Origin of the sequence: Flavobacterium sandaracinum, from assembly GCF_004349135.1 — a bacterium.
GTDB classification, from domain to species: domain Bacteria; phylum Bacteroidota; class Bacteroidia; order Flavobacteriales; family Flavobacteriaceae; genus Flavobacterium; species Flavobacterium sandaracinum.
The window spans coordinates 1-201048 of record NZ_SMFN01000006.1 but is presented as its reverse complement, the minus strand read 5'-3'; the positions used below and the strand labels follow the sequence as shown (position 1 = coordinate 201048).

Genomic DNA, 201048 nt, shown 5'->3' with positions numbered 1-201048 from the left:
AAAGCACAGGAGCTTATTTTGTAAGCTTTGCCACAGTAAATTGGATAGATGTATTTACTAGAGATTCGTATTTTGGGAATATCATTGAATCACTAAACTTTTGCAGAAAAAATAAAGCAATGGAAATTTATGGGTATTGCATTATGCCGAGTCATATCCATTTAATATTTCGTTCCGGAAATGGCGATCCATCAGGGTTGATGAGAGATTTCAAAGGATTTACATCAAAAAAAATGATCCAAACAATCCAAGAAAACACTCAAGAAAGCCGAAGGGAATGGATGCTCTGGATGATGGAAAGAGCAGGAAAAAAGAATAGTAATGTGACGAATAGACAATTTTGGCAGCAGGATAATCATCCAATTGAAATTTGGTCCTTAAAGGTTTTTGAACAAAAACTTGATTACATACATTACAATCCCGTAGAATCTGGCTTTGTAACAGATCCAATAGATTGGAAGTATAGCAGTGCGAGAAATTATGGAAACAATGACCAAACGATTTTAGAAATTGATTTGAATTGATTTTGATAATGGGCACGAGCGGGACGCTCGCGCTAGCGGCGACGTTGGGCGATATATTGGAAAACCGCGCAAAAAAAAGTAAATCTACAAATGAAAAATAAAATTTTATTAATAATTGGAGTGTTTTACGTGACTTTCTCATTCGCACAAAATGCTGACGAATTAAATTCTCAATCGAAAGAATTATTAACACAAAGAGATTATGAAAAAGCACTTCCAATTTTAAGAAAATCTGCCGAATTAGGAAATGCCGAAGCTCAATATAATTTAGGCTATTTTCTACAAAATGGTGTGGGAATTGCAAAAAATGAAAATGAAGCTTTTGAATGGTATAAAAAATCTTCACTAAATGGCTTCAATGATGGTCATTATGCAATGATGATGGCTTATGGAAACGGAATTGGAGCAGAAGTTAGTAGCGAAAAAGCATTTGAATACGCTTTGAAGTGCGCAAACAATAATGATGCAACTTGTATGTGGAATGTAATAAACTGTTACAAACAAGGTTTAGGAATAACAAAAGACACGAATAAAATGCTCGAATGGGCAACAAAATTATCTTTATTAGAAAATCCAGGAAATTTAAATTTAAGTGGAAAAATTACTTCAACAAGGTTAAGTTTAGCATATATGTATCGAGATGCTGATTGTGTAGAAAAAGATTATTATGAAAGTTACATTTGGTTTTTAATCTATAATGAGTTTAAAAAAGATTTTTCAATAACTCAACAGAACCAAATAATTGAAGAAATCAAAACCGCTGAAAGTAAAATAACCGCCAAACAATTAAATTCTGCGAAAGTAGATGCTGAAAAAATATTCAGACGAAAATTAACTAATTCTGAAAATCTATACAAAGCAGATTTTTAAAAAAACCCTACTAGCGCGAGCGTCCCGCTCGTGCCCACAAACAAGAGTTAGAAAAAAAGCTTAATGTATGAGTACAAAATATAAATTTGGAGAACGTACAGGAGCTTATTTTGGACAGCTAGCGGCGCTTCAACAAAAGCAAAAAAACAAATGTTAATCAAAAAATACGAAATAATGAAAAGTGAATGGATAGCAAAACACGAAGAAACCGAAATTAAAATAACTAATAATTGGTTTAGTGGTGAAAAACTTTATGTAAATAATGAATTGCAAGATGAACAATTAAATTTTATCACACCCAGTAATATGACCGGTAATCTAATTAACAATAAAGGAGAAAAGCTGAATATTAAAACAAATATTTCAGGTTTCTTTTCTGTAAGCTGTAGATTATTTATTGACAACCGAAAAGTAGAATTAAAACAAACTAAATAGAAAAGATTGTGGACACGAGCGGGACGCTCGCGGCGAAATTATTTTTTTTGAGAACTCAAAAAAGATGATTTTATAAGAAAGGCTAACCGACAAAAGTATTTCCAAATTGGAATTACAGTATTGATTTGTATCGGAGCATCTCACTCGTGAACTTCAGAACGAAGACATGAATTAGCATATTTACTCTTGTTTTATAAAATTTACAGTGCTTTACACAGTAGAACAGTTTTAATAAACACCTACCATGAAAAAGAATCCAACAATAAAGGCTATACCTAACAAAAGACTTTTGAGTATTTTAGTTGGCATAGCTTTTCTATTGCTCCTTCCTTTAACGGCCATGCAATTCACGGATGAAGTACAATGGACCTTCGTTGACTTTATCACAGCAACTGTTTTACTGCTTTGTTTCGGACTTGCATTAGAACTCATCCTGCAAAAAGTAAAAACAACCCGATCCAGACTTGTAGCTGTAGCTGTTGTTTTTGCAACTTTATTTCTCGTATGGGCAGAACTAGCTGTAGGTATTTTCGGGACTCCTTTTTCAGGAAGCTGAAACCGAAAAAACATCATCAGTACAAGTATTGTTTCTCCTACTCGACCAGCGGTTTCGCTTAGATTAATAAGTAGGAACTACCTAAAACAGAGTGGCAATACTATTTTACTCCGCTCATAAAAACGCAAAAAGGAGATGTTTTACCATCTCCCATTCACAATCTACAAATTTGAAACTAGTTAGTAATGGTAATCGTTCCCGTCATCGAACCGTGAAATTCACAGTTGTAGTATAAAGTATTTGGCGCATTCGCAGGCACTACGATTTTTACTGATCCTGAAACTGCTCCATTATTTGTAACTCCTGAGCTGAAGGCATTGGCAGATCCTGTTCCTTGAACGGTATTGATATAGAAAGGATGTCCTGGTGTAGTCAAATTAAAAGTATACGTTCCTCCTCTTTTAAACGTAAAGTTTGGATTGCTTGCGTTGGTCAATCCTTCACCGTTAAAAATATATGAACTAGAACCACTATTGGTAACCGTATAGGTTTTATTTTCACCAGCTACAGCTCCCAAGCTTGAACCAATATTTCCTTGCGCCACAATGGTAGCCATGTTAGCGTCACTTAAGTGCGCATTTACGTAGGCGGCTAATGTTAAAAACTGCGTATACGTTACTGCAGCACCACCAACTAAAGTCGCCACTTGTGTTTTACTTATTCCCGTATCACCATTTACAGGATTCAAACCAGCAATGATATTACCGGATGTAGCAACATTATTTTCATGGATGTGTGCAGGATGACTTCCGCCAGCAGGAGTACCAACCAATTTAATAGTTACTAAAGTCGTTTGATTTAAACGTTCTGCAAATTCAACAGTCCCGTTAATACCCGCAACGTCTTTTTGTGCTAGTACATAACTTACTTTTGTACCGGTTAATTCATTTTGCCCGATGTCACCTTGAGCAACAAGAGTAGCTAAATTAGTTGCGCTTAAATGAAAGTTGATATACCCATTAACAGCAATCACCTGATCGTAACCAAAAGCAGTTCCGTTATCTAATTTGGCTACATTAGTAACGCTCAAACCTGTATCGCCATTTACTGGCTTGAAAGAAAAAGCAATACCACCTCCTTGAGCTGCGGTATTATTATGGATGTGTCCTGGATGCGATCCGCCTGCTGGAGTATTTTGTAATTGTACAATCGCTAATGCTTCACCATTCACTCGTTTGAAAAAAGTGGCAGTACCAGAAATTGTAGGTGCAGAAACGCTACCAAGAGGATATACCTTAGAAACACCTGTAAGATCATTTTGTCCAATATCGCCTTGCGCAACCAGTGTTGACAATTGATTTGCACTCAAATGAACATTAATGTATCCATCAAAATCCAGTAACCCTTGATACGTAATCGCAGTACCATTATCCAAAGCTTTGAATGTTGTTGTACTTTTCCCTGTTGTACCGTCAACTGGTTTTAAGGTAAGTGCAATATCGCCTCCTTCAGCAGCAGTATTTAAATGAATGTGCGCTGGATGTGAAGCACCTGCAACTGTATTTTTTAATTCTAACTCAATACTCAAAGTGGCATCACTTTTTTCGATGATTGTTGCTGTTCCAGTTACTCCTGAACTTCCAACTGCACCTAGGTCATAGACTTTCGATTTAATAACTGTTGGAGAAGGCTCATCATCTTTGGAACAACTACTAAAAATTAAGGGAGCCACCATCACTAGCAATAATAGATTTTTTTTAAAATGTTTCATTTTGTTTATGCTTTTTGTGTTATCATTAAACAAATATACTTTTAATTTTCTAAAACTAACTACTAAATTGTTGAAATAGATAAAATTAAGTGTGAAAAATTAACTTTAACAATTACCATCATATTTACTGACTTTGAAACAGTTTGTCCATAATAGATAAAATAGTAGCTTTATTTATCTACATCTATTTTTAGAACTTACGGCTAATTCACTGCTTTAATTTTCGTTTAAAAAAACTATCTTAGCACTACAAACTATAAAATACAATTTTATAATTTACTACTCCACTCGATTCAATTATTCCTAAAAATCGCTTATAATGAAATTCATAAAAAATAATTTATTACTACTTAGCTTACTTCTTTCTTCTCTTTTCTCCAATGCTCAAACATCTAGCCGTGATAGTAAAGCGGCTAAAATGGATCCTTTTATTCCGGTATTAGAATACCCATTAATTGAAGGATCTAAATGGACAGGCGTAATACCCCTAAAAAATGTAACCGATAAACCCGAAGCCAGTACAGTATACAAGTTACTTTTTGACCTTACCCAAAACGGAACAGCTACTGGAATGGAAGATCAACCTAACGAAGGATTGGAAGAAATTGCACGAATTTTGAATCTGCATGTTGCGAGTGGCATCCAGCCGAAAAACCTAAAATCTGTTGTAATTGTGCATTCAGCTGCTATTTTATCCATTTTAAATAGCGCAGCCTATGAGAAAAAATTCAACTGTTCGAATCCCAATGCTGATTTGATAGATCAGATGCAAAAAGTTGGAGTGCGTTTTGTCCTTTGCGGACAAACCATGAATCTCAGAGGTGTTGATGGAGCCGAATTGTATAAAAATATCTTCATAGCTGAAGCGGCAAAAGTTGCGTTGACAAAATACCAAACGGCTGGCTATGTTTTGTTTAATATAAGTGGTACTCATTAAATAATTCTGTTTGATATAGCAAGTTTCTAAATTGTGAATACAGAAAATTATTTTACTAACATATTCTTTGGAACAACTAAGTGACCTAACGATTTATAAGAAAACACAATTTTTGTATTCTGGCCCTACTCCTTTTCAATACATAATGCAAAAAATATAAAATGAAAAAAGGCTCTTTTCAATTCCAATACATTCTAGCTGTACTATACGGAATGGGTACTTTCTACCTTTCCTCAAAACATGGACTGTTGATTACTTTTGGAGCGTTCCTAGTTGCCGGCGGTTTGTTCGGATTTATTTGGCCCAGAGAATCTTGGCGCTGGGGACTTTGGTTATTGGGACCACTTTTTGTATTGATGAGCTTTAGTATATTGTTTGCCGGTCAATTGGACGTCTTCATAAAAAAAGACTTGCCCTCTTTAATGATTGCGGCAGTCTCTGCTTTTTTGGGAAGTTTTATATTTGCTCGAGTGAAGCGCCACTTTCGCAAAAGACCCTAACCTCCAATTAAAGAAAAGGTATTATTTTGTATTTCTTTAAAAAAGTAGGAGTGTCACTTTTGGGTTTCTATTTGTAATTAATAGTTGATAATTCAGTCTCTTCACATAAAACAAAAGTGATATCGTTACTCATTTATCCAGATTTTTACAAGGTAATATTATTTAAAAAAATTAACCAAACACCTCCTTTTAAATCCCAATAGTAAAATGAATTCAATTGATAAACTGGCTTGGATTGAACTCCAAAACAAATCCATTCTCTCTACAAAAAGTTATGGAAAAGATAAATATTACATTCCTGGTGGCAAAAGAGAAAACGGCGAAACTGATGAGCAAGCGCTGTTAAGAGAAATTCAAGAAGAACTGACCGTGCAACTTGATCCTAGCAGTCTGAAATTTTTTGGTGTTTTTGAAGCACAGGCGCACGGACATCCTGCGGGACTGCTTGTAAAAATGAGCTGTTACACTGCTGCGTATTCCGGTACACTGCAAGCGAGTGCAGAAATCGAATCTCTAAAATGGCTCACGTACTCGGACAGAGATCAAATTTCAGAAGTAGACAAGTTGATTTTTGATCAGCTTAAACAACACGGTTTAATAGACTAATGCAGTCGAGTTCTGCACAAGGTTTCATCTTATAAATTCGCTACTCTTTTGTTGATTGTATTTTGTATTTTGCACAGCATTAGCAATTAACTTTCATCATGAATTGTACACATACGGACATCATCATTATTGGCGCTGGACTATCTGGTATTGGTGCAGCTTGCCATCTATCCCGCAAAAACCCATCCAAGACCTATGTCATTCTCGAAGCAAGAGCAGCATTGGGTGGTACTTGGAGTTTGTTTCAATACCCGGGAATTCGGTCTGATTCGGATATGTATACTTTTGGATATTCGTTTAAAACTTGGGAAGACCAAAAGTCATTTGCTGATGGCCCGTCTATTTTGAAATACATCAATGAAGCAGCAGATGAGTACCATGTTCGAGACCGCATCATTTACGAACAAAAAGCACTTTCCTATAATTTTGATACCAAAGAAAAACTTTGGACGATAACCACCGTCAATTTGGCCACAGCCGAAAAAAGCATTTATACCTGTAATTTTATTTTTAGCTGCAGCGGTTATTACAACTATAACAAAGGCTACACACCAATATTCAAAGATCAATCACTGTTTGAAGGCCAAATCATTCATCCGCAACAATGGCCTAAAAAACTCGATGTTGCTACTAAAAATGTAGTAATTATAGGAAGTGGCGCAACGGCAGTTACTATCGTCCCAGAACTTGCTAACGAAGGTGCACAGGTGGTCATGCTACAACGCTCTCCCACATACATTGCAGCTTTGCCAAACCACGATAAAATTGCCGCGCGCATCAAAAGGATTTTTAGCAAAAAACTTGCCTACCGTTTGATCCGTTATAAAAATATTTTTTATGCGATTGTTTTTTTTAACCTCTGCAAGTTCTTTCCAGAAGCCATGAAAAATTTCATTATCAAAGGCGCTCAAAAAGGTTTGGGCAACTTTCCGGTAGATCCGCATTTTGTACCCAATTACAACCCTTGGGAACAGCGTTTTTGTATTGCACCCAATGGCGATTTTTTTAGAGCCATCCGCAAAGGAAAAGCAACGGTAGTAACCGATCATATTGACCGATTCACCACAAATGGAATTGTATTGCAATCCGGTAAAACGCTTGCTGCCGATATTATCATTACAGCAACTGGACTAGATTTGGTTGCCTTTGGCGGTGTTAGCATTCAAGTAGATTCAAAACCCTTTGACCTTCCTAGTTCCTTTGTTTATAAAGGTTTAATGCTAAGTGATTTGCCTAATTTCTTCATTTTTGTAGGATACACCAATGCTTCATGGACGTTAAAAAGTGATTTAACGAGTGAATACATTTCGCGCATGTTACTTTATTTAGAAAAACACAATTACAAAGCGGTGCAAGCTAAGGTCGTAGAAACCAATTTGCAACCCGTTCCGCTGCTCAACCTCAACTCTGGTTATATCCTTAGGGCAGCTAATTCTTTACCCAATCAAGGGAATAAAGCCCCTTGGCGCGTATATCAAAATTATGTTTTGGATTATAAAATGCTTCGCATAGATGCTATAAAGGACAAGCGACTCACTTTTTTTAGCTGATCATGTACGGCTGCTCACTGCATAAAATAGTTTTCTTGAGAAATTCCTAAAAACAAAAAAGCCTCGAAATAATTTTCGAGGCTTTTTTAGATTGTGTTTTTGAGTTGTAGCCCGTAGCGGAATCGAACCGCTCTTACATGGATGAAAACCATGCGTCCTAACCGATAGACGAACGGGCCCTTTTTCATTTCGGGTGCAAAAATAGGATTATTTTTGAGATGCGCAAAGCCAAACCTAAAAACCTTCCAATAAAAACAGTCCCTTTTGAATTCGTAAACTGTAATCAATTCATAACTAACGGCTACCACAAATATTTTTTTTATAAGCTGATTTTTCCAAGGACAAATCTAAAGTCTAATGCAAACATCCCGCCCGTTAAGATAAAAAATAGCCCTCAATTAACGTTAATTTTGTACTTTCGAAAGTTTCAAATTAAATAGAATGACAAAGTATTTAAAATACCTTATTTCATTTTTTCTGGCTTTTGGTCTGATGGTGAATGATGGTACTTTAGATTTTCCATCAAATTCAGCTGATTATTATCAATTCTCGAACATAATTCTAAGAGGAGAATTAAACTATAAACGTTCAAAATCATACGTGTTCCATCAGATAAATTCGTCTGAGAAACTTCATTCGTATTTCAGTTAGTCTACCTACAATTTCAAGATAGATTCAGTCTTCAAATTCCGATTCTTCTAAAATTACAGACGCTGCTTTATCAAAAAGTAAGCTTATTTGCAATGCAACACATCTTCATTAATGAGATGATTACTTCCCAAAAATCCCTGTAAAAGTTTATACACCGCCTAGAAATTTCTTTCTAAGCTTTATGCAATTCCATGCATAACAAGGATGCCAAATGTCTAATCATTTTTCATTTACAAAATGTATAAACACAATAACAAAGCACGTTTAGAGCAACCTAAACGCCCTATTCTTTGGGCAAAAAGAAAAATTATGCTACTCATTACTGCCTTTATGATTGGGATGTCAAACGGATTGAACGTGGGCGACCCTTCGCTTCACGGAAACCAAAATCACACAGAGCAACATAAAAAAGACTGATTTGATTACTTATGGATTCCTTAAGCAAAAGCTATGATTAAGTCATCGCTTTTGCTGTTTTTAAAACCTAGGTTTCGCTTATTGAGAGAGAACAATATCCTAAAGTTCAGCTTTAAAAGTAAAATTTATAGTATAAAGAGTAAAATGGTTTAACAAGTTAAAATGAAAAAGAAATATAGAATATGTAAAATCTGCGTGAAAAAAAAGGCAGTATTTCTTATAGAAATGATATTGTGCTGGTGATTCTTACTTGTATTCACATCAACAAGATGTACCATGTTAATAATTCAAACTCAATCCAAAACCCATTTCCATATCGCCGTAATAGTACGTGGTAATTCCTAAATCCCTCTTGACAATATACCGCAAACATGCAATGGATTTTTTGAACATATTGCTGTCATTTCACACATCCATTAGATCAAAAAACACCTGACTGTTTAATAAAACCCGAAGAAATAAATTGAAGATACATAAAGGAGGGTTTAGTTTTAGTCCTTGTTTTTTTGTTGCAATTAAAACTGAAAATTAACCCTAAAAACAAGCCGAGAAAATAAATTTTGACATCTAAAAAGTAGCGCATTTATCTGAGATGATAAATCCAATAACACTTGAGATAACAAAATATTTTTACTACAAGTACCCAAGAAGCAAAAACATCTCTGTACTAAGTTATTTCCGTTAAAACTATTTATCACTTCATTGGAGCAAGAATTCTTTGATCAAAAAAAACAAGAAAAAAAATTAATTCCCTCTTAACATCCATTTTCGAAAAGTCTTATTAGCAGGAAACAAAAACAATAGTTTATTTTTTAAAATAATAATTGGTATATTTGATTCAAGAGGATAGACTATTCTTTACGAGACTTATCTACCCGTAGCAATCCAAAACAAGCAGGACTTTATTAGGGAAATCGACAAATAAGGAAAAGCTAATCTAAATTTTCATCAAAAAAAAGATTAATGAAGTTATCAAAACTATTTAAAGAATTTTACGACAGCGAAAAAGCAGGTGGTATAATTTTACTGATTGGGACCATTATTTCTCTTTTTTTGGCTAATTCCTCACTACAATCTAGTTACATTGGCTTCTGGCAATTCGACATTGGTGGCCATAGTATCACCCATTGGATAAATGATGGACTGATGGCAATTTTCTTCTTGCTGATTGGTTTAGAATTGGAGCGCGAAATTTACAAAGGGGAACTTTCGGATATAAAAAATGCTTCCTTTCCTATGATTGGAGCAATGGGCGGTTTCCTACTTCCTGCAGCTATTTTTCTTTTGTTCAATTATGGAACAGAAACACAATCAGGAGCAGGAATTCCAATGGCGACGGATATTGCATTTGCCATTGGAATTTTATCATTGATAGGCAATAGAGTTCCTATTTCACTAAAAATATTTCTTACAGCATTAGCCGTCATTGATGATTTGATAGCAATAATAGTCATTGCTATTTTCTATACCAAAACGATCATTTGGACTAACCTCTTGATTGCATTAACACTATTCAGTATTTTACTTTTACTGAACCGTCTTAAAGTTAGAAATCTATTTCCGTACCTGCTTGGAGGCATAGCAATGTGGTATTTCATGTACAATTCAGGTGTTCACGCAACAATTACTGGTGTATTACTGGCTTTTGCGATACCCTTTGGTAACGGAGATAAAAATTCGACCTCTTACATTTTACAACACGCTTTACACAAACCTGTGGCATTTGTAATTTTACCTCTTTTTGCAATTGCTAACACTTGTATTGCAATAGGAGCTGGTTGGCAAGATGGATTAGGAGAAACCAATAGTATTGGAATCCTCGCAGGCCTTATTATAGGAAAGCCACTGGGTATATTTGCTTTTGCTTTTTTAGGGGCCTCGTTAGGGCTTTGCAAACTTCCAGAAGACTTAGAATGGAAAAATATTGTTGGTGTAGGACTTTTAGGTGGGATAGGATTTACAATGTCAATTTTCATAACAATACTTGCTTATGAAGATGAAACACTAATTAATAGCTCTAAAATAGCCATAATAATTGCTTCACTTGTTGCAGGAATTATAGGGTTTCTATTCCTTAAGATGACCTTAAAAACGCGACAATAAGTATTTACGCGTACAACAGGAGGCCACGCATAGGAAAAAATCGTGACCTTTAACTTCTTAAAAATTATTTTATAAATTACAAGCGAATGTAAATCTATGATTTAACAGCGCTGTTTATTTCTCATTGTATCTGTAAACTATTGAAATCTTATAACTAAAAGAACCCTACAATCCTCATAAACATAATTACAAGAATAATGTATTTCTAATACTAATTTCACGCATTTAAGCTCAAACGCATAATCATACTTGATTTTTCATCCCATAAAAATACCCCCAAATAGTATCTAACTTTTGGGGGGCAGTCTAAATGAAACGCTTTTTTAAGCTTTAATAAATCTATTCGAGTTCGAAAGTTAATTTTAAGTTCACTCTAAATTCAGTAACAGCACCGTTATTGACTACTGCACTTTGTTCCTGAACATACACAGAACGAATGTGTTTTACTGATTTTGCAGCTTTAGCAACTCCTTTACGAGTGGCATCTTCCCAACTGATTTCTGAGTTTGAAAGTACTTCTATTACTTTTAATATTGACATGATTTCTAGGTATTTAGTGAAGTATAAATTTACCTATTTTTTTTGAATTCAATCTTTAAAAGAGAATTTATTTTTTTATAACAATCAGAAAAACAACAGTTTACAAATTTAACTAAGCATTTATAGCTTCAACTTTGATACTTTCATCGTTTAACATGCTCTTCAACATATTTTCGATACCACTTTTTAGCGTGAAAGTGGATGATGGACAACCGCTACAGGCGCCTTGTAGAATCACTTTTACAGTTTTGTCATTTTCATTGTACGATTCAAAAGCAATATTTCCACCATCGGCTTGTACGGCTGGTTTTACATATTCTTCTAAAATATTGATGATTTGTTGCGAAGTTACATCCAGATTATCAAACTCCTTTGCCTTGACAGTTTCTTCTGCAGTAACTGCAGCAACATAATTTTCATCTAAAACAGACCCACCGTTTTCAATATATTGTTTGATGAAACTTCTGAGTTCTAAAGTGATTTCTTGCCAATCATTGATTTCATATTTTGTTATAGAAATGTAGTTTTCGTCAATGAAAATTTCTTTAACATAGGGAAATTTAAAAAGTTCTTTAGCCAAAGGAGAAGAAGCAGTTTGATCTATGTTTTTGAATTCAATTGCATTTTTAGTCAGCATTTTACTCACTACAAACTTCAATGCTGAAGGGTTTGGCGTAGTTTCGCCATAAACGGTAACCGGTTGTTTCTTAGTTTTATTTTCATCAACAGAGATGATTGTTCCACCATCAGTGACAAACTTTTCCATTTGCTCGGCCACGGCATCTTTAACATCTTCCCATTCAACGATATTGTATTTTTCGATTGCGATAAAATTACCAGAAATGTAAATTGTTTTTACAAAAGGCAAATAAAATAGTTGTTGCGCTAGTGGTGACGTTTTTGCTTCGTCAATATTTTTAAATTCAAAGCTTTCATTTTCAGTGATAAAATCTTGAAATTCAAACTTTAATATCGTTGGGTTTTGTGTTTCTTTTATAGTAACTTTGTTCATGGCTTTTGAAATTTTTACAAATTTAGTAAAGTTATTTTCTACGAATAACTATATTTGGTTTTTTAATGAATAAATTAACTTTAGTTTAATTTAAGATAAGGCATTTGATCGTTTTTATAAAACTTTATATTGATTTAGAATTTATTCATTTAACTAAAAAGTACTTCAATGTATCATAAAATTAGAATTTTAGCTGCCCTATTCTTTGTATCCTATTATTCTTTTTCACAAGAAGGAATTCCGGTTTATTCTGATTATTTGTCAGATAACTATTATTTGATACATCCTTCCATGGCTGGAGCTGCAAATTGCGCTAAAATTAGGCTAACTGGTCGCAAGCAATGGTTTGACCAAGAAGATGCCCCGGAATTACAAACCCTTAGTTTTAATGGCAGAGTAGGAGAAAATGCAGGAGCAGGTGTTATTCTTTTTAATGATAAAAATGGATATCATTCTCAGAAAGGAATTAAATTTACCTATGCCTATCATCTTATGTTTTCCAGAGATGAAATTGATTTGAATCAATTGTCTTTTGGTATGAGTGCTGGCTTCATTCAAAGTCAGTTAGACGAAACAGAATTTATGCAGTCCGGTGATTTTGATCCAATTATAGACGGAACTGTAATACAGAAAGATGCTTATTTTAATGTTGATATTGGAGCTTCTTACAATTTCTTAGATTTTTATGCACATGCGACAGTAAAAAATGCGATAGAGACTAGAAGAGATATTTACACAGAATATGAAAGTGATAATTTAAGAAAATATTTATTGAGTGCAGGATATATCTTCGGAAATCGAGATCGAATATTATGGGAGCCTTCTCTTTTATTTCAAATGGTTGAAAAGACTAGAGAAAAAGCGATAGATATTAATTTAAAAGCATACAAAAATCTAGATTTTGGTAGAGTTTGGGCTGGATTGTCCTACCGAAGAAGTTTTGATGGAGCCGAATTTTTGGCTGGAAATACAATTTCCAATCAAAAATTACAATATATTACCCCTATCGTAGGTGTTAATTTTGATAAGTTTATGTTTGCTTATACCTATTCTCAATTGTCTGGTGCCGTTAAGTTTGATAATGGTGGATACCATCAAATTACTTTAGGAATCGATTTGTTTTGCAAACCCGTAAAATATGATTGTAACTGTCCAGCAATTAATTAATACAAAATTTCATTATGCTCATTAAATCTATCAATGGCAAATCGCCCTCTATTCCTGAGGATTGTTATGTTGCCGAAAATGCAACTATTGTGGGTGATGTTACCTTTGGATCAAATTGTAGTGTTTGGTTCAATGCAGTTGTAAGAGGTGATGTCAACTTTATCAAAATTGGAAATAAAGTAAACATACAAGATGGAGCTATTATTCATTGTACCTATAAAAAACACCCAACGGTTATTGGTAATAATGTTTCTATTGGACATAATGCAATAGTGCACGGTTGTGTGGTTCATGACAATGTATTAATAGGAATGGGATCTATAGTAATGGACAACTGTGTGATTGAAAGTAATTCTATCGTTGCGGCAGGAGCTGTGATAACACAAAATACAGTTGTAGGAGCTGGTTCTATCTGGGCTGGCGTTCCTGCAAAAAAAGTTAAAGACATTGATCAATCTGACTTTGCAGGAGAAATCGAACGCATTTCAAATAATTATGTAATGTATTCCAATTGGTTTAAGGAGGAAATATAACTCCATTTATTAAAAAATTTTTTCGGTTACGCTATATTTATTTCCTAAAATTTCAGTCAAAACTTTTGGATTTGTATTCGTGTAAAAAATAGGCTTACTATTTTCATACGATGAAAAGCCTACTTTATCCCGTAATATATTTTGGGTTTGTTTTGCAACAGCTTCACCAGAATCGATAATTTGAATATTCTGAGGGAGTATTTTTTTTATCTGCGGTATAAGATAGGGAAAATGACTGCATCCTAACACTAAGTAATCAATATTAGCTCCAATCATTGGAGTGAGGTATACATTAAGCAGTCTGGTCATTTCGGGTGAATTGATATCTCCGTTTTCAATCAACTGAACTAAGCCATGACCTACTTGTTCAATTATTTTAGTGTCTTGGTACTTCTCGGTGGTTTTATGGAAAAGTTCACTGTTCAGCGTTCCCTGTGTCGCCAAGATTCCAATAATTTGTGTTTTCGAATGGGTGACTGCTGGTTTTATAGCGGGCTCGATTCCAATGAACGGAACATCGTATTTCGATCTTAACTCTTGAATGGCGTTAGTTGTCGCAGTATTGCATGCCACTACAATTAATTTGCAGTTCATCTCTAGCAGAAATTCTGTGTTTTTCATGCTCAATGCAATTATCTCCTCCTTGGATTTTTGTCCGTAAGGAGCATTTTTACTGTCTGCTAAATAAATAGTTTTTTCACTAGGAAGCAAGTTATGAATTGCTGACCAAATAGAAGTACCGCCAATACCGGAGTCAAAAATCCCTATGGGTTGATTGTTGCTGTTCATAATAACAAAGTTACATTCTAGGATTTAGAATTCCTACAATTTGATTTAAACAAAAAACTGCCCAACCTAATATGAGATTGAGCAGCTTTTATACGATAAATACTTCTTTTAGAAACCTAAATCTTTTTTTACATCCATAGTCAAGTTTGGACCATCTGCAAGTAAAAGAGAAGAACCGTCTAATACATATTGGAACCCTTTCGCTTTACCCACTTTTTGGATAGAAGCTCTTACTTTTTCCATTAATGGTTTTACAATATCAGATTCTTTTTGTTGCAATTCTTTTTGAGCATTGTCTCTATAGTCAACAATTCTTTTTTGCATATCCTGCACTTCTTTAGAACGTTCCCCATTTATAGCTTCAGTTACTGTAGCAGCTTCTGCTTCGTATTTTTTTAATTTCCCTTGGTATTCTTCAACCATTTTTTTGTAATCAGCATCGTAAGTCGTACTCAATTTATCTAATTGTTTTTGAGCTTCTAACATTGCCGGCATTTTTGTCATAATTTCACTTACATCAACATGTGCTGTCTTTGCTTGTGCATTCACTGTTTGATTTGCTCCTAACATTAAAATTGCAGCAATTAGTAGAGTTTTGATTTGTTTCATCGTTTTTAAAATATTAAGTAATTAATTATTGTTTGTATTTTCTTTTAATTTTTCTTGTTTTGCTTTTTTCAGCGCTTCTCTATCTTCCAGTATTTTTTGTCTTCTTTCTTCTAATGCCTTTTTGCGATCTTCAAAGACTTTTTTGCGGTCTTCTAGTAATTTTGCTTTTGCATCCACTTGTTTTTGTCTGGCTTGATCAGCAGCTTCTTTGGTTGTATCAGCGCCAGTTGGGACTGCAGTACTTCCTTCTTTAACTACATTTGCAGAAACCGTGCCATTTTTTTTAGCCTCTCTATCGGCTTGAATTTGCTTCCTTTTGTCATCAAACTCTTTTTTCTTTTGTTCCTGTAGCAATTTTCGATCTTCTAGAACTTTTTCACGTCCAGCTTTTTTCTCTTCTAGGAGTTTTTGTCTGTCGGCTAGCGCGGGATTGCTATCTAGTGCATCTTCTTTATTCTCTTTATCTTCCGCTTCTTTTTGTTGTTTTTTAGTTAGCTGTTCTCTTTTTTCAGTACGATTTAATACCCGTAAAACTTGCTCGCTAATGTCAAATCTTTTGGCTGCGAATAGCATAGTCAAGTCGGAGGCTTTATCAAATATAAAGTCGTACTTAAGACGTTCCGCAATATCTTGGACTGCAGTAAATACCTGGTCTTGTATTGGTTTTACTAGAACAGATTTTTGTATCATCAAATCGCCATTGGCACCAAATCTTTTTTGCTGATAATCTAAATTTTCGTTTTCAAGGAAATTAATCTCCGTTTCTCTTTCGTCGATTAATTCCTTTGTGAGCAACGCTTTTTCTGCTTTTAATGCTTCTTTTAGTTTATTAATTTCAATTTTTTTAGTTTCAATCTCCAATTTCCATTTTTGAGCTTTTTGCTCCAGTTGCATCCTGGCGTCCGTATAATCAGGTACATTTTGTAAAATGTATTCCATGTCAATATAACCTAATTTATTTCCTCTGACTTGCCCTTTCATTGTTTGCACTGCAATCAAGGCCAAAAATAGACATAAAAATTGTTTTGTCATAACGGTTCTCTATTAGAAATTGTATACCAATTTTTTTTTAGAATTGCTGTCCAATGATAAAATGGGTTTCCCATCCATTCGCTTTCGCTTGTCCTGGCAAGGCATCAAATCCATGTCCAAAATCAATTCCCAATAAACCAAATGCTGGCATAAATACACGCAACCCAACTCCAGCGGAACGATTTAAGGCAAAAGGATTGTAGGTTTTAAAATCTGCAAAAGCGGAACCTGCTTCCATAAATGCCAATGCATAAATTGATGCGGATGATTTTAAGGTAATAGGATAACGCAATTCCATTGAAAATTTATTAAAGACAGTACCTCCAATTTGTTCTCCAGCAGCATTTGTAGGAGTCAAAGAGTTATTAGGATATCCTCTTAATTGGATATTCTCTCTACCATCCATTTGAAAATTAGCTAATCCATCACCACCAAGAAAGAATCTTTCAAATGGAACAGCTCCTCTATTTTGATCGTATGCACCCAGAAAACCAAACTCTGTTAACGTTCTAAGAACTAATTTCCCATAAATTTTGGTATACCAGTCGGCTTTGAACTTTATTTTATAGTATTCTAACCAATTGAAACGCTTTTGATCGACTTTACTAACATCGGCAGCAGCCAGTCTAAAGTCCGTTACCTTATTTCCGTTAATATCTATATAATCCCCTATGTTAACGATGTTTCCATTTGCATCAGGTACATTTTGTCGATCAACAGTATTTTTCAATTTGTATTCTTCTTGATCTCCTAATGTTGCATAATTAACTCCATTAAACAAAGAATAAGGCGGAGTTAATTTTGCTGACAGACTAAATTCTGAACCGTAAGTTGGAAATATAGGATTCACACCTTTACTGCTTCTTGTAAGCCCCACAGTATAGGCAAGGTTTCTAGAAGTACCATTTCCAAAGGTAAACAATCCCGTGTTGTAATTGTTTAAAGCATAATATTGATAACTCACGGACTGAGACAGTACAAAATAATCATCTGGCACAGTAAGTCTTTTAGCCAAACCTACAGATAAGGTTAGGATATCAAAACTTTTGGTCTTATCTGCCCTTTGTGTAACAAAATTATTTAAAAACTGCTTACTATAAGATAGTGATGTACTAAAGGATACCGGTTTTTTACCTCCAAACCATGGTTCTGAAAATGATACACTATAAGTTTGAAAAAACGTACTAGCTTGTAAACGCAAGGATACTTTTTGACCATCTCCCATAGGAAGGGGTCTGTAAGCATCTTTGTTGAGCATATTTCTAGCCGAAAAGTTATTAAAAGACAATCCAAGCGTACCAATGAAACCACCACCACCATAACCTCCTTGGAGTTCAATTTGGCTAGAACCTTTTTCAACAAGGTTGTATTCAATATCTACAGTTCCTGCTCCTGAATCTACATTTTTGAATTTAGGATCAATCGCTTCTGGATCAAAAAATCCTAATTGTCCTATTTCTCGAATGGTTCTTACTAACTCATCTTTACTGTACTTTTCTCCTGGTTTTGTTCTTAACTCACGGTAAATTACTCGGTCATTAGTCTTGTCATTACCTACTACAGTAATTTTATTGAAATAAGCAATTGGACCTTCAGTGATTCGGATTTCGAAATCAATAGTATCGTTAGCTGTTTTTACCTCAACAGCATTTACATTTGAAAATAAATAACCGCTGTTTTGGTATAAATTAGTAATATCCTCTGCGTCTGGCTTAGACTTATCTGCAATTCTTTTTTCCAAAAGCACACCATTGTATGTGTCTCCCTTATTTACACCTAATATTCGGCTCAATCCCTGATCCGTATAAACAGTATTACCTAAAAATTTAATTTCTCCAAAATAATATTTGTTTCCTTCTTCTAGATTTATTGTAATATTTAATGCGTTTTTATTTTTATCAAAAGAAACAGAATCCGAAATTATACGAGCATCTCGATATCCTTTTTCTTTATAAGAAGCAATAACTTTTTCTAAATCGGCTTTGTATTTATCTCTTATAAATTTAGATGCTTTTAAGATTCGGATAGGGTTTTTCTGTTTTGTATCCTTCATTGCTTTACGCAATTTTTTATCGGATATTTTCGTGTTCCCAACAAAATCAATACTCTTGATTTTTACTTTTTGACCTTTATCAATAGTAACAAGCATATTGACTTGGTTTGCTGTAGCAGTATCTTTTACAGTATTGATGTTTACTTTTGTATTGTAATAACCGTCTTTCTTATATTTATTTTCGATGTAGTTTTTTGTGGTAGTCACTAAATTTTCATTGACTACTTTTCCTCTGGTTAATGAATTATCTTTGATTAAACCTTCCGTTTTAGTTTTCTTAACCCCAACAAATTTCACCTGATTTAATTTGGGTAATTCGATAATATTTAGGTCAAGATAAATACTGTCGTTTTGTATTTTATTTACATAAAAAGAGATTTCGTCAAAAAGGCCTAATTTTCCTAATTTTTTAATAGCAGCACTAATTTCTTCACCTGGAATTGTAATTTCCTGTCCTTTTTGCAAACCAGAAAAGGTCACCACGGTTTGGGAGTTAAAACTGATATCGCCAACTATGGCTACATCTGCTAGAATGTATTTTTTACCCTGATCAAAAGGAACTCTTTCTTGTGCTTTTACTTGTGTAAAACTTCCAAAAATCAAAACGGTAAGGGCTATTTTTATGCTTTTATGTAACACTAAAAAATTATTTAATTTGTTCACTTGTTTTTCCAAATCTACGTTCTCTTTTTTGATAACTAACGATAGCCTCATATAAATCTTGTTCTTTAAAGTCTGGCCACAATATGTCAGTAAAATACAATTCTGCATAGGCAATCTGCCATAACAAAAAGTTACTTATCCTATGTTCTCCACTTGTTCGTATTAATAAATCTACGTCCGGTAAATTTTGCGTGTAAAGATGCTCATTAATAATGGAATCGTCAATAGCGTCTATTGAAATTATATTATTTTTAACTTTACTACATATATTTCTTACCGCTGCGACTAATTCTTCCCTAGAACCGTAGCTTAACGCCAAGGTTAGCGTCATTTGTGTGTTGTCCTTTGTTTTGTCAATTACATCAAGAAGTTCTTTTTGAGCTGATTTTGGTAATTTGTCAATATTCCCAATAGCATTCAGCTTGATGTTGTTTTTTTGCAATGTGGTGAGTTCTTTTTTCAAAGAATTGATCAGCACTTTCATCAAGGTGTCAACCTCTAGTTTTGGCCTGTTCCAGTTTTCGGTTGAGAAGGCATATAAAGTAAGGAATTCGATTCCTAGCTTGGCACTGGCTTCTATGATTACTTTTACTGATTTTGTCCCGCTTTCATGACCCAAAGCTCTCAAAAGCCCTTGCTGTTTTGCCCAACGCCCATTTCCATCCATGATGATGGCTAGATGTTTTGGCAGTTTTGCCACGTCAATATTCTGTAGTAAATTCATCTCTTTATTCTGCACAATAACAGGCTTTTTGGCCAAAAGTGTACGTTAAAGTAACTCCTGTGAACACATACCAATCATTGTTATTTATATTTCCAAAATTTTGATTGTAACTTCCATCTATATTGTCAGTCAATGTATATCTTGCTCCGGTTTCTAATGCTATTATGAAACGGGGCGAGATGTTTGACTTGATTCCTACAATCATTGGTATAGCTACTGATTTCCTTCTTTCTGTTCTGCCTTTAACCGAATTTCCCGTTTGAATATCAGTTAAGGTATATTTTGTTAGAAAATAACTTAAGCCAGAGAACACATAAGGAGTGATTTTAGCACTTGATTCATGAAGGTTGAAATCAAAAAAATTGAATTCAAGACCTGCAGATACTTCTTTCAAATTGTTTTCAAAACGATAGCCTCTTTGATTTCTACTGGCTTCTTTTGAATCTAAATCACTTGAAGTGATTTCAGATTGTGTATAAGAAAATCGGAAAGCATGTCTTGGACTTTTATTCCATTTATAAAGAACTCCAAAAGCAGGTTCATTAGGCGCGATATAAGTTGTAGGACCCACATCTCCAATATAATTACTTCCACCTAGAAAAACACCAATCTCATGTATCTGAGCTTGAACGCCCATCATTGAGAATAAGCAAATAAATAAATAAAAAATCTTGTTCATTAAATCAAAAATTGCGTGCAAATATAATAATTATCATTTCGTTTCAATACCCATTCTGCTAAATGTGGTTTTTTTTACTAATTAGTGTAGTAACAACCGCTAAATATGCATTTGTTTCATTTAAACGGAGAAATTTGATAAAATCGTATAGCTCTAAAAAAATAGATTTAATTCCGCTTGTCTTCTCCCCAAAGTAATTTATTGCGTAAAGTTTTCAAAAAAGTTTCTTCTGGAATTTCTACCATGTTTATTTGAAAAGGAGTTTTTTTTAAGGTTAGTATAGATTCATTTTTTACTGAGGTGACTCTGGAATCTAAAGAAACTAAATAATTTTCTTCTCTCCCTGTAACTTTCAATCGAATTTCAGTTTCATCAGGAACTACAAGTGGCCTTGCGGTTAAATTATGCGGAGCTATGGGTGTAATTACCAAACTTTTCACATCAGGAGTCAAAATGGGGCCGCCACAGCTCAAAGAATATCCTGTAGAACCCGTAGGAGTCGATATAATTAAACCATCTGCCCAATAAGAATTCAAAAATTCATCATTCAAGTAGGTTTCAATCGTAATCATCGATGTCGTGTCTTTTCGGCTGACCGTAATTTCATTCATCGCAAAATTAATTTCTTGAATTGATTCATTCGGGGGTGTACAAGTCAAACTCAATAAAGCTCTTTTAGAAATAGTGTATTTTTTATCAATTACAAATTGCATAAATTCAGCAATATTCTCCTTTTGAACGGTTGCCAAAAACCCTAATCTTCCAGCATTTATACCCAGAATAGGAACTCCTGAGTCCCTCACTAATGTAGCGGCTCTCAAAATAGTTCCGTCTCCTCCTATACTAATAAGCATGTCAAAACTGGAGTCGATTTCCGTGTGGGAACTGAACGTCTTATATTTATTTTCGACAATCTTTCGTTCATTAAGCATCAGCAAAAAATGAGACTCGATGATCATCTCTACATTGTTTTTGTTAAAAAAAACAAAGATATCGTTTATAATGGGCTCGGTGCTGTTTTGATAATATTGGCCGTAGATAGCTACTTTCATCTTTTTGTTTAATCTTTTAATGTTGATGTATTTCTTTTGATATATAACGGATTAAACCAACAATCCAGTAAAGAAAACTATATATTAAGGTATTTGTCTAAATATTCAGAACGTTCCCTTAAATTACTGATGTAACTGTCTTCCTGATGTTCCGATATGATTTCATAATCGTATCTTCTAAAAGTTTGAATTATATCGTTCATTGCGCCCAACGTTATTTTCAGAGTCACTTCCACGCTTTCCACATCAGCTTCAGAAATGAATAAACCCAATAGCTTACCATTATTACTTTCTACAATTTGGGTAATTTGACTCATCGAGTAATCTAAAATTGCTTTTTTGACCACGATAATGGCGCCCGGTTCCTTTAAAAATGGGGTTTCATGAAAAAATTTCAGGATGTCTTCTATTTCATAATAACCTACATAGATATTGTTTTCATCTAAAACAGGTATTAAATTGGTATGATTTTTCGCAAATACTTCCAAAACATCAAGCCAGATAGTGGTAGTTCTAGCAAAAAACCCTTCAAGTGTAAACCTATAATCAGTCACTTTCTTTTCAGGGTCAAAAGTTTCTAGGTCATCTCCTGCAATACTTCCAATATAAATTCCCTGCTCAATTATTGGAAAATGCGAAAAGTGATTGTCATCAAAAAATACCTGAACAGTAGAAATAGTATCCTGACTGTCAATCGCTTTAAAATCATTAGTTATATATTCTGTAATTTCTGTCATAAATCAATTGGCCATTTTCGATGCAAAATAATCAAAAATAAGCAAAAACTCCTAGATTTAACTTTGTATTTTTGCTCCGAGTAAATAGTAGTATCTAAATAAAATTGAGTTTTAATGACAAAGTTAAGTGTAAATATCAATAAAATAGCCACTTTGCGCAATGCTCGCGGTGGAAATGTTCCTAATTTATTAAAAGTAGCGGCCGATATTCAAAAATTTGGAGCCGAAGGAATAACAATACATCCGCGCCCGGATGAGCGCCACATTCGCTATCAAGATGCCCGTGACTTAAAGTCAATTGTTTACACCGAATATAATATTGAAGGAAATCCAGAGAAAACGTTCATTGATCTTGTTCTCGAAATAAAACCAACTCAAGTTACTTTGGTGCCAGATGCAATTGACGCCATAACTTCTAATGCGGGCTGGGATACCATAAAACATGCCTCTTACTTAACTGAAATTGTTCAAGAATTTCAACGCAACGGAATCAGAACTTCCATTTTTGTGGATCCTGTTCTTGAAATGATCGAGGGCGCTAAAAAAATTGGAACTGAAAGAATCGAATTGTACACGGAAGCATTTGCGCATCAATACAATCTTGGAAATCAAAACGGAATTTTGCCCTACACACAATCAGCAGTTTTAGCCAATGATCTGGGATTAGGAATCAATGCAGGTCATGATTTGAGTTTGGATAACATTCAGTTTTTTAAACAAAATATCCCAGGATTATTAGAAGTTTCTATTGGCCATGCGCTGATTGCTGAAGCTATTTATCTAGGATTGGATAATGTAGTGAATATGTATTTACAAAAATTAAAATAGCTCCTTAAACCCTCAAATTGAGGCAAATTAAGGCAAAACCTTAGTATTCTTCATTTCTAAAGGAAGTGTACTTTGAATTATAACGTTAAAATATAAAATCATATGCTTTTTTCAAAAATAGAAGGTTCAGGACAACCCCTTTTAATTCTTCACGGATTTCTGGGAATGTCTGATAATTGGAAAACACTCGGAACGCAATTTGCTACGGATTTTCAGGTTCATGCTCTCGATTTACGCAACCACGGACGAAGCCTACATTCTGAAGATTTTAGTTATGAAATTATGGCGCAAGATGTTTATGCGTATTGTCAGGGACATAATTTAGAAAATATCAATATTATTGGTCATTCTATGGGAGGCAAAGTAGCCATGCTATTGGCAACTAAATATCCCGAATTAGTAAATAGATTAATTGTGGCTGATATTGGTCCAAAATTTTACCCGCAACACCATCAGGATATTCTAGCGGGATTGAACGCCGTTGATTTTTCGATACAACCAAGCCGGAGTGATGTCGAAGAAATCATGGCAAAGTTTATCCCTGATTTTGGAACCAGACAATTTTTAATGAAAAATTTATTTTGGCAAGAACCTGGACAATTGGCCTTTAGATTTAATTTAGCCGTTTTCAATCATAAAATGGAGGAAATAGGTATCCCATTACCTGAGAATTCCGTTTTCGAAAAACCAACCTTGTTTATTCGCGGAGGAAATTCAAGGTATATTTTAGATGGCGATTTAGAAAACATAAAGCAACATTTTCCGGATTCAAGCATTGAAACAATCCCAAATGCAGGGCATTGGCTTCATGCCGAAAATCCAGCCGATTTCTATCAAAAGGCAACTTCTTTTTTAAATAAATAATGAGATTTAATTTTTTCTTACATTTATCAAACTTTAAAACAAAATTCAATGAATTTACTGATCAAAATTCTTATCACTTCTGGCTTAGTTTTGCTAATTGCTAACTTTATGCCTGGAGTTCATGTGGCTGGATTTACTACAGCATTAATTGTAGCCATCGTTCTGGGATTACTCAATATATTTATCAAACCAATATTAGTACTACTCACTTTACCGGTTACCATTATTACTTTAGGATTATTTTTACTGGTAATTAATGCACTAATGATTTTATTGTGTACAAAAATTGTAGGTGGATTTAGCGTAGATACCTTTTGGACGGCCTTGTTTTTTAGCATCGTATTGTCACTTTTGCAATCTATAATGAATGGAGTATTAGGAGAAGGAAAATAAAGATTAGTTTTTAACATCTATTTGTGAATGCATTAATTTACAGTACGAGTAAATTTTATACCTTTGTATTTCGATTTAAGATAAATAATGTCTAAAAAATTTTACATAGTCCTATTAGTTATGCTTGGTTTCTTTATGACACCAAGCGTGGCTTTGGCATGTGGAGTAAAAACTGAAAAGGCATGTTGCAAAAAAGAAGCCTCTTCAGAAAAAGATAAAAAAGACTGTTGCAAGAAAGAGAAAAAATCGAATGAAAGTTCGCATGATGGTTGCAATGGTGCGTGTAAAGATGTTACTTGTAGCAGCTCAACGGTTTATTTAGGATTAACTTCGGTGTTCTACACAGAATTAAATAATCAAATTTTTAGTTTTTCTACGGAAAAACAAAATTATTATTACTCAGAAATGTTTATTTCTTCTCATTTCCGTTCTATTTGGCTTCCACCTAAAATAAGCTAAATTATTTCTTTGACAGCCAAAAGACTGTCTTATTCAAAGCATTTTATGCTTTTCAATCATTAAATTTTAGTCCATTACTATTTAAAATTTAGCTTATTACGCTTTGGTTTTAAATGTTTTTTTGCGACTAATTCACTTCAAACTTATACTTATAATGAACTCAATAAAAAAAATATTGATGGCAATAATACTATTGCTTTCAGTTACAATTGCAAGCGCACAAATTAAAAATAGCAAAACAGAAACCGTTAAAATATACGGAAACTGTGACATGTGTAAAAGCAACATAGAAACTGCCGGAAACCTGAAAAAAATTGCGAAAGTCGAGTGGAATAAAGATTCTAAAATGGCGACACTTGTTTATGATTCGACTAAAACGAGTCAAGACGAAATCTTGAAACGTATTGCTTTAGCCGGTTATGATAGCGATAAATTTCTTGCTCCAGACGCTACTTATGATGCATTACACGGATGTTGCCAATATGAAAGAGAGGCAAAAGTAGCCGTTTCTACCGAAATGAAAATGGAAAACACCACAACTGAAAATCATGCAAACCACGCTACTCATTCTGATGCTACAGTTGCAAAACAACAAGTAGACACGAAGTTAAAAGTTGTTTTTGATTCCTATTTTCTTTTGAAAGATGCTTTGGTAAAAACAGATGGAAAAGCCGCTGCTACTTTAGCGAAAGACGTTCAAACAGCATTAAATGCAGTAAAAATGGACGAACTTGCTATGGATGTACACATGGTTTGGATGAAAGAATTGAAAGCTTTAATGGCTGGTGCCAAAGAAATTTTGGAAACACAAGACATCAAACGTCAAAGAGAAATTTTCATCCCTTTTTCAAAATCAATCTATGAATTGATAAAAGTGGCAAAATATGAAACTCCGGTTTATCTTCAGTTTTGTCCGATGGCAAATGACGGTAAAGGTGCCAACTGGTTGAGCAAAGAGAATGCAGTTAAGAATCCATATTACGGTTCTCAAATGATGACTTGTGGAAAAACAGTTGAAACGATTCAATAAGTGTTTAAAAGGAATATAATATGAAAAAAATAATCTTGTTGTGTAGTTTGATATTTAGTATTTCTGTTGCCAAGGCTCAAATGAAAATTGGCGGTAGCTTGCCTGATTTTCAATTGACAAACAATAAGGAGATTTTAGTAAATTTAGCTACGCTAAAAGGGAAAACGGTCTTAATAGATTTTTGGGCTTCTTGGTGCGCCCCTTGCAGAATTGCAAATAAAAAGTTAGTTCCGTTCTACAATCAAAATAAAAATGAAAATTTCGAAATTGTTGGGATTTCCTTGGATACAGATAAAACAAAATGGAAGAATGCCATCGAAAAAGACAAACTACCTTATGAGCAGTTGGTAGATCCAAAAGGATTTGATGCAAAAGTTGCATTACTATTTGAAATAGAGCAATTGCCAAGTGCGTATTTATTTGATGCATCAGGTAAATTAGTAGCCATCAACCCAACATTGGAAGAAATAAACATCCAATTAAATAAATAAAAAAAATGAAAAATATACATTTAAAATTCATTGCTATCACTTGTTTACTTTTAATAACAAGCATAAAATCCTATTCTCAAATTTCAAAAGCTGAACTAATTGCAACGGGTTTAACTTGTTCTATGTGTTCGAACGCTATCAACAAACAACTAAAAGCAACAGTAGGCGTAGACAGCGTAAGTACTGATTTGAATACGAATACATTCACCGTTTATTTTAAAAAAGACAGCAAAATCTCGCCAAGAATATTGAAAGAAGGTGTTGAAAAAGCCGGTTTCTTTATTGGATCTATGGTATTAACCATAAACTTAGGTGATGTTCAAATCAAGCAAAACTTAAAGGTTGAACAAAATAGTGGAACTTACGTTTTTGTTGCTGGTTCCGATAAACCAATGAACGGATCTGTAGAGGTTAAGGTCCTAAATGATGGATATGTTACTAAAAAAGAGTTTAAAAAATTAGCTAAAGTACTAGAGAAGTATAATGAATTTTCGTCTCAAGAAAATACGTACCTTGTAAAAACAATTTAAATGAAGTATTTAGGAATAGTGCTACTGACTTTGATTTCACATCAAATCAGTGCTCAAGAATTATTTGTAATGACTGAACCTGCTAGTAATATGCCCGCAGGTTCAATAGGTATTCGCAATACAAGTATGCTTACCTTTCGAAAAGAAGTCGCAAACAACTTCCACAATATGCCAGAGGTAATGTGGGGTGTTGATAAGAATTGGATGATCCACGCGGCTGCTTTTATGAATAATACCGAAGGAAATTTTAAGCTTCAAGGCGGAAGTCTCTATGCTAAATATCGGTTTTTTTCTAGCGATGATATTCACACTCATTTTAGACTAGCAACTTATGGAAGACTGAGCACAAATAGTGCCCCAGTCTACCAAGAAGAAATTGAAACAATGGGAATGAATTCGGGTTTTGAAACCGGTATAATTGCGACAAAATTAATTAATAAAACCGCAATAAGTACGACCATTAGTTATGAAAGAGCGCTAAACAATAATACCTATGAGTTCCCAGAAATACAAAGCAACAGTGCGGTCAATTATTCACTTTCAATAGGGCAATTGTTACATCCAAAAAAGTATACTAGTTTTAAGCAAACAAACATCAATGCGATGGTAGAATTTTTAGGACAGAGACTAAATGAAAATGGCAAGTCATTTCTGGACGTTGCGCCTTCAATTCAATTTATTATTAATAGTCAAGCGAGAATCGATTTGGCTTACAGACATCAAATTTATAGCGATATGAATCGCATGTCTAGCAATAGTGTATTGGTAAAGCTAGAATATACTTTTTTTAATATTTCAAATTAAATTAGTTGCTGATTAGTTTTATAAAAATCCTATAATAATTAAATAATTTATTAAATGAAAAATTCAATCCTATCAATAGTATTATTAGCTGTACTAGCTATTTCTTGTAATCAAAAAAACACAGAGCCCAAAGCTGAACAAGCAGTAACAACCAAAACAAATTCGGAATTGTATGCTTGCTACATGCATCCTGAAATTACAGGCGAAAAAGGAGGTGAATGCTCTGAATGCGGAATGGAATTGACCGAAAAAGTGGTGCTTACAACTGAGGCCCAAAAAGAGAAAAAAGCAGATACTATTACTCAAACTTCAGCGGAACCTCGCGGAATGCTAAAAACTAAGAATGCTGTCAAAACAGCTTTTCCAACTGATGCAATAGTTCTTAATTACCTCAAAATTAAAAACACATTGACCAAAGACGATTCTAAAGGAGCAGCAGCTGCAGCACAAACATTGATTGCTACTTTAAATAGTGCTAGCTCAACTTCTTTGGATACTAAATTAAAAAACAAATACAATGCTATTCTGGCTGATGCTAAAGCGCATGTCAAACACATCGGTGATAATGCAGATAAAATCGACCATCAAAGAGATTATTTTTCGCTATTAAGCAAAGATGTTTATGATTTAATAAAGGCTTTTGGAACACAACAAACAGTATATCAGGATTATTGCCCCATGTATGGACAGGGCAAAACAGGCTATTGGATAAGTGAGACTAAAGAGGTAATCAATCCTTATTTTGGATCTGAAATGTTGAATTGTGGCAGAAGAATAGCTATTGTTCAATAATGACGAATCTCTACATCAAAAATATGGTGTGTGACCGATGCATAATGGCAGTGAAGTCTGAGCTTGAAAAACTCGGACATCATGTCATTTCAATAGCGCTTGGGGAAGTAGAATTAGAAAAAGAATGTACTGAAATCCAAAAAAAGGAAGTACTCGAACGGATGCGTTCGTTGGGTTTTGATTTGATTGATGATAAGAAAAGCAAAACCATCGAAAGAATAAAAACAATTGTAATCGAATTGGTTTACGATAAAAAAAAGACACTCACTATTAATCTATCGGATTATTTGTCCAATGATTTGGGACAAGACTATAGCGCTCTGAGCAACTTATTTTCGGAGATCGAAGGAATTACAATTGAACGTTATTTTATTGCTCAAAAGATAGAAAGAGTCAAGGAATTATTAACATATGGTGAATTGACGTTGAGCGAAATAGCCTTTCAACTTCATTATAGTAATGTAGCGCATTTGAGTAATCAATTCAAAAAAACTATGGGATTCACCCCTACTTATTTCAAACAATTGAAAGTAAAAAAGAGAAAGCAAATTGATGATTTGTAAATCCCGCAAACCTTTTCCAAAATTGTGTAATAGTAAAGTGCTGTTATAATCGGAAATTCGTAGTATCAAATTTAGAATAGTATGAAACACACGTATACAATCACCGGAATGTCTTGCGACGGTTGCCGTTCCAAAGTCGAAAAAACATTGAATACTATTGAAGGGATTCAAGCAACAATTACGTTGGATCCGCCAATAGCAACGATAACAATGGATAAACACATTCCTACAGCACAAATGCAAGAGGTTTTAACTGCTGCCGGAAATTATACAATCACAATGAATAATGGGGCTGGTTCTCTTGAAGCAACTGAGGATTCAATCGACAAGTCGTGTTGCAGTTCTGTAAGAAAAGAGGAGCCCATAGCGAAATCGTGTTGCGATTCGAACAAACAACACGAGAAACCTAAAGTAGTGTTACCAGAAAATGCGCAAGGCAAATACTATTGTCCGATGCATTGTGAGGGCGAAAAAGTTTATAATAAACCCGGAAGTTGTCCGGTTTGTGGAATGGATTTGGTAAAAGCACCCGAATTAACTGTTGCAAAAACAAGCTATACTTGTCCGATGCATCCAGAAGTAATCAAAGACGGGCCGGGTTCTTGTCCCATCTGCGGAATGGATTTAGTGCCAATGAAACCTACCGATTCCGAAGAAAATAAGGTGTATAATGACTTGGTTCGTAAAATGAAAATCGCGTTAGTTTTTACCGTTCCTATTTTTATTATTGCAATGTCAGATATGATTCCGAATAATCCAATGATGAATATCATGGATACTGAAAAGTGGAATTGGGTACAATTACTTTTATCACTTCCGGTAGTTTTTTATTCCTGTTGGATGTTTTTTGAGCGCGCATGGAAATCCATTGTTACTTGGAATCTTAATATGTTTACGTTAATTGGAATTGGTTCTGGGGTTGCATTTTTATTTAGTTTAGTAGGATTGTTTTTCCCAGATATTTTTCCAGATGAATTTAAAACACATCACGGAGCAGTTCATCTGTACTTTGAAGCAACAACTGTCATATTAACTTTAGTTTTACTAGGCCAATTATTAGAGGCTAAAGCGCATAGCAGAACCAGTGGTGCCATAAAGGAATTATTGAAATTAGCCCCTACTGAGGCTACTTTGGTTTCTGATGGCGCTGACACAGTAATCTCGATTCACGATATAAAAAAAGGGGATTTATTGCGGGTAAAACCTGGAGATAAAATTCCGGTGGACGGTAAAATCACTGACGGAGAAAGTACTATTGACGAATCGATGATTTCTGGAGAACCGATTCCAGTTGACAAAAAAATGGATGATGCTGTTATTGCAGGAACCATCAACGGCAATAAGTCCTTTGTGATGATTGCTGAAAAGATTGGTTCAGAAACCCTGCTTTCGCAAATTGTACAAATGGTAAATGATGCGAGTCGTTCCCGAGCACCAATTCAGAAATTAGCCGATAGAATTGCGAAGTATTTTGTGCCTATTGTTGTTATAACTTCTATAATTACCTTTTTTGTTTGGGCACAATTTGGACCAGAACCCGCGATGGTTTATGGATTTATTAATGCCATTGCCGTATTGATAATTGCTTGTCCGTGCGCTTTGGGATTAGCAACGCCCATGTCAGTGATGGTTGGTGTTGGGAAAGGAGCGCAATCGGGAGTTTTGATAAAGAATGCCGAAGCCTTGGAGAATATGAATAAAGTAAATGTGCTGATTACTGATAAAACAGGTACAATCACCGAAGGAAAACCTTCTGTCGAAAAAGTATTTTCGTTGAATAATGATGAAGATTCTTTGTTGCAAAGTATTGCATCTTTAAATCAGTACAGCGAACATCCTTTGGCGCAAGCCGTAGTCCATTTTGCAAAAGCGAAAAACATTTCCTTGATACAAGTAAAAGATTTTGAAGCTATTTCTGGCAAAGGAGTTATTGGCACAGTTACCAATAAAAAAGTGGCGCTCGGGAATAAAAAACTGATGGAACAAGTGAATGCCACTGTTTCAGCGGAATTAGAGAATCAAATCACAGCCGAACAGAAACTGGGAAAAACGGTTTCTTATATTTCCGTAGACGGAATTGCGGTGGGATTTGTGTCGATTACGGATGCCATTAAAGCAACAAGTGTCGAAGCTATAAAAGAATTGATGCGTCAAGGAGTTGAAGTAATTATGCTTACCGGAGATAATGAGAATACAGCAAAAGCAGTGGCAACACAACTGAATTTAAGTTCGTTTAAAGCAGGTTGTTTGCCCGAAGACAAGCTCAAAGAAATTCAACGATTACAAGCCGAAGGAAAAATTGTAGCCATGGCGGGTGACGGAATCAACGACGCTCCGGCTTTGGCGCAAGCCGATATTGGGATTGCGATGGGAACTGGAACGGATGTGGCTATTGAAAGTGCTAAAATAACCTTGGTGAAAGGCGATTTACAAGGAATTGTTAAAGCCAAGAATCTAAGTCATGCGGTAATGCGAAATATAAAGCAAAATTTATTCTTTGCCTTTTTCTACAATGTATTGGGAATTCCAATTGCAGCTGGCGTTTTGTATCCGTTTTTTGGGCTTTTGCTTTCGCCAATGATCGCGGCTTTGGCTATGAGTTTTAGCTCGGTTTCTGTAATTGCAAATGCGTTGCGGTTGCGTAGTTTAAAAATTTAATCAAAAAAATAAGATTTCAATTTAAAATCATAAAATGAAAAACAACCTATTTATAATCGTATTTCTATTTCTTTGTTCCTCTTTTGCAAAAGCAGAAAATGAGAGTAACATTCTCAAAATAGCAACGATGCAACAAGTACTGCCTGCAACTTATACCTGTGTGATGCACCCTGAAATTCATGCCAGTAAACCAGGAAAATGTCCAAAATGCGGTATGGATTTAATCAAAGAAAAAGCAAAACCGGTAAAAAAATCCGTTCTAAAAAAGCAAACGCAAAAAGCAGTTGTAAAAAAAGCAGTGCCTTTAAAAGCTAAGATTATCGAGACTAAAGCAACAAGTGATGATCTGCATAAAAATCATGCAAGTGCTCCCGCAGAAAACACTAAAGTTATAGAAGAGCCAGTAAAAAAGATTGTTAAAAATGCTCCTCCAAGAACTGTTCGGTATGATTTATATGTTCGGGATACGATTGTCACTTTTGGTGATACACCAAAAAGAGCAATTGCTGTAAACGGACAAATTCCAATGCCCACGCTCACATTTACCGAAGGCGATATTGCCGAAATTTATGTGCATAACGAACTAGATGAAGATACTTCGCTGCATTGGCACGGCTTATTTTTACCTAATAAAGAAGACGGCGTGCCTAATTTGACACAAATGCCGATTAAACCGCACACCACGCATAAATATACGTTTCCAATTATTCAACATGGAACGCACTGGTACCATAGCCATACGGGTTTGCAGGAGCAAATTGGGATGTATGGTTCTTTTGTGATGAACAAAAGAAATGAAGACCCAACTTTTAGAGCAGGAATAGATGATTTACCAACGGTTCCAATCATTTTAAGCGAATGGACCGATGTCAAACCAGAAAATGTACACCGAATGTTACACAATGCGACGGATTGGTTTGCGATTCAAAAAGGTACCACACAAAGCTATTCTGAAGCTATAAAAGCAGGACATTTTAAAACAAAAGTCAAGAACGAATGGAAACGAATGAGCGCCATGGACGTCAGTGATGTGTATTACAATAAATTTTTGATTAACGGGAAAAATGAAAGTCAGCTTTCACAATTTAAGGCTGGAGATAAAGTGCGTTTAAGAATTTCCAATGGTGGTGCTTCGACTTATTTTTGGTTGAATTATGCCGGAGGAAAAATTACCGTTGTCGCCAGTGATGGGAATGATGTGGAGCCTGTTGAAGTAGACCGATTAATAGTTGCGGTTTCTGAAACGTATGATGTTGTAGTGACGATTCCTGCGGATAAAACGGCGTTTGAATTTTTAGTCACCTCGGAAGACCGGACGAAATCTGCCTCCATATATTTAGGAGATGGCATCAAGCAATTGATTACGCCTTTGCCTAAATTAAAATATTTTGAAGGGATGAAAATGATGAACGGCATGATGAAGATGAATGGTGATTTAGACGACATGGGAATGCAAATGTCACTCAACCAAATGGACATGAATGTGGTGATGTATCCTGAGATTACTGGGCCTTCAACAAAAGAAGTTCAAATGAATCATTCTTCGCATGATATGGGAAAAATGAAAATGGATGATTCTTCTGAAAAAAAAGAAAACATGAAAATGACGGAGGACGATTATAACAGCAACGCGCTATCAGATATCACGACTTTGAATTATGCGATGCTGAAATCACCCACTAAAACGACGCTTCCTAAAGACGCACCAATAAAAGAATTGCGATTTGAATTATCTGGAAACATGAACCGATATGTTTGGAGTTTGGATAATAAAGTTGTTTCTGAAACCGATAAAATTTTAATTAAAAAAGGAGAAAATGTTCGGATCGTTTTATACAACGGTTCGATGATGCGCCACCCGATGCATTTACATGGACATGATTTTAGAGTACTCAACGGAAAAGAAGAATTCGCACCACTGAAAAATATCATCGATATTATGCCGATGGAAACCGATACGATCGAGTTTAATGCTAATGTAAAAGGGGATTGGTTTTTTCATTGCCACATACTCTATCACATGATGGCCGGAATGGGTCGCGTTTTTAGTTATGAAGATCAAGAGCCAAATCCATTGATTCCAAATCCAAAATTAGCGCAACGCAAATTATTTGCAGATGACAGGGCTTTTCATGTGATGGCCGAAAATGATTTTGCCACTAATGGAAATGATGGAATGCTGATGATTCAAAACACAAGATGGAGTATTGGTACCGAATGGCGTTTGGGTTATAGCGATCATCACGGGTATGAAACAGAAACGCACATTGGACGATACATTGGAAAAATGCAATGGCTTATGCCGTTCATTGGTTTTGACTGGCGGTACCGAAAAATGGAAATGGGAGAAATGGAAGAGAATCTTTTTGGTCAAACCAATACTAAAGACAATCGTGCTGTTTTCAGTGCCGGTGTCGAATACACATTACCAATGCTTATCAAAGCACAAGCCGAAGTTTATACCGACGGAAATTTTAGACTGCAATTCGAACGCATGGATATTCCGGTTTCCAAAAGATTGCGCATGAATTTGATGTGGAATACAGATAAAGAATACATGGCAGGTTTGCGGTATATTGTGAAGAGAAATTTTGGAATTACAACGCATTATGACAGTGATATGGGATTGGGTTTTGGTGTTAATTTAAACTATTAATCACACTCGGAATATGCTTTTCGGAAATAAGAGACTGGGTATTGCTAGAAAATGGGTGGCGAAATCGAAATGGCTTTATAAACTCAGGAGCACTATATCCGTATAATCGATACAATTATAAATAAAATGGAAGAAGACCCAAATTAATTTATTAAAAAAAATTTTATTTGTATTTTTGTCATCAAACTTAACCTTCTCCATTGAGAAGGTTTTTTATTTAAATAAAAATGAATCTAAATCCAAAGGAACTTACAGATTACGCTAACACATTTATAAAAGTATTAATTGATTATTCTCCAAAATTAATTTCTGCCTTTCTTATTCTATTTGCTGGACTCTATATCATAAGGCTCATCAACAGGTTTATTAGAAGATTAATGGTAAAAAGAGACTTGGAACCGACATTGACTAAATTCTTAGCAGATATCTTACTTTGGGTATTAAGAGTCATCTTATTTGTTTCGTTTATCTCCAAGTTAGGGATTGAAACCTCTTCCTTTGTGGCTATTCTTGGTGCCATGGGACTTGCAGTAGGTTTATCTCTTCAAGGTTCTTTATCTAATTTTGCTGGGGGAATGTTGATTATACTTTTCAAACCGTTTAAAGTTGGAAATACGATTGAAGCACAGGGAGTAACAGGAACAGTCTGCGAAATACAAATATTTGTCACCAAACTAATCACTTTTAATAATCAAACCATTTTTATACCCAACGGATCATTATCTAATGGAAACATCATTAACTATTCTCTTCAAAACACCAGAAGAGCAGATTTAACCATCGCTATTTCCTATGACACCGATCTTAAAAAAGCCAAAGATATAATTACCTCCGTTCTAAAAAACAATCCCAAAATACTTGAAACACCAGCAGCACAAGTATCTATAAAGGGCCTAACGGACAGTGGCATACAGCTAGCGGTGAGACCTTGGGCTACAAATGAAGACTTTTGGGATGTTTACTCGGACACTTTAGAAAACTGCAAACAAGCTTTTGATGCAGCAGGAATTTCTTTCCAACCATTTGTGAAGGAAGCGTCTAATAAAACCAGTAGCACAATTGATCCCCAATAATAAAATTAAATGATAGCGCTTAGTAGAAGCTATTTTACTTTTTTGGGGCAGTAACCAAGAAATCTTTAAGATAATAAGGTTCAAAATAAGCGACATCTACTGTGTCGTTTATTTTGAATTTTTCATAGCTCAATGCACACATTTCTTTAGCAGAGGGATATTTTATGTCCTCTAGAAAAACACAATTTCCTTTTGTTAAAACCAATTTGCACTTTTCAGCACTATCCCCCACAAAATAGAGTGTTCCCTCTAAATCGTCAAAAGAATTTTCAGTAATAATTTCAGCAAGAACTTCTCGCTTTTTTTCAAAATTTGGGGTAAAGATGGCGCTATAAACCTCCATTCTTCTTGCATCAATCATTGGAATGATTAATCCATTAGAAATAGTCACCTGCGAAGCCAATGCTTGTAAAGTATCTACCGCAATTAAAGGAATATCCAAGGCATAGCAGAGTCCTTTTGCAGCTGAAACTCCAATCCTTAATCCCGTGTAAGAACCTGGGCCTTGACTTACGGCTATAGCAGAAAGGTCTTTCAATACAATTGCTGCTTCTTTAATTATTTCTTCAATAAACACATGGAGTCGTTCCGCATGAGAATAGCCTTCTTCAGCTATTTCTTTGTAAAAAATCGTCTTCCCTTCTTTAGCAAGAGCAACAGAACAGTTCTTTGTCGCAGTCTCAATGTTTAATATATAGCCCAATACTAGTTTTTATTTAAAATTAAAAATCACAATCACAAAATTAGATTTTATGATTGTGATTTCAAAATTATTAACGTTACAGCTTATTTTTTACTTTCGCTCTTTTTTTGTTTGTCACCCAGTAATGCTACTTTATCCCCCGAATTTAAGTCCTTAGTAACCGTCGTGTAAGGACCTGTAATGACCACATCTCCTTTCTTAAGACCTGACAAGACTTCGATATTTGTGTCGTCTTGAATTCCGGTTTTAATGATTCTGATTTTAGCTTTATCACCAACTTTTACAAAAACACATTCGAACTTTTTATCGCTCTTTGGGGCAGCTCCTTTTTGATCTTCATTTGGATCAACGACTTTAATCTCTTTTACAGCCGCTGTATCTGATTTTATAACAACAGAACTGATTGGCACTGAGAGCACATTACTTTTTGTGTCGGTAATGATGTCTACAGTCGCTGTCATACCAGGTCTAAAAGGAGAGTATGTCTCTGGTTTTCCCTCTAATAAGTCTTCATAGGATTCTTTAAGAATTCTAACTTTTACTTTAAAATTAGTCACCTGATCAGCCGTCAGAGCTGAACTTGCCGAATTAGAAATACTAGTCACAGTCCCTTTGAATTGTTTTTTCAAATAAGCATCCACTTCTACTTCTGCTTCATCACCCACTTTAATTTTTACAATATCATTTTCATTTACATCTACTTCAACTTCCATATTATTTAAGTTGGCTACTCTTAGGATCTCTGTCCCTGTCATTTGCTGTGTTCCTAAAACGCGTTCGCCTAATTCTACGTTTAACATCGAAATAGTTCCATCAGCAGGCGCATAGATTGTAGTACGACCTAAATTATCTTTTGCTTCATTTACGGTAGCTGCAGCACTTTGAACATTAAAATAAGCCGTTTGCTTCGATGCTTTTGCTACTTCATAAGAGCCTATGGCTTTATCCCAATCTGCTTTTGAAATAATTCCTTTTCCAAACAACGTTTTATTTCGATCGTAATTGGCTTTCGATTCCTTGAAAGAGGCATCTGCTTGGCTTAAATTAGCTCTAGTTCCAGATAAATTTGAAACCGAACGATTGTAACCAGATGTATATAAATCTGGATTTATTTTAACCAACAAATCTCCTTTTTTAACGACTTGACCCTCTTTTACATTTAAAGAAATAATCTCTCCAGATACTTCTGATGAAATTTTTACTTCAATTTCAGGTTGGATTTTCCCCGTAGCTGAAACGGTTTCAACAACAGTTGTAGGGATGACCTGAGCTATTTCCACTTCAGTTCCCAGATCTTTATTACCGATTACTCCAGATTTTGAAAGTACTATAAGTCCCGCAATGATTACTACTGCTCCTCCTATTAGGATATAAATTGTTTTTTTAGACATAATAAATTAGTTTTTGATAAGAGGAATTCCAAAATAGAATTCTAAGATTTTAATTTTAAAAATGTAATCGTACTTCGTTCTAAGGACTTCTGATTGCGCATTAGTCAGTAAGGTTTGGGATTGGTTGAAGTCAAAGGAATTCATTAAACCTACATCGTATTTTTCTTTAGCATAATTATACGCTCCCTGTCTTGCTTCAAGAGCAACAACAGATGATTCATATGCATTAAGAGCTCCCTTAGCATCAGCAAAAGCTGTAAAAACGTTTCTTTGTAAATCAAGATCTTGCTGTTCAACGGCAATTTTAGATCTTTCTAAACTTACTTTAGAGCGCTCTACATTATTACGAGCAGAAAATCCATTAAAAATTGGAATAGATAACTGAGCTCCAAAAGACTGTCCTTTATTGTTGCTGAATTGATCAAAAAAGGGTGATGGACCTCCTAATACCCTGGTAAAATTAGGACTTAAAACATTTTGATTTGTGCCCTCTACAAAACCTACAACCGACGTAGGATTTGCGGTATTAGGTGCTACACCAGTCACTCTGTCGCTATAGGCAACTCTAGAATTAAAACTATAAAATCCTTGTAAAGTAGGTTGGTAAGCACCTTTAGCAATTGCTACATTTTTCTCAGCAATTTCCAAATTAGTTCTAGCAATTTTCAATTCAGTTCTACCTTCAATAGCTTTATCATAAATTGCATTTGCAGTTTGTGCCATAATATTATTTTCATCACTAAAATCGCTATCGTCTACCACATCAAAATTCTCAAAATCTTTTAATTGCAATAGCTGTGCTAAACTTAATTTAGAAATTAGTAACACATTCTCAGCAGCTATTATATTTTGATTGTTCGACGCAACGGTAGCTTTGATGTCCAATAAATCGCCGCGAGGAATCGATCCTGCCTTAACTAACTCATCAGAACGCGCATATTGCTTTTCATTAATATCTAGCTGTTGCTTTTGAACTTTTAAATTTTCTTTATTAAAAAGCACTTGCAAAAAAGCATTAGCTACATTCAATGCTATGTCTTCCTGCATTTTTAGCAATTGATATTTGGCCGCTATTATCGAAAGATTTGCTCTTCGAAGCGTATTTTGGTTTTGCATACCTCTAAAAATATCTATCCCAACATTAGCACCTGCAGAGGTAAACTGAGTAGTTTGATTCTGAAGTAGACCTGTAGTAATATCCTGGTTCAAACCAATATTCCAAGAATGTGATGCATTAGCATTCAAAGAAGGCAAAAAATTTCCAATCGCTCCCTTTTTGTCAATAAGTGCAGTTTTAGAATCCAGCTCAGTCTGTTTTATGGATATATTATTCTGAATCGCATATTTCACACACTCCTCTAAGGTCCACTTTTTATTTTGTGCCTGAGTTGTTAAGCAACAAAATAGTAAGGTAATTAAACTGAGAAAACTTCGTTTTTTCATATATTTTTGAATAAAAGCGCAGTAAACTGCAAACAAATTTAACTTTTTCTACTAAAGATCTAAGAAATAAAATAAAAATTTATATTCCTAAATCCATTATACAGCAATTAGACTTTCTAAATTACCATTTGTTACAAAAAATCATAAAAAAAGAATTCTTTTGTTAATTTTGCTACTATTAAACCAAACTAAAAAATGCTAAAATTCAATCTCAATGTACTGATATTCTTTTTTTCTCTATTGTTTATAGGTTGCGGCTCAAACACTAAAATTGCAGCTTTGAAACCAGAACCCGATGACGCAACCCCTTTGTTATATGAAAACGAAATTTCATATATAAACCTTCCCATTACGGTCAAAATAAAGGATATCGAGAATCAAACTAATGCACTCTTATACGGCTTAATTTATGAAGATAACATTATCGAGGATGACGACATAGAAATGAAAGTTTGGAAACTTGCTCCAATTACAATAAAAAATAATCTAGGTATAAAAGGCGAAAAAATAACTACCATTTTACCATTAAAAGCTATTGTTAAATATAGAATTGGTACCAAAAAAATGGGCATAGAAATGTATGATATCCGTGAATTTCGTCTTGATGGTGTTGTTACTTTAGTAAGCGACGTCACCTTGACAAATTGGAAACTAATTACAAAAACAGAAATCAAGTCATTAGACTGGAATGAAAGTCCTACGATGACTGTTTTTGGAAAAAATGTACCGGTTACTTATTTGATCAATCCTGCTATAAAACTATTTAAATCAAAAATTGAGCAAAAAATTGACGTAGCTATCGAAAAATCAATGGATTTCAAACCCAATGTTTTAAATGCATTAGAAAAGATTTGCACTCCATTTTTAATGAATGACAGGTATGAAAGTTGGTTTCGAATTGTTCCAATTGAACTTTATTCTACTACAGCTAAATTAAAAAATGACACTTTCGTATTAGAAATGGGAATGAAGTGCAACATGGAAACATTAATTGGTAAACAACCGGAAACAAAATTCAACGCGTCTAAAATCATTGTAAAGACAGTTGCTAAAATCCCCGAAGATATTACCGCAAACATTGTCGCTATTTCAACCTATCTAGAAGCCTCTAAAATTATGACCAAGAATTTTTCTGGACAGGAATTTGGATCAGGCTCGAAGAAAGTAAAAGTTGAAAATGTTGCAATCTGGCATAAAAACGGAAAAATGATAATTGCTCTTGATTTAATGGGTTCTGTAAACGGAACGATTTATCTTTCTGGATTTCCAAAATATGACGAACAAACTAAGGAAATATTTTTTGATCAATTAAGTTATGCTTTGGACACTAAAAATAAATTGATGCAAACAGCTAATTGGCTAGCACAGGGAATGGTACTTAAAAAAATCGAACAAAGTTGCCGATACTCTATAAAACCAAATCTGGAAGAAGGACAAAAAAGCATGATGACTTATTTAAAAAATTATTCTCCGATGCAAGGGGTATTTATAAACGGAAAAATGGACGAAATTCAATTTCAAAAAATTGAATTAACAAATCAAGCTATTATTGCCTTCATAAAAATTAAAGGAAGTATAAAAGCATCAATAAATGGTCTAAAGTAATTTTAGACTAGAACTAAATGACGGAATTCTTAATTAGATTTATTCTTTTTCATGCGATAAATAGCATAACCTATACCCGCAACAAGAACATAAGGAATTACCATTAAGTATACGATTCCATCATTTACAGCTGCTGCTTTTGTTGTATTTCCTTCACTTGTTAATGCAGCACGGCACATCGCACACTGTGCATTAGCAGTAACTGAAAAGAGACTGAAAACAATAAAAGATACGTAAACGGCTATCTTTTTAGCTTTATTTTTTGTTTTAATATACATAATACGGCGAAATCATTAAATATACAATTACTCCAGTGATAGCTACATACAACCAGATTGGAAAAGTAATCCGAGCTATTTTTTTATGAGTCTCGAAATTTTGTGCCAATGCTCTAACATAAGTAATCAGCACCATTGGAATAATTGCAATCGATAAAATGATGTGAGTAACTAAAATTAACAAATAGACAATTCTTAATGACCCTATGCTTGCCTTTTCTGAATCTTCTAAAATTCGGTTATGATTTAAATCCCCAAACACAGCTGAATCACTAGTCATGTGATAAGCCACATACATTACAAGAAATGCAAGAGACAAAGCAATTGCACTTTTCATTAAAATACTATGAATTTTTCTATTGCCATTTTTAATCGCAACAACTGCTGCAACTAATAGCACAGCTGTTATTCCATTTGTAGTAGCATAAATAGGCGGTAAAAAAGAAAGAGGTTCTACAATATAACCAAAATCCTTTAATTTAACTCCAAAAAGAATAGCGACAGCAACTGGTATTATGATTGACACCGCTATAATTAACTTATTATATTTCTTTTCTAAAGATTGATCTTTCATTTTATTCTTTTAATAAAATATTAATGTCTTGTTGAATGTTTCTTACTCCTTTTTTATCCAAACCATCATAATACAAAATTGGATTTCCAAAATCATCATTTCTACAGCGGATATTCCCATTCTTATCTATTAAGGCAAATAATCCTGAATGCTCAAAACCACCTGCCACTTTTTTATTTTCACCGGCATAGAGATTGAACCCTTTATTGGCTAAATTGAAGATATAGGCTTTATCTCCAGTTAAGAAATTCCAATTAGAAGACTTAACGCCCAAAAATTCTGCATGCTCTTTTAATACTTCTGGAGTGTCATGTTCAGGATCAATTGTAATGGATACAATTCCAAAGTTTGGATTACCAAAGAATTTTTTTTCAATTAGAAGCATACTTTGATTCATCTTGGGACAAATCGTTGGACAGGTTGAAAAGAAGAACTCCAACACGTACACTTTCCCTTTATAAGAATCGTTAGTAATTTTCTCATTGTTTTGATTTATTAACTCAAATTTAGGAGCTGGCCCTATTTTGATCAATTGATCCTCATTGGCCGTTATTGGATTCACTCGATCTAGTCGATCGCCTTGAACCACTTTGTCGCTCTTAATTCTCTCCACTATTTTAGGAACGGCATAAATACCAAAAATTAAAATAATAAATGAAATACCTATGTATGATTTATTTTTAAGCATCGTAAGTTAAAATTAAATTTTTCTAGTAGCGTTATTATTCTTCTTAAGTGCAGCGCGATATTCATAAAGAATAACCTTAAAATCATCTAGCATTTCATTACTCAACTCTGCCGGATGAAAAGTGTTGTATCCTTCTTTAGTATCTTTTACCAGTTTTCTACCTCGAAGATTTCTTTTTTTATCAATGATATAAACTTTAGGGGTTCCAAGTTTATCGTCTAACTTTTCTACCAATTTTAATTGAGAGTGATAAGAAGTAATCTCCTCAGGTGAAGCGAACACAAAACGCCATTGTGCAACATCAGTAAATGCACTTAAAGCATCTACTACTTTCTTAGCATCCGCTTCAGTTCCTACTGGACAAATGACAACAAATTGCACATCTTTAAACTTATGATAGGTTTGATAAACCTTTTGATTTAGATTAAAAAAATTACCTCTATTTTTTAAAAGTTCTGTTCCAGAAAAACCAAGAATAGTTACTTTACCATTTAATGTGATTTTTTTTCCATCTAAGGAATTCCAATTCCCAAAATCAGCTGTATTGGGTGTTACAGTAGGTAATTTAGTAAATCCGTTTACTCCTGAAGCAAAAAAGAGGTAAGCGACAATTGGTAGAATAAACAGAACAAAAAGAACAATATTTTTTTTCATTGCTAAACTATATAATATTAGAATACAAAAATAAAAAAAGGTACGCAATGCGTACCCTTTTCTTGAATTAATATCTTGTTAAAAATTCCATTTAATTGTAGAATTTTTAAAAACCTCATAAATATAATCCCCTTCGGTTAAAAGAATAAAGAGTATATATAAAATTAAAAAAATTACTGGAAAAACAACTGCACTTCTTAGGGTACTTTTTTCACCTTCAATGTGCATAAACGCCCATACAATATAATACGCCTTGTACACAGTAAGAGCGTAAAATATCCAGTTTAGCAAATTCATACCCATAAAATTGTTCATATGAAGTACTTCTGGCTTTAAAATACCTAAAATAACCTCTACTACGGTAACTGCAGATAATATTCCGAATACTTTCCAGATTCTACCTGTATTTGATACGTGTTCGTGTTCGTGTGACATGATAATTATTTTTGATATTAAACTAGATAGAAAACTGTAAAAACGAAAACCCAAACTAAATCGACAAAGTGCCAATAAAGGCCAACTTTCTCTACCATCTCATAACTTTTTCTCTTTTCATAAGTTCCAATTAAAACATTGAAAAATATGATAATATTGATAACCACTCCAGAAAAAACGTGGAAACCGTGAAAACCAGTAATAAAGAAAAAGAAATCAGCAAATAATTTACTACCGTACTCGTTTCGTTGTAAATTAGCCCCTTCAACAACATAATTTGCTTGACTCAATCTTGCCAAAGACTCTTCTCTGGAAAGTATTGTTTTTTGCTTCGCCGCAGTAATAACTTCGGTTCTGATCAACAATTCAGGATGTGCCTTGAAACCCGCTTGCACTTCAGCAACAGAATAAGATGGCAAAGCCCCTTCCTCCATAAACCACTTGCCTTTGTTTCTAGTCAGTTGTTCCCTCTCCTCTGGTAAAGTAGCGGCAAAATCAGCTAAAGCTACACGGTGCCCCTCTTTATCTACAAACTGAAGTAAACTACCTCCTTTTGTTTCAATGGCACCATACTCGCCCTTAATGAAATTTTTCCATTCCCAAGCTTGAGACCCCACGAAAATCAAACCTCCGATAATGGTCAAAAACATGTAAAGAACCACTTTGTTTTTTTTCATTTGATGTCCTGCATCAACGGCCAAAACCATTGTCACAGAAGAAAAAATCAAAATAAAAGTCATCAATGCAACATAATACATCGGAGCAGATACTCCATGCATAAACGGAAAGTGAGTAAACACTTCGTCGGCCAGTGGCCATGTTTCAATAAATTTAAATCTAGAAAAACCATAAGCTGCAAGAAATCCAGAGAACGTTAGGGCATCTGATACGATAAAAAACCACATCATCAATTTACCATAACTTGCTCCCATTGGCTCATTGCCGCCTCCCCAAGTTTTTTCTTCACTATTAGCAGTAGTAACTGTCGCTTCCATAAAAGTTATTCGTTAAAAAGTTCCCAAATTTACGTTTTTTTCTTATTTAAAGAAATATAAAAACAAAAACAAATAAACCCATAATAAGTCAAGAAAGTGCCAGTACATTGCACCGAGTTCAATTCCAAGGGTTTGAGATGAATTGTATTTTTGTTTAAAATGATTATAAATTATAATTAGCAATGAAATCACTCCACCAGCAAGGTGAATCATGTGCACAACCGTAACTACGTATAAAAAAGTAGTCGTTATTGAGCTTCCACTTCCTGTGAAATAATACCCATTATCTACTATTTGTCCAAAACCTACGAACTGCAAAACTACAAACAAAATCCCAAGAACTAATGTAGTCAAAAGAAAAATTGTCGTTTTACTTTGATTGTTTTTTTGAATCGCTTTTTTAGCTAAATAAAAAGTCACACTACACCCTATAATTGCAATCGTGCTGAAGTAAAAAGCTGTTGGCAATTGAAAATCTTTCAACCAGTCTGCTCTGGATTTACTCACTACGAAAGCACTCGTAAGTCCCGCAAACATCATGGTCATACTCACCATTGCAAACAACAAAATCAATTTGTATGATCGTGCTGTTCTGGATTTTTGTTCCTCTACTGTCATTATCATTTCCATAACTATCTTAAAAATTTATCTAATATATAAACTAACTGTAACAATGTAATGTAAGATACACTAACTAACATCAACGTTCGAGCGGATTTTGCCGTTCGCAATTTATACAATTGAACAGCGTAAAACAACATCCATAACCCTAGTAAAAATACAACAACGGCCGTAATTGGCGTTATATACAAACTTCCTGTATAGCCAAAAACAGGCAAAAGCGAGGCTAAGATAAGCCAAACTGTATATAGGATGACTTGCAAAGCTGTTCCTTTATCTTTTTTACCTGTAGGCAACATAAAGAAACCCGCTTTTTCATAATCTTCATATAAAAACCAGCCGATCGCCCAAAAGTGAGGAAACTGCCAAAAAAATTGTATTAAAAATAACGTTCCTGCTTCTATTCCAAACTCTCCAGTAGCCGCAACCCAACCCAACATAAAAGGAATTGCCCCTGGAAAAGCACCAACAAAAACAGACAACGAAGTCATGGTTTTTAAAGGTGTGTAAACACTTGTGTATAAAAATATTGAAATGGCACCAAACATTGCCGTCTTCGGATTGATTGTATAAAGCAACACAATCCCAACAATCGTCAAAAGACTTGCAATAACCACAGCAGTAACTCTAGTCATTCTGCCAGCTGGAACCGGACGATTTTTTGTTCGATCCATCAGTGCATCTAAATCTTTTTCAATAACTTGATTAAAAGCATTAGAAGCTCCAACCATACAATAACCACCAACAGCTAATTTCAAAAGCGTCATCCAATCCAAAGATTGCAAGTCACTAATCCCAAGCATGTATCCAGCTATAGACGAAAAAACAACGCTAATAGCAAGGCGTGCCTTAGTGATCTCGCGGAAATCAATATAAACAGATTTTAATGAAAGAGTACTTTGTGTTGCGTTCAATGTTTAAGATTATTTACTTTGTAATATCTTTTGCAAAAGTAGGCTATCAAAAGCGATTTGACAAAAAACAATTCATAAAAAGAGTACTAAACAATAAAATAACAATTAATAGTCAAAATACCAATTAAAGATGTCCGCTCTCAACCCCACAGTAAGCCAATTCGTGCTTTCACTAAAAGCAGTTGCAGTATTTTTAGTGGGGTCAAAACTCCTATAAATAAAACTGCCAAATAACTTTAAATTAGTTGTCGGATTTACTAAGTATCCTGCTTGAAAATCAGCAATAAACACAGCCGTTTTATTTCCTTGCCCTACTTTTACCCCACTATCAAATGGTCTGTTTTCATCATAATCCTTGTAAATATTACCCCCGTAATTAAAACTATCTTCGATCGTATCAAAATCCAGTCCTCTTGTTCCCAAAGTGACTTTTGCATCAGCAAAATACCTTCCTTTATGATAGCGCACAATAGCAATCAACTCCTTAAAATTGCCTCCCCATTGATGACCCAGACTTTGATTGTTGTGCCCGTAATTTGTGATTGGCATGCTGTGAGAATAGACATAGGGCCGAACATGATTGTACTCTAATTGCAGGAGTAAACCATCCATTTTGAAAGCATTGTAATATTTGGCTCCCAACTGATATCCGTATTTATTTTTCCAACTATTATCGCCTTTTTTGACATCTCCTAAAGAAAACTCATCTAAAATAAACTGACCATAAAAATTAATCTGATTACTCCATTTGTATTTATAGGTCAACCCTAGAATAGCATTTCCGCTTCTGGCCGAAGAAGCAAATTCAACAGAACGGTAAAAAATAATTGGATTTACAAAACTCACATCAAATCCTCTGTCATTCGAATTAGTCCAAACAACCGATTCAAAGAAACCAAGATTCAATCTATTAGAAACATTCCAACTCAAATAGTGATTTGCCATGAACTTTGTAGCATACGTTCTTTCTAATGTAACCTCTGGACGAACATCTTTGAGCCACATATACGTATTGGTATATTTTATTTTCCAAAAATTAGTATTCAATTTAAAGTAAGGATACGGACTAGCGCCATCACTTTCTAATAAAGAGCGGTATCCATCTCCAATAAAATTCCTTCCATAACCCAATTGCAAATCAATATGTTTGCTTGGAGCAAAAGTTAAATTGGCTTCTGCCAAAGGAAAATCATACGCATCCGTTTTAAAATCCTTTGCAATTCCCATCCCTGGAATAATTGCAGGATTTCCCCCCGCAGGTTTTATAGATTCTGCATACCGATTGTAATAATCCGCAAAACGACCCTGACTTTCAAAAACGGTTGTGGTAAAATTGAGGTTCTTGCCTAACCCTCCACGAAAATTAATTCCACGGGTATTGACATAAGTATAAGAAGTTTCACTTCTTGAAGCCTTACCAACCTGCAGATCAAATATAGGATTCAGCGTAAACCAATAGTCATCCCCTTGAATTTCTACTGCGTTTTCATTCCATAATTTCCTTGCCCACCAATTGGTAGCTTTCTTTTTTAAGTTTTCCTGTACTGATTTCAGATTATAATATTTTGACACTTCAGCATACGTATAGGGTTTTGAAGCAGTATGATTGTTACTGCCCATCTGATTTAACGAAGCATCGAACTGTGCATAATAACTATGTGAAAAAGGAACATTTAAATGACTATCCAGTTCAGGATTGTCAAATTTCTTATATACGATGCTATCCAGTTCAGTTAATTTTTGAGAGCTACTTGGTACAATTTTGGCTTTCGCCAAAGCTTCTCCAACTACTACTTCTCTACTTTTCAAGGGGACCGCTATTGCCATGGTAAATTTAGCATACGTAGGCTTTCCATTATAGGTTGCTGGTTGAATTTTTGGAAATTTACCAAAAACTCTCTTTGTTTCTTGTATCAATTCCTCCTCCGTGGCATCAATATAAATCACCTTAAAAGTCCCATTGCTATCAACTTCAAAAAGCACTTTGACATTTCCTTGAAAATCATTTTGTTTAAGACGATCCGGAACTTCAAAATTTGTAAAAACAAAATCCTGTACCTGATCATAAAAACAGGACTCCAACGCCATGAATTGTAAATTCAAACAGTCCGAAAAAACAGGAAAACGCTCAGCTGAGTTGCCGGATTGAACTGTAACGCTCGTAATTTCTTGAGCAGAAATAGAAAAAGAATACAAAATTAAAAACAATGACAACCAACCTTTGTTCATGCTTATTTTGTTGTTAGATTTAATATTCATTAGTTGAATTTTGACCATTAGCTATTTTTTTTGCACCAGAGGTCCCTATTCGTTTAACCCCTAACTGAATCATTGCAACAGCTTCCTCGTAGGTGCGAACTCCGCCGGCTGCTTTTACAGGAAGTGGCGAGGCGTTTTCAAGCATCATTTTTATAGTAGAAACAGTTGCGCCGTTAGGCAAATTATTATCTGTAGTATAGAATCCCGTCGATGACTTCACAAAAACCTTTTGAAAAAGTTCCTGTTCAAAATTGGAGACAATTACATTTTTTATCAAACTCGATAGTTGAATAATTTCTTTTTCGCTAAGTGCTGCCACTTCAATAATCCACTTGACTACTTTATTATTGACCAGACCCAACTGAGTACCTCTTAAAATTTCTTCTTTCACTAAATCAGTATCCCCGTTTTTGAATGCTTCGTAGTTACAAACAAAATCCAAATCATCGGCTCCATCTAGTATGGCTTGAACGGCCTCTTTTAATTTCTCTTCTATTGGTGATTTCCCCTCTGGAAAATCGATGACAGTACCTATTTCCAGAATAGAATTTGCTTGAGCAATCATCTTTTTGGCCAATGAAACTCTATTTGGACGAATCATAATAAGCTTAAAATGTTCCTCGATAGCCTCCTGAATAAATTCCTGAGCAACAAGAATATTTTCTTCTTCAGTTATTCCTGCTTGTTCTGCGGTTTTTAAATACGTAGAATCTAAGTATTGCTTTATATTCATGGCATTTTGATTTCTTAGTTATAGCAAATTCTAATGCACAAAAATACATTTTATCTGCAAACAAGTTTGAAATAAAAATTTTCTCTTTATTTTTTTATTACTAAACCGCCGTTAAAAGACTTTTATAAATCACAACAAACTACCTGCCGCATGAAATTTAAAAAAAGACTTTTCAACAAGGCTATATTATCGATTCAACACGAATAAGTATAATAATGAAAAATCCCACCGAAGCGGGACTTTCTTTAGTCTTAAATTTATTTGAATTTAGTATTCAAATTAAATAACCAAATTAACAGTATTGACAAAGTCGCTCCCGACATATTCGCTAAGACATCAAAGACATCTGCATGTCTGGTTTCTGTTAATAAGCCTTGTGCTGCTTCAATTGCTATTCCAAAAAAAACAGAAAACAGAAACGAAAACAGCAACGGTTTTAGATTATTCAAATTAGACGAACTACTTTTTAAAAATAAAAAGCACAAGGTTGTTAATACAAAATGAAAAAAGGCATGAACAAGCTTATCTAAATTTGACACATTCCCCAGAGGAACATTATTTAATTGCACCAAACAAAAAAAGGTAATTATTCCAGACCATACTAAAGCGGCCCAAAAATACAACTGTTTACGCACCTACTAATTCCTTATAGGATTCGCTGGAAAGTAATCCATCAACTTCTTCCAAGTTTGCTATTTTAACTTTAATCATCCATCCCGCACCATAAGGATCAGAATTTACACTTTCAGGCGTGCTTTCTAGCGCATCATTGAAAGCAATAATTTCACCTGCTATAGGAAGAAATAAATCCGAGACTGTTTTTACAGCTTCCACTGTTCCAAAAACTTCGTCTTTCTCTAACGACTGATCCAAAGTTTCTACCTCAACATAAACAATATCTCCTAATTCTTTTTGTGCAAAATCAGTGATCCCTACTGTTGCGATATCGCCTTCAATACTAACCCATTCGTGATCTTTCGTGTACTTTAAATTTGCTGGTATGTTCATCTAAATTGTAATTGATAATTATTAATTGAAATTTGCTGTTACAAATGTAACAATCTTCTGTTCAAATCGGGTTTAGATTTCGAAAATTAATTTCCAAAATTATACCGAATTGTAAATCCGGAACGAACATTGGTCAATGGAAAAGAAGTAGAGATTACTGCCTTAGAAAAAGAATGATCATAATAAAAAATTGCTGTCAAATTTTTGCTAAAAGCATAATCCGCTTTGACTTTTAAGGACCAAATGTTCTGCCCACCTGCTAACTGATTATTATCATAATCTAAATAACGAACAATGGTTTGGTTATTTCTGTAAGCTATATCAGCAGCCAAATTAATATCACTTTTTATTATTCCTGTTGGATTATCCGCTAATCTTGAAGAAAAAATGACGTCTTTAAAGCGATACCCTAATCCTACTATATATTCAACTCCTTTTACCTCTGTCAACAAATTATTATCAAAACTCATCGATAAAGCTCTGTCTTTTTTAATTTCGGTAAGCACTTTTAATGAACTTTTTAATTCAAAATCCATTCTTAAAAGAGGACTGAATTGCTCTACCAGATTAATATTAGACATAATCGTCTGATTGAAAAAATTACCGCTGGCATCCACTCCGTTTGGTGCATTGTCATATTCAAAGTTAGATCTAAATGCATTTATAGTATAGGAGGCTCTATAATTATGTTGCAAAGAGAAACGCTTGAAATTTTTCTTAAAAACCCCATAACGCATCAATCCATTATATTTTATTGCCCAGTTTGGGATAGGGAAACTTCTAAAAGCACCAAGAGAAACCGCAGATGCATCCCCTCCTGAATATGCTGCCAAAAAGGCGGGCAACAATACGGCCTGATTGTTTTTTCCAAAACCTAAAGGAAATCCTTCTGCATCTCTATTTATTGGATCATTAATATCAATTCCTCGTTCTGTAGCTAAACGATTTGCGACCGTAAGCCGGTTCATCCTAAAATCATCAAAAGCAGTTGAACTATTTTCATCACTTGTAGCAAATGAAGTTCTTATCAAAACTGTTGATATTGAAAAAATACCGGTGTTATAAGGAGATCTGGCATTGTAAACTCCATCCGTAACATCGTATTGCTCCGAGAAATTTTCTGAAAAAGCCCTATCCAAGGTCAAGTCAATTTTTAAATCGGGAAACAAATCTACATTGGCTGTAGCTTTAAAAAGTTTATTCGTTACCTGAGTGAAATTTTGGTTAAAGTCGGGGTAATTCGTCAGCCAACCGTTCTTAGCTGCCTCATACCTAACGTCATCCTGACTTCCAAATATAAAGCCTAATGAGGGCCTTGAAGACCCCAAGAACCCAACACCGGGCGTATATCCCGGCAAAATCGTACCGCTATTGTACGTGTAGTTCATTTGAATATTCTTAACACTGGTCAAAACTCCGATCAAACCATCAACAAATGCATTGTTTTTTGGAACTTGACTGGCATTGGTGTTTACTATTTTTTCGCCTGGTTTTGGCGCGATCATTTTCGGTTTTGGTTGTGTTTTGTTTGTGTTTTTAGTCAGTCCTAAATATTTATACAACATATCCATATTGAAGGCTGCATTTAAATTATTAGAACTTGCGTTTTGAATTGTATTTCCTAAATTATAATCGGCACCATCAATATTAATCTGAGACAATGCATTGGAGGTGCGTTGCCAACTGTAATCACCCGTGTAGGAGTAATTTGCTTTGATGAAACTAAATAATGGTATTTTATTAATTGGTATATCATAATTCACAACTAGTTGCTGCATGTGTTGGTTTGGATCTCCTATATCCCAATAACTATCCCAAATAGTAAAACTGTCAATGGGTTCATTATTTTCATTCAAATAGTTTTTTACAATATTGCTAGAGGATGCCGTATAATTTAATTTCAATGATTTGGTTAGATTATAGTTGAACCCATATTGATAATTAAAAGCGAAATTTCTACGGTACAAAGGATCAAGACCTATTCCTTCCACCTCCACTTGTCTAAATTGTTGGCGGTTGTATTGTCTATTGATATTAGTGTTAAACGAAATATTAGACGGCAAATAATTAAAGTTAAAGTCACTCAATAACTTCCAGTAATTACTTTTTTTAAAAAACTTAGCTTTCTTGAATGGCTCCACTGGTTTAGGTTGAAAAGTGTACGCATAATCAACAGAAGAATTTGCCTGCTGGTCTACGAAATCTTCAATTTCAAAATCATGTCGTTCCACTTCGTTAAAAGACTGAGAGAAGGTAAAATTTTCAGGATCGTAAACATGCTGTTTTTGTTCTGGTTGGCGTTCTTTTCTGACACCAATAAAATTGATGCTTTTTCGTTTGGTGTAATCAACCGCTCTGCTGGTTATATTGTCTTTCTTATTTTGATCTGTTGTATTATCTAACAACTGTTTTAATTTTATGTCTTGATTAAAAGGGTCGTACTCTGGCGTGATTGTTTCTTCACCAATAGCATAATTAAAAGGCAGATTGATACCCCATTTTTGAGGCAATAATTTTCCAAGGTTCACATTAGTCACTATCGTATATTGCTCCGTATCTTCCCGACTTCTTTCGTTAGGACCTTGTTCCAATGAACCAAAACCAATTGTACTTTTTCTGCCTGATGCGGAGACCGTTGCAAAATCAGCTAGATTTGTATCGACATTCAGTACCGCAGCCATTCCGCCTTGGTTGTCCATATCCGCCAAGCGAAGTTCATTAAACCAAACCTCTCCCTTAATATCATTGCGTAAATCACTGTTTTTTATCCCTACCATAAGAGTACGCACCAGCCCAAAATTAGGATTTCCTTTTATCCCTAACTTCAAGGCATTGGTTCCGTCCCCTTCTGGTTTAGAAGGGTCAGCATCTGGATAATAAATTCCATCTAGTGGCAATGTATTTGGATCCACACTCATTGCTAAAATTTTCAATTTTGTCAATAAAGCCAAAGACAAATCCATTTCATTTTCTTCTGGCCAAACTGATTCTGCGCTTAAAGGACTACAGTCAGAATTGGATGCAGAGGAAGGAACAGTTACTTTTAAAGGGATCTCAATTTGATAGAAATTTTGAGTAAAATCATTTCCAAAACGAATAAAACCAACCATCTGATTGTCTTGAAGAGGAATTTCACCAGGCAACGATTCAGCATGCAAAAACATTTTCAGTTTTTTAAATTGACGCATATCGATACTTACATTTTTAAAAACGGCTCGGGAATCTTCCGGTTCTAATCCGCCACCAGATACTCTCAATGCTAATGATTGCTCATTTTGATTTATTACGGTATTGTTATTAAATAATTGCTCTCTTTGTACTCCGGGAGGTGTAATATAATTCACCGGACATCTCTGATTATTTTCCTGAACGTTGACCGCCAAAACATCTAAATTAGTATTGTCATCATCACTGTTTGTATCATTAAAATCGAGCGTATTAGTGTATCTTCTCCACTCGCCACGCACTAAATCTAAGGCTCCAAAACGAACCGTAACCTCTTCACTAAAACCAGTCATAAACATCCTCATAAAACGAATGGATCTAAAATCAGAAATATTCCCAATAGTGTTTTCAGGCTGAGCAACAGGGATTTTAAATTGCAACCATCGGGCTTCGGTAGTGGAACCATCCGGCAAAGACACTTGTGTGTTTCTGATATCAGTAATGTAATTTTGTCCTACATTCATGTTGGGCTGAACATCAATACTATATTCATAATAGGCATTGATTGTATTCATGGTATTGTCTCGGTTGATATCTTCCACATCAGGAACGGTTGATGATCCTCTATTGGGGTCCGTAATGTCTACTGCAGAATTTCCGTCAGTACCATTGTACATTTTGTATCGGTCTATAATTCCTCCATCTGCATTCAGATAAAAGATATAATCATCAGCAGCAGGATCTAGTTCCGAAGCAAAATTAGTATACACAGCTCCTTCATTGGCATTAGCCAAACCATCTAAACCTATATCTTGATTTCTCCTATTTTCCACATTGGTATCAAAAGCATAAATTAATGACTGAGAAGCAGGAACATCTCCCCACAAAGGCCGTGGATTAACCAAGATTTGATCGGGACCCAACCCATTTTCATATTGTTTTCTTCCATCTTTTAAAACATCTTCTGAAATTTCCCCTAAATTGAAGTATATTTTTCCAATATTTGATTGTGGAGCCTGACCATTTCCTACATACGGATCTAGTACCCAAAACTGAATGTATTCTACGTTTCCTTGTTCAAAATTTGTTGAATTTAAGGAACGCATGATACCACCAAAATTTTCTGTTGGATTTGCGTTGACATTCAAACTATTGTTATAAGGACCTCTTTCAGATGGAAAATAAGTTAAATCCAAGGTGTTTACAACTTGCGTTTGTCCTTGTGCAATATCCGTCAAAGGATACAATTCCCTACTAAAAATTCTTCTGGTCTTATTGAAAGACAAGTCTTCATTTGAGATACCAACGGGCTTCTGGGTGTAAAAAATGGGATCAATTGAATACCAAGCTAATTTAGCTCTTTTGAATCCATAACTCAAGTCATTGGCACTTGCATTAAAATCATAACTACTTGTTGTGTTTCTGTCTGGTGTTGATGCTAAACTCCATGAATAAGGGGAACGCATGTCAATTGTAGACTGAGATCCTTCAAAATCATCTACATAAATAGTCGATTCTCCCTGAAACTGATCTGCTTTTGGCGAGTCCGGTTTCAAAAAAGCGATTTCGCCTCTTACCGATAGATTGGAAGGTACATCCGTGTCAATATTTGGCAATTTATTTACCAAACGGGTCAAGAAAGGAATTTCTTGAGAAAAATTAGTATTGAAACCGAAAATAGTATTGTTTACGGATTCCTGTCCAAAGCTGGATTTTTGTGTAAACGGTCTTTCCGACATTTTCAAGAAAGTTCCTCCAACTATAAAGTTATCTGAAATTTTATGTTCAATATTTAAACCCATAAACCTTCTGGTTTGTTGCCCAAAAACAGAGTTGTTTTCCAAGGAAACTTCGATGGGTGTATTTGATGCTTGCAAGGAGGGATCCAAAATTTGAACACGACCTAACTGATAATTCACGCTGTAATCAATCCCTTCTACTAAGAGTCTTCCTGCTGCGGTAACTACCACTGAACCTTGAGGAACATTGAATGCCCCAATTGGTATGCCATCCCCACCACTCGATTTGTATTTCCCTCGTAATAAGAATTTGTTTTTTTCACTATCCTGCAATGCTCCTGCCTGTGTATTTCGATACATGCTGCGGAACACATATTTCTTTTGATTTTCATTGTAAGAGCTGACAATGTTGTAATTTTCCGTGGAACCAGTATTTGACAACTTGGAAAATAGTAGTTCTCCAAAAGGCTCTTTGGTTGTAAATAGAATCCTTCCGTTTTGCGCATCGATTGTTAAACCTGGCATAAAATCAAAAAAACCGTCCCCTCCAGTTTGAGGATCGTTGTTATAATTTAATTTATCTAAATTAAACACCTTCAACAAAGGAGTCTCAGCAACTTCATTTTCTCTGGAGGGATTCGCTGGGAAAGGGCTTCCCGGCACCTCTGTAATATAATTTAGAGGCGAAGGATCTGTATAAAGAATATTAAATCTAAAATCTTCTTGCTTCAATTGGTACCCCCCTTGAATCTGATAAATGTTTTTCATCATCAAATTCCAAATTGGATTTTTAACATTAGTCAAATTGCTTTTCAACATTTTCAAAACCAAACTCTGCGAAATGATAGCCTGATTGGAAGGACTATTTCCTGTCACGACCGTTGCATCTACGCCATCGTTTCCAAATTCACCCACTTGGTATACTTTATCTCCAATGGTGTATTGATAAGCAACCGCTAAAACCTCATCATTAGCCAATCGCTGTTGTAACGAAATAAATCCTAGTTGTGGATTGAAGCTGTATTCGTTTGGATTCAGTTTTCTTGCGTTTTCTAATTTCGAATAATCCTGACCTTCACTCACCGTTACATTGAAACCAGAATTAGCAGTTACAATTTCACGAATATTAGGATTCAATAAACCCGTTCCAGCGTTTATTTGTGCTGGATTATAATCATTATTTGAATTATCAGTAGGAGAATCTGCAGGATTGTTGAAAATTCCAGTAGATGGATCTAAAACAACCACTTCGTTATCAGGCACACCGGATAATTGCCCTTCTCCTAAATCTTGAAGTGCAATGATGTTTCTCAGATTATTGTTGTTTGCCAATACCCGATTTTGCTTGTTAGTTACCCAAATTTCAATTCTAGAGATTTGGACTCTACTATCTATAAATGGATAATTTGCCAGGGATTTATCATATCGATTTCTAAAATATTGGGATAAGAAAAAGTGTCTGTCACTATCATAGTCCAAAGCAAACATTTCAAAATCCTCTATCGTACCTCCACCTTGCGCTATTAAGCTTTTCGTTTGTGATTTTTGCTCTGAAAAAACACCCGTTATTGTTGTTTTTCCAAATTGTAGTTGCGTTTTTACCCCAAATAAACTTTGAGCTCCCCGAATTAAAGAACTGTTCAGTGGCATGCTTACATTACCAACCTCAATTTTTTGAATAATATCATCCTCCGAAGGTGCGTAATCTAATTTAATTAAATTTTGAAACGCAAATGTAGACTGTGTATCGTAGTTCGCATTTACATTGAGCCGTGTTCCTACTTTTCCCATTAAGCTCATACTGATTCTTTGATCAAAATCGAAGGAAAGATTAGATCGGTTTCTAGGAGAAAAGGATGGATTATCCTGTTTTGTGTACCGCATTCCCAAATCCATTTCGACAGATCCTGTGGGTTTTACATCAATCGTATTGCTTCCAAAAATAGATTCGAAAAGGCCTGACTTTACATAATATCTCGGCAACAAGTCTCTTTTGGCGAGTTCACTACCTTCTTTCTTACCATCAATTGCATCTACTTTTTTCTTAAAATAATCTCGCATGGATTCTTTTAAGACTAAGTTTTCGTATTCCTTTGGCGTTAAAATAATAGGATAATTAATGGAAAATCCATCTACAGAATTGGTATATACATAACGATCCGTAACTGGATCATAGGTGTAAGCAGACAAAATACTCTGTGGGTTTTTTAGCTGTAGTTTTCCAAGAGAAAATCCAGTTTTTACGGTATCCTGAGCTTTCTGTTCTACTTGAGCTTGTGACACAAAACCACAAAACAAAACAAGTAAAAAAATACAAATTTTATGCATACAACTCGTGTTTCTTAAATACCTTTTAAAGATTTTTTAAAGCTTTTTTGATAATTGTTTCCACAGAAGCATCTGGATCTTCTTTGACAATCTTTTCTATAATTTTTTCTGAAGTTTTTCGTACAAATCCTAAAACTTCCAAAGCTGATAACGCTTCATCTCGATTTGTATTGCTTTGCGACATAGAAACTTCGTCTAAATCATATAATTTTAAGACTTTTTCTTTTAAATCTAAGATTACTCTTTGTGCAGTTTTACTCCCTATCCCTTTAATTGACTGAATGGTAACTACATCAGCAGAGGCTATGGCATTAGTAATTTGTTTTGGATCAAGTGAAGAAAGCATGGTCCGCGCGATGCTCGCTCCTATTCCGGAAACGGACAATAAAAGTCTGAAAATCTCTCGTTCTGACTTTTCTATAAAACCAAAAAGTGTATGCGCATCTTCCTTAATTTGAAGATGCGTATATACTTTTATGAAATCGGTATTGGGTAATAAAGAATAGGTGTGTAGGGAAATATTAACATGATAGCCTACGCCACCACAATCTATGATTATATGCGTTGGTGATTTCTCTGTTAATTTTCCTTGTAAATGTGCGATCATGATTAATAAAATATTGCCAAATATAATGAAATTAACATACTTTTATGTTTTACTGACAACTTTAACTATTTACTTTGATCCCATTTAATTAAATCTGCTTGGTTTTCTTTGCCTGTTTTTCTTGAGCATCGATTACTGCAATAGCGGCCATGTTTACCATTTCCTCCACGCTAGCACCTAATTGAAATATATGAACTGGTTTTCCTAGTCCTAACATGATAGGCCCAATAGAATCAATCTTATTTAATTCTTTCAGAAGTTTGTACGTGATGTTTGCAGAGTCCAGATTTGGAAAAATTAACGTATTTACTTTTTTACCTGCTAATTTAGAAAAAGGAAATTTCGCTTTTAGTAATTCTGGGTTTAAGGCAAAATCTGCTTGAATTTCCCCGTCAATTATAATATCAGGATGATTTTTATGTAAATAAGAAACTGCTTCTCTTACTTTGGCTGCGTTTTCGTTTGTAGAGGATCCAAAATTAGAAAATGAAATCATTGCAATAACTGGCTCTACCCCAAACATTTTAGCTGTTTTAGCGGTCATGATTGCTATTTTAGCTAAATCATCGGCAGATGGATTGATGTTTATCGCCGTATCGGACAAAAACATTGGCCCACGAGCCGTCATCATCATATTAGTAGTAGCAACGATAGAAGCTCCCGGTGCTTTTTCGATTAATTGCAGCATGGGTTTAACCACTGAAGGATAGCTTCTAGAATGTCCTGTTACCAGTGCATCCGCTTCGCCTTCGTTAACCATCATTGCAGCAAAATAATTGCGTTCCCGCATTAATTTTTGTGCATCTAAAAAGGAAATGCCACGTCTTTGTCTAGAAGACCAATACGTTATAGCAAATTTATTTCTTCTACCTTCTTCCTCATCAATTTTAGGATCTATAATTTGAACATCCGCATCAAAACCAATTTCTGCTTTTAACTCTAAGATAATTTCCTTGTTACCTAATAAAATTGGAAAACCAATTCCTTCTTCCAATACGATTTGAGCTGCTTTTAACACATCTAAATGGTCTGCTTCAGCAAAAACGATTTTTTTAGGATCCATTTTAGCTCTGTTTGTAATCAAACGAAGCATTTTGTTGTCATTTCCTAAACGATCTAAAAGTTCTTCTTCGTATTTATTCCAATCCGTGATAGGATTCAATGCTACACCAGAATCCATTGCTGCTTTGGCAACAGCCGGAGCAACAATCGTGATTAATCTTGGGTCAAAAGGTTTAGGAATAATATATTCTCTACCAAAATTTAATTTAGTAGCTCCATAAGCAATATTAACTTGTTCAGGAACCGATTGCTTTGTCAATGCCGCTAATGCTTTTACAGCTGCCATCTTCATCGCCTCGTTTATTTTAGTAGCTCGAACATCAAGTGCGCCTCTAAAAATGTACGGAAACCCAAGCACGTTGTTCACCTGATTAGGATAATCGGAACGACCGGTAGCCATAATTACGTCTTTACGAGTAGCTAACGCTAGGTTATAATCAATTTCTGGATCTGGATTTGCCATTGCAAAAACAATAGGATTATCTGACATGCCTAGTAGCATTTGTGCCGACATAATATCTCCCGTTGACAATCCTAAAAATACATCGGCACCTACTAGTGCTTCTTCCAGATTCATAGTAGGAATATCTTTAGCATATTTTAATTGCAATTCAGATAGTTTTGGATTGTCTTTTGTTAGCAACCCTTTGCTGTTGAACATGAAAATATTTTCAATTTTCACACCCAATAAAACATATAAATCAGCACAAGCCAATGCAGCGGAACCAGCTCCTGAAACCACTAATTTTACGTCTTCTGCTTTTTTATCTGCTAATTCTAATGCATTCAACAATGCCGCAGATGAGATGATAGCCGTACCATGCTGATCATCATGCATCACAGGAATATTTAATTCTTCCACCAACCTTCTTTCGATTTCGAAAGATTCCGGTGCTTTAATATCCTCAAGATTAATTCCACCAAAAGTTGGTGCTATATTTTTAACCGTTTGAATAAATTCTTCGATGTCTTTTGTTCCAATTTCGATATCAAAAACATCAATATCAGCAAAGATCTTAAACAACAATCCTTTTCCCTCCATTACTGGTTTTGAGGCTTCCGGTCCAATATCCCCTAACCCTAAAACGGCTGTTCCATTTGTGATTACGGCAACTAAATTCCCTTTTGCTGTATATTTATAAACGTTGTTTACGTCTTTAGCGATTTCTAAACACGGCTCAGCTACACCAGGAGAATAGGCCAAAGATAAATCTCTTTGTGTTGCATATTTCTTAGTGGGAACTACTTGAATTTTACCAGGAGTTGGCTTTGCGTGGTATAATAATGCTTCTCTTCTTTTGCTATTCTTTTCCATTGTTTTAGATTTTATTCTAGCGTACAAAGATAGGGGTCTAGATTTAAAAAAAGAGGACTTTTACCCCATTCTTTTATATAAACAAGCCTATTTTGATTCCAAAAAAAAAGCTGCATAAAATAGCAGCTTCCTATAATTATAACTTTCCATTCTTTATTTATTGCGTAATATAAGAGTTTAAATGTTGAATCGTATCTTTTTGCATCTCGATAATAGCTTTTACTACATCACTAATAGAAATAATCCCTATTACAATTTCATTTTCCAAAACAGGTAAATGACGAACTCTTTTTGTACTCATTAATTCCATGCAATACTCTAAATTATCCGATGGGCTCACGGTCACCACATTTGTTTCCATGATTTCATGAACAAAAGCTTTCTTGGAAGATTTTGCTTTCAAAACAATTTTTCGAGCGTAATCTCTTTCAGATAAAACCCCTTTGAGAACCGTATCTTCTATAATAAGAATTGCTCCAATGTTTTTTTCGCTCATCACTGTCAAAGCTTCGTATACAGTGTTAGTGGAAAGTATCGAAAAAACTTCCTTTCCTTTAGTGCTTAAAATTTGATTAACAGTCATAATTGATTCATTTAGTGAATTATAAAGTTAAAAAAAAATTGCATTCAAATAACAAAAAATATTTTTCAGCGCTAAAATAGATCATCGGGAGAAATCAATTCTCCCAGTTTCTCTTTTAGTGTAGCATTCAAAATCTGCAATCCATATTGATAGGACGCATTCATCCAACCAAAACCTTCCTTTGCGATGTAATCAAATTCAGTCCCTACATTACCATATTCAGCAAACACTTTATGGGAACTGATTTCCAAATCAAATTTTTCTGGAATCGTTCCATTAAAATCAACCGCATTTCTAGTAATTAACCACAACCATCGGTACACCATTTCTTGTGCTTTATCTAAATAATCGTATTTAATTAATCCTTCCCACAGCAACATTTGGTGTGGCGCCCAGCCAAATGGATAATCCCATTGTCGTTGTGGTGCTTCTTCCGGAGCATTAGCAATACTCGCCTTTGTACTTCCTGTTATTCCTCCTGTTTTTACAAATTGTGGCAACGCTATTTCTACTAACTTTTTAGCTTGATTCTGATCACATAATCCTGCCCACAAAGGAAAAAAGGTTGTAGCTGCCTCAAATGGAAATTGTTCTTGGTTTACAAAATCATAATCAAAATACATTCCTGCAGCTTCATTCCAGCACAATTCATTAATTTTTTCTTTTCTAAATGCAGCCTTTTGTTCCCATTCGTTAGAAGTACACTTTATATCTCCAATTTGAAAGGTGTTCCCAAAATAGGTTGCAATTAAATAAGCAATGTCTTTTTCGTATTTATAAAGAAAACTATTTACATCAACGGAATTTAAGTTCGCACACCTATTTATAAGTCGATCCGTTGTGTCATGACCACTTTCACGCAAGCTTCGGTCATGAACAAAATACAGATCCAAATCAGCGTCAACCAATTTTCTTTCTAAATATTCTTTCTCAAATGCGCGAATCGGCATGTTATATTTTTCAGCATAAGGCGCTAAAACATCGTCAAAATGCCCAGGCTCCACTTCAAAGGGCATTCCAACGCCTTCCGCTTTATATCGGTTCAAACCCGTTTCTGTTAATCGGTTTCCTAACACCATCCAAACCGTATTGTATTCTAAAATAATGGCATCCAAATGACTCTTTAACCATTCTTGGTTAGGCACATTTTCTTTTACAATTTCAACAATCAGAGAAGAATACAATGGCGGTTGTGTTCTTGTCAAGTAATAACTTCGGTTTGCATTCAGAATTTTGCCGTAATGTGTGATTTGGTATTTAAAGTTCTCCGCGATAGCCATGGCTTTTTCGAGTTGGTTATCGATTAAAAGACCAATACCAATAAAATAACTATCCCAGCCATACATTTCATTGAATCTTCCGCCAGGGACTACAAATGGAACTCCTTGCAAACTATATATTTTTTGTTCTAAAGCCAAAGCTAAAATCCCTGGTTTATTGTTTAAAGTAGCCACATATTCTATGGAATAATTTACAGGTAGAATAGCTACTTTGAAATTTTGAAGTTCTTTTTCTAAATCTTGAAAATAAGAAACCCCTTGTTTGTCCGTTGCAGCTACGTAAAGCGTGGCCACATCACTAGCCATTTTTTCATCTTCTAAAATATGGGTCAACCCTTTTTTATCTATTGTTCTAGTCAATTCCGTCCAATAATCATCTCGGATTTTCCTTGAAATTCGCTGCACTGGATTTTCTTGAATTCGATCTAAATCGACTTCCCCAAATACTGAATTCCTGTCCTTAAGTTGTGCCAATTCCTGTAATAAATTGGATAAATGATAGGTCCCAACAATAGCCTCTTCGCACTGTGTAGTTTCATCAATCAAAATAAATTTTTTAGGACCAGTATCGTCTTTAGTAATTTTTTTATCCTGATCCGTATCCTCTTGAAATAATAATTCTTGGAATACTTTGTCTATGTTAAGTAAGAATTTCATTGTTTAGCAGTAAGTTTTTTTAAAATAAAGAAAGAAACAAGCAATAAGGACATTGGAATTAAAGTATAATAAAAAGCATTTTCCGGCCCTTCATTTTTAAATAAGTAACCAATAACTCTAGAACCTAAAGTACCCCCAAGTGCCGAGAAAACAACAATTAAACCCGTCATCGAACTGTGTAATTTTTTTGGCAAAGCACTTAAAACCACCGAATTTAATAGCGGATAAATAGGCGCAATAAAAAGTCCCACTAACGGAAATGCAAATCCTATTATTGGAATATCGCCAAGCGAATTGATTTCTTTGACCTCTAAACCAACTGTTTTAGGAAGTACAAAAATTACAATTAGCATAGCTGCCACGATACAAAAACTAAGTACCCAAATCCAATTGACCCTTTTTGTAATTACTCCTGCCAAAAGTCGTCCTACAGCTAATGAAATAGCCAAAATACTCGCCATCATAATACTGATATTCTCTGGTAAATGCAACACTTTACTATTGAAAGTAGGCAACCAAGACATGATTCCCTGCTCAATCATTACAAACAAGAATGCGCTGATTACAAAAACAATCGTCAATAATTTTGCGAATAATTTGAACATTTCTTTGAAGTCATCGGCTAAATCAACACCCGGAATTTCGGTTTGATTTTCGAATTTGGTAAAAAATAAAAAACCAAATGACAATAACGAAATCCCAGCTAACAACCAATAAACATTCAACCAAGCATCAGGATTCGCATCAGAATTAAAAGCGGGAAATAGGAAATAAGCGAGCGCAATCCCAATCATAAATACGCCTTCAATACTACTCATCAAACTATTATGTTCTTGTTGATTCTCCGTAATTGTTCCAATAAGCGAATACACAGACACTTTGATCAAGGCAAATGAGACGCCTACAGTGGCAAAAAGCACCTTGGCCATATCAAATGAATTTCCAAAATACATACTAATACATGCCACAGAAACCAAGGCCAGACCAATAAGCATGGCTTTTTTATACCCAAGCCTTGGCAAAAACGAAGCAATTAAAAAGGACACTATAGCGATAGGTAAATCCTTGTAAGCTTCTAGAACGCTTGCCTGCAATTCATCAACGCCATAATTTTTTTGCGCCTTTAATATCACAATTCCCACGCTGTTCAGTAGAATTGCAAATACAAAGTAATTGAGATACATGGCAATTTTAACCGTACTTTTTTTCATCTTTTACCTTATGTTGAGGTGAACTATTATTTAGTACTAAATTATAGTTCAGTAATTAAATATTCTTAAATATGTTTTGAGTTCTACAATCTAGATTCATTTTAATGTTTTAACAAGTCTACTTTTTTAGATTCCAATACAAAATTTAAAAACTCATATTGTTTGTGATTCCGTTTTCTATGTGGTTAATCGTAAAACTATTTGTTAAAAGGTTCACTTTTAAATGCGCAAGCGCGTCACCGTTCACCCATTTGATATCTATAACAGTAGCATCAGAATCATTAATTCCCACTTGACCTGAAAAAGCAGCAGATGTATTACGTAAACGAATAATTTGCAACTGTTTCTGAACAACGTCAGTTTTCAAACCTTGCTCAATATCCTGCATTGACAATGCAGTACGATTGATTTCTTTATGTCCTGCACTACCGCCATTATCTGCCGCTTCGTAATTGTTTTTTCCCGCAAAAATATCCAAGTACCATACTTGCGGTATTCCTGGAACAAACATTTGGATGACTCTTGCTAAAAGCAACTTTTGCTCGTCTTCTCCCAAAGCACTAAAAAAAGTAGCATTGATTTGATAATAAGAAATTTTCTTTCCTGAAGGATCGTATAAGTTTTTTACACGCCCACCCCGTTCCATTATTGTAGTCATTATCCCTTCAATCTCGGCATCCTCTAACAATCCTTTATTATAAAACCCATTTACCTCTTTGCCTTTCAAGTCTAAAACAGGAATTCCATCATGGCAACCTAACATGTTTACTGTTTTATATCCTTTAGTAATAATTTCTTTGGCCCAGCTTAACAAAGCACTACTAGTTTTGTTTTCGATAGTATGTATCGTTAAACCTGGTAAGAAAAAGTCGTAAATATAGTACCCTTCAGTAGCAACCTCATCATGTAAATGCAAACCATACTCTGCATGAATTTCTGGCAGAAGCATCAAATTATTTTTTTGTGCGATTTGATTAATCCGTTCTAGATATTCCCAAGTTCCCGGTTTGTTAAAAAAATTGGACTCCCCAACTTGTTTGTGCAAATAGGCGAAAGCATCTAAACGGAGAATAGTACATCCGTAACCCTTAACCTTTTTCAGAGTCTCCTCATAGAAATCCCAAACCAAAGGTGATTTCCCATTGACATCCATTTGCCCTAAATAGGAACGCTTTTGTTCTACAATTTGTAAAATATCGGCTTTTAATGGCGTACAATCTTTAAAATCAATCATTGAAAAATCTTGATTATTTGCTATGGCCTGATTAATGACAGGAACAATATATAAACATTGCGCTTCCGTTAATCCTTTTATGTTTTCCAACTCATCAATTGTGATTGAATTGTAGGTGATTTGTTGATAAAAAGTATTCCAATAGGGTTGTTCTGAACCATCTGGAAAACGTACTTTGAGGATAGGCAACCCCGACTTTCTCATGAATAACTTGTTGAGAAACTGTGGTTTTGGAATGATAATTCCATCTTCATTTTCGACACCGTTTCCTTGCCAGAATTCATTCCAATTGATGAAAAAATCTTTATACTTAGATTTATTTCCATGTTGCAATAGGTCTTTGAACTGAGGAGATGCAACAGAAAGATGGTTTAAAACAATGTCAAATTTCAATTTAATTTGAAGATCGTCTAAATCTTTCAAGTCCTTAGTATCTACTAAATCTGTATTAATATCATAATCAATAATAGAAAAACCTCTATCTAAATCACTATTGAAAAAGGTAGGCAAGACATATAACAAAGAAAAAACATCTTTGAATTCGGTCATTTTGAGCATTTCAATCGTATCACTGAATTTTTCACCAATACTATCTGGATACACATTAAGCATTACGCCGTTGCTAATTTTTGTACTTTTTTGTTGCATGATATTTTATAATAGTTTTGAAAGGATATTGATATTATCCGGTAATCGACCCACATTTTGCAATTTTAAAGCGGCTAATTTTAAAGCAATATCTAAACATTCTTGGATTGATTTTTCCTTGATGTAAGCAAATAAAAATCCAGACCAAAATGCATCACCAGCGCCTGTAGTATCCATAACCTTATCAATCTTTATCGCTGGCATTTCAATTACTTTTTCTCCTTTTTGAGATAATTTCACCCCTTTGCTACCTAAAGTCAAACAAACAATGTCCACACCTTGATCATGAAAAAACTGAAAAATTTCATCATGAGGTAGCTCTTTCTCAAAAAGGCGTAGCATATCGTCCTCACTAATTTTTATCAATGGATTGAATTGGCAATAGGTTTTAATTACTTTAAATGCTTTCTTTTGACTTTTCCATAGTTTTCTTGCGTAGTTCACATCGATACTCAGCTTACAACCTAGGTTATATGCTTCTTGCGCCTTTTTTAAGATCGTTTTTTGTGCAGGATTTTTACTCAATGCAAAACAGGTAGTATGAAATATGGTTGTATTTGCTAGTGTTTCGCTTGAAATTTGCTCTTCATAAATACAACAATCTGCAGAGCGATACGGTATAAAATCTGGAGTACCATCTGACCTCGAAACAAAAATCACGCTTGTAGATTTGTCTTCTAAAATGTTCAAATGATCCGTATTCACTCCAACATCACCAAGTCGCTCCGCAATATATGTCCCAAAACCATCCTTCCCAACCGTTGCAACCATGATAGTATTTAAACCCAATCGGGTGGAATTCATAGCAACGTTAGTAGGGGAACCGCCTAAATACCTATGATAATCTCTTGTTTCATTTATCAATACTCCTTCTTGATGCCCGATGAAATCAACAAGAACTTCACCTACACAAAGAATGTCTATTTTATCCATCTTGTTGTTTATTGAATTATTCACTTACTTTTATCTTTTTTATTTTTATCAATAGTGTGCATAGTGCTGCAATCGCTAATAATACACCCGCAAAACTTATTGCTTGACGTGGATCATTGTCTAGAAAATTCCTTAGTATATAACCAAATGATAGGTTTTGAATAATCATAGGAATCACAATCATCATATTAATAATACCCATATACACACCATATCTTTCTTTTGAAATAACAGCAACAACCATCAAATACGGAATTCCCATCATACTTGCCCATGCAATTCCATAACCAATAACCACTGCAAAAAACACATACTGGTTTTGCACCAATGGAAACCATAAAAAAGAAACGGCCCCAAATAACAGACACACAAAATGAATCATTTTAGCACCATGCTTTTTGGCTAATTTTGCCAAATAAAAAGCAATTGAAAAGGTAACTATAAAACCAAATGCACCGATTAATCCGTTCCATTCTACCGCTTTTTCATAGCCTGCAGGGTTCTTTGGGGTTACATCCCAAACGGATAATGCAATACTTTTTGAATTATTTTGCCAATAACACATCATCGCATACCATTGAAACAAGTACACCAAGAAAAGTTGCCACATTACTTTTGGCATTTCCAAAACTGCTTTGTAAATATCAATAAAAGGAGAAAAAACATTTAAAGGCTCCGCTTTCAAAACAGCCAATTCTTCCTCAGTAGGTGGAATTTCCTTAGTTTTACTCATGCTCCACCAAATAGAAGTAACAGAGAGTACAGCACCTAGAAAAAAGGAAGCGTATATCCAAGTGGGCAAAGAACCTGTGTATCCAACAAAGACAATTGGAAATAGAAAAAGAGAGATATACGCTAAAAACTGCCCAAAACCAGTAAAGAAACTTTGTGCTTGAAAGCCCATTGGTTGTTGTTCTTCATCTAGTGTATCTGCAATAAAAGCACGATAAGGCTCCATCGCAGTATTGTTACCCACATCTAGAATCCAAAGCAAACCAGCTGCCATCCATAAGGAACTGCTGAATGGAAATAAAAATAAAGCGATACTACAAATTATGGCTCCAATAAAAAAGTATGGTTTGCGCCTTCCCCATCTTGGATGCCATGTTTTATCACTCATTGCGCCTATGATGGGCTGAATCAGTAATCCCGTTAATGGTCCCGCAAGATTCAGTATCGGGATTTGGTCCGGACTGGCGTGCAAAAAATCATAAATGGGATTTACAGCACTTTGTTGCAAACCAAAACTATATTGTATCCCAAAAAAACCAACATTCATATTGATTATCTGCCAGAAGCTTAATTTTACCTTTAAATTCATTCTAGATGGTTAATTTGTTAATTTTTTCTAAATTTAATTTTAAAATTGCCAATTAAAAACAGAATAAAAACAAAAACGTTTTCGGAAGACCCGAAAACGTTTTCGATAATTTAAATCAATTTAAAAAACCTTTCTATTTTGATGCAAAAGGGACAATTATTCGGGTCTCCCATTCCAATTCATTTCCTCCATTAAAAGGATTTGACAAGAAATTTTCCAACACTTTATTTTCCAATGCAATATTGTGCTTTTTTGCATAATCCAGTAGCGCAAACCAAGCTCTGTCTGAGGTTCTGAAATTCCCAAAATAAGTTGCTTTCAATCCCTTGACTGCTGCTAAAGTTTTGAACTTTACTACTTCATTCTCAATGATTTTTGTGTTTTTATCAATTGGAAAACAATAATTAAAATCGATTGTTTCTTGATCTAAATCCCAATTTGTAATTTCAACATAAGGCCTTCCTATAATTTTTATTTTATTTTCAAACAAAAAACCGGTAATCATTGCATCGTTTCGAATCATTGTTTGTCCTTTTTCTTGCAAAATACTTTTTAAATTAATGTAGGCTACAAATGTTTCTTCGGAAGTTCCTTCTCCATCAATTCTTACTTTAAAATTTTTCAAATGTTCGCTCAAACCTTTCTTAAAATCAATTACTTTTTTGATTTGTTCTTGCTTGAAATCTGTATTAAAAAAAGGTGCTGTTAGTTTATTGTACCAACTATGATTCCTATCTTTTATCCCGACATTTACTTTAGTCACCGAATCGTTTATAGCGGTGATATCCCACGTATATTCCATTTGGACCGCTCCTTTTTTCATTTCTTGTTTGATAAAATCAAAGTTTCGTTTTTCTACAATCGTATACTTTTCTTTTTCTTTTTCTAATTGAAGAACAGACCATTCCTGAATTCCTTGAAAAACGGTTCCAGTAGCTGCATTTACTTTAAACGAAATGCAATAATCAGTCTTCTTTACAAATAAATACCAAATTAAAAACAAGGATAAAAACGCACTACAAACTATTATAATTTTTTTTCTGACTGTCATTATTCTTTAATCATCTTTAATTTTTCGACAATAAAATTTCCTATGGTTTTACCATGATCAATTCCGTTTACAATGGCGGCTCTGTAATGAATTCCTCCATACAAGCGACTCATAGCCGCTTCCTGGGCGGCGGCGTTAAAGGATCCGAAATTTCTTTTTGGCAACCCAAACTGTAATTCAGTGTCATCTGTGTACGAAAAATTATCTCCAAAAACTGAGGTTAAAACTATTGCTGAACATGTTGAAACCACAGAATGACCGCTAGTATATTCTGGAAAAGGAGGCGTCTGCAATAAGGGTTTCCAATTTTCATCAATATTTTGATTGATAACTGTTTCCGGACGCACTACATTACTTTTGAATTTTTGATCCCAACAACTGATAAAACCTTCAAAAATACCAATCGAGGTTTTCGTGTAGGCAAAAACTGTTTTAGCAAAATCAGCGTTTGATTTTTTTGATGCAATTTTTACAATTCCTATCCAATGAGCTCCTGGTGTAATTTTCTTTTTGGCAAACATCATGTGTCCTTGGGAAACCGAAACGTAAGGATTACAATCCCAGAATTGAGCAATTTTAATTTCTTCTGAATTATCTCCTTTTTCAACCATCTCTTTGCTAATATCATAGACTTCTTGAACTTCCTTAAAAAATGGAGATTTTTTATCTAACGAAAATGCAAAAGCAGGAATTGGTTTGAATTGAGCGGCAGAGTCGAGAACCAAAGTCCTTATTTCTCCCCAATGTGGCTCCACGGCATCCATGTATGCTGGCGGTGTAGGTTGCCATCTTCCTGGTTGATTGGCATAAACCGAAAATTTAGACATGGTTCTAGTTTCTTTGTAATTGTCTTTTGCCATCCATTTCTTGATGCGCTCAGCAACTTTTAGTCCGTATTCTTTAGAAACTATAAACTCTTCTTCATTTTCATCAGTCCATTTTTGATATAAACTATCTCTGAATTTGTCTACTATTTCCTCTGAGAAAACTAATTGCTTACTTAATTCCATGTGTGCTACAAGAGCTGCCAAAGGCTGATTCACACCGCTTTTCGAATCTAACTTTGGTATAGAATCCAGTCCGTTCAATTGATTTTGAAGACTGATATACGTCTTACTATTTTGAGCCATGATTTCATAAGCCGCAATGTTTGGATACACAAAAATCCTACTGGCAACAGGTGGCGAAAAAATATCATGAATCATGATTTGAGTAACATTATCTATTGCAGCATGGTATTCATCGGTAGTAACGACAATCGACTTTTCCTTTTTACAAGAAATAAAAAGAAGACTAATTATGGCAATACTAAAAATTTTTGCTTTCATTTTTATTAATTTGTAGGTTGCTTTTTATTTCCATTTTTAGCAGAAGGCATTTCGTAAAGTTCTGCTTTTTTATTGTTGATGGTAACCAGCATGTATTTTTTGCCATTTAAAGTAATAATATCAAGGTGTCTAACCGCTTTTTGGGTTAAGTCAATTCCAATTTGATTGCCTAAAAATATAGTTTTTTCATCTTTGATTAAAGCACCGGAAAAACCATCAAATCTGCTGTGGTATGGAGAAACTCCAAAATAATTTCCAGCAGCAAAAACTTCTTCTCTGGCATCTGAATCAAAATTAGATTTTACAAAACTCGTAATTGGTGCGACTTGCATTTTATTAGAAAAGGGAACAAAAGTAAATTTCCCCTTATCGTTTCTTAAATAACCCGATTTCAAATTATGTACTTCATATAATTTTGCTTTTTCAAGCATTTTTGGATCAAAAACTTCTTCCAGTGTTTTTCCTGCAAAGGATTTATAACTATTGAATTTCTTTTTTAGCATTCCACTAAATTGTTCTGCCAACTCATCCAGCCCTAATGCAGTATAGTATTTCCCACCCTTTTCTATAGCAACAATAGTTTCAAAATTTCCATTAATATCAAAATCATCGTAATACATCTTCATTGGAAAATCAGCGGACGCTTTAAATTTTGAATTCAGACCCCAATTCCCAACTAAATAATCTTGATCGCCATCCTGATCGATATCAAAAGGAATTATGGATTGCCATAATCCATTGCTTTTTTCTGGAAAAACAGTTGCTGTTACATCCGTAAATTTACCGTTTTTATTTGCGAAAAATGTAGGTTTCATCCATTCTCCAATTACAATTAAGTCCATTTTTCCATCCTTGTTGAAATCAGTAAAAACAGCATCCGTAACCATTCCGATTTTCTCAAAAGTTTTGCTTTGGACCACCGTAAAAACTCCTTTGTTATTGTTTAACAAATAGCCATCTGGAAGGCTACCAAATCTATTATTTATGGAATTATTACCCACAAAAAGGTCTAAGTCTCCATCATTATCATAATCAAAAGCCTTAACAACGGAGCCATTTTGTGCTATTTTAGGCAATGCTACTTTAATAAATTGGTTGCTTTTATTCAAATACAAACGATCCTGTAAGTCCGCTGCATTTTCACCTCCACCGGAAGCAACATACAAATCATTCAATCTATCATTATTGAAATCTCCAATCACCGCGAAGGCATCTTCAAAAACAGAATCCTTTTCGATTTCAGTAACTTTGTTTTTTACAAATCCAGTAGCATTTTGAAAATAGATCATTGCTTTTTTACCTTTGGAACCACCAAAGAATATATCCTCTTTTCCATCACCGTTTAAATCCCCTATTGCCGTTGCAGGACCTCGATCTGACCGTTGATACGGAATTAATTTTTGAACTAAAAAGTCGACATAATCATTTTCCTGATGCGTAAAATCGATTCCTAATCCTGTTTCTACCTTTTTGAAAATGGGTAAAACAGTAGGATGTAACTTTTTGTAATCAAAAGCTTTCCTCTCTTTATTTGCTTTTATAGTTAGCGTTTGAGCCGTTTTAACATTTTTCAAGGTTTGGTAGGTCTTATCAGGCCAAACTACCACTAATGAATCAATTTGTTTTGTTTTACCATAGCCAAAATGGATTATTGGTTCTGATGAAGATTGAAATCCTCGGGTAGTCTGCAATTCCTTAAATTGTTTTTTACCTTTGGAATACGAAATCACTTTGGCTCCAATTCCAAAAGTATTTTTTCCTGTAAACCGAAGTTTCAATTTTAAATAGTTTGCTTTCGCATCCGTTTTATTGATGTAAACCGAAGCAATAGCATTCGTATTATTAGTGATTACATCCAAATCTCCATCATTATCGAGATCAGCATAACCACTACCATTTGATATTATAGAATCATTTTCAATCCAATCCTTCGAGCGGTTTTTAAATTGTAAATCAGTTGCCCCTTGAAAAATATAATTCGTTACATTCCCCTTTGGCATTCGCTTCAAAGCCTCTTTATCCAATAACTTTGTGGTGTTAATTTTACTTTTTATTTGATCATTTGAATAATATTTCACATAGTCCAAATCATTTGGACGCTTTGGAATTCCGTTACTCACAAAGATATCCTGCTCCCCATCTTGATCATAATCTCCAAATAAAGTGCTCCAACTCCAATCTGTTGCTGCAATACCACTTAGCAATGCAGTTTCGGTAAAGTGGTTTCCAGCCTGATTCAATTGTAGCATGTTTCTCGTGTACTGGTAATGATAGCCCAATTTCTCGGTTCTCATTTTTAGCATTTGTACATTATCATCTCCAAGAGAAGATTTCAAAACTTTTTCATCCTCGGGAAGCATATCTAAACTCAGAATATCAGGAAAACCATCATGATTCACATCGGCAACATCAACCCCCATAGAAAAACGACTGGTGTGACCAAAATACTGTTTGAGACTTTCGGTAAAAGTTCCGTCTCCATTGTTTAAATAGTAATAATCATCTTCGTGAAAATCATTTCCCACATAGATATCTGGATAACCATCTAAATTAAAATCAGAAACTGCCAATCCCAATCCATATCCATTGGCACCGCCAAAAATTCCTGCCTGTTCGCTTACATCGACAAATTTTCCGTTATCATTGCGAAATAATTTATCTCCACACTCATAGCTTCTTTTGTTTCGAACGGAAGCAGTACCAAAAGAGGATTCAGAGTGTACGGCGTGATTCAATAAATACATGTCTAAATCTCCATCTAAATCATAATCAAAAAATGCTACCGAAGAGCTGTAATTATCTAAATCTAATCCGTATTCAGCCGCACTTTCTGTAAAAGTGTTGTCCTTATTATTGATAAATAATTCATTATGACCTTCGAAACCATTGATTCCTACTACGGCACAAACATAAATATCAAGATAACCGTCTCCATTCACGTCAGCCATAACGGTACCTGCGTTCCAATCACTTTGACCTTCTACTCCAGCTTTAGCCGAAATTTCTTCAAACTTATTGTTCCCTTTATTTAAATACAGTTTGTTTTTTCCTTGATTAGATGTAAAATATATATCAACTAAACCATCGTTATTAATGTCGCCAAGAGCCACTCCACCACCATTGTAATAGTACAAGTAATCTAAAATGGAAATGTTTTTAGAATCCAAAAGTTGGTTGTTAAATAAAATATTGCTTTCCTCCGAAGGCAACATCTCAAATAACTTCCCTTCCTTTTTGGAACAACTACTAAACAGCAATAAAGCCAATCCTATTCTAAAATAATTATTCATTGCGTCTAAATATTTTTGGGGTATTATCATTAACAACCGCTATGATCGATACCGTTTTATTTTTGTCTTTAATTAGCTTCAGGTTTTTCACCTCTCCTCTAATGAAGAAACCAGATTGATTATAAGGCAACCAGGAAAAAGTTCCGTTTTTACTGCCTAGAAGAACGCTACCGTAATTGGCGTCCAATCTCGAAAACTGTGGTTTAAATTCGTATTGATTTCCTCCCAATACCAAATCCAAAATTCCGTCACTATTTACATCCATTACACAAATTGAATTTACAGATGAGAATTGAACTTCTTTTGGGAGTGTTTTAATTTCAAATTTACCATTTCCTTTATTTATTGCAACGATACTTTCTTGTATATTGACCGTCTTTTGTATCGAATTACTAACTATTTCCGGGACAAATAATTCTTGAAAGGTCTTGGTAGCATAATCCTTGTAACTTAAATTTTTCTTTTTAATCGATGGAATCTGTCGTGCTACTTCTTGCTTTAAGTTTATTGGCAAATCTTTACCTTCAATTGATTGAGTTGCTATTTGCTCAATAGTTCCATTATTATCAAAATCATTGACAAACAATTTCAATGGGTTTGCAGCAGCTGGTTTGTACGGAGTATTTGTCCCTTTATTACCCAAAATTAAATCTTTCTTACCATCATTATTTAAGTCCACACAACGCACTGCATTCCAGAAACCTTTGTAATCAATAAGATTCGATTTATATTCAGTCAATCTTCGACCGGTATTTTTGAAAATCATTGGAGCGGTCCAATCCCCAACCAAGATTAAATCCTTTTTGGAATCATTGTCAATATCTTCCCAAATGGCATCAGTAATCATTCCAACCGTATTAATTTTGAATGCCTTTTTGTCAATTACATTAGTGAAATTTCCTTTGCCGTCATTTTCCAATAACAAATGCTTCGGATCAATTCCATACACACCGGGAACGCTTCGACTTCCTATAAATACATCAATGTCACCATCATTATCAAAATCATAAGGAGCAATTACAGCTACATTATTATTGGTCGTTGGCATATTAGTTTTACTTTTTACAAAAACTCCTTTACCGTTATTTAAATACAAACGGTTTATATAATTGGCCTGATCTGCTTTTTCGTTTCCACCTGAACCTACTAACAAATCAAGATCACCATCATTATCTGCATCAAAAAAACTGGCTGCCGTATCTTCAAAATTAAAATCGACATCTAAGTCTTGCTGTGAAGTTGTAGTAAAATTACCGTTCCCATTATTCAAATATATTTTACCAGCCTGCCCTTTGGCTCCGCCAATAAACACATCTTCATTTCCGTCACCATTTATATCCGCAACGGCAAGTGAAGGGCCTTCTTGCGAAAGCATTTTAGAAATTAATCCTTCATAATCAAAATCAACATAATTATTTTCTTTATGTGCTAAAAAAGTTGTTTTCTTTTCATCAAACAAGGGTTTTGACTTTACAACTTTTGGAACATAATCTACTTTGGCATTTACAATATTCAAATTAATAGTAGCATTATTGACGATTTTTTTAATGGTTTGAAATTTTCCATTTGGCCAAATAACCTGCAAGGAATCAATTTTTTTAGTTCCAATTCCAAAAGTCATTACATAATCAATTGAGGATTGAAAACCTCTAGAAGGAATCAACTCTTGTCTCAGAATTTCCTTTCCTGAGAATAATTCTACAATACTACCAACAGCAAATTTATTTTGACCCTCTCCTTTCAATTTAACTTTTACAAAATGGTTCTTCTTATTTTTCTCTGAATTATTGCGATAGACGAAAGATTCCATATTAACATTATTGACAATCAAATCTAGATCGCCGTCATTATCTAAATCGCCATAAGCTGCGCCATTAGAAAAACTCGGAGTATTTAATCCCCACTTCATCGCTTCATTGCTAAAGGTCAGGTTTTTGTTGTTCTTGAAGGCATAATTGGGTATTGGTGTACTTGGCATTTTACTGATAATGGTTTGAATTTCTTCTTTTTTACCTGTAACCACCATTTTTTGCATAAATTCATTAGCAAAAAAATCAACAAAATCTTGATTCGTTAAATCGTTATAAATTCCGTTACAAACGTAAATATCTTTGTATCCATCATTATCCATATCAAATAATAAAGCGCCCCAACTCCAGTCGGTTTTGGCAACACCGGCATGATTTGCTATTTCAAGAAATTGATTATTGCCATTATTTATTTGCAGCGTGTTCTGCATATATTGTGTATAAAAATCGAGATTTACTTTTCGGGTAAATAAATCATAATTTTCAAAATTTGTGGTCGTTTTTAATCGTTCGTCCGGTTCCGGTAACATATCCGTTACAAAAATATCGGCTTTCCCGTCATTGTTGACATCGGCCATATCAGCTCCCATGGAGGATTGACTGATGTGCGATGTCCATCCCTGAATTTGTTCGGTAAAGGTTCCGTTTTTATTATTGATGTATAAATAATCCCGCTCATAAAAATCATTCGAAATATAAATATCCGGATACAAATCTCCGTTTACATCACCTACAGTAACTCCAAGTCCAAAGCCAATAAGGCTACCGTAAATACCCGCTGAAGCACTGACGTCAACAAATTTTCCGTTATCATTGCGCAATAGTTTATCGCCTCCACCTTTGAGAATTTCGGCTACATCCCAATCTTTATCTCTTAAATCTCTTTTATTCGAATAATTAAGGCTGCTTACTGGAATAAAACTGTTGTTTAAAATATAAACATCTAAATCCCCATCTTTATCATAATCAAAAAAGGCTGCATGAGTTGTAATTCCTGTATCAGCCAAATTATATTCAGCTGCTTTTTCAGTAAAAGTATTATTGCCGTTATTGATAAAAAGCTCATTTTTTTGTTGATTTCCTAAACTATTCCCTGCGTTACACACATAAATATCAAGGAATCCATCCGCATTTAAATCAACCATAACTACGCCTGTAGACCAAGTTTTGGTTCCTTCGACACCTGCTTTTTTAGAAATATCTTCAAATTCGAAATTTCCTTTATTTAAATATAATTTGTTGGTTCCAAGATTTGAAGTAAAATACACATCAGAAAGACCATCATTGTTGATGTCACCAATAGCAACACCTCCGCCATTATAAAAGTTTCGGTATTTGAATATATTCATATCCGCACCATTCTTTACTTCATTAACAAAATTAATTCCTGTTTTAGAAGCATCTAATTTGGAAAATAAAGTGTCTTTATTTTCTGAATTTTCTTTGGAACAATTGGAAAAAAGTAGAATAATTAAGGGTAATAAGACAAAACGATTTGACATATTATATTGTGGCATTTTAGTTAGGGAATTGTATGAATTAGAATTGCCTAATTTATATAATATTGGTATAAAAAAGAATAAAATAGTTATAAAATAAAGAGGGTAATAAATACCCTCTTTATGACTAACTCAAAAAACAATAAATAGTAAACAAATCTTTAGTAACCTGGATTTTGTGTCAAATTCGCATTAAACAATGCATCTGCAGGAATTGGAAATAAAATATATTTATCCGCAGAAACATAAGGTTTCAATTCTCTAATTGCTAAGAATTTACCAAAACGAATCATATCATTTCTTCTCCATCCTTCTAACCACAATTCTTTTCCTCTTTCTAAGTACACTCCATCCAAAGTAGCCGCAGAAGCCGCTTGACCTGATCTAGCAGCGATGTCGGTCATAATAGTTCCAACACTTCCTGTACCGCCTCTTAATATTGCTTCCGCTTTCATTAACAAAGCATCAGAATAACGCATGAATACATAATCATTATCAGGAGTATTAATGTTAGCTACATCCGGAATGTATTTTTGCATTCTGATACCAGCCGTCTCTAAAGTAGTTCCGCTTGTAATTAGAGTTACTGCTGGAGTAAAAAATAATGGATTCCCTCTTCTATCATTCAAAGCAACTGTCCCTCCTGGTCTGTACATTTGACCAACTTGGAAACCTACAGGATTACCAAAAGCAGCTATAATTGCAGGATCAGCATTTTTGATACGTCTGTCATTTGGATTAAACTTGTTGTAGTACTCTGCTACGGTAGAGAAACCATTCCATCCATCCGGAGTCTGGTTGTAATGCATAGACATTCTCCAGTGGTATTGAATTCCTCCACCTGCTCCACCTCTTATGTTCTTAGCCGAAAATAAGATCTCCGGTGAAGTATTGTTCGCAGGTTTAAAATTATCCCAATAATCTGAAGCTAAACTACTACTGATTGCATCAATATGTCCTATTACTTTATTCATGTCAGCTGCAGCAAATGTATAAGGACCTGCAGGAGCAGCAGCTGTAAATACTCCTTTATTCAAATACAATTTAGCTAATAGAAAATGCGCTGCATCTTTGTTAGCAAAACTAGCATCATTAACTGTTCTTGCAGGGAGTTGAGCAACCACAGCTTCTAATTCGCTAATTACGAAATCAGTCGCCTCAGTTCTAGTCCATACTTTTGGATCATCTGTTAACTTGGAACCTGCTTCTCTGTAAGGAACCTGACCAAACAAATCAATTACATTATAATAGTAGAAAGCTCTCAAAAAACGAGCCTGAGGCACTTCAGCAGCTGTACCATTTTCAACTACTAAACTACAGTTGTAAACATTAGACAACAACGCATTCCATGCATTTCTTACCTCATTGTGATCCGGTGCCCAGGTGTGTACGTGAATTTGTCTCCAAGTAGCATTATCATCCCAGTCACCACCTCGTGTTGGTCCCACTAATGCATCTGTTGACATTTCATCCAAAGCAAACATTTGCCCCTGAGTTTCAAAGCTTCGCAATCCTTCATAAGATGATTGCAATAAAGCCGCAGTATTAATAGCGCCACCGTCTTCAGCACTATTAATAAAACCATCTAATACTTCTTCATCTAAATTGGTGCAACTTACGCCTAACGCGATTGTGCTTACAAAAAAGATGCTTTTTATAATATTTATTCTTTTCATTGTTCTATTAATTAAAATGTTACGTTAATACCAACAGCTACACTTTTTTCTCTTGGATACGATAAGTATTCCATACCTGCCGAAGGCACTCCATTCAAAGATTTATCTGTGTCAACCTCTGGATCAGATCCAGAATAGCTAGTGATGATAAATAAATTAGACGCATTTACAAAGAAACGAGCTGATTTCATTTTAAATCTCTCTATTACATCTCCTTTGAAAGTATATCCTACAGTTAAATTACCCATTCTAAAGAAATCACCTTTTTCTAAATACCTAGTAGAAGGTGCAGAAACATCCGCTGTCGATTGAGGCGATGTCGCTACTTCTAGAGTTATGTTTTTCCCTGGATCACCACTAAATGCACTTTTAGCAAAATTGGCGTTAGTTGTATTATTATAGATGTAATGACCAAACGCTCCGTAGAAAGAGGCACTAGCATCGAAGCCTTTGTATGCTAAAGAAGTATTGAAACCAACATTGATTTTAGGTAAAGGTTGTTTGTCTAATAATTTTTTATCCGCAGTACCTAAACCCGTATCGTTACCGGCTGCATCTGCATAAATAGACATCCCATCAGCATCATACCCTCTCCACTCATAGAGATAATAAGTATAGGCAGGGTAATTAGTTGTAACTACCTGAGCATAAGCTCCAGACAAACCTTGACCGTTCAAAGCTCCTGTAGCGATAAATCCTGGAAAGTTTTTTACTTCGTTTGATAAGAAGGAAGCATTACCTGAAATATCCCATGTAAAATCTTGCGTATTGATTACGCTATAATTCAAAGAAACTTCTACCCCTTTATTGATTAAGTTACCGGCTAAGTTCACAAAACGCGGTGCTGGTGGACCAGGTTGAGACGAAGCGGCTGGAACTGGAAAAATTAAATCTTTGGTATCCCTTTGGAAATAATCTATAGATCCTGTCAACCTATTGTTGAACAATTCAAAATCAGCACCGATACCATACGATTTAGTAGTCTCCCATTTTAAATTTTCATTTGCGTTGATTTGCTCACCAAGACCTCCATCGAGTGAATAAGAAGCTCTTGCAATAGCAGAGTTAGGTGCAAACTCTTGGTTTCCTGTGATACCATAATTTCCTCTAACTTTGAAACTATTAAACAACCCTTCTTGATCTTCAATCACTTTGTAAGCAATACCTACAGAAGGGAAATAATCATATTTGTTATTTTCCCCTAGTTTAGTAGACCCATCGGCACGCAAAGTAGCCGTTACAATTAACTTTTTGTACAAAGTAGCATTAACTCTACCAAAATAAGACTGTAATTCCACTCTATTTCTGAATGAATTAACTCTAAATTCATTTCTCAAACCACCTTCAATATTGTCAATTAAATTCGTTTGTAAAGGACTATACCCTTTACCCGTAGCTGTACTTCCATCTGCCGTATAATCGTAGTATGAATATCCAACTAATGCATCTAAATTAAAATTATCACTAAAATCATTGTTATAATTCAAGGTATGCTCAAAAGTTCTATTGAATTTATTCAAGTTAGAAATACTAGCCTGTCCATATTTAGTAACTAAAGTCTGAGGATCTGTTGCTTGAGCAACATTCGTGATTTGAATTGTTGGCAACAACTGACTTTTTCTACTTGAATTTGACGTCTCGATACCAAATAAGAATTGGTATTTTAATTTACTATTAATTTTCCATGTCGTATTAATACTAGCTAATAATTTATTAGTGTTTGTATAATCTTTATATGCATCTAGCAATTGAACAGGATTCAAATAATCATTTCCTACAAAGGTATAAGATCCGTCTGGGGCATAAATTGGTAGCGTTGGATTCCAGTATAGCGCTGCACCCATAAGATTCCCAACAGCTCCAGCATTATTAGACAATAAAGTAGCCTCATCTTTCAAAGAAGCATAAATTATTCTTTCCTCTATTTTCAATGCACCTCCAAAAAAATCATTTGAATTGTAAACAGTAGCATTGTATTTATCCAATCCTGTGTTTTTAACGATACCATTCGTACTAGAGGCACCTAAGGAAATTCTAGTATTGGAATTTTCTGTAGTTTTAGCAAAAGATAGATCATGATTAGTTGAAAAACCGTTTCTCAAAACAGCATCTTCCCAATCATAAGTTCTAGATCCCTTATCTATACCACCAGCAGCAACAAATTGATTCGCATCCATAACATCCAGGTTACCTGACATTTTACTGAACTGTACAGAGGAGCTGTAATTTATTTGTGGTACATTCGATTTTCCTTTTTTAGTTGTGATTACAATTACCCCATTAGATCCACGAGAACCATAGATAGCAGTTGAAGAGGCATCTTTCAATACACTTATACTTTCTATATCATTTTGATTCACAAAGTTTAATGGATTCTTAGCAGAAGAACTTCCTAATAAATCATCTCCACCACCGGAAACATTTCCACCATCTAAAGGAACTCCATCAATAACGATTAATGGGCTATTCCCTGAACGAATAGAGGAGTTACCACGTACTCTAATTGCTACACCAGCACCTGGTTCACCACTAGATTGTGTAACTTGAACACCCGCTACCTTACCTCTTAATATTTGGGCAGGCGACGGAGAAGAAACATTATCAAAATCTTTTGCACTAATTTGATCCACTGCACCAGTAGCATCTTTCTTTCTTACTGAACCGTAACCAATAACTACCACTTCCTTTAATTCAGCGGAGTCTTCATTTAATACCACATTAACTGTGCTTTTTCCTGCTACATTTAATTCTTGAGTTTTAAGACCAATGTAACTAAAAACTAAAACTGCGTTTGAGCCAACATTCTTGATAGTAAATTTTCCATCGAAATCAGTTTGTGCTCCATTTGTTGTTCCTTTAACTAAGACAGAAGCCCCTGGAAGTGGACCACTGGCATCCGATACTGTACCTGACACATCTTGCGAATAAGTCAAACTTGTACACAGCATCGTTAGAAACACCATCAAGCCTTTAATTAGACTATTTTTCATACGTAATAAATAAGTTGGTTAATAATTTGTTTAAATGGTTTGTTTAAATATTGACATCAAACATAATTATAATTTTATGATAAAATTAAGGTTTTACCAAACTATAACGTTTTCGTTGTGCCGAAAACGTTTTCGATTTTAAAATTAATACCTTAAAAATTTAATACTAAAATTATATTAAACACAAAAATAAGAGCTAAAAAAACACATTACTTCACTTTATTAGCAATTATATTACAAATCGATTAGCAATTAATCAAAAAAAAGCCTTTTAACAAAATATCATTGCGAATTATTCATCATTATTGAGTTAAATACAACAAATTGACAATCTGGGCCCAAGACTTTTAATTATTAAAAAAATAGTAGCTAAAATTAGCGATTCCTTTTTTTACCCCCAAATTTAAAGGCTTAAAATAGCATAATAACAAAACGTGTTTTAGTAAAAAAAATCGTTTTAAAATTTTTATATTGGCAAGTATAAACCTATAAAAATAAAAGTAATCCCTTGTGAGATTTAAAAATAAAAAACTCGACATAAGAGAAATCGAATCGATAATGCTCCTTTCTGACTTTAACTGTTTTTTAAACCAACTATATTCTTCTTTTAGCTTGACGCTTTCTATCATCACAATAAGGAATGAAAGCAACCTAGTTTTATTTTTTTAAATTAAAGGAAGACCTACTCCTGTAATAACAAAATTTTTAAAAGGAGTTGCCAAAGGAGAAGCAAAGACCAATCGATTAAAAAATAGCAAACAAAAAAAGCCACGGACACCAATTTAAATCCTTTCAAAATGGATCAATTTGATATTCGTGGCCGATAAAATATTGGAAAATTACTTAATTTCTATCGTTTTATTATCCACTCCAAGACCAATAATCTTAAGCGATTTCCATTGTTTTGGCAACAATCCTTTATTGTATTTTAGTCCCATATCCGTTTGTTCTACTCCACCAAAACCATAAATAACCGCCTGAAGCATCGCTCCCGCTCCCGTAGCAAAATAAGGATTATTACTATTGGCTGATTCCGAGAATACTCCAAAAGGAGGACGGCTGTTTGGCAAATACGATTTCACAAAATAACTATACGCTTTTTCTCTATCGCCCAAGCGCGCATACAAAACAGACAATACTCCGGAGGCCATTGCTGGACCGTCCTTTTTATCAATTTTTTCAGCGTAATATTCTAAATCTCTTTTTATCTGTTCTTTATCTGTGATTACGTGTAAAGGATATGCTAGTAAGTTCACATCCGCTTGTTTGATCATTTGCCCTTTATATCCTTTGTAATTTTGTGTTATTCCTTTTTCGGTATGTATGGCTAATTTCTCCGATACTGCTGCCCATTTTGGATTTATTGGTTCGCCCAAAATTGTTGCTGCTTTGATCGTGTTTTTCAAAGACTCAATAGCGGACGCATTTGTAAAGGCATTATCATCTACATGTTGCGCATATTCATCAGCACCAACTACATTTAAAATAGAAAAACTTCCATCCTGATTTTGCACGACGCGACTTACCCAGAAATCAGCTGTTTCTTTTAGAACTGCCCATTCTTTCTTCAACCAAGATTTATCTTGCGTGTAGGCGTAATAATTCCAAAATGCGATCGAAACATCAGCCGTAATGTGCTGCTCAAAAATCCCAGTCAAAGCCCAAGTTGGTGTTGCTTCTTCTCCCGTATCATCTGATTCCCAAGGGTACATTGCTCCTTTATATCCATAAATAAATGCTTTTTGTTTGGCCTTTTGCAAACGATCAGAACGATAATCCAAACATGATTTCGCCATATCAGGCTGCAGTGCCAAAAGCGTTGGATACATCCAAAGTTCGGTATCCCAAAAAATGTGTCCGTTATATCCTTGCGACGACAATCCCATCGGTGCAATACTTTGTCTAGTATCAGGACGGATGTATGAATATAAATTATACAAGGCAAAACGAACACGTTGTTGCGCATCTAAATCTCCTTCAATTTGAATATCACCTGTTTTCCATAGTTCAGCCCAAGCTTGCTTGTGACGGTTCAATAATTTATCAATTCCTTCTTGTAAAGCATAAATAGGCTGCCTTTCGGATTCATTTAATGGATCTGTAACATCCTTTGACGTGCAAATTCCTCCTGCAATAGCAAAACGGTATTTTTTACCCTTTAGTAATTTTTTAGTAAAACCTACTTCATTTCCAGTTTGTTTCAACGTTTCTACTTGGCCGTCAAAAAGAAAGGTTGTTGAAGCCGCTACGGTATATTTCCCAGTTAATGTTTTTGCCACTGTTCCAAAAACAGGCATCAAATACTGATTGTCTTTCAAAACCCGAAACTGACTTTTCGCTTCTTTCAATTCATCCGGAACAACCATGTAATTGTTAGCGGTAATTTCAATATCCTTGCTAGGAATAATTTCGACTATTGACATTGCTGAAAAGGGAATCGCTCTATTGGCCAAAATCGTGTAATTGATATTTGCTAAATCTTTAAATGAAAATGAAGTAGTACTTGTTCCCTCTTTCATCGAAACGACTTGACTCCAATTATCAATATTATCCGACTTGATTTCCTGATTATTGATGTTCAAATGCAAATTCAGAAATTCTATTCCGCGCACAATTCTGCTGATTCCATTTTCGGGACTTCCGTCGTAAACGCCATTCAGAATAATTTCTTTTGTTTTTAAAGGCGTATCATCGGTAACAATTCCTATTTGACCATTTGCCATCGCTACACCAAAATAATTTTCTCTGGAATTTGCCTGTAAATGCCATTCATCTGATTTAGTTTGACCAAAAACAATTGGACCCGCTAAAAGCAAAAAGACCAGACTCTTAAATGTTGAAATCATAGTTGTATTTTTTTATAATAGTTTCAAACTTATATAATTTATTTCTTAAAATAATGAATAGTTACATAATCTACCTTGAATACAAATCGAAAACGTTTTCGGCAAATCTAAAACGTTTTTACTCCTACTATTTTGAATAATTAAAAAATAGAATTCTATTTTTATACAGATACTATAATAATTAAACCTTATTTTAATGAAGTTCACAAATAAAACCCTCCCCTTTTATTTCGTAGTCGGAGCCTCTTTACTCTTGTTTTCCTGTAAAAAAGAAGTGCAAAATGAAGTTATATCCATTGCCTCATCCGAAAAAATAAAACCTGATTCCTCGGCGCAATACAAAGAACCCTTTAGACCACAATTTCATTTTTCTCCAGAAAAAAAATGGATGAATGACCCCAACGGAATGGTTTTCTACAAAGGTATTTATCATTTGTTTTACCAATATTATCCAGACGATATTGTTTGGGGACCGATGCATTGGGGACACGCAACAAGTACGGATTTAATTCATTGGACCAATAAAAAAATCGCTTTGTTTCCTGACAAATTAGGAATGATATTTTCAGGAAGTGCAGTTGTAGATTTAAAAAATACTTCTGGACTTGGAACCAAAGAAAATCCACCTATGATTGCTATTTTCACGTATCATGATATGGAAGGTGAAAAAGCAGGAAAAACAAATTATCAAACACAAGGGCTCGCTTATAGTCTGGATGAAGGCGAAACTTGGATGAAATACAATGGAAATCCAATTGTTAAAAATTCAGGTTTAAAAGATTTTAGAGACCCTAAAGTTTTCTGGAATCCCGATACCAATCTTTGGAATATGGTTTTGGTTGCCGGAGATCATGCCAAATTTTATACTTCTAAAAACCTAATCAACTGGACTCTTGAAAGTGAATTTGGTAAAAAGATGGGAGCGCACGGCGGTGTTTGGGAATGTCCTGATATTTTCAAATTAAAAATTGTCGATTCCAATGAGGAAAAGTGGGTTTTACTAATAAGCATTAATCCTGGCGCACCACTTGGCGGTTCAGGAACACAATATTTTATTGGTGATTTCGATGGGAAAAGTTTTAAAACCAACCAAAAAGACATCAAATGGATTGACAATGGCGCTGATAATTACGCAGGTGTCACGTACAATAATACTCCTGATAATAAACGCATATTTATAGGCTGGATGAGTAACTGGTCCTACGCAAGAGACACGCCAACAAAAAATTGGAGAAGTGCGATGACACTTCCAAGAGAACTTTCGCTTGCAAAAATAAATAGCGATTATGTCCTGAAAAACACTCCTGTAGAACAATTCAAAAAACAAGAAACTGTAGCATTTACAAAAGATGAAATAATCCTGAAAGCGAATCAAAAAACGACTTTTGAATATCCTTATTTGAACCAGTCAGCAGTACAATTGAATGCTAAAAATGAAAATTTAAAATTAATTTTTTCCAATGAAGTAAAGGATTCTTTGGTTATTAATTACGATGCGAAACTGAAAACTTTTTCTGTAGACCGAAGCCATTCCGGAATAGTAAATTTCGAAAAAAGTTTTGGAGAAAAAATTCACAAAACCAAAACTCCAAATATAACCACCGAAACAATTGATTATCAAATCATGGTAGATTGGTCCTCAATTGAAATTTTTCTGAACGGTGGCGTATACAGTTTTACGGAACAAATTTTCCCTAACAAACCATACACCAAACTCAGCATTAAATCGGATAGGAATCAGGAAATTAAAAACTTTACCATTTCTAAAATCAAGGGAATCTGGTAGAATAATTCTATTATAACAACCAAAATAATTAACCAAAAAACACAATAATGAACAACAAAAAAATACTTTATTGGTCCATAGTCGTAGCATTTGCAGGATTTTTATTTGGATTTGACACTGTAGTAATTTCCGGAGCCGACAAACAATTGCAACAATTATGGGGTTCTTCTGATTTGTTTCATGGATTGGTAGTGATGTCATCCGCTTTATGGGGAACGGTTATTGGCGCTATTTTTGGCGCTTTTCCAACGAATATTTTAGGTCGGAAAAAGACTTTAATAATCATAGGATTGCTATTTTTTGTTTCTTCCATTGGAACTGCTTTCGCAAATGATCCTATTATCTTTTCCATTTTCAGATTTCTTGGCGGAATTGGAATTGGAGCCTCCACTATTGCGGCTCCAACCTATGTCTCTGAAATTGCTCCAGCAAAAGACCGTGGAAAACTGGTCGCTTTATACCAATTCAATATCGTTTTTGGAATTTTAATCGCCTTTACCTCTAATTATTATTTACAAGATATTGGAGAAAATGCCTGGCGTTGGATGTTAGGAATACAGGCTTTTCCATCCTTTCTTTACACAATTTTGGTATTTGGAATCCCGGAAAGTCCGCGCTGGATTTTAGAATACAAAAAAGACAGAGAAAAAGCAGTCGCAATTTTGAAACAAATTAATAGTGACGCCGCAGTAGAAGCAGAAATTGCTGCTATCGAAAAAGAAACTACTCACGAAGGAAAAAACGAATCTATCTTCATGGTAAAATACAGAAAACCATTACTGTTGGCGTTTTTTATTGCCTTTTTCAATCAGCTCTCCGGTATCAATGCTTTTTTATATTACGCACCTCGAATTTTTGAACTGGCAGGATTAGAAAAATCAGCTTCTTTCTTGAGTAGCATCGGAATTGGAGTGATTAATTTGATCTTTACGATGATTGGAATCTCGTTAATTGATAAGTACGGAAGAAAAACATTGATGTATTTGGGCTCTGTAGGATACATCATTTCTTTGGGATTAGTGACTACGGCTTTTTATTTTGAATGGAAAGGAATGGCAGTTCCATTATTTTTCTTCTTGTTTATAGCCTCACACGCGATAGGACAAGGAGCCGTGATTTGGGTATTTATCTCTGAATTATTCCCCAACAAACTAAGAGCCGCTGGGACTTCTTTTGGAACATCTGTCCACTGGATTTTAGCAGCTTTAATTCCGTCATTTATCCCGTTTTTGTTTAAAGAAATTGGAACAACAACTGTTTTTGCCATCTTTTGTATCATGATGGTTTTCCAATTGCTTTGGGTATTTACAAAAATGCCGGAAACCAAAGGAAGAACATTAGAAGAACTATCTGAAAGTCTATCAAAAAACGAATAATCATGACAAAAAAAATAATTTGTTTCGGAGAAGTTTTGTTTGACGTGTTTCCAACTCATAAAAAAATTGGAGGAGCACCATTGAACGTAGCACTGCGATTGGCCTCACTTGGTATCGATGCACAAATAATAAGTCGTGTAGGAAATGATGAAATTGGAAAAGAGCTTCTAGATTTCATAAAAAAAAACGGAGTTGCTACCGATACAATTCAAATAGACGAAAACTTATCCACTGGTCAAGTCATTGTCCAATTAAACGACAAAGGTTCTGCTTCCTACACCATCAATTATCCTGTTGCTTGGGACAAAATTATATGTGTTCCGGAAGACGAAATTATGGTCAAAAAAGCCGATGCACTTGTTTTTGGAAGTCTTGTATGCAGAGATCTTATTTCACAAAATTCTCTCTTAGAAATCATAAACTATGCAAAATACGCTGTTTTTGATGTGAACTTACGTGCTCCTTTTTACACTAAAGAAATACTGATTAATCTGATGATGCAGTCTGATTTTATAAAATTCAATGATGATGAATTATATGAAATAAGTGCTTTCCTGAATTCTCCTTATCATTCATTGGAACAAAACATACTTTTTATTGCTGAAAAGACCAACACAAAACACATCTGTGTAACCAAAGGAAGCCATGGTGCAGTGTTATTTTACAATGAAAAAATGTACTACAATAGCGGTTATAAAATTGATGTTGTAGACACTGTAGGTTCTGGGGATTCCTTTTTAGCTGGTTTACTTTCTAAACTATTGTACGAAGAAAATCCGCAAGAAGCGATTGATTTTGCTTGTGCTTTAGGAGCGATTGTTGCTAAGAATGAAGGAGCAAATCCCAAAATTTCAAGTAAAGAAATCAATGATTTTATGAATCCTTAAAAGAAATTTGAAAAGCTAAAAGAACTAAAATCATAATATTTGACAATGAATTGGTCATAATTTAGCTTTCTGTTTTAAATATCGTAAAAGTCAATTAAACTGTTTCTTGAAAATTGATTTACAATAAATAAATTGTAAATTCGTTTTCAAGAAGCGGTTTTTTGCTTTCACTACAAGAGAATTGAACCATGAACAACACCACCCTCAAAGAGATAGCCGCACAATTAGGAATTTCGATTACTACCGCTTCAAAAGCTTTGAAAGGGTACTCCGATGTCAGTGAAAAAACAAAAAATGCAGTAGTCGAACTTGCTCAAAAACTTAATTATACTCCAAATAGCTTTGCTGTAAATCTAAGAACGAAAGAATCAAAAACCATAGGCTTGATAATTCCCACTCTAGTTCATGATTTTTTTTCATACGTAATTAAAGGAATTCTTGAAGAAGCGGAAAAGAGAGATTATTTGGTCATTATTTTACAATCCAATGAGAAATTAGAGTTTGAAAAAAAACAAATTGATCTGCTAATAAATAAAAGAGTAGACGGAATTCTAATGTCATTATCTAATGAAACCGCTGATTTTGATCATTTAAAATCCATTATTTCTCATAATACACCGTTAGTCCTTTTTGATAAAATTGCTAAACTTGTCCATTGTTCCAAAGTCACTATTAATGACAAAAAAGCTGCTTATGATGCTGTTTGCTATCTTATAAAAAAGGGATACAAAAAAATAGCTCATTTTAGAGGTTCTTATTTACCTCAAAATGCAATTGATCGATTTTTAGGATATAAAAAAGCACTTGAAGATAACGGTATTATTTATGATTCTTCGCTAGTTTTTGTATGTGAAAACAATGCAGATTTCCAAGACGGTTATGAAAATGCTAAAAAAGTGATGGAAGAACATCCAGAAATTGATGCAATATTTGCCGTTACCGATTTAGTGGCCATTGGAACTATTAAATACTTTAATGAAGTAGGAATTCTCATTCCGCAACAAATAGCAGTTTTAGGTTTCAGCAATTGGTTTATGTCAAGCGTAATATCCCCAAAACTTTCTACGATTGACCAACCCGGTTTTGAAATTGGAAGAAGGTCAGCCGCTATTCTATTCGATGAAATCAATCTAAAAAAGAATAACTTACCAATTGTTTTCCAATCCATTGAATTGGAAACAAGCATAATTGAAAGAGAATCAACATAAAAAATTTGAATCTTTCAACAAAAGACCCATACTTCTTTACTTGTTTTAACGAATCAATATTTATTTGTTTATTTTGATGAAAAATGAAGATATACGATAAAAATCAATACCTTGGCTTAGAATATTTAAAGGTAATTTCGTTTTTTACGTACATAAATTAAAAAATGAAAAACGTAAAATATCATAGTTTTTAAAATATTTTCCTAAAATTAAATCTGTAGAAATTCGATTCATGAAAGATATCACTCTTAAGGAAATTGCAACAAAATTGGGGATTTCGATAACTACTGTTTCGAAAGCACTAAAGAATTATCCTGATGTTAGTGAGAAAACTAAAAAGTCAGTAATTGAGCTTGCGCAGCATTTACATTATACTCCAAATAGTTTTGCCGTAAATTTAAGAACCAAAGAATCCAAAACTATAGGATTAATAATTCCTGAGGTAGTCCATCACTTTTTTTCAAATGTTGTAAATGCTATTATTGATCAGGCCGAAAAAAACGGATATCTAGTAATCATATTACAATCTAATGAAACACTGGCTCTAGAAAAGAAGCAAGTCGAATTATTAATAAATAAGAGAGTAGACGGCATCATCATGTCCTTATCTAATGAATCAAATAATGATGATCACATAAAAGAGATTATGAATCGGAAGATTCCTTTTGTAATGTTTGACAAAATAGCGAAGCTTTCAAAATGTTCCAAAGTGATCATTGATGACCAAAAAGCAGCTTTCAATGCCGTTCAGCATTTAATTGATAATGGTTGCAAAAAAATAGTTCATATTCGAGGACCTTTAAATCCACAAAATTCAATTGACCGATACATCGGTTATAAAAAAGCGTTGGAGAAAAACAACATTCCTTATGACGCAAAACTAGTGTATACCTGCGAAAATGTGACGTTTGAAGAAGGGAGAGCATTTGCTAAACAAATCATTGAAGAGCATGCTGATGTTGACGGCATCTTTGCAATAACAGATTTAGTTGCAGTAGGTGTTTTGGCTTATTTCAATGAAAATAAAATTAATGTTCCAGAACAAGTAGCGATAATTGGCTTTAGTAATTGGTTTATGTCGCAAGTGTTAACCCCAAAATTAAGTACCGTTAACCAGCCGAGCCACGAAATGGGAATTGCATCATTCAATCTACTGCTAGAAGAAATGAATTGTCACAAAGAAGGAGTTCCTTTCACCCACAAAACAATTGAATTAGACACAGAAATCATCATCAGAGAATCTTCAACTCGATTAAAAAATTAGAATCTAACTCCTTATTTAAGAAAATTAACATTTCTTTTTACGCCTTCAAACTTCGCTCTTTTGAGAGGCGAGTTTTTAAATACAGACTTAAATGTCTCCTCAGTTATTTCAATCCAATCTTTCTTTGACATAGACATTATTTCAGGATTTGCATCAAATAATGGTTCGCTATGTGGTTTCGAAAACTTATTCCAAGGACAAACATCTTGGCAAACATCACAACCAAAAGCCCAATCGTCAAATTTACCTTTCATCTCTTGCGGTATATTCTCTTTCAACTCAATCGTGAAATAAGAAATACATTTACTCCCATCTACAACGTAAGGAGAAACTATGGCTTCTGTTGGACAAGAATCGATACAAGCAGTACACGTTCCGCAATGATCTGTAGTAGGATTATCGTAGTCTAAATCTAAATCGATAATGAGTTCCGCAATAAAGTAAAAAGAACCCACTTTTTGTGTCAATAAATTACTGTTTTTGCCGATCCATCCTAAACCACTTTTGGCTGCCCAAGCTTTATCTAAAACCGGTGCAGAATCTACAAAGGCTCTTCCTGAGACTTCACCTATTTCAGTCTGAATTGTGTTTAATAATTCCTTTAATTTTTCTTTAATTACATAATGATAATCTTGCCCGTATGCATATTTAGAAATTTTATAGCTTTCTGAATTTTGTGCTTGCCATGGATAATAATTTAACAACAATGAGACCACACTTTTAGCGCCATCAACCAATAACGTTGGATTTAAGCGCTTATCAAAATGGTTTTCCATGTATACCATTTGGCCATTATGATTATTATTAAGCCAGTTTTCTAAACGTGGTGCTTCTTGTTCCAAAAAGCCAGCCTTTGCTATTCCGCAAGACATGAAGCCAAGACGTTTCGCTTCGGTTTTGATTAATTGCGTGTATGTAGCGTTACGATCTATAATTATAATATTGATGTTAATAAACGGGATATAGTAGCCCTGATAGAAGCGGCATCTCCCAGTTTAAAAGAACAAGGCTTTTTTGCCGTAGTTTTTTAAATCGGGAATACAGCGGATAGCAGGAAATAGCTCCAAAAAATTAGAATAAACCGCCTTGGATGTTCGTATTTAATTTACCTAAATGCTTGTATGCTTTATCAGTAACTTCCCTTCCTCTTGGTGTTCTCATGATAAATCCTTCCTGAATCAAAAATGGTTCATAGACTTCTTCAATTGTCTCGCTACTTTCGGATACGGCTGTCGCCAAAGTGGTCAATCCAACCGGACCTCCTTTGAACTTATCAATGATAGTAGTTAAGATTTTATTATCCATTTCATCCAAACCATGAGCATCGACATTAAGCGCTTTTAAGGCATAACGTGCAATCTCAATGTCAATCGTACCATTTCCTTTTATTTGGGCAAAATCACGCACGCGACGCAACAAAGCGTTAGCAATTCTAGGAGTTCCTCGGCTTCGACCTGCAATTTCTATGGCTGCTTCAATCGAAATGGGCATTTTAAAAATCGCGGCACTTCTTTCAACAATTGTTGTTAGTAATTCCGTTGTATAATACTGTAGGCGAGATGATATTCCAAAACGAGCTCTCATAGGAGCGGTCAACAAACCGGAACGCGTAGTAGCACCAATCAAGGTAAACGGATTCAAATTAATTTGGACAGTTCGAGCATTTGGCCCTGATTCAATCATGATATCGATCTTAAAATCCTCCATAGCTGAATATAAATATTCCTCCACAATAGGACTCAAACGATGAATTTCATCAATAAACAAAACGTCCCTTTCCTCCAGATTAGTTAATAAACCCGCTAAATCACCAGGTTTGTCTAAAACAGGACCAGAAGTAATCTTGATTCCAACCTGAAGTTCATTAGCAAGAATATTAGCTAAAGTTGTTTTTCCAAGTCCCGGAGGTCCATGAAACAGCGTATGGTCAAGCGCTTCATTTCGTTGATTTGCTGCTTGTACAAATACTTTCAAGTTTTCCAATATCTGATCTTGTCCAGCAAAATCGTCAAAGGAAAGTGGTCTTAATTTCTTTTCAAGATCTAATTCTTCCGAATTGTAACCGTCTGATGTTGGGTCTAAATTTTCATTCATGTAACAAAGATAGCAAAGCAATTTCGAAATATAATTTTTAAATTTAAAATGGAATGAAAATTAAAAATGATCCAGTGTTGTAGAATAGTCCTTTAGTGAGCAAATTAAAGAGTAAAAAAAAAGCCTCTACTTTCGCAGAGGCTTTCTATTATATTTTAGTGGTGTAAAACTTCTTCACCTTCTTTCATTGGTACGTTTTGAGGTACAAAATCCACATCGTGCGCTGGATTACTGTAGTCATAAGGCCAACGATGAACTTCTGGAATTTCTCCTGGCCAGTTACCGTGAATATGTTCAACTGGTGCTGTCCATTCTAATGTATTTGATTTCCAAGGATTCATAACAGACTTTTTACCATAGAAAATACTAACGAAAAAGTTGTATAAGAAAACCAATTGAAAAGCTCCACCAATCAATGCAAATGTTGTTATTAAAACATTTACGTTTTGTAAATCATCAAATAATGGAAAGTTTGTATTTGTATAGTAACGTCTTGGTAAACCCGCTAATCCAATAAAGTGCATTGGAAAGAAAACACCATAGGCACAGATCGCAGTCACCCAAAAGTGTACATATCCTAAGTTCTTGTTTAACATTCTTCCAAACATTCTAGGGAACCAGTGATAAATACCAGCAAACATTCCATAAAGAGCAGAAATACCCATTACCAGGTGAAAGTGAGCTACAACGAAATACGTATCATGGACATTAATATCAAGTGTACTATCTCCAAGAATGATTCCTGTTAAACCACCTGTTATAAATGTAGAAACTAAACCAATTGAAAACAACATAGCTGGATTCAACTGTAAGTTACCTTTCCATAGTGTTGTGATGTAATTAAATGCTTTCACAGCTGATGGGATTGCAATCAATAATGTTGTGAAGGTAAATACGGATCCTAGGAATGGATTCATTCCCGAGATAAACATATGGTGACCCCAAACAATAGTTGATAAGAAAGCAATAGCCAATATTGACATAATCATCGCTCTGTAACCAAAAATTGGTTTACGTGCATTTGTAGCAATAACTTCCGAAGTAATACCTAAAGCAGGCAATAAAACGATATAAACCTCAGGATGTCCTAAGAACCAAAATAAGTGTTCGAACAATACTGGTGATCCACCTTGATAGTGAAGAACCTCTCCTGCAATGTATATATCGGACAAGAAGAATGATGTTCCAAAACTTCTATCAAAAATAAGTAACAACGCAGCAGACAAAAGAACTGGGAAAGATACAATACCAATGATTGCTGTAACAAAGAAAGCCCAAATTGTAAGAGGCAATCTCGTCATTGACATTCCTTTAGTTCTAAGGTTAATTACGGTAACAACATAATTTAAAGATCCCATTAAAGAAGATGCAATAAAAATAGCCATCGAAACCAACCATAATGTCATTCCCATTCCTGAACCAGGAATAGCCTGTGGTAAAGCACTTAACGGAGGATAAATTGTCCAACCTGAAGACGCCGGTCCAGCTTCAACAAAAAGCGAACCAATCATAATGACACTTGACAAGAAAAACAACCAATATGAAACCATATTCATAAAACCAGACGCCATATCTCGAGCACCAATTTGAAGTGGTATCAATAAGTTACTAAAGGTACCACTTAGAGCGGCCGTCAATACAAAGAACACCATGATCGTTCCATGTATCGTAACTAAAGCCAGATAAATATCATTTGCCATAACTCCATTAGGAGCAAACTTATCACCTAATAAAATATTAAAAATTCTAAAAGACTCTTCTGGCCATGCTAATTGCATTCTAAAAAGCATAGACATTCCAACCCCAATGATCCCCATAAAAATACCAGTAATGAGGTATTGCTTGGCAATCATTTTATGATCAATACTAAAAATATATTTAGTAATAAAAGTGTCTTTATGATGATGTTCGTGTTCGTGATCTATTGCGTGATCGTGACCTTCTGCTGACATATATGTTTACTTTAAATTTTCTTATTAATTATTTCATTGCCGTTACAGCAACACCTACAGTATCTTTACCCTTAATAGAGTCCGTACCAGAAGCTCCATCAGCAGCAGCAGGTTCAGCCATTGCAGCTTTTACTTCATTTACAACAGTAGCTTTATCTTTTAACCATGCTTTGTAGTCCTCTGGAGTATCAACGATAATTTTCATTTGCATGTTATAATGTGAAGCACCACAAATTTTGTTACATAGCAATAAGTAATCAAAAGTGTATGGATCCAAAGCGGATTCACCTTTTGCAACTAACGCAGCACTTTTCTTAGCTCTAAGAGCATTGATATTTGCAACTTTCTCAACCATAAATGGCAACTCTCTATATTCAGCTGTAGTGTATATTGGCTCGAAAGCAAATTGAGTAACCATACCCGGAACACAGTTCATTTGAGCTCTAAAATGGGGCATGTAAGCAGAATGTAAAACATCCTGAGAACGCATTTTAAAAAGAATCTTTTTCCCTTTTGGGATGTGCAATTCAGTTACAACTACATCATCTTGTGCGTAAGGATCAGCTAAATCAACACCAACGGCATTAGCACCCTGAATATACCTAACATTTGCTTTTCCAAGAACATTATCTTCACCTGAATATCTAGCTTTCCAGTTAAACTGTTGTGCATACAATTCAATCACAACTGTATCTTCATCCTCATCAACAAACATGATGTTAGTCCATGCGTAAAGTCCGTATAAAATTAAACCTGCTAAAACTACTGCTGGTATGACACTCCAAATAGCTTCTAACTTATTATTATCAGCAAAATAAAGCGCTTTTTGATCTTTTTTACCTCTGTATTTAAAGGCAAAATAGTGCAACAATACCTGAGTTATAGCTTGAACAATAAAAATAAGAGCCCAAGTAATATTCATTAAATTATCAACTTCACCTCCATGTGCAGAAGCCGGTGTGTGAAGAACAAGTGGTCCCCATTTAAACAATCCGTAAATTGAAAAAATATATATAAAAGCTAAGAAACCAAACATCAAATAACCCTGAACGTTATTGTCGTTATCTGTAGCGATTTCTGAACTATCTGCATTAGAACCAACTTGCGTCAGGTCGAATATTTTAGTCAATTGCCATAAAGCAACAGCTAATAAAACTAAAACTATAATTACCAACAAACTTGTCATCTGTTTTTTTCTTTAAATATTAATAATGAAAATGTTTACTTTCTTCTATGAAAGGATTTCTTTTTGCCAATAAAGGAACTTTAGTCATTGCTGTGAAAACAACATAAATAAATAATCCAAGGAAGAAAAGAACAGAAGCTATTTCTGAAATTCCAATAAACCATCTGTCACCAACGGTCCCTGGCATAATCATATTAAAGAAATCAATATAATGTCCACCAAGTATTACAACTCCTGCCATAACTAAAACCCACGTAATTCGTTTGAAATCAGTATTAATTAATATTAATAAAGGAAAAACAAAATTCATCACTACAGCACCAAAGAATGGTAGGTTATATAACTCAATTCTTGTTATATAATACGTAACCTCTTCTGGAATGTTAGCATACCATATTAACATGTACTGCGAAAACCACAAATATGTCCAGAAAATACTAAAACCAAACATGAATTTTGCTAAATCATGAATATGGCTTGTATTCACATGCTCCAAAACACCTTTTGCTTTTAAATACAAAGTTACCAATGCAATCGTAGTTATTGAACTTACGAAGAAACTCGCAAAAACATACCAACCAAACAAAGTACTGAACCAGTGTGGATCAATAGACATAATCCAGTCCCAAGACATTATAGACTCAGATACAATAAAGAATACAAGAAACATAGCTGAAAGCTTGAAGTTCTTTTTGTAATTAAGGTTATCATTTGCTTCATCTTGCGCTAAACAATTTTTTCTTGAATAATATCGGTACAGATTCCATCCGATTAAAAATATAGCCGCTCTAATGATCCAAAAAGGAAAATTTAAATATCCTGCTTTATTAGCAATAAGCTTATCAGTGGCTACAACTTCAGGATCTAACCAGATAAAAAGATGATTTAAGTGAAATCCACTTAACAACAAAAAAATAAAGAATATAACAGAACCAACAGGTAAATATGCCGTTATACCCTGCATAACTCTAAATAAAACTGGAGACCATCCCGCTTGAGCTACTTGTTGAATTGCATAAAAAACTAAAACTCCTAATGAAACAAGCATAAAGAAAATACAAGCAACGTAAAATGCAGACCATGGTTTGTTTTGTAATTGGTGTAAGACATGATTTAAATGCTCAGTGTGTTCCTCTTCTGCACTAAGTTCATGATGCCCTTCTTTTTTAACAATTACTTCAGCATGAACTGGTTCTGCTTGAATTTGTTCAACAACTTTCGATGAATCAACACTTGGACTACCTGCCGCTGTGCCTTCCACCATTTTTTCTCCTTCTGTAACCTCTGTATGATCAGCAGTGGCAACATGTGTTTCATCCGAAACACCTGAAGTTTCGTGTTTTGCTTCGCCATGACTACCGTGACTTTCGGCTGCAAGAAGTTTTTCAACGTCTTGAATATCTTTTGGTGCAGTTAAAAAACCATATCCAATTCCTAATATGCCTACGGCCATTAAGACGAAAGAAAGAGTTTTTAATTTACTTGAAAATGTATACATATCTATTACGATCAGTTTGTTCAACAATTATAATTCACTTTTTAGTTTCAGAACATAGTCAGCAACTACCCAACGTTCTTGGGCACTCAATTGGTTAGCATGTGAACCCATTGAATTCAAACCATAAGTTACAACATGAAAAATACTTCCTTCAGTTATAACTCTATCTTTATAACTCGGCACACCAAGAAATTTTTCTCTTTCAACTAATTTACCTTTACCATTACCAGTATTACCATGACAAGTAGCACAATAGATTTCAAAAAGTTCTTTCCCTTTCTCAGGATCCCTACTTAAGGAATCTAAAGGCGATTTGAGATTCGCTTTAGCCAATTCATATCCTGCAGTAGAATTTTCATATTCAAAAGGCTCAAAACCTCTATTCACAGTTCCTTCAGCCGGAAGTTGACCTTCTTTACCGTCTTTAAACGCATTCGATTCAGCATAAGTTTCATACCCTACTGATTCGTACATATTTGGAAAATATTGATAGTTTGGTGCCGCATTATTATGGCATGATGAAACTAAAATAGTTATACCAAATAAAAGTGTTATTTTATATAATCTTTTCATATCTATAATTAATGCTTATCTATTACTTTAACTTCTACAGCTCCGGTGCTCTGGAAAAAAGAAATCAATTCTTCTTCATTATCATTTACAGCAACTTCCATTAAAAAATGGTCATCTGTAGTTCTTACATCTGGATTCTCTGCTTCTTTGAAAGGCCATAGTTTACTTCTCATGTAAAAAGTAATAACCATTAAGTGAGCTGCAAAAAACACTGTAAGTTCAAACATAATTGGTACGAAAGCTGGCATATTTTCAATATAACTGAAACTTGGCTTTCCACCAATATCTTGTGGCCAATCCTGAATCATAATATAATTCATCATAGCCGTAGCTACCGAGATTCCAACACATCCATAAAGAAAAGCACAAATGGCTAATCTTGTAGGTGCGATACCCATAGCTTTATCCAAACCGTGAACCGGGAATGGAGTAAAAACTTCCTCAATATGATGATGAGCTGCTCTGGTTTTCTTAACCGCATCCATCAATATATCATCGTCATTATAAATGGCGTATATTACTTTATTACTCATGATGTGAATCTTTATTTGCTTCTCTTTCTCTTTTGTAATTATCTCCAGTTCCTTTCAAAATTGTTTTTACCTCTGCTTGCGCAATTACAGGGAATGTTCTTGAATACAATAAAAACAATACAAAGAAGAAACCAATTGTTCCAATGAAAATTCCTATATCGACAAATGTAGGTGAAAACATTGTCCAAGATGAAGGTAAGTAATCTCTGTGTAACGAAGTTACGATAATTACAAATCTTTCAAACCACATCCCAATATTTACAACAATCGATATTATAAACGAGAACATAATACTTGTTCTTAATTTTTTAAACCACATAAACTGTGGAGAAAAAACATTGCAAGTCATCATTGACCAATATGCCCACCAGTAAGGTCCAGTAGCTCTATTCAAGAAAGCGTACTGTTCATACTCTACACCAGAATACCACGCAACAAATAACTCAGTTATGTAGGCAACCCCGACAATAGAACCTGTAATCATGATAACGATATTCATCAATTCAATGTGTTGAACCGTGATATAAGCTTCTAGATTAGAAACTTTTCTCATAATGATAAGCAAAGTATTTACCATTGCAAATCCTGAGAAAACCGCTCCGGCAACAAAGTATGGAGGGAAAATGGTAGTATGCCATCCTGGGATAACAGAGGTAGCAAAGTCCATCGATACGATAGTATGTACTGAAAGTACAAGTGGAGTAGCTAAACCTGCAAGTACCAGAGAGACTTCTTCAAAACGCTGCCAATCTTTTGCTCTACCGCTCCAGCCAAAACTTAGTATAGAATAAACTCTCTTATTAAAAGGAGTAATAGCTCTATCACGTAACATTGCAAAATCAGGTAATAAACCAGTCCACCAAAACACTAATGAAACTGAAAGATACGTGGAAATTGCAAATACATCCCAAAGTAATGGTGAGTTAAAGTTTACCCATAGAGAACCAAATTGATTCGGAATTGGTAAAACCCAATACGCTAACCATGGACGTCCCATGTGGATGATTGGAAATAAACCCGCTTGGATAACCGAGAAAATTGTCATTGCTTCTGCAGAACGGTTAATTGCCATTCTCCAACGTTGACGGAAAAGTAATAATACCGCTGAAATAAGTGTTCCTGCGTGACCAATACCAACCCACCAAACAAAGTTCGTGATATCCCAAGCCCATCCTACAGTTTTATTTAAACCCCATGTTCCAATACCTGTAGATACGGTGTAAATTATACAGCCAAGTCCCCATAGGAAGGCTATTAATGCGATTGAAAATACAATCCACCAATGTTTATTTGCTTTACCTTCAACAGGGGCAGCTACATCTACAGTTACATCGTGATAAGATTTATCACCTATAACTAAGGGTTTTCTAATGGTTGCTTCGTAGTGAGACGACATAATCCTTTATATTGATTCTTAATTAATTATTTTTTGTACTAGGTATTTCTAACTTTAACGTGATAAATCACATTTGGTTTTGTTCCAACATGCTCTAATAAATGATACATTCTTTCGTCAGAAGCTAGTTTAGTTATTTCCGCTTCTGAATCATTTACATCTCCAAATTTCATTGCTCCATTAGAACAAGCATTTGAACATGCTGTTTGGAATTCACCATCAACGATTGCTCTTCCTTCCCTTTTAGCTTTCAAAATTGTCGCTTGTGTCATTTGAATACACATAGAACATTTTTCCATAACTCCACGGGAACGAACATTAACATCTGGGTTTAATACCATACGTCCTAAATCGTCATTCATATGATAATCAAATTCGCTGTTTTTGTTATACAAGAACCAGTTAAAACGACGTACTTTATACGGACAGTTGTTAGCGCAATAACGCGTTCCAACACATCTGTTGTAAGCCATATGATTTTGTCCTTGACGAGAGTGTGAAGTTGCAGCAACTGGACAAACCGTTTCACAAGGTGCATGATTACAATGTTGACACATTACAGGTTGGAAAGAAACTTGTGGATTATCACCCGCTTTTTCCATTTCATTAAATGTAGACAATGAACTTGACAACCCTGCTATATTTTCTTTTCTTTCATTATCACCTTCAAAAGTACTTTCAGAAGAATAATATCTATCGATACGCAACCAATGCATATCGCGGCTTCTTCTTACTTCTGATTTCCCAACAACTGGCACGTTATTTTCAGCGTGACAAGCAATCACACAGGCACCACAACCGGTACAAGCGTTCAAATCAATCGAAAGATTAAAATGGTGACCCGTTGAACGATCAAATGAATCCCATAAATCTACTTTAGTTGCTTCAACCTCTTTGTGATCCAATGAAACCATTGGTTGTGTATTCCAAAGCTGAGCATCTTTAGTATTGAAAATCTCTAAAGATGTCTCTTTAATAATGTCACCTCTTCCCATCAAAGTTTTCTGACCTTGAACACAAGCAAACTCATGTTCTCCTCCAGCTTTCACCAATGTTACAGACTGAACATTATTAAAACCTTTATATAAAGAATAGGCATTTAAACCCACCATCATTTCTTCTTTCAATGCCGCTTTACGACCGTAACCTAATGCTAAACCAATAGTTCCCACAGCTTGACCTGGTTGAACAATTACCGGAACATTTTCTAATTTTAATCCATCTACAGTTGTAATAGTAGCATAACTTCCGTTTAAACCACCATTCGCAACGATTTCATTAAAAAGTTCGTATTTCTTTGCATCTGCATTCGAAACGGTAACATAATTATCCCAAGAAACTCTTGTGATTGGATCTGGGAACTCTTGTAACCAAGGGTTGTTCGCTTGTTGTCCATCTCCCATACCTGTTTTAGTGTATAAAACAAGTTCTAGTCCTTGAGCAACTTTTGATTGTGCTAAAGCACTTGCCGCAGCAGTAAAATCTGCAGAACCACCAGTAGCAGCCGGAATAGATCCAACATATACGCCATCATGCAATACTTTGTTCCATGTAGAACCAGCTATTATTGTTGATGAAGTCGTTTTGATATAATCATAAAATGTACCTGTTGAACCATTTAATGACAACAATACATCTTGAAATTGTTTTGTATTAAAAAGTGGGCGAATTGTAGGCTGTGTAATTCCATAAGTACCTTTTGTGATACTTACATCATTCCAAGATTCTAAATAATGTGGAACAGCTGCAGCAACAGTACTAATTAATGCAGTCTCATCTTCTTTTAAAGAAAAAGACACTGATGTTTTTACCTTTTTAAGTCCTTCAACAAAGGAAGCACTATCCGATAAAGTATACACTGGATTTACACCACTCATTATTAAGGTATGAACGCTTCCCGCTTTCATATCGTTAACCAATTGAGCAACTTTTGCATTAGAACCTTTTCTAATCTGTCTTACTCCTGAAGTACTGAAAGCTTCACTTGCCAACACTTGATTGATAGCTAAAACTAACAATTGAGCATTTTTATCTTGAATCCCTGATACCAATACTCCTTTTGAACCAGCAGCTTTCAATTGTTGAGCTGCTTTTGTAACTTCTGATTTAAATTTATCTTCTAAACTTACAGCAACAGAGGAACCAGTTACAACATTATATATATGAACTAATGCTTGTTTTTGATTAGCAGTAGACATTGGTAAACGCTTATCAGCAGCAGCACCAGACAAAGTCATGTTAGCCTCTAACTGAAAGTGACGAGACATCTTCCCTGCTTTAGGAATCCTTCCTATAGTATAACCTGAATCAAATCCTCCACCTTGCCAATCTCCAAGGAAGTCAGCTCCAACAGAAACTATAAGCGAAGCTTTAGAAAAATCATAATCAACCAAAGCTCTTTCTCCATAAACCGTTTCAAAAGCATCTAATGCTTCAGATTCAGATACAGCATCATAAACCACATGCTTAGCATTTGGATTTTTACCAATAAACTCAGCGATCAATTTTTCAGTTGAAGGGCTAGCTAATGTATCCGTCAAAAGAACAACTTGACCACCTTTTGCAGCGGCATCAGTTATACTTGATTTAATTTTAGAATCAACAGCAGACCAAGTTGAATTTTTACCTTCAATTTTTGGCTCTTTTAAACGCATACTATCATACAAAGAAAGAATCGACGCATGAATTCTAGCATTAGCACTAAACTTTGCTCCCGCAATAGTATTATTATCTATTTTAATAGGACGCCCTTCACGAGTTTTTACCAAAAGATTAGCAAAGTCAAAACCATCAAAAACAGAAGTTGCATAATAATCCGCAACTCCAGGAATGATTTGCTCCGGCTGAAGCACATAAGGTATAGACTTGTTTACAGGACCTTCGCAAGCCGCAAGCGTAGCTGCCGCAGTACTAAAACCAACGTACTTTAAAAAATCACGACGAGATGTTGACGAAGATGACAAAGCATCATTATTTCCTAAAAATTCATCAGTAGGAATTTCTTCAACAAATTCGTTATTTTTAAGCGCCTCAACAATAGAACTATTTTTGTCTAGTTCCTCAACACTTTTCCAGTATTTTTTGTTTGATGACATATATAAATATTAAAATCTTAATAATTTGATTAATAGTGGCATTTACCACATTCTAAACCTCCCATTTGCGCTGCAGTCAATTTATCTACACCGTATTTCTTAGAAAGCTCATCGTGTATTTTAGTGTAATACTCATTGCCTTCCATTTTTAAATCTGTTTTTCTATGACAATCTATACACCAACCCATTGTTAATGGAGCAAATTGTTTTTGAATCTCGTACTCTTCAACAGGACCGTGACATGTTTGACATTCAATTCCAGCAACCGTAACGTGTTGTGAGTGGTTGAAATAAACAAAATCAGGCAAATTATGTATACGAACCCATTTTACAGGCTGTGATTTTCCAGTATAACTTTGGGTCGCTTGATCCCAACCCACTGCAGTATATAATTTTTGGATTTGCTCATCATAAAACGCTTTACTGTATTCTGGCGTAGCAGTAGTTTCAGCAACTTCAGCAATATTTTTATGACAATTCATACAAACATTCAACGAAGGAATTCCACCATTTTTACTTACCCTAGCAGCAGAGTGACAGTATTTACAATTGATTTCATTGTCTCCAGCATGAATTCTGTGCGAGTAATGTATCGGTTGTATCGGAGCGTAATCCTGATCAACTCCTATTTGCATCAAAAATCCATAGACGAAATAAGCACTTGCCAATAGTAAAAACACAGCAGTAACTAAAACTAGGAATTGATTTCTAGCAAACGCTTTCCATATAGGTGTTGTTGGAGTTTTTGGAGCCACCTCAATGCCATTTGCTTTTGCAACTTTAGATAAAACCTTGTTCACCAAAAACAACATTACTACCAAAATAAGCATTACAAGCGACAAAGCACCTAAAATAATATTATTTGAAACTCCGCCATCAGAAGAACCAGTTCCAGGAACAGCTTCGACTCCAACCGCAGCCTTAGGAGCTTCTGCCTTCGGTTCTGAAGTATAGGCAATAATATTGTCTATATCCCCATCCGTAAGTTGAGGAAAAGCAGACATCACTGCCTTATTATTCTCCTCATACACCTTTACAGCTTGAGCATCGCCAGACTTGATTAACTCTGAGCTATTACGAACCCACTTATGAAGCCACGAAGCATCATATTTAGCTCCAATACCCCTAAGCATCGGTCCAGTTGATTTAGCATCTAGTTTGTGACATGCAGCACAGTTTGCATTAAAAAGCTCTTTACCCTTAACAGGGTCAGCACCTTGTGAGGCAGCAGCAGCATCTGGAGCTGCGGCATCAACCGCAGGAGCAGCTTCTTGAGCAAATGAAGTAAAGGAAATAGATAGCATCAAAGCTATGCTAAAAAATAATTTCCTTGAGATCGAATTATGGTTACCCACCTTTTTCATATAGTATAATGATTATCTACTAAAAATTGGTACAGTTTTTTCTAAGTGATTTATAAAAAACTGTTCCTTTATTTTAAAACTTGCACAAAAATACGACTTAAGAACTATTCTCAAAACCTTAAAATAGTCTTAATTTCAATTTATATCTATTCTAAATAACATTTGCACTTGAGTATTGTTTCTTAAATAGTATTTTTACACAAAAACAATCACATTATGAGAATTTTAGCCCCAAGAAAAGCCTTTTTCATCTCACTTACATTCTGTATTTCCTATCTGAACACCAATGCACAAGATGGAAATATTACTCTAAAACAAGACTCTAAATTTGAACAATTATTAAATGAAAAGAGAAAAAACAATATTTCCAACACCATAAATGATAGCTATAAAATTCAAATATTCAGCGGCGAAAGCGAAAAAGCAAAAAGTACACTGAGTGCCTTTAGACAAGAATTTAGAGAAATTGACGGCACTATCTTTTTTTTTACACCAAACTACAAAGTCTGGGTAGGAAATTTCAAGACACGAATTGACGCAGAGAGAAATTTGATAGAAATTCGAAAAAGCTATCCCAATGTACATCTTATAAAACCTAATAAGTAAAAGTAGCCTTCTTTAAATTAAAACAAGAAACCACTCAAATTGAGTGGTTTCTTGTTTTAACATGCTTTGGCTTCCCAGTGTTATCGATCACAATTGGGACGTTTAAGACAGGCTTTTGCGGTCAGTCACACATGAACCAAGATGAGATTAAATAATCTATTAAACGTTTTATATTAATACCATTTACAAAACGTGGCAATACCTGAAAAGCACCCTATTCGATAAAATAAAACCAATTAAAATTGAAAAGGGTTTCCTGTTTTAATTCGTTTATAATGCCTTTATTTGTGGGTAAAGATTGTAAATATGCGATAGAGTTACCGAAACATCTAAGCAATCTTGGTTTTACTTTACTGTGTGGGCACAGTTTAAAAACTGCGATAACAGCTACACGTTATGCATATCAAGGACGTCGGGGTATAAATAGCCCTATTTATCGATAGTTATTTCAGCTCCATATGTCTGACCTAATTCATCCTGTAAATAATTACTAATAGCTTTTAAGTATTTTACCCTGTCAGCTTCTGATATATTTAAAAGTTTATTACATTCTATAAATTCCTGTAAAACTCCAATTGAATCAAAAGAACCTACTGACTTAAATATATAAGTTTTATTATTATTAAATATAAATATGCGTCTTGGAAAATGAGGTCCATTTAAATTAAATGAATAAACTCCAGATTTAAAATCATTCCTTTTTTTACTAAGTAAATTATAAACATTTATATGACTATTTATAGTTCCTCTTTCTTCTATATAAAATTTCTCTAACTTATTATATATTGAATCTGGTATTTTCAGATTCTGAGGCGAACTTGTTTTTTGAGAATGGACATCGCAATTTGAAACTACGAAGCTTATCAATATGTAAAAAAAAAGTCTTTTCATGTTTATTTGTTTTTTGATTCTTCAGTTATTTTTGATCCAATTTCTTTGGTCTTTACTTCTCGGCCTGGTCTTTGTTTTCCTGCATGACTGTTAGCGTATTTAAAGTCTTTATAAATTTCTTTATCAATAGCATGTACAATTTCATGACCAGCGATGGAACCAATAGCTTGGTCAGTTGTCAATCCAGCAAGGCGCGGCGTTTCAGCAGAAATTCCATTATTTATAGTTCCTTCGTAGATTGCTATTGATGCTTCCTTAATGCTGTAATTACCATCTTTATTTGCTTTTGTACCTTCTTTACCACCCTGTTCAGTTTATCCATAAGTACGACTAACTTTGTTGCCATTACGTTCAGTATTATCTTTAGAAGAAATACTTAAACTTACTTTGATGTCGGATTTTTCCAATTTCTCTAGTTGACTTCTACCAGTTGCAGTTTCATTTAGATCATTACCAATTCTTTGAGTATCTGCAGTTGCATTCTTCCAAGTCAAACTTCCATCAGTATTCACTGTACTTGTTGCAGCATTTTTACCGTCTGCTCCTAATACCCATGTTGGAGCCATACCATCGGGTTTACGGGCACAGATTGAAAATCTGCGCTATCGTTGTTATTACCTTATTTACTTTTCTCTAGCGAGAATTACAAACCAAAAGTGAGACACAATTGTTACTACTATATAGATGATAAAGCTGATATTTAACATTCTTATTTTTTTTGAGTCTAAATATTTAAAGTATGTAATAATTTCCTTTCTATCTCTTTTATACATGTAGTAATAATAGCAAAAACAGACAGTTAAAATCATTGATCCAATCTGCACCCATTTAGGGTAATGTAAAATACTTTTATTAAAAAGTAAATAAATGCCAATTACAATTGTTGTGTAGTTAATTATGTAAAATGCTGAAACCCCTACTATTGTGTAGAAAAAAGGAGACTCTTTTTGTTTAATAATTTTAGTGTTCCACCAGTACACTTTATAAAATAAGAAATCTAAAAATATCATCATCATTTAAACCATTTTGTATTATCATTACCGTACCCAGTACTTGGTCCAACTACTTTACCTAACTCATAACTAGCGCCGATTACCGCTCCTTTCCAACCTCCAAAAGTACCAATTGCACCAAAAACACCATCGACTGCTCCTTGTTGAGCTGAGATATCACCTCTGGCTACATTTATTCCAGTCTTACCAAGTGAATATAAGCCTACTCCAGTACCAATCTTACCTGCAGTTAACCTAGATTATATGTGGTTATTCGACCAACACTACCTCCCGTCCATCCACTGGTATAAAGTTTGGGACTGAAATTAGTGCTGTTTTTATTCATAAGCCTGAAGGTTGCTCCTATGATTTCTTTAGCTACATCTAATCCGAGTACAATTAAAGCTAATGTTGTGCCTTCTAAACTTTGAGCTGTTTCTCTCTCTGAATTATTTCTTTCTGAAAATTCACTAATTACTGGGAAATCTCCACCATAATTATTATTAGAAGATGAGATACTACCATCGTCATTATAGGTTAGAGTATAATTTCCTGCATCATTTGAAACATTTTCGGTTCCGGTTGTTCTTATATATTTTTCTCCTTCTGCTAATCGATCAGAAGCATTATTTTTAGTAATGAATGGATTATAGGTTAAATGCCCGTTTTTATCTGTTTTCCAGTCATCAGCTTGCATTCCATCAGGGTCTATAAAATAGATAGGATTATTAAGAGCATAGGTATATGGACTAAATCGTCTTGATGTTTCCGCCAACGGGTCTATGTTCATCCATCTGCCAAGTGCGGGGTCGTAATTTCTTGCTCCATAGTCGTACATGTTAAGCCCCAACTCGTCTTGCAGTTCTTTACCGTTGTACTTATACTTATATCAACAAAGCTAAAACAAAAAAAATCCCGATTGCTCGGGATTTTTCATAAATATATTAAAATTCTATTTCAATTTCTTTTTTATTGCTACTTCATGGTACGATTCAATAACATCTCTTTCTTCGATGTCGTTGTATCCTTTTACTTGAATACCACAATCGTATCCTTTGGCTACTTCTTTTACATCATCTTTGAAACGTTTCAACGCTAACAATTCTCCAGTAAAGACAACAACACCCTCTCTAATGATTCTCATTTTAGCATTTCTGGAAATTTTACCATCCATAACCATACAACCTGCAATTGAACCTACTTTAGAGATTTTGAATATCTCTCTGATCTCAGCAGTACCTAGAATTTCTTCTTTCATTTCCGGAGCTAACATTCCTTCCATTGCATCTTTCAAGTCATCAATTGCTGCATAGATAATAGAGTAGTAACGGATATCGATTTCTTCTTTATCTGCTAATTGTCGTGCATTTCCAGCAGGACGTACATTAAATCCAATGATAATTGCGTCAGATGCAGAAGCCAACATTACGTCAGTCTCTGTAATCGCTCCAACTCCTTTGTGTATTATATTAATTTGAATTTCTTCTGTAGATAATTTAGAGAACGAATCAGATAATGCTTCAACCGAACCATCTACATCCCCTTTAAGGATAATGTTCAATTCTTTAAATTGACCCAATGCAATTCTACGTCCAATCTCATCTAACGTAATGTGACGTTGAGTACGAACGGACTGCTCACGCATCAATTGCGAACGTTTTGAGGCAATTTGTTTTGCTTCTTTTTCGTCTTCGAAAATATTGAACTTATCACCCGCAGTCGCTGCTCCATCAAGACCAAGTACTGAAACCGGAGTCGAAGGACCCGCAACAGTTACTATGTTCCCTCTTTCATCATGCATGGCTTTAATTTTACCATGATGCTTACCAGCCAACATGTAATCTCCAATTTTCAATGTTCCGTTTTGAACTAATATAGTAGAAACATATCCTTTACCTTTATCAAGGAAAGCCTCAACGACTGTACCTTGTGCAGCTTTGTTTGGGTTTGATTTTAGATCTAAAAGTTCTGCTTCTAGCAATACTTTTTCTAATAATTCTTTTACACCTGTTCCTACTTTTGCAGAAATATCATGTGATTGAATTTTTCCACCCCAATCTTCAACAAGTAGATTCATACCAGCTAATCTTTCTTTTACTTTTTCAGGATTAGCATTTGGTTTATCAATTTTATTGATAGCAAATATGATAGGAACTCCAGCTGCTTGAGCATGGCTAATTGCTTCTTTAGTTTGCGGCATGATGTCATCATCAGCAGCAATCACAATAATAGCAATATCGGTAACTTGAGCACCACGCGCACGCATCGCTGTAAACGCTTCGTGACCCGGTGTATCTAAAAATGCAATTTTTTGTCCGTTATCCAAAGTTACTCCGTAGGCACCAATATGCTGTGTAATTCCTCCAGATTCCCCTGCGATTACGTTTTCTTTACGAATGTAATCCAGCAACGATGTTTTACCATGATCTACGTGACCCATTACCGTTACAATTGGCGCTCTGAAAACTAGATCTTCTTCTCTGTCTTCAACAACTTGAATTGCTTCTTCAATGTCAACCGTAATAAATTCAACTTCATAACCAAATTCATCTGCAACGATTGTCAACGTTTCTGCGTCAAGACGTTGGTTCATGGTAACCATGATACCAAGTGACATACAAGTACCGATTACTTTCGTAATTGGCACATCCATCATGATCGCAATTTCACCTACCGTAACAAATTCCGTAACCTTAATGGTTTTACTTCCTTCGTCAATAGCTCTTTGCTCATCATCAGATTTCTGACGGTGCGTATCTCTTTTATCTCTTCTATATTTAGCCGCTTTAGATTTACCTCCTTTACCTTGTAGTTTCTCTAAAGTCTCTCTAATTTGATTTTTAACTTCCTCTTCTGTTGGCTCAACTTTTGCAACAATTGCAGGTCTGTTTCCTTTTACGAAACCAGGTCTTGCACTTCTGTTGGCATTAAATCCGCCACCACCAACATTTGGGGTAATTTTATTCGGATTTGGCGCACCAGGAACTCCTGGTATAGCCGGCGGTCTGGGAGCACCTGGTTTAGGAGCAATCCTTTTACGCTTATTTTTATTTGCATTAGCAGCAGCCGAACCTGGAGCACCCGGTTTATTTGGAGTGATTTTTGGTTCTTCTTTTTTCTTTTTCGGTTTGTTAAATTGAGATAAATCAATTATTTGACCTGTTAAAGTAGTTCCCGAAAGTTTTTGATATTGCGTTGCGATGGTTTCATCAACAGGCGCTTCATCCGATTTAACCGTCTCGGTTTTTTCAACTACTTTTTGTTCAGCATCGACTTCTTTTGGAGTCTCTATTTTAACTTCTTTTATTCCAGCAATAGGTTTTACCTCTTTTTTGTCTGAAACAATTTTTTCTTCCAGAACCTTTTCTTGCAACGGTTGTTCTGAAATTCCTTTTTCTGAAGTTACTTCTTTTACAACTGGCTTTACTTCAGGTGCTTTAGCAACTGGAGTTTCAACTTTCTCAACTGCTTTTGTAGGCGAGATAATAGAAGGCTTCTTTGGATTCAGGTCAATTTTACCTACTTGAACCGGTGCAGATATAACCGCTCTCGCTTTTATAACCTCCTGTTGTTTAAGACGATCTTCCTCAATTTTACGCTTGTCTTCAATTTCTTTCTCTCGCTCTAAACGCAAAGCCTCTTTTTCTTTCCTTTTCTCTTCTCCTACTTCTTTTGAAGCTTCTTTATTCCCTTTGTCACCAGCAAACTGACCGCACAAGACATTGTACACGTCATCAGAAATCTTTGTGTTTGGATTTGCCTCAATAGCAATTCCTTTATCTTTTAGATAATCCACAGCTCTTTCCAAAGAAATGTTCAATTCCCTTAAAACTTTGTTTATTCTAATAATTCTCTCTTCAGACATACAACCTTTTTATTATTACCTTTTTTGTTATTCCTCACTCTACTCCTGCCTCGGTACCTACCGAGTAAGAATTAATTGTAAAGTGGCATGTTTATCGTTGAAGAAACATTGACTAACTGTCAAATTCCTCTTTCAATATTCTCATTACATCTAAAATCGTTTCCTCTTCTAGGTCTGTTCTTCGTACTAAATCTTCAACATCTTGTTTTAAAATACTTTTTGCAGTATCTAAACCAATTTTTGCAAACTCTTCGATAACCCAGTCTTCAATTTCATCTGAAAACTCTGTTAATTCAACATCATCCTCATCAGCAGTTGCACCAGCAACATCGCCTTCGCGAATAACATCTAACTCATAGCCAGTTAACAAACCCGCTAATTTAATATTATGCCCACCACGACCAATTGCTTTTGAAACTTCTTCAAGCTTCAAGAAAACCTCTGCTCTTTTGGTCTCTTCATTAATTTTGATAGACGATACTTTAGCTGGACTTAATGCTCTAGTAATAAACAATTGGATGTTACTCGTATAATTGATTACATCGATGTTTTCATTTCCTAATTCACGAACAATTCCGTGAATACGAGACCCTTTCATACCTACACAAGCTCCTACTGGATCAATCCTATCATCATAAGAATCAACGGCTACTTTTGCTTTTTCACCCGGTATTCTTACCACTTTTTTAACCATAATTAAACCGTCAAAAACTTCAGGAATTTCTTGTTCAAACAATTTCTCTAAAAACTTCTCCGAAGTTCTAGACATGATAATTTGAGGTTTATTTCCTTTTAATTCAACGCTTTCAATTATCCCTCTTACATTATCTCCCTTGCGGAAAAAATCAGATGGTATTTGTTTTTCTTTTGGCAAAATGATTTCGTTTCCTTCATCATCAACCAATATCACCACTCTAGGTCGCACATGATGTACTTCAGCAGTATAAATATCACCAATTAAATCTTTAAACTGTTTGTAAAGATTTGTATTGTCATGCTCATGAATTTTTGAAATTAAATTTTGTCGTAAAGCTAAAATCGCTCTTCTTCCTAAATCAATTAATTTCACTTCTTCGGAAACTTCTTCACCAATTTCAAAATCAGGTTCGATTTTTCTAGCTTCAGTTAGAGTAATTTCAAGATGATCAAAATCCAAATCTTCATCAGAAACAATCACTCTTCTTTGCCATATTTCCATATCTCCCTTATCAGGATTTATAATAATATCGAAATTATCATCTGAACCGTATTTTTTTTTCAATGCATTTCTAAATACATCTTCTAAAATTGCCATAAGCGTTACACGATCAATAAGTTTATCATCTTTAAACTCTGAGAATGAATCGATTAATGCTAAATTTTCCATGCGAATTCTTTAATTAAAATGTTACTGTAACAATTGCTTCTTTTATATCCTCATAAGGCAGTTTAAGTTCTTTCTGAACTGTTTCTTTACCTTTTCCTACCTTTTTAGGCTCTCTTGCTTCCCATGACAAAACTACAAAATCATCATTAGCTTCTACTAATTCTGCTTCAATTATTTCTGTCCCAGTCTTTACAATCAAAGTTCTCCCTATATTTTTCTTGTATTGCCTTACTAATTTTAATGGCGATCCAACCCCTACTGAAGCTACTTCTAAGGAATAATCTTGTTCCTCACGATCTAGGTCATTGTCTATAAAACGACTTACATCTATACAATCCTGAAGCGCCACTCCATTATCACCATCTACAGTCACAATTACCTTGAAAGCATCAGTGATAACAAGGTCTATCAAAAAAATTGATGGCTTTTCTAAAAGGCATTCTGCCAATAACGTATTTACTTTTTCTTTAAATGTCATATTTTTATAAAAAGAGGGGACATTTAGTCCCCTCATTATCTAGATTTTAATAAATAACGGTGCAAATATAGTGTTTTTTTTTATAAACTAAAATAATCACTCGGTGTAAAATAATTTCTTACCTTTAAAAGTCAATTAAAACAACCATTTTTACCATAATTTAACACTTTTGTATTATGAAACGCATTTTAGTTCCCACCGATTTTTCTGAACATGCTGCAAATGCTTTGAAGGCCGCTGCACTGATTGCACAAAAAACTAAATGCGAACTATACCTCTTGCATTTATTAGAAATACCGAATCACACAAGCGGGACAACAACCGGAGGCAGCAGCATTCGTGAAGATATACTGCTAATAAAAAAAGCAAATGAAAAACTGGAAAAAATTAAAGAGCAACCCTACTTAGCTGGAATTACTGTAAACACTTCCGTTCAATACGAAAGAGCTTTTAGTGGCATTTTAGCATTTAACAAAAAAAATAAGATAGACCTCATCGTAATGGGATCTCATGGAACTTCTGGAATTGAAGAGCTATTGATCGGCTCTAACACTGAAAAAGTGGTGCGCCTCTCTGAAATACCAGTTTTAGTAATTAAAAAAGAGATAGGCGAATTAAAATTCAAAAAAATGGTATTTGCTTCTGATTTTTCACCAGAAACAAAAAAACCTTTTGCCAAAATGCGCGATTTTGCCGCAATTTTTGATGCAAACCTATTTTTAGTTTTTATTTGCACTCCAAACAGCTTCAAGACTACTCTTGATGCAGAAAAAATAATGAGCAAGTTCATCAAGAACTACGACATTCAAAACTACTCTTTACACATTTTTAATGATACTAATATCGAAAACGGAATTGTTAATTTTTCAAAAGCCATTGATGCTGACCTAATAGGACTATGCACTCATGGCAGAACTGGATTGGCTCATTTTTTTACTGGAAGCATCAGCGAAGACTTGGTCAATCATGCTACAAAACCTGTCATTACCTTTAAAATCTAACTCCTGATTAACTCCGGTTTTTTAAACTAACAATTAATAATTTAAAGAAATAAAAATGGATCAAGACAAAATGTTGTGGGGAAATATTAAAATCTAGATATTTGTGTTTCCAAATTATACCAAATGCAAGACTCCTATAGCGAACTAATCAAGTTATTATTACCTGAAATTATTGTTGAATATTTTGAATTGACCTCTTACAAGAAAGGAGATGAAGTCTTGCATATATAACTTAAAGAGATAAATTCGATTCCTAAAGAATACAGGCCCTATAAGTTAAGCTCAAAAGGCTTCTTTGATGAGATTACAGTTCAGGATTTTCCTATTCGGGGGCATCAGGTATATCTACATATTACTCGCAGACGATGGCTTAACGAAGACACAGGAAAAGTGGTTTTTAGAGATTGGAATTTAGTAGCGGACGGAACTCGTGTAACACAGGAGTTTGCGTCTTTTTTAAAAGAGATCAATAGATTCCAGCCCAAATGACTGTAGTGCTATCGCCTCTTTCTATGGGGTTTCTGGAAGGAATTTGCAATATCAGTACAAAGAKTACTTAAGTGATTTTAAAGCATGGAAACAAAAGTCGCATGCTAAACAATGGCTTGTTTTTCCTGAAAACATTGGGAAACGTTTATCAATAGATGAGACATCYCTCTCYAATGGCGAACTCTATACTATTGTGACCAACAAAGCAGGAAAAGKCAGAAAGGGGACTATAGTAGCCATGGTAGCTGGAACCAAAGCAGAAACAGTAATTGCTATATTAGAAAAAATACCGCTAAAGCTAAGAAATTCGGTTACCGAAATAACACTCGATATGGCAGCTAATATGGGGCTTATTGCCAAGAAATGCTTTTCTAATGCAGTAAGAGTTACGGATCGATTCCATGTTCAAAAACTAGCACTTGAAGCTTTACAAGAAATTAGAATCAAATATAGGTGGCAAGCAATTGATATGGAGAATGAAGCTATTGAAAAAGCTAAAACCACAAAAACTAGATACGAGCCTATAACACTATCTAACGGCGACACCATTAAGCAATTACTGGCCAGAAGTCGATATATTTTGTATAAAAACAAATCTAAATGGTCTGAAAACCAAACTCAAAGAGCAAAATTATTATTCGAATTATATCCAAATATTGAAAAAGCATATCAGCTATCGCAAGACTTACGAAATGTTTTTGAGAATACCACCGATAAAATTTATGGTCTAAGCAAATTAGCTAGATGGCATGAAAAAGTAGCTCAGGCTGAGTTTAAATCATTTAATACAATATCTASATCAATACAGAATCATTACCAAACGATAGTAAACTATTTTGACAACAGAAGTACCAATGCTTCTGCAGAATCCTTTAATGCAAAAATAAAAGCGTTTAGATCTCAATTTAGAGGCGTGAGGAACATAGAGTTTTTCCTTTTCAGACTAACAAATATTTACGCTTAATTTTTGCTACTCCACAGGTTTTCGTTATGATCCATAAAAATTCAATATCGCTTTCTTTAATCTATCCCATAAAAAAAGCCCCTCAAAATTGAGGGGCCTTCTGTTGGTCTACAAGGACTCGAACCTTGAACGACTGCACCAAAAACAGTTGTGTTACCATTACACCATAGACCAGCGTTGCTGCTAAGCGAGTGCAAATTTAAAATAATATTTAGTTTGTACAAACTTTTTTTGCCTTTTTATCAAAAAAAAATCGCCTAAATTTAAATTCAGATCTAGTGTTTGATGAAAAAACCTCACAATCAACACGTTATTAAATTGCATTACTTTTCCAGAAAATAATGTTAATGCTACTATGGTTAAACAAAAAAACATTTTCTTTGTAACTTACAATTAAATTAAATTTTAGTACATGGATAAAGCAGCATTCAATTTCAATAAATGGAATACCATCATCGGTTGGCTTACATTTGGAATCGCATTATTAACCTACACTTTGACTGTTGAACCTACCATGAGTTTTTGGGATTGTGGTGAATACATTGCCACTGCAGCCAAACTAGAAGTTGGTCACCCACCGGGAGCTCCCTTATATCAAATGATTGGTGCTTTTTTTGCCATGTTTGCTACTGATGATACTAAAATTGCCCTAATGGTCAATATGATGTCTGTATTTTCGAGTGCATTTACCATACTTTTCCTTTTTTGGTCTTCATCGATGGTATTGAAAAAATTAGTTTCTCGATTTTCAGAATCAAATAAAAATAATGAGATTGTAATATTAGGAAGTTCATTTGTTGGCGCTCTAGCATATACATTCTCGGATAGTTTTTGGTTTAACGCAGTGGAGGCAGAAGTTTACGCTATGGCGTCTTTATTTATTGCGCTACTATTTTGGTTGGGTTTACGTTGGGAACAAGACATGAATAAACCAAGAGGCAACAAATGGTTATTAATCATTTCTCTTGTTGTTGGACTTTCTTTTGGAGTTCACTTTATGGCGTTATTAACAATTCCTGCTATTGGTTTTCTTTATTTTTTCAAAAATTATAAAGTTGTTACCCTTAAAAGTTTCCTGATTTCCAATGTGGTGGTAATTGCTATCTTACTTTTTATTTTCAAATTACTGCTTCCTATGACCATGGGATTCTTTGGTAAAACCGAAGTCTTTATGGTGAACAGCTTAGGATTACCATTTGATTCAGGAACAATATTTGTTACTATCTTACTGGCAGCCTTATTTTATTTCGGATTGAAATACACCAACAATAAAGGCCTAGCAACCGCCAATACTCTAATTCTGTGCATTCTTTTTATCCTAATTGGATTTTCTACTTGGACCATGTTACCCATTCGCGCTAACGCCAATACTGTAATTAATGAAAACAAACCTTCTGATGCACGTGAAGTTCTTGCATATTATAACAGAGAACAGTACGGAGTAAATCCGCTGTTTTACGGACCACAATATACCGAAGCATTTTCAGGTTTAGATGAAGACACCCCCTATCTGGATAAAGCACCCAACTACGAAAGAGATTATAAGACCAACACCTACGTTATTGTAAATAATTTCAAAAATGCAGATCAAAATACAGATGACAACCACAAAACGATTTTACCAAGAATGTGGAGTGGTGATCATATTGAAAATTATATGAATTTTACTAATCCACCTGAGTTTAGGCAAAACCCTAACTATCCTTATGAAGATGATTTAGCTAAATACGGCATTGATCCAAGTCAGTTAAGCGAGGAAGATTATAATAAAGCCATTGCACAACTGAAAAACGAAACACAGAAAACCATAAATGAATTCAGACAAGCTTACGCGCAAAAACAAATTGATAATGAAGGGTATATTAAGTTTCTGAAAAGCTATGGTGATTATCTTATAATTGAGAAACCTACAACAGCAGACAATTTAGGCTTTATGGTTGAATACCAGTTTGGCTATATGTACTGGAGGTATTTGATGTGGAACTTTGTTGGTCGTCAAAATGATATTCAAGGAAGATATGATTACCTGGATGGAAACTGGCTTAGTGGGATATCATTTATAGATGAATTGCATTTAGGAAGTCAAGAAAACCTACCTTCCGATGTATTGAACAACAAAGGTAGAAATGTGTATTTTTTCCTGCCTTTTATCCTAGGTCTCATTGGCTTAATGTACCATGCTAATAAAGATTTGAAAAGCTTTTATGTGCTACTCACTTTATTTCTATTTACCGGAATAGCATTGAAAATCTACTTAAACGAAAGGCCATTTGAGCCTCGAGAAAGAGATTATGCCTTAGTGGGATCGTTTTATGTATTTGCTATTTGGATTGGATTTGGGGTTTACGCGTTGTATGAAAGTGCACAAAAATATTTAGCTCCAAAAATTGCCGGTCCACTTATTATCGCAGCGAGTATACTAGCCGCTCCGGTACTTATGGCCTCTCAAAATTGGGATGATCACGATCGTTCTGATAAATATACTGCTTTAGCCATGGCCAAAGCATACCTTACTTCTTGTGATCCTAACGCAATTTTATTTACTATTGGTGATAACGATACCTTCCCCCTCTGGTACGCTCAAGAAATTGAAAAAGTAAGAACAGATGTCAAAATTGTAAATACAAGTTTATTTATGACAGATTGGTACATTGACCAAATGAAAACTAAAACCTACGAATCTGATCCTTTACCCATTTCGTTTACACACGATCAATATGTTGGTGACAAGCTGGACTATGTAGCTCACATTCCTAAAATTGAAAGCCGCTGGGATATAAAAGATTTTATCGATTTTATTAAAAATCCAAAATCAACTGTTGAAATGCAAAATGGTCAAACCATTCATTTTTACCCTACCAATAAAATCAGAATCCCCGTAGATAAAAACATCATTATTAAAAATAAAGTTGTTTCTGCTAAATACAATGATTCAATAGTGCCCTACATTGATTTGGATGTAAGTAAAAATGCGTTGTACAAAAACAGATTGATGATGCTGGATATTGTTGCCAATAACAACTGGAAACGACCTATTTATTTTAGTGGAGGCGCATTTGATAATGAAGATTATATCTGGATGAAAGAATATCTTCAACTAGAAGGGATGGTATACAAATTAGTTCCAGTAAGAACAATTATCCCTAAAGATGGAGGTCCCCTTGAAATGGGACAAATAGATGCCGATAAAATGTATGCCAAAGTAATGAAATGGGATTGGGGAAATAGCGAAAGTCCAACCATTTATCATGATCCAGAGACCCGAAGAAATAGCATTACCTATCGAACTAATCTATCAAGATTAATGAATCAGCTAATTATTGAAGGACAAAAAGATAAGGCAAAAAACATTATCGAATTGGCAATGACAAAAATGCCAGTAGAGTATTTTGAATATTATTCCTTAGTAGAACCTTTCGCCGGCGGATATTACAAAATTGGAGAAAAAGTAAAAGCGCAACAATTACTAAAAAAATTAGTAGGTAAGTATCAAGAGAACCTCAACTATTATGGCAACCTTAAATCTTCTGAGCAGAGCAGTATTGCAACTCCCATCATTATAGACATTGAGCGTTATAGAAGTCTCTTACAAGTGATGAAAGAGCATGGTGATATAGATTTCTACAACAAAAACAAAATCACATTCAACACGTATATCAAAATGTTTGAACGATTTGGACGAGAAAAAGAGTAATCTTAAAAGCAATTAGAAAAGGTAGCGACGTTGAAAAATGTCGCTACCTTTTTTTAATTTTATAACTACAAAATGAAATTCTACTGGATAAAGACGAATTGGTTTATCAAAAAAATATTCTCAAAATATACTTGGGACGTTTCCAATACAGGAAATACAGTATACCTCACGTTTGATGACGGACCAATTCCAAAAGTTACAATATGGGTTTTGGAAGAATTAAAAAAATACAACTTGAAGGCTACTTTTTTCTGTATTGGAGAAAATATTGGCAAGCATCCCGAAATATTTAAAAAAGTAATCAGCGATGGTCATAGTATAGGAAATCATACTTTTAATCACTTAAATGGTTGGAAAACTTCCGCTGATGCTTACCTTAAAAATATTAGATTATGCGAAGAAGTGATCGAAAAAACTGTAGATCACAGTTCAAAGTATAAACTATTTCGTCCGCCTTACGGTAAGATAAAAACGGCTCAATCAATAGAAATACGAAAATTAGGGTACAAAATAATTATGTGGGATGTCCTTAGCGCTGATTTTGATACCACACTATCCAGAGAACAATGTTTAAACAATGTCCTGTCTAATCTAAAGCCAGGAAGCATCATTGTTTTTCATGACAGTATAAAAGCATTCAAAAATCTTGAATACGTGCTACCAAAAACACTGGCTTTTTTAAAAGAAAATAATTTTAATTGTGGTGCTTTGTAAGACTCAAAAGCACGTTTACAATTGTTCTTGCACGATTCCAATAAGCGTATTAGCATCTAATTCTCCAGACTGTCTCCAAATCATTTGACCTTGTTTGTAAATCATCAAAGTAGGCAAACCTTTGATGCGCAAGGCATCTGCTAACTCTTGATTTTTATCTACATCAATTTTTATAACTTTTGCTTTATCGCCAAGGGCAGCTGCTACATCTCTGATAACAGGATGCATTGAAACGGAAGATTCGTTCCATTCTGTGTAAAAATCGATTAACACAGGTACTTGAGTATTTATAAGTTCTCCAAATTTTGACATAAAACCAAAAATTTAATTTTTAAAATTCACTAAAAAGAGATATCTACTTTACAAATGTAGCATTTTTAACGTATTATGCCACATTAACACCTTTTTTTAGTTCAATGACTGTTATTTCCGGCATAATACCTACTCTACCCGGATAAGCATGAAAACCAAAACCTCTATTAACATAAACGTATCTTCCTAGGTTTTCATATAAACCCGCCCATTGTTTATAAACATACTGTGCCAAACTCCATTTAAAGTATCCTGGAATTTCGATACCAAATTGCATTCCATGTGTGTGCCCAGAAAGCGTGAGATGGTAATGTTTGTCATCATGTTGCACTACATGCTCCCAATGTGAAGGATCATGACTCATCAAAATCTTGAAATCTTCTTTCTTTAAAGATCCAGCTGCTTTATTTAAATCTCCGGCCTGCTTGAAGTTATGACCCCAGTTTTCGACACCAACTAACGCTATTTTAGCACCTTCCTTTTCAATAAACGTATGTTCATTCAGCAATAAATTGAAACCTATTTCCCAATATAAGTTTTTTATAGCTTTAAAATTATCTTCTTTTGCAGCTTCTGTTGGCCATGTAACATATTCACCGTAATCGTGGTTTCCTAAAACAGAATATTTACCGTATTCGTGCTTTTTAATTTTATTGAATGTTTCTATCCAAGGATGCATTTCCTTGGCATCCGTATTCACGATATCGCCAGTAAACAAAATAAGATCTGAATTTTGCTCATTTACCAGATCAATCGCGTAATTAATTTTTTCTGGATTATCAAAACTGCCACTGTGAACATCTGATATTTGAGTAATCGTAAAACCATCAAAAGCTTCTGGTAAATCAGGAAAAAAAATACGTTGTTTGATGACCTTATAATTGTATTTACCAACAGTAACTCCATAAATCAATGATAAAAACGGAACTGCTGCTATTCCTAATCCTATTTGACTGATGAATTTTCGTCTGGAATTTAGGAAATCAGCGCCTTTGTCATAATCAATAAAATAATTTACGGTTCCTGCACCTAATCTAAAAATGTCTTCACCCATTAGCACAAGGGTCAAAATTAATTTTGGGACATAAACAATTAATAACAAACCTGTAGTCAACATCGTTTGTTGTGTTTGTCCTACGCTTCTATTGAACTGTGAAAAGGCATAAACAATGTATATTAAAATCAATAGGCTAATAAACTGAATTGAAAACAATGCGGGCTTTGATTTTATCAAAGTTTTTAACACTTGAAAGGTATAAAGCTCAATAATGAGAAGAATTAAACACAAGAATACGATACGAAATATCATTTTAATTAAATTTTAGACAAAATAACAAAAGAATAAACTAATGCCACTTTTAATTAATTAAAATTTAACGGTTGATTAAAGCTTAAAAAAGAACCGAAGTAAACATATAAAAAATTGCATTATTCTGTAATTCGAATTATGCAATTTTAAACAGACAATTCCTTTTACTATTCTAATTTAATATTAGAGTCATATTTGTTGTAATAAATGAAGTCGGACCTGAATACTTCTGAGCAAAAACCTCAACATAATCACCATTAGATAATTCAACGATGGCATTTATAGGTACCACGACAATATCATTTAAAGCCGCTCCTCTTCCATAAACTTTATATTGTGTCAAACCCGTCGTTGATCCATTTTTAGCAACATAAATTATATAAATTGAAGCCCCTGAAACTTGAAAAGAAATGGATCCACTAACATTAAAAAATCTTTTACCACTACCCAAATACTTAAGTCTATTACTAACTGCTGGATTATCAGTAGACAATCTAAACAGATTAGAAGCAACTGAATCACCTCCAACTTTTACAATATTACTCGGACTGGCGGAATTAAAAGTAGTAGTCCCTCCAAAGCCAACCTCATAATTAAAAGCCAATCCTCCAGTAGCTACCAAATCTGTTTCTTGAGGAATTCCCGGGCAACGAATATTCCATTTATTATTAAAATTGTACCCTGTATAAACACCTACACCAGTATATCCATTCACATATTTTCCAGTAGTCACTCCTGTAAACACAACCGACTCTATAACAGCATCTCCTGTTATTGTAGGATTAGAGGACACATCAAAACCAATACTTGACCCAGATACTTCACTAAATCCTCCTTGTTTTTGTACCAAATCAAATGTACCTTGAAGCTTCTCATACGTACCAGAGTTATTACTAAACCACCCCGTATTACTAATCAATAATTCTGTAATGTTTTCGTAAATGATTCCATTTGAATTAGCTACAAATTGCACAACACTAACAAAAACTAATGAAAATCCTGATATTAAGCCAACACTAGATGAATTTGCAACAATACAATCTCTTAGAATTAAATTTTGAGATTTATCTGCTGTGATATTAAAGACTTTTCTACCTGATCCTGATGCCACTAGAGTAACCACTCTAATAGATCCACCAGTTGTTCCTGTAAAAAGATCTCCACTAACATTAACTAATTTATCCTCTCCTGAATCCATTCCTGCGATATAAGCATTATTCAATTCAATAGGAAGATCCATTAATATTTGTCCATTTATTTCATATAAAGTTCCTGAATCTAAAAGATACTTACTTCCACCACCGGCCGCTTTCTCAGCAGCTAAAACTGTTGCTAAAACATCTGTAGATTTGATTCTCTTAAATTTAAGTCTGTCAGTAGCACCGCCGCTATTAATCACATTCCATGAAGTCACCGCTGAATTGTAATAATGAAACGATTTCAAATCCGTGTCATACACCATCAAACCATCTGCAGGGCTCGCAATAGCCGTTCGTTGTGCCGTTGTCATTCTAGGGGTCAACATTCCTTGGGTTGTCGACGAAACATCTAGAACAGAACTTGCATTTGGTGTTATCGTTCCTATGCCCACCTGGCCAAACACATTTGTTGTTATTATCATGAAAAATAACAAACAGGCTTGTAAAACCCTTGTAGTAGCGTAATTTTTTTTCATAATAAATAAAATAAAAAGATTAAATAATAGAGAATACAACGAATCCTCAAAAGCATTCAGTAAAATTAAACAATATATCGATTAAATACATATTTAATCGATAAAATACATGTTTTTTATTATTACATATTATTATTCTTATAATTTAAACGAATTAAAAATTACTATTTATTATTTATAGCTGTTTTCTTTCGAGTAAAACAATACGCTATCCGTACAAAAGAACACGCCACTTAAAATTATATTCTTATAAAATTGGGTTACATCGCAGATAAAACAGAAATAACTTAAACCAGCTCTCCTTTATCTGACAAGTTTTGTACTTTTGAAAACTTTACAAAAACCACAGTTCATGTCACAACAAAAACGCCTGTTCCTTCTAGATGCTTACGCCTTAATATTTAGAGGCTATTATGCTTTCATAAAAAATCCACGAATCAATTCTAAAGGAATGGACACGTCAGCCATTATGGGATTTATGAATTCCTTAATGGACGTAATAAAAAGAGAAAAACCAGATCATTTAGCCGTAGCTTTTGATAACGGCGGAAGCCAATTGAGAAATGAGATTTTTCCAGAATACAAAGCACATCGTGATGCTACACCAGAGGCCATAAAAATTGCCATTCCCTACATTCAAGAACTCCTGAAGGCCATGCATATTCCTATTATAGAAGTAAAAGGATATGAAGCCGACGATTTAATTGGAACCATAGCAAAACAAGCAGAAAAACAAAACTACAAAGTCTTTATGGTAACCCCAGATAAGGATTTTGCACAACTGGTTTCTGAAAACATATTTATGTACAAACCTGCCCGAATGGGTAATGGAATAGAAATCTGGGGTATTCCCGAGGTTTTAGCAAAATTCGAAATTGAAAGACCCGATCAAGTGATTGACTTCTTGGGTATGATGGGTGATGCTGCTGATAATATTCCAGGTTTACCGGGTGTAGGTGAAGTTACTGCTAAAAAATTCTTGAAGGAATTTGGAACCATGGAAAATCTTTTAGCAAATACCGATAAGCTAAAAGGTAAAATGAAAGAAAATATTGAAGCAAACAAAGAAAAAGGATTATTATCTAAAACTCTAGCGACAATTTTATTGGATTGCCCTGTTATTTTCGAAGAAACGGATTATAAATTATCTACCCCTGATGTTGAGAAAACAGATGCACTATTCAATGAATTAGAATTCAGACGAATGGCAGAACAATTTGACGCTATATTCAAAAAAGGTGGAACTGTAACCACCACAGCTAGTCCTATTGATGAAAATAAACTGTACAAAAAAACACTCCCAAAAGCTGTAGGGACAAAAAACGAAGATCAGTTTGATCTTTTTGGCAGTGCTATAGCAGATGATTCTTCAGATGAAGGACGCCAGCAATTTTACAATACATTAGAAAACACCACACATTCTTATCAAATAGTTCAAGGTGATTTGGGCTTGCGCTTGCTGTTGCAAAATTTACAAAACCAAGCTGCTGTATGTTTTGATACCGAAACCACAGGATTAGATGCCTTGCACGCTGAGCTGGTTGGAATTTCTTTCTCTTACGAAAAAGGAAAAGGATTTTATGTTCCGTTTCCTGAAAATCAAGAGGAAGCACAAACTTTAATAGAAAAATTTGTTCCATTTTTCGAAAATGAAAGCATCGAGAAAATTGGTCAAAATTTAAAATACGATTTAAAAATTCTTTCGAATTATAGTGTTTCTGTTAAAGGAAAATTATTCGATACCATGATTGCGCATTATTTAATTAATCCAGATATGCGCCATAACATGGATATTTTAGCAGAAACCTACTTGAAGTATGCCCCACAATCCATTGAAACGTTAATTGGAAAAAAAGGCAAGAATCAAAAATCAATGCGTGATGTTCCAGTCGAAGATGCCAAAGAATATGCCGTTGAAGATGCCGATGTAACTTTACAACTAAAAGAAATTTTCACTTTAGAATTAGACAAAACTGGCACTAAAAAACTTTTCGAGGAAATTGAAATTCCGTTGGTAAAAGTTTTGGCTGATATGGAAAAGGAGGGGATTCGGTTAGACGTTCCCTTTTTGAAGTCCTTATCCCAAGAATTGAACACCGATATCAAAACGCTAGAAGCAGCTATTTTTGAGATTGCGGGCGAAAAATTTAATTTGGCTTCGCCAAAACAATTGGGAGATATTTTGTTTGACAAATTAAAAATTGGGGGAGCCAAACAAAAGAAAACCAAAACGGGTCAATATGCTACTGGGGAGGAAATCCTAAGTTTTCTAGCAAAAGATAACGAAATAGTTTCAGCTATACTTGATTGGCGATCACTTATAAAACTGCAAAATACCTATGTTGATGCATTGCCTTTACAGGTAGATGCAGTTACAAAACGCATACACACGGATTATATGCAAACCGTTGCCGCTACAGGTCGCTTGAGTTCTACTAATCCAAATTTACAAAACATTCCTATTCGTACTGAACGTGGCCGACAAATCCGAAAAGCATTTGTGGCCCGTGATGAAAATTACACTTTGATTTCTGCGGATTATTCCCAAATAGAATTGCGTGTAATTGCAGCATTGAGTGGTGAAGAAAATATGATCAAGGCCTTTCAAAATCATGAAGACATTCACAAATCAACCGCTTCAAAAGTCTTTAATGTGCCTATTGAAGAAGTGACTCGCGAGCAACGTAGTCATGCCAAAACAGTCAATTTTGGAATTATATACGGAGTTTCGGCTTTTGGATTGAGCAATCAAACCAACTTATCCCGAAAAGAGAGCGCTGATTTAATTGAGGCATATTATCAAACGTATCCAAGATTAAAATCCTATATCCAAGAACAAATAGATTTTGCCAGAGAGAACGGATATGTACAAACCATTCTTGGTCGTCGTCGTTATTTGAAAGATATCAATTCGCAAAACGCAATTGTTCGTGGTGGTGCAGAAAGAAATGCGGTAAATGCGCCGATACAAGGAAGTGCTGCTGATATCATTAAAATTGCAATGATAAATATCCATGAAAAACTAACTTCTGAAAACTGGAAGAGTAAAATGCTACTTCAAGTACATGATGAATTGGTATTTGATGTTCATAATTCAGAACTCGAAAAAATACAACCGATGATTAAATACGAAATGGAGCATGCCTTTAAACTTGATGTCCCTCTAGATGTTGATTTAGGGATGGGAAAAGACTGGCTGGAAGCACATTAAAACAGGTTTTGTACTAATTGTTATAGCATTGTTAAAGTTTTGAGTTTTGACAATGCTATAAAATTAGCGATGAAATAGCGTGTAGATTTAAACGGTACGTGTAGACTCTCTTTCTTTCAGTTTCGTTTTAATCACCACCGTTTCATAAGGAAGATATTCTTCTTTTGATTCCAGTCGATCGATTAATAACTTAGCCGCTACTTCGCCTATCTCGATTCCATGTTGACTCACTGTAGTTAAGCTTGGAGACAATCTACGAGAAGCAAGAATTCCATCAGCAAAACCGATAATTGAAATATCTTCGGGAACTTTAAATCCCTTTTTGAGTGCGATACGCAAAGCCGCAACCGAATCATTTTCTTCTAAAGCAAAGATTCCATCTATTTTGTTCTCAAATATTTTTTCTATTTTTTCTTTCAAATCCTCTTCGGCATCCGTTCGTATAATAATGTCACTATTCACAGCAATATTATTATTTTCCAATGCTTTGAGATACCCATCAGCTCTTAATTTCCCTACACTTAGATTATCAATAGAAGACAATAGAGCAATATTTTTGCAACCTAAATCAATTAAATGTTGGGTCGAATTTAAAGCAGAATCAAAATCATCTACAATTACTTTGTCACAATCTACGCCATCGGCAATACGATCAAACATAACAATAGGAGTTCCGTCATTGATAATGGCTGAGAAATGATCGTAATCTTGATTTTTTTGCGCTTCTTCAGAAACTGAAACAATAAATCCATCTATAGTTCCATTACTTAACATTTCGAGCGTATGTGCTTCTTTTTCTGCTGATTCGTTAGAGATACACATAATGACATTGTACCCTTTTTCATCAGCAATTTTCTCAATACCACTAAATACTTTGGCAAAAAAAGAATTCAAAATATTTGGAATAATAACGCCAATTGTTTTGGTTTTTCTATTTTTAAGATTGAGACCAATCACATTAGGTTTGTAATTTTTGAGTTTTGCATATTCTTTTATTTTCACTTTAGTTAGGTCACTTATTTCCGGACTATCATTCAGCGCTTTTGAAACTGTTGAAACAGAAACATTCAGTTCTTTTGCGATTTGTTTTAACGTAGCTTTAGCTTTCATAAAGGAATATTTATTGTAATTGATAAAGGAAAAATACTGACAAGATATAAATAATTAGAATAGTAACTGTTTAATTGACAAAAATAGCATTTATAATATAGAATTTAGGTTTAAAAAATCAGGAATAGTCAATAAAATCATAAAAAAAATCAGGATTCCGGTAACTCCACTGCACGTATACTAATCCAAAATTTGAAGATAGAAATTAATTTTAAATATCCATTTGATAATCAGCACTAAAACAAGATAAAAATAATAGTTTAAGGTATTTGCATTTAAAATAATTAATTGTACTTTTGCAACCCCTTTATTGGGGATGGAATGTTTAATTAAAATAATATTATGGACGCATTAAGCTACAAGACACAATCAGCAAGCAAAGCCACCGTTACAAAAGAGTGGATTGTTGTAGATGCTGATGGGCATAACTTAGGTCGTATGGCTTCTAAGATCGCAATGATCCTTAGAGGAAAATACAAAGCAAGTTACACACCACATGTTGACTGTGGAGATAACGTAATTGTTATCAACTCAGAAAAAATCAACCTTACAGGAAACAAGATGAAAGAGAAAACTTACATCCGTCACACTGGCTACCCTGGAGGACAAAGAACTTTAACTGCTGAAGTATTGCAATCAAAAAATCCTGCATTACTAGTTGAAAAAGCGATAAAAGGAATGTTACCTAAAAACAAGTTAGGGGCTGAACTTTTTAGAAATTTAAATGTTGTTGTAGGATCAGAGCACAAACAAGGCGCTCAAAAACCTAGAACAGTTAACCTTAACGATCTTAAGTAATGGGAGTTATTCACAAAATTGGTAGAAGAAAAACGGCTGTTGCACGTGTTTATGTTTCGGAAGGAACAGGAGTAATCGTTGTGAACAAAAAACCATTCGAAACTTATTTCCCAACTGCAACTTTACAGTACAAAGTATTACAACCGATGTCTATGACAGAAAATGTAAGTAACTTTGACGTAAAAGTGAATGTTTACGGAGGTGGTTCAACTGGTCAAGCAGAAGCTGTAAGAATGGCATTAGCACGCGTAATGTGTGAAGTAAATGCTGAAAACAGAGGAATATTGAAACCACAAGGTTTATTAACAAGAGATCCAAGAATGGTTGAACGTAAGAAATTCGGTCAGAAGAAAGCTCGTAAGAGATTCCAATTCTCTAAACGTTAATATTCAATCTGGATTTAATTCAGATTTTCACGTTCAGAGACTGGTTTTATTATCAGCTTAAACGGAAAAGAAGCTGAAATAAATTCCGCAAAAAATTTAAAAAAAACAGTTGTTGTTGCTCTCCTACCGAGGTAGGAAATAGTTTAGCATCTAAATGCATAAAGCCGGGAAACCGCCATTTATCCATTGCTAATCAACAGAACGTAAACTAGAACAAAATGGCAAACAAAGTAGAAGTAAAAGACTTACTAGAAGCAGGTGTTCATTTCGGACACATGACTAGAAAATGGGATCCAAACATGGCTCCTTACATTTATATGGAGCGTAATGGTATTCACATTATCAACCTATATAAAACTGCAGCAAAAATTGAAGAAGCAAATGACGCTTTGAAAAAAATCGCTGCATCAGGTAGAAAAATATTATTCGTTGCTACCAAAAAACAAGCAAAAGACATCGTTGCTGAAAAAGCAAAAGCTGCAAACATGCCTTACATCACTGAAAGATGGCCTGGTGGAATGCTAACTAACTTCGTAACTATCCGTAAAGCTGTTAAAAAAATGGCTACTATTGATAAAATGAAGAAAGATGGTACATTCATGACTCTTTCTAAAAAAGAGCGTTTGCAAGTAGATCGTCTTCGTGCTAAATTAGAGAAAAACTTAGGTTCAATCGCTGACATGTCTAGACTACCAGCTGCATTGTTCGTAGTTGATATCAAAGCAGAACACATCGCAATAAAAGAAGCTCAAAAATTAAACATTCCAGTTTTCGCAATGGTGGATACTAATTCTGACCCAAGAGAGGTTGAATTCGTAATCCCATCTAACGATGATGCTTCTAAATCAATTGATAAAATTTTAACTTTGGTTACCGCTGCAATTGTTGAAGGACTTTCTGATAGAGGTTCTGACAAAGAAGGCGAAGCAACTGCTGAAGTTGTTGCTCCTACTGAAACGGTAGCTCCTGCTGCTGAAGCTGTAGAAGTAGCTCCTGCTGTAGAAGCTGCTGCTCCAACTGCAACTGAAGAATAAAACAAAAAGAAATTCCAAATTCTAAAATTCCAAATTCCAAAAATTATCTCAGTAATGATTTAATTTATCAATTGGATTCAGGATTTCTGAATTTGGAATTTTTTATTAAAACTATTTTTTAATTTAAAATAAAAAAATTATGGCAACAATTACTGCTGCAGATGTAAATAAATTAAGACAAACTACAGGTGCCGGAATGATGGACTGTAAAAAAGCTTTAGTTGAAGCTGATGGAGATTTCGATAAAGCGATACAAAACCTTAGAGAAAAAGGACAAAAAGTTGCCGCTAACCGTTCTGACCGTGAGTCTTCTGAAGGAGCAGCTGTTTCTTTTATCAATGCTGACAACACTAAAGGAGCAATCATCACTTTAAATTGTGAGACAGATTTCGTAGGTAAAAATGTATCTTTCGTTTCTTTAGCTAAAGAATTAGTTGAAAAAGCGATTAACTTCTCTTCTAAAGAAGAATTTTTAGCGTCAGATTTCAACGGCATTACTGTTGCTGAGAAATTGATCGAGCAAACAGGTGTTATTGGTGAAAAAATCGAAATCGGTGATTTTGAAATTTTAGAAGGTGCTTTTGTTGGATCTTATGTTCACGTTAACAAAATTGCTGCATTAACTGCTATTTCTGCTGCTGTAGCTAACGCAGAAGTTCTTACTAAAGATATCTCTATGCAAGTTGCATCAATGGGAGCTGACACATTATCTTACAAAGATTTTGACCCATCTTTCGTTGCTTCTGAACTTGCTGCTCGTATTGCTATAATCGAAAAAGAAAATGAAGAAGCAAAACGTTTAGGAAAAACATTGAAAAATGTTCCTAAATATATTTCTTTCTCTCAATTAACTGAAGAAGTTTTAAAACAAGCTGAAGAAGATGCTAAAGCTGAGTTAAAAGCTGAAGGTAAACCTGAACAAATTTGGGACAAAATTATTCCTGGAAAAGTACTGCGTTTCATCTCTGACAACACTACTTTAGACCAAGAAAAAGCTTTATTGGATCAAAACTTCATCAAAGATGACAGTAAAAAAGTAGGTGATTATGTTAAAGAATTCAAAGTTGAAATTACAGGTTTCAAAAGAGCTGCTTTAGGATAGATTACTATTTGATTTCCTTATATATAAAAACCCCATTTCAAATTAGTTTGAAATGGGGTTTTTTAATTGAAATATATTCATTAAATACCATTACGCCTAATAAATTATGAGTATCACAAACTATACAATAACGATTTTATATAATTAATAATCAAATCCCCTATCTACTTATACCTATCGTAAAAATTCAATTTAAAAATATTTTTAACTTACATTGTTTATTTTTTTAGTACAAATATTATAATTATTGTATTTTTTTTGATAATTTTAACATTTTAAAACCAAATCTTAAAATTATGAAAAAATTATTTATTGCAGCTCTAGCCTTGTTCTCGTTTTACTCGTGTACTGATGAGAATTTAAACTCTCCAGAGGTAGTACAAAATCAGGAAAAACCTAATTATGTAGCGAACCAAATACTTATTAAATTCAAACCTGCAGCTCCAGGAGCTAAAACATCAACAAACATTCTCTCACTAATTGGAGGTACTACAGTAGAAGTGATTAACACTAACTCTGTGCAAACCTCCAATGCAAAGACAAACACTAAAGGCGGAAAACTTTTATTAGTAAATTCAAAATTAGATACCATGGAGGCTATAGACCTTTTAAAAGATTTACAGGAAGTGGAATATGCAGAACCTAACTGGATTTACACTCATTTTGCAACATCAAACGATACGTATGCTACGAATGGCACCTTGTGGGGAATGTATGGCGCAACAACAGCTCCTGCAAATCAATTTGGATCACAAGCCGCAGTAGCTTGGGCAAATAATAAATTAGGATCAAATACTGTATATATTGGTATTATTGACGAAGGTTATATGTTTGACCACGAAGATTTAGCTGCAAATGCTGGAAAAAATCCGGGCGAGATTGCTGGCAATGGTATTGACGATGACGGAAATGGTCTAGTTGATGATGTCTATGGATGGGACTTTGCAGGAAACAACAATACGGTTTTTGATGGGGTTGATGATGATCACGGAACGCATGTTGCAGGAACAATAGGGGCTGTTGGAGGCAATGGTAAAGGAGTTGCTGGAGTTGTTTGGAACGTAAAAATGCTAAACGCTAAATTTTTAGCTGGTACTGGAGGAACATTGGCAAATGCTATCAAAGCCGTAGACTATTTTACAAATTTAAAAACAAAACAAGGATTAAATATTGTTGCAACTAACAACTCTTGGGGCGGAGGAGGATTCTCCCAAGCTCTTCAAGATGCCATAGAAAGAGCAAATGCTGCAGGAATACTATTTATCGCTGCGGCGGGAAATAGCGGTACAAACAATGACGCTACACCTAGCTACCCTGCAAGCTATCCTAACGCCAATGTTATTGCAGTTGCATCAATTACAAGCACAGGAGCTTTATCAAGTTTCTCACAATTTGGCGCTACATCAGTAGATATAGGAGCACCGGGTTCAGGAATTTGGTCAACAGTTCCAGTGAGATCTAGAGGCAAGAATGTTTCTGGTTATGCTAGTTACAACGGTACTTCAATGGCAACTCCACATGTTTCTGGAGCAGCAGCTTTGTATGCATCCTTAAATCCTGGAGCAACAGCAGCACAAATTAAAGCAGCGCTTTTGAATAGCGCTACACCTACTTCCTCTTTATCAGGAAAATGTTTAACTGGTGGTAGATTGAATGTAAGCGGGTTTTAATCCAATAATAAATACCTAAAAAGAGTTCCCAAATGGGGACTCTTTTTTGTTACTAAAATTCTAGTTTAAAAAATCGAAATTGCTAAATACGTCATTCATCAATAAAGTAAAGCGAAAACTATTTAGACATTATCGCTAAAGGCAAATTGGCTCGTTTCTTTAAAGACTTTAGTAAACCAAGAGTATATCAAAGACAACAAAATGATCGTTACCGTTTATGCTAAATCTTTAGATAAAATCTTATCATTACTGATTTAAAAGAGCTGTTGAAGCATATATAAAATTTCGATTTCAGATATTCAATATTGGATTTCAATCTATACAACAACCCATTTCAAAGTGATTTGAAATGGGTTTTTTTGATAATTAAAATTATAGTGAGTAATTCAAACCTAGCATCAAATACCCGGGACGAATTGACACTCTTGATGCTGTAAAAAAACTGGCGTTTGTTGTGTTTAACAATAAAGTAGTCTGATTCAAATTTAGCATGTTGTTTCCATTAAAAAATAACTTCCAATTTTTAGCTGCCATATACTGCACATTTGCATTTAGAAAAAACAGTTGATTGGTATCAAAACCTGAATCTTGATCATCTATTACAAAACCTATATCCCATTTTAAATTAGTCTTGCTTTTTCCACGAATAGATAGCGTAATCTGATGATTTTGACTCGTGTTATTAAAATTACTGGAACTTTGCATTACCATTCTTTGAATAAAGTTATAGTCAATCCCAAACTGTACATGTGATTTCCTAAAATTAGATACCAACTGCAAACGATTCGTGAAATTTTGAGTCTCAACTTCATTATCGACACTATTGAACCGAGACAATCCTATCGATTTCAGATAAAACAAAGTCGTTTTAATTGAAAACGGCAAATGATGAAGCTTTAAATCATACAAAGCTAATGCCTTAATACTTTTTCTGTTTCTTGTTGTGATCCCAACGTTTTCAATATAATCTGAATTGTAGATGGTATTGCTCGATACAGAATTTTGCTCCACATCATAGGATACAGTCGAGTAAAGAACACTTTGACTCCTTGGATTTACACTGAAGTATTGAAGAGAAAAACTATTTTTAGGAATTATTCGATTGTAATCAATTGAAGTAGCCTTTGAAATAGTTTGAAAATCAACTATTATATCGGTTTGCTGCAATTGACTCAGCGAAGGCAATTGATGATCTAGCGAATAATTGAACGTAAGTTTATTAAGTCCTTTAAAATTATAAATCAAACTAAGGTTAGGCTCATAGCGGGTAAATGCATTTTGAGTACCTTGAAACCAACTGTTTACCGCCGAAGTTTTAAAACCCAAAATGGATTGAAACTTAGGATCCCAATTTTTTAACCATGAAAAATTGGTCTGTATTGATTTTCGCTGCAACTTAACATCTAAACCGTTATTTTGGTTTTCTAAAATAACAGTACGTAATCTGTCTTGCTGTGACAAAAGGTTGATTTTAAAACTAAAATTATTGTTCTTTAGTGTCCTTGTAAATACATTATTAAAACTAAAATTAGCTTGTCTCTGGTTTTGATTTTGATGAATGGTATCAAAAGTACCACCAAATAAATTTTGTTGAGAAAACAAATCAACTTTTTGACGGTTATCATCCGCTGAATGCTGGGCTGTGCCTTTATAATTGACAACCTTGAAAAGTGTAGTTTGTACTTTTGCAATATGAGCAAAATTAAAATTTGAATCTCTCTTAGTATAGCTCAATACATTTCCTGAGCGCAATAAATCTTGCTCATCTTCGTCTGCATTTGGAGTAAATCCAGCAACATAGGATATAAAAGTACTTTTCGACTTATTAAACTCCCATTTAAAAGCACTGTTATTAAGACTGTACGTCGCAACTTTATTTTCTAAAAAAGAGAATTGGCTTTGTGGCTCTCCAACATTAGTTTGAAGTTTGTCGTTTTCCTCCGTAATAATAGCTTTATTGAAAACATTCGCAAAGGTAATTTTAGAACGCTTGCCTATTAAACTCGTATAATTAAGTCCAATAAAAGCATTTTTTTTGTCCTTTATAAACGCGTTAGGATTCAAAAAAGTTGGGGTTTCAATCGATTTAAATTCTCCGTTTTCACTATCGACATCAGCCAAAATTCGCATTTCATTATAATCTTCTCGCGAAATTGGTGTTTTGGCAATAGTATTATAATCCGAAATAACGGCAACATTTCCCTTCTTAAAAAATTTAAAGGAATTAGAGTGGAAACGAAAAGAATTATTTATTCCAGCAGCCGCATCAAAATCCATGATCCATTTATTTTTATAGCTGTCTTTTGTTTTCAAGTTCAACGCAATTCCTTTTTTGCCTCCGCTGGCAGTGGCAAAACCAGCATAATTAGTTAGCAAATCAATGCCTTCAATCATATCAGCGTTTATGTTTTGGGTTGCCATTTGATGTTTGTTGCCAAAAAACTCATTCCCATTAACAAGAACGTTATCAATTTGTTGCCCTTTGTACAATACCTTGCCATTTTGGTCAATATCCAGCCCAGGAAGTTTTTTAATTACATCTTCGATTTTATTTTCGGTACCATCAACCACAGCTTTTAAGTTATACGAAATAGTATCACCCTTCACTTTCATTATTTTAGGTCTACTGGTAATAATCACATTTTTGAGTTGGTTTGTTTCTGGAAGCAATGTAAAAGTTAAGAACTCCTCTTTTTGAACAAAAACTACCTCAGTAATGGGAACAAAACCTAATTTTTTGATAGTTATCGTGTACGTTCCAGAGGCTAATTGATTTTCTAAAAAACCATTTGTATCTGTAGTTCCAAAAGCAATTTGATTGCCGTCTTGGCTAATGATCACGATGGCTCTTGGCACACTAGCGCTTGCTTCATCAACAACCTTTAAGCGAATTGTATGCTGCGAAAAAAGAAAAACTGGAAATAACAGAAACAAGATGAGTTTAAAGTTTAACTGCATCGTATTATAGAAAATTTAGAGGCTCTTCTTGATTCAGTTCAATCCTTTGCGCAGTTGTTGTACTATTTCCATGTTTATACAATAATACTAGGCCATTAATAAAAGGTAAATCACTTGGACTTCCTGAAACTTTTAAATCATTGGTCACATAAACTGTTAATAGCTTGTTTTTGAAAGTAGTGGTAGCTTCATAACAGCTATAGCCCAGAATTTTCTTTTTTTTATTTGTAATTTTCCAATTAACAGCAGCTAATTTTTCAGTAGTTAACTTACCTTTTATTTTAGTTTTAATTGTTTTAGTTTTATAATTCTTCAACAATTTAATGCCGGGATAAGATCCTTCTAATGACAAATCTTTTGAGAATAAAACTCCAGATGTTCTATCATTAGAGCTAATTGTACCCTCTTGTTTTATATCAATCTGTTGTGGTTTGATTTCAAAATAAACAACACTACCTTGAACAATCATAACCGATTTCTTTTTAATACTATTTAACTGTTGCAAGGCAGCAGTCCTTATATGTGAGGGGACAGATTTCAAGGAAGTTTCACTGTGTTGAGTTTGTGTTACGAAACTTACTTTAATTGCAGATTGTGAATAACCTACAACAGACAATATAAACACCAAACTAGTCAAAAATAATAATCTCATAATAAAAAATTTAATTTTCATTTTTTATAGTTACCGTATTCGTTTCATGCTTTCCTCCAAATTCATCAGTATAGGACTTTGGCTTTCTAGATTCTTCGATTTTATTTTTTAATTCCAGTTCGGTAACAAAGGGAGTCTTTTTATTAATCCCGTCTACGACTAGTTTTTTATCAAAAAATTCTATTTTAGTTACATAAACGACGTTCTTTTTAGACTCAGTACTTAAAACCAAACCAGGGATTGCTGACATTGTAAATGGCCCATCAATGATAGGGATATCCTGGGTGTACCAATATTGAATAGTATCATTTTTTGCCGAAATCTTAAAAGCCGACAGGCATGTATACCCATCAATGACTTTAGTTCTTTTGTCATACTTTAGGTCATTATTGGTAAAGGGTTGTTCTACATAATACTCTTGACCCTCCACCGTGGTACTTTTAATTGTAGACATTTTGGTAAAATCTTTTAGAATCCAAACATTATACGGTTTTACGAAAGTTCCTCTATTTATATCTGTTGCTGTACTAACTTCTGAAGAGGGTATTACTATGTCTTTTTCGGCTGTACTTTTAAATAGTGAGTACTCACTGTTGTTTGTCAACTCAAAGACTTTAGGCTTCCTGAAAGCAGCTTTAAATTCTTCACTAGCACCACCTGGAACTTGATTAAAAAAAGCATCGCTGTAGAAAAATTTTTGTTCATAAGTGATTTTAACGCTTTTTTGAGCACTAATTCTGCAACATATAAGCACCAGTAGTATCAACAAATACTTTCTCATAAGATTAATTATTAAAAAATGAGTGGCGTCCCACCCATTTAAATTGCTATTAAATTTATTTACGAACCAGTAATCGTGGTACTACCATCATTACAAATTTCAATACCTACGCGGTGATATGTAAGAATCACCACCCTCACCATCACTTGAAACATCATTCCATCTCAAGTGTATTACTGTACAATCAGATATACTTTCAACATCTACACTCGAAGTTGTTGACTCGAGTGAATTCATTTTTGTTTCATTAGAAACATTTACTTCCTTCTCTGCTGCAAACGAAGTTAAAGAAAAAGCAACTAATAAAGTTACACTTAATAAGAATTTTTTTATAATTTTAAAATAATTTGACATTATCTTACTAAACTTTTTAGTAAGAGGTTTTGGACGTCCGAGTACAAATCAAAAAAAAAAAACATCTTAACCTAATATATTTACTACAATTTTGCAAATTAAATTGCAATTATTCCTACAATACCATAAACATTGGGCTTGGGAAGTTTTTACATGTGTACCAAATATAAAAAATTACCTTTCATAAAATCCGCTTGATAGATACCAACTTTTGCAAGTGAAAAAATTTGCCATTTGCATATTCTTAAAAAAGATAAAATCCCTACTTTTGAATTCAAACACTACTTTATGTTTAAAACCAAAAAAGAGCTCGTATTTGTTATCCTAGCAGGAATATTTATTACCAATGCGGTAACGGCTGAGTTGATCGGAGGTAAATTAATTCAAATAAGTCCGTTTGTCATGAGCATCGGGATTTTGCCTTGGCCTATCGTTTTTTTAACTACCGATTTAATCAATGAGTATTTTGGCGAAAAGGGAGTTAAGAAACTCTCCTTAATCACAGCCGGTTTAATCGCCTATTCTTTCCTTGTTTTACTATTTGCAATTAACATTCCCGCCGCAAAAGGCATCAGCCCTGTAAATGATGACCAATTCTTTGCTGTTTTTGGTCAAAGTATGTGGATTATTGTAGGAAGTATTATTGCTTTTCTAGTTTCGCAATTAATCGATGTGACCGTTTTTTGGTTTTTCAAAAACAGAACCGGAAATAAGAAAATTTGGCTTAGAGCTACCGGATCCACTGTTATCTCACAATTATTTGATTCGTTCATTGTATTGGGAATTGCATTTTGGCTACCTGGAAAAATAAATTTTGATACCTTTCTAACCTCAGCATTAACGGGTTATACGTTTAAACTCGGTATCGCAATACTACTGACTCCGCTGATTTATTTAGGTCACTATTTAATAAAAAACTATTTAGCCTCCGAAAAACAATGATACTAGACGACAAACCTCGATGTGGCTGGTGTACTTCTAGCGCTTTATATAAAAAATACCATGACGAAGAATGGGGTGTTCCCGTGTATGATGACGCCACTCTATTTGAGTTTTTGCTTTTGGAAACGTTTCAGGCTGGGCTCAGCTGGATAACTATTTTGAATAAGCGCGAAAATTTTAGAGCCGCATTTGACCAATTTGACTACAAAAAAATCGCTCAATATACCGATGAAAAAATTCTCGATTTACTACAAGATGCGGGTATTATTCGGAACAAACTCAAAGTATATTCAGCTGTTACCAACGCACAAGCCTTTCTAAAAATTCAAGAGGAATTTGGAAGTTTTTCTACCTATATTTGGAGATTTACTGATGGGAAACCCATAAAAAACAACCGACAATCTTTGAAGGAAGTCCCTGCTACCACCCCACTTTCTGATGCGATTAGCAAAGATTTAAAAAAGCGCGGCTTCAAATTCGTAGGTTCTACCGTAATATATGCCCACATGCAAGCCACAGGAATGGTCGATGATCATGTGGCAGATTGCTGGAAAAACAGTTAATCTTCATTGATTAAGTAAAGCTTATTGACGTGACTTTTTCACTAAAAACAGAATAGCACAATAAAGATTTAACTTTAAACCTTAAACTTTAAACTAAAAAACGTTTACATTTGCTTCACACTTTAGGGGTGTCTACAAAATTGTAGGCTGAGAATTACCCTCTGAACCTGATCTAGTTCATACTAGCGTAGGGAAAAGTAAGATGACTTCTGCGCGTATTTATGCGTCATTGTAGCCATTCCTAAAGTATAACTATATACTAAATTCAAAAGGAATGGAGCTAAAAATCAACAATCAAACGAAACAATTCACAACTGACAGTCTAACTGTTCAGACACTTCTTGACTTGGAAATTCCCGAAAAACAAAACGGAATTGCCGTAGCCGTTAACAATACCGTGATTCCAAAATCCAGCTGGAATTCCCATCCTCTGCAAGAAACTGACGACATTCTCATCATCTCTGCAACTCAAGGAGGATAGTTTGGCTGCTCGAGCGGGCTATCCATTTCAAGTCCGCAATTGTAACCCTATAAAACGTAGCCTTAGTCAAAGCTTCCTTACGGTCGCTTCACTACTCCTTGTTTTATTAGGCTTTCCACTTTACGGGCTTTCCATTACTATCCCTAGCAGAAGACAAACACTCATTAAAACCTAAACTACTGTACAATGAACAACGAAGAAAAAATCTCAAGAACACCATTTCCTAATTCAAGAAAAGTATATATCGACGGTGAAATCCATCCAATCAAAGTAGCGATGCGCGAAATTGCACTAGCAGATACAAAAATGTCAAACGGCAGCATAGAAAAAAATCCACCAGTAACGGTTTACGATACTTCCGGCCCATTTACCGATCCAAACATTGAAATTGACATTCGAAAAGGATTGCCACGCATTCGTGAACAATGGATTTTAGATCGCAATGATGTAGAAGAATTGACTGAAATCTCATCCGAATACGGAAAATCCCGTTTGAATGATCAAAAGTTAGATCACTTGCGTTTTGAATATTTACACAAACCCATGCGAGCCAAAAGAGGAGCTAATGTTACCCAACTGTATTACGCAAAACAGGGAATCATCACCCCCGAAATGGAATACATTGCTATTCGCGAAAACCAACGCTTGGAGTTGATAAATGAACAAACAAAGGCGATGCAATGCCAACATGGAGGCAACAGTTTTGGTGCCAATACACCAAAATCTAAAATCACACCGGAATTTGTTCGTAGCGAAGTAGCTAGAGGTCGCGCCATTATTCCAAACAACATCAACCACCCAGAAAGTGAACCTATGATTGTGGGACGTAATTTCTTGGTGAAAATAAATGCCAACATTGGAAACAGCGCCGTAACCTCAACCATCGAAGAAGAAGTTGAAAAATCAGTTTGGGCTTGCCGTTGGGGAGCCGACACGATTATGGATTTATCGACCGGAAAAAACATTCACGAAACCAGAGAATGGATCATCCGTAATTCTCCCGTACCTATTGGAACCGTGCCTATTTACCAAGCTTTGGAAAAAGTAAATGGTGTTGCCGAAGATTTAACGTGGGAGGTCTATCGCGATACTTTAATAGAACAAGCAGAACAAGGTGTTTCTTATTTCACTATTCACGCGGGAGTACTGTTGCGTTACATTCACCTAACTGCTGAGCGTGTTACCGGAATTGTTTCTCGCGGCGGATCGATTATGGCCAAATGGTGTTTGTTCCACCATAAAGAAAACTTTCTTTACACGCATTTCGAAGACATTTGCGAAATCATGAAACAGTATGATGTAGCCTTTTCTCTTGGAGATGGTTTGCGTCCGGGTTCTATTGCCGATGCTAATGATGCTGCGCAATTCGCCGAATTAGAGACGCTAGGAGAACTGACAAAAATAGCCTGGAGACACGATGTCCAAGTATTTATTGAAGGTCCTGGTCACGTACCCATGCACATGATTAAAGAGAATATGGAGAAACAATTAGAGCATTGTGATGAAGCTCCCTTTTATACTTTAGGACCATTGACAACCGATATTGCTCCAGGTTACGACCACATCACTTCTGCCATTGGTGCGGCAATGATTGGCTGGTATGGCTGTGCAATGTTGTGTTATGTGACGCCAAAAGAACACCTTGGTTTACCCAATAAAAAAGACGTAAAAGACGGAGTGATAACTTATAAAATTGCGGCTCACGCTGCTGACTTGGCTAAAGGGCATCCGGGTTCTCAATACCGTGACAATGCGTTGAGCAAAGCACGTTTTGAATTCCGTTGGGAAGACCAATTCAACTTGTCATTAGATCCAGATACCGCTCGCGAATTCCACGATGAAACATTACCAGCCGATGGGGCAAAAGTGGCTCATTTTTGTTCCATGTGTGGGCCAAAATTCTGCTCTATGAAGATCTCACAAGAAATTCGTGATGTTGCCGAAGCCGAAAAAGGGATGAAAGAGAAATCAAAGGAATTTATAAAAAGCGGGAAAGAAATTTATAGTTAAATAAATGATAGTTATTTCCAATCCTATTTTTATAAAGAATGAAATCAGCACTATACATACTCTTTTTGAGAATGGATTGGAATTGTTTCATTTGCGAAAACCAGAATTTACAAAACTCGAAATGAAAGCTTTCTTGTCAGAAATAAAAGCGGATTACAGACAAAATTTGGTTGTACACAGTCATCATCAATTGGCAGTAGCGTTTGGGATACACCGCCTTCATTTTACAGAAAAAAAACGGAATGAAACGCCCGAAGAAAGTTTGCGTAAATGGAAAGAAAAGAGATTCACACTCTCTACTTCCATTCACAGAATGGCTGATTTTGAAAAATTATCTGTTGTTTTCGATTATGCATTTTTTGGGCCTGTTTTCGAAAGTATTTCGAAACCAAATTACATTTCGGATATTGATTTTGAAAAAGAATTAAAACAAAGAAAAAACAACAAATCTTCACTGATTGCAGTAGGAGGAATTACATCCGAGAGAGTCAAAACTGCATTGGATTATGGTTTTGATGATGTGGCACTTTTAGGTACCATTTGGAACAGTAACAACCCAATAGAAAATTTTAAACTATGTCAACAAATCGCCCTTTCGTCTTAACAATTGCCGGCTTTGATCCATCAGGAGGTGCAGGAATTTTGGCCGATGCAAAAACATTCGAGCAACATCAAGTGTATGGTTTTGCCGTGAATACTGGTAATACCATTCAAACCGAGAACGAGTTCTTCGAAATGCAATGGACTGACTTAGATTTTGTTTTAAACTCAATCAAAAAATTGTTCGACAACTATACTATTAAAGCTATAAAAATTGGAATTGTTCCTTCATTGGATTATTTAAAAGAAATTGTTTTTGCCATAAAAAGGCTTTCGCCAAAAACAAAAATCGTTTGGGATACCGTTTTGAAATCTAGTACCGAATTCCGTTTTACAACCATCGAAAATCAAGCTATTTTGATAGAAATATTAAAGGAAGTTGATTTGATAACACCCAATTATAAGGAGATTTTACAATTGTCTACGGAACAGATTACTGCAGAAGCAATTGCAGAAATCCTTATGAGATATTGTGCTGTTTTACTAAAAGGCGGTCATAATCCAGACCAAATTGGTGTTGATTACTTGTATATGGAAAATGAAATTTTCAGGCTTTTGCCAAAACAAACTTTCCGCTGCGAAAAACACGGTTCTGGCTGCGTATTGTCATCAGCTATTACAGCCAATATAGCTTTGGAACAAGACATGAAAACTGCCTGTACTAATGCAAAAAATTATATAGAAAACTATTTACAATCTAACCAAACCAAATTAGGATACCATTATGTATAACCAATTACAATACATCTCGCAAGGAAACACGGTCGAGGAACAAACCAACAATATTCACCAAGCATTAGATGCTGGTTGCAAATGGATTCAGCTTCGTTTTAAAAAGCATTTTTCTGATGATGCATTCACTTTGGCGGAAGCCGTAAAAATGTTATGCAAAGAATATTCAGCCATTTTTATCATCAATGACAACGTTCATTTAGCAAAGCAATTGGATGCGGATGGGGTTCATTTAGGCTTGAATGACATGAACGTTGAAGAAGCAAGAGTCATCTTAGGAAAAACAAAAATCATTGGAGGCACAGCAAATACTTTTGAAGATGTGCTTCAAAGAACAGCCGAAAATTGTGATTATATTGGTTTGGGACCCTTCCAATTTACAGCTACCAAACAAAATCTAAGTCCAATTTTAGGATTGGAAGGATACCATTCAATTATTGTGCAAATGAAGATAAAAAACATCCAAATCCCCATTTACGCTATTGGAGGAGTCACACTTGAAAATGTAGATAGTCTAATGAAAACTGGAATTCACGGCATAGCCGTTTCTGGTTTGATTACACACACCGAAAATGCATCACAACTTATATATCAACTTAATAACAAATTATATGATACCATTTAAAATAGGAGACAAAACCTTTGAATCCCGATTGTTTTTAGGCACCGGGAAATTCGGATCCAATCAACAAATGGAAGAAGCTATTTTAGCATCCGGAAGCGAGTTAGTAACCGTTGCGTTAAAACGTATCGATTTACAAACTGAAACCGATGCCATTTTAACACATCTGAGACATCCTAAAATTAATTTATTACCCAATACCTCTGGTGCAAGAAATGCAAAAGAAGCCATCTTTGCAGCACAATTAGCCCGTGAGGCATTAGAAACCAATTGGCTAAAACTGGAGATTCATCCTGATCCAAAATATTTAATGCCTGATGCAATAGAAACCTTAAAAGCAACGGAAGCTTTAGCCAAGTTAGGGTTTATCGTTCTGCCTTATATTCACGCCGATCCCGTTTTATGCAAGCGTTTGGAAGATGCTGGAACTTCGGCAGTGATGCCTTTGGGCTCACCGATTGGAAGCAACAAAGGATTAAAAACCATCGACTTTTTAGAAATAATTATTGAACAAAGTAGCGTTCCCGTAATCATTGATGCCGGAATTGGCGCACCATCTGATGCTGCAAAAGCAATGGAACTGGGGGCTGATGCCGTTTTGGTAAACACGGCTATTGCCGTAGCCGGAAATCCGAAATTAATGGCCGAAGCTTTCAGAGAAGCAGTCATTGCAGGTCGGAAAGCATTCGAAGCAAAAATCGCTCAACAACATAATCGAGCAGTGGCTTCGAGTCCTTTGACGGCATTTTTATATGAGTAATATATTTTTGGCCTATTTACATGAAAACCACTGAAAAAATGGCACGCAGATTTTACAGATTTACGCAGATAAAAACTTAAATAAAATCTGCCAAATTCGCAGAATCTGCGTGCCAAAAAACAGCATACTCTTTTTGCAGTAAAAAAACAAAACAATGAAAACATTTAAATCAGTTTTTGATAATTACGATTGGGAAACCATCAAAACCAAAATATACAGCACTACTTCATCACAGGTAGTAATTGCGTTAGCCAAAACTAAACGCAATCTAGATGATTTTCTAGCGTTAATTTCACCTGCAGGCCAACCTTATTTAGAGCAAATGGCACAAATCGCGCATGAATTAACCAAAAAACGTTTTGGTAAAACAATTCAAATGTATGCACCTTTGTATTTGAGCAACGAATGCCAAAACATTTGTACGTATTGCGGCTTTAGTTTGGACAACAAAATCAAGCGAAAAACACTTACCGGAAATGAAATCACATTAGAAATTGAAGTCTTAAAAAAAGCAGGATTTGATCATGTTTTGTTGGTTACTGGCGAAGCAAATCATACCGTAAATATTGATTATTTTCTAAAAGCAATTACTCAAATAAAAAACGATTTTTCCACCATTTCAATGGAAGTTCAACCTCTTTCAATTGAAGAATATGAGCAATTGCATGATGCTGGTATTTATTCGATTTTAGTTTACCAGGAAACCTATCATCGTGATGTTTACAAGCAATACCACACCAAAGGAAAAAAATCCAATTTTGATTTTCGTTTAGAAACACCGGACCGAGTAGGAACTGCGGGTATTCATAAAATAGGGTTGGGTGTTTTGTTAGGACTGGAAGATTGGCGTACGGACAGTTTTTTCAATGCCCTGCATTTAGATTATTTACAAAAAACATATTGGCAAACTAAATATTCTGTTTCTTTCCCCAGATTACGACCGGCAGAAGGAGTGATTGAGCCCAACTTTATCATGGATGATACTGATTTGACCCAACTCATTTGCGCTTACCGTTTGTGGAATGAAGATTTAGAAATCTCCCTGTCAACCCGTGAAAATCAAAAATTTCGTGATAATATTATTCCAATAGGGATTACCAGTATGAGTGCTGGTTCTAAAACTAATCCTGGCGGTTATGTCGTTGATCCGCAATCCTTGGAACAATTTGAAATCAGTGACGAAAGATCCGCTTCTGAGATTGCAAAAGTCATTTCTAGTAGAGGATACGAATCTGTGTGGAAAGACTGGGATAAAATATATAGTCTAAAAGTCTAAGGTCGAAAGTCCAAAAGTGAGTTTAAAAAACTTTAACCTTTTTGGCTTCCAGACTTTATGACTTTTGACTTTCTAACTTTAAAACATAATAAAAATGAGTGTTATTCAGGATTTTTTACGCTACAACCGACAAATGATGTTATCGGAAATAGGTGATTTGGGACAGAAAAAACTAAAAAAAGCAAAAGTTTTAGTGATCGGTGCTGGCGGATTAGGGTGTCCGATATTGCAATATATCGCAACGGCTGGTGTTGGAACCATAGGAATTGTAGATTTTGATGCAATCGAATTACACAACTTACACCGACAGATTTTATATACCGAAAAACATGTTGGCGAATCAAAAGCAATTACAGCAAAATCGGTTGTGCAAACTTTAAATCCATTGATTGATATTATGGTCTTTGAAGAAAAACTAACTTTAGAAAACGCTACACAAATCATCCTAAATTTTGATGTAATTGTTGATGGTAGCGATAATTTTGCTACCCGATATTTAGTAAACGATACCTGTGTACTGTTAGGAAAAGCATTAGTCTACGGCAGCATTTTAAAATTTGAAGGACAGATGGCAGTTTTCAATCATAATGGAAGTAAAAATCTTCGTGATTTATACCCTGAACCACCGAATCCAAAAGAGGTTCTCAATTGTAATTTAAATGGCGTTTTGGGAACGCTCCCGGGGATGATTGGCACAATGATGGCACATGAAACGTTGAAACTGATTATGAATTTACCAACATTGGAAAATGAATTGGTTCTTTTTGATACGCTGGATTGGAGTTTTAAGAAGTTGAAATTTTAAGTGTTATTCACTTTTCAATATCTCCATAAAATCAGTTCTTTCTATTTCTCGACAGCCTAAACTTTCAAGATGTGGATTATAAACTTGGCAATCCAACAGTTTGTAATTTTCTACTTTTAATTTTTGAACCAAAGCAATGAAAGCCACTTTTGAAGCATTTGACACTAAAGAAAACATACTTTCACCACAAAAAACGTATCCCAAATCAATCCCGTATAATCCGCCTACGAGTTGCTCATTTTGCCAAACTTCGATTGACTTTGCAATTCCTAGTTCGTTCAGTTTACAATAAGCCTCAATCATATCATTGGTAATCCAAGTCCCATTTTGCCCGTCGCGCTTGATGTTTTGGCAGTTTGAAATTACGTCTCTAAAATTCCGATTGAAAGTAACTTTGAAACTATCTCTATTCAGAATGTTTCGCATACTTTTTGAAACAATCAATTCATCTAGAAATAAAACCATTCTGGGATTTGGTGACCACCACATAATGGGCTCCCCATTTTCAAACCACGGAAAGATTCCGCTTCTGTAGGCAAGTAGTAATCGTTCCGGAGATAAATCCCCTCCAATGGCTAAAATACCATCGCGATTGGCTTGGGAAACAGGAGGAAAAAATAAATCTGGAGATAAATAATACATTTTTACATTTCAAAAATAAATGGCAATTTCAAAAAAAATAAAAAAGTCAGAAATTCAAGTAAAAACTCAAACTTCTGACTTATAAGTTCTAACTTTTTTATCTCTTAGAATGGCAAATCGTCAGCTTCTTCTTCGTTTAGGTTGGTTGCTGGTGCAAAAGCTTCAGCAGCAGGCATTGGAGGCATTTGCGCAGAAGTCGCTTCAGCAGCTACTCTTTCTACTCTCCATCCTTGAATAGCATTAAAATATTTAGTCACTCCTTGTGGATCAACCCATTCGCGTCCTCTTAAATTGATAGAAACTTTTACGGCTTCACCAACTTTAAAACTATTCAATAAATCACATTTATCTTGTACAAATTCCACTAAAATATGTTGTGGATATTGTTCTTCCGTGGTTACAACTAATTCTCTTTTCAAGAAACTTCCGCTTCCCACATTTTTTGCATCCCCAAGCATTTTAATTTTTCCTGTAACTTCCATCTTCGTTATTTTTAATGTTATTTATATTCTTATTTTTTTGCCAAAAGCACTTTCCAAGCAGACAAAACATCCTCTTCGTCCAGATATTTTTTTGCCTCTAAGTGTACTTTATGCTGATCATCAGCACTCAAAACGCCTTTCACAGCAAAATTCTGTTTTACAAATATACTAACTTCTTCCATTGTAGGCAAGGCTTCTATATTCCCCAACATGCCTAAATCATTTCCGTTAAAAACTGGACTTTCCTTTATAAAATTTGGAATTGCATCCACCCCAATTCCTAAAGTTGACAATGGTTTTGGCACTTCAAAAAGTCCTTGGTTGGATCTGGAATACCAATTCCCTCCTAACCTGGAAACTAAATCGATTTTATATTGATCAATAGCTCCATTTTCGTCTAAAACAGATTCGGAAATATGAATACGTACTACTTCACAAAGTACTAAATTACCAGCTCCACCTTCGGTTCCCAAAGGAATAATCTGAGTGACTTTGCATTCAAATTGAACAGGAGATTCTTTTACTCTAAACGGTTTTACGACCTCTGAAGCAATTGGTGTCAAGCCAGATTTTATAAACTCATCTACGCCATCAGCATACTCTGTACTGGCCAGAGAAATTTGCTGCACCATGTCATAATTGACCACATTAATCACTACCTCACGAGTAGCTTCAACGTTCATTAAGGTATGTTTTATCGAATTATCACGCACCCGTCTTGCTGGCGAAAATATAAGAATAGGCGGATTAGCACTGAACACATTGAAGAAACTAAAAGGCGATACATTAGGATTCCCATTAGCGTCCATTGTACTAGCAAAAGCGATAGGCCTAGGCCCTACAGAACTTTGCAAATACCCTTGTAACTTTGCCGTTTCAATACTTTTAGGATCAATAGTAATCATAATTTTTATTTATTTCTTAAAGATACAAAAGTAGACAATTGAATTAAGTTTATGAAGCAGTTGTGTTGAAATAGAATGAAATTAGGTTTTAGATATTTCAAAAATAAATTCTTTGATTGAAACTAAAATACAAAAGCTTTTATTTCGTTATATTTATCATTCAAATTTTCATTTATGCAGTTTTCTGAAAGAAGAAATACAACCCGTTGGATTATCATTTTTGCCTCTTTTTTTATAATTTCCTTAATTCTTTGGAACACTTACACTTTTTTTCAAATTTTTAAAAATGAAGAACGCTTAAAAATGAACCTTTGGGCACAAGCCCAAAAAACACTGATTAACGCGGGCGAAAATACAGAAGTCGAACTTCCACTTCAGATTTTCAGCAACAATACTTCGATTCCCATTATACTTACTGAAAATGACAGCATCATAAATACCGTTAATATTGATGAGTCCGTTGTAGAAAACAAGCAAAAAGCAATCGCTTTTTTACAAGACTTAAAAAATGAAAATGAGCCAATTGTAATTGAATATGTCCCTGGAAAATTTCAAAATTTATATTATGGTAATTCTGCTTTACTTAATAAATTAAAGTATTATCCTGTTGCCTTAGTACTTATTATTGTTTTATTTGGAAGTTTGGTTTATAACTTTTACCGGAGTACCAAAATGGCTACGCAAAATAAACTTTGGGCCGGAATGGCCAAAGAAACCGCACACCAGATAGGAACGCCGCTCTCTTCCTTGATTGGCTGGGTCGAACTCTTAAAATCTGAAAATGTAGACGAAAGTACCACATTCGAAATTGAAAAAGACATTGAGCGTTTGCAAACCATAACCGATCGTTTTTCTAAAATTGGTTCCGAACCCAAATTAGAAAACAAAGACATCGTGGAGGAAAGCTTTCAATCTTTTGACTATTTGCAATCCCGATTTTCTAAACAAATTGAGTTTTCGTTCAAAGCGCCAAAAGCTCCTATCTTGGTTTCCTTGAATCCAACATTACACAGTTGGACCATCGAAAACTTAGTAAAAAACGCCATAGATGCGATGAAAGGCAAAGGAAAACTAGCCTTAGAAATTGAACAAGAAGGAGATTATGTAAAAATAAATGTATCAGATACCGGCGGTGGCATCCAGAAAAATCAATTCAAAAGTATTTTCGAACCTGGTTTTACAACCAAAAAAAGAGGTTGGGGATTAGGCCTTTCATTGACAAAAAGAATCGTGGAAGAATACCACAAAGGAAGCATCAAAGTCTTACATTCTGAAATGGGAAAAGGAACGACGATGCAAGTGACTTTAAAAAAGCTAATCTAGTTTAACGAACTCTAAACTGTGCGACTTTAAAAAACATCGTTTTTCGGGCTATTTTTGACTTACTTAAATAGGCATCTACAAACTTTGCATGTTCCTCGGCTTGGGCCAAAGCTTTACTTATCGATTTTTTTATTGAAGCAACATTAGCAGCATTTTCATTCCCTACAGAACCAACTTTGTGAATTTCATTTTGGCACTTAGCCAGTTTTTCTCTTGGCGCATCAATCATAATACTGATTTCACTATCCGGTAAAGCAGGTTTAAACGTGTTATTTCGATAGTGAATAAAATCATTCAACATTACAACAGCCTCATTCATTTCATTTACAATAGCATTCAATTTTTCAATATTGGAATTGTATTTTATGTACGCTAATCGCTTTTTTTTGCCTTCATACCGTTCTACTATCATGGCGTTTTTCAACCCGTTTTTGGCTATTCTGTCTGCTGAAGCAAACAATTTATCTTCCTCTGACAAACCATTATGTTTTACAATTTCTTTCTCAAAATCATAATATTTCTTGGTTTTGTTGATTTGGATTTTCCCTTCATAAAACTGATTATTGGTAATAGGATAATTAGAAAATTGCCATAAATAATCAAATGGTATGTGGGAAACAATTATTTTAGTGGGTTCAGCCTTAAAATAATTATTATTCAATTTTTTAAAAAATTTCCCGTTATTAACATAGCCGGAACCCCAAGTTGAATCAAATACATACCACTTGTTATCAATTTTGGCCACTGTCCAAGCGTGAGCCAAGTTACTTACGTTCCCGTTTTGCTTGGTATATCCTTCAATGATGTAGGATTGAATTCCAATTTTTTGGGAAAGATCATTAAAAACGGAAGCATAATGAATACAAACGCCTTTTTTAGTCTTCAACGTCTTTGCGATTTTTTCTGAAACTGTTTCATCAAAATTCACTTTATACATTCCGGGAACATCATAACTAATATTTGATGCGGTCCAGTAGAAGACGGCCCTGATTTTATCTGTTTGTGTTTTAAAATTAGTATTGATATACTTAGCAATTGCTTCGGTTGAAGTTGTTGCATTAACAGGGATAGCAGCCATTTTAGCATCGACAACAGCGTATCCGGCATTAACTTGTCCAAAACCCAGCAATGTGAAAAAGAACCAAAACAACAAAAAAATGTTTTTCATAGTGTGTAATGTAGGCTTCATAAATCAGAAAAGGGAACAGGTTTGCACCCATTCCCTTTTAAACGAAAACCATACCAAATTATTTTATTTCAAAAAATACTATAAATTGGTTTTTATGCTTGTCGCCAAAGCTTCAAATTCGTCTTTGGATAACGTTACTTTATTTTGAAAACGCATTTCATCCATTTCATTCAGCGGAATCAAATGAACGTGTGCATGTGGCACTTCAAGTCCTACCACAGCCATCCCAATGCGTTTGCAAGGAACCGTTTTCTCTAGAGCGATTGCAATTTTTTTTGAAAACTGCATCAGCCCGAGATACAAATCATCTTCCATCTCAAAAATCTTATTGATTTCTTGTTTTGGAATACAAAGTGTGTGTCCTTTTGCATTTGGATTTACATCCAAAAAAGCTAAGAAATTTTCATCTTCAGCAATTTTATAGCACGGAATTTCTCCGTTTATAATTTTAGTAAAAATACTTGACATGTTGAATCAATTAATCGTTTGAATCTTTAACTATTTAATCGCGAGATATTTCTAAAATTTCAAATTTCAAAACACCATTCGGAACTGTGATTTCAGCAAATTCACCCACTGATTTCCCTAGTAATCCTTTTCCAATTGGTGAAGTCACAGAGATTTTTCCGGTTTTCAAATCGGCTTCACTTTCCGCAACTAATGTATAGGTCATTTCCATACCATTGGTTTGGTTTTTGATTTTTACATTGGATAAAACCAATACTTTAGAAAGATCTAAGTGAGATTCGTCAATTAATCTCGCGTTCGAATGCACTTCTTCTAGTTTAGCAATACGCATTTCCAGCATGCCTTGTGCTTCCTTGGCTGCATCGTATTCAGCATTCTCTGAAAGATCGCCTTTATCTCTTGCTTCAGCAATATCTGCAGATGCTTTTGGACGCATTACGCTTTTTAAATAATCCAATTCTTCTCTTAATTTTTTTAACCCTTCTGCGGTGTAATACGATACTGTACTCATAACTTCCTCATTTATATAAATAGAAAAAATCCCATCAGGACGGGATTTCTTTCCACAAAGATACTATTATTTTTTTTTCGTCTATAAATATATGTTAATCATATATAATTCAAAGTTAAATAAATTAAATTTGTTTCACTAATACTTTGACACTATTTTAAAATGAAAAAAAACCTACTGCTTTCCTTTCTAATTCTTTTCTTTTTTTCTTGCAGTGATTCTGGGGTTAACAATAACAATCCCTTTATTCCTAATTACACTTTCACTATGGACCTCAATATGAATTTACCAACTTATTCCAGTCTTAAATTTGTGAGCAATGCAGTTTACGTTCCTAATATTGGTGCGCAAGGCGTAATTGTTTTTAATACCGGTAGTGGATACAATGCGTTTGATGCGGCTTGTCCCAATCAAACCATAAACGCCTGTTCAACGATGACCATAAACGGAATTAATGCCGTATGCGGTTGTGACAATGTTACTTATAGTTTATTTACGGGGCAAAGTTCCTTGCAATATCCTATGAAACAATACCGAGTGCAAGTAAATGGAGATGTGTTGCGCGTTTTTAATTAATTTTATGGGCAGGATAGAAAAAAAAGGATACACACTACATAAGGAAAGGCAGTATTTTTTTGCTGTAGGGCTAGTTCCTCCACTCTGGTTTATAGCTTCACTATTTTTAAATCAAACTCTTTTTACTGTCAACAACATTATTTTTTATCAAAAGTATACCGAATCCCAATAAGACCCCTGAGGATTGCATTATCCTCAATTCTAAATACCGGTGTTAGTTCTAAAACTAGTGCTATTTTTTTTAAATTCTTAATTGGAAAAATCTCAAGAGTCGCAGGAACCACCAATCCATTTATTTCATCAAAACCCCTGAATGGACTTAGATTAACTCCCAATCCAATCGAAAAACGGTGGTATTCTTTGGTTTCAAAATTATAAAACACATTAGCCTCAATTGGCATTTCTGCAAAATAATAATTAGTAAACACTTTCAGCTCCGCACTAACATCCCTGTTTTTATTAGTATTAAATCCCACCGCATAATTTGAAAACCCGCTCACTGCTATTTGGGAATGACTGGTAAGGCCAATAAAAAACAAAACGATGATGAGGATAAGTTTAAAATTTGTCATTTTTACTACTGGATTTAAATCTTTAAATAGTTCTTTGATTAGCCTTAGTAAATATCAAAAAAAGAAAATATTGATTAAGAATTTATTTAATTAATTAACAAAAAATTAACGAGTTTAATTTTATATTCAAATTCGTAATCCTCTTGCTTTAATGTGTTTAAATTTATCACAACTTATAACTCACCGAAAACAAAAACACCCTTGGCAATACGAAAGTAGTGCGCTCGCTGATTAAGTAATCCGAGAATGAATAATCGTTTTTGACTTTGTTATTGAACAAATTATTAGCGGTTAATTCAAATCCAAAAGGACTATTTTTCTTTTGATAGCGCAATGAAGTATTAGCAATATCATAAAAGTTACTTTGATTGTTGTTGTTTGTGTTTTTGAGATTTTCGTAGCTGATTTTGTAGGTCCAGAATTTTGCGATGCTGATATCAAAATCAGAGGCAATCGCATCGGTTTGAAAATTAGATCTGGTTATTCCTGAAAACTGACTAAAACCTTTGGTATATCCAACACTAAAGCCTGGCCATTTTTTATAAGCTGTTTTTAATACAACTCCCATTCTCTGATTGTTTCTGTTATTTGAAGTTTCAATAGTATTGATGGTTTGAAAATAGTTGAACCAACTTAAATTAGTATTGAAACGCAAATTAAAACGGTATATTTTTTTAGTAAAAGCTCCACTAACATTATAATTGGTCTCTGGATTGTCGCTCAAAATAGGCGTATTGAATTGGTTAATTCCATCCAACTGAATTTCATTCCGAATCGTTTTTACTTTTTGGTTAAAACTAGCCATTGCGTTCCACGTTACGCCGCGGTACAAATTCATTTTTGAATAGCGCAAACTTGTATTGTGATAACGCTCGTTTTGTAATAAGGCATTTCCCTTGTACACCAAGTTATAATTTTGCAAGGTAAATTGATCGGCTAATTGCGTTGCTTGGGGGAAACTGTTTTCTAATTTGTAGCTAAAGTTTAAAGTTTCAGATTTATTAAACTCATAATCACTATTCCATTGTGGTTGAAAAAGTGTTTTAGAGAGTGACTGATTTCCTGCTTTTTGTTCCGTAATTAAATGATACCAATGCAAATATAAGCCTGGTTTATTGGTCCATTTTCCTATTCTAAATTTGTATTCGAGTCCCACATATGCATCGTTTAACTTATATTTTATAGCATTCCCAAAACCATTTAAAGCAAAATCATTGATCGTTCCATTCGTCAGTATCTGTTTCTCTGAAGTTTCAAAACGAGAAGCCCCGTAATTGTTTCCCACATTCGTATACAAATGATTGAAATTATCGATAATCCAATAATGCTTGAACAACGCATCTACACTATTGTTTTTTACTTTCTTGATTTGCTCTATGCGATAAGAACTGTCATCTTGCAACGGAATTAATCCCGCCAAGAAGGGCTGATCGGTAAACCAATTGGTTTGTGGCGTATTATAATCGTACGCTTGATTGATTACTAATGTGGTGGTGTGTTTTAGATTGTAATTTTTATGCCACTCAATATATTGTTTTATTGCTGTATTATCTGCTTTGCTTATCGTTTCAAATACACTAGAGTTAAGACTTGTTATCGAATTGATCGTGTTTGAAATCGCGTTGGTAGTCGATTGGTATTGTCCGTTGTAGTACCATTTCTCTTTAGCGCTAGGCGAATAATCTAGTTTGATGTTACCAATACCAAGAACCGAACGGCTATCACCATTTTGTGCTCTATCCTCAAAAGCAAATGCGGTGTTTTGCAAGTATTCGTTATTGGTTTGGGTTTGTGAAGCCGTCAACACTTTCGAAAAAATAGAAAAACCAGAAATAGAAAGCTTGGAAGAAGTGTCGTGACTAAAATTGAAGGCACCAAACTGAGAGGTATTCTGCACCACATCTTGGTTGTCATTGGCAAAGGAATACAAATTAGTCAATGATTTTCGACCCGAAAGAAAGGTACTCATACCACCGCCAAAACGCATTAAATCATCAAAAGTAAAGGTGCGTTTACCAATGTTATTCAAATCCCCTATAAAACTCACGTTCGATTTTGGACTGTAATAAAACAAAGCGGCATGTCCTAGGTAAAATCCATTGTCCGCATTACCTACTTCGGCACCAGCCTCAACATCACCAAAAACAAATTTCTTTTTATCGGCTTTGAGTTTTACATTCATTGCCAATTCATCGCTATCAGATACTTGCTTCATAAAACCCACTTCGTTAAAGTGGTCTATGACTTCAATTTTATCCAGTGCATCAGCTGGAATGTTCTCCACTGCGAGCTTTGAGCCACCACCAAAAAAAGATTTGCCTTCTACCAGCATTTTAGTGACTTTCTTACCTTGTACGGTAACGCCTCCATTTTTATCAACCTCAACACCAGGAAGTTTTTCTAGGATTTCTTTCATTTTGCGTTCGTTGCCGTTTGCAAAACTTTTAACGTCAAACGTCATCGTGTCTTTCTTGATCACAATGGGTTTGAATTCGTGTTTGATCACAATTTCTTTGAGTTGCTCTCCGGTAGGTTTTAATTTAAAATCGTGCGAAGTCACGACAGCATCAGCATCTAGAATGAATACTTCCTCTACAAACCCAATGTACGAAACGGTGATTTCATACTTTACTGCTTTATCCAGCTCTAAGCGGTAGCGTCCTTTATTATCTGCAATAGCAAATTTTAAGCTTGCTTTTTCCTGCAACGGTTTTGCAATGACATTGGCAGATTCTAATGGTTTATTACTATCATCAGAAACTACTCCTACTAGACTTTTTGTTTGGGAGAATGAAAAAAAAGAAAAAAATAGTAATAGATATATAAACTTATTCATTTATTTTAGTTGAGAAATAAATCCAAATGGTGTTGCTCTATGTAAATTATTCACTGTTGGGATTTTTTTGATTTTTAATTACGAGTATATAAAATTAATTTTTTCATATTCTGAAATTAATTTTATAATAAATAGGGTTAATCAATAAAGTCATTCAGTTTATAATAGGCTTCTTCTAATTGTTTCTTATCTAAGATTTTTATTTTTTCTAAAGCTTTTATATCAAAATTTGAATCACTATTGAGCTTTATATTTTTTGCTCCGTACACAGTATTTCGTACCCGAAGTTCTAAAATCAACCCAGGTAAATTTCCATAACCGACGGGACCGTACGGAAACGGTAATTTTGGACAATACCATGCAATTACAGGATGGCTAAAAATTTTAGATCCGTTCAATACCGTATAAACATTAGTAGCTTTGTAACATAAATATTTATCTATTAATTTGGTCTCATTAGTCAAAATCCAATTATTTTTTAAATCCTCTTCTGCGTAAATGTTTTCTCCTAACATTTCCTTTTGAAATAATAATTTTTCTTTAAGATTAATTACAATTCCCATATAATTAGCCATTGCTAGTGTAAATCTTTGTGAATGAGAAGCAATGTCACTATCTAGCATTTCTTCATTAAAAAATTTAGAGCCATTTTCTGTTATGATTAATTGGAACGTTAGCTTTTTAGACTCAAGTATGGATTTTTCAAGCATACTTTTTAACATGGCATTATTATCAAATAATCCTGTCTCTTTTTCTATTATTAATCCGTATGCCACCGTAACATTTTTACCTTGGCTGTAACCTACAGCAGCAGACAAAATTAAAATAACAATAATTTTATTCATTTTATATTTATATTAAAGACACACCAAAATCATCGAAATTGGTGTGCTTGTATATTTTATTTAAATTTAGTTCTTTATTTATTGTGATATTGGAGCCTCCGTCAATCCCATACACATAAAATAAACAGCATAAGATATGGAAGCGGCTTCTTCGTGACTAAATCCAGCAGCTTTGGCAACAACGTAAGCGACAAACTTTGCTGCATTACACTCCCCTGCAGCAAATGCTCTTTTCTTGCTCGTATTTTTAATGCTTTCTTTTACTTCAACATTCTTAGCCATTCCTACTCCACTAAATACTACTACTGCTAAAGCATTAAATACTAATTTTTTACTCCCAGACTTATTTAGTTTTGGTCGTCGTGAATCTGCGATTTCATTTTTAAATTGGTTTAAATTTATAATAGTTTTTTTGGTTAACAAAGTCAAATATCAAAAATAAAAAACGAATTTTAGGAATTTACTTTAAAATTTAACTAGTTTTAAACAGGTTTACACTTTCAAGTTATATTATATTTCACTCAATAAAAACATCTTACTCTAATTTTACTTTTAAACCACACTAGTAATCGTGCGGGATTGAGAGAAACTTAGAGCTGTAAAAAAAAGAAAATAGAAGAATATTTTATGTATTAATACTAATTTGACAGTATTTTTTTAATGTAATCGTCTTGACTTATTGTTTTCCCTTTTGGAAAATCAATATTGATTGCAGCATCTTTGAAATCTAATCTAGTTGCTAAATAAGTTGTTCTATTTTCTGTTAGTTCTAATATAAGTCCTGGTAGGCCATGGAAATTTTTAGGCCCAAACGAATAAGGTAGGCTTGGGGCAAACCAAGCAACAATTTTTTTAAATTTTGTTTTATTATCTCTACTGATATATTCTATTTCAGACAATGCCTGAAAACACGTTATACCATCTATAACTTTACTATTTGATTTTACTACCCAGTTGATTGGCTTTATAGTATCTTTTATCAAAGTCCCTTCAATTTCAGACAGTACATAATTATCCTTAAAATCAAAATAGTAATTATATTGAGTAGTAAACATTACTGAAGCGAGATCACTAATCATTCTATCTTCATCGTTCTCTTTATCAATTAACTTATTTTCTTTTTGAAAAGAAGTTTTAGAACCACTAAAACGCAAAACATAAGAAAAAGTTCCTGCTGTTTTACTCATTTCTGAATAAGTACTACCCATTTTATCACTTTTCAGAACATTTTCATCAGCATTAACACTAATACTGTATATAATTTTACCTTTAGTTACTTGACCATAAGAAGTTAAACACACAAACGCAACAAGTAATAAAAATATTTTTTTCATAATTGAAAGATAAGTAAGAAATTGTTTTTGAATAAATTAGTAGTTTCAAAAATTACAATTTCTCAAAAACAATTTCTCAAAAAGATTAAAAATCACAATGTATAATAAGTACTTTACCCCTGAGTCAAACTCTTTGTCGTACTTTTTGATATACAGTTATTATAAAGAACCTGATAAATCGCATTGAATTCTGAAATAGACAATTCATTTCCTGGATCTAAACTGTCCATTTTTTCAATCGTTTGCGAAGTACAGTCATTAACTAAAAAAGCTAATACATTGCTCTCCTTAACTTCACTAGTTCCTGCCATTGCAGCTCCACTAAACGCAACCACTGCTAGAGCGGTAAACACTAATTTTTTACTCCCAGACTTATTTAGTTTTGGTCGTCGTGAATCAGTGATTTCATTTTTAAATTGGTTTAAATTTATTAATATTTTTTTTGGTTAACCAAGTCAAATATCAAAAAAAAACCGAATTTTAGGAATTTACTTTAAAATTTAACTAATTTTCAACAGATTTACGCTTTCAAGTTATATTATAATTCACTCAACAAAAAAGATCTTACGCTAATTTTACTTTTAAACTACACCAGTAATTGTGCGGGATTCAGAGAAGCAAAAAGTGGTTACGAAAAAAAGTACTAGAATTTTAAACATAAATTGGTGTTGAAAATAAATAAACAATCATATTCCGTTTTATTGTTTGTCTGTTTCCTTTTCTCTTTTTTTACTGAGTATTACAGCTCCCATACTAGATTCAAGCATTTTCTCGTACTCTGCTTTAGAAATTGTTTTGCCTTTTGGGAAGTTTATTATTGCAACGTTATCAGATAATTTAATTTTAGACGCTACAGATGTTTTGTTATTTTCATTGAGTTCTAAAATTAAACCTGGTAATCCATGAAAATTCTTTGGGCCATACGAATAAGGTAAACTAGGTGCAAACCAACTTATCACTTCTTTAATTTTAGACTCTCTGTATCTATTAACAAAAGGGATCTTTAAAACCGCTTTGTAGCATAAATATGCGCCAATCATTTTAGACTCAGAACTTATTTCCCAATCTAACTTGTTAATTTGATCTTCAACCAAAGTTCCATCATTCATAATTGTAATCTGCGTACTGATTTCAAAATTACTGAAAACATCATGCGATGTGAATCCTGATTTCGCTACATTATTTAACTTCTGGTCAAATTCTGACGCAAAATTTAATTTCTCCACGCAAATAAACTGAGATTGCGATTTGTTAAAGCTCAATTCAAATTCTTGATTATTGGCCAAATCAATAATTTTTTTAGCAAAATCTTTAGTGTCCTGATTAGTTATACTCTCCAGTTCAAAAGGAACATTAAAACTATAGGTAACAGTTCCTGAAGACTGAGCAAACATAACAGAACTTATCAATAAAATACTTATCAAAATTAATCTCATAATTGGAAATATTAAAGATTTAAACGCTTGTACATATAAAACTGCTTTCCATTAAAAACGGTATCTTTTAATGTAATCGTTTTTACCGCTAGGAAAATTAATTTTAACTTCTTTGTCTTTTCTGAGGTTTACAAAGGCTGAATAATAAATTGTCATTCTTTCTTTCAATAATAATTTCCCTAAAACAAACACTACCAAAACAAATAGTTATTTTTTTTTAAAAAACCAAAGTAGCTTATTTTTCTTATAAATCAAAAAAAATGATCTGATTTAAGATATCGATTTATTTGAAAAACTAATAAACAAAAAATCCTGATAGCGAACTATCAGGATTTCATCCAATTACAAACTTTTCTTTAAAACTTCAACGTCAAACCCACTAGGAAATTAATTCCCGCTTGTGGATAATAGTACGGATAGATATCATACATATACCCATTAGAAACATATTGCTTGTCTAAAAAGTTATTCACTAAGCCCGTTAGCACAATTTCTTTGAAAATCGTTTTGGGTTTAAAAGTATAAGCCACATTCAAATCATTCACAAAATAATCTGCCAACTTAGCAGCCGGTAATTCAATGTTATTCATGTATTGTTCCCCAACGAATTTTTGCAACCAGGAAATATGAAGATTTTCAATAGGTGTATAAACCAGAATATTTCCTGCAATAACAGATGGCGAATACGCAATGTCTGTTGTCCCGTAATTCAGACCTTCTACGGCTAAATCTTGATTTTTATTAGCACTCAGGGTAAAATTTGGACGAATAATCAACTGATCGGTCAATGCAATTGTCGCATCAACTTCCAGTCCTAATCGGTAACTTTTTTCGCTGTTGGAACGAATTGGCGCGCCCACATCATCCAGATTCCCAGTTAAAATCAACTGATCTTTGTACGCCATATAATAGACATTGGTATTGAACTGTACTTTCTCTGCAACGTATCTCCAACCCAATTCAAAGTCATTTAGCTTTTCTGGTTTTACATTTCCGCCTTCATAATCACTTCTATTCGGTTCGCGATTGGCTCTGGCATAGGATAAATACACAGAATTTCCAGCATTGATCGTATAGGTTAATCCCGTTTTAGGGTTAAAGAAATTAAAAGTATCATCTACAAGTGTTGGCTGAACACCATTCGCCTTGTAATTCACTGATCTATATTGCAAATCTCCAAACAAACTTAATTGCTCCGTGATTTGGAAATTGGCTTTCGCAAAAATATTTCCATCCGTTTTATTGGCATAATCATCATAGTAGCGATCTCCCAACTCGCTCTGAGAAGCATTCCTGGCCCAAATTACTTTTCCAAAATGGTCGCCTTCATACTTATTCCAACCTCCACCAAAGATGACATCTAATTTTTCATCTTTATAATTAGCCGAAAATGTAGTTCCGTAGAAATCGTTTTCTAACCATTTTTGACGTACTAAATCCGTTGTTGAAATAGCGCCAACAGGCTGTAAACCGTAATCGGCAAAATCAGCATCCTCCTTATAGTTTTCAAAAAACCCTTTTCCTTTAGTATAATGCAAAGCAAAATTAGTACTCCAGTTTTCGGATATTTTTTCATTCCAAAGCAATTGCGAGTGATCTTGCTGGTAATTATCGGTTTCATTGTCATAGAAACGAGCATTTCCTTGTTCGTCCGTAAAAGCACCTGCTGAATTAAACGTTCGGTCATTTTTTAGCGTTTCACCATCAATTCCGTTCCAAGACTGGTACGTTTTTTCGGTCCCACCAAAAACCAATGCTTTGATCAATGTAGTTTTGCCCACATACGTTCCCTGAAGAAAATAGGATTTCAAATCAGAGGCTCCGCGATCCACAAATCCGTCCGACTTAATCGCTGATAAACGTCCCGCAATTTCGAAATGATCGTTCATTAAACCCGTGCTGAATTTGACGGTGTGTTTCCTAGTGTTAAAACTTCCGAAAGAGTTAGAAATTTCTCCTGTACTTTCGTTGGCAAAATTATCCGTCAACATATTTAAGCTGGCACCAAAAGCACCCGCCCCATTAGTAGAAGTTCCTACACCGCGTTGCAATTGTAAACTCTCCACTGAAGAAGCAAAATCAGGCATATTCACCCAGAATGTTCCATGACTTTCAGAATCGTTATATGGAATTCCGTTAATGGTAACATTTACTCGCGTTGCATCGCTACCACGAACCCGAATACCGGTATACCCCACACCATTTCCCGCATCAGAGGTCGTTACAACCGAAGGTAAATAATTCATCAAAATAGGGATGTCTTGTCCTAAATTTCGGAATTTGATGTCTTTTTTGCTCAAATTGCTAAAACTAACCGGCGTTTTTGTGGTTACACGAACCGCTGAAACCAATACTTCATCTAGTGGATTGACTTGTGTAGTGTCTTTGACTTGCGAAAAAGTGAAAAGTGAAAAGTGAAAAGTGAGGAGTATGAAAAATACTCGAAATACTCTAGTTAGGCTCTTGGGCTTTGGCTCTTGGCCTTTTTTGTAAAATAAAAAATTCATCCGTAAAAAGTTTACGAATAAAAGGGGGAATTATTCTTTTTGTTAAATTAAAAAATGATTGTTTCCTATAACAAATGAAAGTAGCGTGCACACTATTTATTTGTCATTTTTTCCCTTAACAGCATTACCTGTTCAGGTTCGTTGGGTATAATCTCAGCTATATTCTGAACTTGTTTCAGAATCTGAAATAAATTCAGATTTAAGCACCCCTTTGAGACAGCGCAAAACTAATTATAAATTATGAATTATAAATTATGAATTAGAATAAATTTTAAAAATCTGGTTTTTTACGATTTTTCTTGACTTCCGAAATGTTTTTTTTATCCTTGATTCGCTTTCTAATGACCGATTTAGGAATTCTGGTGGGCTTTCTTTCTTTTGGTACAAACAAAGCATTTTTCATCAGTGCCAAAAATCGTTTAACTACAATTTCTTTGTTTCTAAATTGACTTCGGTCTTCATCACAATTCAAAATTAGAACGGCATCAGTAGTCAATCTAGAGGATAATTGGGTTTCAACCAACAGTTTCTCTTCATCCGTTAAAGCCTGAGAATTTTTCAAATCAAAACTTAACACCACCTTCGAGGAAACTTTATTCACATTCTGACCACCAGCTCCACTGCTGCGGACGGCTTTAAAACTTAACTCAGATATGATTTTATCAATTTCCATGAATGCCTTTTTTTAGGATTGATGTGCTGGTTTCAACAAATCATTCACTGTTTTTACTGGATTAAAAGTAAGCAACGGCACTTGAACAAACACAGTCAACCAGTTTGCCATTGCGCCGTTCCATAAACCAGGCAACTCATATCCTTTGATACTTTTGCCTGATACATTTTTCTCCACAATAAAACCGCTGTTGTGATCGACAAACTCTGTCAAATCAAATTTCTCTTTTTTGTAATTTTTAATGCCACAAACTAAATCAACCGGATTGAAATGAGTGGCTGCATTCAGCATTATCTTTTGAGCTTCATTTGACAAATCAACTTGGGAACTTTCAACAATTTGTAATGAGACTGAACCTTGATCACTGCGGACCCAAAATGGTCCTCCACCTGGCTCTCCTTCATTTTTTACCATTCCGCATACCCGAATCGGTCTGTTCAAAATAGCTTGCAGTTCACTGATTTTACTTTCCAAATTTTCAGCATGAAAACCATCCTTCATTGTACTATTTAATTTTTCCTTCAAGAAAAGAACAATTTCATCTATTAACTCGGGTTCAATTGATATAGCATCCAATGCATTTAAATACATAAAAACCTGATGTTGAATTGACAACAAAATTCCAGCCAATCCTTTTTTGTATAAAGAAATTTTCTCAACATTGTTTTGAATGACGTTATCAATATTTTTAATAAAAACCATATCGGCCTCCAAGTTATTCAAATTCTCAATCAAAGCACCATGTCCTCCAGGTCTGAAAACCAATTGTCCATTTTCATCCCGGAACGGCTTATTTTTCATACTGACCGCAAGCGTGTCCGTTCTTTTATTTTGATACGAATAACTAACTTGTATTGCGACAGCTGATTTCTTTTCAATTTCAGATTTGACAGAATCAACAATGTCTTCAAAATGTTTTTGATGCGCTTCTGAAACTGTAAAATGCAAATGCGATCCATTATTAGCACTTGAATATTGTGCACATTCCTGCAAATGTTCTTCTACCGGAGTTGCAATATGAGTTTTGTATTTGTGAAAAGGGAGAATCCCTTTTGGTTTATTAGCAAAATCAAAATAGTCTGATGACAGCAATAATTTTATGAAGTAGAAATTCTTTAGACTTCGGTCCATTGAATCAAAATCAGCAAATTCAGCTTTCAACTGCTTGTCAATGGCGTCAAAAAAAGGAAACTTCTCCATTCCTACTATAAAAACAGCAAGTTTATTAGCTTTTTTACGATTGATATAGGCATTTATCGATTCGTTTTCAACATCAAAATCATTGATAAATTCAGTCAAGAACTTAAACATTCTACTCGCAGCTCCTGATGCTGGAACAAATTTATTTAATTTGAGGCCTGATTTATTCGCATCAAAAAAACTGGCTTTCTCATGAAAATCCTTCTCGGATAATTTTAAAATACCATTTGACAACGTCGCTGGACTCACTAACTCTGCTTTTGGTATTCCTTCTTTAAAGAAATTAAGTTGCTTTTGAATAGTTGCAATTGGAATTCCATACTCCTGAATATATATAAAATCACTTGACGAAAACCCTAATTCTCTGGCCAAAGTCAAATCTTCAATAATTGAGACTGCTTTTTTAAGTCGCAAATCCTTGTCTCCGGAAAGCGTTATAAATGGCTTATTGTTATCGATTAAAGATTGCTTAAAAACGGCAAACACAGATTCTCTTCCCTCGGCTTTGTCTCTTAGGTCGTCTCTTTCCCAAGGCACATCAATGTCCGTAAGAAAAAATAAATCGTATTCATGTTCGCAGGCCGCTTCATGCAACAAAGGGTCACAATAGTCATAATACACTTCCGAAAAAACCTTAGTTACCATTAAATTCGTATCACAAAAAAGATATTTATTGGCAATTAGCGTTCGCTCATTTTCTAATTTAGTTTGACCGTAAGCAATGGGAAGCATGTCGTCAACTGTGCATATTTGCTGACTTGAATCCCACTTTTCCTGCAGATAATCGCGTGCAAACTCAGGAACCCATTCGGTTTTATAATAGTCCGCAAGCTGTCTTGCCAATGTAGTCTTGCCAGTACTTTCGGGACCAAATAAGGCTATTTTAATTATTTTTGTGGCTCCATTACTGAGCTGTCTGAGATTTTCTTCCATTCTAAATAGCCAAAAATGGCGACTACGGTAAATACTATATATTGAAAACTGGTAAAAGTATAGCCTTTTGCAAAATACAACGGAATGGAAATTACATCTCCAATAATCCAAAATATCCAATTCTCTACTTTTCTTTTAGCCATGAGCCACATTCCTACAAAGAAAATTCCTGTAATAAATGTATCTACATACGCGTACCAAGTGGTGAATTTTCCGAAATAATGATATACCGAAACCACAAAGGCGACGGTAAATATAAAAAGAATTATCGCAATTCGTTTTTCAGAACTCGATATTTTTGAAATTGGGAATTCAACCGTATCTCCTTTTTTCCGAGTCCAATGGTACCAACCGTAAATACTCATCACAAAATAATAGCCATTGATCATCATATCGCCCCATAAAGTCCATTTCCAAAGCAAATACACAAATATGGAGGTGCTTACTAATCCAGTTGGAAAAACCAAAATATTATCTTTTTTAGCATACCATACGCTTAATAATCCGAAAATGACCGCAACAATTTCCAAAATAATATCTAATGTTGGGTATTCGCTGTACTGCGAAAAAAAATAATCAATCATTCACTATACTTTAAAAAAGTTATTATTGTTTTCAAAAGCGGTTCCTATAACCACTAAGTCGGCTCCTGCATTATAAGCGTTTTCAATTCCCTGCAAATCTACAATTCCGCCTCCAACCAATATTGGAATCTCAATATTATGAGAAATTTTTCTAATCATTTCTAAAGGAACTGCTTGTTTTGCACCACTTCCAGCTTCCAGATAAATCAACTTATTGCCTAACATTTCGCCAGCTTCTGCCGTTGACAATGCTAAATCAAGATTATTTCTATCTATAGGTTTGGTTTTACTAACGCGTTCCACGGCAGTTTCATTGCCACTTTCAATTAAAATATAACCAGTAGAAATGATTTCGAGTTGCGTTTTCTTTAAAATGGGCGCTGCTTTTACTTGGTGTTCGATTAGAAAATCCGGATTGCGACCAGAGATAAGAGCCAAAAACAAAATCGCATCGGCTTTATCTGAAATCTGGGAAGGATTTCCGGGAAATAAAATTATTGGTAATTTACAGTTTTGTTTGATTTGCACAATCAGTTCGTCTAAAATATTTGTTGTAACCTGACTTCCACCAATGAAAATATGAGTTGCCGGCGAAAGATTTATTTTTGAAATTAAAATGGATAAATTCTCCAAAACTATTTTGTCAGGATCAAGAAGAATCGCCAGCAGTTTTTGATTTTCAACTTTTGATTGGGTGATTTCGTTATAAATATTTGTCATTTTTTGGCACGCAGATGACGCGGATTTTACAGATTTATACGGATTATTATAATTTACTACTCGTTTTGTCATTCTGATAAAGGAGGAATCTCATTATGTGATTCCTCCTTCATCAGAATGACAAACTACGCGATGGGACACTGAGCATTATTTTTCAAAAGCATAAACTAGCGTAAAATCTTCGATTTCCTCAAAATAGATGTCAAAATCCTTCTCATAATTATTAAAGTGGAGTTCGGTGTTGACTTTCTTATTTTCTAAATCAAAAGACTGAACTTTGATATGCTCCTTGAAACTAATTCCTTTTTCATTTCTAATTTTAAATATGGATTCTTTGGCGCCCCAAATTGCGGTTAGTTTTCGGATGTATTCGTCACTGTCTCGATCCAAGAACTGAAATTCCGAGTCGCAGAATTTATCAGCAATTCGGATAATCTTGTCTCTCTGCAATTCGATGTCGATTCCTACGGTTTTACTGCTGACGATAATCGCTGAAAACTCATGGGAATGGGTAATCGAAATGTGTTTGCCGTCATGTAAATGCGGTTTTCCTAATTCGTCATAATACAAATCAAAATCGTTATAGCCTATTTCTTGAAACAACTTGCGAACGCTGAGAAAAGCACGCTGGTGCAATTGCGATTTCATTCCCTGGAGACGTATAGCATTTTTATCGTTTAGCTGAACTTGATTGTGGAGCTCTTCAAAGGATTCGGTTATTTTCCAAACTAGAATTTGGGTGTCTGTACTGAAGTGGATGGTTTTGAATAATGGCATGGTAGTATTCTGATTTTTAGCCCCGATTGAAGTGGAAATCCTTTTTATTTTTCCTTTAAAAATAAAAAGATTGCAACAAAAAGCGGGAAATAGCTCCAAAAATTAAAAAATATTGGGCTTAAAAAAATTATTTTACTGATTTTTAAAACATTACAAAATTAAACAATTCATAAATATTTGTGATTCCTTTTAAAATCACAACTTATTATGTAATTTTGCAAAAAATTTACACTTACAAATATACTATAAATGAGTACTACAACTATGCCTTTTGTGGCTTTCAAAGTTAAAGACATTTCTCTAGCGGCTTGGGGAAGAAAAGAAATTGAACTAGCGGAAGCGGAAATGCCAGGTTTAATGGCGCTTCGTGCTGAATATAAAAACGAACAACCACTTGCTGGTTCTCGTATTGCAGGATGTTTGCACATGACTATCCAGACTGCGGTTTTGATTGAAACTTTAATCGCGCTTGGAGCTGAGGTGACTTGGTCTTCATGCAACATTTTCTCTACTCAAGATCAAGCTGCTGCTGCAATTGCTGCTGCTGGTATTCAAGTGTATGCTTGGAAAGGATTGAACGAGGAAGATTTTGACTGGTGTATTGAGCAAACCTTATTCTTTGGTGAAGATAGAAAACCATTGAATATGATTCTTGACGACGGTGGAGATTTAACGAATATGGTTATTGACCGTTACCCAGAATTAGTTGCTGGAATTAAAGGATTGTCTGAAGAAACTACAACAGGAGTTCACAGATTGTACGAAAGAGTAAAAGCGGGAACATTGCCAATGCCAGCAATCAACGTGAATGACTCGGTTACTAAATCGAAATTTGATAACAAATACGGTTGTAAAGAATCGGCAGTTGATGCGGTTCGTCGTGCAACTGATATTATGCTTGCTGCAAAAAGAGTAATTGTTTGTGGTTACGGTGATGTAGGTAAAGGAACAGCGGCTTCATTTAGAGGTGCTGGTTCTATTGTTACGGTTACTGAAATTGATCCAATTTGTGCGCTTCAAGCGGCTATGGACGGTTTTGAAGTAAAAAAATTAGATACTGTTATTGCTACTGCTGATATTATCATTACTACAACTGGAAATAAAGATATCGTTTTGGGTTCTCATTTTGAAAAAATGAAAGACAAAACTATCGTTTGTAACATTGGACATTTTGATAACGAAATTGATATGGCTTGGTTGAACACCAACCACGGTGCATCAAAAGTAGAAATCAAACCTCAAGTAGATAAATACACCATTGCTGGAAATGACATCATCCTTTTGGCTGAAGGTCGTTTAGTAAACCTTGGTTGTGCTACAGGTCACCCAAGTTTTGTAATGAGTAACTCATTTACCAACCAAACGCTAGCTCAAATCGAATTGTGGAAAAACAGCGCGGCATACAACAATGACGTGTACATGTTACCAAAACATTTAGATGAGAAAGTAGCCATGTTACACTTAGCTAAATTAGGTGTTGAATTAGAGACTTTACGTGTTGATCAAGCGGATTATATTGGAGTTCCAGTTGAAGGCCCATTCAAACCAGAATATTACAGATACTAGTCCTATTTGACACTCTGTCGATAGGAAGAATCTAAACCCTTGCAAGAAACTGAAATAAATTCAGTTTGAATGTGAGGGTTTTTTGTTTTTGGGCGTGACCCTGCGTAAAAACCTCGGGTCGGGCTTTTCATTTCAATCTTTATTCCACTGCGTTCCATAAAGGATTTCCATTGCAATCCCTCACGCTTCTGGACGTGTGATGACAGTGAAACAATAAGCAACTATTTTTAAAATCAAAAAACCAACTTAAAAAACGCTCCTATTTATCATATTATGCCCTCTCCCTACTATTAAATGAAAATTTACTCCACCAAAACCACAAATAGAAAATCCATTTAGCACCACAAATCAACGTACAAAAGTCTGAAATTAACAACAGTCAAACCTCTTTTTCAAAGCAACAAAAAGGTTGTAATAGCAATACGGGCAAGAGAAGTACAGAAAGCAATAAAAATGGCTTCAAAAGAATAGAGAAAATAAAGTCTTATAGAAACAATACAAGAAAAATTAAAAAGTCTTCTGGAAGACAATCAGAATTCTGAATCTCATAAGAACTCGGCAAGGCTAAATCTGTCAGTGTTAAGCGAAACGGGTTTTTTAAAACACTGTTTTTACAATAGGCTTCAAAAAAAAGCAGCATAGACAACGAATTATTACTCGGAACATTAAGGAAAGCTATTCGTTCACTTCCGCTTTTCTATAAAAAAACGCTTCATTAAATCAGCCGCTTCATCCGCTAAAACGCCACTAACTACTTTAGTTTTAGGATGCAATTGTGTTCCCATTTTTATAAAACCACGATTTTCATCTGTGGCTCCATATACGATTCTCGAAATCTGACTCCAATACAAAGCGCCTGCACACATCTGACAAGGTTCCAGTGTGACATAAAGCGTGCAACCAATCAAATATTTCCCACCAAGATAATTCGCAGCAGCAGTAATAGATTGCATCTCCGCATGAGCCGTAACGTCATGGAGTAATTCGGTTAAATTATGACTGCTGGCAATAACCTTATTATCAATGACAATAACGGCGCCTACAGGAATTTCCTCTTTCTCAAAAGCCATGACAGCTTCCTGCAACGCTTTTTTCATAAAATATTCGTCAGTGAAAGGATTTATCATGGTATCGACGGCAAATTTTGCAAATTTAAATTCTTTGTGGAACAAGTTTTTTTATCGAATGTAAAAATACAATTCCAAATCGTATATTTGCTTTATGTCAGCTAATTTACTTTCAAACCTAAACAACCCCGCCGATTTACGCCAACTAGAGGAAACGCAACTCCCTCAAGTGGCTCAAGAGTTGCGCAACTTCATTATCGATATTGTCGCCGTCAAAGAGGGGCATTTAGGAGCTAGTTTAGGTGTTGTCGAACTTACGATCGCCTTGCATTATGTTTTTGATACCCCAAATGATTTATTGGTTTGGGATGTTGGTCATCAGGCTTACGGACACAAAATAATAACGGGAAGAAGAGACAATTTTCATACCAACAGGCAGTTGGGCGGCATTTCCGGTTTCCCAAAAAGAAGTGAAAGTGTCTATGATACCTTTGGCGTAGGCCACTCCTCTACTTCTATTTCGGCAGCATTGGGAATGGCAATAGCTTCTAATTTAAAAGGAGATTACAACAAACACCATATTGCAGTCATTGGCGATGCCTCGATAGCCTCAGGAATGGCTTTTGAAGGCTTAAATCACGCCGGAGTTACTGATGCTAATTTATTAGTCATTCTAAATGATAATGCTATTGGTATTGATCCCAGCGTAGGTGCTTTGAAAAAATATTTAACTGCTGTAAAAGCAGGGAAAAATCCGAGACAGAACAACATGATTAAATCATTGAATTTTGATTATTCGGGACCTATTGACGGTCATGATATTTTTGCCGTAATTAAAGAATTGAAACGTTTACAAAAAATAAAAGGACCCAAGTTCCTTCACATCATTACAACGAAGGGTAAAGGATTACAGCAAGCCGAAGAAAACCAGGTAATTTACCATGCTCCTGGCAAATTTGATGCTACAACTGGAGCGCTTCAGCCCAAATCAGAAGAAAATTTACCTCCTAAATATCAGGATGTTTTTGGCTTGACCATTTTAGATTTAGCTAGAAAAAACGAAAAAATTATAGGGATTACACCTGCGATGCCTTCTGGCTCCTCCTTAAAATTCATGATGGATGAATTCCCAAAACGGGCCTTTGATGTTGGAATTGCAGAACAACATGCGGTAACTTTAGCCGCAGGAATGGCAACCCAAGGAATGATCGTTTATTGCAATATTTATTCTACTTTTTTGCAAAGAGCATACGACCAAGTGATTCATGATGTGGCTTTACAAAATCTTCCAGTGATTTTTTGTTTGGATAGAGCGGGTTTAGTGGGAGAAGACGGAGCAACACATCACGGTGTTTTTGATATAGCTTACTTGCGTTGTATTCCCAATATGATTGTGTATGCCCCTAGCAACGAAATTGCGTTACAAAATATTTTATATACCGCCCAATTAGGATTAAATAATCCAATCGCGATTCGGTATCCACGAGGACGTGGAGTAATTACTAATTGGCAAGCTACAAATTTAGGAAAGTATCAAGAGATAGAAATCGGTAGAAGCACTTGCATTAAGGCAGGCTCAAGAATTGCTGTCTTATCAAATGGAAGTATCGGTAACAATGTTACTTTGGCTATAGCCAAAATGCAACATCCAGAAACTATTGCGCATTATGATTTTCCCTTTGTAAAGCCACTAGATGAAAAGGAATTACATACCCTATTCGACAACTTCAAAACGATAGTAACTATTGAAGACGGAACTATAAAAGGGGGTTTTGGAAGTGCGATTCTTGAATTTGCCTCTGAAAATAATTATACCTCAAAAATAACCGTTCTTGGTATTCCAGATGAATTTATAGAACAGGGAACTGTAGCTGAATTACAACAATACTGCAAAATTGACGTTAAAAGTCTTGAAATCCTTTTTTCAAACTATTAAAATAATTATTTTGCCCTCTTAAACAAAATCGGTGATGAATTCAATATAGCCCAGTATACAGTGGCCTGTTTTCATTGCACATCGGTATTGTCAAAGAAAATTATTGACTGAAAAACAACTATAATCCGTATAACTCCCCCGAAATGAAATTGTTAACCTACACACTACTATTCCTTACCTGCTCCATCTCTTTTAATTGTTTATCTCAAGAAGTAACAAAAACATTTTTATACGATACGATTAGACCTGCCATTACAGTATTGGATGCAAAAAAATCACTAACTATACCTCTCAAAATACAAACTAAAACGCATTACCTTCCCTTAACCTATTGGAGTAAAAAAAACAGTTTAGGGTTTGATATTTCTGAAGTGGCCTTTATCAATTGGAGTGCCGGAGGAACTAGTTCAATTTCAGGATTATTTAAAGGTAAATTCCACAGAGATTATAAACGAAGTAATTACAATTGGTCAAACGAACTAATTTTTAAATATGGCTTAAATAAACAAGACGGAATAGATTTACGAAAAACAGAAGATGCGATTCAAGTGAACTCTACTTTTGGCTATAGAAAAGACACGCTATCCAACTGGTTCCATTCGGCTAAATTTAATTTCAATACACAATTCACTAATGGTTATGCCTATCCAAATACGGAAAAAGCCATTTCAAAACCTTTCGCACCGGCTTATATTTTTATGGGAATAGGTGCTGAAAATATAAATAAAGAAAAGCAAAGAACATTTTACATCTCGCCTTTTACATTTAAAACCACCCTGGTTTTAGATCAAAGACTTGCTGATCAAGGCGCTTTTGGAGTTACTAAAGCCACTTATGATGTAGATGGAAATTTACTTACTGAAGGGGAAAAATCAAGAATTGAACTTGGTTTTTTAATAACTAATAAATACAAAAAAGAGATTTTCAAAAATATCATTTTAGAAAATCGGTTGAGTTTATATTCTGATTATGTAAATCGCTTTGGAAATATAGATATCGATTGTGATTTACAAGTAGAACTCGTAGTAAATCAATACGTTAAAGCAAATATTGGAGCACATGTAATTTACGATGACGACATCAAATCAAAAAGAGAAATTGCAGGAATACAAGTAACTGAGGGACCAAAAATGCAAATAAGGCAAGCTATCGGTGTTGGAATAGAATATATATTTTAAATAAAAGAGTCCTGAAATAACGTTCAGGACTCTTTTATTTAAAATTACTTTATAATAATTTTCTCGGTGTAGTTCAATCCTTCTCCTTTGATATCCATTATATAAATACCAGAAGTGAGTTGGTTTAAATTAAACGTTTTTTCGTTACTAAACTCTTGTTTAGTAATGGAATAAACTTCTCTTCCCAAAATATCGATAACCTTCATATCGACGGTACCACTATAGTTGTTAATTCGCACCGTAATATTTCCGTTAGATGGATTTGGAAAAACACTCATTATATTAGCATTGTCAACATCAGCAACAGCTAAAGAACAGTTGGCTCCGTTTGATGGTCTAGTAAAGTCTTCAATTTGATCATTACCCACATCTGTACTACCCGCTGATGCATTTACACCTAAACCTCTAGCTGCAAAAACTTCCCAAATCATACAATAATCCTTTCCTCCTGTTATGGCTTGATCCGCTGCTAAAATTGCATTTCTAGCGTCAACAAAGGTTGGACTACAAGGCTGTAATTTAATACCATCTAAAACAATTCGCATTAGTTTGTTATTACCACCGGTACCAGTATATTTATTATTGTCATACCCGTATTTGTTGATATAGGCCCACGTTAAATCCCATAACATAGTGGCCCAAACAGATCCTACACCGTGAACAGAAGTTTCCTCTACGCCATTAACGTCAAATGATTGAAAATTATTAGTAAAGGCGTAAGTCATAGGATTAATAGCTCTATCCGTTGAGTACACATAACTTCTGATTCCCAATCCATCAGGAGATTGAGAGGAAACAAACGTACCAATTCCTCTTTTTGCACCACTAAAATCTCCTGGTTTCAACTGCATCATTAATGCAAACCAATCTGACCAACCTTCTCCCATTTGGTCCTTATTATTTAAACAGCTAGAATTATTACTTCCACCAGCTAAACGGATGGAAATTCCATGTCCATACTCATGGGCAATTATACCGTTGTCAAAATCCCCATCAGCATTAACAAATGGAGCAGCTTCTGTTTGAATTTTTACATTTACAGGAGCTGTTGTCATTTGGCTGATGATATCTTCCCCAATAGAGCTAGTAACACTAATTGCGGGTATCGTAATTCCTGCATCGGCGCCTGACATTGATAAATTTCCCTCCACATTATTAACTACAATGACGGCGATCGCTCCAGCATTTTGCGCTGACTTTACTTTGACCACAAAATTGCAGCTTCCTCTTCTAAGTATAACAATTTTACCATTTAAAGCCGCTCTATTGGAAGGCGTTACGCATCCTTCTGATGTGCCACCAGAACTATCTAAGTATAAAACCAAATCAGATTGTAAAAATTGAGGCGCAATAGGCAAGTCAACACGTCCTGGACTAAAAGAATTTTGAGTGGCCACATAATTTCCTGCCAAACTTGATGGTGAATTAATAATTAAAGACTTGATCTCGGGTCCTCTATTCCATAAAAACATTTGCATTCTTGCTCTATTACCATCTACTGGAGAAGAAAAATTTGCATTATTCAGACTAGGAGGTACCGCTGTCGAACCATCTTGAGCTTCAGCATTTACATAATCTCCTGCTCTTCCGCCACGATCGTAATTGTTTTCTTGAAAATTACCACTAGCTTCATCAAAACCATACTGATACCAGATATCATGCATTACATTATTCATGTAAAACAGATTGGTATTGGCTGCATTAATATACGTGGATGCGGCTATATTTGTTCCGCCATATGGGAAATCAAACACTAAGTCTACACCTCCGTCTGGGCTAGATCCATCATCAAGATTAGCGGCTTTAAAATCATCTTTAGCCCAAACATTATTACCTCGGGTTATCGTAAAATCAGCTCCAACTTGCCCATTAACATCATGCCAACCATAAGGAGATGCCTTACCATCTGCAGGATTCGTAATTAATTGAAAAGGACCATGATTTGGACTTTCGAAATTGAATGGAATAACACGATACGTCCCTCCAAGCACAAAAGAAGATGGCCCGGTATAAATTTGTTTAGGAGTTGCACCTAAATTTTCAATTTGCGATTTTTTAGTTACCGAAAATGCTTGATCTTGATGGAAACTGCACGAAACAACTAAATCGTTTTTCTCCAACATTTGACCATTTAACGCATCGATTCTAACACTCCACAAATGATCATGCTTTGGCGTGTGAATTGTGAAATCCCAAGCTAAGACTAATTTATTATCTTTAGCCTGATGATAAACTAAATTAGCCATTACCGGTTCGTTGGTAGTCGTACCATCACTTATCTTAAACTTATTCGATTCTACTTTTTCTAAAACGGCAAAGGTATTATTTGCTGTTATGCCTAAATGGAAATAGGCTTTTACTAAAGCATCCGTTGCAAGTAAATTTGGATTTGTTGCGTTTACTTTCTGTGAAACATTATCGACTATTCTTTTTTGAACATCGATTACTTTTGTGTTTTTTAAAGAAAAATTAGTAACAGCCCTAAAGATTTCAATTCCTTGGTAACGCTGAATAACATAACAGTTTTTAATACCAGAAGTCGTCGTTCCACCTTCACTCTGAATTACCCAATCATTAAAATCACGATTTGAAATAATACTTTTCGCACTCGGAGTGGATAAATATTGCTGAATAACTTCTCTATTCGATTGCGATAAAACAAAAAACGGTATTAAAAAAAGCAAAAAAAGTATGTTTTTTTTCATAAAAAATTATTAATTAGTCAATAAATAAACTTAAAAACAAATCTAATTTTTTAAATCTACATTAACAAATTAATAATGTACGCACAATTGTTAATTTTTCACAGCAGTTATTGTTTTGTAAAACAACAACGCATTACCATCCGTAAGTAAGGAAATAAAGTGGCAAATGTGAAGTAATCGTCCGTATAAATTTTCTTTTTCTAGGTGATGCTTCTCCGGCAATAGTTTTAAAATTAATCCATCGTAATTAGAAGCATTTCCATTAAATTTATTGTTGTAAGCGGTAATAAATTTATCCAACAACGTTTGAATAATCTGATATCCCACAATTTCTTTCTCGATGACTTCACGGCTTTGATAAATATTATCGACACTAATTTTGATAATATCATCCATCTGCGCTTTGTACTTGCTTTTATCCATTATGGCAAAAGGAAATTTTCCCTTTAAAATCAACTCTTCATTTTCGACAAATACTTTGACAGCATCATTGATTAAACTGCCAATTGCCAAAGCGCGCAAATAACTAATTCGGTCTTCTTTGGTTTCTAAAGTCTTGTATTTTGAAGTATCAATGCTGTCTTTCACCAATTTTATTAAATATTCCAACGCAAAATCTTCAGAAACTAATCCTAAATTGATTCCGTCTTCAAAATCAATAATGGTATAACAAATATCATCGGCTGCTTCTACTAAATACGCCAAAGGATGTCTTTCGAAACCAATATCGCTTCCTGATTTATTTGGAATCAAACCCATATCTAAAGCTACATCTTGAAAAAACGCTTTATCAGTTTGAAAGAAACCATATTTTTTATCAGCAATATCTTTGGTTGGTTTTTTAGGCAAACTTTCTTTCGGGTATTTCATAAAAGCACCCAAAGTGGCGTACGAAATTCGAAGTCCACCTTCAATTCCGGGACGACTGGCCGTAAGCACCGAAAATCCATTTGCATTTCCTTCAAAACCAATCAAATCCTGCCATTCTTTTGCGCTAAGCTGGTCTTTGTATTGTTGTCCTTTCCCAATAGAAAAGTATTCTCCAATCGCTTTTTCACCGGAATGTCCAAAAGGCGGATTCCCAATATCGTGCGCCAAAGATGCAGCAGCTACTATAGCACCAAAATCATTCATGTGATAGCCATGCACTTCTTTCAAATGCGGATATTTTTCGATGATTTTTTTACCCACCAATCGTCCTAAAGAACGACCAACAACCGAAACTTCTAAACTGTGCGTCAATCTAGTGTGTACAAAATCCGTTTTTGACAACGGAATCACTTGGGTTTTATCCTGTAAACTTCTAAAAGCAGCTGAGAAAATGATACGGTCGTAATCTACCTCAAAACCCAAACGGGTATCGTCTTGTTCCACACGTAATCTTTTGCCTTTGTCGCCTTGTCGTTTGAGTGATAAAAGTTGTTCCCAGTTCATCATTTTATTTTTGGTATTTAGAAGGAGCGAATATAAAGAAAAGGATGTGTTTAAAAACAAAAAAGCAGTCTAAAAATGACCGCTAATTTTATATTTTGTATTTCTTTATTCTTCCGAAAATAATTTCTTTTTGGCCATAAAATCATGCTTTTTCACCACATACGTAACCGATAAGGTATCATGCCATCCTCGCTCAGCAGTTAAAAAAGAAAAAGGCTCGAAAGGAATTAATCTAGAAAGTGTTCTAATCATAACGCTTTTCATATTGGGTCTTGAACCATCGTGCTTTACAACGATTGTTTTCGTGAAATACTTCCCGAAGGTTCTAGAAAAATACATTTCAGTTATTAAATAATAAAAAAACAAGATGACAAGTCCAAAAAAGAAACTTTCAACTACGCTTAATGAGGAAACCCAATTTGATGCTGTATCACTTTGCGTTAAATCTCCAATTAGAATTATGGTCGTACCAATACTGATTTCGATAACATAAATTATAAATAAATCAATAACGAAATTCAGTAGACGTTGGCCTTTGGAAGCTAGTAAATCATCCGTAACAGTAAATTTTTTATTTTCCATAGTAGTGATTTTTTATAAATAACTATCTCAAATATAGTGAATTATTTACAAATTTAAACTGTTAGTTCTTGGAATTTTGGCCTCGAATACTTCACTTGACTTTTATTTTAATTGGAGTTTAATAAACTGCATTTGAAGTGAAAATCCTTTGTATTTGACATTTGTTGGCTAATACAAAAATTGCAATCTCATCTTTAAAACAAGACGCGAAATAGTTCTAAAAAAAAACAGCTATCATTACGATAGCTGCTTTTTAAATTTAAATGCTTTTTTTAATTCGAATTTTAAAACAACTTCCGTCAGTTTTACAAATTCTTCTTCCATTCCTTGTTGTGATACATTTTCTAAAAATGTAATAGAAATCATCATTGTTTAAATTTTCCATTCTTTAAAAATTGTTAATAACTACTTTAGCACCTTATAGCGTAAGAGTTATAATTTAATAATATCAACATTGATATTATCTATGAAATTAATTTTGGAAAGAAGATTCAAATTATATACTTTTGAAGTATAAAAAGTAGGTGAGGTAACCTTTACCATCTTAAATAACTTAATTAAATGCTTCTCAGGGCCTTTTATTATTAAGTTTTCCAAAATAGGGATTTCGAAAAGATTTCCCTTTTTTTATGCGCATTACTTTTTTTCTTTACCTCTGCAAATAGTTTTAAAATTATTATTCTTATAAAAGACTTCAATTAAGAAGCCTTTATTATTTATACAATTTAAGATCCACACATTTCACATTCGTCTGGACCAGCATTTTTAGACAATTCTAGCATCGCTCTGTATTCATCGGCAGTCATTTCAACTGCTTCAGCAACTGCAGGAACAGCGATTGATTGCTCTTTAATTTCAATTGGTTCTGCTTTTTTATCATTGTTCAAGGTGAATTTAATCGCATCCACCGCAGCTTTTGTTCTTAAATAATACATTCCCGTTTTTAATCCAGATTGCCAAGCGTAAAAATGCATCGAGGTCAATTTAGAATAATTGGCATTTTGCATAAATAAGTTCAACGATTGTGATTGATCTACAAAATATCCACGCTGACGAGACATATCGATAATATCTTTCATAGACATTTCCCAAACGGTTTTGTACAATTCTTTCAAGTCTTGCGGAATATTTAAGTCCTGAACCGAACCGTTATTTCGCATTAATTCTTGTTTCAATGTTTCGTTCCACAAACCACGTTCCACTAAATCGTGCAACAAGTGTTTGTTTACCACAATAAATTCGCCCGAAAGTACTCTTCTGGTGTAAACATTAGAAGTATAAGGCTCAAATGCTTCATTGTTACCCAAAATTTGAGAAGTAGAAGCAGTTGGCATTGGCGCCACTAATAATGAGTTTCTCACGCCATGTTCCATTACTTCTTTTCGCAAAGAAGCCCAATCCCAACGACCTGATAATTCCTCATCTTTCAATCCCCATAAATTGTATTGAAATTCTCCTTGTGATATAGGTGAACCTTCAAAAGAGGAATAAGGACCTTCTTCTTTGGCCATTTCCATCGATGCCGTTACCGCTGCAAAGTACATCGTTTCAAAAATTTCTTGGTTCAATTTCTTCGCTTCATCACTGGTAAACGGCAAACGCAACATAATAAAAGCATCGGCTAATCCTTGTACTCCAAGCCCAATTGGTCTGTGGCGCTTATTAGAATTTTCTCCTTCAAGTACCGGATAATAATTTCTGTCAATTACTTTATTCAAATTTCTCGTTACGCGTTTGGTAACGGTATAGAACAAGTCGTGATTGAATTTTTTGTTTTCCACAAACATCGGCAACGAAAGTGAAGCCAAGTTACACACTGCAATTTCGTCCTTAGAAGTAAATTCCATAATCTCCGTACACAAATTCGAAGAACGAATGGTACCCAGATTTTTTTGGTTAGATTTTCTGTTGGCTGCATCTTTGTACAACATGTATGGCGTTCCAGTTTCGATTTGCGATTCCAGGATTTTCTCCCACAATTCATGCGCTTTGATGGTTTTTCTACCTTTTCCACGTTTCTCGTAATCAATGTACATTGCTTCAAATTCATCGCCATAAACATCATACAATCCCGGACATTCATTAGGACACATCAACGTCCAATAACTGTCTTCCTGCACACGCTTCATAAATAAATCCGAGGTCCACATGGCGAAGAACAAATCTCTAGCACGCATTTCTTCTTTTCCGGTATTCTTTTTCAAGTCCAGGAATTCAAAGATATCCGCATGCCAAGTTTCGATGTATATCGCGAAACTTCCTTTGCGTTTTCCTCCTCCTTGATCAACGTATCTTGCCGTATCATTGAAAACACGCAACATCGGAACAATTCCGTTTGACGTTCCGTTAGTCCCACGAATATAAGAACCAGTCGCTCTCACATTGTGAATAGAAAGTCCAATTCCACCTGCTGATTGCGAAATTTTAGCCGTTTGTTTCAACGTGTCATAAATTCCGTCAATACTATCGTCTTGCATTGCCAAAAGGAAGCAAGAAGACATTTGTGGTTTTGGAGTTCCGGCGTTAAACAATGTAGGAGTTGCATGCGTAAAGAACTTTTTCGACATTAAATCGTACGTTTCAATCACTGATTTCAAATCGTCTAAGTGAATTCCAACCGAAACACGCATCAACATGTGCTGCGGACGCTCCACAATTTTACCGTTTATTTTTAGCAAATACGATCTTTCTAAGGTTTTAAAACCAAAATAATCGTAGTTGAAATCTCTGTTATATATAATATGTGAGTCTAAAAACTCTGCGTTATCCATAATTACTTTATGCACTTCCTCAGACAGTAACGGCGCGTATTGACCGTTTCTAGGATTCACATAATTAAACATATCATTCATCGTTTCCGAAAATGATTTTTTGGTATTCGAATGTAAATTTGAGATTGCAATACGAGCGGCTAACTGTGCATAATCAGGGTGCGCAATGGTCATGGAAGCTGCCGTTTCAGCCGCTAAATTATCCAATTCCGATGTTGAGACACCATCATAAAGGCCTTCAATTACGCGCATTGCCACTTTCACGGCATCAACCAAATCATTCAAACCATAACATAGCTTTTTAATTCTATCCGTGATTTTGTCGAACATTACCGGCTCTTTGTGGCCATCTCTTTTAATTACATACATATGATCAATTGTTTTAAAAAACAGAAAATCCCTTTTCTATTTTTTGGGTATTTGTTAATTATTTTTTTGGGAAGCTAATCCCGCTTTCATTCCAATCTTTCTAGTCCTGAACTTGTTTCAGGATCCTGAAACAAGTTCAGGACTAGAAAGGATATTCCCTTCCATCGGGGCTAATCAGCATTAGAAACATAAAAAAATCAGTAAATCATTTGAGATTTAAAGCATCAAAATATTTCTTTATCATTAAGATCTTCAGAAAAATTAAGACAAAACTTAATAAACCTTAATTCCTTAGTGGTTTAAAAAATCAAAAATCAGCGTCAAAAGATATTTTCTGAGCATCTTCATCGGTATTCATAACACCTGCTTTTTGATATTCGGCTACTTTCTTTTCAAAGAAGTTTGTTTTTCCTTGAAGCGAAATCATATCCATAAAATCAAAAGGATTGGTCGTGTTGTATTCTCGTTCACACCCTAATTCAACCAATAATCTATCCGCAACAAATTCTAAATATTGTGTCATTAATACCGCATTCATACCAATCAAACTTACTGGAAGCGATTCAGTGATAAATTCTCTTTCAATGTTCAAAGCATCAACAATAATACTTCTGATTCTTTCTTTTGGCACTTTATTCACTAAGTGATGATTGTGCAAATGCACTGCAAAATCACAGTGAACACCCTCGTCACGAGAAATCAATTCGTTAGAAAACGTCAATCCTGGCATTAATCCACGTTTTTTCAACCAGTAAATGGAACAAAACGCTCCCGAAAAGAAAATTCCTTCCACTGCTGCAAAAGCAATTAAACGTTCAGCAAACGAATCCGACTCAATCCATTTCAAAGCCCAGTCCGCTTTTTTCTTAATCGCTGGAAAAACTTCTAAAGCATTAAATAATTCATCTTTCTCTGCTTCATCTTTTACATAAGTATCAATTAATAGCGAATAGGTTTCACTATGAATGTTTTCCATCATGATTTGAAAACCATAAAAGAATTTTGCTTCTGCATATTGCACTTCATTTACAAAATTTTCAGCCAGATTTTCATTTACAATTCCATCTGAAGCAGCAAAAAAAGCCAAAATGTGTTTCACAAAATAACGCTCTTCATCAGAAAGTTTGTTATTCCAATCATTTAAATCTTGTGACAAATCGATTTCTTCAGCAGTCCAGAAACTGGCTTCCATACTCTTATAAAATTCCCAAATGTCATGATGTTTAATTGGAAAAATTACGAAACGATTTTTATTTTCTTGTAAAATTGGTTCAACTTGCGCCATAATATGATAGTTTATTTTTTGAGATTTTAACGAAATTTTAGGTTTTTCGTGAGTTACAAAGATTGTGAAATATTGCCGAAATTAAAAGCCAAACTTATTCACAATCCCGTTTAGTTTTTAACAAATAGAAAAACAGGAACACTTTTCATACAAATTTTAAAGTACTGAAAATGAGTGATTTGAAAATCAAAAACAGCAATGAAGTACCGTAAAATATAGGATTTTTTAAATGTAATACTAAAGAAAAAGAGTTTTTTTGAAAATTATTTTTTCATGTCTGCAGCTACCTTTTCTAGCTCAGCGTACCAGTCTTCACCAAACCTTCTCACTAAGGCTTCTTTGACAAATTTATATACCGGCACTTCAAGTTCCTGACCTAAAGAACAGGCTGGATCGCAAATATCCCATTTGTCATAATTAACGGCAGCAAACTCGGTAAAATCTTTTACACGAATGGGATACAAATGACAAGAAACTGGTTTTTTCCAATCAATAACACCTTGATTGTAGGCTTGCTCAATACCACACAATGCGGTTTTACCATCAAAAATCACATAGGCGCAATCTTTGTTATCAATTAAGGGAGTTTCAAGATCTCCATCAGTGCCTTTTACCCAAGTGCCCTGCGCTTCAATAGCAGCAATTCCCTGTTTGCGTAAAAACGGTTTGATCTTTGGATATATAGATTCGAGGATTTGAGTTTCCTCCAAACTTAATGGCGCTCCAGCGTCGCCGTCTACACAGCAAGCACCTTTACAAGCGGTCAAATTGCAAACAAAATCTTTTTCGAGTAAGTCTTCTGAGACGATGGTTTTTCCTAGTTGAAACATTTGGCAAAGGTATTCAAAGAAATTCAAAAAAGCACCTCAGCAAATCATAAAATTCGAAAACAAACTAGAAGAAAATTAAAAAATAATTTACATGAATTTATAGTCTGATTTCAGAAATTTACGTGTTTTTCTCTCTAAAACAACGCACTTCATCGTGGTAATTTTTCTTTTATCTTTCAAGTCCTTCATACTTAATGTCATCATCAAAGGTCGGTCTCCCGTTTTAAAATAGCGCTTTAATACATCCGGCGTTTTCTGTTTTTGTTGAGATCTAAACACATCCGAAAAATTAACCTTGGCCTCATTGGTATAATAAAATACCATCTCAAAATCCGCACTTGTAGCTTCAATCCCCTTACAGTTATAACCCATAATTATTTTATTGGGAAGCGGCTTGTATGAAAATCCGTCACTTACATTCTCTTTTGCTGTTATTTCGGAATAATCAGGCATTCTAGAAGCCATAGCAACCTTTTCTTTTCCTTGCTCAAAAGCAGTAATCATCAACTTATATTTGCTGTCAATTACCATAAACACCTCATCAGATTCGCCCATTTTGAAACCAAAATATTCCGCATTAGGCTCTAGAAAATAATCCATAATCATCGCCTTTTCATTTTCACTCTGAATTTCCAAAGAATAGTTCCAGCTGAACAAATAAAAATCTGGAACGAGAGAAGGATCAACCTTGTTTTTTCCATAAGCCATCGCTATGGCATCAGCATTCAGTGTCTTATCCATTGTTTTTTGCTTCTCTTCGTCAGTTGTATCAGTACTTTTATCAACTGCTTTTCGCGTTACATTATCTTGAATTTTTTTTTGAATTTTTTTCAAAATTTGCGCTTCTGCAGCGTGTACAAAAAGAAGCAACAGCACGATACTAAAAACCCATCGTATCTTTTTCATAGCAGTAAAATTTAAAATAATAACAAATTTACGAATTGATTATCAGATACTTAACCTTTATTAAAAATAAAAAATAACTTTTATCAGACAAAAATAAACGATGGAATAGTCCAATAAATTAAAAATCAACGTAGTCGATAACCAAACTAATTTCTATACTTTTGCAGTGAACAAACAAGCAAATTATGGAATTAGACATTAGAGAAATAATCACAGTAGGAATGGTACTTTTTGCCGTAATTGATATTGTGGGATCGATCCCGATAATTGTTGATTTAAGAGCAAAACACGGACATATTGAATCTGAAAAAGCAGCTATTGTAGCTGCTGTCATCATGATTGTTTTTCTTTTTGCTGGAGAAGAGCTTCTAAAATTAATTGGCATCGACGTCAATTCTTTTGCAGTAGCGGGATCTTTTGTCTTATTCTTTTTGGCGCTAGAAATGATTTTAGGAATCAGAATCTATCGTGATGAAGAAGCTAGTTCCGCCTCCATTGTCCCGTTAGCATTTCCACTGATTGCAGGAGCTGGAACCATGACTACCTTACTTTCCTTACGGTCTCAGTTTTATACTATTAATATTGTGATTGCCATAATTTTGAATATTATTTTGGTCTATATCGTTTTGAAATCTTCTTCAAAAATCGAAAAAATGCTAGGAGAGAATGGACTTGGAGTCATAAGAAAGACTTTTGGTGTAGTACTTCTGGCTATTGCTGTTAAATTATTCGCTGCTAATGTTAAAGGTTTGTTTGTCTAAAATATATTTTCATAAATTTACCCCATTATTTTACATCTTAAAAACTATCAGATTTTTAGAGAATTTTATTTCTGTGTAAAAAACCCCAACGATCTGTTCCTTTCAAAACAATTACGAATTATGAAAATTTTCACTAACATATTGGTGTTTTTAGCAATCGCTCTAATCCTATTTAATGTTACTTTACTGGATTTTAGAAATCCATTCCAAGGAGAGAGTGCTGTCGCTTTTATTGGAATTGCAGCTTCTTTTTGCGCTGTGATGATACTGTTGATCTTTAGAATATCCAAAAGAATTGAAGAGAAAACCAATGAAAAGTAATCATTGTGTTTGATGTTTTAATTATCGGAGGTGGCGTTTCAGGTATGTCATGCGCTCTGGTTTTGGGTTCTGCAAGAAACAAACCTTTTGTAGCTAATAAAAAAATCGGCATTTTTACACATCAAAAAACAGCTTCTCTTCAAGAAGCATTATTTAACAATGCATACGGAATTCCTGCAGGAACATTGGGATCTGACTTGTTGAAAGAAAGTACTAAACAGCTCTCAGAAACCTATCCGCAGGTGATACAAATTCCTAAAGAAAAAGTCCTTACAATTGAGGGCGAATTCCCGGAATTTACCATTACAACAAATAAAACAAGTTACAAAACCAGCATGATCGTAATTGGAGTTGGTGCTGCAAATACTTTTTCCATTCAAGGTGTTTTGCAGTATGTTGAACCTCACCAAAAATCGCTTCCAGAAAAACAGAGAATACAGTTAAAAAATAAAGATCACAAAGTTGCTGAAGGAATTTATGTAACTGGAACTTTAGCAGGCTGGAGAAGCCAACTGTCTATTGCAGCAGGAAGTGGTGCAGCAGTCGCAACAGACATTCTTACGATGTGGAATGACGGTGAGCAAACTCATGCTCACGACAGTATTAGATAATTAATTTTAGTTCGCATTTTAAAGGCGAAGTTCTAACGTATGCAAAAAACCTAAAACTCTTGCGTGTTGCGTTCTGTTTTTCACAAAACACATTTAGCCCTTGCTTTTTTTTCTAAATAAGACTACAGTACAGTGGCGAACTTGATACTAGTTCGTATACAAATACATTGTTTTTTTGTATTTTCCTCTCGAGAAAATCTTTTATTTCAAAACGGCTTTAATCATGGCATCTTCCGTTAAAATAATCTGATAGTAGTAAGTTTCACCAAACAGTTGTCGAGCAAACTCCGCATTCAGGTATCGCTTAACTAAAGATTTGCTTTTTCCAAAATTTAAATCTAATCCGTTGCCAAAAATAAACTTCTGAAAAGCGTTGAAATACACATCAGTCACCTTCATCTTAGTTTGAAACTGATCAAAAGACAAGCCTGTAAAAGCTCCCCTATTTTTATCCAATTGTTCGAATACAAAATTACCTACGATTCCAGATTGCAACAAATAAGCTGTACTTTCATTTCCGTGTTCTACTTCAAGAGGAACAAAAACATCTGGAACAATACCGCCTCCGCCATATACTAATTTACCTTTTTTGGTCTTAAATTTTATTGTATCCGAGACTTTTATACTGTCTTTATCAAATAATTCTCCATTTTCAAGACGTACTTCTGATTCTTTAAAATAAGCTTCATTTCCGTTAGAATATGGCTTTTGAATCGAGCGTCCTGTGGGTGTGTAGTATCTTGCAATGGTCAAGCGAACTGCGGAGCCATCAGCAAAATCCATTTCCCGTTGTACCAATCCTTTACCAAATGAACGGCGCCCTACTATAGTTCCTCTGTCATTATCCTGAATCGCACCAGCCAAAATTTCACTAGCTGATGCACTGTTTTCGTTGATTAAAACAACAACATTGCCTTTTTCAAAACTCCCTTTTTCAGTTGCAAATGTTTTGTCAATAGTCCCGTTTTTGCTTTTGGTAAAAACAATGAGTTGTTGGTCTGGTAATAGTTCATCAGCAATTGCTATGGCTTCTTCCATATAGCCTCCACCATTATCCCGAACGTCAATAACTAGTGTTTTAGCCCCCTGTTCTTTAAGTTTTCGTAAACCGATCATGAACTCGCGATAGGTAGTTTCGGCAAATCTATTGATCTTTATATATCCTGTAGTTTTATTTAAAAGTAAAGCAACATCAACACTTTTTATAGGAATAACATCTCGTTTAATTCTTACTTTCAATTTTTTGCGCTCTGATTTTCTATAAATGGTAAGCTCAATATCAGAACCTACTGTTCCCTTCAATTTAGCATACAAGCTATCAGTAGGCAATTTTCGACCAAATAATTTAGTTTTATCAGCATACAAAATTCGATCTCCGGATTGTATTCCTGCTTTTGCCGAAGGTCCGTCAGCAACAGGTTTTATTACTGCAACAGAATCTTTATACATGTAAAAATTCACGCCAATGCCCACAAAATTGCCTTTCATACTCTCTGCCACCTCCAGCTGTTCACTAGGTGGTATATAAACGGAATGCGGGTCAAGTTTTGCCAGAATATTATCAACCGTAAGATTTACGATAGAATCTGTATTGACATCATCGACGTATTCTTGGTCAATAAAATCAATCAGCTTATTGAGCTTACTTCTAGAATTATTTCTGTCTGAAAAGTCAGCTACCTTGGGAAAATTCAGCATTCCGCCCAATACAACACCCAGAGCGAGTGTTGTAAAAATAATAATGGGCAAATATTTTACATTATATTTCATACTAAGACAGCCTTTTATTCTTCTAATACTGGGATATGCTCTACCTCGACTCCTGCTTTTATCAAAAATTGAATGCCAGAATCATCCCGATATCCGTTGTGATATACTACTCTTTTTATTCCAGACTGGTGAATCAATTTACTACATTCCTTGCAAGGTGAAAGTGTAATATATAAGGTAGCTCCTTCACAAGACTGTGTAGAGCGGGCTACTTTTAATATTGCATTTGCCTCTGCGTGTAAAACATCCCAACGTGTTAATCCTTCCTCGTCTTCGCAACAATTCTCAAAACCTGTAGGCGTTCCGTTGTATCCGTCAGAGATTATCATTCTATCTCGCACAATAATCGCACCAACTTGTTTGCGTTTACAGTAGGACAGCAAACTCCATTCTTTGGCGATTCTAAGGTAGGCTTTATCGTATTTATTTAATTTTTTTTCGTTCATTTCTATCTTATCCAGATTTCACTTTCTATAATTAATGGTATCACAACTCCTATTATGAATGCAGACATTACTAAAGTCCAATCGCGCTTTGAGAATCTGAAAACGGTTTGGACAATATAGGATATTATCAAAACAACAAAAACCACTACAATTTGAGCCGCTTCTATTCCAAGCGCAAACTCGGATAATGGCAAAACTTTAGAAGCCGCATCTCCACCAAGAATTGATTTAAAATAATTTGAAAAACCCAATCCATGAATAATTCCAAAGAAAAGCGTGATAAAAAACACCACATTTATACTTTCTTTCTTGCTTGATTTTCCAGCCGTAAAAAGATTAAACAATGCGGTTATCAGAATCGTTATTGGAATTAATAATTCGACTACATTGACTTTTATAGCAATTATTCCAAAAACAGAAAGCATTAAAGCCATGGTGTGACCAATGGTAAAAAGGGTAACCAAAAGCACAACTCGCTTCCAATCCTTGAATGAGTACGGAACGGCGAGCGCAATTAAAAATAAAACATGATCATAAGCATGAATATCTAAAACGTGTTTTAATCCTATTTGAAAGTAAATCCAAAATTCTGACATCAGTAAAATATTAGGTTGGTAAAGGGGTTGTAAACATACGATTAATTTTGAAAATGATTGATTTGATTATTTAAATATATCCATTTTAAAAGGGATTGTAAAGAACAAAAAAATATAAAAAATATAAAATCATTAATTTAAAAATAGATTTATCTTTGCAGGATATAAAACCAATAATTATGTCATTTTCAGATTTATTTGATAGCGAATTTAAACAAAGAAATAAAGGTCATTTTGCATCAATTGTCCGCGTAGCGCTTACTGATGGGAAGTTTTCTCCAGAAGAAAAAGCATTTTTAGACAAACTGGCAATTCGATTAGAAATTTCTCTAGCAGAATATGAAGAAATTTTAGAGAATTCTTCAAATTACCCAATCAATCCTCCTTATTTATATGAACAAAGAATGGAGCGCTTGTATGACTTAGCACGTATTGTTCATGTTGATCATCATTTAGGCGATAAACAAGAGGCTATGCTAAGAAAAATTAGTGTAGGCTTAGGCTTTAATATTGAAAACGTACATTACATCGTTGACAAAGCACTTAAATTAGTCGATAAAGAAGTGGATTTAGATACCTTTATTTTTGAAATGCAAAACATGAATAAATAGTAAAAGTGATAAAAAAAGCTTCCGCCATGGCGGAAGCTTTTTGCTTTCTAATATTTGCTAAGTTTTGCTTTATGCATGAATTCTTCCGCTTTTTCTACCATATTAAAGCTTCCACAGAAAAAAGGGACCCGCTGATGCAATTCTGTTGGTTCAATTTCCATTATTCTATGAAATCCATCTGATGCTTTTCCTCCTGCTTGTTCCACAATAAAGGCTAGCGGATTACATTCATAAAGCAACCTTAATTTCCCCTTTGGTGCTTTAGAACTTGTTGGATATAAATAAATCCCTCCTTTGATCATATTTCGATGAAAATCAGAAACTAAACTACCAATGTATCGGGAAGTATAAGGCCTGTCGCCTTCTTCAAGTTGACAATATTTGATATAATCTTTAACTCCCTGTGGAAAATGAACATAATTCCCCTCGTTAATCGAATAAATATGTCCGTCTGTTGGGAAATGCATTTTTGGATGCGACAAATAAAAGGTTCCGATAGCCGGATTCAGCGTAAATCCATTGACTCCATGTCCTGTAGTGTAAACTAACATAGTCGAAGTTCCATAAATCACATATCCTGCAGCTACCTGATTGATTCCCGGTTGCAAAAAATCTTCCATAGTAACTGGAGTACCTATTGGAGTGATTCTCCTGTAAACAGAAAATATTGTTCCAACAGAAACATTTACATCAATATTAGATGAACCATCAAGTGGATCCATTAACACTACGTATTTGTTATTATGACTATTATCACTTCCTTCGACTGTAATAAAATCATCATTTTCTTCAGAAGCAATACCACATACTATTTCCCGGTTGATTAACGTTTGGATAAAAACTTCGTTAGCGTAAACATCCAGTTTTTGCTGATCTTCGCCTTGAATATTTTGTTCTCCAACAGCTCCAACAATGTCTACCAAACCCGCCTTATTTACTTTGTAGTTGACCACTTTAGCAGCCAAACGAATGGAGTTAATGATTCGGGATAATTCGCCTGACGAATACTGAAAGGCATTTTGATTTTCAATAATAAATTCTCCTAATGTTTTGTTGCGTTCTTCCATTCCGAAATCGATGTAGTTAATTTGAAGTCACAAATATCGTTTTTTTTGTGAAAATGATTTGAATAATATGAACTTAGTTTCTCACTATTGTATATTTGCTGAATAAAACATAAATTTAATAGGTATAGGTCTAATTTTATTGCGATTTTGAATCAATAAAATAAAATATTATGAAATGAACCTTTTTAGATTTGGACACGAACCATGCTGAAAACTTTGAATTTCTTAGCCCTACATCTACAAAAAACTACCGAACATGACTATTAGAAAAGGAACTCCCAATGATATGGCTGCGGTTTTGGGTCTGATCCAAGAATTAGCCGCATTTGAAAAAGAACCAGATGCCGTTCTTGTAACGGTAGACGATTTAATACGCGATGGTTTTGGTCCTGTTCCGCTTTTTCATGTTTTTGTAGCAGAAATTGAAAATGACTCGAGCGACAACCAACAAGCAAAGCAAATAGTAGGCATTGCATTGTATTATTACCGCTTTTCAACTTGGAAAGGAAAAACAATTCACCTAGAAGATTTGGTGGTTAAAGAGACAATGCGCGGTACAGGATTAGGTTATGCTTTGTATTCTGAAATCATAAAGCAAGGCAAGAAAGATCAGGTGCGGCGAGTAGAATGGAACGTATTAGACTGGAATACTCCTGCAATCGAATTTTATGAAAAATCTGGAGCTAAGGTTCTTCGTGATTGGTACGTGGTACAGATGGATGAAGCAGGAATAAACGATTTTGTTGAAAATAAAATAAGAAAATAAATTTCTAATACCACTTAAAAGTTAGGTTTTAGAGTTCAAAATAAAGGAATTTTTATTATTATGAGAGTATTTAAATTTGGTGGCGCATCCGTAAAAGATGCCGAGGGAATTAAAAACGTATACGACGTTCTTCAAAAAGTGGGTTATGAAGATGTATTACTTGTGGTTTCTGCTATGGGAAAAACGACCAATGCACTGGAACTGGTTATTAAAAATTATTTCGATAAATCCGCTGAATTAAATTCATCTGTTCAGGAAATAAAAAAATACCACAATCAAATTTTGTTGGATTTATTTGAGGATGAAAAAAATGAGGTTTTTGCTGCTGTAAACGTTCAATTTGCTGATTTGGAATATTTCCTAGCCCATAATAAATCTCCAAATTATAATTTTGTTTATGACCAAATTGTTAGTTATGGCGAGTTAATTTCGACCAGTATCCTGAGTCATTTCATGAATTTGATGGGTATTAAAACCCAATGGCTGGATGTTCGTAATTTTATAAAAACGGACGCTAATTATAGAGATGCCGAAGTAGATTGGGAATTGACACAAAAGAATATTGCCAAAAACGTAAAACGTAAAATACTGAATATCACACAAGGCTTCTTGGGTTCAGATGAGAATAATTTCACTACCACTTTAGGTCGTGAAGGTTCTGATTATACTGCCGCAATTTTTGCCTATTGCTTGAACGCCGAAAGCGTAACTATCTGGAAAGATGTACCTGGAGTGATGAATGCCGATCCAAGATATTTCGAAAACACAAGCCTATTAAATCAAATTTCATATCGTGAGGCTATAGAATTAGCTTTCTATGGCGCAACAGTCATTCATCCCAAAACGTTACAACCGCTACAAAAAAAAGAAATTCCTTTGTACGTAAAGTCCTTTATAAATCCTTTACTAAAAGGAACTAGCGTTTCAAAAGGCGCTGATTTAGAGCCCTATTTACCTTGTTTTATTGTCAAGAGAAACCAACTTTTGATTTCGCTATCTTCTATAGATTTCTCTTTTATTATGGAAGAAAACATTAGCGAAATTTTTGCGTTATTTCACCAATTTAAGCTCAAAGTAAATTTGATCCAGAATTCGGCTATTAGTTTCTCAGTATGTGTAGAGGATAAATTTGACAATTTCAAAGCATTAAATGCCATTTTATCTAAAAAATTTAAAGTAGAATATAATGAAAATGTGACATTATATACCATTAGGCATTTCAATGATTCAGCAGCACAAACAGTGGAAAAAGATAAATTGGTTTTGTTGAAACAAGTCAGTCGTGAAACAATGCAAGTTGTGACAAAAGAAGTTTAAACAAGCAATACCATTTTTAATAACGGGAATCAAAATCAGATTTTGATCCCCGTTTTTTTGTTTAAAAATGTAAAAAAAGAACAAAGAAGATTTTGTATGTCTTTATTTAAATCTAAATTTTCTGAGAAATACATATTCTGAATATCAAATTATAAATACTACTTTTGATACTTTCGAGTTATAGTATTTATGTTGAAAAAATTACTTTTCTGGATTATAATCAGTTGTTTTTCTGGGCTTCACGCACAGGAAACTACATCGCTGTACAAAACCAAAAAAATTCTTCCTTCTCGCGACACAATTTATATAGAAAGACAAAGCTTAAATTCCAGTTTTTTTAAATTGCTTGACGCCAATGGCAAACAAATCGACAGCACTTTGTTTGCCATAAATTTCGAAAAAGGAACTTTAATTTTAAAGGAGAACAGTGCTTTCGGTTCGGATTCTCTCACGCTACAGTATTTGAAATTTCCGGAGTTATTGACTAAAGAATACCGAATATACGAACCCAGCAAAGTGGTGAATAATGAAGCAGGATTAGACGAATTATATGTAATTGACAATAAAAATGTAAAAAAAAACATTCCTTTTGACGGATTAAATACCTCAGGGAGTATAACGCGAGGTGTGACTGTAGGAAACAATCAAAACGCTGTTTTGAACTCCAATCTGGATTTACAAATCACAGGAAAAATTTCAGAAAAAGTGAGTTTGAGAGCCTCGATACAAGACAGTAATATTCCGCTGCAAGACGGCGGCTACTCTCAAAAATTAGATCAATTTGACAATATTTTTATGGAATTATTCAGCGACGAATGGAATATACGTGCTGGTGATATTTTTTTAGAAAACAATAAAACACAATTCCTTAATTTCAATAAAAAAGTCCAAGGATTAGCCACAAATTTCAACTTTGGAACCGCATCAAATAAAACGAATGTTTTTGCATCTGCGGCATTGGTTAGGGGTCAGTACGCCAAAAGTGATATCCTAGGACAGGAAGGCAATCAAGGTCCGTACAAATTAAAAGGGCAAAACGGTGAATTGTATGTTCTGGTAGTTTCTGGATCAGAGCGGGTTTATGTCAATGGAATTTTATTAAAACGAGGTGAAAACAATGACTACATCATAGATTACAATGCTGGCGAAATTGTATTCACGCCGCTTTTTACTATTACTTCAGAAATGCGAATTGCTATCGAATACCAATATTCCGATAGGAATTACACGCGTTTTGTAACCTATGCCGGTGCTACCCATGAAAATAAGAAATGGAGTTTTGGTGGCTATTTATATTCGGAAAACGATTTAAAAAACCAACCGTTACAACAAAATCTTTCTCCTGAACAAGCCCAAATATTAGTCAATGCCGGAGATAATTCTACTTTAATGACTGCGCCTTCTGCGTATTCCGACACGTACTCTGAAAATAAAGTGCTGTATCGAAAAACAATAAGCAATGCGACTGAAATTTTCGAATATTCAAATGACCCGCAACAGGAATTATTTAATGTCCGATTTACTCTTGTAGGCTCAAAAAACGGGAACTATATTCTTTCTAATGCAGCAACAATAACCCGAGTTTATGAATTCATTGCTCCTATAAACGGCATTCCTCAAGGGAATTACGAACCTATAATCCAACTGATTGCACCTACGAAAGTTCAAGTAGCTACTTTTTTAGGAAAATACAACCCCGATGAAAAAACAGCTGTTGATTTTGAAATTGGCATCAGCAACAATGATAAAAATTTATTTTCTGCCATCGACGATGCAAATAACAAAGGCTTAGCCGGCAAAATAAATGTTAAGCAACGTATTTTTTCTAAGAGATGGAAAATGGATGCTTTTGCCAATTATCAATTTATTCAGAATAATTTCAGTTCAGTGGAACGGATTTATAATATAGAATTTGATAGAGATTGGAACTTAGGTACTGCGGGTATTGGAAATCAAAGTCTACTCGTTTCAGGATTGCAATTGGACTTAAATTCAAAATCCAAAGACAAAGGATTGCTCGCATATCAGTTTGAAAAATTGGACTTTTCTGAAAATTTTTCAGGAAGCAGGCAAGTTTTAAATGGATTATTTAAAGTTAAAAATTGGACTTTTCAAAATCAAGGGAGTTTCCTAAAAAGTGATGCAACTATTTTGTCTTCGAAATTTTTAAGAAACCAGTCTCAAATGCGTTTTCATTTCGATAAAAATTGGGTTGGATCTAGCTTGCGCTTAGAGGACAATCAGGAAAAAAGCAAAACGACAAATCAGTTTACGGCTTTAAGCCAAAAATTTACAGAATATGGTCTTTACGCTGGACGTGGCGATAGCACCAAAGTTTTTGTAGAATTAGGATATCTTAGAAGAACCAATGACAGCTTGCAAACCCGAAGTTCCGAAAATTTGATTCAGCGTGTAAATTCCTCCCATACTTTTATGCTAAAATCCAAAGTGATTCAAACCAACAAGAGTGATTTGTCCATCTATGCCAATTACAGAGTCTTAGAATTTGTGGACGCTACACGAAAAAAAGAACCCACATTGAATTCCAGAATCGTGTACACAGATCGTTTTTTTAATCAATTAATACAAAGCACCACGGTTTATGAAACGAATTCCGGAAGCATTCCACAACAGGAATTTACGTACCTGGAAGTTCCCGCGGGACAAGGTGTTTATACTTGGAATGATTATAATGGGAATGGGATCCAGGAATTGCAGGAGTTTGAAATTGCTCCGTTTATAGATCAAGCCAAATTCATTCGCGTATTTTTACCCAATAGGATATATATAAAAACACATCAAAATAAGTTCTCACAATCCATAACCTTAAGCCCAAATCAATGGCAAAACGAAAAAGGATTGAAAAAATTACTCTCTTATTTTTATAATCAAACTGCTTTTATAATCGATAGAAAAAATAGAAATGACGGTGCTAATTTTGAATTAAATCCGTTTAGCGGTTCTAATGTGAACGTGCTGGGATTAAACTCCAGTTTAAGAAACAGTTTATTTTACAACCGAGGGAAGCAAAACCACTCTACAACGTATTCATACTTTGAAAACAAAACTAAAAACTTATTATCTATTGGTTCTCAAGAAGCCACAAACAGTTCCCATCAACTGCAATACAATCATTTATATAAAAAAAGTTGGCTTTTTGGTTTTTTTACCAAAACCATTCGTACCGCCATTGAATCTGAGAATTTCCCCGAGAAAAACTTTGACATCAACGGCTATCAATTGGCTCCAAAAATCAGTTATTTATTTTCAAAAAGTACTAGCTGGGATCTTTTTTATGAATTGCAAAGAAAAGAAAATCAGATAGGCGTTTCGGAATCGCTGCTGCAAAATCGTTTTGGGACTGCTTTTTCGTATGCAGGAACTAAAAAGTTCACAATGAACGGAGAGGTTTCTTTTTACCAAAACAAATTTGAAGGAAATGAATTTTCTGCTGTTGGGTTTCAAATGCTGGAAGGATTGCAAACCGGACAAAACTTGACTTGGAGATTGCTTTTACAAAAAAACATAACGCAGTTCTTAGACGTCAACTTGAATTACCAAGGGCGAAAAAGCGAAACAAGCCAAGCCATTCATACCGGAAACGTTCAACTAAGAGCTTACTTTTAAGAATGATTTATTCATAACTTTTAGTAGATATAACTTAAAATTAAGTGATTATAATAAAATCACTTTTATTCTTCTCTTCGATTATTTTGTCTGTAATATTGAAAGTCAAACAAATTACAGCTAAAAAAAGAGCAGCAAAAGCTAAAACTAAAAATGCGACTCGTGCCAAATAAAACGCAGCTGCAAAAATGAAATCAGCTACTGATAAAATCTAAACTGCTAAAGAAAAAGCAAACACGGCAAACACAACTATTAAAGAGAGAGCAACAAAAGTGAAAGCAAAATCCACAAAGAAAGAAGCAACATCTACAAAATAAACTGCCACCAAGATCAAAGCTGAAACACCAGAAAAAAAAGCAATAACCGCCACATCAAAAGCTAAAACGTCTAAAATCAAAGCTGAATCAGCAAAAAACAAGAGAACCAACTGAAAAAGCAACTTAAGTAATCAAATAACAGGATAATACAGCTAAAAAAGTGTATACAAGCCCTATATTACGTTAACGGAAACGGAAAAAAAATGTATTTACAGCATTTAACATCATTTTAAACCCGAGCTAAAAAGACTATTGACTAAAATGTTCCTTTTTATTGAGGTAATGCGGTTAAAATAGTTAGCATTGATTATCAGCGTTAATTAAATAGATGTAATAATAAACTCACTTCTTCTATTTGCCTGATGCTCCTCTTCGCTGCACTTTACATTATCTGAACATCCATTGATAAGTTGGCTTTCTCCAAAACCTTTACTAGTTAATCTATTCTGCTCTATTCCATTTTTTACCAACCAATCTAAAGTGGACTTCGCTCTATTTTCTGATAAAATTAAGTTATTTTTTGCAGATTGGCGACTATCTGTATGCGATCTAATATCTATTTTGATTGCTGGATATTGTCGCATTACTAGAGCTATTTTTTCAAGTTGAAAGGCAGCATCTTCTCTGATAATCGATTTATTTAAATCAAAATAAATAACAGGTATATTTAATGTTAACGCTAAATCCATACCTACCTTTATTGGAATCATTCTGCGAGTTAAAGATAAAATTAGCTCACTTTCTCCAGATTTTTTGGGTACATAAACAGTACCCTCCGTTGTTTCGTAGCCCTCCTTTTCTCCTCTTAGATGATAGGTTCTTCCACAAATAACATCAAATTTATAACGTCCATTATCCTCTGATAAATAGTGTCCAATCAATTCATATTTTTCATCTAAAAGCGATAGTTTAGATTGAGAAATAGCCATCGACGTTTCTTTGTCAACGACACTAGAGGTTAAAATTTGATCACAACTTAATCTTTTCGTTTCAATAAATTTGTACAAATCATCGTATCCTTTGCCTCCTTCCCGATTGGAAGTAAAAAAACCTTTTCTCTTATTACTGTCGATAATTAAGCCAAAATCATCTTGGCCACCATTAACCGGAGCCCCTACGTTTTGTACTTCAGCAAACGTATTGTCCTTTTCTATTTTCGCAACAAAAATATCCAATCCTCCTAGACCTGGTCGTCCATCAGTTGCAAAATAAAGCTCTCCATCGTCGCTAATAAAAGGAAATGTTTCGCGTCCTTCAGTGTTTATTACTTGACCTAAGTTTTCAGGAAATCCATAGCTTCCATCGCTATTTATTTGTACTCGATACAAATCAGACTGCCCAATGGTACCAGGCATATTAGATGCAAAATACAGCGTCTTTTCGTCTTTACTTAAAGCGGGGTGAGCTACGCTATATTGATCGCTATTAAATGGTAATTCTATTGTATTGACCCACTTACCATCTTCAAAACTAGCTCTGTATAATTTTAGCAAAGTAATTTTTTCGCTGTTTTTACCTATCTTTCCGTTTAAATAATTATTCCTAGTAAAATACATCGTTCTACCATCTTTGGTAAAAATTGGAGTAGATTCATGAAATTTTGAATTTATGCTTTTGCTAAATCTTTTGGGTTCGCTTAGAGTTCCCTCTAAAGTTATCTCCGAACTGTACAAGTTAGTGTACGATTGGTTATTCCATTTATATAATTCGCTAGCTGTTCGTGCAGTATCCCTGGCAGAAGCGAATACCAGTTTATTATTATAAAAAGCGCTACCATAATCTGAAAATTTGCTATTAATTACGGCATTTTCAATCTCGTACCTGCCTGAATTAGCTTTAATTTCTTGGAGGTAATTCCTTTTTAAATCGGACCACTTTGCTCTTTGTTCATTGATAGCTTTTTGCCTAAATACGGCTAGTACTTTATCCGACTTATCATAATCACCTATTGATTTTAAGGTTTGTGAATATCGATATAAATATTCAGATTCTTGATTTTGATTCAAATCAAAAAGTTGTTTGTACCATTTAGCAGCATGAATCAAATCTGCATTAAAATAATAGGCATTACCTAGTCGCTGAAACATTTTTTCATCCTTATACCCTTTTTCCGCAACTTGTTCATATATAGCAATAGCATCAATATAAGCTGCCTTATCATATTGCTTATCTGCATCTAAGATTTTTGTTTTTTGGGCACACACTATCATGGTATTTATTCCCAAAATTATATAAAAAACTAGTCTATTGATTTTCATAGTAGTTGGATTTAAAAGAACCGCGGAGAACTCATTTGATTGAATCGGTTAAACACTTCAAACCTCATAAATATTTCATGAGAACCTGAGTTATAATTGGACAATCGAGTAGTTTCTAGATCATAGGAGTAGCCAAAAAACCAAGATCTACTAGTTTGGAATCCAACCATTGCACTAACAGCAGCACTCAAACGATAAGAAAGCCCGGCAACAAACTTATCGTTCATCACGAAATTTGCAGATAGATTTACTTGTAATGGTGCTCCTTGTACTAATGAGGCTTGTATTGTAGGCTTAAATTTAACTCTGTAATTCATATCTATTACATGGCCTCCTATCAAATAAAAATGAACTCGCTCAATGGCAACATGACTGCTATTGGTAGTTCCAGCTGATCTATCAAAATACTTCGTTTGTAACAAATTTGGCGCTGAGAGGCCTAAATAGCTTGTGTCTGAATATAAATACAAACCTACTCCCACATTCGGTGAGAACTTATTATCTATGTTGCTATCAAACTGATAATCATTTAAATCTCTTATATTTAATTTTGTAAAGTCAATATTTAATAAATTCGCGGTTGCTTTTAACCCAAAAGCTAACTTATAACTATATGAAATTGGAATAGTATACGAGAAATCTGCACTAATGGTACTTTCCTCTGAAGGCCCTATTCTATCATTAACAAACGAAACTCCTATACCAACCTTACTTTCGTTAATAGGCGCACTAATAGATGCTACATTTGTGACTGGCGCACCATCAAAACCTGTCCATTGTGTTCTATGTAATACAAAGATACTCATCGATTCCCTCGAACCCGCATATGCCGGATTGACAGCAATTGTGTTATACATATATTGTGAATATTGCGAATCTTGTTGGCCGTAGCTTACTAATACTAAAGCAAGTAGTAGTAAAAGTGATAATTTTGTTTTCATCTCCATGTTTTTTTTTAGATATTTTTTTATACAATTGCACCTACTCTATTTAGTGTTTTATGTACAAATAGCCCTTCTTTTCAATTGTTGTTGATGAACTATCTTTATATCTTAGAACATAAAAATAGGTGCCTTCTGGTAATTTTTCTGATTTATTGATAGTAAGTCTTCCTTCGGATACACCTCTAAAAGATCTTTCTAAATTGTCGTAATTATCTCTCTCGAAAACCAGTACACCCCAACGATTATAAATCGACACATTATTATCTGGGTAGCATTCTAAACCTTGTATATAAAAAATCTCATTATCATTACCGCCATTTGGTGTTAATCCGTTAAACACTTCGATTATACAGCCTTGTATATTCACTATAGTAGGATTATTACTGTCGTCATCCAATTCATCCGATAAATCGGTTATTACTTCATCTGTAGGACTCAAAGCAGTAACTGTTGCTTGATTAGAAACACTTCCTGCAATTATATCGGATTGAATAATAGTATAAATTGCTGAATATGTGGAATTATCTGTAGCTCCAACAGCTAAACTTTGAATTGGAGATCCCATTAAAACTAAACCTGCTAAGTTATCAGTAACAGTAACATTCCTTAGAGTAACATTTCCAGTGTTAGAAATTCTAAAATTGTACACAATTGTCTCGCCAGCTTGCGCAAAGCCATCTCCATTACTATCGTTGAACATTGCTGTTTTTATGATAGAAATACTCGGTTCTTGCATCAATGGTGTTATTGTACAAGTCAAACATGTAGGATCAACTGGACAAATTGAACAAGGAGTAGGGTCCGTAGAGTTTGCACTTGCTGATGTAGCTGAAACAGTTGCAATATTGTATACATATCCGCTATCTATGTCCGCTTGAGTTATTACATGATTTGCACTATATGCTGTTGAATTTGTCACTCCAGCAGCTAATGATGGTATTGGAGCACCTACTACAACCGCGTTATTATCAATTAAAACAACATTATTAAGATCGACATTACCGGTGTTTTTGATATTAAAGGTATATTTAATTAAATCACCTACATTAACTTTATCATTATTATTTGTATCGATAAAAAGATCTTCTTTACTTACTGTCATACTTGAAACATTAATCGCAAATACTATAGTTATATTTACTGTTGCTTGATCTGTATCACCATCAGAATCTGTCATCGAATAGATAAAACTATCTGAACCACTATAATTCAAATTTGGCATGTAACTAAAATCTCCATTACTTTCCATTTGTACGACACCGTGAGAAGGATTACTAAATAATGACCAAATATTACCTCCATCGCCAGATAAAATATCATTACTTTGAGCGCTTCCCGAAATGATAGTATTTACATTTCCCGAAACTAAATCATCAACGGCTACCGCCGCATCATTGACTGCCGTTACTGTGATGGTAAGGGTTGCCGTATTGGAGGTGGCTCCAGTGTCGTCGTTTACGGTATAACTCAACGTGCTAGTTCCATTGAAGTTGGGTGCGGGTACGAAGGTGACTAAGCCGGTGTTCGATACACTATAGCTGCCTTCGCCTGCGATAGTAAAAGTGGTTTGTATGCCCAGTGTAGCAGGGTCTAAATCGACGGTGCTCGCGTCTACCGTTCCATCTATATCGGTGTCGTTGGTGGTTACATTGATGCTTACTGTGGTGTCTTCAAGGGTAGTTACACTATCATCAACGGCTACCGCCGCATCATTGACTGCACTTACTGTGATGGTAAGGGTTGCCGTATTGGAGGTGGCTCCAGTGTCGTCGTTTACGGTATAACTCAACGTGCTAGTTCCATTGAAGTTGGGTGCGGGTACGAAGGTGACTAAGCCGGTGTTCGATACACTATAGCTGCCTTCGCCTGCGATAGTAAAAGTGGTTTGTATGCCCGCGGTAGTAGGGTCTAAATCGACGGTGCTCGCGTCTACCGTTCCATCTATATCGGTGTCGTTGGTGGTTACATTGATGCTTACTGTGGTGTCTTCAAGGGTAGTTACACTATCATCAACGGCTACCGCYGCATCATTGACTGCCGTTACTGTGATGGTAAGGGTTGCCGTATTGGAGGTGGCTCCAGTGTCGTCGTTTACGGTATAACTCAACGTGCTAGTTCCATTGAAGTTGGGTGCGGGTACGAAGGTGACTAAGCCGGTGTTCGATACRCTATAGCTGCCTTCGCCTGCGATAGTAAAAGTGGTTTGTATGCCCGCGGTAGTAGGGTCTAAATCGACGGTGCTCGCGTCTACCGTTCCATCTATATCGGTGTCGTTGGTGGTTACATTGATGCTTACTGTGGTGTCTTCAGCTGTGCTCGCACTATCATCAACGGCTACCGCTGCATCATTGACTGCCGTTACTGTGATGGTAAGGGTTGCCGTATTGGAGGTGGCTCCAGTGTCGTCGTTTACGGTATAACTCAACGTGCTAGTTCCATTGAAGTTGGGTGCGGGTACGAAGGTGACTAAGCCGGTGTTCGATACACTATAGCTGCCTTCGCCTGCGATAGTAAAAGTGGTTTGTACGCCCGCTGTAGCAGGGTCTAAATCGACGGTGCTCGCGTCTACCGTTCCATCTATATCGGTGTCGTTGGTGGTTACATTGATGCTTACTG

168 protein-coding genes, 2 tRNA genes, 1 pseudogene and 1 riboswitch are annotated in these 201048 nt (G+C 34.7%); of the genes and pseudogenes, 66 read left to right on the top strand and 105 right to left on the bottom strand.

Translation table 11 applies throughout. From position 1 onward, the window contains the following. From E0F91_RS07305 to E0F91_RS07290, 4 genes are all read left to right on the top strand, one after another. Nucleotides 1-524 (top strand): REP-associated tyrosine transposase (locus tag E0F91_RS07305; RefSeq protein WP_132065658.1); only part of this gene is annotated, 524 nt, incomplete at its 5' end. Between the two features lie 90 nt (nt 525-614). Further along, the gene (locus E0F91_RS07300; RefSeq protein ID WP_132065657.1) at nt 615-1394 is read left to right on the top strand and encodes a tetratricopeptide repeat protein; all 780 of its coding nucleotides are present in this window, start codon (nt 615-617) and stop codon (nt 1392-1394) included. 174 nt (nt 1395-1568) lie between these two features. Beyond that, nucleotides 1569-1829, top strand: a complete 261-nt coding sequence (locus E0F91_RS07295; RefSeq protein WP_132065656.1) for a hypothetical protein — start codon at nt 1569-1571, stop codon at nt 1827-1829. A gap of 244 nt (nt 1830-2073) precedes the next feature. Then, complete coding sequence (locus E0F91_RS07290) at nt 2074-2385, top strand: hypothetical protein (protein ID WP_243698859.1); 312 nt, start codon at nt 2074-2076, stop codon at nt 2383-2385. Nucleotides 2386-2560: 175 nt separating this feature from the next. On the opposite strand, the gene E0F91_RS07285 is transcribed toward E0F91_RS07290, so the two are convergent. Beyond that, nucleotides 2561-4096 (bottom strand): CHRD domain-containing protein, encoded by a 1536-nt coding sequence (locus E0F91_RS07285; protein WP_132065655.1) that lies wholly within the window; start codon nt 4094-4096, stop codon nt 2561-2563. 319 nt (nt 4097-4415) lie between these two features. On the opposite strand from E0F91_RS07285, the gene E0F91_RS07280 reads away from it, so the two are divergent. From E0F91_RS07280 to E0F91_RS07265, 4 genes are all read left to right on the top strand, one after another. Beyond that, complete coding sequence (locus E0F91_RS07280) at nt 4416-5033, top strand: DsrE family protein (protein ID WP_132065654.1); 618 nt, start codon at nt 4416-4418, stop codon at nt 5031-5033. Nucleotides 5034-5194: 161 nt separating this feature from the next. Next, nucleotides 5195-5533 carry a hypothetical protein gene (locus E0F91_RS07275; protein WP_132065653.1) on the top strand — a complete coding sequence of 113 codons (339 nt, stop codon included), beginning with the start codon at nt 5195-5197 and terminating at the stop codon, nt 5531-5533. Nucleotides 5534-5740: 207 nt separating this feature from the next. After that, nucleotides 5741-6139 carry an NUDIX hydrolase gene (locus E0F91_RS07270; RefSeq protein WP_132065652.1) on the top strand — a complete coding sequence of 133 codons (399 nt, stop codon included), beginning with the start codon at nt 5741-5743 and terminating at the stop codon, nt 6137-6139. A 98-nt stretch (nt 6140-6237) separates the two neighbouring features. Next, nucleotides 6238-7689: a flavin-containing monooxygenase gene (locus E0F91_RS07265; RefSeq protein ID WP_132065651.1), complete on the top strand. Its 1452-nt coding sequence runs from the start codon at nt 6238-6240 to the stop codon at nt 7687-7689. Between the two features lie 107 nt (nt 7690-7796). Here the strand turns inward: E0F91_RS07265 and E0F91_RS07260 are convergent. Beyond that, nucleotides 7797-7868 (bottom strand) — tRNA-Glu (locus tag E0F91_RS07260). A 262-nt stretch (nt 7869-8130) separates the two neighbouring features. Here E0F91_RS07260 and E0F91_RS07255 point away from each other — a divergent pair. The 3 genes from E0F91_RS07255 (at nt 8131) to nhaA (ending at nt 10860) form a co-directional block, all read left to right on the top strand. Then, entirely contained in the window at nt 8131-8340 is a 210-nt protein-coding gene (locus E0F91_RS07255) for a hypothetical protein (protein ID WP_132065650.1), read from the top strand. A 237-nt stretch (nt 8341-8577) separates the two neighbouring features. After that, complete coding sequence (locus E0F91_RS07250) at nt 8578-8757, top strand: hypothetical protein (RefSeq protein ID WP_132065649.1); 180 nt, start codon at nt 8578-8580, stop codon at nt 8755-8757. Between the two features lie 963 nt (nt 8758-9720). After that, entirely contained in the window at nt 9721-10860 is a 1140-nt protein-coding gene (gene nhaA / locus E0F91_RS07245; RefSeq protein WP_132065648.1) for a Na+/H+ antiporter NhaA, read from the top strand. 339 nt (nt 10861-11199) lie between these two features. Here the strand turns inward: nhaA and E0F91_RS07240 are convergent, their stop codons facing one another. Next, nucleotides 11200-11400 (bottom strand): dodecin family protein, encoded by a 201-nt coding sequence (locus tag E0F91_RS07240; protein ID WP_132065647.1) that lies wholly within the window; start codon nt 11398-11400, stop codon nt 11200-11202. A gap of 112 nt (nt 11401-11512) precedes the next feature. Further along, nucleotides 11513-12412, bottom strand: coding sequence for a NifU family protein (locus E0F91_RS07235; RefSeq protein ID WP_132065646.1), 900 nt, complete (start codon nt 12410-12412; stop codon nt 11513-11515). Between the two features lie 168 nt (nt 12413-12580). Between E0F91_RS07235 and E0F91_RS07230 the strand changes: the two genes are divergently transcribed. Both E0F91_RS07230 and E0F91_RS07225 read left to right on the top strand, forming a co-directional pair. After that, complete coding sequence (locus E0F91_RS07230; RefSeq protein ID WP_132065645.1) at nt 12581-13579, top strand: PorP/SprF family type IX secretion system membrane protein; 999 nt, start codon at nt 12581-12583, stop codon at nt 13577-13579. 14 nt (nt 13580-13593) lie between these two features. Then, nucleotides 13594-14112 carry a gamma carbonic anhydrase family protein gene (locus E0F91_RS07225; protein WP_132065644.1) on the top strand — a complete coding sequence of 173 codons (519 nt, stop codon included), beginning with the start codon at nt 13594-13596 and terminating at the stop codon, nt 14110-14112. Nucleotides 14113-14121: 9 nt separating this feature from the next. Here E0F91_RS07225 and murI read toward each other — a convergent pair whose 3' ends face one another. The 8 genes from murI to E0F91_RS07185 all read right to left on the bottom strand — a co-directional run bounded on the left by murI (nt 14122) and on the right by E0F91_RS07185 (nt 22450). After that, nucleotides 14122-14901, bottom strand: a complete 780-nt coding sequence (murI, locus tag E0F91_RS07220) for a glutamate racemase (protein WP_132065643.1) — start codon at nt 14899-14901, stop codon at nt 14122-14124. Between the two features lie 108 nt (nt 14902-15009). Continuing rightward, the gene (locus E0F91_RS07215) at nt 15010-15510 is read right to left on the bottom strand and encodes an OmpH/Skp family outer membrane protein (RefSeq protein ID WP_132065642.1); all 501 of its coding nucleotides are present in this window, start codon (nt 15508-15510) and stop codon (nt 15010-15012) included. Nucleotides 15511-15531: 21 nt separating this feature from the next. Beyond that, nucleotides 15532-16542 carry an OmpH family outer membrane protein gene (locus E0F91_RS07210; protein ID WP_132065641.1) on the bottom strand — a complete coding sequence of 337 codons (1011 nt, stop codon included), beginning with the start codon at nt 16540-16542 and terminating at the stop codon, nt 15532-15534. 37 nt (nt 16543-16579) lie between these two features. Beyond that, a complete protein-coding gene (locus E0F91_RS07205) occupies nt 16580-19309 on the bottom strand; it encodes a BamA/OMP85 family outer membrane protein (RefSeq protein ID WP_132065640.1) in 2730 nt (909 codons plus the stop codon). Further along, nucleotides 19242-19982, bottom strand: a complete 741-nt coding sequence (locus E0F91_RS07200; protein WP_073352097.1) for an isoprenyl transferase — start codon at nt 19980-19982, stop codon at nt 19242-19244. Before E0F91_RS07200 ends, E0F91_RS07205 begins: the two co-directional genes overlap by 68 nt. A 4-nt stretch (nt 19983-19986) precedes the next feature. Then, complete coding sequence (porG, locus tag E0F91_RS07195; RefSeq protein WP_132065639.1) at nt 19987-20661, bottom strand: type IX secretion system protein PorG; 675 nt, start codon at nt 20659-20661, stop codon at nt 19987-19989. A gap of 167 nt (nt 20662-20828) precedes the next feature. Next, nucleotides 20829-21713 (bottom strand): NAD kinase, encoded by an 885-nt coding sequence (locus E0F91_RS07190; RefSeq protein ID WP_132065638.1) that lies wholly within the window; start codon nt 21711-21713, stop codon nt 20829-20831. Between the two features lie 77 nt (nt 21714-21790). Beyond that, on the bottom strand, nt 21791-22450 hold the full coding sequence (locus E0F91_RS07185; protein ID WP_132065637.1) for a CBS domain-containing protein: 660 nt from the start codon (nt 22448-22450) through the stop codon (nt 21791-21793). Between the two features lie 114 nt (nt 22451-22564). Here E0F91_RS07185 and E0F91_RS07180 point away from each other — a divergent pair, with 114 nt between their 5' ends. The 13 genes from E0F91_RS07180 (at nt 22565) to E0F91_RS07120 (ending at nt 35591) form a co-directional block, all read left to right on the top strand. Next, on the top strand, nt 22565-23278 hold the full coding sequence (locus tag E0F91_RS07180) for a pyridoxine 5'-phosphate synthase (RefSeq protein ID WP_132065636.1): 714 nt from the start codon (nt 22565-22567) through the stop codon (nt 23276-23278). 102 nt (nt 23279-23380) lie between these two features. After that, entirely contained in the window at nt 23381-24142 is a 762-nt protein-coding gene (locus tag E0F91_RS07175) for an alpha/beta fold hydrolase (protein ID WP_132065635.1), read from the top strand. Nucleotides 24143-24190: 48 nt separating this feature from the next. Continuing rightward, entirely contained in the window at nt 24191-24535 is a 345-nt protein-coding gene (locus tag E0F91_RS07170) for a phage holin family protein (protein ID WP_132065634.1), read from the top strand. Between the two features lie 87 nt (nt 24536-24622). Continuing rightward, complete coding sequence (locus E0F91_RS07165) at nt 24623-24994, top strand: hypothetical protein (protein ID WP_132065633.1); 372 nt, start codon at nt 24623-24625, stop codon at nt 24992-24994. A gap of 154 nt (nt 24995-25148) precedes the next feature. Then, the gene (locus tag E0F91_RS07160; protein WP_132065632.1) at nt 25149-26024 is read left to right on the top strand and encodes a DUF3347 domain-containing protein; all 876 of its coding nucleotides are present in this window, start codon (nt 25149-25151) and stop codon (nt 26022-26024) included. Nucleotides 26025-26044: 20 nt separating this feature from the next. Further along, nucleotides 26045-26515: a TlpA family protein disulfide reductase gene (locus tag E0F91_RS07155; RefSeq protein ID WP_132065631.1), complete on the top strand. Its 471-nt coding sequence runs from the start codon at nt 26045-26047 to the stop codon at nt 26513-26515. A 5-nt stretch (nt 26516-26520) separates the two neighbouring features. Continuing rightward, complete coding sequence (locus E0F91_RS07150) at nt 26521-27045, top strand: heavy-metal-associated domain-containing protein (protein WP_132065630.1); 525 nt, start codon at nt 26521-26523, stop codon at nt 27043-27045. Beyond that, nucleotides 27046-27849 carry a hypothetical protein gene (locus E0F91_RS07145; RefSeq protein ID WP_132065629.1) on the top strand — a complete coding sequence of 268 codons (804 nt, stop codon included), beginning with the start codon at nt 27046-27048 and terminating at the stop codon, nt 27847-27849. It abuts the gene before it with no gap. Nucleotides 27850-27903: 54 nt separating this feature from the next. Beyond that, on the top strand, nt 27904-28641 hold the full coding sequence (locus E0F91_RS07140) for a DUF3347 domain-containing protein (RefSeq protein ID WP_132065628.1): 738 nt from the start codon (nt 27904-27906) through the stop codon (nt 28639-28641). Beyond that, nucleotides 28641-29204 carry a helix-turn-helix domain-containing protein gene (locus E0F91_RS07135; protein ID WP_132065627.1) on the top strand — a complete coding sequence of 188 codons (564 nt, stop codon included), beginning with the start codon at nt 28641-28643 and terminating at the stop codon, nt 29202-29204. Before E0F91_RS07140 ends, E0F91_RS07135 begins: the two co-directional genes overlap by 1 nt. A gap of 81 nt (nt 29205-29285) precedes the next feature. Beyond that, a complete protein-coding gene (locus E0F91_RS07130) occupies nt 29286-31862 on the top strand; it encodes a heavy metal translocating P-type ATPase (protein ID WP_132065626.1) in 2577 nt (858 codons plus the stop codon). A gap of 34 nt (nt 31863-31896) precedes the next feature. Beyond that, the gene (locus E0F91_RS07125; RefSeq protein WP_132065625.1) at nt 31897-34518 is read left to right on the top strand and encodes a multicopper oxidase domain-containing protein; all 2622 of its coding nucleotides are present in this window, start codon (nt 31897-31899) and stop codon (nt 34516-34518) included. A gap of 227 nt (nt 34519-34745) precedes the next feature. After that, nucleotides 34746-35591, top strand: a complete 846-nt coding sequence (locus tag E0F91_RS07120) for a mechanosensitive ion channel family protein (protein ID WP_132065624.1) — start codon at nt 34746-34748, stop codon at nt 35589-35591. 34 nt (nt 35592-35625) lie between these two features. On the opposite strand, the gene tsaB is transcribed toward E0F91_RS07120, so the two are convergent. The 3 genes from tsaB to E0F91_RS07105 form a co-directional block, all read right to left on the bottom strand. Beyond that, nucleotides 35626-36294, bottom strand: coding sequence for a tRNA (adenosine(37)-N6)-threonylcarbamoyltransferase complex dimerization subunit type 1 TsaB (gene tsaB, locus E0F91_RS07115; RefSeq protein WP_132065623.1), 669 nt, complete (start codon nt 36292-36294; stop codon nt 35626-35628). A gap of 83 nt (nt 36295-36377) precedes the next feature. Then, the gene (locus E0F91_RS07110) at nt 36378-37685 is read right to left on the bottom strand and encodes an efflux RND transporter periplasmic adaptor subunit (protein WP_132065622.1); all 1308 of its coding nucleotides are present in this window, start codon (nt 37683-37685) and stop codon (nt 36378-36380) included. Nucleotides 37686-37691: 6 nt separating this feature from the next. Beyond that, on the bottom strand, nt 37692-39128 hold the full coding sequence (locus tag E0F91_RS07105; RefSeq protein WP_132065621.1) for a TolC family protein: 1437 nt from the start codon (nt 39126-39128) through the stop codon (nt 37692-37694). Between the two features lie 195 nt (nt 39129-39323). Here E0F91_RS07105 and E0F91_RS07100 point away from each other — a divergent pair, with 195 nt between their 5' ends. Then, a complete protein-coding gene (locus tag E0F91_RS07100) occupies nt 39324-40733 on the top strand; it encodes a DUF4403 family protein (RefSeq protein WP_132065620.1) in 1410 nt (469 codons plus the stop codon). Nucleotides 40734-40762: 29 nt separating this feature from the next. On the opposite strand, the gene E0F91_RS07095 is transcribed toward E0F91_RS07100, so the two are convergent. The 28 genes from E0F91_RS07095 to E0F91_RS06960 form a co-directional block, all read right to left on the bottom strand. After that, complete coding sequence (locus E0F91_RS07095) at nt 40763-41011, bottom strand: hypothetical protein (protein ID WP_132065619.1); 249 nt, start codon at nt 41009-41011, stop codon at nt 40763-40765. Beyond that, nucleotides 41001-41585, bottom strand: coding sequence for a DUF420 domain-containing protein (locus E0F91_RS07090; protein WP_132065618.1), 585 nt, complete (start codon nt 41583-41585; stop codon nt 41001-41003). The genes E0F91_RS07095 and E0F91_RS07090 overlap by 11 nt, the downstream gene beginning before the upstream one ends. Nucleotide 41586: 1 nt before the next feature. Next, the gene (locus E0F91_RS07085; protein WP_132065617.1) at nt 41587-42273 is read right to left on the bottom strand and encodes an SCO family protein; all 687 of its coding nucleotides are present in this window, start codon (nt 42271-42273) and stop codon (nt 41587-41589) included. Between the two features lie 12 nt (nt 42274-42285). Next, entirely contained in the window at nt 42286-42927 is a 642-nt protein-coding gene (locus E0F91_RS07080) for a hypothetical protein (protein ID WP_132065616.1), read from the bottom strand. A 78-nt stretch (nt 42928-43005) separates the two neighbouring features. Continuing rightward, entirely contained in the window at nt 43006-43362 is a 357-nt protein-coding gene (locus E0F91_RS07075) for a cytochrome C oxidase subunit IV family protein (RefSeq protein WP_132065615.1), read from the bottom strand. A gap of 17 nt (nt 43363-43379) precedes the next feature. Next, nucleotides 43380-44357 carry a cytochrome c oxidase subunit 3 gene (locus E0F91_RS07070; RefSeq protein WP_132065614.1) on the bottom strand — a complete coding sequence of 326 codons (978 nt, stop codon included), beginning with the start codon at nt 44355-44357 and terminating at the stop codon, nt 43380-43382. A gap of 42 nt (nt 44358-44399) precedes the next feature. Next, complete coding sequence (locus tag E0F91_RS07065) at nt 44400-44987, bottom strand: cytochrome c oxidase subunit 3 (RefSeq protein ID WP_132065613.1); 588 nt, start codon at nt 44985-44987, stop codon at nt 44400-44402. A 2-nt stretch (nt 44988-44989) separates the two neighbouring features. Next, complete coding sequence (gene cyoE, locus E0F91_RS07060; RefSeq protein ID WP_132065612.1) at nt 44990-45892, bottom strand: heme o synthase; 903 nt, start codon at nt 45890-45892, stop codon at nt 44990-44992. 105 nt (nt 45893-45997) lie between these two features. After that, nucleotides 45998-48121, bottom strand: coding sequence for an energy transducer TonB (locus tag E0F91_RS07055; protein WP_132065663.1), 2124 nt, complete (start codon nt 48119-48121; stop codon nt 45998-46000). A 19-nt stretch (nt 48122-48140) separates the two neighbouring features. Next, on the bottom strand, nt 48141-48884 hold the full coding sequence (gene deoC, locus E0F91_RS07050) for a deoxyribose-phosphate aldolase (protein ID WP_132065611.1): 744 nt from the start codon (nt 48882-48884) through the stop codon (nt 48141-48143). 257 nt (nt 48885-49141) lie between these two features. Then, nucleotides 49142-49423 (bottom strand): VanZ family protein, encoded by a 282-nt coding sequence (locus tag E0F91_RS07045; protein ID WP_243698860.1) that lies wholly within the window; start codon nt 49421-49423, stop codon nt 49142-49144. A gap of 88 nt (nt 49424-49511) precedes the next feature. Then, nucleotides 49512-49892, bottom strand: a complete 381-nt coding sequence (gene gcvH / locus E0F91_RS07040) for a glycine cleavage system protein GcvH (RefSeq protein WP_132065609.1) — start codon at nt 49890-49892, stop codon at nt 49512-49514. Nucleotides 49893-49978: 86 nt separating this feature from the next. Then, nucleotides 49979-57124, bottom strand: coding sequence for a T9SS outer membrane translocon Sov/SprA (gene sov, locus E0F91_RS07035; RefSeq protein WP_132065608.1), 7146 nt, complete (start codon nt 57122-57124; stop codon nt 49979-49981). 25 nt (nt 57125-57149) lie between these two features. After that, the gene (gene ruvA, locus E0F91_RS07030) at nt 57150-57731 is read right to left on the bottom strand and encodes a Holliday junction branch migration protein RuvA (RefSeq protein ID WP_132065607.1); all 582 of its coding nucleotides are present in this window, start codon (nt 57729-57731) and stop codon (nt 57150-57152) included. 88 nt (nt 57732-57819) lie between these two features. Next, nucleotides 57820-60108 (bottom strand): NADP-dependent malic enzyme, encoded by a 2289-nt coding sequence (locus E0F91_RS07025; RefSeq protein ID WP_132065606.1) that lies wholly within the window; start codon nt 60106-60108, stop codon nt 57820-57822. A 157-nt stretch (nt 60109-60265) separates the two neighbouring features. Continuing rightward, complete coding sequence (locus tag E0F91_RS07020) at nt 60266-60691, bottom strand: CBS domain-containing protein (protein ID WP_132065605.1); 426 nt, start codon at nt 60689-60691, stop codon at nt 60266-60268. Nucleotides 60692-60762: 71 nt separating this feature from the next. After that, the gene (locus E0F91_RS07015) at nt 60763-62628 is read right to left on the bottom strand and encodes a trehalase family glycosidase (RefSeq protein ID WP_132065604.1); all 1866 of its coding nucleotides are present in this window, start codon (nt 62626-62628) and stop codon (nt 60763-60765) included. Beyond that, nucleotides 62625-63839 (bottom strand): MFS transporter, encoded by a 1215-nt coding sequence (locus E0F91_RS07010; RefSeq protein WP_132065603.1) that lies wholly within the window; start codon nt 63837-63839, stop codon nt 62625-62627. Before E0F91_RS07010 ends, E0F91_RS07015 begins: the two co-directional genes overlap by 4 nt. A 145-nt stretch (nt 63840-63984) precedes the next feature. Continuing rightward, nucleotides 63985-65721 carry an alpha-amylase family protein gene (locus E0F91_RS07005; RefSeq protein ID WP_132065602.1) on the bottom strand — a complete coding sequence of 579 codons (1737 nt, stop codon included), beginning with the start codon at nt 65719-65721 and terminating at the stop codon, nt 63985-63987. A 6-nt stretch (nt 65722-65727) separates the two neighbouring features. Continuing rightward, nucleotides 65728-66654, bottom strand: coding sequence for a carbohydrate kinase family protein (locus tag E0F91_RS07000; protein ID WP_073352245.1), 927 nt, complete (start codon nt 66652-66654; stop codon nt 65728-65730). Between the two features lie 16 nt (nt 66655-66670). Then, entirely contained in the window at nt 66671-67975 is a 1305-nt protein-coding gene (locus E0F91_RS06995; RefSeq protein WP_132065601.1) for an MFS transporter, read from the bottom strand. Nucleotides 67976-68108: 133 nt separating this feature from the next. Beyond that, nucleotides 68109-69026 carry a GyrI-like domain-containing protein gene (locus E0F91_RS06990; protein ID WP_132065600.1) on the bottom strand — a complete coding sequence of 306 codons (918 nt, stop codon included), beginning with the start codon at nt 69024-69026 and terminating at the stop codon, nt 68109-68111. Next, on the bottom strand, nt 69026-70354 hold the full coding sequence (locus tag E0F91_RS06985; protein WP_132065599.1) for a vanadium-dependent haloperoxidase: 1329 nt from the start codon (nt 70352-70354) through the stop codon (nt 69026-69028). Before E0F91_RS06985 ends, E0F91_RS06990 begins: the two co-directional genes overlap by 1 nt. Nucleotides 70355-70359: 5 nt before the next feature. Further along, nucleotides 70360-73644 (bottom strand): VCBS repeat-containing protein, encoded by a 3285-nt coding sequence (locus E0F91_RS06980; protein ID WP_132065598.1) that lies wholly within the window; start codon nt 73642-73644, stop codon nt 70360-70362. Continuing rightward, entirely contained in the window at nt 73637-76969 is a 3333-nt protein-coding gene (locus tag E0F91_RS06975) for a VCBS repeat-containing protein (RefSeq protein WP_243698858.1), read from the bottom strand. Before E0F91_RS06975 ends, E0F91_RS06980 begins: the two co-directional genes overlap by 8 nt. 143 nt (nt 76970-77112) lie before the next feature. Next, nucleotides 77113-78627, bottom strand: coding sequence for a RagB/SusD family nutrient uptake outer membrane protein (locus tag E0F91_RS06970; RefSeq protein WP_132065597.1), 1515 nt, complete (start codon nt 78625-78627; stop codon nt 77113-77115). 11 nt (nt 78628-78638) lie between these two features. After that, nucleotides 78639-81617 carry a SusC/RagA family TonB-linked outer membrane protein gene (locus E0F91_RS06965; protein ID WP_243698857.1) on the bottom strand — a complete coding sequence of 993 codons (2979 nt, stop codon included), beginning with the start codon at nt 81615-81617 and terminating at the stop codon, nt 78639-78641. Between the two features lie 839 nt (nt 81618-82456). Next, nucleotides 82457-84463: a kojibiose hydrolase gene (locus tag E0F91_RS06960; protein WP_132065596.1), complete on the bottom strand. Its 2007-nt coding sequence runs from the start codon at nt 84461-84463 to the stop codon at nt 82457-82459. Nucleotides 84464-84659: 196 nt separating this feature from the next. Here E0F91_RS06960 and E0F91_RS06955 point away from each other — a divergent pair, with 196 nt between their 5' ends. From E0F91_RS06955 to E0F91_RS06935, 5 genes are all read left to right on the top strand, one after another. Continuing rightward, a complete protein-coding gene (locus E0F91_RS06955; RefSeq protein ID WP_132065595.1) occupies nt 84660-86249 on the top strand; it encodes a glycoside hydrolase family 32 protein in 1590 nt (529 codons plus the stop codon). Between the two features lie 47 nt (nt 86250-86296). Continuing rightward, nucleotides 86297-87625, top strand: a complete 1329-nt coding sequence (locus E0F91_RS06950) for a sugar porter family MFS transporter (RefSeq protein WP_132065594.1) — start codon at nt 86297-86299, stop codon at nt 87623-87625. A 2-nt stretch (nt 87626-87627) separates the two neighbouring features. After that, the gene (locus E0F91_RS06945) at nt 87628-88512 is read left to right on the top strand and encodes a carbohydrate kinase family protein (RefSeq protein WP_132065593.1); all 885 of its coding nucleotides are present in this window, start codon (nt 87628-87630) and stop codon (nt 88510-88512) included. A gap of 188 nt (nt 88513-88700) precedes the next feature. Continuing rightward, nucleotides 88701-89720, top strand: a complete 1020-nt coding sequence (locus E0F91_RS06940) for a LacI family DNA-binding transcriptional regulator (protein WP_132065592.1) — start codon at nt 88701-88703, stop codon at nt 89718-89720. Between the two features lie 232 nt (nt 89721-89952). Then, complete coding sequence (locus tag E0F91_RS06935) at nt 89953-90984, top strand: LacI family DNA-binding transcriptional regulator (protein ID WP_132065591.1); 1032 nt, start codon at nt 89953-89955, stop codon at nt 90982-90984. Nucleotides 90985-90995: 11 nt separating this feature from the next. Here the strand turns inward: E0F91_RS06935 and queG are convergent, their stop codons facing one another. From queG to E0F91_RS06885, 10 genes are all read right to left on the bottom strand, one after another. Continuing rightward, on the bottom strand, nt 90996-91916 hold the full coding sequence (queG, locus tag E0F91_RS06930) for a tRNA epoxyqueuosine(34) reductase QueG (protein ID WP_424955340.1): 921 nt from the start codon (nt 91914-91916) through the stop codon (nt 90996-90998). A gap of 139 nt (nt 91917-92055) precedes the next feature. Then, nucleotides 92056-93078, bottom strand: a complete 1023-nt coding sequence (ruvB, locus tag E0F91_RS06925) for a Holliday junction branch migration DNA helicase RuvB (protein ID WP_132065589.1) — start codon at nt 93076-93078, stop codon at nt 92056-92058. Nucleotides 93079-93233: 155 nt separating this feature from the next. After that, nucleotides 93234-95030 carry a cytochrome c oxidase subunit I gene (locus E0F91_RS06920; RefSeq protein ID WP_132065588.1) on the bottom strand — a complete coding sequence of 599 codons (1797 nt, stop codon included), beginning with the start codon at nt 95028-95030 and terminating at the stop codon, nt 93234-93236. Between the two features lie 28 nt (nt 95031-95058). Next, nucleotides 95059-96216, bottom strand: coding sequence for a cytochrome c oxidase subunit II (locus E0F91_RS06915; RefSeq protein WP_132065587.1), 1158 nt, complete (start codon nt 96214-96216; stop codon nt 95059-95061). Nucleotides 96217-96235: 19 nt separating this feature from the next. After that, on the bottom strand, nt 96236-97714 hold the full coding sequence (locus E0F91_RS06910; RefSeq protein ID WP_132065586.1) for a quinol:cytochrome C oxidoreductase: 1479 nt from the start codon (nt 97712-97714) through the stop codon (nt 96236-96238). Between the two features lie 27 nt (nt 97715-97741). After that, nucleotides 97742-98287, bottom strand: a complete 546-nt coding sequence (locus E0F91_RS06905; protein ID WP_132065585.1) for a c-type cytochrome — start codon at nt 98285-98287, stop codon at nt 97742-97744. An 8-nt stretch (nt 98288-98295) separates the two neighbouring features. After that, entirely contained in the window at nt 98296-98820 is a 525-nt protein-coding gene (locus E0F91_RS06900) for a DUF3341 domain-containing protein (protein WP_091165797.1), read from the bottom strand. Continuing rightward, nucleotides 98813-100216 (bottom strand): NrfD/PsrC family molybdoenzyme membrane anchor subunit, encoded by a 1404-nt coding sequence (nrfD, locus tag E0F91_RS06895; RefSeq protein WP_121364343.1) that lies wholly within the window; start codon nt 100214-100216, stop codon nt 98813-98815. Before nrfD ends, E0F91_RS06900 begins: the two co-directional genes overlap by 8 nt. 38 nt (nt 100217-100254) lie before the next feature. Further along, nucleotides 100255-103311, bottom strand: a complete 3057-nt coding sequence (locus E0F91_RS06890) for a TAT-variant-translocated molybdopterin oxidoreductase (RefSeq protein ID WP_132065584.1) — start codon at nt 103309-103311, stop codon at nt 100255-100257. Nucleotides 103312-103340: 29 nt separating this feature from the next. Next, the gene (locus E0F91_RS06885; RefSeq protein ID WP_132065583.1) at nt 103341-104675 is read right to left on the bottom strand and encodes a c-type cytochrome; all 1335 of its coding nucleotides are present in this window, start codon (nt 104673-104675) and stop codon (nt 103341-103343) included. A 216-nt stretch (nt 104676-104891) separates the two neighbouring features. On the opposite strand from E0F91_RS06885, the gene E0F91_RS06880 reads away from it, so the two are divergent. Further along, nucleotides 104892-105281 carry an SPOR domain-containing protein gene (locus E0F91_RS06880; protein WP_132065582.1) on the top strand — a complete coding sequence of 130 codons (390 nt, stop codon included), beginning with the start codon at nt 104892-104894 and terminating at the stop codon, nt 105279-105281. A 429-nt stretch (nt 105282-105710) separates the two neighbouring features. On the opposite strand, the gene E0F91_RS17850 is transcribed toward E0F91_RS06880, so the two are convergent. From E0F91_RS17850 to rimP, 7 genes and pseudogenes are all read right to left on the bottom strand, one after another. After that, nucleotides 105711-106172 carry a hypothetical protein gene (locus E0F91_RS17850; protein ID WP_207919039.1) on the bottom strand — a complete coding sequence of 154 codons (462 nt, stop codon included), beginning with the start codon at nt 106170-106172 and terminating at the stop codon, nt 105711-105713. Between the two features lie 2 nt (nt 106173-106174). Continuing rightward, nucleotides 106175-106354, bottom strand: a complete 180-nt coding sequence (locus E0F91_RS06870; RefSeq protein ID WP_132065581.1) for a hypothetical protein — start codon at nt 106352-106354, stop codon at nt 106175-106177. A 132-nt stretch (nt 106355-106486) separates the two neighbouring features. Continuing rightward, nucleotides 106487-106738, bottom strand: a complete 252-nt coding sequence (locus E0F91_RS06865) for a hypothetical protein (RefSeq protein WP_132065580.1) — start codon at nt 106736-106738, stop codon at nt 106487-106489. A gap of 1120 nt (nt 106739-107858) precedes the next feature. Beyond that, nucleotides 107859-108053, bottom strand: a pseudogene (locus tag E0F91_RS17960) (RHS repeat-associated core domain-containing protein); the annotation flags it as partial. A gap of 63 nt (nt 108054-108116) precedes the next feature. Beyond that, nucleotides 108117-111029, bottom strand: coding sequence for a translation initiation factor IF-2 (gene infB, locus E0F91_RS06855; RefSeq protein ID WP_132065578.1), 2913 nt, complete (start codon nt 111027-111029; stop codon nt 108117-108119). A 112-nt stretch (nt 111030-111141) separates the two neighbouring features. Further along, complete coding sequence (nusA, locus tag E0F91_RS06850) at nt 111142-112395, bottom strand: transcription termination factor NusA (protein ID WP_066080468.1); 1254 nt, start codon at nt 112393-112395, stop codon at nt 111142-111144. A gap of 13 nt (nt 112396-112408) precedes the next feature. Continuing rightward, complete coding sequence (gene rimP / locus E0F91_RS06845; RefSeq protein WP_165930103.1) at nt 112409-112873, bottom strand: ribosome assembly cofactor RimP; 465 nt, start codon at nt 112871-112873, stop codon at nt 112409-112411. Nucleotides 112874-113049: 176 nt separating this feature from the next. Between rimP and E0F91_RS06840 the strand changes: the two genes are divergently transcribed. The 3 genes from E0F91_RS06840 to E0F91_RS06830 all read left to right on the top strand — a co-directional run bounded on the left by E0F91_RS06840 (nt 113050) and on the right by E0F91_RS06830 (nt 115327). Continuing rightward, nucleotides 113050-113874, top strand: coding sequence for a universal stress protein (locus tag E0F91_RS06840; RefSeq protein WP_132065576.1), 825 nt, complete (start codon nt 113050-113052; stop codon nt 113872-113874). A 240-nt stretch (nt 113875-114114) separates the two neighbouring features. Then, nucleotides 114115-114363 (top strand): ISAon1 family transposase N-terminal region protein, encoded by a 249-nt coding sequence (locus E0F91_RS18185; protein ID WP_424955339.1) that lies wholly within the window; start codon nt 114115-114117, stop codon nt 114361-114363. Continuing rightward, nucleotides 114344-115327, top strand: coding sequence for an ISAon1 family transposase (locus E0F91_RS06830; RefSeq protein WP_132065575.1), 984 nt, complete (start codon nt 114344-114346; stop codon nt 115325-115327). Before E0F91_RS18185 ends, E0F91_RS06830 begins: the two co-directional genes overlap by 20 nt. A gap of 103 nt (nt 115328-115430) precedes the next feature. Here the strand turns inward: E0F91_RS06830 and E0F91_RS06825 are convergent. Then, nucleotides 115431-115501 (bottom strand) — tRNA-Gln (locus tag E0F91_RS06825). 238 nt (nt 115502-115739) lie between these two features. On the opposite strand from E0F91_RS06825, the gene E0F91_RS06820 reads away from it, so the two are divergent. Continuing rightward, the gene (locus E0F91_RS06820) at nt 115740-119021 is read left to right on the top strand and encodes a glycosyltransferase family 117 protein (RefSeq protein ID WP_132065574.1); all 3282 of its coding nucleotides are present in this window, start codon (nt 115740-115742) and stop codon (nt 119019-119021) included. Nucleotides 119022-119093: 72 nt separating this feature from the next. Continuing rightward, nucleotides 119094-119735: a polysaccharide deacetylase family protein gene (locus tag E0F91_RS06815; RefSeq protein ID WP_132065573.1), complete on the top strand. Its 642-nt coding sequence runs from the start codon at nt 119094-119096 to the stop codon at nt 119733-119735. Nucleotides 119736-119750: 15 nt separating this feature from the next. On the opposite strand, the gene E0F91_RS06810 is transcribed toward E0F91_RS06815, so the two are convergent. The 3 genes from E0F91_RS06810 to E0F91_RS06800 all read right to left on the bottom strand — a co-directional run bounded on the left by E0F91_RS06810 (nt 119751) and on the right by E0F91_RS06800 (nt 123031). Then, nucleotides 119751-120047, bottom strand: a complete 297-nt coding sequence (locus tag E0F91_RS06810; protein WP_073352222.1) for a thioredoxin family protein — start codon at nt 120045-120047, stop codon at nt 119751-119753. Between the two features lie 73 nt (nt 120048-120120). After that, complete coding sequence (locus E0F91_RS06805; RefSeq protein WP_132065572.1) at nt 120121-121356, bottom strand: metallophosphoesterase; 1236 nt, start codon at nt 121354-121356, stop codon at nt 120121-120123. 172 nt (nt 121357-121528) lie between these two features. Continuing rightward, on the bottom strand, nt 121529-123031 hold the full coding sequence (locus E0F91_RS06800; RefSeq protein ID WP_132065571.1) for a hypothetical protein: 1503 nt from the start codon (nt 123029-123031) through the stop codon (nt 121529-121531). Nucleotides 123032-123383: 352 nt separating this feature from the next. Here E0F91_RS06800 and polA point away from each other — a divergent pair, with 352 nt between their 5' ends. Beyond that, nucleotides 123384-126242, top strand: coding sequence for a DNA polymerase I (gene polA / locus E0F91_RS06795; RefSeq protein ID WP_132065570.1), 2859 nt, complete (start codon nt 123384-123386; stop codon nt 126240-126242). 87 nt (nt 126243-126329) lie between these two features. Here the strand turns inward: polA and E0F91_RS06790 are convergent, their stop codons facing one another. After that, nucleotides 126330-127352 carry a LacI family DNA-binding transcriptional regulator gene (locus E0F91_RS06790; protein WP_132065569.1) on the bottom strand — a complete coding sequence of 341 codons (1023 nt, stop codon included), beginning with the start codon at nt 127350-127352 and terminating at the stop codon, nt 126330-126332. Nucleotides 127353-127694: 342 nt separating this feature from the next. On the opposite strand from E0F91_RS06790, the gene rplM reads away from it, so the two are divergent. The 5 genes from rplM to E0F91_RS06765 all read left to right on the top strand — a co-directional run bounded on the left by rplM (nt 127695) and on the right by E0F91_RS06765 (nt 132342). Beyond that, nucleotides 127695-128150 (top strand): 50S ribosomal protein L13, encoded by a 456-nt coding sequence (gene rplM, locus E0F91_RS06785; protein ID WP_066080505.1) that lies wholly within the window; start codon nt 127695-127697, stop codon nt 128148-128150. Then, a complete protein-coding gene (gene rpsI / locus E0F91_RS06780; protein ID WP_113634047.1) occupies nt 128150-128536 on the top strand; it encodes a 30S ribosomal protein S9 in 387 nt (128 codons plus the stop codon). Before rplM ends, rpsI begins: the two co-directional genes overlap by 1 nt. 218 nt (nt 128537-128754) lie before the next feature. Beyond that, nucleotides 128755-129570: a 30S ribosomal protein S2 gene (gene rpsB, locus E0F91_RS06775; protein ID WP_132065568.1), complete on the top strand. Its 816-nt coding sequence runs from the start codon at nt 128755-128757 to the stop codon at nt 129568-129570. A 139-nt stretch (nt 129571-129709) separates the two neighbouring features. Beyond that, a complete protein-coding gene (tsf, locus tag E0F91_RS06770) occupies nt 129710-130672 on the top strand; it encodes a translation elongation factor Ts (RefSeq protein WP_132065567.1) in 963 nt (320 codons plus the stop codon). A gap of 296 nt (nt 130673-130968) precedes the next feature. Next, nucleotides 130969-132342: a S8 family peptidase gene (locus E0F91_RS06765; RefSeq protein WP_132065566.1), complete on the top strand. Its 1374-nt coding sequence runs from the start codon at nt 130969-130971 to the stop codon at nt 132340-132342. A gap of 372 nt (nt 132343-132714) precedes the next feature. Here the strand turns inward: E0F91_RS06765 and E0F91_RS06760 are convergent, their stop codons facing one another. The 4 genes from E0F91_RS06760 to E0F91_RS17700 form a co-directional block, all read right to left on the bottom strand. Continuing rightward, nucleotides 132715-135300, bottom strand: a complete 2586-nt coding sequence (locus E0F91_RS06760; RefSeq protein WP_132065565.1) for a carboxypeptidase-like regulatory domain-containing protein — start codon at nt 135298-135300, stop codon at nt 132715-132717. Between the two features lie 4 nt (nt 135301-135304). Further along, complete coding sequence (locus E0F91_RS06755) at nt 135305-135952, bottom strand: GLPGLI family protein (RefSeq protein WP_165930102.1); 648 nt, start codon at nt 135950-135952, stop codon at nt 135305-135307. A 10-nt stretch (nt 135953-135962) separates the two neighbouring features. Then, complete coding sequence (locus tag E0F91_RS06750) at nt 135963-136733, bottom strand: GLPGLI family protein (protein ID WP_132065563.1); 771 nt, start codon at nt 136731-136733, stop codon at nt 135963-135965. 99 nt (nt 136734-136832) lie between these two features. Next, a complete protein-coding gene (locus tag E0F91_RS17700; protein ID WP_165930101.1) occupies nt 136833-136970 on the bottom strand; it encodes a hypothetical protein in 138 nt (45 codons plus the stop codon). 405 nt (nt 136971-137375) lie between these two features. Between E0F91_RS17700 and E0F91_RS06745 the strand changes: the two genes are divergently transcribed. The 10 genes from E0F91_RS06745 to E0F91_RS06700 all read left to right on the top strand — a co-directional run bounded on the left by E0F91_RS06745 (nt 137376) and on the right by E0F91_RS06700 (nt 145878). Next, on the top strand, nt 137376-138029 hold the full coding sequence (locus E0F91_RS06745; RefSeq protein ID WP_132065562.1) for a queuosine precursor transporter: 654 nt from the start codon (nt 137376-137378) through the stop codon (nt 138027-138029). Then, nucleotides 138026-138592: a DNA-3-methyladenine glycosylase I gene (locus E0F91_RS06740; protein WP_132065561.1), complete on the top strand. Its 567-nt coding sequence runs from the start codon at nt 138026-138028 to the stop codon at nt 138590-138592. Before E0F91_RS06745 ends, E0F91_RS06740 begins: the two co-directional genes overlap by 4 nt. Before the next feature lie 114 nt (nt 138593-138706). Continuing rightward, nucleotides 138707-138803, top strand: a riboswitch (TPP riboswitch). 63 nt (nt 138804-138866) lie between these two features. Next, nucleotides 138867-139073, top strand: a complete 207-nt coding sequence (gene thiS, locus E0F91_RS06735) for a sulfur carrier protein ThiS (protein ID WP_132065560.1) — start codon at nt 138867-138869, stop codon at nt 139071-139073. A 186-nt stretch (nt 139074-139259) separates the two neighbouring features. Beyond that, nucleotides 139260-141083 carry a phosphomethylpyrimidine synthase ThiC gene (thiC, locus tag E0F91_RS06730; protein ID WP_132065559.1) on the top strand — a complete coding sequence of 608 codons (1824 nt, stop codon included), beginning with the start codon at nt 139260-139262 and terminating at the stop codon, nt 141081-141083. Between the two features lie 4 nt (nt 141084-141087). Next, nucleotides 141088-141687, top strand: coding sequence for a thiamine phosphate synthase (locus tag E0F91_RS06725; protein ID WP_132065558.1), 600 nt, complete (start codon nt 141088-141090; stop codon nt 141685-141687). Continuing rightward, entirely contained in the window at nt 141660-142415 is a 756-nt protein-coding gene (locus E0F91_RS06720) for a hydroxymethylpyrimidine/phosphomethylpyrimidine kinase (protein ID WP_132065557.1), read from the top strand. Before E0F91_RS06725 ends, E0F91_RS06720 begins: the two co-directional genes overlap by 28 nt. Next, a complete protein-coding gene (locus tag E0F91_RS06715) occupies nt 142408-143040 on the top strand; it encodes a thiamine phosphate synthase (RefSeq protein ID WP_132065556.1) in 633 nt (210 codons plus the stop codon). Before E0F91_RS06720 ends, E0F91_RS06715 begins: the two co-directional genes overlap by 8 nt. After that, nucleotides 143027-143797: a thiazole synthase gene (locus tag E0F91_RS06710; protein WP_132065555.1), complete on the top strand. Its 771-nt coding sequence runs from the start codon at nt 143027-143029 to the stop codon at nt 143795-143797. The genes E0F91_RS06715 and E0F91_RS06710 overlap by 14 nt, the downstream gene beginning before the upstream one ends. Before the next feature lie 154 nt (nt 143798-143951). Then, nucleotides 143952-145073 (top strand): 2-iminoacetate synthase ThiH, encoded by a 1122-nt coding sequence (gene thiH / locus E0F91_RS06705; protein ID WP_132065554.1) that lies wholly within the window; start codon nt 143952-143954, stop codon nt 145071-145073. 94 nt (nt 145074-145167) lie between these two features. Further along, nucleotides 145168-145878 (top strand): HesA/MoeB/ThiF family protein, encoded by a 711-nt coding sequence (locus E0F91_RS06700; RefSeq protein ID WP_132065553.1) that lies wholly within the window; start codon nt 145168-145170, stop codon nt 145876-145878. 3 nt (nt 145879-145881) lie between these two features. Here the strand turns inward: E0F91_RS06700 and aat are convergent, their stop codons facing one another. The 3 genes from aat to E0F91_RS06685 form a co-directional block, all read right to left on the bottom strand. After that, nucleotides 145882-146520 carry a leucyl/phenylalanyl-tRNA--protein transferase gene (gene aat, locus E0F91_RS06695; protein ID WP_132065552.1) on the bottom strand — a complete coding sequence of 213 codons (639 nt, stop codon included), beginning with the start codon at nt 146518-146520 and terminating at the stop codon, nt 145882-145884. A gap of 104 nt (nt 146521-146624) precedes the next feature. Then, complete coding sequence (locus E0F91_RS06690) at nt 146625-147002, bottom strand: DUF3127 domain-containing protein (RefSeq protein WP_132065551.1); 378 nt, start codon at nt 147000-147002, stop codon at nt 146625-146627. 29 nt (nt 147003-147031) lie between these two features. Next, nucleotides 147032-147907: a flavin reductase family protein gene (locus E0F91_RS06685; RefSeq protein WP_132065550.1), complete on the bottom strand. Its 876-nt coding sequence runs from the start codon at nt 147905-147907 to the stop codon at nt 147032-147034. A 174-nt stretch (nt 147908-148081) separates the two neighbouring features. Here E0F91_RS06685 and E0F91_RS06680 point away from each other — a divergent pair, with 174 nt between their 5' ends. After that, nucleotides 148082-149230, top strand: coding sequence for a sensor histidine kinase (locus E0F91_RS06680; protein WP_132065549.1), 1149 nt, complete (start codon nt 148082-148084; stop codon nt 149228-149230). Between the two features lies 1 nt (nt 149231). Here the strand turns inward: E0F91_RS06680 and E0F91_RS06675 are convergent, their stop codons facing one another. The 3 genes from E0F91_RS06675 to greA all read right to left on the bottom strand — a co-directional run bounded on the left by E0F91_RS06675 (nt 149232) and on the right by greA (nt 151398). After that, nucleotides 149232-150398 carry a transglutaminase domain-containing protein gene (locus E0F91_RS06675; RefSeq protein ID WP_165930100.1) on the bottom strand — a complete coding sequence of 389 codons (1167 nt, stop codon included), beginning with the start codon at nt 150396-150398 and terminating at the stop codon, nt 149232-149234. Between the two features lie 99 nt (nt 150399-150497). After that, nucleotides 150498-150887, bottom strand: coding sequence for an HIT family protein (locus E0F91_RS06670; protein WP_132065547.1), 390 nt, complete (start codon nt 150885-150887; stop codon nt 150498-150500). Between the two features lie 34 nt (nt 150888-150921). Then, nucleotides 150922-151398, bottom strand: a complete 477-nt coding sequence (gene greA, locus E0F91_RS06665) for a transcription elongation factor GreA (protein ID WP_113634059.1) — start codon at nt 151396-151398, stop codon at nt 150922-150924. 162 nt (nt 151399-151560) lie between these two features. Here greA and E0F91_RS06660 point away from each other — a divergent pair, with 162 nt between their 5' ends. Then, nucleotides 151561-151974 (top strand): Rieske (2Fe-2S) protein, encoded by a 414-nt coding sequence (locus tag E0F91_RS06660; protein ID WP_132065546.1) that lies wholly within the window; start codon nt 151561-151563, stop codon nt 151972-151974. A 137-nt stretch (nt 151975-152111) separates the two neighbouring features. On the opposite strand, the gene E0F91_RS06655 is transcribed toward E0F91_RS06660, so the two are convergent. The 13 genes from E0F91_RS06655 to E0F91_RS06595 all read right to left on the bottom strand — a co-directional run bounded on the left by E0F91_RS06655 (nt 152112) and on the right by E0F91_RS06595 (nt 166391). Then, complete coding sequence (locus E0F91_RS06655; RefSeq protein WP_132065545.1) at nt 152112-152546, bottom strand: hypothetical protein; 435 nt, start codon at nt 152544-152546, stop codon at nt 152112-152114. 166 nt (nt 152547-152712) lie between these two features. Further along, nucleotides 152713-155382, bottom strand: a complete 2670-nt coding sequence (locus E0F91_RS06650) for a carboxypeptidase regulatory-like domain-containing protein (RefSeq protein WP_132065544.1) — start codon at nt 155380-155382, stop codon at nt 152713-152715. Between the two features lie 137 nt (nt 155383-155519). Further along, entirely contained in the window at nt 155520-156227 is a 708-nt protein-coding gene (locus E0F91_RS06645; protein WP_132065543.1) for a GLPGLI family protein, read from the bottom strand. A gap of 78 nt (nt 156228-156305) precedes the next feature. Continuing rightward, complete coding sequence (locus E0F91_RS06640) at nt 156306-156650, bottom strand: hypothetical protein (RefSeq protein ID WP_132065542.1); 345 nt, start codon at nt 156648-156650, stop codon at nt 156306-156308. A gap of 215 nt (nt 156651-156865) precedes the next feature. Next, nucleotides 156866-157561, bottom strand: a complete 696-nt coding sequence (locus tag E0F91_RS06635) for a GLPGLI family protein (protein ID WP_132065541.1) — start codon at nt 157559-157561, stop codon at nt 156866-156868. A 113-nt stretch (nt 157562-157674) separates the two neighbouring features. Next, on the bottom strand, nt 157675-157914 hold the full coding sequence (locus E0F91_RS06630; protein WP_132065540.1) for a hypothetical protein: 240 nt from the start codon (nt 157912-157914) through the stop codon (nt 157675-157677). A gap of 345 nt (nt 157915-158259) precedes the next feature. Then, nucleotides 158260-158997, bottom strand: coding sequence for a GLPGLI family protein (locus tag E0F91_RS06625; RefSeq protein ID WP_132065539.1), 738 nt, complete (start codon nt 158995-158997; stop codon nt 158260-158262). 356 nt (nt 158998-159353) lie between these two features. After that, nucleotides 159354-161504: a TonB-dependent receptor gene (locus E0F91_RS06620; RefSeq protein WP_132065538.1), complete on the bottom strand. Its 2151-nt coding sequence runs from the start codon at nt 161502-161504 to the stop codon at nt 159354-159356. A gap of 271 nt (nt 161505-161775) precedes the next feature. Further along, nucleotides 161776-162177 (bottom strand): alternative ribosome rescue aminoacyl-tRNA hydrolase ArfB, encoded by a 402-nt coding sequence (gene arfB / locus E0F91_RS06615; protein ID WP_132065537.1) that lies wholly within the window; start codon nt 162175-162177, stop codon nt 161776-161778. A 12-nt stretch (nt 162178-162189) separates the two neighbouring features. Further along, nucleotides 162190-164310 (bottom strand): DUF4301 family protein, encoded by a 2121-nt coding sequence (locus tag E0F91_RS06610; RefSeq protein ID WP_132065536.1) that lies wholly within the window; start codon nt 164308-164310, stop codon nt 162190-162192. Continuing rightward, nucleotides 164265-164894, bottom strand: a complete 630-nt coding sequence (pnuC, locus tag E0F91_RS06605) for a nicotinamide riboside transporter PnuC (RefSeq protein ID WP_132065535.1) — start codon at nt 164892-164894, stop codon at nt 164265-164267. Before pnuC ends, E0F91_RS06610 begins: the two co-directional genes overlap by 46 nt. A gap of 3 nt (nt 164895-164897) precedes the next feature. Further along, on the bottom strand, nt 164898-165614 hold the full coding sequence (locus tag E0F91_RS06600) for a phosphoglycerol geranylgeranyltransferase (protein ID WP_132065534.1): 717 nt from the start codon (nt 165612-165614) through the stop codon (nt 164898-164900). 147 nt (nt 165615-165761) lie between these two features. Continuing rightward, a complete protein-coding gene (locus E0F91_RS06595; RefSeq protein ID WP_132065533.1) occupies nt 165762-166391 on the bottom strand; it encodes a 4'-phosphopantetheinyl transferase family protein in 630 nt (209 codons plus the stop codon). A gap of 249 nt (nt 166392-166640) precedes the next feature. Between E0F91_RS06595 and ahcY the strand changes: the two genes are divergently transcribed. After that, the gene (gene ahcY, locus E0F91_RS06590) at nt 166641-167957 is read left to right on the top strand and encodes an adenosylhomocysteinase (RefSeq protein WP_132065532.1); all 1317 of its coding nucleotides are present in this window, start codon (nt 166641-166643) and stop codon (nt 167955-167957) included. A 683-nt stretch (nt 167958-168640) separates the two neighbouring features. Here ahcY and E0F91_RS06585 read toward each other — a convergent pair. Then, complete coding sequence (locus E0F91_RS06585) at nt 168641-169084, bottom strand: nucleoside deaminase (protein ID WP_132065531.1); 444 nt, start codon at nt 169082-169084, stop codon at nt 168641-168643. 94 nt (nt 169085-169178) lie between these two features. Between E0F91_RS06585 and E0F91_RS06580 the strand changes: the two genes are divergently transcribed. Both E0F91_RS06580 and E0F91_RS06575 read left to right on the top strand, forming a co-directional pair. Further along, the gene (locus E0F91_RS06580) at nt 169179-170960 is read left to right on the top strand and encodes a 1-deoxy-D-xylulose-5-phosphate synthase (RefSeq protein WP_132065530.1); all 1782 of its coding nucleotides are present in this window, start codon (nt 169179-169181) and stop codon (nt 170958-170960) included. Nucleotides 170961-171103: 143 nt separating this feature from the next. Next, a complete protein-coding gene (locus E0F91_RS06575) occupies nt 171104-172138 on the top strand; it encodes a DUF3078 domain-containing protein (RefSeq protein ID WP_132065529.1) in 1035 nt (344 codons plus the stop codon). Nucleotides 172139-172182: 44 nt separating this feature from the next. Here E0F91_RS06575 and E0F91_RS06570 read toward each other — a convergent pair whose 3' ends face one another. The 8 genes from E0F91_RS06570 to E0F91_RS06540 all read right to left on the bottom strand — a co-directional run bounded on the left by E0F91_RS06570 (nt 172183) and on the right by E0F91_RS06540 (nt 183020). Next, nucleotides 172183-174843 (bottom strand): T9SS-dependent M36 family metallopeptidase, encoded by a 2661-nt coding sequence (locus E0F91_RS06570; protein ID WP_132065528.1) that lies wholly within the window; start codon nt 174841-174843, stop codon nt 172183-172185. Between the two features lie 90 nt (nt 174844-174933). Further along, nucleotides 174934-176277: a dGTP triphosphohydrolase gene (dgt, locus tag E0F91_RS06565; protein ID WP_132065659.1), complete on the bottom strand. Its 1344-nt coding sequence runs from the start codon at nt 176275-176277 to the stop codon at nt 174934-174936. A gap of 105 nt (nt 176278-176382) precedes the next feature. Then, a complete protein-coding gene (locus E0F91_RS06560; RefSeq protein WP_132065527.1) occupies nt 176383-176859 on the bottom strand; it encodes an RDD family protein in 477 nt (158 codons plus the stop codon). Nucleotides 176860-177096: 237 nt separating this feature from the next. Then, nucleotides 177097-177228, bottom strand: coding sequence for a hypothetical protein (locus E0F91_RS18080; protein ID WP_279432783.1), 132 nt, complete (start codon nt 177226-177228; stop codon nt 177097-177099). A 356-nt stretch (nt 177229-177584) separates the two neighbouring features. Next, nucleotides 177585-179999: a ribonucleoside-diphosphate reductase subunit alpha gene (locus E0F91_RS06555; protein WP_132065526.1), complete on the bottom strand. Its 2415-nt coding sequence runs from the start codon at nt 179997-179999 to the stop codon at nt 177585-177587. Nucleotides 180000-180306: 307 nt separating this feature from the next. Then, nucleotides 180307-181284 (bottom strand): ribonucleotide-diphosphate reductase subunit beta, encoded by a 978-nt coding sequence (locus E0F91_RS06550; RefSeq protein ID WP_132065525.1) that lies wholly within the window; start codon nt 181282-181284, stop codon nt 180307-180309. Nucleotides 181285-181547: 263 nt separating this feature from the next. Beyond that, the gene (locus E0F91_RS06545) at nt 181548-182114 is read right to left on the bottom strand and encodes a DUF3109 family protein (protein ID WP_132065524.1); all 567 of its coding nucleotides are present in this window, start codon (nt 182112-182114) and stop codon (nt 181548-181550) included. 87 nt (nt 182115-182201) lie between these two features. Beyond that, nucleotides 182202-183020: a hypothetical protein gene (locus E0F91_RS06540; RefSeq protein ID WP_132065523.1), complete on the bottom strand. Its 819-nt coding sequence runs from the start codon at nt 183018-183020 to the stop codon at nt 182202-182204. A gap of 185 nt (nt 183021-183205) precedes the next feature. Here E0F91_RS06540 and E0F91_RS06535 point away from each other — a divergent pair, with 185 nt between their 5' ends. From E0F91_RS06535 to E0F91_RS06525, 3 genes are all read left to right on the top strand, one after another. After that, nucleotides 183206-183781 (top strand): MarC family protein, encoded by a 576-nt coding sequence (locus tag E0F91_RS06535; RefSeq protein ID WP_231379743.1) that lies wholly within the window; start codon nt 183206-183208, stop codon nt 183779-183781. A gap of 120 nt (nt 183782-183901) precedes the next feature. After that, nucleotides 183902-184102: a hypothetical protein gene (locus tag E0F91_RS06530; RefSeq protein ID WP_066080695.1), complete on the top strand. Its 201-nt coding sequence runs from the start codon at nt 183902-183904 to the stop codon at nt 184100-184102. A gap of 5 nt (nt 184103-184107) precedes the next feature. After that, nucleotides 184108-184713 (top strand): FAD-dependent oxidoreductase, encoded by a 606-nt coding sequence (locus E0F91_RS06525; RefSeq protein ID WP_132065522.1) that lies wholly within the window; start codon nt 184108-184110, stop codon nt 184711-184713. Nucleotides 184714-184914: 201 nt separating this feature from the next. On the opposite strand, the gene E0F91_RS06520 is transcribed toward E0F91_RS06525, so the two are convergent. Genes E0F91_RS06520 through E0F91_RS06510 form a run of 3 tightly spaced genes read right to left on the bottom strand, consistent with a single transcriptional unit; the run spans nt 184915 to nt 187525 of the window. Further along, nucleotides 184915-186483, bottom strand: a complete 1569-nt coding sequence (locus E0F91_RS06520; RefSeq protein ID WP_132065521.1) for a S41 family peptidase — start codon at nt 186481-186483, stop codon at nt 184915-184917. Nucleotides 186484-186497: 14 nt separating this feature from the next. Continuing rightward, nucleotides 186498-186929, bottom strand: a complete 432-nt coding sequence (locus tag E0F91_RS06515; protein WP_132065520.1) for a deoxycytidylate deaminase — start codon at nt 186927-186929, stop codon at nt 186498-186500. 2 nt (nt 186930-186931) lie between these two features. Beyond that, nucleotides 186932-187525: a HupE/UreJ family protein gene (locus E0F91_RS06510; protein ID WP_132065519.1), complete on the bottom strand. Its 594-nt coding sequence runs from the start codon at nt 187523-187525 to the stop codon at nt 186932-186934. A 179-nt stretch (nt 187526-187704) separates the two neighbouring features. On the opposite strand from E0F91_RS06510, the gene E0F91_RS06505 reads away from it, so the two are divergent. Then, the gene (locus tag E0F91_RS06505; protein ID WP_132065518.1) at nt 187705-188136 is read left to right on the top strand and encodes a tellurite resistance TerB family protein; all 432 of its coding nucleotides are present in this window, start codon (nt 187705-187707) and stop codon (nt 188134-188136) included. Between the two features lie 47 nt (nt 188137-188183). Here the strand turns inward: E0F91_RS06505 and fbp are convergent, their stop codons facing one another. Next, a complete protein-coding gene (fbp, locus tag E0F91_RS06500) occupies nt 188184-189203 on the bottom strand; it encodes a class 1 fructose-bisphosphatase (RefSeq protein ID WP_132065517.1) in 1020 nt (339 codons plus the stop codon). Nucleotides 189204-189459: 256 nt separating this feature from the next. On the opposite strand from fbp, the gene E0F91_RS06495 reads away from it, so the two are divergent. From E0F91_RS06495 to E0F91_RS06485, 3 genes are all read left to right on the top strand, one after another. Continuing rightward, a complete protein-coding gene (locus E0F91_RS06495) occupies nt 189460-189969 on the top strand; it encodes a GNAT family N-acetyltransferase (protein ID WP_132065516.1) in 510 nt (169 codons plus the stop codon). 60 nt (nt 189970-190029) lie between these two features. Further along, the gene (locus tag E0F91_RS06490; protein WP_132065515.1) at nt 190030-191286 is read left to right on the top strand and encodes an aspartate kinase; all 1257 of its coding nucleotides are present in this window, start codon (nt 190030-190032) and stop codon (nt 191284-191286) included. Nucleotides 191287-191475: 189 nt separating this feature from the next. Next, nucleotides 191476-194913: a hypothetical protein gene (locus E0F91_RS06485; RefSeq protein WP_132065514.1), complete on the top strand. Its 3438-nt coding sequence runs from the start codon at nt 191476-191478 to the stop codon at nt 194911-194913. A gap of 211 nt (nt 194914-195124) precedes the next feature. On the opposite strand, the gene E0F91_RS06480 is transcribed toward E0F91_RS06485, so the two are convergent. The 4 genes from E0F91_RS06480 to E0F91_RS06465 all read right to left on the bottom strand — a co-directional run. Continuing rightward, entirely contained in the window at nt 195125-195331 is a 207-nt protein-coding gene (locus E0F91_RS06480) for a hypothetical protein (RefSeq protein WP_132065513.1), read from the bottom strand. Nucleotides 195332-195550: 219 nt separating this feature from the next. Beyond that, nucleotides 195551-197488 (bottom strand): OmpA family protein, encoded by a 1938-nt coding sequence (locus tag E0F91_RS06475; protein ID WP_132065512.1) that lies wholly within the window; start codon nt 197486-197488, stop codon nt 195551-195553. An 11-nt stretch (nt 197489-197499) separates the two neighbouring features. Further along, nucleotides 197500-198429: a PorP/SprF family type IX secretion system membrane protein gene (locus tag E0F91_RS06470; protein ID WP_132065511.1), complete on the bottom strand. Its 930-nt coding sequence runs from the start codon at nt 198427-198429 to the stop codon at nt 197500-197502. 49 nt (nt 198430-198478) lie between these two features. Then, a partial coding sequence (locus tag E0F91_RS06465) for a tandem-95 repeat protein (protein ID WP_132065510.1) occupies nt 198479-201048 on the bottom strand: 2570 nt, incomplete at its 5' end.

Coding starts and splice junctions, on each gene's coding strand:
- E0F91_RS06755 (WP_165930102.1), bottom strand. CDS start 135,952: ATGAGATTATTATTTTTGACTAGTTTGGTGTTTATATTGTCTGTTGTA.
- fbp (WP_132065517.1), bottom strand. CDS start 189,203: ATGGAAGAACGCAACAAAACATTAGGAGAATTTATTATTGAAAATCAA.
- E0F91_RS06515 (WP_132065520.1), bottom strand. CDS start 186,929: ATGAACGAAAAAAAATTAAATAAATACGATAAAGCCTACCTTAGAATC.
- dgt (WP_132065659.1), bottom strand. CDS start 176,277: ATGAACTGGGAACAACTTTTATCACTCAAACGACAAGGCGACAAAGGC.
- E0F91_RS06985 (WP_132065599.1), bottom strand. CDS start 70,354: ATGAAAGCAAAAATTTTTAGTATTGCCATAATTAGTCTTCTTTTTATT.
- E0F91_RS06680 (WP_132065549.1), top strand. CDS start 148,082: ATGCAGTTTTCTGAAAGAAGAAATACAACCCGTTGGATTATCATTTTT.
- E0F91_RS06685 (WP_132065550.1), bottom strand. CDS start 147,907: ATGATTACTATTGATCCTAAAAGTATTGAAACGGCAAAGTTACAAGGG.
- E0F91_RS06645 (WP_132065543.1), bottom strand. CDS start 156,227: ATGAATAAAATTATTGTTATTTTAATTTTGTCTGCTGCTGTAGGTTAC.
- E0F91_RS07190 (WP_132065638.1), bottom strand. CDS start 21,713: ATGAAAGTAGCTATCTACGGCCAATATTATCAAAACAGCACCGAGCCC.
- E0F91_RS06885 (WP_132065583.1), bottom strand. CDS start 104,675: ATGAAAAAGGTGGGTAACCATAATTCGATCTCAAGGAAATTATTTTTT.
- E0F91_RS07185 (WP_132065637.1), bottom strand. CDS start 22,450: ATGACAGAAATTACAGAATATATAACTAATGATTTTAAAGCGATTGAC.
- E0F91_RS07300 (WP_132065657.1), top strand. CDS start 615: ATGAAAAATAAAATTTTATTAATAATTGGAGTGTTTTACGTGACTTTC.
- E0F91_RS07095 (WP_132065619.1), bottom strand. CDS start 41,011: ATGTATATTAAAACAAAAAATAAAGCTAAAAAGATAGCCGTTTACGTA.
- E0F91_RS06495 (WP_132065516.1), top strand. CDS start 189,460: ATGACTATTAGAAAAGGAACTCCCAATGATATGGCTGCGGTTTTGGGT.
- nusA (WP_066080468.1), bottom strand. CDS start 112,395: ATGGAAAATTTAGCATTAATCGATTCATTCTCAGAGTTTAAAGATGAT.
- E0F91_RS07110 (WP_132065622.1), bottom strand. CDS start 37,685: ATGTCTAAAAAAACAATTTATATCCTAATAGGAGGAGCAGTAGTAATC.
- E0F91_RS07240 (WP_132065647.1), bottom strand. CDS start 11,400: ATGTCAATATTAAAAGTAATAGAAGTACTTTCAAACTCAGAAATCAGT.
- ahcY (WP_132065532.1), top strand. CDS start 166,641: ATGAGTACTACAACTATGCCTTTTGTGGCTTTCAAAGTTAAAGACATT.
- E0F91_RS06865 (WP_132065580.1), bottom strand. CDS start 106,738: ATGGCTCCAACATGGGTATTAGGAGCAGACGGTAAAAATGCTGCAACA.
- E0F91_RS06585 (WP_132065531.1), bottom strand. CDS start 169,084: ATGATAAATCCTTTCACTGACGAATATTTTATGAAAAAAGCGTTGCAG.
- E0F91_RS07145 (WP_132065629.1), top strand. CDS start 27,046: ATGAAGTATTTAGGAATAGTGCTACTGACTTTGATTTCACATCAAATC.
- E0F91_RS06715 (WP_132065556.1), top strand. CDS start 142,408: ATGTATAACCAATTACAATACATCTCGCAAGGAAACACGGTCGAGGAA.
- E0F91_RS07235 (WP_132065646.1), bottom strand. CDS start 12,412: ATGAACAAAGTTACTATAAAAGAAACACAAAACCCAACGATATTAAAG.
- E0F91_RS06805 (WP_132065572.1), bottom strand. CDS start 121,356: ATGATATTTCGTATCGTATTCTTGTGTTTAATTCTTCTCATTATTGAG.
- greA (WP_113634059.1), bottom strand. CDS start 151,398: ATGAGTACAGTATCGTATTACACCGCAGAAGGGTTAAAAAAATTAAGA.
- E0F91_RS07265 (WP_132065651.1), top strand. CDS start 6,238: ATGAATTGTACACATACGGACATCATCATTATTGGCGCTGGACTATCT.
- E0F91_RS06905 (WP_132065585.1), bottom strand. CDS start 98,287: ATGAAAAGATTATATAAAATAACACTTTTATTTGGTATAACTATTTTA.
- thiH (WP_132065554.1), top strand. CDS start 143,952: ATGAAAACATTTAAATCAGTTTTTGATAATTACGATTGGGAAACCATC.
- aat (WP_132065552.1), bottom strand. CDS start 146,520: ATGTATTATTTATCTCCAGATTTATTTTTTCCTCCTGTTTCCCAAGCC.
- E0F91_RS07070 (WP_132065614.1), bottom strand. CDS start 44,357: ATGGAAGCGACAGTTACTACTGCTAATAGTGAAGAAAAAACTTGGGGA.
- E0F91_RS06490 (WP_132065515.1), top strand. CDS start 190,030: ATGAGAGTATTTAAATTTGGTGGCGCATCCGTAAAAGATGCCGAGGGA.
- E0F91_RS06900 (WP_091165797.1), bottom strand. CDS start 98,820: ATGAGTAATAAAGTAATATACGCCATTTATAATGACGATGATATATTG.
- E0F91_RS06560 (WP_132065527.1), bottom strand. CDS start 176,859: ATGGAAAATAAAAAATTTACTGTTACGGATGATTTACTAGCTTCCAAA.
- E0F91_RS06660 (WP_132065546.1), top strand. CDS start 151,561: ATGAAAAAAAACCTACTGCTTTCCTTTCTAATTCTTTTCTTTTTTTCT.
- E0F91_RS06980 (WP_132065598.1), bottom strand. CDS start 73,644: ATGAATAATTATTTTAGAATAGGATTGGCTTTATTGCTGTTTAGTAGT.
- E0F91_RS07205 (WP_132065640.1), bottom strand. CDS start 19,309: ATGAGGCTATCGTTAGTTATCAAAAAAGAGAACGTAGATTTGGAAAAA.
- E0F91_RS06575 (WP_132065529.1), top strand. CDS start 171,104: ATGAAATTGTTAACCTACACACTACTATTCCTTACCTGCTCCATCTCT.
- E0F91_RS07290 (WP_243698859.1), top strand. CDS start 2,074: ATGAAAAAGAATCCAACAATAAAGGCTATACCTAACAAAAGACTTTTG.
- E0F91_RS06915 (WP_132065587.1), bottom strand. CDS start 96,216: ATGACAAGTTTGTTGGTAATTATAGTTTTAGTTTTATTAGCTGTTGCT.
- E0F91_RS06535 (WP_231379743.1), top strand. CDS start 183,206: ATGGAATTAGACATTAGAGAAATAATCACAGTAGGAATGGTACTTTTT.
- E0F91_RS06815 (WP_132065573.1), top strand. CDS start 119,094: ATGAAATTCTACTGGATAAAGACGAATTGGTTTATCAAAAAAATATTC.
- E0F91_RS07075 (WP_132065615.1), bottom strand. CDS start 43,362: ATGTCACACGAACACGAACACGTATCAAATACAGGTAGAATCTGGAAA.
- E0F91_RS07010 (WP_132065603.1), bottom strand. CDS start 63,839: ATGAAAAAAAGTACGGTTAAAATTGCCATGTATCTCAATTACTTTGTA.
- E0F91_RS07255 (WP_132065650.1), top strand. CDS start 8,131: ATGACAAAGTATTTAAAATACCTTATTTCATTTTTTCTGGCTTTTGGT.
- E0F91_RS07025 (WP_132065606.1), bottom strand. CDS start 60,108: ATGGAAAAGAATAGCAAAAGAAGAGAAGCATTATTATACCACGCAAAG.
- nrfD (WP_121364343.1), bottom strand. CDS start 100,216: ATGTCGTCTCACTACGAAGCAACCATTAGAAAACCCTTAGTTATAGGT.
- E0F91_RS06625 (WP_132065539.1), bottom strand. CDS start 158,997: ATGAGATTAATTTTGATAAGTATTTTATTGATAAGTTCTGTTATGTTT.
- nhaA (WP_132065648.1), top strand. CDS start 9,721: ATGAAGTTATCAAAACTATTTAAAGAATTTTACGACAGCGAAAAAGCA.
- rpsB (WP_132065568.1), top strand. CDS start 128,755: ATGGCAAACAAAGTAGAAGTAAAAGACTTACTAGAAGCAGGTGTTCAT.
- E0F91_RS06510 (WP_132065519.1), bottom strand. CDS start 187,525: ATGTCAGAATTTTGGATTTACTTTCAAATAGGATTAAAACACGTTTTA.
- E0F91_RS07250 (WP_132065649.1), top strand. CDS start 8,578: ATGTATAAACACAATAACAAAGCACGTTTAGAGCAACCTAAACGCCCT.
- E0F91_RS06655 (WP_132065545.1), bottom strand. CDS start 152,546: ATGACAAATTTTAAACTTATCCTCATCATCGTTTTGTTTTTTATTGGC.
- E0F91_RS07170 (WP_132065634.1), top strand. CDS start 24,191: ATGAATTTACTGATCAAAATTCTTATCACTTCTGGCTTAGTTTTGCTA.
- E0F91_RS06810 (WP_073352222.1), bottom strand. CDS start 120,047: ATGTCAAAATTTGGAGAACTTATAAATACTCAAGTACCTGTGTTAATC.
- E0F91_RS06670 (WP_132065547.1), bottom strand. CDS start 150,887: ATGTCAAGTATTTTTACTAAAATTATAAACGGAGAAATTCCGTGCTAT.
- E0F91_RS18080 (WP_279432783.1), bottom strand. CDS start 177,228: ATGATGATTTCTATTACATTTTTAGAAAATGTATCACAACAAGGAATG.
- E0F91_RS06505 (WP_132065518.1), top strand. CDS start 187,705: ATGTCATTTTCAGATTTATTTGATAGCGAATTTAAACAAAGAAATAAA.
- E0F91_RS07270 (WP_132065652.1), top strand. CDS start 5,741: ATGAATTCAATTGATAAACTGGCTTGGATTGAACTCCAAAACAAATCC.
- deoC (WP_132065611.1), bottom strand. CDS start 48,884: ATGAATATAAAGCAATACTTAGATTCTACGTATTTAAAAACCGCAGAA.
- E0F91_RS07150 (WP_132065630.1), top strand. CDS start 26,521: ATGAAAAATATACATTTAAAATTCATTGCTATCACTTGTTTACTTTTA.
- infB (WP_132065578.1), bottom strand. CDS start 111,029: ATGTCTGAAGAGAGAATTATTAGAATAAACAAAGTTTTAAGGGAATTG.
- E0F91_RS17850 (WP_207919039.1), bottom strand. CDS start 106,172: ATGAAAAGACTTTTTTTTTACATATTGATAAGCTTCGTAGTTTCAAAT.
- E0F91_RS07225 (WP_132065644.1), top strand. CDS start 13,594: ATGCTCATTAAATCTATCAATGGCAAATCGCCCTCTATTCCTGAGGAT.
- E0F91_RS06690 (WP_132065551.1), bottom strand. CDS start 147,002: ATGGAAGTTACAGGAAAAATTAAAATGCTTGGGGATGCAAAAAATGTG.
- E0F91_RS06570 (WP_132065528.1), bottom strand. CDS start 174,843: ATGAAAAAAAACATACTTTTTTTGCTTTTTTTAATACCGTTTTTTGTT.
- gcvH (WP_132065609.1), bottom strand. CDS start 49,892: ATGAACATACCAGCAAATTTAAAGTACACGAAAGATCACGAATGGGTT.
- E0F91_RS06545 (WP_132065524.1), bottom strand. CDS start 182,114: ATGTTTCAACTAGGAAAAACCATCGTCTCAGAAGACTTACTCGAAAAA.
- E0F91_RS07055 (WP_132065663.1), bottom strand. CDS start 48,121: ATGAACAAAGGTTGGTTGTCATTGTTTTTAATTTTGTATTCTTTTTCT.
- porG (WP_132065639.1), bottom strand. CDS start 20,661: ATGAACAAGATTTTTTATTTATTTATTTGCTTATTCTCAATGATGGGC.
- E0F91_RS07230 (WP_132065645.1), top strand. CDS start 12,581: ATGTATCATAAAATTAGAATTTTAGCTGCCCTATTCTTTGTATCCTAT.
- E0F91_RS07065 (WP_132065613.1), bottom strand. CDS start 44,987: ATGGAAATGATAATGACAGTAGAGGAACAAAAATCCAGAACAGCACGA.
- arfB (WP_132065537.1), bottom strand. CDS start 162,177: ATGGAAATTGATAAAATCATATCTGAGTTAAGTTTTAAAGCCGTCCGC.
- E0F91_RS06945 (WP_132065593.1), top strand. CDS start 87,628: ATGACAAAAAAAATAATTTGTTTCGGAGAAGTTTTGTTTGACGTGTTT.
- E0F91_RS06800 (WP_132065571.1), bottom strand. CDS start 123,031: ATGAAAAAAAATTACGCTACTACAAGGGTTTTACAAGCCTGTTTGTTA.
- E0F91_RS07160 (WP_132065632.1), top strand. CDS start 25,149: ATGAACTCAATAAAAAAAATATTGATGGCAATAATACTATTGCTTTCA.
- E0F91_RS07105 (WP_132065621.1), bottom strand. CDS start 39,128: ATGAAAAAACGAAGTTTTCTCAGTTTAATTACCTTACTATTTTGTTGC.
- E0F91_RS07015 (WP_132065604.1), bottom strand. CDS start 62,628: ATGAAATTCTTACTTAACATAGACAAAGTATTCCAAGAATTATTATTT.
- E0F91_RS06950 (WP_132065594.1), top strand. CDS start 86,297: ATGAACAACAAAAAAATACTTTATTGGTCCATAGTCGTAGCATTTGCA.
- E0F91_RS07280 (WP_132065654.1), top strand. CDS start 4,416: ATGAAATTCATAAAAAATAATTTATTACTACTTAGCTTACTTCTTTCT.
- E0F91_RS06720 (WP_132065557.1), top strand. CDS start 141,660: ATGTCAACAAATCGCCCTTTCGTCTTAACAATTGCCGGCTTTGATCCA.
- ruvB (WP_132065589.1), bottom strand. CDS start 93,078: ATGAATGAAAATTTAGACCCAACATCAGACGGTTACAATTCGGAAGAA.
- E0F91_RS07295 (WP_132065656.1), top strand. CDS start 1,569: ATGAAAAGTGAATGGATAGCAAAACACGAAGAAACCGAAATTAAAATA.
- ruvA (WP_132065607.1), bottom strand. CDS start 57,731: ATGATCGCACATTTACAAGGAAAATTAACAGAGAAATCACCAACGCAT.
- E0F91_RS17700 (WP_165930101.1), bottom strand. CDS start 136,970: ATGAATTCACTCGAGTCAACAACTTCGAGTGTAGATGTTGAAAGTATA.
- E0F91_RS07215 (WP_132065642.1), bottom strand. CDS start 15,510: ATGAAACAAATCAAAACTCTACTAATTGCTGCAATTTTAATGTTAGGA.
- sov (WP_132065608.1), bottom strand. CDS start 57,124: ATGCATAAAATTTGTATTTTTTTACTTGTTTTGTTTTGTGGTTTTGTG.
- E0F91_RS06910 (WP_132065586.1), bottom strand. CDS start 97,714: ATGTATACATTTTCAAGTAAATTAAAAACTCTTTCTTTCGTCTTAATG.
- E0F91_RS07285 (WP_132065655.1), bottom strand. CDS start 4,096: ATGAAACATTTTAAAAAAAATCTATTATTGCTAGTGATGGTGGCTCCC.
- E0F91_RS06935 (WP_132065591.1), top strand. CDS start 89,953: ATGAAAGATATCACTCTTAAGGAAATTGCAACAAAATTGGGGATTTCG.
- E0F91_RS06880 (WP_132065582.1), top strand. CDS start 104,892: ATGAGAATTTTAGCCCCAAGAAAAGCCTTTTTCATCTCACTTACATTC.
- E0F91_RS06760 (WP_132065565.1), bottom strand. CDS start 135,300: ATGCAGTTAAACTTTAAACTCATCTTGTTTCTGTTATTTCCAGTTTTT.
- rpsI (WP_113634047.1), top strand. CDS start 128,150: ATGGGAGTTATTCACAAAATTGGTAGAAGAAAAACGGCTGTTGCACGT.
- E0F91_RS07000 (WP_073352245.1), bottom strand. CDS start 66,654: ATGGATAAAATAGACATTCTTTGTGTAGGTGAAGTTCTTGTTGATTTC.
- pnuC (WP_132065535.1), bottom strand. CDS start 164,894: ATGATTGATTATTTTTTTTCGCAGTACAGCGAATACCCAACATTAGAT.
- E0F91_RS06750 (WP_132065563.1), bottom strand. CDS start 136,733: ATGAGAAAGTATTTGTTGATACTACTGGTGCTTATATGTTGCAGAATT.
- E0F91_RS06520 (WP_132065521.1), bottom strand. CDS start 186,483: ATGAAATATAATGTAAAATATTTGCCCATTATTATTTTTACAACACTC.
- E0F91_RS06530 (WP_066080695.1), top strand. CDS start 183,902: ATGAAAATTTTCACTAACATATTGGTGTTTTTAGCAATCGCTCTAATC.
- E0F91_RS06620 (WP_132065538.1), bottom strand. CDS start 161,504: ATGAATTTTTTATTTTACAAAAAAGGCCAAGAGCCAAAGCCCAAGAGC.
- thiC (WP_132065559.1), top strand. CDS start 139,260: ATGAACAACGAAGAAAAAATCTCAAGAACACCATTTCCTAATTCAAGA.
- E0F91_RS07135 (WP_132065627.1), top strand. CDS start 28,641: ATGACGAATCTCTACATCAAAAATATGGTGTGTGACCGATGCATAATG.
- E0F91_RS07130 (WP_132065626.1), top strand. CDS start 29,286: ATGAAACACACGTATACAATCACCGGAATGTCTTGCGACGGTTGCCGT.
- E0F91_RS06920 (WP_132065588.1), bottom strand. CDS start 95,030: ATGTCAGCAGAAGGTCACGATCACGCAATAGATCACGAACACGAACAT.
- E0F91_RS07210 (WP_132065641.1), bottom strand. CDS start 16,542: ATGACAAAACAATTTTTATGTCTATTTTTGGCCTTGATTGCAGTGCAA.
- E0F91_RS07175 (WP_132065635.1), top strand. CDS start 23,381: ATGCTTTTTTCAAAAATAGAAGGTTCAGGACAACCCCTTTTAATTCTT.
- E0F91_RS06965 (WP_243698857.1), bottom strand. CDS start 81,617: ATGAAAAATAGTCTAATTAAAGGCTTGATGGTGTTTCTAACGATGCTG.
- E0F91_RS06940 (WP_132065592.1), top strand. CDS start 88,701: ATGAACAACACCACCCTCAAAGAGATAGCCGCACAATTAGGAATTTCG.
- E0F91_RS06820 (WP_132065574.1), top strand. CDS start 115,740: ATGGATAAAGCAGCATTCAATTTCAATAAATGGAATACCATCATCGGT.
- E0F91_RS06710 (WP_132065555.1), top strand. CDS start 143,027: ATGATACCATTTAAAATAGGAGACAAAACCTTTGAATCCCGATTGTTT.
- E0F91_RS07020 (WP_132065605.1), bottom strand. CDS start 60,691: ATGACTGTTAATCAAATTTTAAGCACTAAAGGAAAGGAAGTTTTTTCG.
- rimP (WP_165930103.1), bottom strand. CDS start 112,873: ATGACATTTAAAGAAAAAGTAAATACGTTATTGGCAGAATGCCTTTTA.
- E0F91_RS06745 (WP_132065562.1), top strand. CDS start 137,376: ATGTTTAAAACCAAAAAAGAGCTCGTATTTGTTATCCTAGCAGGAATA.
- E0F91_RS06600 (WP_132065534.1), bottom strand. CDS start 165,614: ATGACAAATATTTATAACGAAATCACCCAATCAAAAGTTGAAAATCAA.
- E0F91_RS06790 (WP_132065569.1), bottom strand. CDS start 127,352: ATGAAAGCTAAAGCTACGTTAAAACAAATCGCAAAAGAACTGAATGTT.
- murI (WP_132065643.1), bottom strand. CDS start 14,901: ATGAACAGCAACAATCAACCCATAGGGATTTTTGACTCCGGTATTGGC.
- tsf (WP_132065567.1), top strand. CDS start 129,710: ATGGCAACAATTACTGCTGCAGATGTAAATAAATTAAGACAAACTACA.
- E0F91_RS06975 (WP_243698858.1), bottom strand. CDS start 76,969: ATGCCACAATATAATATGTCAAATCGTTTTGTCTTATTACCCTTAATT.
- E0F91_RS06995 (WP_132065601.1), bottom strand. CDS start 67,975: ATGAATTTAAAGGTAAAATTAAGCTTCTGGCAGATAATCAATATGAAT.
- E0F91_RS06595 (WP_132065533.1), bottom strand. CDS start 166,391: ATGCCATTATTCAAAACCATCCACTTCAGTACAGACACCCAAATTCTA.
- E0F91_RS06970 (WP_132065597.1), bottom strand. CDS start 78,627: ATGAAAAGAATAAATATTATAAAAAGCATCTTTTTTGTAAGCACAATC.
- E0F91_RS06990 (WP_132065600.1), bottom strand. CDS start 69,026: ATGACAGTCAGAAAAAAAATTATAATAGTTTGTAGTGCGTTTTTATCC.
- E0F91_RS07140 (WP_132065628.1), top strand. CDS start 27,904: ATGAAAAATTCAATCCTATCAATAGTATTATTAGCTGTACTAGCTATT.
- E0F91_RS07100 (WP_132065620.1), top strand. CDS start 39,324: ATGCTAAAATTCAATCTCAATGTACTGATATTCTTTTTTTCTCTATTG.
- E0F91_RS07080 (WP_132065616.1), bottom strand. CDS start 42,927: ATGAAAAAAAATATTGTTCTTTTTGTTCTGTTTATTCTACCAATTGTC.
- E0F91_RS07125 (WP_132065625.1), top strand. CDS start 31,897: ATGAAAAACAACCTATTTATAATCGTATTTCTATTTCTTTGTTCCTCT.
- E0F91_RS06960 (WP_132065596.1), bottom strand. CDS start 84,463: ATGATTTCAACATTTAAGAGTCTGGTCTTTTTGCTTTTAGCGGGTCCA.
- rplM (WP_066080505.1), top strand. CDS start 127,695: ATGGACGCATTAAGCTACAAGACACAATCAGCAAGCAAAGCCACCGTT.
- E0F91_RS06840 (WP_132065576.1), top strand. CDS start 113,050: ATGAAACGCATTTTAGTTCCCACCGATTTTTCTGAACATGCTGCAAAT.
- E0F91_RS06955 (WP_132065595.1), top strand. CDS start 84,660: ATGAAGTTCACAAATAAAACCCTCCCCTTTTATTTCGTAGTCGGAGCC.
- E0F91_RS07200 (WP_073352097.1), bottom strand. CDS start 19,982: ATGAATTTACTACAGAATATTGACGTGGCAAAACTGCCAAAACATCTA.
- E0F91_RS06650 (WP_132065544.1), bottom strand. CDS start 155,382: ATGAATAAGTTTATATATCTATTACTATTTTTTTCTTTTTTTTCATTC.
- E0F91_RS06740 (WP_132065561.1), top strand. CDS start 138,026: ATGATACTAGACGACAAACCTCGATGTGGCTGGTGTACTTCTAGCGCT.
- E0F91_RS06555 (WP_132065526.1), bottom strand. CDS start 179,999: ATGTATGTAATTAAAAGAGATGGCCACAAAGAGCCGGTAATGTTCGAC.
- E0F91_RS06610 (WP_132065536.1), bottom strand. CDS start 164,310: ATGGAAGAAAATCTCAGACAGCTCAGTAATGGAGCCACAAAAATAATT.
- E0F91_RS07120 (WP_132065624.1), top strand. CDS start 34,746: ATGAATCTAAATCCAAAGGAACTTACAGATTACGCTAACACATTTATA.
- thiS (WP_132065560.1), top strand. CDS start 138,867: ATGGAGCTAAAAATCAACAATCAAACGAAACAATTCACAACTGACAGT.
- E0F91_RS06580 (WP_132065530.1), top strand. CDS start 169,179: ATGTCAGCTAATTTACTTTCAAACCTAAACAACCCCGCCGATTTACGC.
- E0F91_RS06470 (WP_132065511.1), bottom strand. CDS start 198,429: ATGAAAACAAAATTATCACTTTTACTACTACTTGCTTTAGTATTAGTA.
- E0F91_RS07155 (WP_132065631.1), top strand. CDS start 26,045: ATGAAAAAAATAATCTTGTTGTGTAGTTTGATATTTAGTATTTCTGTT.
- E0F91_RS06765 (WP_132065566.1), top strand. CDS start 130,969: ATGAAAAAATTATTTATTGCAGCTCTAGCCTTGTTCTCGTTTTACTCG.
- E0F91_RS07165 (WP_132065633.1), top strand. CDS start 24,623: ATGTCTAAAAAATTTTACATAGTCCTATTAGTTATGCTTGGTTTCTTT.
- polA (WP_132065570.1), top strand. CDS start 123,384: ATGTCACAACAAAAACGCCTGTTCCTTCTAGATGCTTACGCCTTAATA.
- E0F91_RS07180 (WP_132065636.1), top strand. CDS start 22,565: ATGACAAAGTTAAGTGTAAATATCAATAAAATAGCCACTTTGCGCAAT.
- E0F91_RS06540 (WP_132065523.1), bottom strand. CDS start 183,020: ATGAAAAAGATACGATGGGTTTTTAGTATCGTGCTGTTGCTTCTTTTT.
- E0F91_RS06485 (WP_132065514.1), top strand. CDS start 191,476: ATGTTGAAAAAATTACTTTTCTGGATTATAATCAGTTGTTTTTCTGGG.
- E0F91_RS07085 (WP_132065617.1), bottom strand. CDS start 42,273: ATGCTTAAAAATAAATCATACATAGGTATTTCATTTATTATTTTAATT.
- E0F91_RS06890 (WP_132065584.1), bottom strand. CDS start 103,311: ATGTCATCAAACAAAAAATACTGGAAAAGTGTTGAGGAACTAGACAAA.
- E0F91_RS06635 (WP_132065541.1), bottom strand. CDS start 157,561: ATGAAAAAAATATTTTTATTACTTGTTGCGTTTGTGTGTTTAACTTCT.
- E0F91_RS06675 (WP_165930100.1), bottom strand. CDS start 150,398: ATGAAAAACATTTTTTTGTTGTTTTGGTTCTTTTTCACATTGCTGGGT.
- E0F91_RS06475 (WP_132065512.1), bottom strand. CDS start 197,488: ATGAAAATCAATAGACTAGTTTTTTATATAATTTTGGGAATAAATACC.
- E0F91_RS07090 (WP_132065618.1), bottom strand. CDS start 41,585: ATGAAAGATCAATCTTTAGAAAAGAAATATAATAAGTTAATTATAGCG.
- E0F91_RS06725 (WP_132065558.1), top strand. CDS start 141,088: ATGATAGTTATTTCCAATCCTATTTTTATAAAGAATGAAATCAGCACT.
- E0F91_RS07275 (WP_132065653.1), top strand. CDS start 5,195: ATGAAAAAAGGCTCTTTTCAATTCCAATACATTCTAGCTGTACTATAC.
- E0F91_RS06700 (WP_132065553.1), top strand. CDS start 145,168: ATGAGTGTTATTCAGGATTTTTTACGCTACAACCGACAAATGATGTTA.
- E0F91_RS07005 (WP_132065602.1), bottom strand. CDS start 65,721: ATGCAACAAAAAAGTACAAAAATTAGCAACGGCGTAATGCTTAATGTG.
- E0F91_RS06550 (WP_132065525.1), bottom strand. CDS start 181,284: ATGGCGCAAGTTGAACCAATTTTACAAGAAAATAAAAATCGTTTCGTA.